The following is a 190,437-nucleotide window of genomic DNA, read 5'->3' on the forward strand; positions in this document are numbered from 1 at the left end:
AAACAGACGGATGTAACGGTTACGTTCTACCTCAAAAAGAGCGAAATGAATGACGAGGGACATTGCCCGGTCATGGCGAAACTTGTTGTCGGCAAATTTTCAGAAGCGGCTTTTAGTGCGAAAATGTCCGTACCCGCTGCACTGTGGGCATCCGGACGTGCCACGGGTAAAAGTAACGCCGCGCGGGAAATCAACCGGCAACTGGACGATTTGCGAGCTTCAGCCATTGCCATTTATGACGAACTGTCAGCCACCCGTGAGAATGTAACGGCTGAAGAAATAAGGAATCTGTTGTTGGGGACGGCTTTCGGGCAGGAAACCCTGTTGGGTTATTTCCGGACGTTCATCGAACATTTCGAAAAACGTGTCGGCGTGAACCGGGAAAAGGGAACAGCACAATCTTACCGCTATGCTTGTAACTGTGTGGCTGCTTTCATCCAGGAGAAATACAAGTTGTCGGATGTTCCTTTCACGGCCCTGAACCGTTCATTCATCGACAACTATGACCTCTACCTACGCACGGAGCGCCGCTTTGCCCTGGGAACTATCGTGTTGCTTGTCACACGGTTGAACACGATTGTCGGGGAAGCCATCGCGGAAGGGATTATCACTGCCGACCCGTTCGCGGGGTATGAAGCCGAACATCCCGAGCGGGAACAGAAATACCTTACCGCCGCAGAGTTACAACGGCTGATGACCACACCCCTGCACGACCCGAAACTCTACCATATCCGCGACCTGTTCCTCTTCTCCTGCTACACGGGTATCCCTTACGGGGACATGTGCCGCCTGACGACGGAGGATCTGGAAGTGGCCGAGGACGGTGAGGTATGGATCAAGACCGCCCGCAAGAAGACGAAAATCGACTATGAAGTGCCGTTGCTCGACATACCGTTGCTCATCCTCGACAAGTACCGGGATATGGCCCCGGAAGGAAAACTGCTGCCGATGTACAGCAACAACGAACTCAACCGGACACTGAAACGTATTGCCGCCATTTGCGGAATTGAACGGAAACTCGTCTTTCACTGCGGACGCCATACCTACGCCACCGAGATCACGCTTTCGCATGGTGTCCCGCTTGAAACCGTCAGTAAAATGCTGGGGCATAGCCGCATTTCCACGACGCAGATTTACGCCAAAGTGACCGATGACAAGATCGACATGGATACCCGGTCTTTAGAGGAAAAGATTGCCGGCCGCTTCTCCGTAGCTATTTAATCTATCATTGACAATCAAATTCACAACGATTATGGAAACGAATAATAAAGAGATAAAACGCCGCAGCACGTTCTCCCTGCTGTTCTACATCAACCGCACGAAAGTCCGCAAGGACGGAACATGTAAATTGTTATGCAAGGTAAGCATCGACGCCAAGTCGGCCCCGATCAATATCAACGCGTTTGTCGATCCATCGCTTTGGAATCCGGAAACCAAAAGGGCGAACGGACGAAGCGAGAACGCCCGAACGGTAAACCAGGCAATAGAGAAACTGACCGAAAAAATCACCGGACATTACCGTCATATTCGTAAAAGCCTCGGTTTCGTGACGGCCGAGCTGGTCAAAAACGCCGTGGAAGGAATCGGGCAGAAACCGTTCACCCTCCTTGCCTTGTTCCGCGAGCATAACGAGGAGTTCCGCAAGCGTGTCGGCGTGGATCGCAAGGAAGAAACTTATGAAAGTTACGAGAACTCCTATAATATTTTAGCCTCCTTCGTGAAAAAAAGGAAGGAAAAGGAGGATGTAGCGTTGCGGAGCCTTGACCGGGAGTTCTACGATGATTTTGAAATATTCCTGCGTACAGATCGTGAAATGAAACCCAAGACAGTACACGAGCATCTTTACCGGTTGAAAAAAATGACCAAGCGGGCTGTCAGTCAGGGTACACTCCGGCGCGACCCTTACGGGAAGCTGCACCCGGAACTGCCCCGGCGCAAGAGCCGCCATTTGAAACTCGAAGACCTCAAAAAACTGATGGAAACTCCCGTCGGTAAACCCAACCTCCAGCGGGTGCGGGACTGGTTTCTCTTCGCTACCTTCACGGGGTTGTCCTACGCCGACCTGAAACGCTTGTCCGAAAAAGACATCACGCAGTCGGACGACGGAACGTACTGGATACACATCCGGCGCCAGAAGACCGAAACGCCCTCGGCCATCCGCCTGCTGAACGTGCCGTTGCAGATCATCGAGAAATACCGCCACGAGCGTAAAAGCGACAGGATTTTCAACCTCTATTGCCGGGGGTATCTCATCAAGCTCACCAGAGAACTGGGACGGACATACGGCTTCGACATGACCTTTCACAAGGCGAGGCACAATTTCGGGACACATATCACGCTCTCGCTGGGTGTGCCTATCGAAACTGTCAGCCGCATGATGGGACACAAGAGCATTTCCACCACGCAGATTTACGCCAAAGTGACCGACCGCAAGGTGGACGAGGACATGAAACGTCTGAAAGAACAGACCAAAGGCCGGAAAATAAATCTCTACGAGGAGGACGAACCGGAAACGGCAGATATTATAACGGTAAACGGTTGAACAGTATAACAAAAATTGATAAATTTGTATGACTATGACGACAAGAGAACCTATCAGCATTGAAAACGGGCGGGTGGAAATCCACACGCCGGAGAACCGTGTATGGCTCACGCGCCACCAGATTGCCGACCTGTTCGGAGTCTTCGTTCCTGCCGTGGGGAGCAACATCCGCTCCATACTCAAAAGCGGCATACTCCGTGAGGAGCGGGTTTACCGCCGGGAGCGCAACCGTGACGGCGGTATTGTCGAGCTGTATTCGCTCGAAATGATCGCCGCGCTGGCTTTCCGCTTAAAATCCGGGAATGCCGAAGCCTTCCGACGGTGGCTTGTCCGAAGGGCCACGACGACCGCCGTCGTCTGGCAGCTCCCCGGCATGAACACGATATTGAACTGAAAAAGAAGAACGGCCGTGATGGCCGTTCTTCTTTTATACCCATTCCTGTCCCCCGATACATTTCTTCCGGGAATCTTCCAGAAATTTCTGTATCTCGGATTCCATGTATAGTACCTTGCCCTGAATCAAATAATAGGGAATGATCCGCGCCGTGCGGTATTCCTGCAATGTACGCCTGCTGATTTTCAGCAGCCGGGACAATTCCTCGTCGGTGACGAACCGCTCTCCCTTGAGTGTCCGGCCTCCGGAGGATTCCAGTTTATCCAGTGCCTTGCCGGCCTTTTCCAAACGCCGGAAGAGATCCGCCACACGCGGATCGTGCTTGTCGATGAAATAATGGCTCATAACGCGGCGGTATTAGGATAGTGCGACGATTGCAGCAGTTTCCCGACATCTTCCGGTTTGTAGAAGATTTTGTGACGGATGCGGCTGAAAGGCAGCAACCCTTTCTCCCGGTAGGTTTGCAGGGTACGTTTCGATATCCCCAGCACGTCACAGACATCCTGGTTGTCCAGCCATTTTTTCAAACTCACGTCCTCCTGCCTGCGGCATAACGCCTCGGCTTTTCTTTCAATGGCTTCCACGTGCCCTGCCAGCGCGTCGAAAGCCTTCACGTCCATACTTATTATTTCCATGTTCTGTTTCATTTTTTGTTTCCCGGATGCCCAAAAGTACACAAATGAACAGTATCTTGTTATCAGCCAGTGGTATATGGACGTATCCGTCTTAAAAGTGGCAGCGAGTGGCGCCACGTCCGGCGGAAACGATCCTCCGCCGATACGGGATCGGCACGCTCCGATACGCCAATCGCCCGTGAAAGGAAATGTTCGCGGGCGATTTATCATTCCATGCAGGGTGAGCCGTGAACCGACTTTCGCGAGCGTTCACGGCATATCGTTTTCTCCCCGTTTCTCTCCCATAACCTTTTCCTCTCTTTTTTTCATGCCGCGGAGCGCGGTATGGAAATCTGTTGTCAGTAGCAAAGGTAGTTACGGGGCTCACGCTGCTGCAAGATCGGGCCGCGGGGCGGTTTGCCGCAAAATCTTCCTCTTTCCCTGCGGGCGAGCGTATTTTCCGACAAAATCTTGCAGCAGCTATCCCCGACACCTTTTGATGCTACCGAAACAGATTCCATCCATACCGGCTCCGCTACGGCATAAAAAAAAAGTCAAAGGTTATGAGAAACGAAGAGAAAAATAAATGGAAACAGAAATCCTCCAACCTTCCACTTGGCATAAAGGCAAAGGTCGGGTTGGCGGTAAAGGTCGGGGCGGTGGCTTTGGGCTTCCACGTGTGGGGTATCGACTTTATTTGGGTCGTTTTGGGCTTCACGTTCTGTTATGACATCCTGCGGGGCATTTTCTCCTGCCTTGTTTCTCTCGTGGCTCTAACCGGCTTTTTCTATTTCCTATTCACTCACATCTTCTAAATTATTACAGGTATGACAAAGTACATTTCATTATTCGGAGCGACTACCACGGACACACGGGTGCAGGTAGTCAAGGAAAACCAGGTAATCATCGGTATCGGTGCGGGTGCGAGCAGAAAGCGTTACGTCGTTTACAAGGTGGAACACACCGCCCGTGGCTACGTGTACCACATGGTCGATACCGAAACAAAGGAAATCAGCCAAACGGACATTCTGCGACCCCTCTCGCAAACATTCGGTATCGGCAGGTACTACGACGACGTGAACCCCGAGTTCATGGACGCTTTCGAGGTGGCTTTGCTCGTGGGGCAGGCGGAAGAGCAAGCCACGGCGCAAGCCATCGCCGCCGCCAAAGAGAAAGCCGAGCATGACCGCATAGCGGAAATAGGAGCGCAGAGGTTACGCCGCATCATGCCCGAAGGGGTGCAGGGCGTAATCATCGCCGAACTCAACGAAACGGAATACACTGACCCCTCTTACGAGTGTTCGACCACCCGAAGCGTGCGTACCGTCATTCTCGGCTTTTCGGCCACCTCCCGCAACGGCTTCGGGGAGTTGAGAAAGGCGGCGGCCAATTTCCCGCAAACGGCGCACCTCTCCGAATACGACCCCAAGAACGAACACCGCTATCCCGTTTTCACGCTCGGCAAAAGTCCGAAATACGGGTGGAGTGTCTGCAAACTGACCCACTACACACGTGAAGGGTACATCGACAGGCTGGCATATATCGCAGGAAACGAGGAGAATATATGTCTGCCCGAGCCGAAAGACGAAAAACGGGCGGAACGCACTGAAACGAGCGTGCAAGGCGGGTTTATCATCGTGGACTATTCCGAGAAGGCGATAGCCGTATTCGGGGACACCAAGCCCGTCAAGGACGCCCTTCACGCACTCGGGGGACGCTTCAACGCACGGCTGACGCATGACGGGCAGAAGAGAGCGGGATGGATTTTCCAAAAGACCAAAGAGGACGAGGTGCGGCGGCTTCTCGGAAAGGACGAATAAATGTTGAACACGGGGCGGCTCGCCGCCCCACAATACCAAAAAATCATGGCACAAGGAACAGATTATTTCAAACTGACGATACAGAACTATCTCGACGCACGGGCACGGGAGGACGAACTTTTCGCACCCCGATACGCCAACCCGAAAAAGAACATTGACGATTGCTGCACTTTCATCATCAACCAAGTACGGCAGAGCGGTTGCAACGGGTTTGCCGACGAGGAAATATACTCTATGGCACTCCACTATTACGACGAGGAGGACATCGACATCGGCAAACCCGTCAGTTGCAAGGTAGTGGTCAATCACACCGTTGAACTGACCGAGGAGGAAAAAGCCGAGGCACGGCGGAACGCCATACGGAAGGCCGAGAGCGAAGCCTACGCCAAGTTGGCGAAAGCCAAGTCCAAACCCAAGAAAATCGAAGATAACAAACTAATGCCCAGTCTATTTTAGTTATGAAACCGAGAACAAAATTCCAACAGAGCGTTGTGGCGGCAAGTAAACACCTGCCGCCGCTTACCCCCGCACAAATCGAATGGGGGTACAAGAACTGCATCGAGCATATCGGACGCCGCACGCCGAAAGGACTTATCACCTGCACCGAGTGCGGCCACACGTGGCAGAGCGAAAACGGAGAACTCACGGACAATCTGTTAGGGTGCGAGTGTCCGCACTGCCACACCCCGCTGAAAGTGGAAACCACCCTGCGCCGCAAGTTCAACGATTACGAGTATTTGTGCATCGTAACCCGCTGCAAGGGTTTTCAAGTCCTGCGCTTCGTCTATATCGAGTGTTGGGCGAAAGTGGGACAGACGCCCGTTTACACCCATATCGAAGCCGTACAGCGGTGGATTGCCCCCGACGGACGCTCCGCAACCTTCGCACGGCTGCGCCCGATGGGCTTCTTCGTTCACGGGTGGAGTTGGTCGAGCGCATTGGAACTGCGGGCGGAGAACGACGGGAAATACAACATCACGCCCACACGCATCTATCCCCGACAACGGCTTATCCCCGAACTGCGCCGAAGCGGCTACGGTAAACAACTCCCCGATGTAACCCCTTTCGACCTTATCCACCTGCTGCTCTCGGAGAACAAGGCCGAAACGCTGCTTAAAGCGGGACAAACGGCACTCGTGCGATTTTTCGCCCGTTCCTCCCGCAATATCGCAGACTATTGGCCGGCCATCCGTATCGCCATCCGTAACGGGTACGCTATCGGGAAACCGACGGAATGGTGCGACTACATCGACCTGCTGCGATTTTTCGGGAAAGACCTGCATAACGCCCATTTCGTGTGTCCCGCAGACCTGCCCGCAGCGCATGACCTCTACATGGCAAAAAAACGGCGGCACATGCAAATGGAACGGCGGCAGGAGGAACGGCGCAAGGCGTTGGAACAGGAAGCCTCGTTTGTCGAAGCCAAAGGGCGGTTTTTCGGAGTGGAGTTTTCCGACGGGGAAATCTGCATCAAGGTATTGGACAGCGTTGAAGCCATACGGCAGGAGGGCGAGGCCATGCACCATTGCGTGTTTACCAACGAATACTATCTGAAAGCCGACTCGCTCATACTCTCGGCCACAATCGACGGCAAACGTATCGAAACGATAGAGGTGTCCCTAAAACGCATGGAGGTCGTGCAGAGCCGTGGCGTGTGTAACAAGAATACCCCATACCACGGGCAAATACTGAAACTGATGAAGGGGAACATGTCCCTTATACGGAAACGAATGACAGCATAAAAATCGGGGCGGCGAAAGCCGCCCGCAAAAACAAAATAGAATGAACCAAATAGCATATAAATTCGTGTCGTGGGACGTTCCCGCACTCGAAAGCCTTGCAGGCTCAAAAGCGTACATATTACGCAAACGGCTCAATGACGGGGGAACGCTCACCCGTGAGGAGAAAGACTGGATTACCCGTGAGGTAAACCATAACACCTATTTCAAGGACTCCATTCCGCTTTTAGGGTATCGTTTCAACTTTGTCGATGTACTGAAAACATTCGTGGTAAAGCAGTACGGGCATTACACGGAATACAAGGGCGTGGACAAGACGAGCATACGCTCCATGTTGTACGGCAGAGTGGAAAGGATTGTCGAATTATAAAATCGGGGCGGCGAAAGCCGCCCTACAAAAAAAAATATAACAATGAAAATCATCTATAAAAGCTACATGGCACGCCCGCTCAAACCCTTCGGGGAGTGGGATTGGGAAGTTCGGGAAGCAGTCAAGACGGCCCTTGCGCTCGTCGAGGGGAAAAACGGGTTCAAAACCCATTCCGAGATATGGCGAAGGTGCAACCTCGTCATTACCGTGGGACACAACATCTACACCACGAGTATCGAGATACGACCACCCGAGCAGGACGTGATACGCCGCAGGAGCAACTGGCATAACGGCTACGCCTACTACTGCAACGGCGTGTTCTGGGCGAACATGAGCAGGGTTAGAGTGGAACTTGTCTGATTAAAAAATTTCGGGGCGGCAAAAGCCGCCCGTAAAAAGCGAGAATATGAAAACGAATGAAGTAAACAAGGAAATCTCCTATGAAACGCTGCTCGTAACCTTCGGCGAGGGTATCGGGCGGCTCAACACCATGTTCGACGACCCGCAGGTGTGGGGCGTTGCCACGCTGAAGCAGTGGATCGACGGGTATGAAACTACGCGCTTCACCGAAATCGACGACCGAACGGCGGTTATCACATCCGAATACAACATGGACAGCGTGAAGGAATGGCTGCAAAAGAACACACCGATTATCAACCTGGAAAAACGATAAAATCATGCGCAAGTACAAATTATTCATCGGCTACCGGCTGCTGGGAGAGTTTTCCGGTATATGGGAAGCCAAAAATTTCGCCGCTGAAAGCGGCATGAGCGGAATTTTCTCGCTCGTGGGAGAAAATTACCGGGACAGTTGGTACGAACCAAAAAAACAGGACAAGAATGGAAACAAAGATTAAAGACATCACGGGAGCGGAAATAACCGTTACCGACTTAAAAGAGGCGGTACGCCAATGCCGGGAGTGCCTCGCAAGTCCCTACCTGATGCCCTCGGGGCATACCGTGGGGGAAAACCATGCCTACATGTTGCGGCAACTGCTCGCCCTGCAAAGGCGGAAACGGGAACACGGCAGGCAACGGCCGTGAAAATACGACGCGAAAAAAATCGGACGATAACCGTCCGATTTTTTTGTTTCCCGTCAATCGACCGCCGTATGGTCGCCCAGCTTCCCGTGCAGTTCACGCCCGATATGTCCGGCAATGCCACGGGGAGAAATTTCAGAGATTGAACCCCACCCGCCATGCGTGTATATGCACGTCTTGAGCGGTTCGGTACGGGAAAGGTAGAACAGATAGCCGTTGCGGAGCAGGATGCCCACAAACACCGAGCCGACCTCGATGTCGGCGATCTCGTCAAAACGTATCTTCCCGTCATTGTATAATACTGCCGTGCCATCCGCATCGGGAATGACGAACAGATCGTCTTCCATGACAATCCCGTGCAACTCGATTAGCGACCCCAGGCATTCACTCGCCGATACCCGGTCGTAATCACCCTTTACCTCATTTGTCGATTTCGTTTCCATATCGCTTTTCTTTAGGTTCAGACAAATACCATACGAAAAAGGCGTGAGAATACGTTAAATACCGGCATTGAGGTACAGCCAAGCACCCATCCACTCGATAGATAATTTCTCCCCACGCCGCTATCGCATACGCTTGACGCATATAGACACGACGATGAAGAAGAGAACTACCCATTATTTTGCGAGCGGATTAAAATTTGGCTGTTTTCAATGCCCCACCATAATGTGTTCCTTCCGTATGTAAATCGCCCGGCGGCACGCCGCCGGAGGATTCGATTGCAAATATAACGATTTCATTCGGGTATCGGCGACAACACGTGCGATTTTTAACAACCTTCCTGCCAAAGAACTACCCGCCGTCCTACAATTTCGGCCCCCGGGCGGGTTTGCGGGGCGCGACCTTCGGCTGCGCCTTCTTCTCCCTGGGCGGTTCGACGATCCGCAGTTTGAGTTTCTCCGTCTTACGGTCGTAACGCACCTCGCAGCAGTCAATCTCACCCGCAACCGACGTCCACACGTTGTTCACACGCACCGCGCCGCCCGAGTAGAGGGTCTTGTATTGTTCGTATTCGAGCGGCTGCCGCAATTTCGCGTCCACCTGACGGTGGAACGAGTAGATATTACGTCCCTTTGCTATTTCGTCGGGAACGTAAACCCGCAACTCGGGATGGGCGGCCTCGGCATAGAGGCACAGATCCGCCGTGCGAAGCTCCCTCGGAACCCACTGGATCATCCTCGGGTCGCCCCGCACGGCCGTATCGGCCACGAGCGGCGTGATGGCCCTCTGGGGAATGTCGTACAGCACCCCCGCATCCTTGCGAACGGCCTCCAACGCCACCTCCTCCGTTACAAGCCGGCGGTTCAGGTGCAGGACACTCATCAACCGGTGTATCTGCTGCGGGTCGTCCTGCTCGCGGAACACCTGCAAGACCAGGGCGGGGTCGCTCAACGCGCTGATAACCGAGAAATCGGTTTTGTCCTTCCCGTAGGTACGCTCGAAAGCCTCCCGGCTCATCTCCGGCGTCCGGGCTTCGCGGGGGACGCCTTTCAGGTTTTGCGGGTTCTCCCGCACTAGGCTCATGTATAGATCCGGGCTTTTCATGCTCTCGGGCAGGTGGGCGATGGCATAGGGACTGCGCCGTATGGCCTCCATGCACAACTCCGGCGTTTTCCACTTCTCGGGGACATATTGCAGGTAGCTCCCGTCGTGCCAGACGGCCCGGCGGCACATCTCCTCGTTCTTGGCGTGGTCGGGAAGGTTGTAGAACAGCTCCGGCTCCAGGGCGAAAATTTCCCGGGCCACCCTCGGCGTGAGGAACCAGGGGTTCATGTTCTCCAAAAAATCGAAGGTCTTATCGTAATTCGTGCAATAGAACCCCAACACTTTCAGGTGTATCTCCTCGAAGGGGATATAGCGGAGGACACGCAGGTCGTCGGTACGGGCCAACGCCCGGTTGCAGACCTCCGGCGTGAGCTGTTCGGGGTTGAAAAAGCGGATGGCCAGGGGATCGCGCTCCAGCGCCATCCCGCACAGACGGTCGGTTTTCAGATGTTTCGGAACGTACTCCAGTGCCAGGTAGTTCGAGGACACGGCGGCCTCGCAGACCCGTTCCGTGCGTAATTCCTCCGGCACTTCATGGAGCAGGATGCCGTCCCCGCTGACGGCACGCAGGCAGACTGCCTCCGTGCGCAGTTCCACCGGCACGAGCGAAAGGCAGGACGCGTCCATCCCCACGCCGTGAAGGGCCAGTTCCCCGGTCATGACCTCCGGGGCAATGGAGGCGAAAATCTCGAACTTGTCCACGAACGACATCCCGAATTTTTTCAGCCCTTCCAGGCATATATCGGGATACGGAATGTAAGGGAGTATCTTGTAATCGGCACTGTCCACCGCTTTCAACGCCGCACGGCATATTTGCGGCGTCCTCAATTCCCCGGGGACGGCCTCCAGCACCAGACCGTTGCGCTTCACGGCCGCCATGCACAGTTCGGGGGTCTTCAACCCCTCCGGAACGTAATACAGCGCGTAGCTGTTGCTATCGACGGCGGCACGGCACATTTTCGGTGTCTTCAGACGGTCAGGGACGAATTTCAGTGTTTCGCCCCGGTGGCCGGCCGCGGCAAGACAAAGTTCCGGCGTTTTCATCGCTTCGGGAACGAACTCGATGTTGAAAGCCGATTTCTTGATGGCGAAACGGCAGACTTCCGCCGTTTTCCGATCCTCGGGCAGCGTCTCGAAAAGGTTCTCGCGCCACGGGTTCTCGTACACCCCCGTATCGAGATAGGCTATATCTATTCTCTCTTGCTCTGTCATGGTTTTCAGTATTTATGGAAAGCGCCCGGGTGACGGGCGCTTCTCTTGGTTAGACATATTCCGTTATCGTTCCGTTTCCTCCGTCCCGTTCTCGCTCTGGAACGTGAAGGAGGTCTTCACGACCTGACCCGTGTTGTCCTCGACATAGACGTCGATGGTCTGCTGGTCATCGCTGCGCGATGTGTAATAGAGGCGGAACACCTCACGGTCGAGCGGATAGCGGTCGTTGGGCAGGAACACCGTACCGTCGTCCATCCTCAACTCACCGCGCCCGTCGGGCTGGAAATAGCGGATCGTGTAACGCGCGCCGTCATATCTCCCCTCCCGCACGAGCGTGCAGCGGATTTCAGCGGTTTCACCAACGGAGATTCGCTTCTGAACGGGCATCGTTTCCAGAGAGAACGTGTACGCCTGCTGTATATCCAGCCCGTTGTCGCAGGATGCGCATAAAAGACCCAGGGCGGCGATCCAGACCGCCAGGGCCAATATCTTTTTCATCTTTTTCATGTCGCTTGCAAGTTTAATGGATTATGAATTTCACGCCCAGGCCGAACTGCGCGTGGAAATGTCCCGTTGTAGTGCCCCATAGGATACGCTCACGCCCCGTCAGCGAGAGGATAATCCTGTCGGTCAGGTACGCATCGACCTCCAGCGTGACGGCCCCGCCATAGAGGAAACGGTCGCGGTGGCGGAGCGTAGAGCCGTCATAGAGCCGCCTTTCGCCCCGGTTCACACTCTCGTAACCGGCCAGCGCCGAGCCGCCGAGGTAGAAGAAAAAAGTCCTGGACGGGTCGGCGAGGAACTTGTAATAGTAACCGCCCTCGGCAGTGAACTGCGCCACAGGGATACGTTCCGACTTGTAGGGGTAATAACGGTTCAGGAACTCCGCGCCGAACACCCACTTGTCGGCATTCTTCGCGTAGCGGCTCATGGCCAGCCCGAACCAGTAGCCCGTTTCGCTGCGGCTGTCCCGGGTATAGAAGCCGTCGGTCATGCCTCCCCGTATTTCCAGCCCGCGCATGGCGGGCAGGGCACGCTGGGCGTGCGCCCCGTCCGAAAGGAGGAGGCATAACCCCAGCGTGAGAATGAATATCGCCCGTTTCATATCACTTTACCTTTAACTCGTTGATAACACGTGCGCGCACCAGGTCGGCATTCTCCACCGTGAAAGTCTGGTGTCGCCCGCCCTGCTGCTCGTGCAGTTCCACGACCAGCTGCTTGTCGTCGGCCAGCGTGAACTTCGGGAGCGTGAAGATCATGCGCTCGGTACGCTTGCCGCCGATGACCTGCACGTTGTTGTACGCCCGCACGGGCCATACGACCTGCTCCTGGATGGCCGTGCGTTTGGCCACCTTCTTGTCCGTAATCTTGAACGTCAGGTAGTCCACGTTGAAAGGCACGTTGGAGGAGTTTTTCAGTTGGAGGTGGAAATAAAGCAGGTCGTTATGCACGTAGATACCTTTGAGGAGGTATTGTACCCCGAAACGCTTGCAACCGATATGCTTGATCTCGCGGCGGTCATTCTTGTAAATGGACTGCATGATCAGTTTGACCAGCAGCGGAGATTCGCATCCCAACTCCTGCAAATAGATGTCCAGCGCGTTATTGGGGCGGTTTACCGCCTCCCCGTCATGCAGGAAGTCCGCCATCTCGACCGACAGTTTCACCGGCTCGTCGGCATACTTGACATTGAAGCTGTAATAGGCCCCGTCCTCGGTAATGACCGAAAGGTTGCTCTCGCGCGAGAAATCACGCAGGGCCGCCTTTACACGCAGCACGTTTTCCGTGCCGTCGGCTTTCGCCGCCAGAAGATCCGAAGACCCCAGATCGACGTAACGGATGGCCGAGGGGAAAATCACATGCACGGTCTTGCTGAACGTCACCTCCAGCGCGTAGGGCGGGATAACCCGGTTGAAGGTCAGCGGACGGGTAAGACCGTCGTACAAATCGCCCGTGGAGGGCTTTTCCTGCGCGTGGGCAGCGAACATGCACCCGATAAAAGCGAGTGCCAGAAGAATCTTTTTCATACTCGATAAATTTTTGATTGTTGATAAAAATGGATTTTTTTCAGTGGTGTACGGAAGTACGTCGTTTGTACCCTTATTGAAGGGGCGGGAGCAGCAGGACGCTGTAACCGGCCTTGAGCGTGACCTTGACCGAGCGCATCTTCTTGCTCACGTATTGCGACACGCCCTGGATGGCGCTGCGCCCCAGGTCGGAGAGCAGTTGCGAACCGGCATCGTCCGTGATCGTGATACTGCTGCCCATGCCCGCGCCCATATTGGCGGCGATCTCCTTCACGGCATTGAGTTCTTCCGACCCCGGCACGGGAATACCCTCGTTGCCGTTCGTGTCATAGACCGACAGATCGACCGGAACGACCGCCCCGCCGTGCTGGACAGCGCTGACCTTGACCGTCAGCCGTTCGCCGTTGATCCTCGCCGCCCCCGTTACGGGCGTACCCGAGGGGATGAGCAGCTCTCCCGCCATCATCGGTTCCAGCAGCCGGAAAGTAACCTCCCCGCCATCGGTGAGCGTCACGGTTTGCTGCACGGCGGCACGGATACTGTTGCGCTCGGGCTCGCGAAGGTCGCTCCCCACCGTGTTGAAACCCCAGTTCCGGGGCTTGACGAACTCACGGGCGAAGACCGAATCGGGCAGCGGGGCGGCGAGCAGCGACACGATGTTACGGCGCACCTGGCGCACGGGCTGCACGGAAGCCTTGCCGGAAACGGAGGCTTTCTGACGCGGGGCTTCAGGGGCTTGACCGCCATTCATGTAGCGGGCGGCGATCTCGTAGGACTTCTCCAGCAGCGCCACCTGCTCCTCCTGGGCCGTTTTCTGCGCCTGCTGTTCTTCCAGGCGGCGTTCCAGTTCCTCGATGCGGGCCTGCATCTCGCGCTCTTCCCCCGTTTCACCGGCGGTGTCCTCGTAGAAACTGCCTAACTGGCGGTTGATGTCGGCATAGGCGGCACGGGAAGTCCGGAAAGCTCCCGACGAACCGCCGGCAGGGCCGGAAGACTTATCCGGCACGGCAGCGGGCATGACGGGCTCTTCCTCCTCGTCCTCCATCCCGAACGCGAAATCCTGCAAGGAGCGCATCTTTTCCCGCTCCCTGCGCCGCATCTCCTCCTGCACGTAGGCATCACGCTTGTCCGAGAGGATACCCTCCGATTCCGGGGTCGGCAGCTCCGTGTTGAAACCCGCCGAAGGCTCCTCCCGTTCTTTTTCGCCGGGGGAGAAGATCAGCCACATGCACCCGGCAAAGGCCAGGAAAAAGAGCGGGAAGACCACCATCTTCTTCCGCATCTGTATCTGCCGGGGCGTGAGTTCCTTTTTCCCCGCCTCCGGCTGTTTATTCTGTTTTTCGTTCGTCGTCATAATTGAAATCTTTTAGATGTTTTACACTGTCGGCCTCCTGCCGTTGTCTTAATTCCAGCTCCAGCCGCTCGATATGCCGTATCTGCATCCGTTCCCCGGCTCCCTTGCCGAAGCGGTAGATGGAAGACACGGTAAAGTAGAGCGACAAGACGGAAAAGAACAAGAGCAGCGTGAGGATCACGATAATCCGCTTATCGGGCGAGAGCGCCCCGCAAGCGCGGCGCAGGTGGTCTTCGACCCACTCCCCGAAAGCCTTTATTCTCTTCTTTGCCATAACCTTATCTTTTTAATGTACGTAAATCGCGGTTCTCCAGAATCTCGAATTTCTCCATGATGAAACCCTGCGGGTTATTGTCCGAACGCCCCGAGTTGATCAGCTCGCAGCGCGTGACCAGCGAACGCTCGGTGATGTTGCTCTCGCGGACAATCATTTGCCGGGCATAGGTCATGGCCCGGTAGGGATAGGCGTTGAAGTCGCACACCACGGAGTCCACCTCGATACGCTGGCTGATGTTCCCCGACACCACACGGTTGTAGTAACCTTTCTCCTGCATGTCCTGGTAATAGGCGAAGGCGCTCTTATCGACCAGGAACAGCGCGCGGTTGATGTTGCTCTCGATGGCCGCACGGTCGGGCGAGAGGGTGAAGAACAACTCGTGAAAACGCCGGATATGTTCGCGCGCCTCCACGGGGCGGTTCTGGCTCAAATCCTGCGAGAGCGCCAGCATCAGCGACTTGCCCCCGTCCAGGACGTAGATCTTCTCGCGCTGCTTTTCGGCGAAACGGAAGCTCGCGACCACGCTGAACACGGATACCAGCGCGCACAGGCAGAGGAACACGATACCGAAAAGCCGAATCTGCCTGAAACTTGTTTCGATGTTTTTTAATGACTTGAATTCCATTGTCCAAATTGTTATGAATGATTATTGTTACCTTGTGTTGCCAGGTTGCGCCCGTTGGGGGCACTGCCCGAAGCCGGGCCGCCAACGCCGCCGTTACCGGAGGAGGAACCGCCACCGCCGCGACGCCCGAACGTGCGGCCGATCATGTTGCCGGCGATACCGCCAGCGACACCCGTGGCGAATGCCCCGGCCTTGTTGATACCGCCCATAGCCCCGCCGGCTCCGCCCGACTGGATCACCCACTCGGCAACGGTGGGGATCGTGAAATAGCCTATGATACCTATAATCAAAAAGATAATATAGACACCGCTGCCGCTGTCGGGAATGTAGTTGGGGTCTTGCAGGGCCAGGACGTCCGCCTGGAGCATCAACGTCTGGATCTTGGCCAGCACCGCGGAGAACAGGTCGGCGATGGGAAGCCAAAGGTACACGCTGATATAGCGGGAAATCCAGCTCGCGAGCGTCGAGTGGAAGCCGTCGTAAATGGAGAGGGCGAACGACAAGGGCCCCAGAATCGACAGCACGACTAAAAAGAATGTCCGCAGCGTGTCGATGGTAAGCCCCGCGGCGTTGAACAACAACTCGAAGAAGTCCCGGACAAGCTGCCGGAAACCGGCCTTGATGTCGTACCACGTGCGTTCGGCCCACATGCTGATAATCTCGCCCAAATCCGTGATACCCATATCCGCAAGCCGTTGTTCATACACCTCGTCGTCCACTAACCAAGCCTTGCCCTCGCGCCTGCGGGCCTCGGCTTCCAAATCGTCCTTCTGTTGCTGGTATGCCTGCAAATCCAATGTCTGCCCCTCCAGTATGGCGTGCGTGCCCTGCACCACGGGCGACATCACGGCGTTGATCGTCCCCAGAACCACGGTGGGAAAGAACATCACGCACAAGCCGATGGCGAAAGGCCGCAGGAGCGGGAACACGTCGATAGGCTCCGCATTGGCCAGTGCCTTCCATACCCGGTAAGCCACGTAAAAGAGCGCACCCAGGCCGGCGATACCTTTCGCCACCCCGATCATGTCGCCGCATAGCGGCATCATCTCCTGATACAGGTTCCGGAGAACCTGGTGTAAATTGTCGAAATCCATGACTGCCTCCGTTTTCAGGTTACCAATATCTGTCGTTCGGGTTCCCGTAAAGTGCCAGCACCCGGTGCGCGTCGCCCTTTTCGCGGCTGCGGATGAAGGACACGGAGATGGTCTTGCGCGTGTAATAGCGCGTGAGGTTGCGGTACTCCAGCATCTTCGTGTAAACCTGATCCACCACGTCCATCCGCTCCTTGTCCGAGAGCGAGAGGCCGTTGCCGCCGGTTATGACCGTCTTGAGTTCCGTCACCAGCGCGCCGCCCTCCTCCAGCAGCCGGGCGTAACCCGCCGAGATCGCCGCCAGCTCGTCCACCGTGAAGTTCGGGTCTGAAACCATACGGTTGAATCCCGAGGTGTAGATTTCCGTGATCTCGCTGACCATTTCGAGTGTCAGCTTCACCTTCCGGGCATCCTTGATGATGTTATGCACCGATTTGAGGGCGTCGTAGTAAGCCTTGCTCTGGTTATAAATCTTGATACTCTCTTGCAGCGACTTGACCATGTTGGTCGCCGTGGTCGAGCTTTGAACCGCGCTCTTGATGTTCTGAACGAGGTTCGACGGGTCGATGACCGTCCACTGCGCTTTTGCCTGGTACGTGAAGCAAAGAAGCCCCACGAACAGCGTTAAAATCAATCGTTTCATCCTTTTCATTATTTAATTCGTGAATACTTGGGCGGTCATTCCGACGCCCGATAATAATCCCCGTAGGCGGAGAGCTGGAGCACCTCGCGCCCCGCATCGTAGGCCAGGGCGACATACCCGTAGAGGTCGAAGTAACGGATACCTCCCCAATACTTCCTCACGGGACGGGAGAAGCGTGTCCCGTCCTTGTAGGACACCTCCACGTAAAAACCGCCGCCCCGGCGTCCCGGGTTGCGGTAGATGCGAACCCGGGGAGAACCCGAGCGGCTTTCCCACTCGCCCGCCACCTCGTACAGCGCGAAGTCCAAACGCGCCGCCGTGGGGTCTGATCCGATACACTTGCGATACATGGCCTGCCCTCCCTTTAACGTTTGCCCTCGGCGAGCTGCCTGATCGCCAGTTCCATATCACCGCCCAGCTCCCCGGCAAGCCGCTGTACCTCCACTTTCTCCGTTTCCTCGGTCGTGTAGGCCAGGTACTCCGGGACGCTGACCTCCGTGGCATAGACCGCCGACTGAACGCCGCCCAGACCGATCCAGACCTCCTTGTATTTACGGGAAGGGTCGTTGGACTGGTTGATCGAGAGAATCTGCGCCTTCTCCTTGTCGGTCAGCCCCAACAAGGACTGAATCGCGTCGAAACGGTTCATGAACTTGCGCTGGTCGAGCAGGATCTTGCAGTCCGAGTTGTTGATGATCGCCTCCTTGACCACCGGGCTGGAAATGATGTCCTCGACCTCCTGCGTCACAACGATGGCCTCACCGTAGTATTTGCGGACTGTTTTATACATATAACGCAGATATTCAGCCATATTGGCCGTAGAGAGCGCCTTCCAGGCCTCCTCGACGATGAGCTGTTTGCGTACCCCCTTGAGCCGTCTCATCTTGTTTATGAAAGCCTCCATGATGATGATGGTGACCACGGGAAAAAGCTCCTTGTTTTCCTTGATGGAATCCACCTCGAAGACCACGAAGCGCTTCGAGAGCAGGTCGATGTTGGCCCGGGAGTTCAGAAGGAAGTCGTAGCGTCCGCCCTTATAATACTGCCGCAGGGTGATGAGCATGTTGTCGATGTTGAAATCCTCGCGGCTGACCCGGATCTCCCGCTCCTCCAGCTCGCGGCGGTAGTCGTCCCGCAGGTACTCGTAGAAACTGTCAAAACACGGCACGATATTCCGGTCGGCGCGGATACGCTCGATATAGGCGTTCACGGCACTGCCCAGCTCGCCGCTCTCGGTCTTCGTGATCTTGTCGTCCTCGGTTTTCCAGAGTGTCAGCAGCAGCGTCTTGATGCTGTCCTTCTTCTCCACGTCGAAATAGTAGTCGTCGGTGTAGAACGGGTTGAAACTGATGGGATGTTCCTCGGTATAGGTAAAATACACGCCGTCCTCACCTTTGGTCTTACGCCGGATCAGCTCGCAAAGACCCTGGTAGCTGTTACCGGTATCCACCAGCACGACATGCGTGCCCTGCTCCCAGTATTGGCGGACTAAATGATTCATAAAGAATGACTTGCCTGACCCCGAGCCGCCTAACACGAATTTATTCCTGTTGGTAATGATCCCTTTTTTCATCGGTTCGTCCGAGATGTCCAGGTGCAGGGGCCTGCCGCTTATGCGGTCGCACAGCTTGATGCCGAAAGGACTGGACGAGGATTTATAGTTGGTTTCCTCCGTGAAGAAACAGACCGCGGGCTCGATGAACGTGTAGAACGATTCCTCGGCGGGGAAATCCCCCGCATTACCCGGCATACCCGCCCAGTAGAGCGTGGCGGCATCCACGGTGTTGTGGCGCGGGCGGCACTCCATCAGAGCGAGCTGGCTGCCCACATCATTGCGGATATGCCGGAGCTCCTGCACGTCGTCCGACCAGGCCAGCACGTTGAAATGGGCCCGGACGGATTGAAGACCGAACGAGTGCGCCTCGTTGAGATACTGGTCGATCCACTCCTTGTTTATCTGGTTCCCGCGGGAGTAGCGGGAAAGGGACTGCATGTTACGCGCACGTTTCTCGAACATACGCAGGTTTTCGTCGCTGTCTTCCAGGAACACGTACTGGTTGTAAAGGTGGTCGCAGGAAAGCAGAAGCCCCACGGGGGCCGCGAACGAGAGCAGGCAGTCCGAACGGTCGGTGGAAAGACGCTCGTAACGGGTGTCCGTACCCACGCGCCCCGGCAGGTCTTCCGTGTCCGAGAGCGTGTGCAGGCACACCCGTTTGTTGCCCACGCGCAGAACCTCGGCCCCCAGCTCGATGTCCTGAAGAGAAGTCGTCTCCGAGAGCGAGAGGGAAAAGTACCGCTCCAGCAGGCCCGGACAATCCGCCGTACCCGTGATCTCGTCCCCCGTGAGGCGGACAAGGGCCAAGAAACCCGAATCGTTCAGAATACGCTCGAACTGTTCCGCCGCCTCCAGGAATTTTGTCGCCGATTCCCGGTTTACCTCTTTGGGAATGATGTTGCCCCGGCAGAGGGTCGAGAAGTCTGAACGCATGTGCATACGCTCCCTCGTCGTTTTCGTCAGGTAGAGGAAGCAGGCGTGGGTCAGGAACGGACGCTCGTTGAAATGCCGCTCGTAACTGCGGGAGAGGAAACTCATGTCCCCCTCGCCCGTGGCCGGGCGGTAACGCTCGCGGATGAACCAGTCCTGCTTGTGTACCACGCTGTATTCGGGCAAGACCTTCAGGGCCTTGCACCAGGCGGCGTGGATCGCCTCGTACTCGGCGGACGTGACGGTGAACAGCTCCGGGAGTTCGACCCGATAGACGACCGTTATGTCCGCGTCCTTGCTGATGATACAACCGCCTTCCACGGCCAGGAGCGGGAACTTGCTTTCCAGCGTGGTGGCTTTCAAGAGGTTTCTCATACGCGGCCCCCCTTTCTTTTCAGCAACCGGCGCAGGGACTTGCGGTTGAGCAGGTAGCGGGGATGCCGGCGCGCGGCGAGCAGCTTCATCAGCCCGTGTTCCCCGTAACGGGTGTTCAGGCGGAAGGTAAGCCAGACCAGCACCGAAGCCGCCGCAACGCCGAAAGCGATACATACCCACTGATCGACCCCTGCCATGTAGAGGATGACGAACACCACGAAGACGGCCAGCAGGCCGCCCGCGAAGATGAAGAGGTACTGCGCCTTCAGGCCCCGGAACTCCACGCTCTTGCCGATTCCCTTGTTGATTCCATATTCCATAATTATTTGCATGACAGGTTGGACTACAAGAAGAAAGAGCGTAGGATCGTCGCGGCGACAATCAGGAAAATACACGCGCCGAACCAGCTCGCGGCGGTCTTCGACGTGTCGGGGTCGCCGCTCGAAAACTTGTTATAGACCTTGATGCCCCCGATAAGGCCGACCACAGCCCCCACAGCGTACACGAGTTTCGTGCCGGGGTCGAAGTAGCTGGTTACCATGTTGGTAGCCTCCGTAATGCCGGCGATGCCGTTGCCCTGCGCGAAAGCGGAGGAGATGGCGGCAAAGAGAAATGCCGCCGGAAGAAGAATCTTGTTCTTTCTCATAACTCGATAATGTTTGAATTGTGGCGCGGGGATGGATAGGCCCCGCACCGGGTTAAACTTCTTGATTCGTTTTTTTTCAGTGGTTCGAGGATAGCCTCACGCGCTACCCGTAGTCTTTTTCTTTCATCGTGATGTCATTATGGGGTTAAACAAACTCACGGACGTCGAAACCCGTGGGAACCGAACCCTGCGGAGATGGGCTTTCCGCAGACCTCTCGGACATACGCCGGTGAAAGGCCGAGAGGTAGGTGTCGATCAGGGATTTTACCCTGTCGTTCCCGTCGGGGCAGCCCGAAACGATGACCTCGAACATGTCGGTCTGTTTCAGGCCCAGGAGGACACGTCCCGTTTCCTCCCTTTGCTCGTCTGTTGAAGGTGGATCGTGTACCACGTGGCGGTAGGCTTCGCCCATCTGTTCAAAACTAACCCCCTGGGCAAGCGAGCGGCCCAAAAGGGGCAGCTCTTCGGTGTCGTCTTCATCCTCGTCATAATCCGGCTCCTCCGCGTCCGCATCCGGGAAAGATTCATCGTACAGCGGAAAGTCGATTTCCAGAGGTTCGTTAGGCTCCCCCTCGGGAGCGACACCGAACACTTCATCCAGGTCTTCCGGCGGAATCTGCCGGGGGTGTTCGGGTACATTCGTGGGCACAAATATATCGGCTTTTTCCGTAACTTTTTCAGTTTCAGATTCTACGGCAGCTTGTGGCCGGGAGTGGCGCAAGTCGAGGACAAAGCGGCTCCTGCCGATGATCTCCTGCCGGCAGGGCGTGTCTTCGGCAACGATCCCGTCTGCCGGTTCGTTACGTTCCATCCGCCGCAGGCGGAAAAACGCCCACAAGGCATACCCCACGGCAAAGAGGGGCAGCAGCCACAACGCCCCGTTCATCGCTCCTCCGCTTTGGGTTGCCGGGAGGCCACGGCCTCACGCTCCTCGAAAAGCCGCTCGATGGTTTCCCGGTTATCGTCCAGGTGCGCCTTGAGAACCTTGTCCACGTAGGCCGTGATCGTCACGTCGCCACGACCGATGACACGGGTGATCTCGCGGATACGCTCGTGATACGACGGACGTATCTTCACGTGCTTGTTACCGGCGAAAGGCAGCCGCAGCAGGCAGATGTAACGGGCCAGGTACTCGGCCTCGGGGGTGGGGACAGTCCCCACGGCGACCTCCCCCGAAGGGCCGTCGGGGACGATAAGGGTTTTCATCCTGCGCCGGTAGCGGCACACGCGGAAGATGAAGGGCACGGCGACGCAAAGGACGGCCGCCAGGATAACAGATAAAATAATTGCTTTGTCTGACATGATGGATTGTTTTTAATGGGTTGTAAATATTGGGTTCATAACTAAAAAATATCGGAGTTCCGTTTCTTGTAGAGTTCCGAAATTTCCTCCTGATAGGTCGCGAAATGCTGCTCCAGCACATTGTCCAGGTAGCTATACAGCGAGAGTTCGTTCTTACCGATAACCTGCACTATCCGGGTTATACGCTCGTGAAACTCCTTGCGGATATACACCGTTTTGCCGCTTCGGGTATTGGAGGGGGCGTTCCGGATAAAAAGACGCTCGTAATCCTGGCCTTTCCCTCTTCGGCGGCGTCCCTCCTCTTTCGTAGCCGACGAGGAGGCGGCCTCGCCGGACGGTTCCGATAGAGCCGATGCCTCCTCCTCTTTTTCCGGCGTGTAAGGATGTAATGGCCGGTTTCGGCTTTTGGCCTGGCTGATGATGAAGGAAGCGTCCAAACCGTCGTCATGTTCTTTTCCGCTCATGAGATCCTACTTTAACAGTTCGATCAATTCATCCACGAGTTTATCCAGGTTGCTGCCCCGGATCAAAGAACGGTCTGCCGGGAAGAGCGTGGAGCGGAAGACAGAGCGACGGCTGGCGTTCTGCTCACGACGAAAACGCTTGGTGTCAGGCAGGAAGGTCTTCAGAACAGGAAGATCCAGCTCTTTCATTACCGCCTCGTAAACCTGATATAACTCTGTTTTTTCACGTCCGTCCACCATGTTCCATAGCATATACAGCCCTTTCATCCGGGACTTCTCGCGGCCCATGATATGCTCTTTTACCACAACCGCGTAATTCAGGGTGCTTTCCATGACAACCCGGTCGGCACTGATCGGGGCGACGAGATAATCCATTCCGGCCAGGGAATGAATCAGATCCTCGTTATTGATCGTACCGGGAAGGTCGAAGAACACATAATCGAAATCACCTTGCGGCAGGAGGTAGTCGGCATCGGCCAACGCCTCTTTCGTGTTGCTTTCCACGACGGGATAGGCTTTCTTTTGAAGCCGGGTGAATTGTTCGTAAGCTAACCTCTTGTAATGTTCGTCTTCGAGGGCAAGCTTCAGGTCACGTTCCCGCATCTCCACGATGGAGTGTTGGGGATAATCGCAGTCGATGACCGCGACATTGAAACCCTTTACATAGTGCAGGTAAGAAGCTGCCAGCACCGTGAGGGTGGTTTTACCCGCTCCGCCTTTCTGGGTGGAGAAGGCCACGAATTTCGTTTTCTCTTTCATTGTTCCATGCGTTTTTAGTTATACAATCGGGTAATCGTTCATCTCTTCACGTATCCGGGCAAGTGACGGCATGAGATTTTATGCAGGTATGCCGGCACGCATATATGCTGGTGCGCTGGCAGGCTGTTACGCCGGTATGCCGGTGCATGGGCGCGTGTCCGATTTTATACTCATGCGCAACCGCATTTGCTTATCCGGACAAAGACCCGCTTTTTCCTCTGCACACGGTGTTTTCTGCATCCGTCCGCACGTGTGCGGACAGGAGGATGTGTCATTGCCCGTATCCGTTCTCACGTGCAAAGTAAACCCTTAAAAACACGGGTTGTATGCTCTTTTTCCGCTATGGCCGCGTGTGGCATCAAAGTGGACGCAAGTGGCGTAATCACTTGTAGTACAAGCGATTGAATAGGTCGGTATCTTTGCCTCGTGAACGATCCCGACGCTAATGAAGCCGTCCTTGCCCCGTTTTACGGCGGCTCTTTCAATGTTCTGTCCGCGAGCGGGCAGAAGGTATTTGCAAAGGGCAAATAGCAAGCTGTGTTTTCTGCTGCACGATTCTCGTTTTGCAGCAGAAAACAGCTTGCCCGCAAGGGGGAGAAAGCACCTCCGGAGTCGGTGCTTTTCAGAAGGGCGGCAAGCCGCGAAGGGATCGGAATTTTCAGGAACCGGTGGGGCCCTGGCCTCTCCTTAAAATTTCGATGCGATGGAAAAGAACAGAAAGCCCCGAGGGGGCAAAGGGGGACGACCCGCGAAAAACGACCCGGCCGTTTACCGCTTTTCGGTAAACTTTTCAGCCGTGGAACATGCCCGTTTCCTCGACCTTTACGAGCAGTCCGGGCTATTGTCCAAAGCCGCTTTTATCAAAGCGAGAGTGTTCAACGAGGCGTTCCGGGTGGTAAAGACCGACCGGGGAACGCTCGAATACGTGGCGAAGCTGACCGCTTTCCACGCCCAATTCCGTGCCGTGGGAACGAATTACAACCAGGTGGTGAAGGAGCTGCACGCGCATTTTTCCGAGAAGAAAACACTCGCGCTGCTCTATAAACTGGAGAGAGCGACACGTGAACTGGCGGCCGTCGGGCAGCAGGTCGTGTCGCTCTCCGAAGAGTTCAAACAGCGATGGTAGCCAATATCACCACCGGAAAAGACGTGTACGGCGCGCTGGCGTACAACCAGGAGAAAGTCGATCGGGGCGACGGGAAGGTGCTGCTGACCCACATCGTGAGGGAGCCGGCGGATGGGCGCTTCAACGTGGCCGCGACGGCAGAAGACCTCCTGCGCTGGATGCCCTCGCACTACCGGACGGAAAAACCCGTCGTGCACGTGTCGCTCAACCCGGCTCCCGAAGACCGCCTCGACGACGGGCAACTCGCGGAGATAGCCGGGGCCTACATGGAGCGCATGGGCTGGGGAGGACAACCTTATATCGTATTCAAGCATACCGACATCGGACGGGAGCATATCCATATCGTGTCGGTGCAGGTGGCCCAGGACGGGCGCAAGATAAACGACAGCAGGCGCAACGAACGCAGCGTGGCCGTTACCGAGGAACTGGAACGGGAGTACGGACTGCATCCCGCCAAAGGGAGAAGGCGGGAGAAAGGGCAAGGGATCGTCCCCGCCGATTACACGCGGGGCGACCTGAAACGCCAGGTGGCAGCGGTAATAAAACCGGCCGTGGCGACATACCGCTTCCAGACCCTCGGCGAGTTCCGGGCATTGTTGTCCTTATATAATATAGGTATAGAGGAAGTCCGGGGAGAGCGGAACGGAACCCCCTACCGGGGATTGCTCTACACGCTGCTGGACGAGAACGGGGACAAGGCAGTGGCCGCGCCGCTCAAATCCTCACTGTTCGGTAAAGAGGTCGGGTATGACGGGCTGGAACGGCACATGGAGCGCAGCGCCGAACGGTTCGGGAAGGACGACACGAGGAGGCAAATCCGTGGCCGGGTCGATAAAGCGCTTCGGGGAGAACCCACGGAGGAAGAACTGCGCGAACGCCTGCGGGGAGCCCGGGTGGATCTCTACATACGACGCAACGAAAACGGCCGCATCGTGGGAGTGACGTTCATTGACCACGAAACACGGACGGTCGTGAACGGATCACGGCTGGGAAAGGCATACTCGGCCAACGCCTTCGAGCTGCGCTTCGGCGGAAAACGGAATCCCGGGGAAAACACGAGGGGCTTGTCCCCGAAACAAGCGCCTGCCGGACGGGACGGGCAACGGAAGCGGAATACCTCACGACGGAGGAAAGTATAACATCTCAATTATCATTCATTTATTAAATCTTACGGTTATGCAACAGGAAGACGACCTTCGGGGTCTTGCAAAAACAATGGATTTTATGCGGGCATTGAGTATCTTGTTCGTGGTTATCAACATCTACTGGTTCTGCTACGGGCAGATACGGGAATGGGGAATCAATATCGGCGTGGTCGATAGGATTCTGCTGAACTTCGACCGCACTGCGGGGCTGTTCCGGAATATACTATGGACGAAACTTTTCGCCGTCGTGTTCCTCGCCCTTTCATGCCTCGGGACAAAAGGAGTAAAAGAGGAGAAAATTACCTGGCGGAAAATCACGGCATCGCTGGCCACGGGAGGCGTGCTGTTCTTCTTCAACTGGTGGCTGCTGGACTTGCCGCTGCCGGCGGTAGCGAACGCGGCTTTCTACATACTGACCCTATCGGCCGGGTATATCTGCCTCTTGATGGGCGGCGTGTGGATGTCCCGCCTGCTGAAGAACAATCTCATGGATGACCCTTTCAACAACGAGAACGAATCATTCCAGCAGGAAACACGCCTGATCGAGAACGAGTACTCCATAAATCTGCCGACGAAATTTTACTATAACAAACAGTGGAACAACGGGTTCGCCAACGTCGTAAACCCGCAAAGGGCTTGCATCTGCATGGGAAGCCCGGGCAGTGGGAAGAGTTATTGTGTTGTAAACCAGTTTATTAAACAGCAAATCGAAAAGGGCTATACCCAATACATCTATGACTACAAGTTTCCCGATCTTTCGGAAATCGCCTACAACCACCTGCTGAATCATCAGAAAGGTTACAAGAAAATCCCGACTTTCTACGTCATAAATTTCGACGACCCGCGCCGCTCGCACCGCTGTAACCCCATTCACCCGGACTTCATGACCGATATTTCGGACGCCTACGAGAGCGCCTATACCATCATGCTCAACCTGAACCGAAGCTGGGTGTGACCTGAAAAGTCACGTAATTGATTGTTAAACAGCAATGTATATTGCAAGATTTAACCCGCTGTTCCGTCAGCGGTAGCCTACTATAAGGTGCATCTCCAGTGATGGGTTGTGCTAAGCTTATAGGACAAAGTACACTTTCCGAAAGGACAAGACTGAACCGTGAGGGAACGTCAAGGGCGGTTAGTATCATACCGTCGAGTGGCGAGGCTGGATAGCATGGTTAACGTAAGTGAACTGACTTTAGCCGTCGTAAGGTTTGAAGGAGCGCAAGATACTTTAGCTCTCACCAAAAGGTAAGCAGTCGGATAACCCTCGCCCATGTTGGGGTTACACGGACATAGCACTGCCGGCGGACTTGGCAGAACCTAAACTATCCGTTTGTCAATTGCGTGGAACAGGGCAAGCCTGTATCTCTCTCGTAATAATGCGAGTAAGCGAACCGCAAGGCAAGCCGAATGGGGTGCAGGTATGAGATAACGGAGAAAGCGAATGCCGCCCTGTAATGGGGAGGATACGGATTGAACCAACATCACGAGTTAATGAGGGTAACATCATCCGACACGAAAGTGGGCAGACTTCCGTATATGGTAACTCTTTACAAGATAACTTTTAGAACTTTCAAAAGGAGGAAAGCAAATGAACGAGATTAAAACATCGTGTGCGCCTGCTGACAGCAGGAATCTGACTTGGGACGGTATGAACTGGTCTAAGTGTGAAACCTATGTCCGAAAGCTACAAGCGCGTATTGTAAAGGCTCAGAAAGAAGGCAGACATAACAAGGTGAAAACCTTGCAGTGGATGCTTACCCACTCTTTTTACGCCAAGGCATTGGCAGTAAAGAGGGTTACTTCCAACAAAGGGAAGAATACGTCTGGAGTAGATAAACAGCTTTGGGACTCTCCCAAGCGCAAGTACAAAGCAATCGGTGAACTTAGACGTCGTGGCTACCATCCACAGCCGCTCCGTAGGGTTCACATCAAGAAAAAGAACGGTAAACTCCGACCGTTGGGAATACCGACCATGAAAGACAGGGCGATGCAAGCATTATATCTCATGGCATTGGAACCGATAGCCGAAACGACAGGCGACCGTTTTTCTTACGGCTTCCGAAAGAAGCGCAGGACAATGGACGCAATTCGTCAGATTGATACGGTTCTAAATCGCCAGCATTCCCCCGAATGGATTTTGGAGGGAGATATTAAGGGTTGCTTCGACCACATCAGTCACGACTGGCTTATTGAAAATATCCCTATGGATAAAACAATACTCAGAAAATGGCTGAAATGTGGAGCTGTATTCAATGGTAAACTGTTCCCGACAGAAGAGGGTACACCACAAGGAGGTATCATATCACCGACACTTGCAAATATGGCACTTGACGGACTTCAACCACTCTTAGCTGAAAGATTCAAAAGACGTTTCATCAACTATAAGACATTCCACTACAAAGTGAATCTTATCAGGTATGCGGATGACTTTATAATCACAGGTCGAGATAAGGAATTATTGGAAAACGAGGTCAAACCAATGGTGATAGAATTTCTCAAAGAAAGGGGTCTTACCTTATCCGAAGAGAAAACTACCATTACGAACATATACGATGGATTTGATTTCTTAGGTTTCAATGTAAGGAAGTTCGGCAAAAGGCTGTACACATCTCCGTCCAAAGATGCACAGAAACGCTTTAGGGCAAAAATCAGTGACATCGTTAAAGGACATAAAATGTGTAAGCAGGAATCGCTGATACGAATGCTCAATCCTGTGATAACAGGTTGGGGAAACTATTACCGATATGGTGCATCAACCAATGCTTTTCACGGTTGCGACAATCACATTTACAACCTCACAAAGAAATGGGCTTTACGTCGCCACCCAAAGAAACGCAAGTCTTGGGTTGCAGATAAGTATTGGCATGAAATTCGGGGGCGTAAATGGACGTTTGCATGGAAATATGAAACAAAAAGCAAGAAAGTGAACTACCTGACCCTTAAAAGGTTGTCGGATATACATTATACTCCGTACAAGCAAGTCAAGGGGGAGGCAAACCCTTTCGACCCGGAATACGATGATTATTTCTTTCAGCGAAAGGAGCAACAAATGCTGGAATCTCTCAAAGGACGTAAGTCACTCTTATATTTATGGAACAAGCAGAAGCGGACTTGTCCGTTATGCGGCAAGGAGATAGATTGTACAAAAGCATGGAACGTCAATGAAATATCTGTTGGTGGTTCAATTGTACGGCAACTTGTCCATAACAACTGCTACAAGCGAAATAAACGAAACTGTTGAAAGTATGAGCCGATTTCTAACAACAAATAGAAATATTGAGTTGCTTGAGCCGTATGAGGGGAAACTCTCACGTACGGTTCTTAGGGGAGAAGGGGGCAGTAATGCCCTTGACTTACCCGATGTGCAGAAGCAGGGCGATTTTTTTGTGGAAAGCCCCATTATCCTTTTTGCGGCCGTGATCTGGTTCCTGCGCATCTACGACAACGGGCGGTATTGTACCTTCCCGCACGCCATCGAGTTCCTGAACAAGCGGTACGAGGATATTTTCCCGATTCTGACATCCTACCCGGAACTCGAAAACTACCTCAGCCCCTTTATGGATGCCTGGCTCGGAGGCGCTCAAGACCAGCTCCAGGTGCGCCCATAAGGGCATATAATAAATATAGCTTTGGCAAGCTATTAGGTTCGTGTTCTTTGAAATAATAACCTATCACCAGCCGACTTATCCATTCAACGAAAGACGATGGGGAGTGTAGCATGTCGGCAAAGCCACGAGTGGACTAACTGTCAAGTCTTGACCGAGTGGCGAGGTGAAACGATAGATATGAGGATAAAGCCTATACTGGTTGAACGATAGTCCGAGCGGCTCGATGGTTAAGCCTTAACGGAAGACAGTTACAGACGTTATGCTGTGGCACCCAACTTCTCCTTGCAGGTCGATTGGGCAAAAGAACTTGTCACAGAGCAACTACATAAATAGTAAAGGACGAAAGTCGTATCCGACAATCTATCAAGCCAAATAGTTATTATATGTCTAAATGGGGATTGCCTAAGTGGGGCAACCCATATGGCAACAGAGCTTCCGTAGTAGTCCGAGCAAGGGAAAACCTTGTACATGGCGAAGGGAAGCAGCCATTATCGTTTAATGTTAATTTTGGAAAATGTGAGAGACATGAAAAGAAATCCAGAAAAAATATTAAACAGTCTAACACAACATAGTTCCGACTTGGAATACAAGTTCGAACGTTTGTATCGGATACTGTTTAATGAAGAGATGTACTACATAGCCTACCAACGCATATATGCCAAACAAGGCAATATGACAAAGGGAGTTGACGGAAAAACCGTTGACGGCTTCAGTATATCCCATATTGAGCAGTTGATTGATACGCTCAAAAACGAGACGTATCAGCCTAAACCCTCACAGCGAGTTTACATTCCGAAGAAAAACGGAAAGATGAGACCGCTGGGTATTCCGTCATTTATGGATAAACTTCTGCAAGAGGTTATCAGAATGATTTTGGAAGCTGTCTACGAGGGCAGTTTTGAAAACACTTCACATGGTTTCAGACCGCAACGAAGTCCTCAAACTGCACTTTCAAGCATTCAAAAGTCGTTCAATGGCACAAAGTGGTTTATCGAGGGAGACATTAAAGGATTCTTCGATAACATAGACCATGAAGTATTGATAGCCATTCTTTCAGAAAGGATTTCCGATAACAGGTTTATCAGACTTATCAGAAAATTCCTGAATGCGGGATATGTTGAAGATTGGGTATTCCACAAATCATACAGTGGTACTCCGCAAGGTGGTATTATAAGCCCTATATTGGCGAACATATACCTTGACAAATTCGATAAGTATATCAAGGAGTATATCACAAAATTCAACAAGGGGAAAAGACGCAAGGATAATCCGATTGCAAAACAACTCGGACATCGTAAAGCCAAGTTAGTTGAAAAACTACGAAACACTGTTGATGAAACGAAACGTAAACAATTGTTTGCAAGAATTAGAGAAACAGTCAAAGAACGACTGAAATATCCTGCCGGTGATGAAATGGATGACAGTATCAAACGACTGAAATACATAAGATATGCAGATGATTTTCTAATTGGAGTAATCGGTAGCAAGCAAGATTGTATCCAAATCAAAGAGGACATAAAGCAATTTATGGCTGATAAATTGAAACTGGAACTATCTGACGAGAAAACTCTGATTACCAATGCAAGAAAACACGCTAAATTTCTTGGTTATGATGTCTTTGTACGAAAATCCAATGATACACGCAGAGATAAGAACGGTCATTTGACAAGGCCGTTAGACCACAAGATAGTACTATATGTGACTACCGAAATAATGCGAAAGAAACTTCTTGAATATGATGCTGTTAAAATTACCGAGCAGAACGGGAAAGAAGTTTGGAAGCCAAAAGGTCGTTCATATATGAGATGTCTTGATGATTTGGAGATTATAAGTCAATATAACTCTGAAATCATGGGGTTCTACAACTATTACTCGATAGCAAACAACAGCCCCGTTATTGACTCTTTCTACAACATTATGGAGTATAGTATGTACAAGACATACGCCGCAAAATACACTACTTCCAAAAAGAAGATTATTGCGAAGTACAAGAAAAACGGTGTATTCTCCATACCATACACAAACAAGAAAGGGTATGAGGTCAGACGTGAGTTTTATGACAAAGGTTTCAAACGCAAGGAATTACCGAACCGTACTTTGGATGACAGATTACCTAACACAGTCGCTATAACGGGTGGCAGAAATGGATTAATTACAAGACTAAATGCACGTGTATGTGAAAACTGCGGTGCAACCGATAATCTTGAAATGCACCATGTTCGCAAACTCAAAGACTTGAAAGGTAAAAGTGATTGGGAAATAAAAATGATTTCTCGTAACCGTAAAACATTAGCAGTATGTTCAGTATGTCATCACAAAATACATTCGGGAAAGTTAGACTGAATGATAAGGTGGAGAGCCGTGTACGGGGAGACCTGTATGCACGGTTCGGAGGCGAGTGCTTGGAAACCTACCATTGTAACAAATGGCAAGGCGCTGGGTGCTTAGCCTATGGCCAGATAGCATCGGCCAAAATTCCGCTTTCCCGCATGATTTCGCCCCAGCTATATTGGGTCATGTCGGGCGACGATTTCACGCTCGACATCAACAACCCGGACGATCCCAAGATACTCTGCGTGGGGAACAATCCCGACAGGCAAAACATTTACGGAGCGGCTTTGGGATTGTATAATTCCCGGATTGTCAAGCTCATAAATAAGAAAGGCCAGCTCAAATCGGGCATCATCATCGACGAGTTGCCGACAATCTACTTCAAGGGACTCGACAACCTGATCGCCACGGCCAGAAGCAACAAGGTCGCCGTGCTGCTGTGCTTCCAGGATTTTTCACAGTTGAAGAGGGACTACGGGGACAAGGAGGCCGCCGTCGTGATGAACACGGTGGGCAACATCTTCTCCGGGCAGGTCGTAGGTGAAACGGCCAAGACACTCTCGGAACGGTTCGGTAAGGTATTGCAGAAGCGGCAGAGCATGACGTTGAGCCGCAGCGACAAATCGACATCCATATCCACGCAGCTGGACAGCCTGATCCCGGCCTCGAAGATCTCGACGCTCACGCAGGGAATGTTCGTCGGGGCCGTGGCGGACAATTTCGACGAACGTATCGAGCAGAAGATTTTCCACTGCGAGATTGTCGTGGACAACGAAAAAGTGAAAGCGGAAACGGCCCGGTACAAGAAGATACCACAAATTACCGACTTCACGGACGAGAACGGGACGGATCACATGAAACAGGTCGTGCAGGAAAACTACGAACGTATCAAGGCAGAGGCCGGCCGCATCGTCGCCGAGGAACTGGAACGTATCAAGAACGACCCGGTGCTTTGCAAGCTCCTGCCGGAACAGAACTAAATGAACACAAACACCCCGCAAACAACCTCCGTTACCTTAACGGGGGCTGTTTCCTGGTTTTATAACCGTACAGCCGGTGTTTTGGAGCATAAAGTAGTGATTATGTGAACAGAAAACATTATTTTTGTGTTCGGAATCCTTTTAATTATAAGTATGACAGTTGCCGATATATACGAAGCAATGAACAGCAAGGCGGAAGCGTTTTTCGAGTGGTTGCAGGCTCACCCGAAATACGGGTTGCTGTTTGGTGTCGGGTTGCTTGCCCTATGGCTTGCAGGGTTGCTGTTCCGTTGGAAATGGGCATGTGAGTGGCAGTTTCATGGAAAGCTATGGTTCTTTGATGATTGCAAACCCGAAACACGCCGCAGGGTTCAGATTGTGTTGGTCAGCGTTCTGATTATACTTATATTGGTTGGTTTCTTTGTATGGAGATAACGGTATGGAAAAGGACAATCGCAAATACCGGATCTGCTTCATCGACTATATGTGGTATGTAGCCGAGATATGGCACGAAAGGGAGCGTACCAATCTCAACGGACGTATGCTACTGTTTTGGTGCTGGCTCTTCGTCCTACTCATACCGCTTGGTTTTCCACCGATATTGCGCCTTTTCGGCTGGATGATTGGTTTGGCCATAGTGATTCCTCTCTGCTTTCTTCCCGATTTATTCTGCAAGCTACGCTATACAGCCGGACGGCGTGAAGCGCTCCGTGAACATTACGGGAAGATGAAACATCCCGGCAGGAAGCTCGCCAAAATAGTTCTTATCGCTATCGCCCTGATCGTGGCAAATGTAGCGCTGATGTTCCACCTCGGATTTATACATTGGGCATGATGAAACGGCAGGAGAATAAGCAACGGTTTTATCTCTGGGATTACCTCTGGTGGGTCGGAGAGCGGTTGCACGAATACCACCTTCGCATCACAGGAGAGAGTATGCTGTTTATGTATTTCAATTTTTTGTTGTATGTTCCGGTCATGTCGTTGCTTGCGTTTGCGAGGGTTTACCATACGTTTCAGCAATGTATGTGGGGTGTCTATTTAGTCCTTGCACTGGTGTATGTGATATGGGGTGAAAAGCTTTACGGAGTCCGCAGGCGCAAAGCCGTCATGAGCCACTATGCTGATAGAAGATTCAAGCCTGCAACAGGTTTTCTCCTTTTCTTCCTGCCAGTAATGTTTTTTGTGGCTATGATTATCACAATCGTTTCATTGATGAAATAAATAACGGCATGAAGAATAACGGCAGACAACGGTTCTATCTCTGGGACTACCTCTGGTGGATGGGGGAGAAATGGAAGCAGGCAAGACGAACAGGCAGGGTCGATGGCGAAATGATGCTCTCGATTTATATCTTCGCTCTTTTGATATTCCCTATGATGACTGTTACTATCCGGCTTTTTCCAGGTGTGTCGGCATTGTTGCCATGTGTCTTTTAGCATTGTCACATTTGCCGTTATGTCGCTCGTCAGCAGGATTTACAAATGGCGAGGCAAAGCAGTGATGTCTCACTATGCCAAGTGCAGGTTTAACGAACTCCTTGCGGTTCTGTTATTTTTCCTTGCGATGGCCATTATCTGCTTTATGATGTATCTTCTTGACAAAAAGTGATACATACTTTGATACGGACTCCGGGCCGTTATATCGAATGGTCTAACTCGATGTACCAGTTTCCCTTGATGGGCTTGTAAAGCGTGGTGTCGTTGTACGTCCTGCGGTAGATCTCGTTCAGGTCGCCATGTTCGGTGATACGGATATTCCGACGGCTTCTCAATCCGGGATCGTAAACGAAACTCTTGGACGTTCCGGCATCCACGATGCCGTGGGAGTAGTACGGCATAACGAGGCTCACATATACCGAATCTGCCGTTCCCCATTCCCTGCGATCAACAAGGATAAAACCGCATCCAATCTCTGATAACAGGGAGTCGAGTAGGATTCGCTCCGGCTTCAACAGTCCATATACCGGGATGTCTTGTTCATCATTCGTTTCATGGGATGTATCGCTTTGCTCCATTGAATCAAGTATAATAACCTCTTCCGGAGAAAGCGGCGGGTAGTGAAAACTACCTTCTGAACTCTCTGCCATGATTTCGTACACCTTACGGAACGCCACCTCATGCGTGGTGAAATGGCGTATCATTTCCTCGTCCGACGGCGGCATGGGAGGCTCTCCGCAGCTTACGGCAAGCAGGATTACAAATAACAGGATTATGACTGGTGTTCTCATTTTCTAATGTTTAATGTTCTGTGGCTAACCAATCTTGTTTAGGGAGTTGAGCCATTTGTTAATAGCATCCAATCTGTTATTCTGTTTAATGGTATCTTCATTTCTACATAATTTGATTTGCCGAATAACAGAGTTCTGCATAATTGAATCGGATTTGAAAAGCAGTTCTAAAACGGCTTCATAACATTTGGAATATCTGGACAATTCATCCAATATATTTGCGTCTTTTAGAATATACAGGTTGAAATTGTACACAAATGACTTGTAACTGAAAATCTCCGACTGTAATGCTGCTGCATCAAGACAAGTATAAAACAATTCCTTATCGTGCTGATATAGCCACATATAATCAGATGGGTTCAGGTTGTAGTGCAATAAAGTTTCCGAACGGACAAATGGAAGCCCCGTATTTGAGCCTACCAGATAACGGTATGTCTCATTGACTATTGACTCAACTATTTCAATGGATTCTGATTGTTTGTCCGATTCCCGTATTTCTGTAAATGTATCGGCAATAAGAACTTCCACATCCTGCGATTTGTAATATATACCGTTTTTTTGCCAGCGGAATCTACGGATATATTCTTCAGAAGTCGGACAACAGAACAGTAAAGTATTTAACAATCGGTTCAGATATATTCGCTTATCTGGAATATGACAACGGTGTAACCCTATTATGGAGCCATAAGCGTATAGCTTTCCAAACTCGTTTTCCTCCGAATTTGAATTTTTAGGCATGTAATACAACCGCACAATATTGGAAATGAAATAATATATATCAAGATATTTCAATGTATCAGCCGATTCTCCATATTTGTTAAGTAAATGCCGCTCCAGTTTCTCGCCATACCATAAGTAGCCATCGGGATTTATTTGAAACAACCGATGAAACTTAGGTCTTGATAATGAAAAGTTCTTGTTTCTACTTTTCATTCGTTCCAGTAAGGCGACAATAATTCTATTCGTTATATCCATAGCTGTAATGTTCAATAGCGTTCCGCTTTAAGCAGTAGTGCTGTTTGTTACTAACGAATTCATTCATTAATTGATGCTTTCATTTTTTCTACAATTACATCAATATATTGTTGTGGAATGTTTTTATTTTTATAGTTCTCAATAGCATCAAGAATACTTTGTTTCAATATCTCAACACATTGAGAATCATTTGCTGTTTCAAATTTATCAAATGGGAGTAGAATTTCCAATTCTATCCGATTACGTTTTTTCGAATATCGACTTAATGGATTTGTAGTAAATCCTTTTAAGCAGAATACATAGAAACTTAGTTCATTAATATATGAAATATCACATAGACAATCCATATATTCTATTACAGAGTTTCTTGCTTTACGAAACTTATCAGAAATACTATGTTCCAATTCACCTCCAATAAAAACTTTCATACAAATTTGTTATCGTTAGTAATGTTCGGCGGATAATCATCATTAAAGGAGATTGATCCGCTTGTTATCTGCCCGCTTTATTCCTCTTCTTCGATGAAATGATTTATAAAGTAATTGAATGACTGGGCGATGTAACGAGTATTTGTTTCAAAGTTGTATTCTCTTGAAGCGTTTTCGTCCCACTCGTCAGTCACGTAATAGTAAATCTTTTTATTCTTCAAGTTCAACGCATAATAGTTTCCACCCGAATCCATAGCAAAAGGCAACAGATTGCATGGCATTAAATTCCTACTCCATATATCTTTGGCTATGACTTCAATTGTTTCAAAAGCATTGGTGCGTTCCTTTATCGGAAAGAACGCATTTATCTCCACCCGATCCAAATCCTCGTCCTGCGGTTGATAACAATATGGTGATGGCATACCACCGTTGAACTTGAGGTAAAAGTTCTTCATGCCTGCCGGAATCTTTACATTCAACTCAACCTCAAAATTCTTTATATCTTCTTTTGTTAGCGAAGCCGAACAGTCCGAAAGTTCAGGCATTACACCTGCTGTCTCCGTTTGTCCCTCTTCGATTTCTTCTATTGCTGGAATTGCTTTGTGCCCGTCCAAAACAACGAGATTGTCAAAGAAATCATCTATTGAATTTGCAACAAGTCGTGGCTCTCCAAAATTGAAGATTACATCTTGCATCCCCACAATAGGGTAAAGATAGATCTTTCCATTAACCAAGTCTATGGTAATCCGACCTTCATCGGTAGATTCCATAGCAAAAATAAGAATGCTATCAGATATAGCTCCTGCTTTTCTTAACTCTAATGTTTCGCCTTCTGCCGTATATCTGGGGTCATTCTTAAAATCCTTGTTATATTTGAATGGGAAGAAATCTTCAATTTCCACCTCTTGATATTTATTTATGCTTGCGATCTGTTTCGTAGAACCTCCATTATATTGTAAATAGAACTCTTTCAGTCTTTCCGGCAAGGCATAACCCAATTTACTCTCTATTTCTTCAAAATCTTTGAGAGTAAGACTTTTTTGGCAATTTTCTAATTCTATTTTCATATTCATTCTTTTTATGGGCAGATAATGTTTGGTGGCTAACCGACCTTTAAGGGGAGGTTGAGCCGCTTGTTAATCGTCTTTATTGGATTGAATGTATTATTAAAGATACTTCGTCTTTTTGATAAAGATAAGTTTTTATTATACAAGATGTTTTTTGTAATGATAAAAAAACTTTAACCGACGCTTCACAATAGGGAGACAAAGAATCAAATAGGACTAATTCAGTAGAATCCCATTTTACTTCAACTTCTTCTATCGGTTCTGCCCCAGTTACTATATCATTCTCCAGAAGTTTTTCCACCGTTAGATAATCGGGAGCATACTTCCAACGAATTATTAAAATTGCTCCATCTTTATTTACTATGCGTGTAGCCATCGGTTCATCTCCCATTACCAATAAGACATGATTGTCTATATAGATTTTCCCCAAGTAATCTGTTACGCTACATATAGCATTGTAGTTTTCTTGACCCTTCCATTGATGGGCATATTGTTGCTCAACAATGACAAATGGGCTTCCTGATGTTTCAATCCAATTATTCATATTTTTCTCAGCGATTAATGTTTGGCAGCGTGCCGCTTGTTCAGTCGGTTTGCTGTTTGTTATCGTTGTTAAAGAATCTTCTTACATCATAATTTGCGATAGTTCTTGCCAATGATTTAGGAGATACTCCATAGTTATTTTTTATATCGGGATTAGCCCCATTTTTCAAAAGTTGTTCGATAAAGAAGCCATCTCCACGGTATCGCATAACGGCTTCCCATAAAGGAGTATTCCCATTTACATTTTGTATATCCAAATCTGCATTGCTATTCAGGAGTATTTCAAAAATATCTTGTAGCTGACACTGAACAGAAAGATATAATGCAGTCCGTCCGTCTTTTCTTTTATCATTTATATCCAATCCTTTTTTTATAAATTCGGATATAATCACACCTGCTGGATGTACAATACTATCATAGTTCATTATATAATAATGAAGTAGATTACTGCCATATTTGTCTTTACTTTTTATGTCATAATCTATTAGAGTCTGCATGAACTTATTTGAGTTATCACTCAATAATTCAAGTTTCATATCTTCTATTGTTTTCATTTTTTTTATTCTAATGTTGACAACGATAATGTTCGGCAGCGTTCCGCTTATTCAGTCGATCTGCTGTTTGTTATCAACTTATATTTTGTCTGACAACACCATGTTCATAAGCCAAACTATCACATTCTTTTTGCATATTGGTCAGAACATCTTCGACCACTTTTAAGGAAACTTCTTGTGGTACATTTATGGATACGAATGAAGAGAGATTAGAAATCTCTACCTTGCATCCCATATCAAGTAGTTTGTCTCTGACCATCTGCATACGTTTATCGTTAAAATGTACCCTCAATGTGCTATTTCCAGAGGGATTCACTATGGATTGAAAATGATATTCGCCATCTTCTTCTGTAACACATATCTCATCCCCCAAACTGATTCCATAGGTATAGAATGGCACATTATCGACAATATAGGTATCATTACTTGCCTTTTTGCACCACAAACCTTCAATAGAAAATGGTGGATAGCCATCTTCATCTTGTTCCAAGTGGAATAGCACTTTTATATGTTTGTCTTTTTTCATTTTATTCATTAATAAGTTGATAATGTTCGGCGGATAATCTCTCTTACGGAGATTTATCCATTTGTTACCGATGTGCCATTTATTTCTATTTCTTTAAATTTTAAAAACTCATTTGCCTTATACAAATGAAGTAATTGCATTTTCATATTTTCATTGACAATGTTTTTATAAAAACCGTATTTATTCCACCCTTTTAAAAAGAACCCATCTACAGATGAAGGTATTTTAGACATATCTAACACAAGTGTACTCATGCATTCAAATTCTTCTCGTTTGGAATGAATATTGTCAACACAATCAATTACTTCATTAAAAATAATTGCCATATAATCAAGTGGGAAATCTCCATGTACTGAAACCCTTTTTAAAGAAATTCCTTTTATGGAGGACAATTCGTTTATATTCAATATATCTTCTCTGACAAGAAACAAATGGCTGACTTCAGCAAATTCTGGCATTCTTATTTGCCCAAATTCAGATATACTTTTAGCGATTAGCCCCTTACCTTTGATAAGAGCTTTTATCTGATACCTTTCCGATGAAGATGAATCTATAATTCTTTGAAAATTAATTTCTTTATCTTCATATATAAACTCCCACGAATATGTAATACATTTCTTCCATATTCGATTTTCTCCATTCAAGTATATTTTATACCATTTCATATTGTCATTGTTAATCGGTAATGTTTGGTGGCTAACTAACCTTTATAGGAATGTTCAGCCGCTTGTTATAATAAGTTTCCAATATCAAAGCCTAATTCTTTTAATACATTTGTTTGTTCTTTTTGGTATTCCAAAGTTCCACTATGGATAAAATCTTTATTTACAATATAGCTATTGGGGAAATCCTTGTAATACCTCATTAGAAAGTCTGGTATAATTTCATAAGTATTAAAACAAAATAAAATCTTACCGGATTTTACTAATCTAATAAACTCCTCTTTACTTTCACATTGATAAAGGTTCCCATCTTCATGAAAAACTCTACATTGATCAAGAAATAATTTCATGTTGAAATTAGCAAAATTAGCTAAATATTGAGGGCGTTGCCACCGTGCAATATCTGTACAGTTTGGAGATGATACGACTTTTTCCCATATACCTCGTTTTATAGGAAAAGAGTTACAGCTAAAATAGAGACGATAATGGGTTTGAGCAAATGTCTCTTCATTCAGTTCGCCTTCTAATGATGAAAAAACGCCATAACAGTCGTTTGTCAAAAGTCTTACATAATACAATTCACCACTTCGACCATTAATTTTATAAATTGCCCCCAACTCATATTTTGCCATAATGCTTTGATTTTTATTTATTATAATGTCCAGTGGATAATCGACCTTTAAGGGAAATTATCCGTTTGTTAGTCGCTTTATTCTGCAATATAAGTTTCCAAATATTGAATACCGTTGTAACTGTCTAATTCATCCACAAATTTTTTAGGTGTTTCATATGAATCATAATTTTTCTTCTTAATAAAGATTTTCTGATTCCTTTTGTTGTCCTTGAAACCATTGGGTATATAGCACACAATACAATTTGATGGCTTTATGTGGTATTCATCAATATCGGACTCAATATACCAGTCAAGGACAAGTTTGTTATCAATCATCATTCTAACAAGATTAAAAGGATTTTCGGGTTCATCCTTAATTTCCACAGTTAGAAATTCTGGATAGTAATACTTTATATTAATGTCTTTACAGAACTGACAGCGATGTTCCGGATTTGGGCGTTTCTTTGTACGACTTTCTTTGTAATCTCGTATTTCTTTCATGTATTCATCTTGATTGAAATACTCCATAAATTCTTCCCGACTTTTATCGGTTGTGCCAATCCAAATCATATATTCTAATCCAGCATTAGACCCTTGTACACCTTCAGGCGACAGTTCAAACTCAAACGTACCAAGATAAGTCATGGTTGTGGCATTCTCTGCCTTCTTAGGAGATATACCCTCACGACAATTATAGCAGATAACAGCATTTGCCATTGTAATATTTTTATCAGCCATCGACAGACTTATCTTTTGGGTATCAGCAGGAATAAGGTTAAGTAATCCTGCCAAGCCGTCAGATGTGAATTTCATAATAAGAAAATCCTCATCATAGTTCATTACACCAAGCTCCTTACAGAACTGGCAACGAAGTTCCTTATTGTCTTCATCATAATCTTTCCACCATTGACGGAAAGCCGATTGATCCATATATTTCTCAACGTCAGCTTCGGAATCGAATTGACCGACCCATATCATTATCTTACTCATTTTCTTTTTTTATTTTTCAAGCGACTAATGGTTTGCAGCGTTCCGCCTTATTCAGTCGGTAGTGCTGTTTGTTATAAACTCTTTTTTCTTTATTCTTTTGCCGTTACATGTAAAGCCATAAGTAAAAGCTGCATCTATGGTTTGTTTTGCACTCTCAAGAATATAATGATACAAATTATCATATTTACTAAAGCATGGAGAAAGAATGTAGAAGTTTTTAATATTTAAAGGAATATAAATCCCCGTCATATCGGATATTCCATAGCGTGCTTCCTCCAAATTTGGTACTGGTATGGAAATAGATATTTCAAACTCTTTATTAGATGGGAAACGTTTTGCCCGTTTGAAAATCCCAATCCCCCCATTAGTATTTCGAAGATTTATCTGTATGAGAAGTTTCCAATCTCCCAAATCATCTAAGTTGATTTGGTTATTGTAATCTTCCATATAACCATTCAACTCTCGGTAAATTGAGCGCAGTAAGTCCAATTCTCCAAGTTCAGGGATTTCACTACTTATTAAAACTGCATATTGATTATTCATACATTCATCCTTATATCCAGAGTTTATAATGTTTGGCAGCGTTCCGCTTTTTAGTCGGTTTGCTGTTTGTTAGTCGCTTATTCCCATTCAAATGTTGATAAGTAACGAAGACCATTATAGTCCGCAATCTCTTCAACATATTTTTTAGGTATGCCAAGATGACCTTTCATGTTTTCTTTAAGAATAAAAACTTTTTGGTTTTTCTTTTTATCTCTAAAACCATTCGGGATATAGCAGAAAGTACAATTATTTGAGGCATTATTAAGGCCATTTCTATTTAATGATTTTTCAACCCAACAATCAAGTACATTATTGTCTATTATAACTGATTGAATTAATTGAACAGAATTCATTGTACATGTTTTGTCAATTTTAATTCTTAAAAACTCTGGATAATAGAATTTTATACCTAAGTCTTTACAGAACTGACAACGATGTTCGGGATTGGGACGCTTTTTGCTCTGACCGGATTCATACGCTTCCAACTCCTTGAGGTATTGCTCTTGATTAAAATACTCCATAAATTCGGTTTCATTTTTATCGGTATGCCCAATCCATGTCATATATTTCAAACCGGCAGTCGAGGCTGTTGTACCAGTCGGATTAAGTTCAAAAATAAAAGAGCCCAAGAAGGATACCGATACGGTATTCGTCGCTTTCTGCAATGATATACCCTCATGGCTATTATACATGATTGCCGCATTTGCGACAGTTATTTTTTTCGCTCTTAGTATTTCCTTGATTTTATCTGTGTCTGCCGGAATAACATTCAACAGATTCTCAAGTCCTTCAGAAGAATATTTCATAATAAGAGAATCTTCGTCATAGTCCATTACACCAAGCTCTTTACAGAACTGGCAACGAAGTTCCTTATTGTCTTCATCGTATTCTTTCCACCATTGACGGAAAGCCGATTGATCCATATATTTCTCAAAGTCAGCTTCGGAATCGAATTGACCGACCCATATCATTATCTTGCTCATTTTCTTTTTTTATTTTTCAAGCGACTAATGGTTTGCAGCTTGCCGCCGTTAGGCGGAACAGGTGCATGTTACCGATATATTTTTACGAACATTGCCAAAATCCTGCGATTATTTCATTGGTTGTACAGCGCTTATACAAATACAAAGCTCCATATCCGAAAGGATAACTGCCAATAGTAACATCTTCACTATATCCGTCCTCGTCTATTGATAAGAAAAAAGAAAAACCATGTTTCTCTAATTCTTTATAATAGCTTTCTTCATCTTGGATAAGGGAAGGTTCACCACCTATTTTTACAAGTATATTTTCACTATCCTTATCTTCTGAATATTCACTGATAGAACACATGTCTAAGCTGGCGTTTCGCTTTTCTGCACAATTGCCAATTTCGGAAAATTCATGTTCTATTACTTTGACTGCTATTGAGGGATATATGTTGTTGTCAATAAGAGTGTCATAATCTTGGTGAATGATGATAGAAAGCATGATGTTCTCCTTTTCAGGATGTACCAGTGTTGCATAGAATTTATAATCGCAAGGGATTTGTCCTTCTATACATTTAGGTGGATTGCCACCAATCCTGCCTTTTACATTCTTATCGAATGGAATACATTTGGCATATCGTTCGTTCATATTTTCTTTGTTTTTATTATTATCGGTAATGTTTGGCAGCGTTCCGCTTATTCAGTCGGCTTGCTGTTTGTTAGCAATCGTTTAAGAAAGCAACATGAAATGCCATTCTTTTGGATAATCTTTATTTATCATATTGAACAGCAACTTTACATTATTGGAATGCTGTTTTGTCAATATGGAGTATATATATTCATGACAGGCGCAGCAGGCTCGTTCTTTATTAGAGGCAACACAATGAAAAGAATCATCTGTATTTTCCTCTACACAAAACCAGTTCCATCCATAGTGCTTTTGGATAGTGTTTCCTAACAGGGAACCTAACTCATAAGCTCTATCAGTAATTTCCTCGTCATCTGAACTTTCAAAATTATTGAGATAGTTCTTTATGCCATCAAGGATGACAGAGGATTCAGCACTTTCCTGCAAGCCAATAAGGACTAAGCCTTTAGCTGCAAGCTGATCTATTTCAATTCGTTCGTCCTCGTTAATTGGACGGTATTCTTTAATTTCACTCATTGTTTTATATTTATTTCGTTGATTGCTAATGTTTGGCAGCGTTCCGCTTATTCAGTCGGTTTGCTGTTTGTTAGCATCATCAGAAATCCATAAACGTATCATTTTCCATATAATAGTTCAACGCATCAATATAGTCATTAATTGATGCAGTTTCTTTTTGATCAAATACGGACATCAATACATCTTCAAATTGTTGCCCGTAGTAAAATAAATCCAAAGACTTATCTCTTACAAAATCTGGATATACTTCCTCATCATTATCATCTATCGTAGGATATAGTTCCAAATAGCATAATTGATTCAATTGGGCTGTACCCTCATTGGAGTATAAGCAATAGTTAGAGTCAGTGAAGCCATTATTAGCTATATTTTTAGAAACTATTTCGATAATTTCTTGTAAACGATATGGTTTTCTTAATTCTAATTCTTTCATAATTTCAATTTTATATGATGCTAATGTTCGGTGGATAATCGCCCTTTCAAGAGCGATTGATACGCTTGTTATACACGTTATTTTTTATTAGATTTCTTATAATGGATATATAGTTCCCCAGAGGAAGTTAATAATCCATTACTTATAGCATTGATTAATGTTTCAAAATTTTCAATACAATCCAAATCATCACACTCTGCTCCATACCACATATATATTTCTTCATTTTGAATCCATTGAAGAACTTTGAATAATTCTGTTTGGTTGATAGATATTCCATTACCTATACTTTTCTGCGCACAGACACACAGACTATCAAAATTGGGAATAGTATATATCCCATCAGTACAATTTGTATGAAAAAGAACTTTTGCATATTCTTTAAAATACAAATTATTTTCTATTCCAAAGAATAGATTATTAGGCTTTTTATATGTGAATAGTATCATTTGGCTCATGACGTGTATAATGTTCGGCGGATAATCGACCTTTAAGGGAGATTAATCCGCATGTTACCAGCATTATTCTTCTAAAGATTCCAAAGATTCTTCTTGAAACATTCCATTTTCATCTCTGCCGTATGCGGTACCGTATGGAGCGTGAAGAAGCGGTATAATATCTGGCGAGTAATTACAAATTGTATTTAGACTATAAATGTCTAAATTTTCAGGATTATTTGCATACTCATCATCCTCATCACCAGCAAAAAATCTCCATCCGCTGTCATACTCGCCAAAAGGACTTTCACCATCTGGGATTTCTCGATACATATATCCTACGGGAAGACCATCGACTGTTATTCTATCGCTTGCAAAACATCCTCCTGCTTCATTCCAATCTGTAAGGAGATCTTTTATGTTATTTGCTGGTATAAAAAATTTCTTTTCCTTTTTCATTTTATTTTTCTTTTTTGCTGGTAATGTTCGGTGGATAATCATCATTAAAGGAGATTGATCCGCTTGTTATCTGCCCGCTTTATTCCTCTTCTTCGATGAAATGATTTATAAAGTAATTGAATGACTGGGCGATGTAACGAGTATTTGTTTCAAAGTTGTATTCTCTTGAAGCGTTTTCGTCCCACTCGTCAGTCACGTAATAGTAAATCTTTTTATTCTTCAAGTTCAACGCATAATAGTTTCCACCCGAATCCATAGCAAAAGGCAACAGATTGCATGGCATTAAATTCCTACTCCATATATCTTTGGCTATGACTTCAATTGTTTCAAAAGCATTGGTGCGTTCCTTTATCGGAAAGAACGCATTTATCTCCACCCGATCCAAATCCTCGTCCTGCGGTTGAAAACAATATGGTGATGGCATACCACCGTTGAACTTGAGGTAAAAGTTCTTCATGCCTGCCGGAATCTTTACATTCAACTCAACCTCAAAATTCTTTATATCTTCTTTTGTTAGCGAAGCCGAACAGTCCGAAAGTTCAGGCATTACACCTTCTATTTCTATAATCTCCGTTTGTTGTTCCTCTTCGATTTTTGGGAAAGCAACGAGATTATTGAAAAAATCATCTATTGAATCCGCTATCAATTGAGGTTCATCAAAAATAAATGCATCGCTATTTTTTACAAAACCAATAATTTTATAAAAATATACAGCTCTGTTTTTTATATTGATTGCAATTACACCAATATTTCTCAAATTGTTATGTCCACTGGCAAATAGCAGAATATTGTCAGAAATCGAATTAGAACTACGATGCTCCAAGGTTTCTCCTTCAACAGTATGAAAAAGAGCATTTTTAAAACTCTTATTATATTTGAACGGTTGGAAAATTCTAATTTCCACTTCGTAATATTTGTTTATGGAGATGGTTTGCTGTTTAGGTTCTCCTCCATTATATTGCAAATAGAACTCTTTCAGTCTTTCCGGCAAAACATGACCCAACTTGCTCTCAACTTCTTCAAAATCTTTGAGAGTAAGACTTTTTTGACAATTTTCTAATTCTATCTTCATATTCATTCTTTTTATGGGCAGATAATGTTTGTCAGCGTTCTGCTTTAAGCGGTAGTGCTGTTTGTTAGTGATTCATTTATGTTCTCAATTTCCATATCAAGAAAGGTTACATACCATTCTATAAATGATATTCTTTGCCCATCTTTTAATTTCGGTACAAGTCCACTATAATCAGCTCGTCCATCAAACCAAATATGTCCTTTTTCATTTCCATTCACCACCAATAGAAATGTACATCCATGTCCGAAATGACTTATTTGCAGACAGCCTGCAATATGTGCGGTACTAATATACGCATTAACAATTTCCGTTTCCGGGTATCCCTCGTTCCAATTAAAGGAGGTTATCCATTCTTCATTCCAACTATCTTGATATGGGAATTTTTCATTCAAGGAAATATTAGGTTTGTCTCTTAATTTGAAATCAACAATAGCTTTATCAAGAGGCAATAATCCATATCCCGGTCCAAAACCTCCATTTCCTATTTCAGAAATAAAAGTTCTGTAATCATCAGGAAGAGTTATACAATGTTTATGCTCAAACTCCTTAATATCTTCTTCAGATAGACAAGGATTATAAGATACCTCTTGTTCCTTTACTCCAAAAGATGCAAATTCTTTATGGCGTCTTATGAAAGCCAATTTTTCTAATATTTCCTTTTTTTGATTCATAATCACTAATGTCCGGTGGATAATCAATTTTTCGGAGAGATTTATCCGCTTGTTACCCACGTATTTATTCTTTATTTTTTCGATTTATATGTATATCGCTTATTTCTGCTTTTCCTCCAAAACAGAGTAATTCTTCCACATTCAGATTATCCAACACTGCATATACAGATTCTTTTGTCATACTTTTAACGCTTAACATCTTTACTTTTCTCAATTTTGGAGCATTTACAAGGCTTGTAATATCAACCAACTTATTTAACGTATCAATACAGACTTCAGCTAAGTTGTTTAGATTGGCTAAGTTGGGTATCTTAGTAATATTAGCTAACCAAATCAATTCGAGTTTTTCAAGTCCTGTGAGTGTACTGACGAATGAAATATCATCCAATTTGGATATTCTAAAAAGTTTCAGTTGGCGCAAAGTTCTAAAATCACTCAAAACAGTCAAGTCTATTTTTGAACTGTCACACCACAGAATAGACAAGTCCTTGATAAGCATTTGTTTTAAGAAAGACAAATCCTTATTTTTGACAGCTCTTAATTCTAACTTTCTCAACTGACTTAAACCTACGATAGCTTCAAGATTCTTATCTAATTTCCCAAGGAATAAGGATTGGAGATTTTTCAAGCGCAAAAGCCATTGGCAATCAAACACAGGCTTTCCACTCTTCAAATCCGCATCTATATGTAAATGTTCCAACTGGCTTGGCAAAGTATTGACAAAAGAAAAATCCCTTAAATCATAAATATCTAATGTCAATGATTTTAGATTTGACAAACTTGAAAGAATAGATAAGCCAGTATTCTTATATTCAAAATCGCCTATTACGATATTTTGTACATCAGGAACAAATCGCAGGAAATCCAGATTCCAACCATTGAAATCATCTCCATATCCAAATTTTTTGTCAGCCCCTCCATATACACGAAAAGAAATATCAGGACGTAATATAAATAAGCGATTCAATTTTTCGAGAACAGTATTAGGAATATAATCGCTTATTTGAACTCTCTTGATAAGTTTTTCCTCGCTTATTTGATGAATTATGGATTCAGTTACATCTTCAGCCATGTAACCATCTTCGGGATGTCTTGGAATTCTTCCAAAACTGCGAGGAGTAAATATTTCAATTTGTGTTCTAAACATATCTTTACTACGTGGGTAATGGTTTGCAGCTTGCCGCCATTAGGCGGCACAGGTGTTTGTTAGCATCGTTTCTTAATCAAGTTCAGCACGAGAAAACAAATCCATAATCAATACATGGTTTTCACACGCTTCCTTGAATTGTAGAATAAAGCTTTTCAATGCCTCTTTATCTTTTGAGTAGGCACAAAACATACTACCTTCAGAATCAAAATCAATTTTATCCGATAATTCTGGTACTTGTTCTTCCACAAAGACACGAGCTAAGGACTCCCAGTCATAGCCGTTCCCCTCAAAGCCCTCGTCCTCTCTTGCTTCGAAGATTTCAGCTTTGTATTCTCCAACATTCAGACATACTGAATATGTCGATCCATGCTCGACCCAAAAGAAAGGTTGAATTATTTTTTGTTCAAAATTATTAGTGTCCATATTGTTCTAATTCTTTAAAAAGTTCATCTCCATTTGCTTTAATACCCTCTCTGAATTTGACAGGAATTTTATTGCCGCAGCGTTCAAACCAATCGTTGAAAACTTTCTTCCATTCCTGAACTTTCTCTTTTTTGATACTCAAATTTGCATCAATTGGAAATCTTTTTGCAAGCATAATTAGTATTTCAATGTGTGCTAAAAGAGCTTGTGTTGGTTTGTTGGCTGTTTTCAACCATTCTGCATTTTCTTCAATTTGTTTTATAGCCAAATTAAAGTAGCGTGCATTTGCCATATCAGCCATTTCATTACCATCGGGTGCAGTACTAAATATTTTCATTTTTTATTTGTTTTAAGTTTTACATCCAGATTATACTTTCTAAAATCATTAGTACCCATATTGTTCTAACTCTTTAAATAGTTCATCACCATTGGCTTTTATACCGTTCCTGAATTTGGCAGGAATTTTATTACCAACACGCTCAAACCAATCGTTGAAAACTTTTTTTCATTCTTTTACTTTGTCTTTCTCGATTAATAGATTTGCATCTACGGAATATTTTCTCGTTATAGTTAATAACAAATCTATATTTGCTAATAATGGTTGAGCGATTTCATCGTTTTTCCTCATCCAATCACAAACATCTTCAATCTGAGAAATAGAGAATTTTATATATTCTACTCCTACAAATTGTGCATTATCATTGCCATCTGGTGCTGTACTAAATATCTTTTTCATTACATTTCAATTTATTCTTCGATGCTAATGTTTGGCAGCGTTCCGCTTTTAGTCGGTTTGCTGTTTGTTATCGTCACCATTTTGTTTATTTAAATTTCCTGTCATACAATTTATATTCTGATGTTCCTTGACTTTGTAAGTACTGGTCCATTTCAATGTCATTTATAATAAGTTTTTGAGGGTTAAGAAACCAATCATTATTATCTATATAAATAGCCTTTTTGTCAATGGTTAATGTTGATTCTACTTGTTGCAGAAACTTATTCATGAATATTTTGAAAGAAGATGCAACAAGATACACATGCTCTGGTTCGTTTGTTGAATAGTAACCGATATAATGATTTCCGGAGCTGTCCACTTTATCAAGATAGCCAAAGTTTTCGCCACTGCTTGTTCCGCATATACCCCAAAAACGCATAGCCAAAGAACAGTCTAAAAACCATAATTCTCTCATGTTATCATAGATGTTCATTCCCAAATTATGGTTCTTTAATCCCAAGAAACAATAATCTAATATTGAAGCACCATTTGTCTTCAATAAAAAATCGACATATTGTCTGTCAATCTCTCCTGTAATTTTCCCTATATGTTTTAATATAATTTTAGGATCAAAATTACGATACAATTTTATGTATGGAGATAATTTTGACAGTTCTTCTATATGTGCAATTATTTCATCCATCTTACTTCATTTTTTTTATGACGATAATGGGTTGCAGCTTGCCACCGTTAGGTGGAATAGGTGCTTGTTATCAACATATTATTCATCTACTAAATCAGCCAAACGATCCATTGCAGGTTGCAAGTCTTCAGGGATACCTTCTTCCCAAGAAGGCACATCCAATGCAATACCATCTAAAGCAGTAAACATTTCTTGGGGAATGGGAATCTTAAATTCCGAAGGATTCAAACTTGCAGTCCAGTCATATCCATCTTGATACGAATCATGACAAGGATTGAAAGCGTAGCGTTGGTTCCTGTAAAATCCTGCTGTGTAATTCTGTTCAATTGTTTGGATGATGTCATAATCTTCAAGATACCAACTATGAGTATTTTCACATTCCTCACGGTTTACAAACTGTTTGCTGAAATCTGGAGCCATCCGCCAATAAAGTAGCAGGCATGTTCCTTTGTCTGTATCGGGCTGCTCGACAATCCATTGGATAACTTTCTTAGGATTATCAAAATTCCAGCTTAGAGCCAGCATTTGGCGAATTTCTGAATCATGTTTCTTTAAGTAATCAATGATGAGTTCAGCACTCAGTTCATCGTAAACGTCTTCATCAATACGTTTATCACCCCAATCGTAATTTTCGTCTAAAAGTTTGTTTATAAAGTCCATAATTGTAATTTATTAATTTGTTGATAATGTCCGGCAGCGTTCCGCCTTGTTCAGTCGGTTTGCTGTTTGTTATCGACCTTCTTTTCTAAATATTCAATTTTCCATTCTCTTGCTTTTTCGTTAGGTACATTGCATAATTCATATATTTCATACCATCCATCTTTACCCATTTCAACAAAACTGCAATCATAACCGGTATAGAGTTCCTTTGCATAATCTTCAGTTGAATTGAAATGTTCAAAAGAAAGAAAATTAAACGTTTCTTTTCGCCACTGATTATGATTGTATTCATCAATAATAAAATTCAATGGCTTATTCCCATAATTCATTTCTACATATTTATCAAGTGATACGAAGTATAACAAGATATGTAGTGAACCATTTATTCTAATGACATCAATACCATTATTGCCTAAATATTGATTATGGACTTTTCTTATACACTTATGCAAGTCATTGATTAAAATATTAGATTCAACCAACAACTCAAAAGTTATATTGCTATTTATGTCCTTTATTTTAATAATCATTTTGTTTTTTAGGTCGATAATGTCTGGCAGCTAATCGACCTTTATGGGCGATTGAGGTGCATGTTACTGATACATTCTTTTAATTCTTATATCCTTTCTAATTCATATAAAACTTCTTTCAGTAAGTCATATTCTTTATTATTCAAATCTCCATGCGCTAATAATCCGCAAAGATTAGAATATATCTTATCATAGATTTGTGGATCAGCATCATTCTGGAAGGAATGTATTAGTTTCTTATAAAACTCATTCCTACTTTCCGATAGCTCTGTCATTTGCTCCAATTTTCTAATAAGTTCTTTCGTATTCATTCTTATCGGTAATGTCTGGCGGATAATCGACCTTCGGGGAGATTAATCCGCTTGTTAGTGGTCTATTTATAGAATAATATTGCGCCATGAACCATTGAACCAGCGTTCTTTCGCATTGTCTATTCTCCAAAGACCTTTTTTGCGGACTAAAACAAATAAATATTTTGCATCAAAATCATTCTCTGTTTTGAAATAGACTTCTGCACGGTTACTATTTTTGAACACAACATTAGCTTCAATGCATTTTTCTATTCCGTCAAATTTAGTTGGACAACCGAAAGAACCGGCTCGTCCACCGTAGACTCTCTTCTTGTCTGAACAATAAGCCGTAAAGACGGGTAAGTATTTCTGTTCGTACTCTTCAAACAAATCAGATGTTGATATTCCGCCGGCTTCTTGTTTCAAGAATATCTCCGTTTCTATCCGATTCATGGTACTGGCATATCCCAATACCAAAGAAACTAAATATGACTTTAGTTCACTTTCGTTTCTAAATTCTGCTTGTTGAAGATTTATTTGTTCCATATATTTCTTTTTTGTGACCACTAATGGTTTGCAGCTTGCCGCCATTAGGCGGCACAGGTGTTTGTTAGCATCGTTTCTTAATCAAGTTCAGCACGAAAAAACAAATCCATAATCAATACATGGTTTTCACACGCTTCCTTGAATTGTAGAATAAAGCTTTTCAATGCCTCTTTATCTTTTGAGTAGGCACAAAACATACTACTTTCAGAATCAAAATCAATTTTATCCGATAATTCTGGTACTTGTTCTTCCACAAAGACACGAGCTAAGGACTCCCAGTCATAGCCGTTCCCCTCAAAGCCCTCGTCCTCTCTTGCTTCGAAGATTTCAGCTTTGTATTCTCCAACATTCAGACATACTGAAGCTGTCGATTCATGATCAACCCAAAAGAAAGGTTGAATTTTCATTTCAAAATCTTTAGTGTCCATATTGTTCCAATTCTTTAAATAGTTCATCACCATTGGCTTTTATACCGTCCCTGAATTTGGTAGGAATTTTATTTCCCACACGCTCAAACCAGTCATTAAACGTCTTTTTCCATTCTTGAACTTTGTCTTTTTTGATACTCAAATTTGCATCGATTGGAAATCTTTTTGCAAGCATAATTAGTATTTCAATGTGTGCTAAAAGAGCTTGTGTTGGTTTGTTGGCTGTTTTTAACCATTCTGCATTTTCTTCAATTTGTTTTATAGCCAAATTAAAGTAGCGTGCATTTGCCATATCGGCCATTTCATTACCATCTGGTGCTGTACTAAATATCTTTTTCATTACATTTCAATTTATTCTTCGATGCTAACGTTATACTATCAGCCGATTTGGCTGTTATTTTCTTTAAGTATCAGACCTCGTCTTCCTCCATCAACAGATCGTCCAACGGGCTTTTGATATTGCTTTTGAAAGTGTCGGCTATGTGGACATACCTTTCCGTTGTCTTGATGTTGTTATGTCCCATAAGCTCTTTCACAATCTTGATGTCGGTTCCTTGCTCCAGCAAGTGGGTGGCGAACGAATGGCGCAGCAGGTGCGGATAAATCCGTTTCGTGATTCCCGCTTCCCGGGCCGCTGCCTTCAGCCGTTTCGACACGATACTCTCGGTGAAAGGTTCGCCCGGTCTGTGTTCAAAAAGCCACACTTTCGGTTTGTATAGTCTGTTATATTCCGTCAGCTTTTTCATCAACGGTTTTGATAGCAGGGTGTAGCGGTCTTTTTTTCCTTTACCCTGCCGCACCCGTATCAGGGAGCGGGATTCGTTGATGTCGCCGGGTTTCAGTTCCAGCAGTTCGCTGATGCGCAATCCTGCGGAATAGAGTATGGAGAACATGCAGAAGAAGCGCAGGTCTGTCACCGTCGCGTCGAGTATCTTCTTTATTTCCTCCTTGCTCAACACGTCGGGCAGCGTCTTCTCCCGTTTGGCACGGTTCACCTTGTAACACCGCCGTTCCTGACCGAGAACTTTCTCGTAATAGAACTTGATGGCGTTGATACGCTGGTTTTGCTGGCAGGAGGATATGTTTTTCTCGTGGATGAGATACAGCAGGTAGTCGTTTATCTCGCCGGGGGTAACCGTTTCAATCTTACGCCCCTCGAAATGCTGTTGGAAATCGCGGAAATAGGAGGTATATACCCTTACGGTATGGTCACTGTAACGCACTTGCTGAAGTTTTTCCAGATAGCCTTCCGGCAGTGGCGGCCGTTTGTCTTCCTCTTTACGGGGGGCGGTTTCCTTGATGGCAGAATAGTCTATAAACGCCATTTTCACATAGCGGTCGAAGAACTCGGCAAGCACGAAATCTTCTGCCGGCAGATAAGCCCTGCCGCCGACAAGCAGTACGTTTTCTTCCTTCGACAGCGACAAGCGGATGTCATTGTCATTACCGAAAGTCACTTCGACAAATTCTCTCCCGTTTCTTATCACCGGAGAAAGTTTGATCTTGGTTTTTGGGGTATATATTTCCATGCCTCACGTTTTGTCGGATATTGAAACCCGTTTTCGCAAATTTATAAAAAAACACGGGTTATCCATGCGCTTTATTGACATTTAACAATAGATCCCGACTACCTGACAATAAGGTGAGGAGCCACGAAAATACCCTCTGCCAAATCCGTCCTTCCCGGCACTCCGTTTCTCCGATTTCCTCTGCCCTGCGCCACAAGCGGCCACTTCTGTGCCCGATGCTTCCATAGCCTTTCCAACTCTTTTACGTTCAGCCGGTTCCCCTTACTTTCGTTCCCGCATCGCTATTGGTGCTAACTAAAAACACTCGTAATTATGGACGAAAACGTAAAGAACGACGCTAAACAAGTCATGCTCGTTCAGAATGCCGACGACGGACGACTGCAAGCCGTTACCGGCGTGGATCGGGACGGCAATATCCAGACCGCCGACCCCACGGATCAGAATGTGGCGAGCCTGCTGAACGTGAACACGCAGGATTCAGCCCTCGAAGCCTTCTTCAAAAAGTTCATGGAACAGGCCCAGAACCCCGTCCACACGGGTATCTTCGTCATGACGGAGAATGCCCTGAACAAACTTATCCGCATCGACTTCGACCCGGAGATTCTGGAAAATTACCGTATCGACCCCTCCGAACGGCTTCAGACGCAGGAGCAGCGGCAGTTCGAGCCGCTGGACGTCACGAAGATAGACCTGGCGGATATGGAGAAGAAAGGTATCCGCATGGAGGACATCGAGCCGCACCTGAAAGCCATGTCTTACGGACATAAATCCAACGGGCTGGTGGAGATGAACCCCGAACTGGAGAACGGGATGCGTGTTTCCACCAAAGGGCGCGTGTCGCTCGAAGAGCAGGCGGACGGCTCGCTGCGCGTCGTGCCGCATTACTGGCAGGAACGGCCCGACCTCGACGCCCCCTTCCACGGGGTGCTGCTCGACGAGGAGGCGAAAACGAACCTGATGAACACCCGCCACGCCGGGAAAGTGATCGACCTGGAGCTGGAGCCGGGCAAGCTCACGCCCTGCTACGTGTCGATAGACAAATGGACGAACACGCTGGAACCCATGCCCGTTTCGTTACTCGAAAAACGTGCCCGCATCAAGGAGGCCGACCTCTCGGAAGGCAAGCAGATGGATTTCTACGGCGGCGGCAAGGTGTTGCTCGAAGGATATACCACCCGCGCGGGTTATAAGCGGGATGCCTATATCCAAATCGACGCGGCCGAACGTAACTATTCCTTTACCTACGACGGTTTGGATCGCAACCGCTACGCCCAGGAGAACAAGGAGATTTACCGTCAGAAGGCCGCCGAGAAAAACGGACGGCAGGAAACTACGGCCTCCGAACGACAGCCCACGCTCACGATTCACCGGACAATCCTCAAAGCCTCCGTGCCCAAAGAGGCTTATGACCAGTGGACGGAAGCGGTGAATGATCCCTCCAAGCGGGCGGATGTCAAGGCTTTCTACATCAAGGGCATGGTCAAGGACGGGCAGGGTGAGCCGTTCAACGCCTGGGTCAAGCCCAACTTCGAGCGTAACAAGATGGACTTCTTCCGCTGGAATCCCGACCGTGCGAAACGGCAGGGAGCGGAGGTCAAACCCGCCGTTGAAAGCCGTACCCAGGTCGCCGTCAATTCCGAGGGCAAGACCGTCGAAGCGGTCAAAGGTGTGAAAGAGCCGCTCAAGCAGGGACAGCAGGAAGCCACCCCGACGCAGAAGAAAAATTACCGCAGCAGCAAAAAGAGCAACTCCAAAGGTGTCAAGGTATAACGTATGAAATGGTTCTACATGCAGGCCGGAGCCATGCCGCTCCTGATCGCGGCGCTGGCCGCCTTGTACCTCCGGCCGGGTAAACGCAGCCCCCCGGAGGAGGCGGACGACGGACGGCAGTATTACGACGGGAACGGCAACCATGTCTATTACGACCGCCGGCTGATCGCCCGTCCGGAAAAAGAGAAAGAAGAAGAACTACAAGAAAACAACCACTGAAAAATCCGAATCATCATGCAAGTAATTATCGCAGAAAAGCCCTCGGTGGCGCGTGAGATCGCCGCCATCGTGGGAGCCACGAACCGTAAAGACGGTTTTATCGAGGGAAACGGCTACGCCGTAACCTGGGCCTTCGGCCACCTGGTCGGGCTGGCAATGCCCCAACAGTACGGCATCGCGGGTTTCCGCCGGGAAAACCTGCCTATCCTGCCATCATCGTTCATCCTCCTGCCCCGGCAGGTTCGGGAGGGTAAAGAGTATAAGGCCGACCCGGGTGTCGTGAAGCAGCTCGGTATTCTCCGGGAATTGTTCGGCATGGCCGAGCGCATCATCGTCGCGACCGACGCGGGGCGTGAAGGGGAGCTGATCTTCCGCTACATCTACTCTTACCTGGAATGCCGCACCCCTTTCGTGCGGTTATGGATCAGCAGCCTGACCGACCGGGCCATCCGCGAGGGGTTACAACACCTCCGCCCCGGCAACGAATACGACAACCTCTACCTCTCGGCCAAAGCCCGCAGCGAAGCCGACTGGATCGTCGGTATCAACGCCTCGCAAGCGCTTGCCGTGGCTGCCGGGCGGGGCGTCTGGTCGCTCGGACGGGTGCAGACCCCCACGCTGGCGATCATCTGCTCCCGTTACCTGGAGAACAAGGCGTTCAAGCCCGCCACCTATTTCCGGCTGAAGCTCTCCACGGCAAAGGAGGGCACGGAGTTCACCGTCCTCTCCACGGAGAAATTCGACGGCAGGGAGAAGGCGGAAGCAGCCCGCGCCGAGGTTATCGGCGCCCGAACGGTACGCGTCGTGAACGTGGAGCGCAAGGAGGCCAGGGAACAGCCGCCTCTCTTGTACGACCTGACGACACTCCAGAAAGAGGCCAACAGCCGGTATGGTTTTTCGGCAGAAAAAACGCTCGACATCGCCCAGTCGCTTTACGAGAAGAAGTTCATCACTTATCCCCGTACCGGCTCACGCTATATATCGGAAGATGTGGCCGAGGAGATTCCGGCACTCATCGGGAACATGACACGCTATCCCCGTTTCGCGGAATACGCGGGCAGGATGGATACCGCATCTCTCTCCCGCCGAAGCGTGGACAACGAAAAGATCGCCGACCACCACGCGCTGCTTCCCACCGAGAACCTCCCTTCCGAACTGGATGCCGACCACCGCATCATCTATGAGATGGTCGCGGGGCGGATGCTCGAAACCTTTTCCGGGGCCTGCGTGAAAGAAAACACTTCCCTTACCCTGCAAAGCGCGGGGCATGATTTCACGGCCCGCGGCAGTATCATGGTCAAGACGGGCTGGCGGGCCGTCCTGAATGAACCTGTCGAGGAGAAAGAGGAGGACATGACCCTCCTTCCCGACATCGTGCAAGACGACGAGCTGCCCGTCAAAGGATGCGTCACGGAACAGAAACAGACCCGGCCGCGCCCCCTTCACACGGAATCGAGTCTGCTGGCGGCGATGGAAACCGCCGGACGCGAACTGTCCGACGAGGCCGAACGCGAGGCGATGAAGGATGCCGGCATCGGCACGCCCGCCACCCGTGCCGCCATCATCGAAACGCTCTTTGCCCGCGAGTATGTCAGGCGAGAGAAAAAGTCGCTTGTACCCACGGACAAGGGACTGGCCGTGTATGCCGTGGTCAGGGACAAGAAGATCGCCGATGTCGCCATGACGGGCGGCTGGGAACTGGCCCTCTCGAAGATCGCCACCGGGGAGATGGACGCCCCGACGTTCCATCGCGGTATCGAGGTCTTCGCCTCGCAAATCGCCAAAGAACTGCTGGAAGCAAGAATCGACGGCGCGGAGAGTGACACAGCCTGCCCGCGTTGCGGCAGGCCCGTGGTGTTCTATCCCAAACTCGCCAAGTGTCAGAATCCCGATTGCGGCCTGACCGTATGGAGAACCGTGGCCCGCAAGGAGCTGACCGACAAGCAGCTCGCGGAACTGCTGACCAAAGGCAAAACCGGCACGATCCGGGGATTCGTCAAAAACGGCGGCGGGACGTTCGACGCGGCCCTCACGCTCGATGACCAGTTCAAGACCTCGTTCGTTTTCGAGCCGCGCGATACTCCCAGGCAGGGAAAGAGGAACAAACGGAAATAATCGTTACCTTTGCCACTGGAAAAGACCTGTCATAACGAGATACGCTTGTTTGATAAGGATTTTTTCAGTGGTCGGCGCTTCGGGTGGGAACCCGGGGCGCCTTTCTCTTCCCCGATTATCAACGACCACTAAAAATTCTTATCATGCCAGACAAGCAACACCATACCCCCACGGGGGAATTGTCCTATTACGGACTTTCGTTACTATCCTACCTCAAGGACAGCCACCCGGAACTCATCGCCGAAGGTGAATTCATCGCCGAGCGGGCCGACAGCGCCGCCCAAGCGTACAGCGAGGCGATCCGTTCGGGCTGTAACCACATCGAGGCCGAAGAAATTGCCCGCGAGGAACTCTACCGCGGATTGCACTTTTCACCCTACAACACGCTGGTAAACATCCTCTGGAGGGAATTCGAGGCGGAGATTCCCGAGGATACCGCCCGGCAGGCGGCTCTACGCCTGCTGCCCCTCTGCCGCGGGGTGCTGGAGAAGTACGACCTCACGGACGACTTCGCCAACACGCCCGACTATGAACTGTTCTATACCGAACTGACGGGAACCGTCCAAATACTTCTCGAAGATGGCATTCAATAAGAAAACCCACCTCCGCCAGAATATCGACGCGCTGAAGACGGCCTTCACGCTCGACAGGGAACGGCGGGCGCCGACTCCCGAAGAAGAAAGGACACTCGGCGCATACAGCGGCTTCGGCGCCATCAAGGAAGTGCTGGAAAACCCCACCGGGAAACCGGACAAGGACGGCATGGCAACGCTCGTGGCCGAGTTGCACGAGGTCATCAGGGCGAATACTTCCGACGAACGGGAATACAAGCGCTACATGGACGGGATCAAGAACTCCGTCCTGACGGCTTTTTACACGCCCCCGAAAGTGGCAGACGCCATCGTGGAGGCGATATGGGATACGCGGATCGCCCCCCAACGTATTCTTGACCCCAGTGCGGGAACGGGGGTTTTCGTCAATGCCGTGGATTTCCACGACCCCTATGCGGAGATCACCTGCTTCGAGAAAGACCCCGCCACGGGGTTGATCCTGAAGCACCTGCACCCCGAAAAACGGGTGCGGGTACAGGGATTCGAGCGCATCGAACCTAAATACGCCGGTTACTACGACGTGGCCGTGAGCAACATCCCTTTCGGGGACGTGGCGCTCTTCGACCCGTTCTTCTCCACCCATACCGACCCCGTGCGGCGGCAAGGCACACGGGCGCTACACAACTATTTTTTCATGAAGTCCGTCGATATGGTACGCGAGGGCGGCCTGGTGGCATTCATCACCTCGCAGGGAGTATTGAACGCCGAGCAGGGACGCCCCGTGCGCGAGTGGCTGATGAACCGCTGCGAGCCCGTATCGGCCATCCGGCTGCCGAACAACCTCTTTACAGAACACGCGGGGACGGAGGTCGGCAGCGACCTGGTTATCCTGCAAAAGAAAGCCGCCACGGGGGAACTGTCCGAACGGCAGCGGGATTTCATCGAATCCCGCAAGCTGTCGAACGGCATCCGGATAAACAACCTTTTCCAGTCGTTCGACAGGGTGATCCATACCGAGGCCAAAGTAGGCAAAGACCCCTACGGCAAACCGGCGATGGAGTTCACCCACGCGGAGGGCGTGGACGGCATCGACCGGGAGATGCGGCGTATGCTCTCGGAGGATTTCAACCGGCATTTCAACGAGAGTTATTGCCTGGAACATGCTCCGGAACAGACACCCGGTACACCGGAGCGGGAATTGTCCCGTCCCCGTCAGGCGGAACGCCAGCGTGCCGAAAGACACGAGCCCCGCCTTGCCGGAGAAATCGTCAAGGAGATTATCGCCGATGCCCGTAACCTTCAGCAGCAGCGGGAAGAGGAGGAAAAACGCCGCGTCGTCGCCGAAATGGCGGCACAGGGCTACCATGTCGATACCGAAACCGGGGAGATTACCCGAATCGAAAACAAACCCGGACAAGTGTTACCGGATTCTGCTGCCACACCCGCCGGAGAACCGACCGGGGAGGATCTGGCCGACTTCGGGGCCTGGTCGAAAGAGCGGGAGAATCGCTTGTGGGAGCAGCACCCGCCGAAACCCGAAGATTTCGGCATGGCAGATACTCCCGTGCAGCACGTGGGCGGAATAACGGAACCGAAACCGCGGGAGGGCTTCGCCGGGTCGCTTTTCGACACGGTGGAAACGGCGGCTCCCGTACCTGCCACCCAAGCTGCCGAACCGGTAAATGTGCAGCAGGAACCGTTGCTGACGCTCTACGATCTGTTCGGCTTCAGCGCCGAGGAGCGGCGGCAGGCAGAACTCGGTATATCCAAGAAAAGGAACAGCCGCCGGGGAGCAAAGCGGAAGACGCCCCGACAACCCTCATTATTCGCCCCGGCCTCCTCTCCGGAGGAACAGAAGAGCGAAATGCCGAAAACGACGCCACCGGAGCGTGATCCCGAAGACTTGTATGCCTCCCTGAACTGGGAGGACAACCCGCCGATCAACGGCTTTTACGAGATGATGATGTCGCTTACCCCGGAACGGAGGGCGGAATTGCGCCGACAAAGCGCCCGGCAGCAGGAAACCCCGGAACAGCGGGAACGGCAGGCGGTACGCCCCCCGACGGAAGCCCCGAAAGGCAAACGGAAACAAGCCGCCGGTACGCCGAGAACGGGCGGCCTGTTCGACACGCCGGAAAATCCGGAGGAGGAAGAACCCGGTAAAGAAATGCCGCAGATACGGGAGGCGGATATGAAACCCCGACCGTTCGAGGGGGAGGTCGCCCCCTATTTCCGCGAGGGAACACTCGTCACGGACGGACAAAACCGGGTCGGCTACCTGCGGGAGACTGAATCCCTGCAACCCATGTTCCACCCGCTGGAACTCACGCCTGCACAACGGACGAAAGCCTCCATGTATATCGAGATACGCGATGCCTATTACCACCTTTATAACAACGAGGCGGAAACGCTGACGGCGAACCCCGCCCTGCGGGAGATGCTCAACCGGCTTTACGACAATTTCACCGAACGCTTCGGACGGCTCAATGACAAACGCAACCTCGACCTGATCAAGATGGACGCGCGGGGGACGGAGATTCTGTCGCTGGAGCGTTACATCGACGGCAAGGCACGCAAAGCCGACATCTTCGAGCGTCCCGTGGCCTTCAATCCCGATGAGATCACGCACGCCGACGACGCTTCGGAGGCCCTTGTGGCCAGCCTGAACAAGTACGGCCGGGTGGAACCGCACTACATGGCCTCGCTCACGGGAACTACCGTGGAGGGAATACTCGGGGAACTGAAAGGACGTATCTATTACAACCCGGAAACGGACGGCTACGAGGTTGCCGACAAGTTCATCGCCGGCAATGTCATCGGGAAAGCCGAACGGATCGAGGCGTTCCTGCGGGAGAATCCCGACCACGCCCCGGCCCGGGAATCGCTGGAGGCTCTGCGCGAGGCGACACCCAAACCCATCGCTTTCGACGACCTGGACTTCAACCTGGGCGAACGGTGGATTCCAAAAGGTATTTACGAGCGTTTCGCCTCCTCGCTCTTCGATACGGAGGTGAAGATCACCTTCGCCTCTAACCTGGACGAGTACGGCGTGAAGGCGGAAGCGACGAACGTGAAGATCACGGAGCAGTATGCCGTCAGCGCGCAGACCCGTAAGTACAACGGCCTGCACCTTTTGAAACACGCCCTGCAAAACACTTCGCCCGACATCACCAAGACCGTCCTCAAATGGATGGACGGCGAACGGCGGGAGGTCAAAGTGCGTGACGGGGAGGCCATACAGCTCGCCAACAGCAAGATAGACGAGATCCGGGGTGCTTTCCCCGAATGGCTGCGCGAGCAGTCGTCCGACTTCAAAGACCGCCTGACAGACCTCTATAACCGTACTTTCAACTGTTACGTGCGCCCGAAGTACGACGGGACGCACCAGGAATTCCCCGACCTCGACCTCAAGGGGCTGGGAATAGACAATCTGTATGACAGCCAGAAGGACGCGATATGGATGGACAAACTGCTCGGCGGCGGGATAATCGACCACGAGGTGGGCGGCGGAAAGACCCTCATCATGTGCTGCGGGGCCTACGAGAAGAAACGCCTCGGGCTGGCCAATAAACCCATGATTATCGGGCTGAAAGCCAACATCCATGAAATAGCCCGGACGTTCTGCACCGCTTACCCGATGGCCAAAGTCCTCTACCCGGGCAAGGAGGATTTCACGCCCCGGAAGCGTGAGCGCATCTTCCGGGAGATACGCAACAACGACTGGGACGCCGTGATCCTCTCGCACGAACAGTTCGGCATGATACCCCAGTCCCCGGAGATACAGCAGGAGATATTGCAGGCCGAGCTGGACTGTGTGGAGGAGAACCTCGAAGTGCTCAAAGCACAAGGCAGGGACGTTTCCCGCGCCATGATGAAAGGGTGTCAGAAACGCAAGGCCAACCTGGAAGCCAAGTTGCAGAAGGTGGCGCACGCGCTGGAAACACGCAAGGACGACGCCGTGGACTTCCGCCTCATGGGTATCGACCACCTCTACGTGGACGAGAGCCACAAATTCAAGAACCTGACTTTCACGACCCGGCATGACCGGGTGGCGGGCCTCGGAAATCCCGAGGGGTCGCAGCGGGCGCTCAACATGCTTTTCGCGCTGCGTACCATACAGCAGCGCACGGGCCGCGACCTGGGGGCGACGTTCCTCTCGGGAACGACCATCTCCAACTCGCTCACGGAACTGTACCTGCTTTTCAAGTACCTGCGCCCGAAGGAACTGGAGCGTCAGAATATCCGCACCTTCGATGCCTGGGCGGCCATATTTGCCAAGAAAACCATCGACTACGAGTTTTCCGTGACCAACGAGGTCGTGCAGAAAGAACGGTTCCGATATTTCATCAAGGTTCCCGAACTGGCCATGTTCTACTCCGAGATTACAGATTACCGCTCGGCGGAGGATATAGGGATCGACCGACCGCAAAAGAACGAGATATTGCACAATATCCCGCCGACACCCCAGCAGACGGAGTTCATAGAACGGCTGGTGCAATTCGCCAAATCGGGCGATGCCACGCTCCTGGGCCGCCTGCCGCTCTCGGAGCGGGAGGAAAAGGCGAAAATGCTCATTGCCACAGACTACGCCCGCAAGATGTCGCTCGATATGCGTATGATAGACCCCGAACTATACAGCGACCACGTGGACAACAAGGCGAGCCACTGCGCCCGTATGATTGCCGGTTACTACCGCCGTTTCGAGGCGTACAAAGGTACGCAGTTCGTATTCTCCGACCTGGGAACCTACAAACCCGGAGCGGGGTGGAACGTCTATTCCGAGATACGGCGTAAACTCGCGGAGGATTACGGCATACCCCAAAGCGAGGTGCGGTTCATCCAGGAGGCGACCTCGGAAAAAGCGCGCAAGGAGATGATCGCCGGTATGAACGCCGGAAAAATCCGCGTACTCTTCGGATCGACCGAGATGCTCGGGACGGGAGTGAACGCGCAGAAACGCTGCGTGGCGATACACCACCTGGACTGCCCCTGGCGTCCCAGCGACCTGGAGCAGCGCGACGGGCGGGGAATACGCACCGGGAACGAGATCGCCAAACTCCATGCCGACAACAAGGTGGACGTGATATTATACGCCGTCGAGAAGTCGCTCGACGCCTACAAGTTCGGGCTGTTGCACAACAAGCAACTGTTCATCCGCCAGCTCAAGACCAACAACATGGGAAGCCGTACCATCGACGAGGGGGCCATCGACGAGAAAAGCGGCATGAATTTTTCCGAGTATGTAGCCGTCCTCTCGGGAAATACAGACCTGCTGGACAAGGCCCGCCTGGAGAAGAAGATCGCCACGCTCGAAAGCGAACGCCAGGCATTCGTGCGCGGCAAATCATCGAGCCGCTACAAGCTGGAGCAGATCACGGAGAAGATAGAGAAGAACAACGACCTGATACGGCGTATCGGCAAGGATCTGGAACACTTCAAGGCCCGCGTCGAGTTCAACGAGGACGGCTCGTACCGCAATCCCGTGAAACTGAACGGGCTGGAAACCTCCGACCCCAAGCTCATCGGGAAACAGCTCAACCGTATCGCCGAAACGGCACGCACGCTCGACAGGCTCGAACCCATCGGGAGCCTCTACGGGTTCGAACTGCTCGTCCAGAGCGAAACGACCGGGAAAGACGGGCTCGACCTGGTGCAGAACCGTTTTTATGTCCGGGGTGAAGGGGATTATCTATACCAGTATAACTACGGGAATATCGCCTCCGACCCGCGACTGGCGGCGATGAACTTCATCCACGCGCTCGCGACCATCGAGCCGACACTGGAAAAATTCCGGAAAAAGAACGAGGAACTGGAGAAAGATATTCCCGTCCTGCGGGAAGTGGTGGAAAGTTCCTGGCGCAAGGAGCCCGAACTGACGGCCCTGAAAACTGACCTGACGGAAATAGACCGCAGGATACAGCAAAGCCTCAAACCGATAGAAGAGAGCGAGGGAAAGGAGGCGGAGGAGGATAACGACGTGTGCCGGGAACGGCATGACACGGCGGAAGAGCTCCCGAAGGAAGACAACACGGCGGCCCGTATTCCTTCCCGGCTGCGGCAGATTGCCGACGCCTCCGGGGGGCGCATCGTGATCGCGGGCGTGGGCAGCCCGCCGGAGAACGGCCCCGCAAAGAAAGGGATTAAGATGTAAGCGAAAAGCCGACGGAAGTACAGATTTCCGTCGGCTTTTTTCATATGCCCATGAGCGTTGTTGTCACACTTCCTGCAAGAGTGTTTGCAGCTCCTCCTGCGTGGGAAGATAGGTCATGTACTGGGCGGCGAAGACCTGCTTTTCATCTTCGGGCAGCGTATAACGGACGACCGCGTCGTTTTTCTCCGCGCAGAGGACGATACCCACCGGAGGGTTATCCCCGGGATTCATCAACTCACGGGTGTAGTAATTGACATACATCTGCATCTGCCCCAAATCCTGATGGGTCAGCTCCCCGGATTTAAGGTCTATTAAAACGAAACAGCGGGCCAGGTAATTGTAAAAGACCAGGTCGATGTAGAAATGCTTGTCGTCGAAGGAGATACGCTTCTGTCGCGCGACGAAGGCGAAGCCTTTCCCGAGTTCGAGCATCAAGCGCTGCAAGCGGCTGATGAGCAGTTGCTCCAGATCGGTTTCCAGAAAATGCTCTCCCTGGGGGATACCGAGAAACTCCAGGATATACGGGTCGCGGATGATCTCTTTGGGTTCGACACGCCCGGGTTCGGTACGGGAAATCTCCTCTTTCACGGCTTTCTTGTCTCGGCTGGCCAGCAAGCGGTCATAGAAAAGCGTGTTGATTTGGCGGTCGAGCTGCCGGACACTCCAGTTTTCCTTGACGCACTCGTGCAGGTAAAAATCACGGGCGGCATCGCCCGACACCTTGAGAAGCGTGCGGCAATGCGACCAGCTCAATTTATCACACAGCGTGTGATATTTCGGGTAGCACTGGTAAAACTGCCTCATGTACCGCAGGTTGGTGGCCGTGAACCCGTTTCCGAACTCCGCCACGAGCCGCCTGGAAAGGGTGTTGATGACAGCCTTGCCATATCCGGCACGGCCGGTTCCCTGCTGCTCGTACTCCACTATATATTTCCCTACCTGCCAGTAAGCCCTCACGAGGGTCGAATTGACATGATGTATCACCTTCGCGCGCGCTTCCTGCAAGATATGGCGCACGTTATGCAGTAGCTCTTCCTCCCCTTTGTCGGCAGGATATATTTTATCTGTTTCTTTCATTGTTCATTATTATATAGGCTTCCAAGTGCAAACATACTGATTTTACGGCAAATATCGAACGGTTGTACCGCCTTGTCGTGCCTTATTCCATGTATCTCCGCGTTTTTCCATGACGCCGGACTCTCGGGACAGGGCCTAACCGGAACCGGCAGGACGATCCTTTTTCAGCTTGCGGAAATTACTGAAGTTACGCTCGATGAACCGCAGGACGTCCGATTCCCGGTAGAAGGTCTTGTGATAGATCATCTCGTAAGGCAGCTCTCCCGAGGTGCGGTAACGCTGGAGTGTGCGCTTGCTGATATTGAGCATACGGCACAGGTCGTAATTGTCCAGAAGACGCTCCCCGTCAGGCAGGATGGAAAGCGGTTGCTCCACGTCCCCCGCGCACAGCTTCTCAATACGTTCCAGCCGTTCCGAGAGCCGCTGCATCCATCCGTCGAAATATTCCTTATCCAGAAACATGGCCTACTCCTTTGGTCGGTTTTTGCGCCGCACGGAACGCTCCTTCAGCACACGGCGGATTTCCGTGAGGGAATAATACAGCTTCCGGTTGATGGCCGAATAGGTGATCACGTGATCCGAGCGGAGGCGTTGAAGGGTACGCCCGCTGATGCCCAGGTAACGGCAGACCTGCTCGCCGTCCATCCATTCGTCGTTTATATACTCCTTATTCCATGCACGCCCCTTTTCAGGGAGAGAGGCGATTGCAGCCTCTATTTTCTCTATACGCCCGACAAGCTCGTTATAGGCTCGCGAACCGATCACTATGATTTTCATACTCCTTTGTTTTTTAGTCTGTTACAAAGGTCGGGCTTATATGGACAGCTTAAAACGAGGTCGGTACGACTTTTTTTTGATAATTTGCAGTGAACTGATTCTCAACGGTTCATGCGGTGAAGAAGGCAGTGTTTTTTACCGAAATCCGCGGCCCGTACTCGGTATTTTTATTGGCAGAAATGCGATAGCATACTGTGATTCAACGCTTAACGGTGTTCTAATCCGGACGGGGCTACAACGGAACACCCGTATCGGCTCCTTATACGGGTGCAAATACGGGCGTTCGGGAAAGTTCCTTTCGAGAGTTACGGGGGAAAACCGACCTCGGTTCTTTTGTTATATACAACGCTGATTATCAGTGCTTCTATAAGAAATAGAGTGCTTTACCGGTTCATGTTCTACTCGGAATTGCCGTTTTTCTTGTTTCGCTTCCACGTCTGCATACGTTTAAGCAGGGCCTCTTTCGCCTTGTCAAGCCACGGTGTCGGGTTGTTTCGGATTTTCATATCGCAGAATGTCCTCGAAAGGTTCATGTCGAGGTGTACGTTGAAAGCGTTGGAAATGTAGCTGGCAAGTTGCGTGAGTGGCACATTGCCGAAACAGCCTTTACTGTCGAGCAGGTAAATAAGTTCCGTCAGATCCGTCTTCGAGTCCTGCCATGTCGGACGCACGTCAGGCAATGGCAGAACCATGTTCCGGAGGTTCGTGCTCTCCAGTGATTCCAATTCGCCCATAAGATAAACCGACAACATATCGTTGGCCAGGATTTTCGCCACCTTGAAATCCGCGTTTGTCGAAAACTGCGGGTCGAGTTCATAGTAGAAGGTTTCCAGGTATTGCTCCGTGTCGGTCTGCCCGCGCAGGAAATAGAGGCTGTCCAGGTGTGTAGCGCCGCTGCGGAAATAGCGGATAAAGTCGAGGCGTTTCTGCGTGTACGCGTTGATGGCCCGAACATGGGCGTCCAGGTACTCCCGTTGTGCCTCGATACTTCCTACCGGACGGTTCATCTCGATATTGTAGAGCTTGCGGTAATAGATCAGACGGCAAAAAAGACGAGGTTTGATTTCTTTGAAGAACTTTATTTCCTCGTCATCGTTTTGAAAACGGTAGCCGATGATATATTGTTTCAAACGGTCGAACGCTTCTCCCAGGACACGTGACGCTTCAAGCGACTTTTTCAACACGTCGGTATCCCGCGATTCGATGCGTTCGATACTCCGCAGGACTTCACTGTTTAATTTCTCTATAAATACAATCATAATCCGTCTTATTACTTTCGCGCATAAAGTTAGCGAATCGAAAAGCCGGCGGATTACGATTTTTATCTTTCTCTTCGTTTTTTTATCACGAGGCCGATTTTAATGTCAGATCCGGCCTTCCTGGCGGATGGAAGTGGGATTGCTCCCCATATTCCGCTTGCAAAAGTCCGTAAAGTGGGATTGGGCGGAGAAACCGCACATGTAGGCTATTTCCTGCAACGTGTAGTGTGTCGTCCGCAGCAACTCCCCGATACGTTCGATACGGCGCTGACGCAACCACGAGGAGGCCGAGCAGCCGAAAACCCGCTGGAAACGCCGGCGGAAGGTAATCGTGCTGGAATACCCGCAAACCCCAGCGAGTTCCGTGACGTTATCCGAGGCAAGATAATTCGATTTGACACGGGAGATGAACTCGTAATCGTCCCCCAGGTGCAACAGCTCCTCGAACTCCCCGACATCGGCGGGAGTGAGATGTTCATAAGAGGCGTCGAGCATTTTCAGCATGACAGCAGCGTTACATTCAACGGGCATACCCAATGTCTTACGGGCTTCACGCAGGTAATTCTTGAACCGCAGCCGCAGCGTGTCGTGATGCGGGTAGGAACACTCGGACAGAATGGTGCAGACCGTCCGCAGTTCATCGACACAACAGTAGCCGAAATACCACGTTACAAGACGCTCGACGTAATGGACGGCATGAAACTCCTCCGAAAGCATCAGAAGAAGCAGGAACGGGGTGAAATCCTGGTATTCCCCCGTTATGGGACGGGGTGCTTCGTCAAGCAAGGAGGCAATGTCCCGCATCAGCAGAGAATCTCCCGAGTACGCTTTTATTTGTTCGGAACTGCGGGCATAATCCCGGTAACGCGATATGACCGCCGACAAAGAATTGAACTTCACGGCGTGAACGCCTTCTATAAAGGAAGGGCGAAGACTGTTGTAAATGGATAAGTCGGTTTGCATAAGTCATTTCTATAAAACGGAGCCGCATCCCCTTGTTGCCAAAGCTCCGCAAGTCGTTACTTATGAACCGCTTGGAACACGGTACGAATCCTAATTACAAATATATCGCATCCGACAATCCGGAACAAATATCAGCAGGCAAAAATGAAAATAAACCTCGTTATTTTTGATTTTTACCTGCAATAATATTATATTTGCAAACAAATAAGAGTTGTTTGACAGCATGAGAAATATAGTGTATCAAAGCACTTTACCAATTTCTTATCCGTTGCCTATTCTCATGCGAGTTTCTTTTAATCTATTTGTAGTCAATTAAATACCTTCAGACTACATCAAATATAAGAAATATTTCTTAAAACAGAACGACAACAAGAGTTTTTCTACATTTTGTATACAATATTATTATTCAGTACTTTTTACAAATTATCTGAAATTTCTTGTAAAACAGATTTTGTCAGTACTTTTTCACGTTTCCAAGCTCTTATAGTCTGTTGGTTTACACGCAGAACAGTCTGTGATTTTTTTCCCTGCATACAGCATCTTTTTTTGAATAGTCACTCTATCCCCTCTCGCCCCCTACAGAAGTTATTTTATAATTTAACCGTTAGTATCATCTTCCTTTTATAGGTAGTTCAGGAAAGAATCATTATTTTTGCAAACAAAAGTGTAAAACGAAAACGCTATGACAGAAATGAAAGTAACGGAAAGTTCTGAAAAGAAAAGTCTGAACTTTATTGAGCAAATTGTAGAAAAAGATTTAAAGGAGGGAAAAAACGGAGGAAGAATACAAACCCGCTTCCCGCCTGAACCAAACGGATATTTACACATTGGCCATGCTAAGGCCATCTGCATGGACTTCGGTATCGCCCAGAAATATGGAGGTGTATGCAATCTGCGCTTCGATGATACCAACCCTACCAAAGAAGATGTAGAATATGTAGAAGCCATAAAAGAAGACATACAGTGGCTGGGCTACCAGTGGGGACACGAATATTATGCTTCCGATTACTTCCAGCAGTTGTGGGACTTTGCTATTCGCCTCATCAAAGAAGGAAAGGCGTATGTTGACGAACAGACTTCGGAAGAAATTGCTGCCCAAAAAGGTACTCCTACACAGCCCGGAGTAGAAAGCCCATACCGTAACCGCCCGATAGAAGAAAGCCTGGCCTTGTTCGAAAAAATGAACAACGGTGAAATAGAAGAAGGTAAAATGGTACTTCGCGCCAAAATCGATATGGCAAATCCGAACATGCACTTCCGCGACCCGATTATTTACCGTGTTGTCAAAACGCCTCATCACCGTACAGGAGATAAATGGAAAGCATATCCGATGTATGACTTTGCACACGGACAGAGCGACTTCTTCGAAGGCGTAACACATTCATTATGTACACTGGAATTTGTAGTACATCGCCCGCTGTACGATTTGTTCGTCGACTGGGTAAAAGACGGAAAAGACCTCGATGACAACCGCCCTCATCAGTATGAATTCAACAAGCTGAACCTCAGCTATACCTTGATGAGTAAACGTAACCTGCTGATTCTGGTAAAAGAAGGACTGGTAAACGGCTGGGACGATCCTCGTATGCCGACTATCTGCGCTTTCCGCCGCAGAGGATATTCTCCTGAGTCAATCCGTAAGTTTATCGATAAAATCGGCTATACTACTTACGATGCTCTGAATGACTTCGCATTACTGGAAAGTGCTGTCCGCGAAGACCTGAACGCACGTTCTACACGTGTTTCGGCCGTTCTGAATCCGGTAAAACTGATTCTTACCAATTATCCGGAAGATAAAGTAGAAGAGATGGAAGCTATCAACAATCCGGAAGACCCGAACTCTCCTACTCATACTATCGAATTCAGTCGCGAGCTGTGGATGGAGCGTGACGACTTTATGGAAGACGCTCCAAAGAAATTCTTCCGCATGACTCCGGGACAGGAAGTCCGCTTGAAGAATGCATATATCGTGAAATGTACAGGATGCAAGAAAGACGAAAACGGAAATGTTGTAGAAGTATACGCTGAATACGATCCGAATACCAAGAGCGGAATGCCGGAAGCTAACCGCAAAGTAAAAGGTACATTGCACTGGGTAAGCTGCAATCATTGCCTGAAAGCAGAAGTACGCTTGTACGACCGCTTGTGGAAGGTTGAAAATCCGCGCGATGAAATGGCTGCTATCCGTGAAGCAAAGAACTGCTCGGCACTGGAAGCTATGAAAGAAATGATCAATCCGGATTCACTGAAAGTACTGAAGGATTGCTATGTAGAAAAATTCCTTGCAGATGCCAAACCGCTCGATTACTTGCAGTTCCAACGTATCGGATACTTCAATGTCGATAAAGATTCAACTCCAGAACATTTGGTATTCAACCGTACCGTATCACTGAAAGATACCTGGAGCAAAATCAATAAATAAACATTTATACCGGCTGGTATAAAAAGTAAGAAACACAGATTGCGCAAAAACTGTACACATACCCAAATGGGAACATGAATTTGCGTAATCTGCGTTTTTATTTATATCTCTTTAAAAAACCATCAAATTATGAAGGACGACTTGTCTTCAATCTTCCATAAACCGGAGTTCAAGCAACTGCTGGCTAAATATTCGGATATGATAAACAATCATACCACTATTTATCTGGAACCGGATGAAATTACCTTATTGGCTGAATTCTATGCCAGTATGGGAAATATCAGAGCATCCGAAGAGGTGGTAAACTACGGCCTGTCACTTCATCCCGACAACCTGGACATATTGATATTCAAATGCCATAATCTGATAGTCAAGGGATATACTACCGAAGCACAGGAAGTACTGAATTCTATAACAGACCAAAGCGATTATGAAGTAAGATTGCTGCAGGCTGAACTTTATCTGGCACAAAAGCGAAATCAGGAAGCTGATGAATTATTGAACCAGCTTTATCAGGATGAGAAGGATATAGACACCATGCTCGATATCGCTCACTTGTACATGGATGAGCATCAAAAGAAAAATGCTTACTCCTGGCTGCAAAAGGCCGTCAGCGAAGCCCCCGACAATCTGGGAGTATTGGAAGAACTGGCGTCTTATCATTTCAGCTTTGGCAATCCGGAAGAAGCAGCCAACTTATACAATCGCCTGCTCGACGAAGCTCCTTATACCATCGATTTCTGGCATAACCTGATACGATGCTATCTGCGCATGTATAAACCGGAAAAGGCAATGGAGGCTATTGATTTTGCCATGGCTATAGACGATACCAACCTGATTACATGGGAGCTGAAAAGTAATGCCTTACTGCTGGAAAACGAAATAGAACAGGCCTTGGACTGTCTTTTTTATATAGAAAAATATACAACAGAGAAACCGTATATTCAGAATATAATTATGTCGATATATTTTATCACACAAAATTATCAGAAAGTGCTGGAGTATGCCGACAAAATTACGGTAAGCAATAATCTGACTGATTTTGAGATGGCTTCTCTGTATCATAAAAAAGGGTACTCGCATCTGCAACTCGGCAATGTTCAGGCTTGCGAAGAAGATATAGAACAAGGACTGGCATACGATAACCACAACAGTGATTTATATCTGCTAAGGGGAGAACTGCAACTGACTAAAGGCAAACCAGAAGATGCTCAGCAGGCTTTTCATTACGGTCGGCTGTTTGCCGAAAACGAAGCAGAAGCAATTTCTTATGCAGGAAATGCTTATTTCCGCTATGAATACTGGCAGCAGGCGCTAAGCTGCTTCAAGGAACAAGAAAAACTTGCCCCTGAAACAATGCATGGCAATTATTATCTGACAGCCTACTGTTATTATCGGAGCGGACAGGATGAAGATATGCTGACTTATCTGGTACGAGGGGCTATCTTCTCTCCAGAATCGCTGAAAAAAGAGGAACAGGAAAATACACCGTTCCACAATGACACACATTTTCTTGAACAGGCAAAAGCTGTTTTCATGAAAATAGAAAATGGGGAAATCAATCCCATGAAATATCTCCAAGATTAAGAAGAAATGAAAACTGAAAGCAAAAACTAAGTTTTCCTGACAATTATTTGGATTTTATATTTAAACAGTTTATATTTGCCACAAATAAAGAAAACAAAACCTAATATGAATAATAATCTGACTATCCGCCACCATCATGCACCTGACGTAAACATACGGTAGGCTGATGTGTCGTACAGTTACAGAAATATAAAGGCTTGCCGTATTACGGTAAGCCTTTTTTTATTCGATAATTTAAAATTGATAGAATATGCTTAGAATTGCCGTACAATCAAAAGGCCGTCTGTTTGAAGATACAATGGCCTTGTTTGCTGAAGCAGATATTAAACTTTCTACTTCCAAACGTACCTTACTTACACAGTCGTCTAACTTTCCGATTGAGGTTCTTTTCCTGCGCGATGACGATATTCCCCAAAGCGTAGCAAGCGGAGTTGCCGATTTAGGCATCGTAGGCGAAAACGAGTTTGTCGAACGCGCCGAGAAAGCCGATCTTATCTATCGCTTAGGATTCAGTAAATGCAGATTATCTCTGGCGATACATAAAGAAGAAGAATATAGTGGTCCATCATGGTTCAATGGTAAAAAAATTGCGACATCCTATCCGGGCATCCTGCAAAACTACCTGAAAGAACAAGGTATAAAGTCGGATATCCACGTCATTACCGGATCGGTAGAAATTGCTCCCGGCATAGGACTTTCGGATGCGATATTCGATATTGTAAGTTCCGGTTCCACTCTGATAAGCAACAACTTGAAAGAGGTGGAAGTTGTCATGAAAAGTGAAGCATTGCTGATAGGTAATCCCAACCTGACACCAGAGAAAAAAGAGATATTAAATGAGTTTCTGTTCCGGATAGAAGCTGTCAAAGCTGCTGAAGATAAAAAATATGTACTGATGAATGCCCCAACCGATAAGGTTAAGGAAATCACTGCTGTTCTGCCAGGTATAAAAAGCCCAACTATCATGCCACTTGCTACAGAAGGATGGAGCAGTGTACATACTGTAATAGACCAGGAATGTTTCTGGGAAATTATTGGCAAACTGAAAGCCCTGGGAGCACAAGGCATTCTGGTACTGCCCATCGAAAAAATGATTTTATAATTCAATGAATTCTTAAAACGCACAAAGCTATGAATATCATACGTTATCCTGAACGCCGGGAATGGAACTCTCTCCTGAAACGCTCTGCACTGCACACAGAAGATATTCGCGAAACAGTTTGCGATATGCTGAAAAAAATACAGGCAGAAGGCGACCTTGCTGTTATCCGTTTCGAAGAACAGTTTGATAAAGTAAAACTAAGTTCACTGGAAGTAACAGAAAAAGAGTTCGACGATGCAGAAAAAGCAGTCGATAACCAGTTGAAAGAAGCTATTATGCTGGCACTAAATAATATCCGTACGTTTCATGCTGCCCAAAAATTTGAAGGTAAGAAAGTAGAAACACTACCAGGTGTTACCTGCTGGCAAAAAGCCGTTGCCATAGAAAAAGTAGGACTTTACGTTCCGGGTGGTACAGCACCTCTCTTTTCTACAGTACTGATGCTTGCCGCTCCAGCGCAGATAGCCGGATGTAAGGAAATTATACTATGTACTCCTCCCGACCGTGAAGGCAACATTCATCCAGCTATCTTATATGCTGCACGTGCCGCCGGTGTAAAAAAAGTATTCAAGGCCGGTGGAGTACAAGCTATCGGAGCCATGGCATACGGTACCAGCAGCATACCGAAGGTATATAAAATATTCGGACCAGGCAATCAATTTGTTACAGTTGCCAAACAACAGGTGGCCTTGCGCGATGTAGCTATCGATATGCCAGCCGGACCATCGGAAGTCGCCGTACTTGCCGACGAAACAGCCAATCCGGTATTTGTTGCGTCCGATCTCCTCTCTCAGGCCGAACATGGTGCCGACAGTCAGGCCATGCTGATAACAACCTCTGAAGCATTGATAGACAAAGTAGCCATGGAAGTCGACCGCCAACTGGCAGAACTTCCACGTAAGGCACTTGCCGAAAAATCACTTCAGTCGAGCAAACTTATTCTGGTAAGAGATATGCAGGAAGCAATCGATATGATCAACGAATACGCTCCCGAACACTTGATTATCGAAACCAAAGACTATATGGATATAGCCTGCAAGGTTGTCAATGCCGGATCGGTATTTTTGGGATCATACTCCCCTGAAAGTGCGGGCGACTATGCATCGGGAACCAATCATACGCTGCCAACCAACGGTTATGCAAAAGCTTACAGTGGAGTAAGTCTGGACAGCTTTATCCGCAAGATAACCTTCCAGGAAATAACTCGTGAAGGAATAGCGGTTCTCGGACCAGCTATTCAGGTTATGGCTGCCAATGAGCATCTCGACGCTCATAAGAACGCTGTAACAGTACGACTTAATGAGAAACTTTAACCGACAAGATAGTTATGAAATCGCTGAAAGAACTGACACGACCGAATATATGGGCACTGAAACCCTACTCTTCGGCACGTGATGAATATAGCGGAAAAGAGGCTTCCGTTTTTCTGGATGCCAATGAAAATCCGTATAACACTCCCAATAACCGATATCCTGATCCGCTTCAACGGGAACTGAAGGATATGATCGCATTGATAAAAAAGGTAAATCCTGACCAAATCTTTTTAGGCAATGGAAGTGATGAAGCCATCGATTTAGTATACCGTGCTTTCTGCCGTCCCGGCATCGACAATGTTGTTGCCATCGATCCGACATATGGCATGTACGAAGTATGTGCTGACGTAAACGACGTAGAATACCGGAAAGTATTGCTCGACCATTCTTTTCAGTTTAAAGCCGATGAACTGCTGGCTGCCTCAGACGAAAATACCAAACTGATTTTCCTCTGTTCACCCAATAACCCGACAGGAAATAATCTGTGCCATAAGGAAATTATTACCCTGCTAAATAAGTTTCAGGGACTGGTTATTGTTGATGAAGCTTATATAGACTTTTCCGATGAGCCTTCCCTGATTGGGAAACTGAAAGAATATCCTAATTTGATTGTGTTTCAAACATTCTCGAAAGCATGGGGATGTGCAGCTATCCGTCTGGGCATGGCATTTGCCTCACCTGAAATAATCGGCATACTCAGTAAAATAAAATATCCGTATAACGTCAACCGGCTTACGCAGCAGGAAGCCATTCAGATGATGCATAAACATTACGAAGTTCAGAGATGGGTACAGTCGTTGCTCAATGAACGTACGCGTATGATCAAAGAATTCGGCAAATTGCCATGCTGTGTTCGTATCTACCCCACCGATGCCAATTTCTTTTTGACCCGAGTAACCAATGCAAAGGCTATTTACGACTATCTGGTAAGTAAAGGGATCATTGTCCGCAACCGTTCCGGCGTTACCCTGTGTCACGAATGTTTGCGCATCACCATCGGTACCCGTCCTGAGAACGATGCTTTGCTTGAGGCTTTAAAACAATATAATTCGGAATTATCATGAAAAAGAAAGTATTGTTTATAGACCGCGACGGCACATTGGTCATCGAACCTCCAACCGACTATCAGTTGGATGCATTCGAAAAGCTGGAGTTTTATCCCAAGGTGTTCCGTAACCTGCATTTTATCCGGCAGAATCTCGACTTTGAGTTTGTCATGGTGACCAATCAGGATGGATTAGGAACCCCGTCTTTCCCCGAAAATTCGTTCTGGCCCGTACATAATCTGGTTATGAAAACATTTGCCAACGAAGGTATCACGTTCGATGAAGTACTTATCGACCGAAGTTTTCCCGAAGACAATGCGCCAACCCGAAAGCCACGAACAGGCATGCTTACTCGCTACCTGAATAATGAGGAGTATGATTTGAACGGCAGTTTCGTCATAGGCGACCGGGCTACCGACGTAGAACTGGCATATAATCTGGGATGTAAAGCCATTCTACTGCAAGAAGATCGTAGTGTACTGACTGACAAGAAACTGCAAGATTGCTGTATTCTTGCTACAACTGACTGGGATAAGGTAACCGAATTTCTCTTTGCCGGAGAACGGATTGCTGAAGTACGCCGTACGACAAAAGAGACCGATATCTATATACGCCTCAACCTGGACGGAAACGGAAACTGTGACATCAGTACCGGACTGGGATTTTTTGACCACATGCTGGAACAAATCGGAAAACACGGCGGTATAGATCTGACTATTCGCGTGAAAGGTGATCTGGAAGTGGATGAACATCATACCATAGAAGATACGGCCATTGCACTGGGAGAATGCCTGCATCAAGCCCTGGGCAGTAAAAGAGGAATTGAAAGATACGGCTACTGCCTGCCTATGGATGACTGTCTGTGTCAGGTAGCTCTCGATTTCGGAGGACGCCCCTGGCTGGTCTGGGATGCAGAATTCAAACGTGAAAAGATTGGTGAGATGCCTACTGAAATGTTTCTCCATTTCTTCAAATCACTAAGTGACTCCGCACGTATGAATTTGAATATCAAAGCAGAAGGTCAGAACGAGCACCATAAGATAGAAGGCATATTCAAGGCTCTGGCGCGAAGCATTAAAATGGCAGTCAGAAGAGATATCTATCACTACGAAGTACCTTCCAGCAAAGGCTGCATATAAAAACAGATAATAAGTGGGGAATAAAGTTATGAGAAAACTGATTGTTGTAATCATCATACTGACCGGCTTTATGGTAGGTATCAACTTGTCAAGAAAGCCCAACGGCTTCCGCAGTTATCAGGAAGTTTTGGCTGAACTGATAAACGATGCTCCGATGAAAACTTATTGCGACAGTTTTTACGGATACTGCATTCACTATCCGGAATTCTTTTCAAAAGAAGTAGCCAATGAAGGCTTTGTACGTTTGGGATACTGGAATAACGAACGTTTTGTCATCGAATGTTCCGTATTGAAAGCGCCTGACACAAGTCCAGTAAAAGTAAAAATGAAAGAACTGGCCACTCAACTGCATGCTGAAGACCAGCAACTGTTACGCGACTCTTTTATTCTCAGTGGCCCTGTATATGAAAACGGAAACAAAATAGAAGGATATCGCTATTATGCCAAATACGTCCGCAATCAGAAGCTATGGTTCTCCTATACACTCTTCTATCCCGAATCGTGCAAATCAGCTCTTACACGTCTGTTGCGCCAAATAGACAGATGGGAAGTATAAATCAAAAACAAAGCATCCGGTACGGAGCAAACGTTACAGCGTCTGATTCCATGCCGGATGCAATATTCTAAATTAATGATTTACTGATGTTGTTCACGCAACAAATCGTTGACCGTTTTTACCGGATTGAATGTGCTCAACGGAACTTCCACAAAGACAGTGCTCCAGTCGCTCATTGAACCATTCCACAAGCCCGGCAGTTCCAAAGCCTTCAGGTCTTTACCATTCTTCGATTTATAAGAGATAAATCCTGTTGCCTTATCTACATACTGCAACAAGTTGAATTTATTTCCCTTATAGTCGCGTACGGCACAAACCAAGTCTACCGGATTGAAATGAGTACCTTTCTCGAACATAGCCTTCTTTTCCGGATCTTTCATATCAATCTGAGAACTTTCCAGAATCTGAAGTGAAACAGTTCCATCCGGATTATAAGCCAAGAACGGACCGCCACCCGGTTCGCCTACATTTTTCACCATACCGCATACACGCATCGGGCGATTCAGTTTCTTGCGCAGGTAAATAACAAGGTCGGCATCCTCCAAATCTTTAATATCACTCTTACGGCAACGCAACTGCTGCTGAACGAAACGGATAATAGTTTCGAGCTGTTCATGGCTATAGTGACCGCTATCAAGCAGTTCCAGATAATCGAATGCCTGTTTCTGAAGTGTGACCAATACGCCGGCAAGCAATTTTTTATAAGTTACCGTATCGCCTTTCAGACGGTCGGGCACTACATTATCGATATTCTTGATAAATACGATATCAGCATCCAGATCATTCAGATTCTCAATCAATGCTCCATGACCACCCGGACGGAACAACAATTTACCGTTATCGCGGAACGGCTTGTTCTCCATATCGGCCGCAATTGTATCAGTACTTGCCTTCTGCTCAGAAAAACTGATGTTATATTCTACACCGTATTTCTTAGCATATTCGGCAACCTTGGCATCTACAAGTTTCTGGAACAATGCACGATGTTCTCCCGAAACAGTAAAATGTACATTCACCTTACCTGTTTTTCCTGCTGCATAAAGTGCACCTTCAACTAAATGCTCCTCCAGCGGAGTACGCACTCCATCGGTATAACGATGGAATTTAAGTAATCCTTTAGGCAAAGAACCATAATTCAGGCCAGCAGATTCCAGCAAATTGGCTACCACTGCCTTATAATTATGTTCCGACAACAGAGCATCAATATTTTTACCTGTGTTATCAAGACATACAGCATTCAAATCATTGTAAAATGCAAAATTATGAATATGATCGAAGAATTTCTTTTCAAAATCGGTGGTAGGCTCATCATAGTCTGCTCCCAAGAATTCGAACATATTCTTAAACATACGGCTTGCAGCTCCCGAAGCAGGCACGAATTTTACAATTTTTTTGTCAGTGTCTTTATACGCATCCCATGCTGCCAGATATTTTTTCTGAGCATCGGCATCAGCAATCATAATTCCGTTGTTGTCTACCGACGCAGCTGCAGCCAACTGCAAATAGGGGAATCCTTTTTCGAAACAAGCTAATTGTTCTGCAATCTGTTCTTCAGAAATTCCTTTCTTTGCGAGTAATTCTTTGTCTTCGTGTGTTAACATATTATGATAAATTTAAGTGATAAATATTCATTTACAAATCGATTCCACCTCAAAAGTATAAAAAAACCATTAAGTTTGTAACAATAAAAGAAGAAAAAAACTATCTTTACCCACAGAAGCTGTCAGGAATTCCTCTTTTTTCTCCTTTAAGTTAAAAAAGAGTTTCAATTTACAACAAACAGATTCTCAACAAAACTAGAAAGACTATGGACGAACAAGTTTTTTTTACACCGGACGAACACAAACTGTTGATTTCTCTATACAAAAGATTATTGCAACTGTCAGGAGATACTTTGCAAAAAGATGACTGCAGTAACTTAAAGAAACATCTGGTTCAAGTAATGTCGGCAGGTAGCATACCGCGCAATGCCTTTGGCATGAATCCGATTATAAAAGACATGCAAACAGCAGTTATCGTAGCCGAAGAAATAGGTATGCGGCGCGCTTCCATTTTGGGTATTATGCTACACGAATCTGTTAAATATAATCTTTGCAGTCTGGAGTCTATCAAGCAAATGTATGGTGAAGATGTTGCTGGAATTATACATGGACTGGTAAAAATAAACGAACTTTATTCCAAAAGTCCGACCATTGAATCAGAAAACTTCCGAAACTTGCTTCTCTCCTTTGCCGAAGATATGCGGGTTATCCTTATTATGATAGCCGACCGTGTAAATCTGATGCGCCAGATAAAAGACAGTACCAACGAGGAAGCCCGACTGGAAGTGTCGAATGAAGCTGCGTATCTATATGCTCCACTGGCACATAAATTAGGACTATACAAGTTGAAATCGGAACTGGAAGACTTGTCGCTGAAATATACACAGCATGACGTATATTATCATATCAAAGATAAGCTGAATGCTACAAAGGCTGCGCGTGACCGTTATATTGATGCCTTTATCGAACCGGTAAAGAAAAAGCTGGAGGAAAGTGGACTGAAATTCCACATCAAGGGACGTACTAAATCTATCCATTCCATTTACCAGAAGATGAAGAAACAGGGATGTCCATTCGAAGGTGTGTACGATTTGTTTGCCATCCGAATTATTCTCGATTCTCCATTGGATAAAGAAAAGCAGGAATGCTGGCAAGCATATTCTATCGTCACTGATATGTATCTGCCTAACCCCAAGCGCTTGCGCGACTGGCTGTCTGTACCCAAAAGTAACGGTTATGAATCTTTACATATCACCGTTATGGGACCGGAAGGAAAATGGGTGGAAGTACAGATACGTACCGAACGTATGGACGAAATTGCAGAAAAAGGACTTGCTGCTCACTGGAGATATAAAGGTATAAAAGGAGAAAGCGGACTGGATGAGTGGCTGAATTCTATTCGGGAAACACTGGAGAATGCCGACAGTGATATGGAGGCAATGGATCAGTTCAAACTCGATTTATATAAAGATGAAGTATTTGTCTTTACCCCGAAAGGTGATTTATACAAACTCCCACAGGGAGCTACCGTACTCGATTTTGCATTTGCCATTCATACAAATTTGGGATGCCGTTGTATTGGTGCTAAAGTAAACGGAAGAAATGTTCAGTTGAAACAGACGCTAAACAGTGGTGACCAAGTAGAAATCACGACATCAAGCACTCAAACGCCGAAACGTGACTGGCTGAACTTTGTCACCACCTCGAAGGCCAAGACTAAAATACGTCAGGCTCTGAAGGAAATGGTAGCACGCCAGACTGAATTTGCCAAAGAAACGCTGGAGCGTAAGTTTAAGAACCGTAAACTGGAATATGATGAGGCCATCTTGATGCGACTGATCAAAAAGCTGGGCTTCAAAACGGTAACCGACTTTTATCAAAGTATTGCCAACGAAACACTTGATGTGAACGACATCATTGACCGGTATGTGGAGATGCAGCGCAAGGAAACCGAACAACGTGAAGAAATAACTTACCGCAGCGCCGAAGGGTTCAATATACAGCAAAGTACAGATGGTAAAGATTATTACAAAGATGACGTACTGGTGATAGACCAGAACTTAAAAGGACTTGATTTTAATCTGGCCAAATGCTGTAACCCGATTTACGGTGATGATGTGTTCGGCTTTGTAACAATATCGGGAGGTATCAAGATACATCGTTGCGACTGCCCGAACGCCAAAGAAATGAAAGCCCGTTTTCCTTATCGTATTGTCCGTGCACGCTGGGCCGGAAAGAGTCAGGGAAAACAGTATCCTATCACACTTCGTATTGTGGGACATGATGATATAGGTATTGTGACTAACATTACGTCTATTATCAATAAGGAAAGCAATATCTTATTGCGGTCTATCAGCATAGATTCTCACGACGGATTATTCTCTGGCATGCTTACTGTAATGGTAGATGATACGTCGAAACTGGAATCGCTTATCAAGAAAATAAAGACTGTCAAAGGAGTAAAACAGGTGAACCGTGGATAACTTTTTTCTCTCCTGACATTCCTATAAAAACGTGCCCACGTTTCCTTTATAACGTGGGCACGTTTCTTTTAATTCATCGAGACGTTTTTTACCCATTCTCTTTAATCGAGAATTCCGAGGAAAATGCGATTATAAATTGTCGGAATATCCCCAAAATGCAAAGAATACCGACAGATATTTTCATCATATCCATCTTATCAGAGCAGAACAAATGTTAATAAACCTAATAAATAAGCACGAAATACAAAGAAAGTCAATATCTTTAGGGCGATTTTAAAAAATCCGGAAAAATGAAAAAAACGATTCTTACTACATTATTTTTAGTAGTGGCAGTACTTGTAACAATAGCACAAGGTACAGCCGAAATTAAATTCGAACAGACGACTCACAATTTCGGAGCTTTTTCCGAAAACAACCCTAAAGTAACTTGCAAATTCAAATTCACCAATACAGGAAACGGACCACTGGTAATTCATCAGGCTATAGCATCTTGCGGATGTACAGTGCCTCAATATCCTAAAGAACCAATCAAAGCGGGTGAAAGTGGAGAAATCACAGTAACTTACAATGGGGCAGGAAAATTCCCCGGCCATTTCCGTAAATCAATCACTTTGAGAACTAACGCCAAACAAGAAGTTGTTCGCCTTTATATTGAAGGAGATATGACTCCGAAAGGTTCAGAACCTCAACAGAACTAAGCTTTAAAAAGAAAGATTTATATAAGAAAGCATCCGGTTATGTTTATTATGACGAACATAACCGGATGCTTTCTTATTATAAATACCTCCCCAATATCACTTCAACAGTCTGCTATACCTATCTGCCACTGACTATCACAAGACTATCAATACCACTTTCTACAAAAAATAACGGCAGTGCTTCACAGCACCACCGCCATTCCCTGTTGATAACCGAAGTTATATATAAATTTTGAATTAAAGGGGCAAATTTAAATAAAATCTTGATCAAATACGTCAGAATATTAAACCAAGTCGAAATCCGACATTACTTTGTCCTGTTACATCACCGGTCAATGTTGCCATATCGTTGGTCATGTAATTATAATAGCCAGCTACATGGAAACCAAAACGACGATGAGGACAAGGATAAATCTTCAGTCCCACTTCAGGAGATACATAAAATCCCCATCCATCATCAAATACGCCACCTGCACCATAATAAGTTGTATAACGGGTAAACGCAGTTCCAAGTTTTACACCTACATACGGCTTTACATATCTTCCGTCGTATAAAGTATATGAAGTACCTACACCAAACGGTAACTGATATGCAGAACGCTGCTGATCTGTTGTCAATAATTCCGTAGGAGATAACTGAAGCGTCTGTCTGCCTACATATTTATGATTAGTATGAAAATTAATAAAAGCCCCAACCGACCAACGTGGAGTCAAATCGTAAAGTCCTTCAAAGTTCATACCCCATCCACTTATCTTATCAGCAAAGCCAGTTGAAACAGGTGCATTCATCTGCCAGTCGACAATGAGATGTGCTTTCTGTGAATCCCACTGAGCATAACTTTGCATAGCAAACATGACCAAAGCACAGAAAGACCAAATTGCTTTTTTAAAAATAGTATATCTTTTCATCGTTATCATCTCCATTATTTTTCTGTATTGGACATTAATCAAATAGATTGAAAATATCCTGACTCTTTTATTCTGTATAATTTCTATGGATATAAGTAGACTGATTGAATGCCTGATCCACTCCATTCAGCAATAACTGCATGTTTATTCTACTATTACCATACTGGAAGCCGGACGCACTTGCATACCATACAACCGGAAGTTGCTGTTTCTGAGTTCCGTCTTCATCTTTATTCGTCAAATCGACCATTTCCAGAATTAATGTATTAGTATCGTAACTATATGTTACAGGATATGAATAATACCATCCACTCCACCATGGTCCCCAAAAGCCAGTACTCCACCAGCCGCCAAAAGGATCTCCCCAATAGCCGCCAGTAACAACCTGAGTAGTCTGTGCTACATACGACAACTGTACACCGACATCAGCCTGATCCTTCAGTGCCGGATCCGTAATACGTTCGTATCCTCTGCGGTTCATCTGACTTTCAACCTCACTGATAATCATCTTGGCATTTTCGTCTTTCCAATACGAAGCACGTACTCCGCTTGCTTCCAAAATGCTATCAGGAAGGAAATAAGTATGGAAAGTACTAAAATCTGTATTATTGTCGTGGTCTGTGTATACCACCAGATCTGCATCCAGTTTACCCATATCAGGGTCTTTTTCACACGACGTCATAAATAAGCCCGCCATGCAAAGCATAAACAAAATCTTTTTCATAATTCCTAACCTTTTCATTAATATCAAAAATTATAAGGAACGTCCTTTAAACACACTGCTCTTCTGTATCGGCAGAATTACTCCATTCAACGTCATACGATTGGAATTAAAGTTTGGATTGATTTCTACCGTAGCCTTGTTTGTCCCCTTCGGCAAACTGATAAATACGCGTGCCGAAATACCTGTTCCCATAACATTCATGGTAATCGAAGTATTACCTTTCTTATCAGTCTTTACTTCATAGTCGGAAACGCTACCATCTACTGTTACACCACCAATTCCATTCGGACCGCTGACGGGAATATTAAATGCTACCTGTACAACAGCCTGATCGCCTTTTACAGAAACAAAATTCGTATTTGAATTGACATAAGCCATATTACCATACTTGAAGACAACCTGATCTGCCTCCAGAGTAAATGCCTTGTCATTGATGGCCTGTATCGCTTCTACAGCCAGCAAACTATCCAATTGCTCTTGTAAAGCTTTCTTTTCTTCACGAGATAAACTCTTCTCTGTGTCCTGTGCCTGTACGTGACCAACCATCATAGTCAACGCCAGTATCATAAATAATACTAACTTTTTCATAAGCTCTTTATTTTAAAGTTCAACTATAAAACAATTATATTCGCCTTTTGCTGCATCTGTTTTATTTAAAAAAGTTTAAAAGCAAAATAAATGAATTTATTCCTATAGATAATTTGTATATTTAAGAAGCTGTTTCAGAGATTATCAAAATCTGTGTCAAACAAAATATAGATGCAGAAGGTTATCAAAGAAAACAGCTATAGAGAACACTGTTTTTGTATTTAACCTAAAACCCAACTATTATGAATAACATAACCGACATAACCATACTGATTGCTGTTATTGCACTCGCTTTGTGGCCCATAGTTTTATTCTTGCTCAAAACTATAAGCATCCGAAAAAAACGTCTGGAACATCTGGAACGTATGACAAAAAATGAATTAGACAATATCAGCACACAAGATCTTGTCATCAGCGTATTGAAAAAAATAGGCTGCCAGCCCGAAATAAACGAAGAAGGACATGTTACTTTCAAGTACCAAGGTGATGACTTCTATATTGCAGCCGAAGAAGAGAACCGGTTCATTATGATATGGAATCCATGGTGGGGATCAATAAGCACAGACAATGAAGCGTTTCCCGTATTGAAAGAAATCATCAATCTGGTTAATGTCAATTCGCTGGTTACAACCGTATATATGGTAGACGAAGACGAAAAGACTGTAGGATTACATTCACGTTGCCATACTTTCTTCTCACCCAATGAAGGAGAGCTGGAAGACCACCTGAAAATGTTGCTCGATTATTTCTTCGACACCCATAACGCGATTAAGGAAAATCTGAACCAACTGGGTAATGCAGCCGTTGGCGAAGAAGAAAAGAAAGAACGGGTAAAAGTAAAAGGTTTTGCAGCTTACAAGGAAAACACCGTTCCCATCAAGCCCAAAACAGAATAAGCTCGCAAAAAATACGTAACTTTGCGACATGAAACGAATTTTAGAAGAGAACAAAGGTATTCCGGCATCTTTACTTTTGATGCTGGCTATCATTGCGGGTATATCCGTAGCTAATCTATATTACAATCAACCGTTACTGAATAAAATCAGTGAAGACTTACAGGTTTCCGAGTTTACAGCCAATTTGATTCCAATGACTACACAAATAGGCTATGCGTTAGGGCTACTATTCATCATTCCACTTGGAGATTTATATAAACGGCGAAATATAATTGTTATCAACTTCTTACTGCTGTCCGTAAGCATGTTAGGATTTGTAATAGCACGAAACATACATTTCATCCTATTAGCTTCACTAATTACAGGTATCTGCTCGGTTATGCCTCAAATATTTATACCGATTGCAGCACAATTCTCACAACCGGAGAAAAAAGCGCAAAATGTAGGAGTACTGGTAAGCGGATTACTGACCGGTATTCTTGGCTCACGAGTGGTCAGTGGAATAGTAGGTGAATACTGGGGATGGAGAACCATATTTTATATCGCATCCATATTAATGTTAGCCTGTATAGTTGTTATTATCCGTATATTACCTGACATGCCATCCAATTATAAAGGTACTTATAGAGGATTAATGAAATCAGTATTTACCTTAGTAAAAGAGAATGCTACTCTGCGACTGGTTTCATTGCGTGCGGGTATCTGTTTCGGCTGTTTCCTTACCTTATGGGCATGCTTAGCCTTCAAAATGAGTGGAGAACCTTTTTACGCAGGAAACAACATTATCGGTATGCTGGGATTATGCGGTATAGCCGGAGCTATGACAGCCTCCTTTGTCGGCAAATTCGTCCGCATATTAGGGGTAAGAGCATTCAACTATATCGGATGCTGCATTATGATCTTTTCATGGGTCATACTCTATATTTTCCAAAATAGTTACATCGGAATTATTGCCGGTATTATTTTAATTGATATTGGTATGCAATGTGTACAAATCAGCAATCAGACATGTGCCCTGTCACTTGTTCCTCAAGCCTCAAACCGAGTAAATACAATCTTCATGACAACTTATTTTCTGGGTGGTTCATTAGGAACATTTTTAGCTGGAACATTCTGGCACCAGTTCGGATGGGCAGGAGTAACAGGAGTAGGTATTTGTCTGGCTGCCACGTCACTACTAATTACATTGTTTTCTAAACATTAACTTTGCAAAAACATGAGTAAATCTTTAATTTACGCCAATGAGTGGTTAAAAATTCATCCCTATACTTCAATGCAACCTTCGGATAGTTATTTCATTAATCTATCAAATAGGTTGTATCATGCCTGCGTGCTGGCACTTCCAGACGCCTTTCGTAAAAAGTTAAGCATGTATGTTGCAGCTTATCTGGAAGACCAGATTTCAGAACTAGGGTTATGGCGTAGTTTTACAACAGAGCACCAACGTCTGTATGGTAAAGTACTGCCCTTTTATTCTACAACTTCCAATTACGTTGCAGATGAAATAAATGAAGAAGACATCCGTTTCATTATCTGGAATACATGGCAGAAAGTTTCTTCATGGAAAGGACATACATACATAAATCCCAAAGATACTTCCATTGAAGAACAAGCAAAAATCTTCTATAACATACTGGAAGCTGCGTACGAAGAAGCTCCTGAGAATGAAACCATATCACATTATTTTGACCATCCGGGAACAGCAACCGAAGCTGATCATAAATTGACATGGCTTTTTGGACACACCTACCTGACAGAACCTTCCATGTTCCCCTATATTGAACAGATTAGTCCCAATGACAGATTCATCGTACCAGTTGGTCCATTGGCTCTATTTTTGCACGAATGGATTTCATTGCTTGCCAGTCCGGAAGCCTGGAAGAATATCAAAGGACTATTTACTCCTGCCCCCGATGTTCCTGAAGAAATTCTAAACAAAAATCGAGAAACCTATCAAAACTTCATTAGTGGCACCGGTGGAAAGAAAATTACCTATTTAAACGGTTACGGGGAGTTGCGCCGCTTCTTAGTGGAAATATTGAAATGGCAGGACGATGATAATCATACACTGCCACAAATGAAAGAATATAAGAACTTTATTCTGATGACTGAACCAGAAAAAGGTGTACTATTGGCAAAAGACATCTGTGAATACATAGCTGACAAAGAAAACCCGCTGTATAATCAGGAAAAGGCTCAAAAAAACGCATTCCGATTGCTCACAGAAGAAATGCTCTGTCCACCAGACTTGCTGCTACACTGTATACATCACCAGCTTATCCCCGATGCACAACTTCCTGAGGGCACAGAAAAAGAACTGGTACAGCAAAATGCAGATTTTATAGCCCGCCACTCCTTACTGTATTACTATCGAGGAGATTAATCTACAGGGGAAACAAGACCAACTATAGACATTTATCAATACAAAAGACAGAGAGGTGAAACATCTTTTTTAATGAATCACCTCTCTGTCTTATATAATCCTAATTAGCTTTTTCAAAATTCAATCACTAACGACTGACGTGCAGACAAAACAAGATTTTGTGTAAAATCGATTTTTTTACCTGTTGAAACAACTTTTCCTTCCTTAGTTTCTTTTGTTAAAGCCTGATAGTGACTACTTGGCAGAACTTGTTCTCTGTCAGTACTGTTCAATACAATCATTTCTGTTTTACCTTCACTGGTACGAGCATACAAGTATATTCCCTGTTCCGGAATGTGATACTTTACAGTTTTGTTTTCTGACATCTGTTTGTTAAGTTTTAGTTTTGCGGTGCAAAATTAGAATTTCAATAAGAAATAGCAAGGGAAGAAATTGTTAAAAATCAGCAACAATCTTATTTTTCTTGATTTACATCAAGAATATATTTTGCAAGAAAACTCTTTTTACCCCTATTTTCCCTTCCGATATAAAGTGTACAAACAATAAGACAAGTACAAAATATCTTACATACAAAAAAAATCGAATATATATTTCAACGAAATACATACCCGATTTTCTTATTTAAATAGTAAAACTGGCTAAAAGCCAATTTTACTTCTATACTTTTTTAAAATTCACTCGTAAAATGGAACTTAATATGCTTGAAGTCCATCTGAGCCATTTGAAGAACATAACCACTATCGGCAAGAAAAACATCACGTCCATCACGATCTTTTGCCATATACTGATATTTACGTTTTTTAAATGCCTCTAACTCTGCCGGATCATCACTCTCTATCCAGCATGCTTTATACAAACTGATAGGTTCCCAACGGCACTTGGCATTGTATTCATTCTCCAAACGATACTGAATAACCTCAAACTGCAACTGTCCTACAGTTCCGATAATCTTTCGGCCATTGAACTGGTTGACAAACAACTGTGCAACACCCTCGTCCATCAGCTGGTCAATACCCTTATTCAACTGCTTGGTCTTCATTGGATCAGCATTTTCTATATACTTGAACATTTCAGGAGAGAAACTCGGCAATCCCTTAAAATGAAGCACTTCTCCTTCTGTTAAGGTATCGCCAATCTTGAATGTTCCGTTGTCCGGCAAACCGATGATATCTCCTGCCCAAGCCTCATCAACTGTAGTCTTACGCTGTGCCATGAACTGAGTAGGCGAAGAAAAACGCATTGTCTTATTGTGACGCACATGTAAATAAGGAGTATTACGAGTAAACTTACCCGAACAAACCTTACAGAATGCAACACACGAACGATGGTTAGGGTCAATATTGGCTGTAATTTTAAAGACAAACCCTGTAAACTTCGGTTCATCAGGCATAACGATACGCTCTTCTGCCTGCACCGGACGAGGACTCGGAGCTATTTCAACAAAACAATCCAACAGTTCCTGTACACCAAAGTTATTCAAAGCTGAACCAAAAAATACCGGTGCCAGCTCACCCTTCAGATAATCATCAACATTAAAGGCCGGATACACTCCATCAATCAATTCCAACTCACTACGCAACTTTTCAGCAAGCGGTATTCCGATATGATTGTCCAAATCCTCTGTATGGATGTCTACCTCTACCTTTTCTGTAACAACCTGCTTAGAAGGCTGGAACAAATTCAACTTTTGCTCATATATATTATATACACCTCTAAAACGAGGACCACTCTCGATAGGCCATGTCAAAGGACGAACATTGATAACCAGCTCTTCTTCCAGTTCATCCAGCAAATCGAACGGATCTTTCGCCTCACGGTCCATCTTGTTAACGAAAATGATGACCGGAGTATTACGCATACGGCACACCTCCATCAGTTTACGCGTCTGCGTTTCCACACCTTTTGCACCATCCACCACAATAATGACACTATCTACTGCCGTAAGCGTACGGTAAGTATCTTCTGCAAAGTCCTGGTGTCCCGGTGTATCCAAAATATTAATTTTGTAGTCGTGATAATCGAACTCCATCACAGAGGTTGTAACAGATATACCACGTTGCTTTTCGATGTCCATCCAGTCGGATGTCGCAGTTTTCTTAATCTTATTCGACTTAACAGCTCCAGCCACCTGAATCTGTCCACCGAAAAGCAGTAACTTTTCGGTCAACGAAGTTTTACCGGCATCCGGATGTGCAATAATCGCAAATGTACGTCTTCTTTCTATTTCAGCGTTCATTCTTTATTTATCTATTTACCTTTTATTATCATGCTAATAATTTATCGACACATTCTTTCAGACTGTCTACCCAATAAGGGATTTCAATGCCGAATGTATCTTTTATTTTCGTCTTATCGAGTACGGAGTAATGAGGACGCTTTGCCTTTGTCGGATATTCTTCCGTATGAAGAGGCTTCAATCTACAGCTATCAATACCCGCCAAATGATGAATCATCTGAGTAAAATCATACCACGAGCAAACACCCTCATTGCTAAAGTGATAAATTCCCGGCACAATACCTTTATTGATAGCCGCAAAAATGGCAACAGCCAAATCGCGAGCATAAGTAGGAGTGCCTATCTGATCAAATATTACCCCCAACGAAGTTTTTTCGCGCCCCAAACGCAGCATAGTCTTTACAAAATTGTTTCCAAATGTAGAATACAGCCAGGCAGTGCGGACAATCATTGTTTTAGAACAATATTTCATTGCTTCCTGTTCGCCAGCGAGTTTGGTTATTCCATAAACCGAATCAGGACAAGTTGGCTGTTCCTCTGTATACGGAATATGTGCAGTACCATCGAAAACGTAATCTGTAGATACTTGTATAAAGTGACCTCCACGACTTTCAATGGCTTTTGCCAAATAACCCGGAGCAACATGATTCAACTTATCGCAAAGTTCCTGATTATCCTCAGCCTTATCGACTGCTGTATATGCAGCACAGTTCACAATAATATCGATCTGATGTTCAGCTACAAAATTTCTAACAGCTTGTTCATCACAAATATCCAGTTCAGCCACATCAGTAAAGAAATAGGCATATTCCTTATTGACTTCTGCAAGCAGACGCATCTCATTACCCAGCTGTCCGTTTGCCCCAGTAACCAAAATATTCTTCATTATTCCTTTATTTTGACGGGAAGAAAATCAATCAAAATCCAACTCCCCTTGTTTATCTTTAATATAATACCCGGCAAGCATAGCCAGCAAATCACCTATCACTTTCAATGCTTTCTGGGTTTCTTCAGTTATTTCCTTTTTCTGAAGTTTCAACATCAGAACTCCATACATTGCATCAAAACACGTTTCCAGTTCAGGCACATCTTTATCAGCTCCCTTGGCACGCAATTCTACAATAAAAGGTAAAGCCTTATAATAGGCCGCACTATAATACGGAAACTTAGGAGAAGCAAGTAAGCGCAAGTGTAAATCGGTCAACCAGACAATAATATTCTTATTAATCTGTATATGCCCTTTTTCCATTACGCCCTCGTCATGCATCATATTGATAAAATCTGCATACCATTGAGTCAATGCCTTTTTTTGCTCATCCGACAACGACGGATACGGCTCTACGATATTCTTTTTTATTTTTTCTATATCGAAGCCATTGGCACGAATCATATCTTCTACTTGCCACATATACAGCAAGTATTCAGCGATATTCTGTTGTTTTAATTGTTGAGAGATATACATATATCAAGATAAAGATTTTCCAGCGATAGTCAGTATGATACCTACAATCGACGCGATCATTACGACAACACCAATAATACGGTTTAATATCCAAATACCCCGCACATTAAATCGGGTACGCACCTTATTTACAAAGTAAGTAATTCCGAACCACCATGTTAAGGCTCCGATGACAATAGCGAGATAGCCAACCAACTGAAAGCCCAGCGGACTGCCCGGCATCACAAACGAAAAGCGGGCAAAAAGACCAATAAACAGAAAGATAATCAGCGGGTTGGAGAATGTTACAAAGAAAGCTGTAATAAAATTATGAAGATAAGTACCGCGATTGGCTGATGTAGGACGAAGAGATTTCACAGGATTACTACGAAAAGTATATATACCGAAGGCCAGCAACATGATACTACCTACCACTTGAAGAAATATTTGGTGCTTAAGGATCAATTCATCCATGAAGCTCATGCCATAACCTGTTATCAATGCGTAGCATGTATCACTCAGCGCGGCCCCCAAACCGGTTACAAAACCAAACCAGCGCCCCTTGTTCAGTGTCCGCTGAATACAAAGCACGCCAACCGGTCCCAAAGGAGCTGAAACAATCACTCCTACGATAAAGCCTTTCACCAATAAATCTAGTATAGTAACCTGTTCTATCCAATTCATACTGCAAAGATGCTACTTTTTTTATAAAGTACCTATATTTCGTTTCGTTTTTCTTTCGTACAAAAAGGAGTTTATGTAACTTTGCACTGCATTATTCCGATAATAAGATTATCATTTTAACAAACATAAACAAGTGCTATGATTCTATTTTTCAGAACACCCACTAACAGTGTAATTGCTACCGAATGTAGTAAAGAACTGACCTCTGAAGACATCAAGAAATTATGCTGGCTATACAGCGACGCTACTGTAGAAACGGAAGATAACCTTAAAGGATGGTTTATCGGCCCCCGGCGTGAAATGATTACTCCATGGAGTACAAACGCTGTAGAAATTACTCAGAATATGGGATTGCAAGGTATCCGCCGTATCGAGGAATACTTCCCGGTAAAAGACGAAAATGCAGACCATGACCCGATGCTGCAACGAATGTATCACGGATTGGATCAAAAAATATTCGATGTAAATATCAAACCGCAACCGATTATTTACATTGAAAACCTTGAAGAATATAATGAACAGGAAGGTCTTGCTCTTTCGCGCGAAGAAATGGACTACCTGCTGAAAGTAGAAAAAGACCTGGGCAGAAAACTGACTGATTCCGAAGTTTTCGGATTTGCACAAATCAACTCAGAACACTGCCGCCACAAAATATTTGGCGGAACATTTATCATCGACGGTAAAGAAATGGAATCTTCACTTTTCCAGATGATCAAAAAAACCACTCAGGAGAATCCGAACAAAATCATCTCTGCTTACAAAGACAATGTTGCTTTCGCCGAAGGTCCTGTCGTAGAACAATTTGCTCCTAAAGACCACTCAACTTCTGACTATTTCATTATCAAAGATATTAAAACGGTTATCTCACTGAAAGCCGAGACTCACAACTTCCCGACAACTGTCGAGCCGTTCAACGGAGCATCTACAGGTACCGGAGGAGAAATCCGCGACCGTATGGGCGGTGGTAAAGGCTCATGGCCGATTGCAGGTACAGCCGTTTACATGACTTCTTATCCACGTACAGATGAAGGACGCGAATGGGAAAATATTCTCCCCGTACGTAAATGGTTATACCAGACTCCTGAACAGATTTTGATCAAGGCCTCAAATGGTGCTTCTGATTTCGGTAACAAGTTTGGCCAGCCACTGATTTGCGGTTCTGTCCTGACCTTCGAACATCAAGAAAACGGTGAAAAGTATGCTTACGATAAAGTAATCATGCTGGCAGGAGGTGTAGGATACGGTACGCAGCGCGACTGTCTGAAAGGTTCTCCTGAAACAGGAAATAAAATCGTTGTGATGGGTGGTGATAATTACCGCATCGGTTTAGGTGGTGGTTCTGTTTCATCTGTAGAAACCGGACGTTACTCTTCGGGCATCGAATTGAATGCTGTACAGCGTGCCAATGCAGAAATGCAAAAGCGTGCCTACAACGTAGTACGTGCTCTGTGCGAAGAAGATGAAAATCCGATTGTATCTATTCATGACCACGGATCTGCTGGCCATGTTAACTGTCTGTCTGAATTGGTAGAAGACTGCGGCGGTTTGATTCACATGGACAAACTTCCTATCGGTGACGAAACATTGTCGGCAAAAGAAATCATCGCTAACGAATCTCAGGAACGTATGGGATTGCTGATTGACGAAAAAGCAATTGAGCATGTACAGAAGATTGCCGACCGCGAACGTTCTCCGATGTATGTCGTAGGTGAGACAACAGGTGACCATCGTTTTGCATTTGAACAAGCTGACGGCGTACGCCCATTCGATTTGGCTGTAGACCAGATGTTCGGTTCATCTCCGAAAACATATATGGTCGACAAAACTGTAGAACGCCATTATGAAAATGTATCATACGACGTAGCTAAACTGAATGAATATATTCGCCAGGTACTGCAACTGGAAGCTGTTGCATGTAAAGACTGGTTAACCAACAAGGTAGACCGCTCCGTTACAGGTAAGATTGCACGCCAGCAATGCCAAGGTGAACTTCAGTTGCCGTTGAGCGACTGTGGTGTTGTTGCTCTCGATTACCGTGGAGAAAAAGGTATTGCTACTGCATTAGGCCATGCGCCTCAGGCTGCATTGGCTGATCCGGCAGCAGGTTCTGTACTCGCTGTATCAGAAGCTTTGACTAATATTGTATGGGCACCAATGGCAGAAGGCCTCGACAGTGTTTCCCTGTCAGCCAACTGGATGTGGCCTTGTCGTTCACAAGAAGGTGAAGATGCACGTTTGTACACAGCGGTTAAAGCCTTGTCTGATTTCTGCTGCGCATTGCAAATCAACGTTCCGACCGGAAAAGACTCTTTGTCAATGACTCAGAAATATCCGAACGGAGAAAAAATCATCAGCCCGGGAACTGTTATAGTTTCTGCAGGAGGAGAAGTTTCGGATGTCAAGAAAGTTGTTTCTCCAGTTATGGTCAACAAAGACAAGTCAACTTTCTACCACATCGACTTCAGTTTTGACGAACTTCGTTTAGGTGGTTCTGCATTCGCTCAGTCACTGAATAAAGTTGGTGACGACGTACCAACCGTACAGAATCCGGAATACTTCCGCGATGCCTTCCTTGCTATTCAAGAACTGGTAGACAAACAACTGATTCTTGCTGGACACGATATTTCAGCCGGAGGTATGATTACTACTTTACTTGAAATGTGTTTTGCTAACACAGAAGGTGGTATGGAAATCAACCTCGACAAGATTAAGTGCGATGATATCGTCAAGATTTTGTTTGCAGAAAACCCAGGTGTTATCATTCAGGTAGCCGACAAACACAAATCGGAAGTCAAGAAGATTCTGGAAGATGCCGGTGTAGGTTATGTCAAGATTGGTGTTCCTACAGAAGAACGTCATATCTTAGTAACTAAACACGATGCAACTTATCAGTTCGGCATTGATTATCTGCGTGATGTATGGTACTCTACTTCATACTTGCTCGACCGCAAGCAGAGCATGAATGGTTGCGCAAAGAAACGTTTCGAAAACTACAAACAGCAACCACTGGAATTTGCATTCGACAAATCGTTTACCGGTAAGCTTTCACAGTTCGGTCTGGATCCGGATCGTCGTACGCCAAGCGGTATCAAAGCTGCTATCATCCGTGAAAAAGGAACAAACGGTGAACGCGAAATGGCCTACATGCTCTATCTGGCAGGTTTCGATGTGAAGGATGTCACCATGACCGACTTGGTAAGCGGAAGAGAAACATTGGAAGACATTAACATGGTAGTTTACTGTGGTGGTTTCTCTAACTCCGATGTATTGGGTTCTGCCAAAGGATGGGCAGGAAGCTTCCTGTTTAACCCGAAAGCTAAAGCCGCCCTCGACAACTTCTATGCTCGCGAAGATACCTTATCACTTGGTGTCTGCAACGGTTGTCAGTTGATGATGGAACTCGGTCTGATCACTCCGGAAGACAAGAAGAAAGGCAAGATGCTGCATAACGATTCACACAAGTTCGAATCTGCCTTCTTGGGTGTAACTGTTCCGATGAACCGCAGTGTCATGTTCGGCTCATTGAGCGGATCAAAACTGGGTATTTGGGTAGCTCACGGAGAAGGAAAGTTCTCTCTGCCTTATCCGGAAGATCATTATAATGTAGTATTGAAATACTCATACGATGAATATCCAGGCAACCCGAACGGCTCTGATTACAGCGTAGCAGGTATTGCTTCACAAGACGGACGTCATCTGGCTATGATGCCTCACTTGGAACGCGCTTGTTTCCCATGGGAAAACGCTTACTATCCATTAGACCGTAAGGACAGCGACCAGATCACTCCGTGGATGGAAGCATTTGTCAACGCACGCAAATGGGTAGAAGCTCATAAGAAATAAAGATACAATTCTTTCTTACAAATAGTGAAAGGCCATCTTAAATTCAAATTTGAGATGGCCTTTTTTACGTCTATCCCAATCAGACGTATTCTGATTTTACTCATTCCCGATAGCACAATTCTATTCGATATTTTACAAGCTTCATATCAAGGAAAAGAATAAGTTCTCATGCAAACCGATTGAAAGCCAAATCTAAACATACAGGAAGAGAGAAAGAGAAAAATCCCATCAAACAAACCTAAAGCAGAAATAATTAGACGAAATTGAAGAAGAAAAACTAAACATTTTAGTTATTTAACTATAAATATTAGTTTATAAACTAAAAGTTTTAGTTCTTTGTAATAATCAAACTAAACAGATATGAAAACACTTACCACCAAAGAAGAAGAAATCATGGGATTTTTCTGGGAAAAAGGCCCCATGTTTGTCAAGCAGCTGGTAGAACTCTACGAAGAGCCACGGCCACATTTCAATACCTTGTCAACCATTGTACGAGGCCTGGAAGAGAAAGGTTACCTGTCGCACACAGCATTCGGTAATACCTACCAGTATTATGCCACAGTATCGGAAGAAGAATTCCGACGGAAAACCCTGCGGGGAGTTATTCGCAAATACTTCAACAATTCATTTTTAGGTGCCGTTTCTTCACTGGTGAAGGAAGAGGACATCTCGGTAGAGGAACTCAAAGAGCTCATCCGTCAGGTAGAAGAAGGGCAGCACGAAAAGCCACAATAAAACCTTTCTGCTTATGGGATCCTTTTTAGTCTATATATTCAAATCGGCTGTCTGCCTTGCAGCGTTCTACTTATTTTACCGCATGCTGCTCGGCAAGGAAACTTTCCACCGCTTCAACCGGATAGCATTGCTGGGAGTTATGCTGTTTTCGTGCCTGTTGCCACTAATACAAGTTACGGTAAAAGAAGCCTCTCCAATAAACACACAAGTCATGTCGATGGAAGATTTACTGTTGATGTACCAATGGAACAACGGAGCAACAGTAATAGGAGAAAACACTCATTCGTTCCGCTGGCAGGAAGGACTGGTATTAGGATATTTTGCCGGATTACTATTTGTCATAACCCGCCACCTTTGGTCACTGGGACGGATGCTCTACCTCATTCGACACAGCCGATGTAAAAAACTGGACCACGGCGTCTGCCTGATGATACACCAACGCGACATTGCCCCTTTCAGTTGGATGCGGTACATCGTAATCTCAGAAACAGACCTGAAAGAAAACGGGCATCACATACTTGTACACGAACTGGCCCACATCCGTCACCATCATTCATGGGATTTGCTGCTAACAGAACTTTGTGCTTGGACGCAATGGTTCAATCCAGCCATCTGGCTACTCAGACAAGAGTTGCAGAACATTCACGAATATGAAGCCGATGAAGAAGTACTCCGTCAGGGCATTAACGCAAAAGAATATCAAATGTTATTAATAAAAAAAGCCGTTGGCGCAAGGCTCTACTCTATTGCCAACAGCTTTAATCACAGTTCACTTAAAAAACGTATCACTATGATGATTCGAAAAAAATCCAATCCATGGGCACGTGCCAAGTACCTCTACGTACTTCCGTTGGCTGCTGTCACGATGGCTGCCTTTGCCCGCCCTGAAATCTCCCAACCACTGGACGAGATTTCAAATATCAAAGTTAATGATTTATCGGAAGTTATGAAAAAATATGCCGATAAAAATGTGTCAACGCCCGTAGAAAAAGCTACACTGAAGATGAAAGTGGTAGACGAAAAAGGGAAGCCCGTAATAGGAGCTACCGTACTCATCGTAAACACTACCAAGGGTACGGTAACAGACACAGAGGGCAACTTCACGCTGGAAGCCGGAACCGACCAACAGCTTCAAGTGGTCTACATTGGTATGGATGCAGTCACACTGTCTGTCGCAGACTGCCTGAAAAAGACCGACCAGACTATACGACTGACAGCCAACAATGGAGGACAAGACTTAAAAGTCGTATCCCCCAGCCCACAAGCTGTGGCTTCGAACGACCGGACCTTTGACGTTGTGGAACAAATGCCGGCATATCCAGGTGGCATGAAGGAATGTCTGAAGTTTATGGCACGCAATCTTAAGTATCCTACCAAAGCCCAGGAAGCCGGTAAGCAAGGACGGGTCATCGTACAGTTCATCGTGCAGAAGGACGGTTCGCTGAGCGACCTCCACGTACTTCGGCCGGTCGACCCGTGGCTGGATGCGGAAGCTATCCGGGTGATTGGCACTATGCCGAAATGGAAACCGGGCATGCAGGACGGTCAGGCGGTTGCCGTGAAATTCACCCTGCCGGTCACTTTCGCGCTGGAGGGTTCCAAAAATAAGCCGCAGGCAGGAAAGAATGATGTGGTAGTAGTGGCTTATGGTACGGACTCGGACACTCCGGCCGATGTACCGACCATCCAGATGAATCAGAACGGCAAGGATGGCTTGGGAAAAGAAGGAGTATCGCCGATGGTAATGATAGACGATACGGAAGTCTCAACCGAAACGATGAAAAAACTCGATCCGGAAAACATTGAATCGATCACCGTATTAAAAGATGTGTCAGCTACGGCCAAATACGGTCAGAAAGGAAAAAACGGAGTTATCCTCATCACCACCCGAAAAAAGTGAATAAATGTGCTTGCGTTTTATTGAAGAGCACGTACAGAAAAGACAAATAACGTCATATTTTCTTTTAAAAGAGGCTGTTTTGAAAGACAGCCTCTTTTTATTTTCTCTCATTTTGCTTTGAGAAATCAGCCTTTTTCACGACATTTGCACAATATCACCCTCGGAATAAAACCAATAATAATGAAACGAACTATTCTTATTACAGCGTGCTTATTACTATCGTTTTTCTTTCCGCTACAAGCCCAAATATTTGAATACATCAATATGGAGAATGGACTCAGCAGCCGAAGAGTCTTATCCATACAGCAAGATAAACAGAACTATATGTGGATTCTCACACATAAAGGTCTGGACCGATATAATGGAAAACAGTTTAAGCATTATCAACTCAATCATCATAAAAGTCCTCTCAGCTTTTACCCGAATCTGAATTTTCTCTATACAGACAAAGAAAATAATATTTGGGAAGCAGGTAAGGACGGACTCATATTCCGATATGACGAGCAAAAAGATTCTTTTCAGCTTGTATTCGATTTCAAGGCTGAATTCTCACAACTAAAGAAAATGCCCATTTCCGATATTTATATGGATTTGGGAAACAACATTTGGTTCTGTGTAAACCAGTATCAATACATATTCAATTACTACAATGATGAAAGCTACCAGTTATCACCGGGCATTCCAGACAATATTGTCTGTATAACTCATGCAGAAGGCAACAAATACTATTTGGCATCCGAACACCAGCTATACGAAGCACAACTAAAGAACAAACGACTAATCAATATAAAGAAAATCAACCTGCCAGATGTACATCTGATAGATTACATTTACTACAACAAGCCATCAAAACAGCTGGTTGTCAACACACTGTTGGATAAACTATTTATCTACGATACGCAAAGCCAGCAGGTAAGCAACACGGGCAATACCATGAAGGATATCGGTATAAACAAGATTATCCCCAGCAAAAAAGAAAAGAATGTCCTTCTTATTGCAACCGATGGAGATGGAGTATACAAACTCGACCTCGAGAAGCAGAAACTTGTTCAGTTCTTGAAAGAAGATACTCGGCGTCCCAATAAAATGAACGGAAGCATCATCAAAGATATCTACATGGACAATGCCAACCGTATCTGGAATGTGATCTACCCTACCGGCATAACAATCTATACCGAAAAATATCCGGCATACGAATGGTTCATGCATTCGGCCAATTATACAAATTCGCTTGTAAACAACTGCATCAACGGTATCATGGAAGACTCTGACGGCGACTCATGGTATGCGACGAGTAACGGAGTATGCTACTTCGACGTAAGCGAAAACAGATGGATTAATTTTCATTCATCACAAACTCCCAATGCAGACCAAAGCGAGAATCATATATTTACATCTTTGTGTGAAAGTAGTCCCGGAATCATTCTCGCCGGAGGATATATGTCTGGAATCTACAGAATAAACAAGAGAACACACGAAGTTACCTTCTTCCGGCAGAAGGATATCCGACAAGGAGAAGGCCCCGATAAATACATTCGCAGCATTTACCGCGACAACGAAAACCTTATCTGGATTGGAGGATTCTACCGGCTGAAATCATACAACCCGACCAATCAGGAAGTATGTGAATATAATGTAGGATACCCCATTACCTGCATCGCGCAAAAAGACGAACATTCGTTATGGATAGGAACAATCAACAATCTGTTTATCTTCGACAAACGGAGCAATAAAGCAATTCCTTTCGAAACGAATTTCGACATACAGTGTATCAATATGATATACAACGATCCGGCGAAAAATTATACTTATTTCGGAACCTACGGCAACGGACTGTTTATTTATGATAACCACACCAAAAAAGTAACCCGATATTACGATGAAAACTGTGGACTTATCAGCAATAACATTTACAGTATCGTGCCCGACAGAAACGGCAATCTGTATCTTGGTACAGAAAACGGACTATCCTTTTTCGATACAAAAGCTGATACCTTTACCAACTGGACTAAAGAGCAGGGATTACTGGCTTCCAGCTTTAACCCCAATGCCGCCATCCATACAAGCGACGGATATATGATTTTTGGAAGCAACGAAGGAGTGATAGTACTTCCCGACAGCATCCAACTACCAAGGACCTTTACCAGTCACATGATCTTTTCCGATTTAAGTATCATGTACCGCACCGTGCATCCGGGAGAAAAAGGCTCTCCTCTTACACAAACTTTGGACCAGACATCTTGCATAGAACTGGATTACGACCAGAATACATTCTCGATGAACGTGTCGTCCATCAACTTCGACAATCCGTCCAACATTATGTACACATGGAAGCTGGAAGGATTCTACGACCACTGGACACCACCTTCGAGCGACAACCTGATAAGATATACCAACTTATCACCGGGAAGTTACACACTTCATGTACGTGCCATTCTGATGGATAACCATCAAGTACTGGAAGAACGGGAGATACAGATTCTCATAGGACGACCTATCTGGATGACATTCTGGGCCTTTGTACTCTATGCCCTGATTATCATTGGTATAAGCTATGCCATTATGCGATACCAGATGATACGGCGCGACAAACAAATATCGCAGGCTAAAATAAATTTCTTCATGCAGACAGCACACGATATCCGTACGCCGCTGACGCTTATCAAAGCACCTTTGGGAGAAATTTTGAAAAACGAACAACTGACGGAACAAGGTACGACAAATCTGAACCTCGCCATACAAAGTACAGACAACCTTTCCGAACTGGCAAACAACCTCATGAATTTCCAGAAAGAAGAATTGTACAGTTCCAGAATACTGGTAACTCAGCATGAACTGAACCAGTATATACAAGGATATATGCAGCAATTCAAGGCTTATGCCGAGCAGAAAGGAATAGACTTCCAGTACAAAAGCAACTTCAGCAGTCTGGAAGTATGGATTGACCAGAACAAGATTGATTCCATCTTACAAAACCTGCTAAGCAATGCCTTGAAATATACGTCGAAAGGAGGAAGTGTAATTATAGAAGCCGGACATAACAAAAGCCGTTGGACACTGATTATAAAAGATACTGGCATCGGAATACCGAAGGAGGACCAGAAAAAACTGTTCAAATTCTTGTTCCGAGGAAGCAATGCGACCAACCAGCTCATCACAGGTTCTGGTGTAGGCATGCTGCTGACATACCGTCTGATCAAAAACCATGAAGGTAAGATCAGCTTTACCAGTACGGAGAATGTGGGAACAACATTCCAACTGAGCTTCCCTATCCGGAGCGAACACTACCAGTACCGGAACGAGGAATACAACGGCAGCGTGGCACCGGTCCTGCTACAGGACGGCATCTCGCCTGTCATGCCCGTCGTGGAACCTCTGCAGGTAACGACGCACCCCGACAGTCCCCGCATCATGATAGTAGAAGACAATGCCAGCCTCCGCCTGTTCCTGATGAAAAGTTTGTCGGACACTTATCAGGTAGAAGGAGCAGAAAACGGTCAGGAAGCTATCGACAAGATAAAAATCCAGCAGCCCGACCTTATTATATCGGATGTGATGATGTCGGTTATGGATGGAGAAACCATGTGCCGCACCCTGAAGTCGGACATCGAAACCAGCCACATCCCGATAATATTGCTCACAGCCTTAGGAGATAAAAAGGATATCCTGCGCGGACTGGAAACAAAAGCCGACATGTATATTGTCAAGCCTTTCGACCTGATGGTACTGAAGGCCAACATCAGCAATATACTGGAAAACCGTGAAATCATACGTAAAAAACTGCAACAGGCATCAATCAACATCGAAGCCAAACCCGAAGAGATTGATATGCCTACTAATCTGGACAATGAATTTATGCAAAAGGTTACCACCCTGGTAAAAGAAAACCTGGGAAAAGACCTTACGGTAGATACGCTTTGTGCGGGAATGAACATGAGCCGTACCAGCTTTTACAACAAGATAAAGGCACTTACCGGCATGGCTCCCAATGATTTCATCAGAAACATACGTATGCAAGAAGCAGCAGTGCTGCTCAAAAGTCAGAAGTATACTGTAGCCGAAGTGGCCGACATGATGGGATTTGCCGACCCCAAGTATTTCACAGACACGTTCAAGAAATTCTATGGAGTACCGCCCAGCATTTATAAAAAGAGTGAATAACGAACAACTATAAGAACAATGAATTTTTACATCAAATCATTTCTGATTTTTACCCGTATCGGAGCTTTCACCATCGGGGGAGGATATGCCATGGTTCCCCTGATAGAAAATGAGCTGGTAGACAAAAAAAAATGGATTTCGAGAGAAGATTTCCTCGATTTAATGGCCTTGGCACAAACCGTACCGGGAATTTTTGCCGTCAATATTGCTATCTTTATCGGATATAAACTGAGAAAGTTCTGGGGAGCATTCTGGATGGCGTTAGGAACCATTCTTCCTTCTTTCATCATCATGCTTGCCATTGCCTTGTTTTTCCAGCAGTTCAAACATATCCCGGCTGTAGAGAACATCTTTAAGGGAATCCGTCCGGCTGTAGTGGCACTGATTGCTGCCCCGACTTTCAAAATGGCAAAATCAGCCAAAATCAACCGGTATAACTTCTGGATTCCTTGTGTTTCTGCACTGCTTATCTGGCTGCTCGACTTCTCTCCTATCTATGTTATCATACTAAGCGGAGTGGGCGGTTACCTGTACGGGCGATATAAAGACAAACAAAACTTAACGGAAGAAAATAAATAACCATGATATTCTTACAACTATTCTATACATTTTTCAAGATCGGCCTCTTCGGTTTTGGAGGAGGCTACGCCATGATTTCCATGATTCAGGGCGAAGTCGTTACACGCCACGAATGGCTCAGCTCTACAGAGTTCACCGATATTATCGCCATCAGCCAGATGACTCCCGGTCCTATCGGGATTAATTCGGCTACTTATGTGGGATATTCTGCCGTCGTTAATGCCGGATACTCTCACGCCATAGGCGTTTTAGGTTCGACTGTTGCCACCGTTTCGGTAGTACTGCCGTCGTTTATTCTGATGGTGCTGATAAGTAAATTCTTTCTGAAATACCAGAAACATCCGATTATTGCTTCCGTGTTCAAGGGATTACGCCCGGGAGTCGTCGGACTGCTGGCAGCAGCTGCACTGGTTCTGATGAATGGAGAAAACTTCGGTACATATAACTGGCAGATTCTAACCAGCATTCTGCTTTTTGGCGGTACGTTCATCGCTTCCTACCGCTATAAAATCAATCCGATTCTTCTGATTGTAATCTGCGGATTTATCGGTTATGTCACGTTTGGATACATTCTTACACCTCAATAAGCCGAAAAGGTTCCGACAGCCAACAGATACAGATTTTCCCAAGGCCTCAGCGCATTGTAATAAACAGATGAGGGGCTGTTGGAAAATTCATGCAGACATTTTTTTATTTTTTGTACAAAAGATTTCAGAATTTGTACAAAAAATAAAAAGATATGCTGACGTTTTTTTCAGCTTCCGCCAACGTCAGAAAAATATTTCCCCGCAGTAAAAAAGCAATTTCCTACAACTTGCCTGCAAGCAGTGGAGAGGCAAGCAACGATTCGAATGAAGAATAAATTTCGGAAGTCGTGCCGAGTGTGACGACCAGCCTGTTCGCCGCCTGCACATTGACCACAGGCAAGCACTGCTCTCTTGCGGCATCAGAAAGTCCAAGACACAAATATCCGTTGCGGTTCATCGCATTTTGCGTCCAGTGCCGCAATGTTTCATCGGTAGCTTCCAGATAAATACACTTGTTTCCTTTCACGGCAGGAGAATAAATGCCATGCATCGAATCGAAACGGATGTCATCGTGCGGGAAAAGATTATCCATCTTATGAGCCAATATCAAGTCTTCGGTCACTCCACACTCCAGCCCCTCTCCTTTTTTCATCAGCCAAAGTCTGTCGCCAAGCACCAACGCCTGCTCGATGTCGTGGGTAGACATCAGGATAGCACGCTGTTCTTCTCCGGCAAGCCGGTGCAGCAAGGTCATAATTTCAATACGACTTACCACATCGAGAAAAGCGGTCGGCTCGTCAAGCAATATCAAAGGGCACTCCTGAACCAACGCTTTGGCTATCATCACCTTCTGACGTTCTCCATCCGACAGCTCGGCGGTATATTTCGAAGCCTTGTCGGCTATGCCTACAGCTTGCAGTGCATGCTCGATCTTTTCATTATCTTCGCGACTTAACCTTCCGAAGAATCCGGTATGTGGCTGGCGTCCCAAAGCGACAAGCTCCCGTACCGACAATCCTCCGGCTTGCGTCTTGTCGGTCAGCACAATCCCTATCGCACGCGAACGTTCTTTGGGAGAGTAACCGGAAAGACTCTTGCCCAGCAGGGAAATCTCTCCCGACAGAGAAGGCTGTACGGCGGCCAACGTACGGAGAAGTGTGGATTTTCCCGCTCCGTTAGCTCCCAGCAGACAAGTCAGTTCTCCACGATACAGGCTGAAGTTCAAGTGATGATGTACCGTTTCCTCCCGTTTTCCACGACGATAACCTATGTTCAGATTCTTACCTTCTATGACAACAGACTTCGGATTCATGCTTTTAATTAAAATATTGTATTTTCCGCTGGTTGATAATCACGTAAATAATTACCGGAGCACCCAGCAGAGGTGTTACGGCATTGAGCGGAATAATGCCCGATTCACCCGGCAAGATACAGATAAGATTGCACAATAACGCTACGGCACTACCTGTAAGCAGTGTAACCGGCATAAGTGAATTGTGATTCGACGTTCCCAACATCAGTCGTGCCATATGTGGAACCGCCAGACCGATAAAGGCGATCGGCCCGCAAAAGGCTGTTGTAACGGCTGTAAGCAGACCGGTAGCAAGCAACAACAAGTTACGGACACGGCGTATATTAATACCTAAATTTTCGGCGTAACGCGTGCCAAGCAGCAAGGCATTAAGAGGCTTTATCAGCAAGATGGCGACCAGCAGTCCCAATAGCGTAACGACAGAAAAGCCGGGAAGCTGCGCCATCGAAACACCTCCAAAGTTGCCTAATCCCCAGATTACAAACGAATGGACCCCTTCGGCTGTAGAAAAGAAGTTGAGCAAGGAAATCACCGACGAAACAACGTAGCCAATCATGATGCCGGCAATAAGCAACATCACACTGTTTTTTATCACGACCGACAGAAATAAGATAACTGCCATAACCAAAACAGCTCCGGCAAAAGCCCCGGCAACCACAGAAAGAAAACCGGAAAGTACAAATTCACCGGCAACAATGCTTCCTCCTCCTGCCAACAAGACCAGCGCAACTCCCAGACTTGCCCCTGAACTGATACCCAAGATAGAAGAGTCGGCAAGCGGATTACTGAATACAGTCTGGAGCATCAGCCCCGATGCAGAAAGAGCCGCTCCGCAAAGTAATGCTGTAACACACTGGGGAACACGCGATTCCCATATAATGAAGCGCCAGCTTTCCTTTTCCGCATCCCCGCCAAGCAAGATACGTCCTACCGCCCTGAACGGGATGTCTACCGAACCGAATATCAAGTTTGCCGCAACGAGCACTACAATGATTCCTGCAAGCACACAGCCATATATATATCCTTTATTCGCCTTCATGCATACGAGGTTTAACTTATCACTCCGCTAAATTAGTAAAATATCTCGGAGCATAGTCTTTCAGAACTTCCGGATGAAAGACTTTTACCAAATCTTCCAGCAGAAGTTCGGGATGAAAAGGTACTTCTTCGTAAAAAGAAATGCGGCTGGTATTGCATCCGTATACCCGTCGGTTACGGAATGCATCAAAATTGGCATAAGGCGCATAGTCGTTCTTCAGTTCCCGATAAGTCTTGTCAGTCTGCTGATTATATTTTATCAGCCAGAAATCGGCATGCTGTCCTCTGTCGAACACCGCTTCGAAGGCCAGCGATGCCGAACCACTCTGTGGAATATCAGAAAAGATATAGCGTGCGCCGGCATCAGCATACACTTTTGCCATCGTACTGTTTCCTCCCGGCACATACCAGGTTCCTCCAGTCTTCAGTTCCGTAATAACAGTCGGCTTGGGTGATATATCTTTTACCCGATTACGAAGTGAGAGATATTTCCGTTCCACTTCGGCAAACAGCGAGTCGGCTTCTTGTTCTTTGCCGAACAAAAGTCCGTAAAAACGCACCCACTCGGCACGTCCCAACGCCGAAGTTTCCATATAATCGGCACATTCCAGAATCGGCACGTTCAGCTTTTCTATCCGTCCGTATCCTCCACTATTCTGATAAGGTGAAAGCAATATGGCATCTGGATGCATGTCGATAACCTTTTCTATATCCGGATTCATGCTGCTTCCCGCATCCGTAACGCTGCCATTCCGGCAGCCTTCCAGCACGGCAGGAATACGCATATACTGCAAGTCGCATACACCTTTTACCTTATCCAAGGCTCCCAGTTCCTGCAAAAGCCCACAATGTACCGACGAATAGACCAGTGCCCGAGTCAGAGGTACCTGTATCACGGTTCCTTCAGGAAGTGACATCGCAGTCGTATCCTTCTTGTCCACCAGCAGATAAGTATGAAGTATTTGCAACGTGTCCCAGGGATTCCTTAACGTGACTTTCGTATATCGGTCATACTTTACAATCTGCAAGTTCTCGGCATAATGCAACCGGAGCGTATCTCCCTGCTCCTGCAAAAAAGAGGTCTTGCTCTTTCCACCGCAAGCAGAAAGCAGCAAGACCATAAGTACTATATGGGCAGATAGTATGTATCTCTTCAAAACATTCTTTACGACAATCATTTTCTTAAATGCAAATAAAACAAGAACAACATGGACGGGAAAAAATCCCGCATTTTGTACTTGAAATAAAATTTATACAATCAGTTTACGTTCCTGTAACCTTTTCCTCGAAGGTACAAGCGTGACACGTTTTGCAGGTCTTCTGACTTACTCCGGTTTGTTATGCCTTCCCGCCTTTTCATTCAACCCGAAGAAACGGCAGTGGCTCGAAGTGGTAAACAAACCTTTATCACGGAGCTTACAGCAGCGGGACTGTCCGGGACTTTCACCCGATTCCCTTTTCATCCGCAGCTTCGCACTACCAATCGGGAAGCCTGACGGAACAAAACTGTGACAAATATATGCAATAACTTCGTACAATACAACAGAACGTGAACCAAAATCCAAATTTATTTGTTTACTTTGCACATATACTTTATAATAAAACAGTCTCATGATTACAGCAGAAAATATTTTACTTGTCGGCTCTGTCCTGATATTTACCAGTATTCTTATCAGTAAAACCGGATATCGTTTCGGTATTCCTACCTTGCTTTTATTCCTGTTGGTAGGAATGGCATTCGGCAGCGACGGACTGGGTATTCAGTTCAATAGTGCTTCCGACGCCCAGTTCATCGGTATGATGGCACTGAGTATCATTCTGTTTTCCGGCGGTATGGATACACGATATGCCGATATCAAACCCGTGCTAAAGCAAGGTATACTGCTTTCTACCGTAGGAGTGCTGGTCACCACGCTACTGACAGGTTCGTTTATTTTCTTTCTTTCGAATCATACACAGGCTAACATAGAACTTACGCTGCTGGTTTCCCTACTGCTTGCAGCTACCATGTCGTCAACCGACTCTGCATCGGTATTCAGCCTTCTGCGTTCCCAACGGATGAATCTAAAATACAATCTTCGTCCGATGCTGGAACTGGAAAGTGGTAGTAACGACCCAATGGCATACATGCTTACCATTGTGCTTATTCAGGTTATAGGCAGTGGAAGTGATTTTAACATAGGTATCATACTGAAAGATTTGTTTCTGCAGTTCCTCTTCGGCGGAGTTCTGGGATATGCTTTCGGAAAGTTCGCTGTATGGCTTATCAACAAAATAGAACTTTCCAACGGTGCACTCTACCCTATTCTGCTGCTCAGTATTGTCTTCATCACTTTCACGCTTACCGATTTGGTAAAAGGAAACGGATATCTTGCCGTATACATTGCAGGAGTAATCGTGGGCAATGCCCGGCTGGCTTTCCGGAAAGAAACAAACACTTTTATGAACGGACTTACCTGGCTGTTCCAGATTATTATGTTCCTTACACTGGGACTTCTGGTCAATCCGCACGAAATGCTCGACATTGCAGTTACAGCTTTGCTTATCGGTATATTTATGATTCTGATAGCACGCCCTGTCAGCGTATTCCTCTGCCTGCTTCCTTTTAAGGGAATCAGCAACAAGGCACGCATTTTTATTTCATGGGTAGGATTAAGAGGTGCCGTACCTATTATTTTTGCCACTTATCCGGTTATAGCTCAGATACCAGGTTCCAATCAGTTGTTCAACATCGTATTTTTTATTACCTTGTTGTCGCTCATCATACAGGGTATGACTATCTCGAAAATGGCACGCTGGCTCAAGCTCGACCTTCCCGAAGAAAAAGAAGGGAATGACTTCGGCGTTGAACTGCCTGATGAAATTGACACTCATCTAAACGATATAACCTTGACAGAAGATATGCTGACTGTGGGCAACCGACTGGCTGATATGAACATCCCAAAGGGAACACTGGTCATGCTGATTAAACGCGGAAACGAATTCATCATCCCGAACGGACAGATTGAACTGCACGCAGGCGATAAGTTGCTGGTCATGTCAGAAAAGAAATAAAAGTAAGGTAATCAGTACTTTGTTTCCATTTTATTTATTAAATTTGGGATACAACTTTTAATCTCAAACTTTATGGAAACATATCTTTTTTGGTTAATCCCCACTGCATCTGTATTAGCACTTGCTTTTGCAGGATATTTCTATAAACAGATGATGCGGGAAAGTGAAGGCAGCCCTGAAATGCAAAAAATAGCAGCGCACGTGCGCAAGGGTGCTATGTCTTATTTAAAACAGCAATATAAAATTGTTACGTTAGTTTTTATCGGACTGGTTGTTCTGTTCTCCATTATGGCATACGGATTCAACCTGCAAAATCATTGGGTTCCGATTGCTTTTCTTACAGGAGGTTTCTTTTCTGGATTATCTGGCTATCTGGGCATGAAAACTGCGACCTATGCTTCGGCACGTACGGCCAATGCGGCACGTCGCTCTTTAGACAGCGGACTACGAATTGCTTTCCGAAGCGGAGCAGTCATGGGACTGGTCGTAGTGGGATTAGGATTGTTCGATATTTCTTTCTGGTATCTTCTTTTGGAATATTGTATTCCGGATGATGCCATAAATCCGACTGCCAAGTTGTGTATTATAACAACCACGATGCTGACATTCGGCATGGGAGCATCGACACAAGCTCTGTTTGCCCGAGTGGGAGGAGGCATATATACTAAAGCAGCCGACGTGGGAGCTGATCTGGTGGGAAAGGTAGAAGCCGGTATTCCTGAAGATGATCCTCGTAATCCTGCTACGATAGCCGACAACGTAGGCGATAATGTGGGAGATGTTGCTGGCATGGGGGCCGACTTATACGAATCGTATTGTGGCTCTATTCTGGCAACAGCAGCATTGGGAGCCGCAGCCTTTATCGGTACAGGCGATACGGTAATGCAGTTCAAGGCTGTCATTGCACCTATGCTGATTGCAGCCATTGGAATTGTTCTTTCCATCATCGGTATATTTGCCGTACGTACTAAAGAGAATGCAAGCATAAAAGAACTGCTTAAAGCCCTTTCAACCGGAACAAGCTTGAGCTCTGTTCTTATCGTAATTGGTACGTTCTTTATACTATGGATGCTTGACATTACAAACTGGATAAATATAGCTTTCGCTGTTGTGGTGGGGCTTGTGGTAGGAGTTATCATCGGACAATCTACAGAATATTATACCTCCCAGTCGTATAAGCCTACACGAAAACTTTCGGAAAGTGGAAAAACCGGTCCGGCTACGGTCATTATTTCCGGCATCGGATTAGGTATGATTTCAACGACAATTCCTGTCATCGCTGTCGTAGCCGGTATCATACTCTCCTACTGGCTGGCATCCGGATTCGATTTCAGTAACATCAGTATGGGATTATACGGTATCGGTATAGCCGCTGTAGGAATGCTTTCTACCTTAGGCATCACACTGGCTACCGACGCTTATGGTCCGATAGCCGACAATGCAGGAGGAAATGCTGAAATGAGCGGATTGGGTGAAGATGTACGCCGTCGCACCGATGCTCTCGATTCGTTGGGAAATACTACTGCCGCTACAGGAAAAGGCTTCGCTATCGGTTCGGCTGCATTGACGGGGCTCGCCTTGCTTGCCTCGTATATAGAAGAAATCCGAATCGGACTGGAGCGTATCGGTACAACAGTTCTTGAACTTCCGGGAGGAAACAGCGTCACACTCAGCGAGGCAAGTTTCACAGATTTCATGATGTATTACGATGTTACATTAATGAATCCAAAGGTACTTGCCGGAATGTTTATAGGCAGTATGATGGCTTTCCTGTTCTGTGGACTGACAATGAATGCGGTAGGACGTGCTGCTGCCAGCATGGTAGAAGAAGTACGTCGTCAGTTCCGTGAAATAAAGGGTATACTGGAAGGAAAAGCGGAACCTGATTATGCCCGCTGTGTGCAGATTTCTACCCAAGGAGCACAGCGTGAAATGGTATTTCCTTCTTTACTGGCCATAGTGGCTCCTATCGTAACGGGATTACTTTTTGGCATTCCCGGTGTAATCGGCTTGCTGATTGGCGGACTGGCTTCTGGTTTCGTACTTGCCATATTCATGGCAAATGCCGGAGGAGCATGGGATAATGCGAAAAAATATGTAGAAGAAGGAAACTTTGGCGGCAAAGGAAGCGAAGTACACCGTGCTACAGTCGTAGGTGATACTGTAGGCGATCCGTTTAAAGATACTTCCGGTCCCAGCCTGAATATCCTTATTAAGCTAATGAGCATGGTGGCTATTGTCATGGCTGGACTGACTGTTTCCTGGAGCCTCTTCTGATAAATATTGCTTCTATAAAAACATTTAATTTTCCAACCCTTCACGTCTCTCATATTTATCCCAGAAAGTTAAACGACAAAGTGGGCATAAGACGTGAAGGGTTTTCAATTAGTTTCTTTTAAAACTATTTCTTTTGCAATAAACAAGTCAAAAACTTTGTACACAAATAAAATTAGACTACCTTTGCGGCTTCAAATTACTAAATTTTTATTTTAATGAAGAAACTTCTATTAATTGGCGCAGCGACGCTAATCGTTTCAACTTCAACTTTTGCGGGAGATTATTTAACTAATACCAATCAGCATGCTGCTTTCTTACGTATGGCAGCACGAGGTGCTTCGATTGACGTAGATGGAGTATATAGTAATCCTGCCGGACTGGCTTTTTTATCTAAAAATGGATTTCATTTATCACTAACCGGACAAAGCGCATATCAGACGCGTGAAATAGCTGCCACATCCGGACTTTGGACATTGGATGGAAAAGAAACTACACAGAATTACAAAGGAACTGCTTCGGCTCCATTTATTCCTTCTTTCCACGGCGTGTATAAAGATGACAAATGGGCTATTTCCGCAAGTTTTGCAGTAACTGGCGGTGGAGGAAAAGCTTCTTTCGATAATGGTCTGCCCATGTTTAATGCACTGGCTACCGCCATGTTGTATCAACAGCAAATTACCCCAGACAAATATACCATCAATACGGCAATGGATGGCAAACAATACATCTATGGCGTACAGTTGGGCTTGAGCTATAAAATAAATGACTGGCTCGGTGTTTATGCAGGAGGGCGCATGAATTACGTGAAAAGTGGGTACGAAGGTTACCTGACTGCTTCTCTCAAAAAGGACATTCCACAAATGGGAGGTAAGGAAATCGCAAATTTGGCTTTGGATTGCGATCAAAGCGGATGGGGTATTACTCCAATCATCGGCGTGGATGCCAAATTAGGGAAATGGAACTTCGGTGCAAAATATGAATTTATCACAAATTTGAACATTGAAAATCAAACTCATACACTGAAAGTACCTGAAGATGTTCCAGCTGAGGTATTAAAGCCTTATGCCGATGGAGAACAAACTCCCAGTGACATACCTGCTATGTTGAGCGTAGCTGCCGGATATGAGATTTTACCTAATCTGCGTGCTTCCGTTGAATATCACTTTTTCGATGATAAGCATGCCGGTATGCTGAACGATCGTCAGAAAACATTGAAACACGGCACACATGAATATCTCGCCGGTTTAGAGTGGGATATTATTAAGGAACTCACCGTAAGTGGAGGTTTCCAGAAAACAAGTTACGGACTTAGTGATGAATTCCAGACAGACACCAGCTTTTACTGTAGTTCTTACTCGCTGGGATTCGGTGCACGTGTCAACTTCAATGCTGCATGGAGTATCGATATAGCCTACTTCTGGACTAACTACGATGACTATACTAAGACATTGTCAAGTTATAACAATACCGGAATCAAAGGTACAGACGTATACAGCCGCACCAATAAAGTATTCGGACTAAGTCTGAACCATAATTTTTAATTGTATTTCCAACCTTTTAAGAGGTAGTCTTTAGTATACTACTTTTTAGCCTGTCATTAATTATATATCAATGACAGGCTTTTTATTTTTGATTTCTTACACTATTATATACCAGCAAAGAAATAGCAAACGAACTGAATATTGACCGTAATACGGTAGAAACATATAAAGACCGGTAAAAAGCAAGCTCGACTGCAAATCGGCTATCGAAATTGTTGTATTTGCCTACAAGAACAAACTTATAGATTAATTCTCAGTCATACAAGCAGCTATAACAGCCACTGTGCACTCTTTTTTAATAGAAAATAACACACCCGAACGAATTTAGATGAAAGAGATTGAACTTCGTCACATTTTTTTCTTAACTTTGCGCTGCAACTCAAAGCAAGATTATAAACAACTTTAAACAAAAAATATTGAGATTATGATGACTATTGACAAATTCAACTTTGCTGGAAAAAAGGCAATCGTTCGCGTTGACTTCAACGTACCTTTGAATGAAGAAGGTAAAATTACAGACGATACTCGTATCCGTGGTGCTCTGCCTACTCTGAAAAAAATTTTGGCAGACGGTGGCGCTCTGATTATTATGTCACACATGGGTAAGCCAAAAGGTAAAGTAAACGCTAAATATTCTTTGAGCCAGATTGTAGATGCTGTTGCTGCAGCTCTGGGTACTCCTGTAAAATTTGCTCCAGACTGTGCTAAAGCTCAGGATGCAGCTGCTGCTTTGAAACCGGGTGAAGTATTGTTGCTCGAAAACCTGCGTTTCTATCCTGAAGAAGAAGGCAAACCTGTAGGTATCGAAAAAGAAGATCCTGCATACGAAGATGCAAAGAAAGAAATGAAAGCTCGCCAGAAAGAATTCGCTAAAACTTTGGCTTCTTACGCAGACTGCTATGTAATGGATGCTTTCGGTACAGCTCACCGTAAACATGCTTCTACAGCTGTTATCGCTGATTACTTCGATGCAGACCACAAGATGTTGGGTTACCTGATGGAAAAAGAAGTAAAAGCTGTTGATAACGTATTGAAAGATATCAAACGTCCGTTCACTGCTATCATGGGTGGTTCTAAAGTTTCTACTAAGATCGGTATCATCGAAAACCTGATGGACAAAGTAGATAACCTAATTCTTTGTGGTGGTATGGCATTTACATTCGCTAAAGCTCAGGGTGGTAAGATTGGTAACTCACTGGTAGAAGACGATAAATTGGATTTGGCTTTGGATATCATCGCTAAAGCTAAAGCTAAAGGCGTAAACTTGGTTCTGGGTTGCGACTGTATCGCTGCTGATAAATTTGCAAACGATGCCAATACTCAGGTTTGCGACGACAAGAACATTCCTGACGGATGGATGGGATTGGATGCAGGTCCTAAGACTTGCGAAGAGTTCAAAGCTGCAATCAAAGGTGCTAAGACTATTTTGTGGAACGGTCCTGCCGGTGTATTCGAATTCGACAACTTCGCTGGTGGTTCTAAGGCAATTGCTGAAGCAATCGCTGAAGCAACTAAAGAAGGTGCATTCTCACTGATCGGTGGTGGTGACTCTGTAGCTTGTATCAATAAATTTGGTATGGCTGATCAGGTTTCTTACATCTCTACTGGTGGTGGTGCTTTGCTGGAAGCTATCGAAGGAAAAGTTCTTCCGGGTATTGCTGCTATCCGTGGCGATAAATAATAAAAGCCCCCTTAAATTTTTCTATAACCCCAGGGTAATTCTTCGCGAGAAGAGTTACCCTTTTTTATTTTCATCCTCATTAATATCTCTTTCCAATTCTCTATTTAAATCCCTGCTTGAATTAATAAACCTCTTCCGCTCCTCCGAAAATCATTCAAGTTTCGACGGAAAGGAATAAATAGCATGTTTAAATTATATGCACAACAACACTCAAAACTATCTTTTGCTTCCTCTTCTGAAGGACATTTCATACACATATCAGATATCGATTCTAATATTCCAACAAGCAAAGAATCTTATCAGTATCACACCATTTTATGAATATCAATCCCCACAATAAATAAAGACTCCCTTTATGTTCCAGTCGATCAGCAACTACAAGAGATGCCAACAAGAAACATAAAGAGAGCCTTATGCTAAAATATCAAAAGAGAGTCAGTATCTTATCCCAAGAATGAAATCAGCACACCGGCTGCAACAGCCGAACCGATAACACCCGAAATATTACTTGCCATACAATACTGAAGCACATGATTCTTCGGATCGTATTTCAGTGCGATTTCATTTGCCACACGACTTGCCATCGGAACAGCACTCAATCCAGTAGCTCCAATCAGCGGATTAATCTTCTTCTTGGTAAAGAGGTTAACAACCTTCACAAACAAAATACCGCCTGATATAGACAATGCAAAGGCAAGGAAACCACCTACTACGATACCGATGGTAGTCCAGTTTAGGAAAGCATCTGTAGTCATGGTAGCTCCAACCGAAATACCCAGGAAGATTGTTGCTGCATTCATGATGCTGTTGGAAGCAGCATCGAACAAACGTGAAGTATTTGTACCTATTTCCTTTACCAAGTTACCAAACATCAACATACCAATCAAAGGTACAGCACTCGGCACAAACAAAGCTACAATAGTAGTAACCACAATAGGGAACAATATCTTCAGTACACGCAAGTTCTTAATCTCTGTTTTCGAAGGATATTTCTTTTCCTGCTCCTTCATATTGATGGAAAGTTCTTTCTTGGTACACCAGATACGAACTACCAGCGGAATGATAACCGGAACCAGCGCCATGTACGAATAAGCAGCAATAGCGATAGGACCCAGCAAATGAGGAGCCAGCTTGATTGTCGTAAAGATAGCAGTCGGACCGTCGGCACCACCGATGATACCCAGTGAAGCAGCTTCTTTCGGAGTGAAGCCCATCAGAATAGCTACCAGCAATACTGCAAAGATACCCAACTGTGCTGCTGCTCCAAAAATAGAAAGACGAAGATTACGCAACATCGGACCAAAGTCGGTCAGCGCACCTACTCCCATAAAAATGATAGGAGGAAGGAATCCCGTCTTGATTAACATATAATAGATGAAGTTCATCAGTCCCAAATCATGAGCGATTTCATGCAACGGCATCTCCCAAATGTTCTTCATCACTCCATTCACCATCACCATGCCATTTTCATCGGCCTGAATTACTCCCATATCGCCACCCGGGAAATTGGCAAGCAACACCCCGAAAGCAATCGGCACCAGCAACAGCGGTTCATACTGTTTCTTGATACCCAGATAGAGGAGTATAAAGGCAATGGCATACATGATGAGAAACCGCGGATCAGCAACAATATTGCTGAACGCAGTCATATCATATAATCTTGCAAATATATCTTCCATTATAATATCTTCATTAATACATCATCTTCTGATACGGAATCACCTGAATTAACACAAATGGCTGTTATGGTACCACTGAATTCGGCACGGATAGCATTGTAAGTCTTCATAGCCTCTACATAGCATATCACATCGCCCTGGTTTACCTTGTCGCCCACCTTCAGCGGAGTTTCCTGAGCATTCTTCGTCAGGAAGAACTTACCTTCAAGCGGTGAAAGCACTTCCTTGCCTTCGCCCGACGGAGCAGGAGCAGTCTGTCCTTCTGATGCAACAGCCTGAGCGCCATGTAAAGTCGCCGGATTGACATCGCCAAAGGCTACTGTCACACGATACGGCTGACCATTGACATCGACAGTCAATATCTTGGTCTGGTCGTTTGCCATATGTACTTCCTCTTTTGCTTCACGGCGTTTCTTTACATCTTCTAGGAAATCAGCCTTCGCCTTACCACTCTTGTAAGCCTCATACTGAGCCGGATGCATAGCATATTCGAACAACTCTTCGTCGTCCTGTCCGGTTTCCCATTTCTTCTCCCACATCATCTGGCGATATTTCTCCAACTGATCCGGATAATTATCCTGCGGATTGCCGGTAAAGAACTTACGTCCCTCACGTTCTGCCTTCTCAACAATTTCAGGAGCCAGCTTGCCAGGCAACTGTCCTGCCTTACCCAGAATCATATCCCAGATATCATCGGCAATCATCCCCCAGCGTTCCTTACCTTTCTCCATCTGGATAACATTCATCATGGCCAGGTTCTTCACATACTGGCTGAACGGAGTTACCAGACACGGATAGCCGACACGCGGCCATACGTAAGAAACTTCGTTGAACAACTTGATGAGCAATTCATCCTGTGTCATGAACGGCAAGTTACGTTTTGCCTTATACTTATTGATAGACTCCAAGTTTGTTTCCAGATCGGCCATCAAGCTACCCATCATACCACCCGGCAGTCCCGGACCAATCAGCAAGGAGTTCATCAGACGGTTACGCGGACTGATGTACAATCCCAGGAAATCATCCATAAATTCCTGAATAAGCGAACGAACCTTCATGTAAGCATGCATATTGATTTCAGGAACCTTGAAACCAGCATCCTTCAACATTGCCTGCACACTGATAACATCGGCATGTCCGGTACCCCATGACAAAGGCTCCATACCCACATCCACATAGTCGCAGCCTGCCTTACATACTTCGAGAATAGAAGCCATGTTAAAGCCTGGTCCGGCATGAGAGTGATACTGAATAGTAATATCTTTCTTTATCTGCTTGATACCGGCAACGATTTTACCTAAGAAAACCGGACGTCCGATACCTGCCATATCCTTAATACAGATTTCGTCACATCCGGCTTCAATCAACTTCTTTGCCATATCCAGATAATATTCTACCGTATGTACCGGTGAATATGTGATACACAAGCAACACTGAGAAATCATTCCAGCATCGTGAGCATAACCGATTGAAGGGATTATATTACGAACGTCATTCAGTCCGCAAAATGTACGAGTAATATCTGTACCTTGTGCTTTCTTTACCTTGTAAAACAATTTACGTACGTCGGCAGGAACCGGACTCATTCGCAAACCATTCAAGGCACGGTCCAACATATGCGTTTGAATTCCCGCTTCGTGGAACGGCTTTGTCCACTCACGTACGGCTCTATTCGGGTTTTCTCCAAAAAGCAAGTTAACTTGTTCAAAACCGCCCCCGTTTGTTTCAACACGAGCGAAACACCCCATTTCGATAATGGCTGGGGCAACCTTAACCAACTGGTCTACGCGAGGCACATATTTTCCTGCGCTCTGCCACATATCACGAAAGACCAGACTAAATTTTACTTCTTTTTCCATTGTGCAAGTAATGTGTTTTTCTTAACAGAATCATTTCAATTTTTCAATCTTTATCACCTGACCTTTACCGGCAGTCAAGATTTCCACCGCAGCTTTGATAGCATCCATTGCTCCGGCATCCGTTGAAGGTCCACTTGTAGCAGGCTTTTTCTTGGGTGCTTCTTCGGGAGCTATTTTATTCACTACTGAAATGAGGAACTGACTTAACCAGATAACAATCAGAAGAATCAAGAAAACGGTACACATTCCGACTACCATTAACAATAATCCTATTCCGATGTTCTCCATAATAATTATAAGTAAGTTATCAATAATATAAAAATAAAAAAACACTCTCCAGAATATGAAATTCTAAAGAGTGTCCCAAAATTACTGATTCAGATTACAATTCGTAAATATCCCCTATTAAATAATGTAAATTTATCAGAATAAAATATCCTGTACGGGCTTACGAGTCTTTTCCGGAACGTCTTGAGTGGCAGCATACCCTATCGGAATAAGGGCTATCGGCTCCATATTTCCGGGCAATCCCAGTATTTCCTTGCAACGAGGAACATCGAAATTGCATACCCAGCACGTACCAAGTCCCTGCTCGGTTGCTGCCAGACACAAATGTTCCACGGCAATGGCAATGTCTACGTCAGTATGGTCTTTGTTGTCCAGCTTGCGGTGCCATGCCACATCGTGGTCGCCACAGGCTACAATGATACAAGGGGCTGTCTTTATCCACTCACGAGGATAGGTCGATTTCAGGGCATCCAGCAGATTTTTCTCGGTTACAACCGAAAATTTCCATGGCTGAAAGTTTACAGCCGACGGTGCCAGACGCACACATTCCAATATATAATCCAATTTACTTTGTTCAATCGGGCGTTCTACATAACTTCTTACCGAATGACGAGCTTTTACCAATTCCAGAAAATTCATCTTATCAAAAAAATTTAAGTATTACCATTGCAAAAGTACGAAAGTTCTTTCATAAAAAGACATCCGCCTTCTTTTTATCTTATCGTGACTTCACTTCACCGAAACATGTTTTATCCCAGCAAGGCAATCAAAAGCCGACAGAAAATTCCAGTCCCGCAATATTGACAGAGCGTTCCGGCTCATACTGGCGACAGTAAAAGACATCACACGAACACCTCTTCGAAATTCGGATGTTTATCCCCGGACGGTAACGCATCCGTGCCACACTGAAAAAAGCCTTTCCTCCTATCGGTTGATAAAGCTCCACCGAGAAATAAGGCTGTACCCTCCAGACACCGGGAGCATAATCAGCCTTGATACGCGAACGAAGCCGGCTTTCCGTTTCTCCTTCAGAAATTGTCTGTTGAAAATATTCACGCAGGGAAAACTTAAAGTTCCGGCATTTTACGCTTGCCTGCGGTCCCAGCAAATAACGATGCCGAAATTTCCAGCCTTCATCTCCCCTGTTCCGATAGTGAAGCTCGTATGCTCCCGAAAATTTCAGAAAGGAACAGATATCATAGGAAGCCCCCAAGTTAAAGCTGACACGGTCGGCCTCCTTCACATGATTTTTCGAACGGAACTCTGCCATGGCAGACACATTCCAGCGGGTTGCCAGCCGGTGATGAACCTTCACTCCGGTCCATGTAGTAAAATCATCCGACTGAGCACAGACTGTACAGACCGGCAATAATACCAACACAACCAGACAGGTCCACCCAAGAGCAAATCGTATCTTGTTCTTCATAGCAACTGTTTATCAGGATTAACTCAAGACTGGTACATACTGTATATCCATCAGACCTGTCGGTCCATTCGTTCAGACAGTATGTACAGCCTCTAAATTAATATTTTTCTCCAAGTCATACAAATAAAATGCCCTCATGCCGAAAAAGTTTCTTCTCCTTCCGGACAGAAGCTCTGCAAGTCTTCTGGAAAATTTGTACAAATTCTAAAATCTTTTGTACAAATTTAAAAAAAACGTGCCGACGTTTTTTCCAGTTTCCGCCGACGTTTTCATTCATCTCTGCCCGGAAATGAAACGGGCAGTCGCCAACAACCGACAAACAAGCGCTTTTTCGCTTCGAAAGGATATTATTCATTCATTTATTATATCTTTGCACGACCAAAAACAAGAAATGAAAAGATGAAAAAACTAGCAATTTTCGACCTCGACGGAACGTTGCTCAATACGATAGCCGACCTTGCAGGAGCTACCAACTATGCATTGCGCGAATGTGGATACCCTACGCATGATACAGATGCATACCGCTACTTTGTAGGAAACGGCATCAACAAGCTCTTTGAGCGCGCCCTGCCGGAAAGTGAACGCAATGAAGCCAATATTCAGAAAATACGTTCGCTGTTTGTTCCTTATTATAATGTACACAATGCCGACCTCAGCCGTCCCTATCCGGGTATTGTCAATGTACTGGATACGCTACAGCAAAGAGGCATGATGCTGGCCGTTGCTTCCAACAAGTATCAGGAGGCTACTTATAAACTGATCAAGCAATACTTTCCGGAAATAAAGTTTGTACAGATATTCGGGCAGCGAGAAGGAGTACCTGCCAAGCCCGACCCGAGCGTTGTTTTCGAGATTATTGAAAAAACAGGAGTTAACAAAGAAGCAGTAGTCTATCTGGGAGATTCGAGTGTCGACATGCAGACCGGAATAAATGCCGGGGTAACAACTATAGGTGTAAGCTGGGGGTTCCGTCCGCGCACGGAGCTGGAGGCTTATCATCCCGATTTCATTGCCGATCGTACGGAAGACATCCTGAAATTTCTGACTGCATAAAAAAAACGCCACAGGTCTTGTACGTTTCCACCCAAGCGGAACCTGCATAACCTGTGGCGCATTAAAAAACTTTATCAGATAGAAAGCTCATCGAGCACTTTTATCAACGACTTATCCAGCGGCTTGTCTTTCTTGATAGCTTCCGTGAACGGAACATATACAATCTTGTCATTGCGGATACCAATCATTACGTTACGCTGGTCTTCCTTCAATGCTTCGATAGCTCCCACGCCCAGACGGCTTGCCAGAATACGGTCGTAAGCACTTGGAGAACCACCTCGCTGCAAATGTCCTAAAATGGTTACACGCACATCGTATTGCGGATATTCATTTTTCACACGTTCGGCATAATACATAGCACCGCCATTTTTCGGAGCTTCCGATACAATTACGATACTACTGTTCTTCGACTTACGGAAACCACGTCCGATAAACTTCTCAAGCTGGTCAACGTCTGTCTGGTCTTCAGGGATAATGGCAGCTTCTGCTCCCGAAGCAATCGCACTGTTCTGTGCCAGGAAACCGGCATCACGTCCCATAACTTCCACAAAGAAAATACGGTCGTGCGAAGTAGCCGTATCACGAATCTTATCCACACATTCTACAATTGTATTTAGTGCTGTATCATATCCGATAGTAGAATCGGTTCCATATAAATCATTGTCGATGGTTCCCGGCAAACCGATACATGGCACATCAAACTCATTGGCAAAGATTCTGGCTCCACTCAACGAACCATTTCCACCAATAATAACCAAAGCATCAATACCTGCGGCTACCATATTATCGTATGCCACCTTACGTCCTTCGGGAGTCATAAAATCTTTCGAACGTGCAGTCTTCAGGATTGTACCTCCACGCTGAATAATACTGCTGACATCCTGTGTCGTGAGATCCTTAATCTCATTCCGAATCAAACCTTCATACCCTCGGTAGATACCTTTTACCGTATAACCGTTGCAAATAGCACTACGCGTCACAGCACGAATTGCTGCATTCATTCCTGATGCATCACCTCCTGATGTCAGGATACCAATACACTTAATTTGTTTCATATAACTCGCTTGTTGAATTTTACAATTCATAAATACCAGAAAACGGTACCCCAAAAGTAGGACATTTCCCGAAAACAAAATAATCTGCATGTATAAATATCTATAAAATTCGCTGGCCGACAATAAAAAAGCTGCAATATTCCTCACGTTACATTTTCTTGCACGAACCGTACATTACCAGCTTTTCAAGCTATCAGACAGACTAAAAATGTTAGCAATGGAATAACTTTTGCAACATAGCTGTCAATCTGTCAAATTTTAATTTATTAATTTTGACATAACATTAATGATTAAAATCGACATTAAAAACATGAAAGCACACGTTCGTCTATTAACTATTGCCGCCTTAGGGCTGGCAAGTTCCGCTTAAGAACTATTCCCCTATAATATACTACTCGGCCGACAATGTGTCTATCTTCATTACATGATATACTCCGTCGTATTCGGCAGCAAATCCTTCATCGGTTTTTCCCATATCCAACACTTCCAGTACAGCATGTACCGGCGTGCCATTCTTCTGTCCTTTAGTCAGCTCATCGTATTGCTTGTAAAGTTCTCCGGTCTTGTCTATCACCCAATAATCAGCCGTATCGCCATCGGCAACAAAAGAATAAACTTCGTGTCCGATGATAAGCCGTCCTTCTACCAATTTCGGCTGCTCGTCTAATTCTTTTCTCTGTATTTTTCCAGCCTTTCCTTCCGTAACTCTTGTATAAGCATAGGCAACTCCATTCTTTTCGAGAAGCAAAGTCTGCTCCGACAAATCCTTAATCAACAACGTATCGTCAAAAGCTATCGTCTGCCCGTTACCGATACTTTTTCCGGAAAGAATCAGCATTCCGTTTTCCTTTTTCCACGATTCATACTGAAGTGTAGCCATATTGATGGAAGACGCCTTGCCGTCAGGTTCAAGCATAAAGCCTTGCTGCATCCCTTTCATGCCTGGTACGGGTTCTACCCATGCACCTTCTATTATATTCCCATCGCTGCAAGCCGGACACAAGACTGCACTACCCAACACAAGCACATTTAATAAAGTAAGATTCTTCATAACATTGGATTTTATAAAAATGATAAAATGCAAGTTATCAAGAATCAATGAAATCTGCAAGAGAAAAGAAAATTCAGAAAATAAAGAGCAAACAGAGATTTGAATAAATTAACTATTGACAATGCAGGATTCATATCTATCACACATTTAAAGAGTAAAAAAGGAAACTTCAACAATTAATTTAAACAGAACAATCATGAAAACACTTTTTTCTTTCCGCAAAGGAGTTGTTATAGCTGCGGCAATCGCCAGCATGGCTGGACTACAATCCTGCCTGGACGATGATGATAACAACTATTATTACCTCAATACTCCGAATGCGTTAGTTACCGCAAAGACCGACACAGACAATACGTTCTTCCTGCAACTGGATGACAGTACAACCCTACTGCCAGTAAACTATACCACATCTCCCTTCGGAGAAAAGGAAGTACGTGCGATAGCCAATATAGAAGAAGTAAACGAAGCAAGTGGGGCATATACCAAAGCCGTACGAATAAACTGGATAGACAGCATACTTACCAAACCGATTGCTCCGAATCTGGGTGAAGGAAATGACCAGACATACGGTACAGACCCGGTAGAAATCGTAAAAGACTGGGTAACCATTGCCGAAGACGGATACCTGACACTACGCTTCCGTACAATATGGGGCAACAGTTCGCAAGCACATTACGTCAATCTGCTTGCCGGAATCAATCCTGAAAATCCATACGAAGTTGAATTCAGACACAATGCATATGGTGATACGTCGGGAGAATATGGTGATGCACTGGTTGCTTTCAAACTGGATGGCCTGCCCGATACGGAAGGAAAGACAGTCAAACTCACCCTGAAATGGAAATCATTCAGTGGAGAGAAATCGGCCGAATTTAATTATTGTACACGTAAGCCGACGGCTCCACAAAATCCGGCTATCACATCGGTAAGAAACAGCTATCAATTAAAATAGCAAGCTTATTGTTTCATATAGTCTGATTTACCAGACAATAATGTCCCGGCAGCATGTAATCCATATTCTATTATTTTGTAACACCCAAACCTTCAGCATGCTTGCCGGGACTTTTTTGGCATCAGAAAAAAAATACTGCCGGACATTTCTGGCAAAAAGCATGAAACATCCGGCAGATACAATAATTACAAGAGTGAAGAAAACACTCTTAAACAGTATAACGCATAACAAATTATAAATATTCGAACTCTACAGTATTGTGTATATCGGCAGAAGATGACGAAATATAAGCCTTAAACTTACCCGGCTCTGCAATCCATTCGTGTTTGCTGTCGTCGAAGAATTGCAAATCTTCCGGTTTGATGGTAAAGGTCACTTCTTTTTCTTCACCCGGTTGAAGAGCTACTTTCTGGAATCCCTTCAGTTCTTTCTGCGGACGAAGCAAAGAACATTTTTCATCACCAATATACAATTGAACGGTTTCCTTTCCAGCCACAGTTCCGGTATTCTTGACCTTCACCGATACCGACAGGGTTTCTCCGGCCTTCATCTGCTTAGCCGACAAAACTGGTTTGCTGTACTTGTAAGTAGTGTAACTCAGTCCATAACCAAAGGGGAAGAGCGGTTTAATCTTCTTGGTATCATACCAACGATAACCAACCAGAATATCTTCTTTGTATTCCTGCTTGATGCTGTCGCCCGGATAGCTCATTTCGCCATAGAAATGTGCCGGACAATCTTTCAATTTTGCCGGATATGAGAAAGGAAGCTTTCCGCTGGGGTTTACCTTGCCGGTCAAGACATCGGCCAGTGCATCGCCACCTATCGAACCCAGATACCACGACTGCACAATGGAAGGTACTTCTTTTACCCACGGCATTTCGACAGCATTACCACTTACGATGACGGCTACCAGATTTTTATTGGCTTTCAGCAATTCCTCAATCAGTTCGTTCTGACCGAAAGGCAGTCCGAAAGTCAGACGGTCACCTCCTTCACAATCCTGAAAATGATTTTTATTCAGTCCGCCGATAAAGATAACCAAATCCGCCTGCGCTGCCTTTGCTACAGCATCATTCCGCAAAGAGTCCATCGTAGCCTGAGGAATCTTTTCCTCGCGTCCGTACATCGGACGACCGGCTGCATACCCTTGTGCATACACAATGCGGTCGCCAAAATATTTCTTCAGTCCGTCCAGCGGAGAGATAACTTTCTTAACCTTCAGTTCGGATGAACCTCCCCCCTGCATCAGGTTGCGTGTTGCATTATCTCCCACTACCAGTACTTTTTTATAGCTATCGGGAGAAAGAGGCAATAAAGGCATTTTCTTTTTCTGCGCCTCGTTTTTCAAAAGCACAATACCTTCCGTTGCCACCCGATAGGCAGCCTGCTCGTGAGCTTCATTGGTCATGGAGCCAAAAGGTTTCTGGCGGTTCATCGAAGTACGGAAAATCAATCGCAATACGCGGGCTGCCTTATCGTTTACCACGTCCATTGGAATTTTTCCTTCCTTTATCATCTTCAGGTAATTCTTTCCCAGATAATAGTCATCGTAACCAAATTCAGACTCCGAAGTCAGACCGTTGGTATACGAACCCATTTCGATATCCAGTCCATACATAGCGGCTTCGTACGTATCGTGCGCAGCTCCCCAGTCGGTTATCACGCATCCGTCGAAACCCCATTCACCTTTCAGAATCTCATTGTTCAGGAGCTTATGATGAGCGGCATGCATGCCACGTACCTTATTATATGCTCCCATGATACTCCAGACGCCGCCACGCTGCACAGCCGCCTTAAATGCCGGCAGATAAATCTCGTACAGCGCACGGTCGCTAACCTGTACGTCAATATGTCCGCGCCAGAGTTCCTGATTATTCAAGGCATAATGTTTCACGCAGGCAGCAACTCCGTTTTTCTGTACTCCCTGAATGTAAGGTACACACATTTCGGAAGCCAGATAAGGATCCTCTCCCATATATTCAAAGTTACGGCCGTTAAGAGGTGTACGATAAATGTTCACACCCGGTCCCAACAGCACATCTTTCTTACGGTAACGGGCTTCTTCGCCGATAGCCTTTCCATACTGAGCAGCCAAAGACGGATTCCAGCTCGCAGCCAGACAAGTCAACGCAGGAAAAGCCGTACAACTGTCACTTGTCCATCCGGCATATCCCCAGTCGTTCCAGTTGATTTCAGCACGAACTCCATGAGGACCATCACTCATCCATAGTTCGGGAATTCCCAAACGAGGACAGCCCGGCGAACTAAACTTACCTTGAGCATAACTCAATCTGGTCTTTTCCTCCAGAGTCATACGCTTCAAGGCATCCTGAACTCTCAGTTCCAGCGGTTGCTTGTCGTCCAGATAAACTGGAATTTCTGCTGCATTCTGAGCTTTTACAGGAGCCAATGCAGCCGTTAGCAGTCCTATAATCAAAAAGGTCTTTTTCATAATATCTATATCTTAGTTCAAACAAAATCCAATCAGTGTCATTCTGAAACAATCTCTACAACGGCATCTTCCAGACCTTCGGCCACAGCCTTCAAGCGAGCAGCTCCGGTCTTTCCGTCATTTTGCAGAACAACCAGACACTTACCATTGAAAGCTTTGCGTTTATTATCCTTGAAACGTTCCATCGAAGTCTGACTACCATTGTCAACACCTGCTATAAAGAGATTACCTTCAACTTCAAAATGTACCAGATTATCAGCAAGAGGACACAAATTACCCTCCGCATCCACTATTTCTACCGTTACAAAACTCAAGTCCTTTCCATCCGCATTCAACGTATTCCGATCGGGGGTCAGACGAATCTTTTTCGGTTCTCCGGCAGTCCGAATCTCTTTTTCACCTACTATCTTTCCGTCTTTCCGTGCTACAACCTTCACACTACCCGGTTCATACTTCACACGCCAGACAACATGCAGGTGGTTTTCATCTTTAGTCTTTACACCTTGTGACTTCCCGTTCACAAACAGTTCTACCTCGTCTGCCTGATTGTAATAGCACCACATATCTACATCCTGACCAGCCGTCCAGTTCCAATGCGGGAAAAGATGCAAGACCTGCTTGTTACTCCATTCCGACTGGTATAAATAATAGACATCCTTCGGGAAACCTGCCAAGTCAATAATTCCAAAATAAGAGCTTCGGGCAGGCCATCCATAAGGAGTAGGCTCACCGATATAATCGAATCCAGTCCATACATACTGCCCGCTGATAAAATCATTCTTCTTTGTCAGCAACAAATTCTCTTCGTGTGTGTTTCCCCACGGAGCATGACAGTTGTCGTACGAAGAGCAGGCAAACGTAGCATCGTAGAAAGGTTTGTCCCAGCGTTCCGGCCAGATAAACATTTCGTCACTCGGCATCCGGTAATATCCACGCGTCATCAAGGCCGAATTGCTTTCCGTTATGATAAACGGCTTGCCGGGAAAGTTACGGGGAACGTCAGGAATATTGACATTGTGATAGTTATAACCGATAATATCCAAAGCTCCGGAACGGAATAAATGATTCGCCGGATTCGGTTCGTTGCACCCAGCCGTGACCGGACGAGTAGGGTCCAGCGCCTTTACAAAATCAGCCAATTTTTTAGTCAGCAAGGAATTTACACTCACCTCTCCTTCTTTCGCCAGCATATCGGCCGAATGTCCGAAGTTCAAAATCAGATTCGCCTCTTCCAACGAAAGTGTATCAGCCTGTGCATCGCTCCATTGTTCCAAAACCTCATTGCCGATACTCCACATGAATACAGACGGATGATTACGGTCACGAAGAATAAAATCGTGCAAATCCCGTTCATGCCACTCATTGAAATACAGCGAATAATCGTAGGCCGTCTTCTTTTTGCACCACATATCAAAAGCCTCATCCATCACAATAAAGCCCATACGGTCGCACAAGTCGAGCCATTCGGGAGCCGGAGGATTATGAGAACAACGAATGCCGTTACATCCCATCTCCTTCAACATCTGCAACTGTCGTTCCATGGCACGTACGTTAACGGCTGCTCCCAAGCATCCTAAGTCGTGATGCATGCAAACGCCGTTTATTTTTGTCGGCTTGCCGTTCAAGACAAATCCTTTTGCAGCATCGAAAGAGAACGTACGGATACCCACAGGCGTTACATAACGATCCACACACTGTCCGCCTTTCACCACCTCAGTCACCAGAGAATAGAGATAAGGATGCTCCACATCCCATAACTGAGGAGAAGTAACTTTCAATTTTTGAGCAATCTCTGCCGATTCTTCAGCAACAACATTCGCCGGAGATTCTACCTGAGCAACTTCTTTTCCTTCAGCATCTTTCAAAACAGAACGTACAGTTACATCAGCATTCTCCTTACCTGCATTTTCCAACGTCGTAACCAGATTCAAGGAAGCACCCTGCCCGTCGACATTCTCTGTCGTAACATATGTGCCCCATTCTGCCACACGTACATCTCCTGTCTTCAGCAACCACACATTACGATAGATGCCGCAGCCAGAGTACCAGCGAGAATTGGGTTGTTCCGCATTGTCTACACGTACAGCTATAACATTCTTTTCTCCCCATTTCAGATAGGGAGTCAGATCATAACTAAACGAAATATATCCGTAGGGACGTTTTCCTAAAGAAGTTCCATTAATAAAAACTTCCGAATTCATATACACTCCATCGAACTCGATACGGAAATGTTTTCCTTTATCCTTGTTCTCTGCTACGAAAGTTTTCCTATACCATCCGACACCTCCCGGTAAAGCTCCTCCACCTGTACCCGAAGGATTATCCTGACTGAAGTCACCTTCGATAGCCCAGTCGTGCGGCAAGTTCAGCTTTCTCCAGGCAGAATCTACAAACTCCGGTCGTGCAGCCCGTGAATCATCTGTTAAAGAAAAAAGCCATCCTTCATTAAAGCTCAACTTTTCCCTACACTCCGGAGAAAGAGAGCTGCATGCCCCCAGAAAAAGCATGCAGCATATCCCCATAATAACAATTTGAGTTAACTTACGATTCATCTTTTACAATTGAATAGTTTGTGATGTTCCGTTATATTTCACGACAATACCTTTGGCATTCATATCAAAAGGTTTCGGGCTGTCAGCGTTCACCTGAATGATTTCGAACGTACGCTCTTTTAGCATACCGTCGAACTCTCCCTTCCGATCTCCGATAACCAACTGCTTCTTTGCCTCATTGTAAGCCATCGGAATCATGGTATACTTACCCTGCTCGTAGTTATAGTTCACACCTTCATCCTCATACAAGGTAAATGCCGCATCGGCACCCTGATAAACATACAACTTAATATAATCGGCTTTCTTTTCATCCGTATACTGAATCTCCGGTCCGAAAGGAACAATTGAGCCAGCGCGAACGAACAACGGAATACGTTCGTAAGGAGCATCTACTGCTTTCTTTTCGCCACCAGCCTGGAATTTACCCGTATAGAAATCGTACCATCCTGCTGATTTCGGGAAATAAACCTCACGACTTCTGTCGCCGTAATGATAAACCGGAGAAACCATAAACGACGGACCGAACATAAACTGGTCGCCTATATTGTTTACGTTTGTATCATCCGTAAAGTCCATTACCAGCGGACGCATAATCGTATAATCATTAAACCACGTCATACCTGCCAAAGAATAGATATACGGCATCAGACGATAACGGAGTTTGGAATAATAAACAACCGAGTTGTAAGCCGGATGACCTTCGGGAGCAATTTCCCATATCTCACGGAACGGATACTGTCCGTGCGCACGGTACAACGGACAGAATGCACCAAACTGATACCAGCGCGCATTCAGTTCACGCCATTCCTTATAATCCGCATTTTCCGTTTTCGTCGCATTCCACTGCTGTTGTCCGGCTACATAACGATTCTCGACACAGAACCCACCAATATCCATGGTCCAGTAAGGAATACCACTTATCGCATAATTCAGACCAGCCGTAATCTGAGCTTTCATATCCTCCCAGCGGGTAGCAATGTCACCGCTCCATGTAGCTGTAGAATAGCGCTGCAATCCGGCAAATCCGGAACGAGTCAACAAGAACACACGCTTATTGTTATCCACTCCACGCTGACCATCATAAATAGCTTCCGCATTCATCAGTGCATAAGCATTGAAATATTCGGTTGAAGGTCCCAAAGCCGTAGGTCCACACAAGTCCTTGCGATACTGCATGTCGGTACAATCGCGGATGTTTGGTTCGCTGGCATCCATCCACCAAGCATCAATTCCCAGCGGATAATAATGATCATACATCTGCTTCCAGAACAGCTTGCGTGCATCAGCATCGTAAGCATCATAGAAACCATAATGGTAACCCGGACCTACCCAGTCCTTCAGACTATCCTTGACAGACTGCTGATAAATCCATCCGTTCTTATCAAATTCCTTATAATGCTCCGTGGTAACATAGAACTTCGGCCATACAGAAACCATCATCCGACCATGCATTGCATGAATGGAGTCGACCATTGCCTTCGGATTTGGGAAACGTTTCTTGTCGAATTCATGACTTCCCCACGCATTTTCCGTCCAATGCAACCAGTCGAGTACGATATTATCAATAGGAATATTCCGGTCGCGGAAACCTTTCAGGGCACCCAACATTTCATCCGAATTGTTATATTTTTCACGACTCTGCCAGAATCCCATAGCCCACTTAGGCATGATAGGCGCTTTTCCGGTCAATGTACGATAACCGCTGATTACATCATCCATATCATCGCCCGCGATAAAATAATAATCAAGCTGTTTGGTCATTTCGCTCCACCACGACTGCTTGCCTTGTTCTTTCGGGTCTACCGGACTCAATACGCGCAATCCTGAATAGGAAACAGCTCCATCGGGTTCCCATTCTACTTTAATAGGCACCTTTTTCCCAGCTTCCAGATTAACCGCAAACTTATAGCTGTTCGGATTCCATGCCGTACGCCAACGCTCTGGCACGACCAACTCATTATTTATATATACCTTAGTATATCCCGCATAATACAAGATAAACTTAAACTCACCCGTCTGAGAAGGTTCAATCATACCCTCATAAGTCACTTTTGCTCCCATGAACGGGAAATTTTCCGGCAGATTTACCACCTTCGACAAGTCTTCTCGTTTCAAGTGCTCAAAATAAAGCGAATCTTCCCGGCGTACCAGCGTTTCCGCTCCCGACTTTTCATCAGGAACATACGTACCAGTCAGCGCACCTTCCTTGCCATCCTTATCGTAAAGTTTAAAGACCTCTCCCAATTGGAAATAATCATTCGGATTACCAAAACGGCACAGAGAATAACTGTCGAGCAGAACACCATAATTCTTATTCGAAACGATAAAAGGAACAGAAACCTTTGTATTATACTGGAAAAGCTCTTCGTTCTTTCCTTTATAATTGAACTCTTCCGACTGATGCTGTCCCAATCCATAAAAAGCCTCGTCGTCAGGAGATTCGAATACCTGACGGATGGAATAACCTTTCGTACCTTCTACCTCGATTGGAGTAAATGTTTTTCCTCCACCTTTATTTTCCTGAAGAATCATCTTACCGTTTTCATCCGTAAACCAGACCTCACCGGTAGAACTCAGGACAAAAGCCTTGACTTCTTTTGTAGAAACAGTGATAGTATCTCCCTGTTGAGAAACGGTAAACGGTGTCTGCTTTTCCTGAGGTACAACAATCAGACTCTTAGAATCGGCAAACTTGCTGTCGGGAGTAGCAGACACGTGAATCAGTTTATCTCCCATTACCTGAAAACGGACAAGGCGAGTTTTCTGCTCTCCCTGCTGCTGTACTTTCACAATTACACCATTATCTGTTTGTTCATAAACTTTTCCGGAGCAGGAACCGAAGATAAGACCTGCCAACAAACAGTAAGAAATGTTTTTCATAATCATAACCTATGTTTAAAGTTAAATATCAATACTTCTTTTTATCATGTATTGCAAATTTAAGCATTCCCCTAAAGAACAACTATTTATAATGTTTTTCAAAAGGGAGAGTTTTTATTATCAAGGTTAATCAAATGTTTCTATTTAGGGTATTATTTGTTATTTCATTTCCTTTTCCTGATAGGCAGAAGGCAAAACCCCAAATTCTTCCTTAAAATAACGGCTGAAATACTTCGGATTATTAAAGCCCACCTGAAATGCTATTTCAGAAACATGGAGCTGACTGTCACGCAACAATTGTGCCGCCCGCTTCAAGCGGATGACACGTATAAATTCTATCGGAGTCTTTCCCGTTATCTGTAACATCTTCTTATATAAGTGCACACGACTCATACCCAATTCCCGACTTAGTTCCTCTACCGACAGGTCACTACGAGAAATATTATCCTCTACATATTTCACTGCCTTTTCTATCAGTTTTTCATCCAAAGAAGTAATGACGATGTCACTGGGAACAGGGTCGATTGTCCCTTTCGAAGTATTGTAACGGCTCAATTCGATCAGTTTCCGGATACGCAAAACCAAAATTGTCATATTAAATGGTTTCGTCACGTAGTCATCCGCACCGATACTCAATCCTTCTACTTTCGATTCCGTAGTCTGTTTTGCAGAAAGCAATATCACTGGAATATGAGCTGTACGCTTATCTTGCTTTATCAGTTTACACAATTCATTTCCATCCATCTCCGGCATCATGATATCACTGACCACCAAATCGGGCATTTCTTCGCAATTCTGCAAGAAATCCCAGGTTTCTTTTCCATTTGAAGCAAGTTTTACCCGATACTGCAACCCCAGACTCGATTCCATAAACGTACGGAAATCGGCATTATCGTCTACAACCAGCAAGAGAGGGAACTGACTTCTATCTACTTCATTCACCGGCTGTCCGGATGATTCCGACAACAAGCCGGGTACCGGCATCGTATTAATAGGGTGATATTGTATGTCGACATGCTTGACAGGTATATGTACAACAAAGACAGATCCCTTACCAATATTATCGAAAACGGTGACACTACCCCCATGCAAGGCAACAAAGTCGTGCACCAGACTCAGTCCGATACCCGTACCTCCTGTACTATCTCCTCCTTCTTTATTTTCCGTCTGATAAAAACGATCGAATATATGTTCCTTATCCGCATCACTGATTCCGATACCCGTATCGGCCACCTTTATTTCAATCAGTTCGTTTTCCTCCTGAAGATGTTCCAGCATGACAGTCACCCTTCCGCCCTCCGGAGTAAACTTAAACGCATTGGCAAGCAGATTCATCACAATTTTCCCAATCTTGTCGGCATCAAAAGCCATCGTAAAATGATCTACACTCGAAAAGAACGAGAAATGTATCTGTTTTTTGTCCGCCATCAGCAGGAATGAATCGCAGACACCCTGAATATAGGGAATAATATCCCCTTCTGAAAGTGACAGATGATGTGAACTCATCTCCCCCTTGCGGAAATCGAGTAACTGGTTGACCAGCATCAGCAACCGGTGTGCATTCCGATACATCAACTGAAGACGCATCTTCCGGTTTTCGTCATTATCTGCTTCTTTCAGCATCTGTTCCAGCGGCGCAATAATCAACGTCAGCGGAGTACGCAACTCGTGACTGATATTAGTAAAGAAACGGAACTTCATATTGTTCACCTCTTCGTTCTTCGCCACCTCCAGTTCAATCTGATGCAACCGGAAGCGTTCCCTTTCACGCTTCAGAATCTGATAGCGAGCCAGCAGCAATACGCCGATCCCCGCCAGTACATACAACACATAAGCCCACCACGACATCCAGAACGGAGGGAGAACTTCTATTTCAAGCTGAGAGACCTCCTTGCCTACATAGCCGTCGCTATTGACAGCCTTCACGCTCAAGACATAATTTCCGGGAGCCAGGTTTGTAAAAGTAACGCTATGTATTCCCTCCGGCAACGACAACCATTCTTTGCTAAAGCCCTTAAGCTGATACTTATAACGAGTCTTTTCGGGCAAAAACATGTTATCGGAAGCCAAAGATATGGTAAAGATATTTTGTTTATATTCCAACTTCAACTTACCTATCCGGTTAAGAGATTCAGGAAGCACCACACGTCCATCTATCTTCTCGCCTACCTGTACTTCCTTATTAAATAAAGACAAGCCTGTAAACATTACTTTCGGAAGCATTTTATTGTAATGTACATTTTCCGGACTGAAGACATTAACGCCATACAATCCGCCGACCAGAATGGCATTATTATTCAACAACCGAATAGAACGGAGATTAAAATCACAATTCTGTAAGCCATCCTTGTCATTATATACATGAGGAACAAACCGATAATCTCCATTTTCCTTTTTTGCTACATTCAAGTGAATAAGCTGACGCGCAGAAGTAATCCACATATCTCCATTGGCATCTTCCACTATACCGGCAATAATACCCCCGTTATCCGGCATAATATCGGAAAGACCCTTCAGTTTTCTCGTCTTCACATCGTAGACATCCAGTCCGCCACGCGTCGCAATCCAAATCAGTCCCCGACTATCCTTAAAAACCTGATTGATTTCATTATGTGCAAGGCCTGCACTGTCTTTCTCACGCAAGATCGTCTTTATCTTACGACTTTCCAAATCAAAAATAGCAACTCCCTGACTGGCTGTACCTATAACCAGATCATTTTCATCGGTCAGACACAAGGAAGCTACATGATAGTCATCCAGTCCAGCCTTCTTCAAGTCGATGGTTTCGAATGTATTATCCGACGGATGCAAACACTGTATACCAGCATCCAATAAACCAATCCATATATTTCCCTTGCGGTCTTCCTGCAATGCCCATATTTTATTACTGATTAAATGACTTTCATCACCCGCCTTGAAAGAGCGTACCCGGTTTCTTCCTTCGATGCAATACAAGCCACCGTTGAAAGTTCCCACCCAAAGTTTTCCGTCGCGAGCCTTCATCAACGTAACAACAGGAGCTTCACCCAGTTCAAAATGCTTCTCCACCTGACGGAGAGAAAAATTCCAAAGCAACACGCCGTTATCGTTCGTACCCAGCCATGCCCTGTCTTCTCCCTCAGACTCTATGCTTGTCACATCGCCTACATAATCAATATCAAACTTAAAAATACTTTCACCGTAATAAGAAATACCTTTCTTATAGGTACCAACCCATACGATTCCATCCCTGTCGGTATAAAGGGTATAAACAGTATTGTGCGACAATCCTCTGTCCGTCTCCTTATCTGCCACCACAGACTTAATCTTCCAAGTGGATTTTTCCAGAATATCGATTCCGCTATAATCTTTTCCCATCCAGATTCTTCCCTTGGCATCCTGTGTAATGGTATGAACGAAATCGGAACGATTCTTCCAGTGTGCAGCAAGTCCCTTATTCCATTTTCCCGTACGCAAATCGTATGCCCAAACGCCTTCAATGCCATATATCCAAATACAATCCTCCCTGTCAACAAACAAAGAAAAATCAATCTGTACCTGTGGAGAGTCTTGCTGTACTTCTTTCTTTATCCATTTTACAGTCAGATTATTCCGATCGATACAAGCCAGCAGACCTGTATCATATATCACCAAGATACCATCCTTACATTCTGCCACATCCGAAACACCTAAAAGCGGAAGATTACATTTTTGAAAAGACATGTAACTTGTCTTTTTATCTTTATCATACCGGTAGCAGCCCTCTCCCATGACATATATCCAAACATTTCCGGCAGAATCGACAAATACTTTATCAGGAACACCCTTACTTCCCAACAAAGTCATAAAAGAATTTAAATCCGAATGAAATACTTCTTTCGCCTTATCGAACAACACATACCCTTTTGCCGTTTTAATCCAGAACAATCCGTCGGGCTGCTCTACTATATCTTCTACAAAATTATCGGGAAGAGAATTCGGATTATTCTCCTGACGGGTAAATACTTTGAACGTATAGCCGTCGTAACAATTCAGTCCGGCCATCGTACCAAACCACATCAGTCCTTCACTATCCTTGTAAATGCAACGGACTGAATTGTTCGATAATCCATCCGAAACCTCCAGATGCTTGAACATAAGTGACTGCGCATGAAGACAAAGCAATGAAAAAAACAAGGTAAGCAAAGTGTATATCCTTCTCATATCATGTAACGTTTTCTAAAGCAAAGAAAATGAAGTTTAATTAAACAAGCAAGAATCTTTTTTCCTTTTTTCTTTCCCACGCGCTACAAAACAGATAACAATCAGCATGTTCACAGCATGAATACCTGTAAAATCTATTCTTATCCGCCGGGAAAGTTTCCAAAAGCTCAGGAAAAGGCGAGAATGATTTGTACAAAAGTTTTTATTTTTTGTACAAATTTTCAAAAAACGTCAAGAAGAATTTCCTCAAAGATGCAAAGGCCTGAATCACAGACCGACGTTCCATAAAAATGCCCTTCACATTCCAACATAAAACCATGCAAGAATGTGAAGGGCGTGAAGGGCAAAAACAGATCTTTTATGTTTATTTGATACCGTTCATCAGACCATTATATTCCAATTCGTCGTAAACCTGCAAGTTCTTGCGGTCGAGAACCCCGTCGCCTCTGTCCCAATAGAACGGGACAAGTCCACGAGCGTTTGCTTCACGAACCACACATTCATCGAAAGCAGCACGCGACAAATCGTGTCCTTCCTGTGCCTGCTCGTCGGGCAATGTACGGCGTACAGCAGCAAATTCTCCAATGATAACCGGAATACCCTTGTCGGTAAATCTTTCTTTCAGCTTCTGGAACTGTGCCTGTACGTAGCTCTCTCCACAGATGTTATCCCATCTGCCCTCATACGCACCGGTAGCATATTTCTTGTTCTCTTCGCCCCAAAAATAGAAAGCCTTTCCCCAGCTTTCATCTTTTTCCATGCCACAGAACTGCCAGGAGCTGTAATAATGTATTTCTACACTTAAGCGATTGGGAGTTTCGTCAACAGGCAACGCATTCATATACTGCATAGTCTTGTCGATATCGGTAGACGGTCCCTGAACAATCAGGTTACGGTATACATTCTTTCCGCCGGTAGCTCTTACTGCATCGACAAACGTCTGTTCGTATTTCAGCAAGGTAGCCATATCATCTTCGTCCTCTACATTCGGCTCATTGCATCCGGCAAACAGCAAATGTTCATCGTAATCGCGGAAATAAGTGGCAATCTGAGTCCACAATGTCTTCTGCTTATTGTTCACTTCTTCATTATATCCGTTGGGAATATCGTTCTCAAGCCATCCTCCATCCCAGTGGATGTTTAAGATAGCATACAAGTCGTTCTGCATACAATAGTCCACAACCTCTTTTACACGTGCCAGCCAGGTAGCCTTGATTTCATAAGTTGTTTCATCATTCAAATACTGATCCCATGAACACGGTATACGTACAGCATTGAATCCCATCTCACGAATCTTGTTTATCATGGCAAGCGTCGTTGCAGGATTTCCCCAGGCAGTTTCACCTCCCGCAGCTTCCAGCGAGTTACCCAAGTTCCATCCTATCTTGATATTACGCATCAAATCAGGAGCATCCTGTTCCATACCAGTTTTATCCGGCTCGGGAGTAGAAAGAATATTCTGGGTTACTGTAACAGACTCGGTCAGGTCATCCAGCGTAAATACAATGGTAGCAGTACGGACTTCCCCCGTAACGTTCTGATCGGCTACGAAAGTTTCTGTACGAGTTTCGACCGCACGTGTTTCAATCCGCTGAATCCAGTCGGCATCAATCTCCACCTGACAGTCGCCTGTAGTCTGCATTTCTACCAAAAACTCTCCGCCTTCACCCGGCAGTTCGTATTCATGCTGTGCTACCAGTAAATAATCATTGGCAGTCTGCACCACCTTTACCGAACCATTTACCTCGGCGCCTTTTATAGTTATTACAGCAGTCCTGACTTCAGTATCAGGGTTTTCGGTAACATGCACCAGATACTTGGCTGTTTTTTGCGACGTAGAAACCTGCTGAACCACAGAACACCAGTCGGCAGCATCGGAAGATACTTCGTAAGCCACATTCGACTGAATATACAAAAGGGCTTCACTCTCATGCTTTCCGAAAGTCAGTTCTTCCTTCGAAATTTTCAGATATGGACTTCCTGTATCATCCTCATCGGAGCAAGCTCCAAGGAACAGACTTACCAGACAAGTAATCGTTCCTAAAAAATAGACAAATAGTTTTTTCATAGTGATATTTTATGGTTATGGATAAAAGGACACACATACAAGAATATTTTCCTGTATGCATGTCCTTTCAACGTTGTAATTACAAAATTTTCAATTCATCGATTGTTACGTTTACAGCTTCCGGATCGGCAATGTCACTGTACATATCGAAAATATCGATAACAAATACAATCACGCCATTGTAGGCTGATTCCGGTTTCATCTTGATGCTATAAGTTCCGTTACCTTTCACTTTAACGTCACTTGTACCGGAATAAGCTGGCCACCATCCGTTTGCCGTACACATCAGTCCGGCATCATATTCCTTGGTAGCAGCATCCCCTGTCAAGCCACTAATTGTAAATGTAAGTTCCATCGAATAGTCGAACACAATGCTTGCCGGATCAATCGGGCTGGCAGAAGCCGTTTCGCCATACATGTTGTAAAGTTCAATACGGAAATTATTTTTTTCAGACTCCAGATTTCCCCACACCAATTTAGAATTATCGACAGCAATCGATGTCATTTCCGGTTGTGAAGTTCCTCCACCAGCATTCGGAATAAAATGATAAGCCTGATATTCATTCTTCTCGGAGCTGCGTGCACCCAGCCACATACCCATTACCGTACCGGATGCTGATTCAATACTCAAAATACGAAGCTGATTATTGGCATCTGCTCCAAACATGATGTCACCACCGCCGATATGATAAGTAGGAACACTTCCACTAAATGTATAAATGCCTTTTTCATCCAGTGTATAAGTTCCGCTTGCTGTAGTACCGTCAGGCATGGCAAATTCATATGTCATGGCTTTTGAGTCGAGTGTCATGGAAAGCTGATCCAATCCGTTTACAGGTGCAGCCCAATCCGGATAATTACCGGCAGTAAAGTTATTCATCAAACTACCATCCAGATTAGCCCAATCGAAAGGAACATCGGTCGACATAGTCCACTTAATCTTGCTGGTCACCACTTCCGATACCATATCTTCCCATCCGTCCGGCAGAGCAGGTTCCGGATCCGGCTGGTCTTCCGGAACGTAATTGTCGGCATATTCTTTCGAAACAAAGTTCCAGATCAACCACCATGGACCTTCACTGTTATCACGCATTACCCCGATACGCATATGATTCTCGTCCAGTTCCAGCAACTTCAGGTCGCGACTCCAGTTCGTACTTCGGTCGCTCCATGAAGGAGTATGCAGCAATTCACAATCGGTCAACGTAATGGTATGATTAGTTGTATTGAGCATAAATGTGCCCGAAGTAGTTTCTTTGGAAGAAGAATTGTAAATCTTCACATTAGCTCCGCCTTTCAGGTCGAAAGTCATGGTGCTTTCCCAAATGGCATCATCGCCTGTATGTCCTACTCCCGGGTCCCAGTTGGCACTCCAGTTGTTCCATTCTACAATAGAGTTCGGATCAGCATAGGTCATTTCTCCAGCAGCATATCCATACGAACCATTATCAAATATCCAGACTTTTTCATTGTTGACGCCTCCAGTAAGGTAAGTCCACAAATCATCGTTCACGAAGTCTGCACAGAAATCATCGATTGTAAAAGTAGCCGGCGGACCATATACAATTCCACCTCGGGTCTGCACTCCGAAAGTTACTTCATATTCACCTTCGAAAGGCATCTGCAATGTTACTTCTCTATCCTGACTTCTGCCCTGAGGATGTTCCCAGCAAACCTGATAGCTGGAAGGCATCAAGCTCTTCAAATAAACGATGTTCGGATTTTCCGAATCGTGAGTAATAGAAAAGGCTATTCCTTCTACCAAATCATCTGCGGTCACATCCTTCCCCGCCAGTTCGAAGGAATCGGGAGTACATGCCGAAAATAGTCCGACTGCTATCATCAGCCATGCAATATATAATTTAGTAATTAGTTTTTTCATAACATCCTTTGTTTATTAATTCCAACCTGTATTTTGTTTTAATACGCCATTCGACAACGTTATCTGATTATTAGGAATCTGAGAAAGGCCTTGTTTCTCGATAATATCTGAAGCCTCAATAGTCACATTATCCGGATTACCACCGCTGGTTACCGCCGTATTGGTTGCAATCTGAGAAGCAGCATATTCTACTCCCTGGCGCAGCAAGTCCCAGTAACGCTGTCCTTCGAAAGCAAATTCCAGCATACGTTCGTTCATGATATTTTCCTTTGTAGCACTCAGTTCATGATAATTGCTTGAAACGGTCAGAGTGCCATCTTCATCTTCCGAGGTATAAGCACGCTGACGAACCTTATTCAAATATTCCTGAGCATTAGGACTTCCCAACTCTGCTGCCATCAACAATACATCGGCATAGCGCATTACAATGAAATTCTGATACTGAGAAATCTGAAAATCTCCTTCGCCTAAACCGGAAACTTCGTCAACCAGCGACCAGGTTCCGCTTGCGTCATCCTTGGTCCACTTAGACATCGGAGTGTATTTCTTTACAGTGTACCCGGTATATTCACGCTGATCTTTATAAGAAGTTTCAAAATCCGGCTCATCGGCAATGCCCTCACTGACCAGATTAATGATAGAAGCTTCACGACGTTCATCGCCCGTACCATATACTGTCCACATCTTAGGATTTACCGTACATCCTCCCCAGCCTCTTCCGTAAGGAGCATGTCCCAGGTAGTTACGCAGTCCCATGTTAACCAACCAGCGGTTTCCGTCATTGTTACCATTGTAATCCTGAGTATAATTGAATTTCTGTGCCAGTACTACTTCCTTATTTCCATCGCCGGCATAAGTAGAAGTCTGTTCATAATCGCCGGTACTCTTGTTCAATGTCCATGAAGTCGACGCAGCAGGCCACAGATTCTTAAATTCATCAACCAGTCCGTATCCTTCAGATTCAGCAACGGCAATAAAATCTTCCAGTCCCTGTAGTACGGAAGCTTTGGTTACTCCTTCTACTTGAGGCTCTTTACCATAATATCCAGTATAGAACAAATAAACTCTTGCCAGCAAGGCAGATGCAGCATATTTAGTAATATGTCCATCGTTCGATGCTGCCGCACTTTTAGGATAAGCACTGGCTGGAATATTATTAACTGCATACAGTAAGTCTGTAAATATCACATTGTACACCTCATCCGGATTAGCCTGCGGACGATTCTCGTTGACCGGATCGGTAAACAAAGGGATATTTCCCCACATACGTACCATATCGAAGTAACACAAGGCTCTTATCGCACGACATTCTCCTAAATAAGTTCCTTTTGTTTCTTCATTGGTCCATGAAATTTGGTCTTCGTGTGCCAATAACTCGTTACAACGATATATTGCAGCATAGTAATTTTTCCATTCATTCTCTAAAATATTCATATCCGAAGGCGACTGGTTTACATCGAAACGATCGATAACCTGATAGTTACGCGCATCGGTTATACCTACACCTGCGAAGCATTCGTCTGCCATTATTTCTGATGCATAGTAAAAAGCGCATCCGGCACTTGATGTTGTACACTGCCATCCATCATAACATCCGATTAATGCTCGCCAAGCATCACTTTCTGTCCGGTAAAAGTTATCAGTAGTAGATTCTCTCTTAGACTCTACATCCAAGAAGTCGGCTGTACACGAAGCAAATCCCATGGAAGCCAACCCCAATCCCAATATATATAGTTTAAACTTATTCATAAATATGTTCTTTTTAAATTTTCAAATTAGAATTTCAGATTAACGCCAACCAGGAATGTACGTGGACGTGGATAATATCCCAAATCAATACCTGAAACCCAGTCGGAAGTACCGTAACCAATTTCAGGATCCATACCATCGTATTTGGTAAATGTAAATGCATTCTGTACCTGGAAGTATAAACGAGCCTGACTGATAGCTTTTATATTTATCAGTTTAGCAAAGTCGTATCCTAAAGTTATATTACTGATACGCAAATAGTCACCATCCTGAATATACAAATCAGAGAATTGCCAGTTAATGTTCGTATTGGTTACACGAGGTATTCTGTTGGAAGTCCCCTCACCTGTCCATCTGTCCAAAATAGCAGTTGTATAGTTTGCCTTACTGTTGCCGTGATTTCTATAAGACTGTACAATCTGATTTCCTGCTGCTCCATAAGCAACTACAGAAAAGTCGAAATTCTTATAGTTGAAGCCAAGATTAAAGCCATAAGTAAAATCGGGAGTACCGTTGCCCAAATCAACTTTATCGTTATCATCGATAATACCATCCTGATTCTGGTCTACATAAATTACATCACCCGGCTGCGGATCTGACTGAAGAATTCCATGTTTTCCATCTGCATTCCAATTGGCAATCTGTTCTTTATTCTGGAAAATACCTGCGGTTTGATAGCCCCAGAAGTAACCGATAGCATGACCATTTTCTGCACGATAGAACTCAGGAGAGTTATCGTACAACATATTGACATCTCCATGAATAATACCATCCTCAGTAGGAATATTACCAACTTTATTTTTATTATAAGCTCCATTGACTCCTATATTATAGTTAAAGTCTTTTCCTATCTGGTCGTTCCAGGTTAATGCCAGTTCAATACCAGTATTTTTCACATCGCCACCATTAATATATGGTGCACCAGTACCTGCTGTAGCAAGAATAGGAGCTTCAACCAACCAGTCTTTTGTTGTCTTGATATAGAAATCGGCAGTCAGACTCAGACGGCTGCTTAAGAAACGAGCATCGATACCAATATTGGTTTGTTCGGATGTTTCCCAGGTAACGTCAGAGTTAGCCAGACGGCTCGGATATGCTCCCCAGAAACCAGACTGGGCAGATGCTCCATAATTTGTACCGAAAATATAATGTGTGTTCGATGAAGTAATAGGAGCTGTATATTGGTAATTATCTATATTCTGATTACCAACCTGTCCCCAACTGACACGAAGTTTCAAGAAATCGAGCCAATCCTGAGAATCTTCCATAAATTTTTCATTCGAGATAGTCCATCCGGCAGATACAGAAGGGAACACGCCATAACGTTTTCCTCTTGCAAACTTAGAAGATCCATCAGCACGTAAGGTAGCATTGATCATATAAGTTTCTTTCCAGTTCCATCCAAAACGTCCGAAATAAGAAACCGAACGGCTTTCATCCTGAGGATATCCGTCTACCGACATGCCATCGTCTGCACTCGATGCTGTACCGTTTGCCACATAAGCATGATCCCAGTCATCGAAACCCTCTCTCAATGTTCCAGTACCGGCAGAAAGATAAGTACCTGAATATTGATAAACTTCCATACCGATCAAAGCATTAAATGCATGATCTTTTACCTTCCAGTCGTAAGTTGCTGTATTGGTCCAAGTCATACCCAGGCTATGACTCATATTCTGTGAAGCAGAAGTACGTGTATTGTTATAACTATAAATAGAGAACTGATACATTGGAGTAAAACTACGATATTCAGAAGAACCGTAAACAGCACCAAAGACTGTTCTCAATTTTAAATTTTTGACAGGCTGCAATTCAGCATATACATTACCTGAAAAGACAGCATTTTTATTTTCATTATTTGTGTTTGTCATCATCAATCCGTAGGGATTGCCGTCGCCATTGTACCAATCGGAATTGGAAGTATCATTATATGGAGAATCATAAATATTATTATCGCTATAAATCGGCGATAAAGGAGATGTTCCAAATGCACCTCTTAACGTATTATTATATTGATTACCTACTGAAACACCATTGTTCAACTTATAAACAAAGCTAACTTGTTCGCCAACCTTTAATAAATCGGAATCCTTGAAAATCTTATGTTCTGAATTAATACGGAAATTGTAACGTTCATAGTTTGAAACATCTTTACCTCCAACAATACCTTCCTGGCTCATATATCCTAAAGACATAGCATAAGTCGAAGTTTTAGAACCTCCAGTAACTCCCAATGTATAGCTCTGAGTCTTGGCATTATCCTTAAACATCGAATCAACCCAATCCGTATTATATAAATTTCCATCAGCATCGTAAATACTTTTGAAAGAACTCCAGTCATAAGGAGCATTACCTGAATTGACTGCTTGTTCATCCATAATGGTCATATATTCCTGCGAATTCAGCATATCGGCCATACGTGCCACTTTCTGTACACCATAATAAGCATCGAATGCAATTTGAGCCTTTCCTTCTTTTCCCGATTTAGTTGTAATCAATACTACACCATTTGCAGCTTGCGCACCATAAATAGCAGCAGATGCTGCATCCTTCAAAACATCAATACTTTCGATATCAGCAGGATTCAAGGTCGAGATATCTCCCCCTACTCCATCAATCAAATAAAGCGGAGAAGCATTTCCCACCGTACCCAAACCACGAATACTTACTTTCATATCAGAACCCGGCTGACCGGAAGTTGAAGAAATATTCACGCCCGGAGTCTGTCCCTGCATAGCTTGCAGCGGACTATTAGTGTTCATCTTTGCCAGACTTTCACCTTTTACTTGTACAGTAGCACCAGTAACCAATTTTTTCTTCTGTACACCATAACCTACGACCACTACTTCATCAAGTGTTTCGGTATCTTCTTTCATCTCTACATTTAAAGTCTTCTGATCGGCTATCACAACTTCTTGTGTAATAAATCCAATATAGGAAAAGACCAATGTTTGTCCTTTCTCTACTCCTAGAGAATAGTTTCCATCAAAATCTGTAACTGTTCCATTAGTCGTTCCTTTCACCAGCACACTTACGCCAATTAAAGGCATCTTGTCTGTTGACGAAGTAACAACACCCGAAACTGTCAAACTCTGAGAAGCAGCCTTCATTGCCAGCGAGGGCAAAAACAATAGCATTATCACCATTGCAAGACTACATAGATGCACATTTGTGCATTTTACGAATAAGTGTTTACTCATGGTACATTGTTTATAGTTAAAGTTTACATTTATTAGGTTTTCCCCATTGATATTATAATTAACATCAACATCACAAAGTAAACCAAAAATGAACAGCCATAAGGTATGAATTTGTTTCTGACTAGGGTATCGTTTGTTTATATCACTTCTTTATAACTTTTTATACCCTTTTACCGTAAACAACTAATAATCACGCAAGAGAATAAGTTTCAAAAGTTCTCTGAATCTTTCATCTTACATTCCATTCATATATTCCAGAAGAATTCTTATCCGGCAATACAACCTCGAGTTTTACAGCATCTGTTGTTACGGGTTCAAAAGAAACCGTATTGGCTACCCCCTTATATTTAGTGTACGCATTTTGATTAGTTACAGGACACCATTTCCCATCATCATTTTTATAATATATTTTCCATGATTCAGGAACACGGCAACTTCCCCAAGGAGCATCATCGAACCAATACACCGTTGACGTGGAGACCTGTACTTTTTCAGGAAATTCATAAGAAATCCATTCGGTAGTACCTACCTTAGGGGCCCAGTGATAGTAAGGGATTGTTCGATCATTTTCATTTTTAGGAACGACTCCATCTGCTATAAACGATAATGTTTGTATTTTATGTGATGCATTAATCTTACTCTCCGATACTAACGTTGGAACGGCCTTTGGAGAAACTGCCTTCAGATTGTACGGCAACCATACTGCCATTTCACCAGCTCCCCGGTGTGCCCATGCATAATAAGGTATTAATGTCAATGTATGATCCGTAACCAACAATCGTCCTGATTTATCGTACTCCAACGATTGTGCCTGCGTTTGAATTTGATTAATGCCACAAAGCAAATCTTTTTTCTTAATGACCTGAAACTTTGCAGTAGGATTTAACAATACATTCAATACATTAAAATCATTATCGGGCCACTCTGCGCAATAAACAATCGGTCCTCGCTCTATAGCCATACGTCCGCAATCGGCTATTACATTTTCATTTGCCCGAACCATACGTACATTCATATCAAAATTTATGTCTACACAGTCCCCTCTTTTCCATTTACGTTGAATAGAAAAATAACCATTCTGTAAATCAGCATACACTTTCTGTCCATTTACTTTTATAGAATACGAAGCACTGTCTTCATCGGCATATGCATAAAGATCACTGGGAACAACCTCATTGCGCACCCATCCCGGAATACGAATTTTCAAAGTAAAAGCCCCAACAGAATTTTGTGTTATTTTCAGCTTGACATTACCATTCCACGGATAAGAAGTCGTTTGTGATAAAGAAACTTTTTTTCCAGCAATCTCCAGCACCGCATTATTCGACATAAATAAGTTAACATATATATTTTTATCCTTTACGGCATACACATATCCAGGAACAGAAGGAATAAAACGACAAATATTCGAAGGACAGCATGCACATCCGAACCACGGTTGACGCTGATGTTGCCCCATTGACTCCAACGGATTAGGATAGAAAAAATTCCCTCCGTCAAGAGATACTCCAGAAATCAGTCCATTATACAATGTTCGTTCCAGCACATCATAATATTTCGCATCACCATGTAAAAGGAACAAACGATAATTTACATACACATTTCCAATTGCGGCACAAGTTTCACAATAAGCCGCCATATTAGGCAATTCATAATTATCTCCAAAAGCTTCTCCGTCACTGGTTGCACCAATACCCCCGGTAATATACAATTTCTTTGAAGCAATATTTTCCCAAATCCGATCTATTGCATGTATATAAGCAGTATCCCCGGTCAAAGCGGCAACATCTGCCATACCTGCGTACATATAGGCTGCTCTTACCGCATGTCCAACAGCTTCATCTTGTTCAATAACCGGTTTATGCGCTTGACAATATGCATCTCTCCGAGTAGTATATCCACGTTTGTCGAGAAAAAATTTAGCCTGATCAAGATATTTCTGCTGTCCTGTTACGAGATATAATTTTGCCAACGCCATTTCTGCTATCTGATGTCCGGGAACACGGACCTGCTGTCCCGGCTTATCCCCGATTTCCCGACAGACACAATCGGCATAACGAATAGCAATATCCAAGAAATTACGCTGTCCGGTTGCCTGAAAATGTGCTATGGCTCCCTCCACCATATGGCCTAAGTTGTAAAATTCATGGCTTAATTCCTCCACCTTTTCCCAACGTCGGCTACCAGCCCACCTATGTGGATGACGGGGATTCATTGTACGTGCTGTGTACAAATATCCATCAGTTTCTTGTGCCTTAGCTACAATCACCAACACGCTATCTATATATTCCTTTAATTGACTATCTGGATACGTCTGAAGTAAATAACTAGCCCCTTCAATCGTCTTATACACATCCGTATCATCAAAAGGATATCCTGTCACTTCATTGCTATCATTGGGATGTGCAGCCATTTCAAAATTTCTATATCTTCCTGTTTCCTCACATTTACTGAAAGCCAATGGAACCGTAACCTTACGACTTGCTTCCAGACGTTGCCCCCAAAACGAATCGGTCAATTCAACAGCAGTAAATGGAACGGGAGTAATGGGATAACCGTGTACTGTAGATTTTTCCCGAGAAAACATTACATTCTCCGCTAACAAAAGAAGTAAAACAGAAATTATCAATTTTTTCATAGCAGCCATCTTATTAATTATTGTGTTTTTCAATACTACATAAATAGAATCTTATTTATGCAAATATATAACAGACACGAACTCCTACTGGTATGCATTTGTTTCCGTATATGGTACACTTTGTTTCCTTTCCTATAAAATAAGAGATAGTTTTTCCTACCTTATACACATTTAAAACATTTCATGCCCTTATATGAAACATTTTTCGTCATATAACCTATTGCTTTATATTAGCTTTGCAATGTCTTTAACATTATCTAATTATGAAAACACATAGGAAACTTTTTTTCGTCTTGCTGACTGCTTCAGCAGGAATCATACACGCTCAACATGTACTCACTCTTCCTACAGTTAGTGAGGAACAGCGGCTGGATGACTTAATTGCTCAAATGACCCTCGACGAGAAAGTCGATGCTTTAGAAAACAATACCCAGGTTCCCCGGCTTGGCATACAAGGTTCAGGCAGTGTGGAAGGATTACATGGAGTGGTGTTAGGGGGACCTACCTACGGAGAAAGGGTCAACACACCGACAACTGTCTTTCCACAAGCCTACGGACTGGGAGAAACATGGGATACTGACCTGCTATATCGTGTAGCGACTTATATCAGTACAGAAAACCGTTATCTCTTTCAAAACGCAAAATACCGGAAAAGCGGACTTATCATGTGGACTCCCAATGTAGACTTAGGCAGAGATCCTCGCTGGGGACGAACGGAAGAATGTTATGGTGAAGACGCTTTCCTCACATCACGACTTGCCGTAGCTTTTATCAAAGGTATACAGGGAGATCATCCTAAATACTGGAGAAATGCTTCGCTGATGAAACACTTCTTGTCGAACAGTAACGAATATGGACGGACATCATCATCATCCAACTATTCTGATAAATTATTCCGTGAATATTATTCCTATCCTTTCTATAAAGGAGTAACCGAAGGAGGATCACAAGCTCTGATGACTGCCTATAATGCATACAACGGCATTCCATGCATCATGCATCCCGTACTGCGTGATGTCGTGATGAAAGAATGGGGACTGAATGGTACCCTGATAACCGACGGCGGAGCTTTCCGCCTCTTGCTGAGCGATCACAAACGTTTTGACAACGACCGAGCTGAAGCTGCTGCCGCATGTATCAAGGCCGGCATTACCAAATTTCTGGATGACTACAAAGATGCGGTATACGATGCGTTACGCCGAAAACTGATCAGTGAAGAAGATATTGAAAAAGCCATCCGGGGAAACCTCAGAATTTCTCTCAAACTGGGCTTGCTGGATGATGCAGCTGACAATCCTTATGCTGCTATCGGTGTGACTGATACCGTTGCACCCTGGAGTAAACCGGAAGCCAAAGAACTGGTACGAGAAGCAACTCGCAAATCGGTTGTCCTGCTTAAAAACAAAAGCCGCCTGCTTCCGCTCGACAAACAGAAAATAAAAAAGATAGCTGTCATCGGTCAACGGGCTACCGAGGTTTTACAGGACTGGTATTCTGGCAAGCCTTTCTATACAGTAAACGTACTCGATGCTATCCGGGAAGAAGCCGGAAATGATATTGAAGTACGTTATGTAGCGACCAACCGCATGGACAGTGCCCGTACCGTTGCCGCATGGGCCGATGTGGCTATCGTGTGTGTCGGCAATCATCCTACCTGCAATGCCGGCTGGGAACAAGCCCCTGTGGTAAGTGAAGGAAAAGAAGCCGTAGACCGACAGTCCATCCAGTTGGATCAGGAAGATTTGCTCTTGCAAGTAGCTCAGGCCAATCCTAATACCATCGGAGTGCTGATCAGCAGCTTCCCGTATGCCATCAACCGTGCCAACCAACGGGTTCCAGCCCTGCTTCATCTTACACAATGCAGTGAAGAATTGGGACATGCTGTCAGCGATGTACTCTTCGGACATTATAATCCGGCAGGCAGACTAACCCAAACCTGGGTAAAAAACATCACCGACCTTCCTCACATGATGGATTACGATATTACTCACGGTCGGACATATATGTATTTTAAAGAAAAGCCATTATATCCTTTTGGTTATGGACTAAGCTATACCCGCTTTAATTACTTTGGAACAACTCTCGATGACCGTGTTATTGAACGTGGCGATACCTTAAGGGTATGCTTCAACCTGAAAAATTCCGGCGATATGGATGGTGATGAGGTTGTACAACTTTACGTTTCCGCACGAAAACATACGGACAAAGATCCTATCAAGCAACTGAAAGCATTCCAGCGTATCAGTCTACGTAAAGGAGAAACGAAAAAAGTAGAGTTAACCGTCCCTTATACAGAGTTACAAGTATGGGATGAAAAGCAGAACCGCTTCATTCTTCCTGACAAAGAAATGACACTGGAAATAGGAGCCTCATCATCGGATATCCGTTTACGGACAACATTCCGAACAGAAGAATAAAACTCCAGCCAATTAATAACAGAAAGGAGTTGTACCGCTACCACGATACAACCCCTTTTTTGATTGTTCAAAATTAAAAACTCCAAGCTATACGGCCAAACTCACCATACTTAAATCGTTTCACTATAATGAAACGGTCGCTTCACCCAAGTGAATCTATCGTTTCACAGTAATAAAACGATAGATTCAGCCTAGTCAAACGTTATTTATATATTCAATTCAGTCATTGTTATACCACACACAATTATCAGAAAGTCCCGAAGCACGTACTGTTACCTGATTCTCTCCCGACTGTAAAGGAACATTGTTCCATGTAGCCACACAGACCTCATCAGGCGTACATTTTCCCATACTTTTTCCATTCACAAACAACTCTGCATCACCACAATTGCTAAACACCTGAATGTCAACCGATGAATTCGACCTATTCTGACAACGCTTCGATGCGATATACAACACTTTTTCTTTCTTGTTCCAATTTGCTTTATAAAAATAAAAAGCATCTTTCTTAATCCTCCGATCGTATGTCACCAATCCCTTATCGTTTCGGCCAAAAGTCGTGCCTTCTTTTCGACCGGCCGCCGAGAAATCAAACATACACCAAACAAATTTACACCACAAAAACGGACGTGAAGCAAGCTGTTTCCAGTTTTCTATATGATAATAAGTCTGCCAGTTCTCTGGATGCCACTGCCCCCACGGCTCTGGATGAATCAAGGAATCCGTCTGTTGAAACACATCCGCACCAGCACCGTATTCACTTATGCCCATACATCGCTGGGGATATGCCTGATGCTGCTTATCGATCCACTCTCCCATCTCTTTACAATCGTTTCCATACCATCCGAAATAACGGTTGAATGCAATCAAGTCTGGTATTCCATTCAAAGGATCTTCCTGGTTACTTGCCCCCGTTGTCGGTCGCGACATATCCCATTTCTTAGCCAACTTATTCAACTCTTCTGCCATAGGGGTTGGATTTTCCAGCCATCCCGGGTTGATTTCATTAAAAAGTCCCCACGTCAAGATAGAGGGATGATTATAATACTGATAAATCAGTTCCGCCAACTGCTGTTTTAAGTTCTCTCTATACTGAGGGTGCCCCACAAATACATTGACAAAAGGAATCTCAGCCCAAGCAATGAGTCCCCTGCGATCCATCAAATCATGCAGGACTTGCGCATGCGGATAATGCGACAGTCGAACAGCAGTACATCCCATTTCCTGTATCAGGTTTAAATCCGATTCAAAATCTTCAGGACAAAAAGCCGATGCTCTTTCTGCACGATCCTCATGATAATTGACTCCATGTATCGAATAGGGCTTGCCATTTAAGAAAAAGCCTTTATCCGGATCTGCTGAATAAAACCGGAAGCCTACATGTTCTTCCCGACGATCAATCTCTTTACTACCTCTTTTCAATACGACAATTCCGGTATATAAATATGGATCATTAACTCCATCCCATAAATGCGGATTATCAAGTTCCATCTTCACCACGGCTTCCTTACCAGACACACTTATTTCCTTGCAAGAAACAACTTTATGTTTCGCATCCAACAAAGAGAATTCAATAGAGCAATCATTCAAAGCTATCTCAGTTCCCGATAACAATGCTTTCATTTCCAGCCCGGCATACTTTTCTGAGACATTATATTGAGTAAAGAAAACTCCAGATGAGCCATAAAATGTCGGATCAATACAAGCATCATCCGTATACAAAAGCTCCACACCACGATTCAGCCCACCCCATATATTAAAATCGCCGCATATCGGAGCTATTTCCATAGTTTGAGCATTACTCACCCTGATATCCAGTTTATGTTTTTCTCCTTTCCGAATCAGATGAGTCAGCTCTACGGTAAAAGAGGTATATCCACCTTTATGCTGAGCTACAAAATGATTATCCAAATACACATCAGCTACAGTCTGTGCAGCTTTTACGCGCAAGAAAACACGCTTAAAGTTCTCCGATGAAGGTACAACGATAAAACGTGAATAAGTTGACATTCCCCGATAATAATTCACATTACCAAACATCGCATCAGCAGCATTCCACGTATGCGGAAGATCAACCGTTACCTTATCCGCAGCCTGAGATTCATACCCGCGATTAAAAAACCATCCCCTATCTAATGACTCAACTTTCATTGCAGCCAGCTTCACCCCCGTAACACACCATAAAACAAGCAATATGCTCCACCTGATATTCCATCTGCCCATCTGTTTATCCTCCTTTATTACAATATATGATATTTTTCTATTTGTTCTATCCACAAGTCTGCCATCCGCTTATGTCCGGCAGGTGTCGGATGAATTCCGTCCCAAATCCAATAAGTATCCGGCAATTCCGGGTTTTCTTCCAGCAAACGGTGAAACATCGAAGCATATGGGATGAATACAGCTCCATAATCGGCTGCTATCTGTAAGGTTATTTTTCCCAGACGCTGTATCAGGCTATCCCGTAAAGCAAAATCTTCAGTCTTTTTCATATTTCCCGTACAAGCTGTAAATGGCTCACCCAATACAATCTTCACCTGCGGATTATCCTGACGCAGACTATCCAGTAAATTCCGATAAGTCTGTTCCCACAAAACAAAATCGAAAGCTCCATTGTCTTTTTTACCTAAATATTCATTCACATCATTCGTTCCTATCAAGACAGAAACTACATCAGCATGTATCGCAAGAGCATCTTCCTTCCACCGGGTCTTCAAATCGTTCAATGTATTTCCGCTGATACCCCGGTTGAAGAACTGATATTCTTGCTCAGGATAATTACTTTGATAGTAAGAAGCACACAGATACATGTACCCACTTCCATAGATATGATTCATATCCCAATGATTGCGGACAGAAGAAGGTTGGGCACTTCCATCACTATTTCCCCAGTTGCCATCAGTAATGGAATCACCGATGAACAATATTTTAGGTCCTGCGGCCCAAAGATTACCCCCGCCAATTAACAGAAAAAATAACCAGACAAAAAATTTCATAGTAAAATAAGATTATAGACCTGTTGGCGGAATTAAAATAGCGCATATTTAACTCTGCCAATAGGCTTTTCATTTTTGTAGTTAATATATTGGAGGATTGTAAGTGCGCTAATCTTCCCGATAATCCGGGCAAACAATCCATCTGTATCTTTCGCATAATTCCTTATAATCATAAACTGGTCACACAATTGCGAGAATATGGTTTCAATTCTTTTTCTCGCTTTGGAAAAAGCTGGGAATGTTGGCTTCCATTCTTTTTGATTACATCTGTATGGTACCTCCAATCTGATATTGGCAGTTTCAAACAGATCCAATTGCACTTGGGCACTTATATATCCTCTGTCCCCTATGACTGTACAATTACTATAATCCACTTTCACATCCTTCAGGTAATGAATGTCATGCACACTTGCCTTAGTGAGGTCAAAGGAATGGATGACACCACTTAACCCACAGACTGCATGGAGTTTATACCCATAATAATACATGCTTTGTGATGCGCAGTAGCCTACCCCAGGTGCTTTACCAAAATCCTTCTTTCCCATACTGCAACGTTTGGAACGGGCAATACGACATACTTCTATCGGCTTCGAATCAATACAGAAACAGTCTTCACCACCATCCATTTCAGAAACCATTCTTTCTCGGATTGCATTACATAGGGAGGAAGTTGTTTTACGCCTGTCATTGTATTGTCGGCGGGAAATAAGGTTGGGTATTTCAACCCTATATTCCTGTAGCTTTGCAAACAACAGAGACTCACTGTCAATACGGGGCAGCCTCTGATGCCATGTTCAAAGCCACTACTTCAAGGTCTGAGAATTTAGGGACGACTCCTCGTCTTGGCACATTCCCAGATTCATTGACTAAATTGCCGGCAATTTGCTTGCATATGTTCAGTAATTTTGCGAATATTGCATATAAGTTGTGCATACGATATTTGTCTATTAAAAGTTTGGTCACCTTTAATTTACTAAATATCAACAATATGCACAACTTTTTAAACATAAATCTTTTATAATTTAATTCCGCCAATAGGTTATAGATTTTATTATTAGATACCTACTTTATTCAACAAAAATAATGTTTTCTATGTACGTTAAATCATAAAAGAACAGGGAAATAAACAGGTTTGAAACATTTGAATACCCTATTGGAAACATTTTAGCTCGTGACAGGAAACAAAAGAACGGATGCAGAAAATCAAAATCATGTATCTTTGTAATCGAAGTCAAGTAAAGACTTAGTAACTTTTTAACTTTAATGAATTATGCGAAACATTGGTATCTTACTTTGCGCCTTAGCTTGTTCTCTATGCGAAACATTTGCTCAGGGTTATAAAAACCCGGTAATTCCCGGATTTCATCCTGATCCTAGCGTATGTAAAGCTGGCGATGACTATTATCTGGTAAACAGCAGTTTTCAATATTTTCCGGGAGTACCTCTCTTCCATAGTAAAGATTTGGTAAACTGGGAGCAGATAGGCAATTGCCTGACACGGGAATCACAACTTAACCTGAAAGGAGCCAATGGAGGAAGCGGTATCTTTGCTCCTACCATACGTTATCACGAAGGAGTATTCTACATGATTACGACCAATGTATCAGGCAAAGGTAATTTTCTGGTTCACACAACCGATCCCAAAGGAGAATGGTCGGAACCCGTATGGCTGGAACAAGGAGGAATCGACCCTTCTTTGTATTTCGAAAACGGTAAATGCTACATGGTAAGCAATCCGGACGGTTACATCAATCTGTGCGAAATAGATCCGATGACCGGAAAACAGCTCACACCTTCCAAAAAGATATGGAACGGAACCGGAGGACGTTATCCGGAAGGACCACATATTTATAAGAAAGACGGCTGGTATTACCTGCTCATTTCAGAAGGAGGAACAGAAGTAGCACATAGCATCACCATCGCACGCAGCCGTTACATTGACGGACCGTACGTAGGAAATCCGGCAAATCCGATTCTGACTCATGCTTGTCAGGCTGGAGAAACTAATCCTATCCAGGGTACAGGTCATGCCGATCTGGTAGAAGGTACAGACGGTTCATGGTGGATGGTTTGTCTTGCTTACCGTATCATGCCGGGATTCCATCATACCCTGGGACGTGAAACTTATCTGGCTCCCGTACGCTGGGACAAAGATGCATGGCCCGTCGTAAACGGAAATGGTACAATCCAGCTGGACATGAATGTTCCTACTCTTCCACTTCAGACAGTAAAACAAAAACCCGAAACCATCACTTTCGAGAACAAACAATTATCCCCCGAATGGATGTACCTGCAAAATCCCAATATGCAGAACTATGAATTCAAGAACGGAAATCTCCGTCTGAAAGCAACTCCGGTTTCTTTGAATGAGCAAAAGAGCCCGACTTTTGTTGCTATCCGACAAGAGCACTTCAATATGGAAGTCGCTACTTCTTTGGAGTTGAAAAATGCACAAGCGAATGATGAAGCTGGTATCAGTGTATATATGGAATACCACTCACACTACGATTTGTTCGTCCGTCAGAACAAGGATAAAAGCCGTTCGGTTGTCCTTCGCTACAAACTGGGAGAATTGGAACATATCGAAAAGGAGATGCCACTAAACAGTAAAGGAAACATAGAACTGAATATTAAATCGGACATAAACTTCTATTACTTCGGCTATACAGAAAACGGTATTTATCATGAGCTGGGAAAAATGAATACCCGTTACCTCAGCAGTGAAACAGCTGGAGGATTTACCGGAGTCGTACTCGGACTATATAGTGTATCTGCTTCCACACAATCGAAAGCGTATGCCGACTTCCGATACATAAAATATAAAGGAGAATAAACATGAGAAAACTATACCTGTATATATTAGGAATATTCCTGATTCTTCCTCTTGCCATACAGGCACAAACGGAAAAGAGAATCAAGATAGCTTGTGTAGGTAACAGCATTACCGAAGGATTTCTGTTGAAGAATCCTTCAGAAGAAAGTTATCCGGCTGCCCTTCAGAAATTACTGGGAAACAATTACGAAGTAGGCAACTTTGGCGTGACCGCCCATACATTGAGCCAGAAAGGAGATCTGCCTTATATGAAAACTACACGTTTTCAGGAAGCACTGGATTTTCTGCCCAATATCGTAACCATCAAACTTGGAACCAATGATTCCAAGCCGCAGAACTGGCAGCATCATGCAACATTCAAGGACGATCTGAACCTGTTGATCGATAAATTCCAGGCACTTGCATCACATCCTCACATCTACCTTTGTCTGCCTATTCCTTCTAACCGTAAAGAATGGGGCATCAACGACAGTATCATTGTAAACGGAATCATTCCATATATCCGGGAAGTTGCAGCCGAAAGAAGCTTACCCGTGATCGACCTCCATACAGCAATGCTTCCTTATTACCCACAACTCTACGTCGACGGAGTGCATCCCGACAAGTACGGAGCTGCTATTATTGCTGAAACATTGTATAAATGTATTACCGGAGAAGAGCCACATCCAACTCCAGGACGCAGTGACCAGACATTGTGGTACGACGAACCTGCTGTACAGTGGGAAGAAACTCTTCCGTTAGGCAACGGCAGACTGGGTATGATGCCCGACGGAGGAATCGTCAAAGAACATATTGTTCTGAATGAAATCAGCATGTGGAGTGGGTCGGAAGCCAATTATCTGAATCCCGACGCTTCCAAAAGCCTGCCCGAAATACGTCGGCTGTTGTTCGAAGGAAAGAACAAAGAAGCACAAGAACTGATGTATACCAGCTTTGTTCCTAAGAAACCGGAAAAAGGAGGAACGTATGGAACCTTTCAGATGTTGGGCAATTTATTTTTGGAGCATCAGTACGGAGTACATGAAAAGGATGTTCCTGCTGATTACCACCGCTGGCTGGATTTAAGTAAGGGAATCGCATACACAACTTTCTCCCGCGGGAATGTAAATTATGTGCGCGAATACGTCGTTTCACGTGATAAAGATGTCATGCTGATACACCTGAAAGCAAACGTTCCTGGTTCCATCAATTTCAAAATGAATTTGAGCCGTCCGGAAAGAGGAAGCGTACGCAAACTGGCTGAAGGAAAACTGGAACTGTACGGCAGTCTGGACAGTGGTTCTTCGCAAACGGGTGTCCGTTATGCTGCCATTGCCGGAATAACATGCAAGGGCAGGCAGACAAACCAGTCGACTGACGAACAGTCTATCACTGTACAAAATGCGGACGAAGCATGGATTGTAGTATCGGCAAAGACCTCCTTTCTGGCAGGAGAAATTTATGAAACGGAAGCAGACCGAATACTCAACGATGCATTGAAAAGCAATCTCTGCGAAACTGTATCGGAAGCAATCCTAAGTTACCAGGCTCTGTTCAACCGTGCAGGAATCCGTCTGCCCGAAAATGAAGCCGTTTCACATCTGACTACCGATCAGAGAATTGAAAGATTCCAGCAGCAGGACGATCCTTCGCTGGCAGCTCTTTACTATAATTACGGACGTTATTTGCTGATAAGCAGTACACGTCCGGGAAGCCTGCCTCCCAACTTGCAAGGACTTTGGGCTAACGAGCCGGGAACTCCCTGGAATGGCGACTATCATACGAACATCAATGTACAAATGAACCACTGGCCGGTAGAACAAGCTAATCTATCGGAACTATATCTACCACTGGTTGACTTAGTGAAACGCCTGGTTCCCAGTGGAGAAGAAAGTGCAAAAGCCTTTTACGGTCCACAGGCCAAAGGCTGGGTTCTCCACATGATGACCAATGTATGGAACTATACTGCCCCCGGAGAACATCCGTCATGGGGCGCAACGAATACCGGAGGAGCATGGCTTTGTGCACACCTGTGGGAACATTATCTTTTCAGTGGTGACCAGAACTATCTGGCAGATATTTATCCGATCATGAAAGGTGCCTCCGAATTTTTCTACTCGACTATGGTAAAAGAGCCCAAACACGGATGGCTTGTCACAGCACCGACTTCTTCGCCCGAGAACGCTTTCTACTTGCCCGGAAAAGATCGCACGCCCATCAGTATTTGTATGGGGCCGACAATGGACATCCAACTCGTACGCGAACTTTATACCAATGTGATAGAAGCTTCGCATATTCTGCATACCGATACGGCTTATGCCGAGGCCTTGCAAGAAGCTATCCGGCTATTGCCTCCACACCAAATCAGTAAAAAAGGATACCTGATGGAGTGGCTGGAGGATTATGAGGAAACCGACATCCATCACCGCCATGTATCTCATTTATATGGTCTGCATCCGGGTAATCAGATTTCGGTTCTTAAAACGCCCGAACTGGCAGAAGCCTGCCGGAAGACCCTGAACCGGCGAGGCGATGAAGGTACCGGATGGAGCCGTGCATGGAAAATTAATTTCTGGGCGCGACTGGGCGACGGTAATCGTGCGTACAAATTATTCCGCAGTCTGCTTTATCCGGCTTATACAGCTCAAAACCCTACACAGCACGGAAGTGGAACATTCCCTAATCTCTTCTGCTCGCATCCTCCCTTTCAAATGGATGGCAACTGGGGAGGAACTTCGGGTATCAGCGAAATGCTACTGCAAAGTCAAGATGGTTTCATTCATCTGCTCCCAGCCCTGCCCGATTCATGGAAGAATGGAAGCTTTTACGGATTGAAAGTAAGAGGAGGTGCCACGGTAGACCTTGTATGGAAAGATGGAAAGCCCGTGCAGGCAACCATCACCGGAGGATGGCAGAACAATCTGCAACTGAAATATCCGAAAGGTATCAAGAAGGTACTTCTCAACGGAGTATCCTGTTCCCAAGATGATTTCATCCCATTCAGTGTAAGACAAGGCGAACGCATTACGTTTTCATTCGAATAACTAATAAACAAACTATAACGAATAAAAAGAAACAATTGACCATGAAAAATTTCAAGAAACTGGCACTGGCATCGGTTTTATGTACCGGTGTCTGTCTGACGGCAGGAGGACAAAAGCCTGCTCCTGCCATTCCTTCCGATCCAGTTATCGAGGCACATATTCAAGAATGGCTGAAGAAAATGACACTCGAAGAAAAAGTCGGCCAGATGTGTGAGATCACCATCGATGTGGTAAGCGATTTTGAAGCAAGCAAGAAAAACGGATTTACACTGAATCCTGCCATGCTCGACACTGTAATTGGCAAATATAAGGTAGGTTCATTGCTGAATGTTCCACTGAGTGTCGCACAGAAAAAGGAAAAATGGGCTGAAGCAATCAAGCAGATTCAGGACTTGTCGATGAAAGAAATCGGTATACCTTGTATCTACGGTGTCGACCAGATTCACGGAACGACCTATACGCTCGATGGAACCATGTTCCCGCAGGGAGTGAATATGGGAGCTGCTTTCAACCGCGAACTGACTGAAAAGGCTGCATCAATTTCAGCTTATGAAACCAAAGCTTGCTGTATTCCCTGGACATATGCGCCGGTAGTCGACTTGGGACGTGACCCGCGCTGGTCGCGCATGTGGGAAAATTACGGTGAAGACTGCTACGTCAATGCAGAAATGGGTAAGGCTTCCGTCAGAGGCTTTCAGGGAAGCGACCCGAATCACATCGGCGAATACAACGTGGCTGCCTGCATGAAGCACTACATGGGCTACGGAGTTCCCGTATCGGGCAAGGACCGTACACCTTCGTCTATTTCTCGTTCTGACCTGCGCGAGAAACATTTTGCTCCGTTCCTCGCTGCTATCCGTCAGGGAGCGCTGAGCATAATGGTCAACTCGGGCGTGGACAACGGCATGCCTTTCCATGCCAATCGCGAACTGCTGACCGGATGGCTGAAGGAAGATCTGAACTGGGACGGTATGATTGTGACCGACTGGGCGGACATCAATAACCTGTGTACACGCGACCACATTGCAGCAACCAAGAAAGAGGCTGTCAAGATTGCCATCAATGCCGGTATCGACATGTCGATGGTACCCTACGAAGTGAGCTTCTGCGACTACCTGAAAGAACTGGTTCAGGAGGGTGAAGTACCGATGAGCCGCATCGATGATGCCGTAGCCCGCGTATTGCGCCTGAAATATCGCTTAGGTCTGTTCGACAACCCATACTGGGACATCAAAAAATACAATAAATTCGGCTCAGAGGAATTTACCCGCGTAGCCTTGCAGGCTGCCGAAGAATCGGAAGTGCTGCTGAAGAATGAAGACAACATTCTGCCGCTTGCCAAAGGTACGAAAATCTTGCTTGCCGGTCCGAACGCCAACTCAATGCGCTGCCTCAACGGAGGATGGTCATACAGTTGGCAGGGACATCTGGCCGATCAATGTGCCGGCGCTTACAATACTATTTATGAAGCTCTGTGCAACAAGTATGGCAAGGAGAACATCATTTACGAACCGGGCGTGACTTACGCTCCTTACAAGAACGACAACTGGTGGGAAGAAAACCAGCCGGAAATCGAAAAATCAGTTGCCGCAGCCAGTCGTGCCGATGTGATTATTGCCTGCATCGGAGAAAACTCTTACTGCGAAACTCCGGGTAATCTGACCAACCTGACCATGTCGGAAAACCAACGCAATCTTGTAAAAGCCCTTGCTGCAACCGGAAAGCCCGTTATCCTTGTTTTGAATGAAGGCCGCCCACGTATCATCAACGATATTGTTCCGCTGGCAAAAGCGGTAGTCCATGTCATGTTGCCCAGCAACTACGGTGGCGATGCACTTGCCAATCTGCTTGCCGGCGATGCCAACTTTAGTGGCAAGCTACCTTTCACCTATCCTAAATACATCAATGCTCTGGCCAACTACGACTACAAGCCTTGCGAAAACATGGGACAGATGGGTGGAAACTACAACTATGATTCGGTAATGGATGTGCAGTGGGAATTCGGTTTCGGATTGAGTTACACGACCTACAGTTACTCGAACCTGAAAGTCGACAAGTCCTCGTTTACTGCCGACGATGTGCTGACTGTCAGCGTCGACGTAACCAATACCGGAAAAGTAGCCGGAAAAGAAAGCGTACTTCTCTATTCCAAAGATTTGGTTGCAAGCAGCACTCCCGACAATATCCGCCTGCGCAACTTTGAAAAAGTAGCTCTTAATCCGGGTGAAACCAAGACCGTAACAATGAAACTGAAGGGAAGTGACCTTGCTTTTGTTGGTTACGACGGCAAATGGCGCCTGGAAAAAGGTGATTTCAAGCTGAAGTGTGGTAACCAATGGACTGACTTGCAGTGTAGCGAAACAAAAGTTTGGGATACACCTAACCGCTAATCTACGAATAAGGAATTTCTTCCAAAAATTCATAAGTCGATAAAACCTCCCCCGCCTGTCGCAAGAATTAAATTTATTCCACGGCAAAGGCGGGGGATTTTTTGTACAAATTATTTTTTTATTTGTACAAATTTTCAGAAAACATCGAGAGAAATAAAATCAGATATGCCGGCTTTTCCCGTTCCAAAGCCTTATATCTTTATTTTATAGACATTATTCATGCTTTTTTGCCCTTCACGCCCTTCACAAAAAGCAATAACGGTGTATTCTAACATCCCCTGATCCCATTTCGATTGTCACATTCTTCCTAAAAAGAAAGGGGACATCTTCCTAAATATCCTATTACTGAGCTCTCAAGGAAAGACCCAATTTTTAGTAAAATCATCATACAAACCAGTTTCACAAGTAATTACTTATTGTAAAAATTTAACAGGTAAATCATCTGATTATCCAATATATAGCTATATTTGTGTTTAGATAGTAAAAAAACATTCCAATAAAATCAAAGAAACCAACGTCATATCTAATCAGACCTAAATCCTTCTCTCCATCTATGAAAAAACAAAAGCTTGCAGTAATTATTCTGCTTATCATCGGCATACTGCCGTTAGCTGCACAAAACGAAACCTCCTCCCTGCCCAAAAAGGAAATACAAAAAATAACATCCGTACGGCATCCGTTCCTCATGTCGTTTTCCATCGGTCCCAATTTCAATACCGGAGGAAGTGACTATCCGGAATATTTCGGCTCACGTGCAGATGTTGCTACCCAATTTGACTGGCGAATGTCTGTCGGATTCGCACGCCATTGGAATGCTTATCTGGATATCGGACTGAGTTTTTTCAAAATCCGGACTGACGATTTGTCGACCAACATCGCCCAAGTCTTAGGTGATAAATTGTTTCCCGGATTGAGCAGGATAAAACCTGCTGCAAGTATAGGCATCGGCTACATAGAAGAAATAGGAAGATGGCAGTTGATGCCAAGAGTCGGTATAGGACGCATGAGTGCCGGAGGCTCTGAAAAAACTCAAACCATCGAAGAAACAACATACAAGCTTGAGATAAGCCGCTCGTCTACATTCCTCAACCCCGGAATAGCAGCAGGTTACCGTACCTCCAATCTGTGCAGCATTATTCTGGATGTCAGCTATCGTTGTCCATTACAAGACTGTAAAACGACCTATACCGTTACAGAACCCGATCTGACCTCTACAACAAAAACCGTAAATTCCCGCTCATGGGCAAACGACCTCAGCGTTTCTGTGGGCATTCAGTTGCATATGGGATTGGGTAAGAAAAAATAAAAACAAAAATATTCCCCAGCCGGACCACAATCCAGCCGGGGAAAACTATAACCAGAAACCGGAAAGATAATTAAAAGAAGTAACTACTTAATTATCCTTGGTATATTCTTCGATGTCACGAATGGCCTCCTTTGCTTTACGCCGGACACGAATACAATGTAAAATACCTCCGACAGCTCCCAAAACAAAGCCAACACTCCCTCCGTAGCATATCATTTCGCCTCCAACTTTCGGATAACTTTCAAACATAAACCAAACAATCCAGCACAAAGCAAACGGAATGCCGAAATAAAGCCACTTCAAATTCAGTTGGTTCATGCGTACCAACGCTTTACTGATATCCAGCAAATTGCCTGCCGATATGCAATCTATACTAACTCCCTTGTGACTATATCGCTGGTAAAATCCGGCTATAATTAAAAAGACAGAAGTAAAGACGCAGAAAATCCACGAATATCCCATCAGCAAGAAAAATGTATTACAATAAACAAGCGCAAAGACTATCAAAAAATACATGAACTTCTTCTTCCGGTTGATATAGGAAACCTTGTCCTGTGTAGAATGTCTGATTAACTTCTCACTAACAATTATTTCTTTGGCAAGCTTGTCCTTCAGCAACTGAATCTGTTGCTTCATCTCGTCTAACTCAAATTTATCTGCATGATTTTCCATGATAGTACATTTTAATGGTTCGACATTTTTTTCAATTCCTCCTTGATACGATACAAACGTACAGATACGTTTTTGACAGATATTCCGACAATCGCTCCTATTTCTTCGTAGCTCATGTTTTCAAGCCACAACAAAACGATAGCACGGTCGAAAGGGTTCAGCCGGTGAATGCGGTCGTAGAGCAGACGAATCTGTCGGGAACTCTCATCTTTATCCTCAAAAAGATTGATGTCCATAGTCAGAGGAACAACAGCCCGCCTTTTCTTTTTCCGCTCACATGAAATGCAAGTATTAAAACTCACTTTCCAAATCCATGTATTGACGTTGCTGAGATTCTTAAAAGAATCATATCCTTTCCAAAGATTGATAAGTACTTCCTGAAAGAGATCGCTCACTTCATCGGAATCCTTCGAGAACATAAAACATACAGTATAAATGGTACTTTTATGTTCTTTCACCATTTGCGCAAATGCAGTATCCAATATTTCCATATCGTATGAATTTATTTTTTGACCATTAGACGCCTGTACTATCACAAAAACTACACAAAAGTAGATACTTTTTTAAAGAAGATATAAAAATCCTGTATTAAGAAAAGAATTTATTCCAGACATCACCAGACTGCTTCCAGCAAACTTGGTAACAATATCATTACAATTTACGACATGAAAGGAAAAAGAAAAGAATCTGTTCTTTCAAAAAGAAATAAAACTTCATCGGATAACTACTACGACTCTATTGAGTTTTCTATCAGACTTTCTACCTTTTTTAAAGAAACAACATAAAAAAATCCCTGTAAAACAAATGCTTTACAGGGATTTTCTTAATGACTCAGCGGAGAGACAGGCTCTCGAACCTATATATTCAAGAAATATCATAAAATTGCAAATCGCTGATAATCATATACAATTTGAAGTGCATAGTAAATCTAAATCTTTTTGAATATCTTTTGCTATTCCAAATATTGGGTGTATATTTGGGTGTGATTAAAAGTTTAAATATTATAAGTATGAAAATATCCAATGCATCAAAAGAAGCTATAGTGAACTTCGTCATAGGAGGAGATGGCAAGTTATGGAGATCACGAACAGGAAGTCAGCTCGTTACATTATTTCAAACTCTAGGTTTTAGGGATGACGTATATGATTCTGCAAATGGTGGGTTACCTAAATTAGGAAACTCAGATCTTAATACATCAAAGTCAAACTATGTGAAAAATCGCATCCATAATATCACAGATATCAATCTAAAGAAACTAATTGAACAACTGATAACAGAATCTTTCGACAAACAGGCGGCTGTAAGATCACTTAATGAGATTCTTAATATGGATAGTATCCAACTGGAGTACAATGATAATATCATTACTTGGGAAGGTGTTAAAATAAGCCAAGAAATAGAAAACGAAGTAGTATTTAAAGAAAACGAGAGAAAGGTAATTGACGCTATAAATAAAGCTAAAGTATCTATTTTAGCAGCTATGGCATGGTTTACAAACGAGAAAATTAAAGAAGCATTAGAAAAAAAACGCCAAGAGGGATTAAGGATAGAGCTAGTAATTTATAAAGATGGGGTTAATTCTACCTATGGAGTTGACCTATCTGATTTTGATAGCATTGAAATAAGGGGCACCAGAGGGGGACTAATGCATAATAAATTTTGTGTTATTGATAATCAAAAAGTATTAACAGGTAGCTACAACTGGACTACGAATGCTGAATCTAAGAATGATGAGAATGTTCTTATAACTATAGATAATGACACAGCTACAAAATATTCTATTGAATTTAGAAGATTAAAACCATTGATATAATTATGAATATCAAACGAAACATCATTTTTGCATTGGAAAGCCGGAAAAAGAACGGTGTGCCAATCGTGGAGAATGTCCCCATCCGTATGCGTGTCATATACGCAAGCCAACGCATTGAGTTTACAACGGGGTACCGCATTGATGTAGCCAAGTGGGATGCTGACAAGCAGCGAGTGAAGAACGGGTGTACCAACAAATTAAAGCAAAGTGCATCTGAAATCAATGCCGATCTCCTGAAATACTATACCGAAATTCAAAACGTATTCAAAGAATTTGAGGTACAGGAAACCATGCCCACTACCCAACAGTTAAAGGACGCATTCAACCTTCGGATGAAAGATAAAAGTGAAGACCAGGAAGACGTAAAGATAAGTTTTTGGGAGGTATTCGATGAATTTGTAAAAGAATGTGGCAATCAGAATAATTGGACTGAATCCACATACGAAAAGTTTGCAGCGGTAAAAAATCACCTTAAAGAGTTCAAGGAAGATTTAACCTTTGAATATTTCAATGAGTTTGGACTGAACGAATATGTCAATTTCCTGCGTGACAAGAAAGACATGAGAAACAGTACCATCGGTAAACAAATGGGATTTCTCAAATGGTTCTTGCGATGGAGCTTCAAGAAAGACTATCACCAGAATATAGCATACGATACGTTCAAACCGAAATTGAAAACCACCCCCAAGAAAGTAATCTTTCTGACGTGGGAAGAATTGAACAGACTGAAAGACTATCAAATTCCCAAGGACAAGCAGTATCTGGAACGTGTCCGGGATGTTTTCCTGTTCTGTTGTTTTACAAGTTTGAGATATTCGGATGTTCGTAACCTAAGGAGAAGCGATATCAAATCTGATCACATTGAAGTTACTACCGTTAAAACGGCAGACAGTCTGAGTATTGAACTGAACAAGTACAGTAAAGCCATACTTGATAAATACAAGGACATCCATTTTGAAAACCACATGGCTCTGCCCGTTATCAGTAATCAGAAAATGAACGATTACCTGAAAGAGCTTGGTGAACTTGCAGAGATCAACGAACCTATACGTGAAACCTACTATAAGGGGAATGAGCGTATAGATGAAGTTACACCTAAATACGCATTATTAAGTACCCATGCTGGAAGAAGGACATTCATCTGTAATGCATTGGCACTCGGTATTCCTGCACAGGTTGTAATGAAATGGACAGGACACAGCGATTATAAAGCCATGAAACCTTACATTGACATAGCCGATGATATTAAAGCTAATGCGATGAACAAGTTTAACCAACTCTAAATATATTACTTATGTACGAAGATTATACAAGACAATCCCTGCCATCCAAAGAATATAGAGAGTTATTAGGTAGTGCATTATGTGTTTTTAATTCCAATAATACATTTATCATAGAGAATATCCTAAGAGAGGATGGCGGAGCTAATTATAATTGGTATGATTTAATGGACAGAACATCAGGAAATCTATCGAAGCCTATTTCAGATACAATAACAAATAAAGCCGGTTCTAAGATTGCGACTTTATTTAACCAACTGGTAACTCAAAGAAATAGGATAATACATAGTTTCCAAATAACAGATAAGGATGATGAACAAAAACTTGCAACTAAAGATAAGAAAAACAATCAATATGTAATAACTAAAGAAATTCTGTTAGAGTTCATTAAAAATAACGAAGAATTAAGTACTGAATTACATAAGTTCAGAGGGCATTAAATTAAATCATATGGCAGGAAAGATAGAGACGATGATTCCCCAATACGGAGAACTCAACAGAATATACAGAGATTACATAGACAATCATTCTTTCTCTTTTGGCAGGCAGAAATTTATATTGGATTTCTATCAGGAGTATAATGACATGAAAGCTTTTGAAGCCGCCATCCTTGAACTGGTGCTTGACAGGCAAAAAGAGCAATACACATTGATACTCAACAGTCTGAAAACTGAAATAGAAAAGAGCATACAGGCTTATGAGACACGCCCGTTAAGCGACAGAGCCATAGAACGTGCTTGCTATCAGCACATGGAAAAGTATTCTCAGGAAATAGAAGCCCAGCTGGATGTTACAAGAAGTCTGAGCAAGCCGCTGAATGAAGCCAACAACAGGTATGATTCAATTGGTTACAGAGAGCATACAGCCGAAGAGGAAAAACAGGCAGAAAAAGAATATGAACGCTGCAAGGCTGAATATGACAGGGAAAAAGCCAAACTGAACAGACTCTATGACCAGCAAAAGGCTGCAAGAACAGAGGCATTCCAATATATGAAGAACTGTTGTGCGGACATATACCGTCAAAGCTGCCTTTTTCTGGATATATTAAAGAAATACATTCCTGACGGGAAGCAGCAGGACGAACCGGGCAAACCAATCAGTCAGCAGGAAACAACAGAAGAGCAACAGGAATATTTCAGCATGAAATTACTTTCGCTCATTCATGAGGTGTGCGAAGGAGAACAGTTCGAAGAAATTTCCGCACTGGATTTCTATGCCAATATGAATCTTCACCCCTGCAACTGTAAGCTGAAAATAAAACCGAGAGAGAAAATACGTGTATGCTATCTGATATTCCTGATGAGCGAGAAACTCTCCAAACAGAATAGGGACAAATGGAAGGACGGAATACTGAAACTGCTGGATATTGACGATAGCTACTACAAATCCAAGTACAAGGAGCCTGTTTCTGATTTCCCCAGTGACAGCAACCAGAATTTTGCCAAGGAAATGGAACATATATTTAGATAATCCGTGATATATCCTGATACTTTACGAAAGTTCCACTTTTACCACTCAAAATAATTTTTGAGTGGTATTTTTATTTTCTGATATTCAATAAGATACAACGATATTCAGTTTATATCATCCCCATCCTTACCACTCATAACCCTACCTAATTTTGCATCGTTCGAGAACAGAAATAGCAGCCAGTGCGCAGGGCTGATTGTTTAACGACTAAATAGATTGGACGATGACAAATATCCAAGAATTATTATCAAAACCCGTCTGGCAGATGACAGGCGAAGAATTCATATTCCTGAGTAAGCACGCTTCAGGTCAGGCCGAAGCATTGCCGCAACCCGTTACAGACACGGAAAAGAAGTATGTGTACGGAATACTCGGTATAGCCAAACTGTTCGGGTGCAGTCTGCCCACTGCCAACCGCATAAAGAAAAGCGGTAAGATAGACAAGGCGATTACCCAGATAGGGCGCAAGATTATAGTTGATGCAGAACTGGCTCTTGAACTTGCCGGAAAGAAAACAGGAGGACGGAAATAATGGGAGGTATGCTTATGGACTATATGAGAGAAATAAAGGAAATATCTGCAGAACAGGCGATAATCCTTTGGCAAGCCTCACGTTTGAGCCTATCGAAAATCTACGAGAAAGCACCTGAGATTCTAAAAGTGCAAGGTTCGGTCATTGGCACACTGGGCAATTTCAGTGCATCCATAGGCAAAGCCAAGAGTAAAAAAACTTTCAATGTGTCGGCTATTGTAGCCGCTGCATTGAAAAACGGTACGGTACTGCGGTATGTGGCGGAACTTCCGGAAGACAAAAGGAAAATTCTTTATGTGGACACGGAACAAAGCCATTATCACTGTCTGAAAGTCATGAAACGTATTTTACGGCTGGCTGGTCTTCCTGATGACAGGGACAATGAACATCTGGAGTTTCTCGCTTTGAGGAAATACACGCCCGAACAGCGCATCAGGATTGTCGAACAGGCTATCTATAACACACCGGACATAGGACTTGTAATCATAGACGGTATCCGTGATATGGTATATGACATCAACAGTCCGGGAGAATCGACACGCATCATATCCAAGCTGATGCAGTGGACGGATGACAGGCAGATACACATCCATACGATACTCCACCAGAACAAAGGCGATGAAAATGCAAGAGGTCATATCGGTACGGAGCTGAACAACAAGGCGGAAACCGTTCTTCTCGTGGAAAAGGACAAAAGCAACGGAGATATAAGCAATGTTTCAGCCATGCACATCCGTGCAATGGATTTCGAGCCTTTCGCTTTCCGTATCAACGACAATGCATTGCCTGAACTCATAGAGTGGTACAGACCCGAAGCGAAGAAACCGGGAAGACCGGAAGAGGAAAAGTTCGACCCTTACAGACATATTACCGAACAGCAGCACCGCATAGCACTGGAAGCGGCTTTCGGGCTGAAAGAGGAATACGGCTACAAGGATCTGGAAACCGCCTTAATCAAGTCTTATATGTCGGTAGATGTAAAACTGAACCATCAAAAGGCGGTATCACTTATCACCATGCTCCGGAACAAACGGATGATAGTACAGGAGAACGGCAGGAAATACACGTTCAAGCCGGACTTTCACTATTGACCGTCCGACCTGTAATCGCTTCACTTTATTCAGCAGGTCTATATATTAAAGATAAAGCGAAGCGGTTGCAGAGAATATAAAACCGCTTCACTTTATTACCGTATCCTATATATACGAAAATAAAGTGAAGTGATTATACAGACCGTACTTCATAAAAAGGTACGGACGAAAAGAGAAATAAATATTCCAACCATTATTCAAACACTCATCTTATTATGGATATACAGACAGCAAAACAAATCAAGATAGCGGATTTTCTGTACAGTTTGGGATACTCTCCCGTCAAGCAGCAAGGTATCAACCTATGGTATAAATCCCCGTTACGGGAAGAGACAGAGCCCTCGTTCAAAGTAAATACTGAGCGCAACCAATGGTATGATTTTGCAATTGGTAAAGGTGGAAATATCATTGCACTGGCACAGGAACTCTACTGTTCCGACTATGTGCCTTATCTTCTACAGAAAATCGAGGAACAGACTCCGCACATCCGTCCCGTATCTTTCTCTTTTGGCAAGCAGTCATTTTCCGAGCCGAGTTTTCAGGAGTTGGACATTGTACAGCTGGCTTCTCCTGCCCTGCTTGCCTATCTACAGGAAAGAGGAATAAACACAGCACTGGCGAAAAGAGAATGTAAGGAAGCCCGTTTCACCCACAACGGCAAACGGTATTTCGCCATTGCCTTTCCGAACATATCGGGCGGATATGAAATCCGCAACCGATATTTCAAGGGATGCATCGCACCGAAAGAAATATCACATATCAGACAATCGGAAAAACCGAAGAGTACATGTTTCGTTTTTGAGGGATTCATGGACTACCTTTCCTTTCTGACACTAAGGCTTGAAAACAGTCCGCAATCCCCCGATTTCGACAGACAGGACTACATGGTTCTGAACTCTGTTGCCAATGTTTCCAAGGCACTCTATCCGTTGGGAAGTTATGAGCGCATCCATTGTTTCTTTGACAATGACCGTGCTGGAATGGAAGCCATGCAGCAAATCCGAAAGGAGTATGATGCTACCCGGTATATACGGGATGCCTCGCAAATCTACGGTGGATGCAAAGACCTGAACGAATATTTGCAGAAACGAATAGCCGATAGGAAAGAGCAAGCGCAATCTGTCAAAAAGAGGAATGATATGCCATCCAAGAAACCGAAAGGCTTCCGGTTATAGCCCACTATAACTACACGCTTCGCTTTCGTAGTTGTGGGCTCTCCCGAGAGGATTAGGGCTTTGCCCTAATAACCCACTCAGGGCGTTTCTCCCCTGAGAACTCCGAGCAAAGAGTGACCCTCTCTTTGCAATCTCCGCTTATGGGTTACACCCCTAAGAACCCTGTGCGGTTATGAGCGGACAACAGAATATTTTATCAACAATCCGAATCAAAATTTAAGAATATGGCAACAAAATCAAGCATACACATCAAGTCCTGCAGAGTCACATCAAGCGGGGCCCATAACCGAAGAACAGCAGAGTATATGCGCAATATCGGCAAGTCTCAAATCTACATAGTACCCGAACTTACTGCCGGTAACGAGCAGTGGATAAACCCCAGCTTCGGCAGTCCCGACCTGCAAGCGCACTATGACTATATCAAGCGAATGGTTAAGGAAAAGACAGGCCGTGCGATGCAGGAGAAGGAACGTGAGCGCAAGGGAAAGAATGGGAAGATTATAAAAGTAGCTGGATGCTCACCAATCCGTGAGGGAGTATTACTCATCAGACCAGATACAACACTGGCAGATGTACGAAAGTTTGGTGAGGAATGCCAAAGACACTGGGGAATCACACCGCTGCAAATCTTCCTACACAAGGACGAGGGACACTGGCTTAGCGGACAACCAGAATCCGGGGATAGGGAGAGTTTCCAAGTCGGTAAAAAGTGGTTCAAGCCGAATTATCATGCCCATATCGTTTTCGACTGGATGAACCACGATACAGGCAAGAGCCGAAAGCTCAATGACGAGGATATGACAGAAATGCAGAGTTTGGCATCCGACATTCTCCTGATGGAGCGTGGACAGTCAAAAGCTGTTACAGGCAAGGAGCATTTGGAACGGAACGATTTCATCATTGAGAAACAGAAAGCTGAACTGCAACGCATGGATGCTGCAAAACGGCACAAAGAAGAACTGATAAATCTTGCTGAGCAGGAGCTGAAACAGGTGAAATCAGAAATACGCACTGACAAGCTAAAGAAAACAGCCACCAATGCAGCCACCGCCATAGCAAGCGGTGTCGGTTCTCTTTTCGGCAGCGGAAAGTTGAAAGATTTGGAGCAAGCCAACGAGAAATTGCGTCAGGAAGTTGTCAAGCGTGATAAAGGCATTGATGAATTAAAAATCAAGATGCAACAAATGCAGGAACAGCATGGCAAACAGATTCGCAATCTTCAAGGAATACACAATCAAGAGCTTGAAGCCAAAGACAGGGAAATTTCCCGGCTGAACACCTTGCTTGAAAAGGCACACAGATGGTTTCCGATGTTCAAAGAGATGTTGAGAATGGAAAAATTATGCGCTGTTATCGGGTTTACCAAAGACATGATAGAAAGCCTCTTGACAAAGAAAGAAGCCATACAATGTAGTGGCAAAATTTATTCCGAAGAACACAGACGGAAGTTTGACATCAAGAACGATATTTTCAGGGTGGAGAAACATCCGACTGATAGCGGTAAACTCGTATTGACCATAAACAGGCAACCGATTGGAGAATGGTTCAAAGAACAGTTTGATAAATTACGGCAAAGTTTACGAAGACCGACAGAAGAGCCAAGAAAAAGCAGGGGATTCAAATTGTAATTGTTAAATCGCTCAAATTTGGAAGAAAGGAGCAATCAAGTGGCATTTTGGTTGCTCCTTCCTTTCGAAATAGACGGCAATAATGGTATTCAGCAAAGTAATCTGGCATTGCTAAATACTTCACTTGGAATATCACAAACGCTATTTCAAAGCCGAGAACATGAAATCCGAAATCATATCCGAGAAAACCAACAGTGAAACCCACTTGGTATTCTCATTGACAAGTTACAATTAATGGAATGGTTCTATAAACCCTAAAAAAGGTACAAGTAATTGCTTATAAAAGCTTCAGAATAACCATCTAATAAATTATTACATTTGACAAATATCTGTAATTAAATATTTTGTGTTAAAACAAACTTAGTTGTTGATGTTTATCACCTCCATGTCGTAAATACTCTTGTATAGACAGACCTATAAATTTACCTAAATTTACTGGAACAGCATTTCCAATCATCTGTTCTAAATTGGTTTTAGTACCTTCCCACTTAAAATTTTTTGGAAATGTTTGAATATAACTCCGTTCTATAGTTGTTAAATTACGTACCCCTTCTATTGATTCTATAGGATCACCATTATGGCGTTTATAACCACTTGGCATCGGACGATTCACTCCTCTAATTGTTGGACTTGGTTCATAAATACTGAAAATACCCCTTCGAGCATAACTACGTGGATGCCTATAATAATATTCAATACCTAAGCTATTGCCTAGATAATCTGCAATAGTCATAGGTTTTGTCGCTAGACGACTTGTTATTAACTTGAACATAAAATTATCAACTTCCCCCATCTTTCCAATCAGCACAAAGCGTTTCCTTTTTTGAGGAACACTACAAAGACTTGCATCAAGAACTATTTGAGTTAATCCATATCCGCTATTTTTGAAAATTTTTTTTGCTTCAGATAATTTTTCCGTTTTCAAAATTCTCTCAACATTTTCCATTACAAACCATGTTGGTTTCACTCTGGCTATTATTTGGGCATATGAAATAGTTAATCCCCCTCTACCATTATCTTCATTGCGTTTACCTGCAGAGGAAAAATCTTGACATGGAGGACCACCTATTATCATATCTGGAGTATATTGAGATATAACACTAACAGATTGCTCTATGTCTGATAAGTCTTGTTCAAAAACAGGATGGGAAAAATTTTTAGAATATATTGATATTGCATCTTTCCAGTTGTCAAAGCCAGCTACAATGTCAAAACCTGCATTTTGGAACCCCAAACTAAGTCCACCACAACCGCAAAATAAATCAACCACTCTCATTTGAATAAATTTGGAGAATTAAACAATATAGCATCAAAACGTCTTTCTGGACTTAATAAATTTTGACCACCACCAAGTATTATATTTTTAATCTCATCTTTTTTTATTCGAGGGTTAGTCAGTTCTTTTGATTTAAGCATGGGATATGTTATATGTCCATTAACAGAAAATGCTTTATCATTCTTTGTATTAAAAGATAATCTATCGATAATATCTTCTGCATGAAATTGTCTAAATTGAGAAAAATCCCATAACATTTTAACTAGCCATATCAATGTCCTTTCTGTACGTCCAATCTTATTTATTCTTGTTTTTGAAAAATCCGTAAAAAGATGTATAACAGCTAAGTTGCTCCAAACAAATACATCTAAACAATTTTCAGCTAGTATTGGAGCTTTACCTTTAGTTTTCCATACTGGTTCCAATATCAATGGCTCTTGATTTTCTTGATGCCTAACAATTAAATTGGTGGCAGCTTTTACAAAAAGATGATAATTTGAAATAACTTCATTTGGATCTTCCCAATCTTTTATAATAGAAAAGTCTCCTAGAATATGTTTTAATATATCAGTATTTGCAAGATAGTGCTTTGCAATGCTACATGCTAAATACGAAATAGTATCTGGACGTATAACAATTTCTGAACTGTATTGATCTTCTGCCAAATTACATGTTGAATTATCAGGTAAAGCTGTTAGTTTAACTTCTAAACCACTTATACAGTTTCCATTATCTTTATTTTGAATGACTAAATCAATTCGAGGTGTATTACCTATATAGAAAGGCTGATACGGAGTATAAACACTTTCAAACGCATAAAAAGCATTATCACTCAAAGGGGATATTCCAAACAGCCTATCACCACTAATAAATCTATGTTGAATTTTATTGTTATCCGTAGTTATATAAACACTATCTATGTTCTTAGAAAACATATATGCAACTAAAGCCGCAGGGAAAGAGGAGTTAAATTGATTCTTCCCCCATGTTTCAGCATTAGTAAAATCTCTATTTGAATATTTAATCCCAAATAACCTAGGCTTATCTTCTTGTATCATATGTAACAATAATTATTGGCAAAGATACTGTTTATTTCTTATAGTGATGGTAAAGATACAAATGATATTTAACAAAAACACCCAACTTTACATTCTTGGGTGTAAAAAAGGGTGTAAATCTCGCAAACGCTTGATTTACACCCTTTATTGCGGAGAGACAGGGTTTTGAACCTATAACTCTAACCGCTTATATTTCAGCTACTTTGCTTTCAAAATTTCAAATAGGTAACGAAACAGTAACGATTTTCAACCGTTAAGCCTGTCCAACTTTGACCGCTGTTTGTCTGCCTAACTTTCGGGTTCAAAGATACGGCATTCTTTTGAAACTCGCAAATATCTGATAATAAATATTTTTGGGTTAGTGCAAGGTGCAAGCTATATATATAAATATATACTTGCACCTTGCACTAAAAAAAAGCACTGGGGTACAAATGGTTAAAACAAAATCCGTATCTTCGTAACCGATTAAAAACAAACGTGTATGATAATAACTAACCGTGAAGAAGTAATAGATAAAGCGTTCGGAGTATTTGTCAGGATGAACTACGAGAAAGCAAGCATCATCACGCTTGCCAAAGCCTGCGGAGTGACAAAAACGGGCATCGTTTATTATTTTCCGCACAAGCTGGATTTATTCATGGCTGTGGCAGACAAATACGTGCTAAAAATGCACGAACCGGGAAACAAGTTTGCCGCTCCTGCCGATACACGTTGGAGAAGTTCATCGGGCAATACGTGGCGGGGGTAGCCGCTTCCATGAAAAGGATTGTTGAACTGATTGACGATAATAGCAGCCCGCATGATTGTAGCCCTAACTTCTACTACTTTCATTTCCTGTCACAAGTGCGTATGTACTATCCGGGCATCAGGCAGAAAATTGAGAAAATCTACCGACAAGACTATGACCTATGGGAGAAAGTCATACAAAAAGCAAAAAACAGCGGGGAAATCAGAAACGACACGGACGTGAAGAAAACGGCTACCATGTTCCGGCAAATGTTTTTAGGACTGTCATACGAACAAGCATTTCTGAACGGTCTGAACGTGGACGAACTGGCAGAAAACTTTCGCTATATCTATTCGCTGCTTAAAGCCTGATACAGTTTTGTTTTTTTAACCTCTATTATTTTTGAACGTATGTTCAAAATATGGCGTTTTTGTTTTATCTTTGGAGCATGAAGCAAAATTCAGCGACATGGATAAGGTTCAGAAACAAAGAGGAAGCATCGTGCTGCACAAAGAAACAAGGGACGGTGCAGACTACATACGGATAGAATATGCGAGCAGTCAGGCTGTCGCCCAACTGCTCGCCCAAGACACAGGCATGGAAATGACTGGCAACGGCTCTGCATACATAGCGTCAGCCGCTTTCAGCCTGCCGGATTTCTACGACCGCTATTCACCCCATGCCTATATTGATTACAGCCGGGTTTACGTGCGGCATCCCAAACCTAAAAGGGAATACACACTGCCGAAAGGCTACCTCGAACTGCTGGAACAGAAGCGTTACAGCCCCTCGACCGTCAAAACATACCGTGCCTATTTCAGCGACTTCATGGAATATCACAAGGGACGGAACATCGACCGCCTGAAAGTGCCGGACATCAACAAGTACATACTCTATCTTGTGAACGAGAAGAAAATCTCGGTGTCGCAACAGAATATGCGCATCAATGCTATCAAGTTCTATTACGAGCAGGTGAAAGGCGGCAAACGGCAATACTACGGCGGTATCACCCGTGCCAAAGAGTACAAGAGCCTGCCCGAAGTGTTGAGCAAGAATGAAATTAAGCGCATCCTTGCACAAATTTCCAACATCAAGCATCACTGCATGATTTCGTTGGTTTACTCTGCCGGACTTAGAAGAAGCGAATTGCTTAACCTGACCCCGCAGGACATCAACAGTGAAACAATGTCGGTTCGCATCATGGGCAAGGGGAAGAAATGCCGTTATTCGCTCCTTTCACCCAAGTTGCTGGAAGAACTACGGCACTACTTCCGGGAATATCGCCCACAAAAATGGCTGTTTGAGGGCGAAACACCCGGAGAGCAATATTCGGCAAGTGCATTGGTGAAAGTGCTGAAAGAAGCCGCACATCGTGCTGGCATCAAACACCGTGTACACGTACACATGCTGCGCCACTCCTTTGCCACACACTTGCTGGAACAGGGAACAGACCTGCACACGATACAGGAATTGCTGGGACACAACGACATCAAGACCACAACCATTTATCTTCATGTGTCAAGTGCCCATAAAGCAAAAATCCCTAATCCTCTTGATACACTGGATAATTCGTGAGGTGCAGTTATAGGAATGTAGGAACGACACCATAAGGTGCGGTTATAAATAAATTATAAGCAATATACACCAAATTATGAACGAACAAGTACAAGAACATTTTAGCTGTGCTGATTGGCTCCTAATACCTGCATCCGTTAGAAAAGATATTGCAGACATATTGGGGCTAACCCTTTTGTCTGAAAATGAACAATGGTATAACAACCCTATACTTTGTACTACTTATGAAAATGCAGACAATTATCTTAATGACCTTTTACCGAGGGTTGATAAGATATTGATTTCGTCATTCATTAACGGATATTATATCGTTGAAGGAAAATGTTTGCGATATATTTACGAAATATTGGGTAAAAGGCTTTCGGCAAAATGTGGTATCTATTACTTCTCTATAGATTTATGGGAATATCGTTACGCTTATGGCTATTATGAGAGTAGCCAAGAAAAGCGTTTCTATTGTGCCGAATTAGATGCTACCGGAAATCTACAAGAAGAAGACAGAGGGTGTGTATTAAGTTGTGAAAATGATGCAGAAAGCCATATCCCAAAGATGAAGATTGAGGACGAGCAAGTTCCTAATTCTTGGTTTCTTCCTTTAGGTATAATGTTCAACTTAGGGATAACGGATGCCGAGATTCAGCAAGCTCTTAGTAAACTATGCAGCATTTATACGCTGAATAGCACAGATGCTAAAATGATAAAGAATATAATAACCGAAAAATTTAGCTTATAACAAGGTCGAGATAACAGCTAAACGCTGTTCCTCACCAAACCATTAATGGTAATTAAGTATGATAGATTATTTATTTTTCAAATTTTATAGGCTATGGAAATACAGTTCTTATTCCGAAATAGCGGTTTATGCAGCTTTGTTAATTCTCGCTGTATTTCTGAATTGTAATATTCACACAATATGGGGAGTATTGGAACAATATAAAATATTGCCTTATCCAACGCGAACAATGTATAATGTGTCTTTAGGGCTGATATTCATTCTTTTATGTATTCGTTTCTGCTGGAAAAGAAGGTATAAAGCTGTCATAGAGAAGTTTAATGAAAAGCCTAATAAGAATAATCTATTGATACTTATATTATACATTTTCCTTTCGTTGTTTCTCTTTGTTTTAGAGGCTTTTTATAGTAAAGGGAAAATATAAATATACCATTAACAACGCAGGATAACGGCAAGCCGTTCCCTGCTGAACCATTACTAACAATACGAATAACTCTTTATGATAAAATTCATTTTAGATGCGATGTATTATCAGATATTCATATTTAATAGGGATAAATTTATATTGGAAAATCCACATGAGCGGACGATACAGATAATATGTGGAATATTATTTCTTCCTGTTATAGTACTGACGTATCTACTGATAAAGGAGAATTTCAATTATAAAACCCCTTTTGTGTTTTTTATCATAATCTATGTTTTACTATACAAAACATTCTGTTCGTATTATATCAAAAGGAAAAAAGGTATGGAAATTATAAGGAGTAAACCTCTAATATTTAATAGCCAAAAGATTTCTTCCTTCATATCATGGATGATTTATCCCATTTTGGTTGTATTACTTTATTTTATAATAACACATCGTCATTGGCTAAAAATTATACAATAAAGATTTAATAAGTTAGTAACAACGAAAGATAGCATCTGACGATGCTCCTTTCTAACCAATAGCGTACATATATGAATAATGTAACAAGAGTAAGAATTGTATATGAATGTAGCATAATAGGTGTTGTTTTGCTGACATTCTTAAAAGGTATGTTCCCATACATGGGAGCATGGTGGCGAGTAGCCCTTATTACTGCACTTGTAGGATTGTGGTTTTCACTATCTTATCTGAAACGGTATAATTATAAATGGGGGTTCAATTACATAGGAAATCATTTATACATTAACCTCTTATTGAAAGTACAGAAGTGGTTTCAGAACGCTACAATCATAGCCTTATTGATACCTGTATTCTTAAAAGACCTCTTGTATAATCAATATTGCTTAGTAGCATATATATTGCTTGTAGGTATGTTCTTGGGCGTGAAGCTGGCTACTTACACAGTAGAGTACGCTATATATAAAAGCAAATTCATTGGTAACAAGGAAAGATAACCCCTGAACGCTTTCCCTCACCAAACCATTATGAATAAAGGAATAAAAAAGACAGATAACTATTTTGAACGAGTGAAGCAACGTGCAAACCGGACGAATTACAGATACTATTTTTTTGACTACCTATATTTCAAGGGAGAGGTTTGGGGCAAGAAGATAGGTCGGATGTCAGGTTTTATACTGCTGTTTTGGTATTGGTGGTGGATAGTAGTTCTGCCCGGTAACTTTCTCCTGATTAACAATGTACCGCAATGGTCGTCCTTACATCTTGGCTATTTAGGTGCAATGTTTTTGTTTATTTGTGTATTTATTCTTGCACGATACAGGAAAACCCGTGTACAGGCATTGTTGAACCGCTACCGCCGCTCTAAGCATATCAGCGCAGTACAGGCATATTTTCTGTTCCTGCTGCCCTTTGTACTTTTCTTCTTAGAAACATGGCTGTTCGATGAATGGGGTTGGACGGATTGCGTGAGGTGGAACAAATGATATGTCATTCATATATAAAACATCAGATATGGAACAACGGATTACATCATTATTGCTTCCCGCTCCCGAAGCGGAGCTGGAAGCGTCCTGCAAGGAACTGGACGAAAAGGTAACATGGCTGCTGCACAACAGCCGGAAAATGGACAACTACTTGGAACTTGAACCGTTCAGCAAGGACGGGCGGCTGTGCGCCCACGTGTGCGACACGCTCAAAAGCCTGCCGGAAACGCCGACACTGGCGGCGTACAAGGACTACAAGGCAATCATCATTCTGCTGGGTATGTCCACCACCCGTTACGCCATACTGGACGAACTGGCGGAACAGCACCGCAAGCGGGACGACATACCCGAACTGACCGCCTACTGCGATGCGCTCCACTGGATGCGACCGGGACGGCAGTACCTCTGCAACGTGTACAACACGGTATGCCACGCTTTCCACCTGCTGCGGAGAAACCCGGTAAGGGACAACCGCCTGCTGGTGACGGAAAAGGAGCTGCGCCACGCCGAACGGATGCTGCCGGAACTGGGCAGGCAGACGTTCACCGAAATGGTACGTCTGAAAGGCTACATGGTCTATGATGCCGAGCAACTGGCGGACAAATGCGGCATGGAATACGGCTCGTTCCGGCGAAAGGTAAAGAAAATGACCGGGTACACGGCTAAGGAATGGGTGATAAAGGAACGGGTAAAGGACGTGGAACACTACCTGACGAACACAAACCTCACGCTTACCGAAGTGGCGTTCACCACCGGGTTCGCATCGACATCGAACCTGAACGACTTCTGCAAGGCGTATCTTTTAGATACCCCCGGAGAAATACGCAGAAAAGCGCAGGAAACAAGAAAATGCACAGTTACAAGAACGTAATGTGAAAAATCAAGAATAAAACAGAATTTTTATGCCCGTAACTTTGTGCTTCATAAAAGATAAGCACAAGGTTATGGAACATAAGATACTGTTGGAAACATACTTCGCCGGACTGCTTCAAAAAGTGGAATGGCAGATACAGGAATACGAGGACACCGCAACGGACACGCTGACGCTCTGCCGCCTGTGCGTGGACTACCTGCAAGAGATACTGGACGAACTCAAAACCTTTATAATCTCCTACCCGTTCGCCAGCACGGAAGAAGAAATACACTTCTTCAAGGAACTGAAACCGCTTTTAGCGAGCAAAATCATCTATTACAATACCGTTTACAAGATAGAGGTGCGCTTCCCCAGCGGCAGCGAGGACGTGCAGCGGGACTACCTGCTGTCGGAAACCGACCGGATTTCAAGGTCGTTCCAGCGGAACTTGGCGTTCTACCAGTACCACCGCACGAAAGCCACCTACTTGGACAGGCAGTATTTCATGCGTGGGAAGCCTGACATACAAATCATTGTGGACAGTTTCTATTACGAAACAGACCCACAGTTCAGCACCAGTCACGACTTCAAGGTAGCCAAGATTTTAGCCAACGAACTGCTGGAAATATACCTCACCAACCGACTGCACGAGCTGGAACGCCGGGAACAGCGCAAGCGGGTGAAGAACGGCTTCACGGGAAAGGTGCTGCGCTGGACGGGGACGAAAAGGGCGTTGGTGGAGCTTGTCTACGCACTGCACGCCTGCGGCTGTCTGAACAAGGGGACGGTTGATATTAAGGAGATTGTAGCCTATTTTGAATACGTTTTCGACATCGACCTCGGCGACTTCTACCATACCTACATGGAACTCAAAGCCAAGACCAAAGACCGCACGGGCTTCCTCTCCACCCTGAAAGACAGGTTGCTGCTGCGCATGAGGGAGCAGGATTAGGCAACCGTTCTTTAACAAAATTTATTTCGCCACAGGTGGGTTCGCCTGTGGCGTTTTATTTTTCAGGACACCCGAACTTTGCGGCAAATCAATTAGTTACCATTATGGAAATAATAACATTCGAGTCCAAAGCCTACAAGGAGCTGGACAACAAGATTACCGCCATTGCCGACTACATCTTCAACCACGTGGAAACGGCAAGGCAAAGCGAGGAAGACATGTGGGTGGACAGCTACGAGGTCTGCACGTTCCTGAAAATAAGCGAAAAGACCCTGCAACGCCTGCGGGTGTCGGGGACTATCGCCTATTCCAACATCAGGGGACGCTACTTCTACAAGGTCAGCGAGATACGCCGGATGCTGGAAGAACGCCTGATAAGGAGCAACAAGGAGAACATCGACAACCTGATAACCAACCACCAACTGTATGCTAAGGAAAGAGGAAATCTTAGAAAGAACAAGTAACGGGCTGGCGGTATTCAAACACTACCTGCCCGGCAACTGGCGCATAGGTCGCAACTTCCTTAACCCGCTGTACGAGGACAGCAAGGCTTCCTGCAACATCTATTTCGACCGCCGGGGCGGTATCTACAAGATGAAAGACTTCGGAAACGACAGTTACAGCGGCGACTGCTTCTTCCTCGTGGGGCAGTTAAAGGGGCTGGACTGCAACCGGGCGGCTGACTTCGTGGAGATACTGGAAATCATCGACCGGGATTTGGGCTTGGGGCTGGCTTCCGGCACTCCGGTTTCCGTTTCTCCTGTAACCGTCCGCAGGGCAGTGCCGGACAAACCCGAAGAAACACCCGAAAAGCCCGTCAAGCCCTACCAGTTCCGGGAACAGAAGTTCCCGCTTGCCGAACTGGTGTACTGGCAACAGTACGGCATCACGCCCGAACTGCTGGAACATTACAAGGTCTGCTCACTCCGGGAATACAACAGCGAAACGGCAGAGGGCAAACCGTACACCTACACTTCATCGGTGGCAGAACCCATGTACGGCTACAAGGGCAAACAACACATCAAGCTGTACCGCCCGTTCTCCACACCCCGCTTCCTCTATGGCGGCAGCTTCGGCGAAAACTACTGTTTCGGGCTGGAGCAACTGCCCGCCAAAGGTGACACGCTCTTTATTACGGGTGGCGAGAAAGACGTACTTTCACTGGCGGCGCATGGTTTTCACGCTATCTGCTTCAACAGCGAAACGGTGACGATACCGCCTACGCTGGTTTATCGGCTGACGTTTCGCTTCAAGCACATCGTCCTGCTCTTTGACATGGACAAGACGGGCAGGGAAAGCTCACGCAAGCAGGAAAAACTACTGGAAGAATTTGGCGTGAAACGCCTGCTGCTCCCGCTTCCGGGAACGAAAGAGGAAAAGGACATATCCGACTACTTCAAAGCCGGGAACACCCGTGAAGATTTCCTGAAACTGTTTATCGAATTTTTAGACAACCTGTATAGCGACACATTGATTATGCTTAAATCGTGCGAGATAGATTTCAACAACCCGCCCGCCAAAGCGCAAGAGATTATTTCGGCGGGTGACGTTCCGTTAGGAACACAAGGCAACCTGTTCGGCATCACCGGGGGCGAGGGAACGGGCAAGAGCAATTATGTAGCCGCAATCGTGGCGGGCTGCATCTGCCCGGCTGGTGCGGACATAGATACGCTGGGCATACAGATAACTGCCAACGGCAGGCACAAGGCGGTCTTGCTCTATGACACCGAACAGTCGGAAGTGCAACTGTTCAAGAATGTAGGCAACCTGCTGGCACGTGCCAAACAGCCGGACAAACCCGATGAACTGAAAGCGTTTTGTCTTACAGGTATGTCACGCAAGGAACGCCTGAACGCCATTGTGCAGAGCATGGACAAGTTCTACTACCAGTACGGCGGCATCCAGTTGGTCGTCATTGACGGCATCGCCGACCTTGTTAAGAGTGCCAACGATGAAGCGGAAAGCGTAGCGGTAATAGATGAACTTTATCGGCTGGCGGGCATCTACAACACGTGTATTCTGTGCGTGCTGCATTTCGTCCCCAACGGATTGAAACTGCGGGGACATTTGGGCAGCGAGTTGCAGCGCAAGGCGGCTACAATCCTTTCGATAGAGAAAGACGATGAACCCGCCCAGTCGGTGGTAAAAGCCCTGAAAGTAAGGGACGGAAGCCCGCTGGACGTGCCGCTGATGCTCTTTGCATGGGACAAGGAAGCGGGGATGCACGTGTACAAGGGCGAGAAGCCCCGTGAGGAAAAGGAGAAGCGCAAGGAAAGGGAACTGGTGAATGTCGCACGTGACATCTTTGGGCGGCAGACACGCATCACCTACATAGACCTTTGCGAGCAATTGCAGCAGGTCTTGGACATCAAGGAGCGCACCGCAAAGAGCTATATCCGCTTCATGCGGGAAAGGGACATCATCACCAAAGACACGGCGAACCAAAGCTGTTTTGTCATCGGTTCATATAATCTTCGATGGAACACAAGTTGTCCATAAGCGTATGGATAAAACTTGTGTAATTCATGTGCTTGTGTCCTGCCCTGTTGCGAAACACGGCAGGATTTTTTCTGTTTGCACGTGAAAATTCAGGGTATTTGCTTAACTTTGCAGAAGTTACACGAAAAAAGTAACGGCAGTTGGACGGCGGTTGCCGGAATATTGCCTTTATATATAACATATACGTTCGCCGAACGTCCCAAAGTAGAAAACTGGCACTTTTCAAAATGTGGGGATATTCAGCGCAGGATATGCTATGCGTTTGTCATAGCGTGGCTGCACTGTTTCCACATTTGGGTATGCCAGTACCTCTACTTTGAAACAGCGTCATGCCACGCTTTCTTTTTAGGTGGCGGCTAACGTGCAAAGACAGTAGGGATTTATATCACTTTAATACCTGACAATATGGAACAAATCAAAGCGCACATCGCCGTATCGCTGGACGGGCATACCGCCACGCCGGACTATGAACTGGACTGGATGCCCCGTGAGGTCAAGGAACTGGCGGCAAGGGAACACGCCGCCGCAAGCTGCCTGCTTATGGGGGCGAACACCTACAACTACATCTTTGAACACTGGGGCGGGTGGCCGCACAAAAGCAAGCGGTCTTTTGTGGTGTCACACTACGACACCAACGTGACGCCGGACTGCGGCGTGGAGTTCCTGACCGAAGAACCGCTGCAAAGAATTTATGAATTGAAACAGGAAACCGCCATGCTGGTGGTGGGCGGCGGCAAGCTGCTTACTTCATTGATTAAAGCCGGGTTGCTGGACAGCCTGACAATATACACCGTCCCGGTCATGGCGGGCAAAGGCATCGGCTTTATCGGGGAAACATCCGGCTCACATTGGAAACTCTCGGAAAGCAGGGTGCTGGATAACGGGGTGGTCTGTTCGACCTACCTGTTTGGCGGGAGCGTATAAAAAATGCGCCCGGTTCCCGCCGGGCGCAACCACTAAAATTTCAATTATTATAAGTTGCAAAACCTATCACAATGAAATTTCAGCGGCAAAGATAGGCTATTTCTTCGGTTTCGCTTTCTTTTCGGGGAATGAAAAACCGACATTGAACTGCTCGTCCAGTACCAGCGAAGCATCGAAAACCTTGCCGTTCTTGCCCTTGAAGCCCTTGATTAGCCCGGTCTTTCGTTTCGTCACCAGTTCGACAATCTGCTTGTCGGAAAGCTGCTTGTCGCATTTGTTGCGGAATATGGTAAGCGTGCAGTCCACGTTGGAACACTTCGCCACTTTCGGGTAGAACAGGATGCGCCCGCTACCGCATTTCGGGCAGGGGCAGGTTTCACCGCCCGCAACAGATAATTGTACCGAAAGCAGTTCCGCCGTGATTTGCGTTGCGTACACCTCGATACCCTTTCGGAACGTGTCGGCATCCATGCTGCCCGCTTCTATCTTGGAAAGGGCGGTTTCCCACATACCCGTCATTTCGACATCGGCAATCTTCTTGTCCCTGACTATCTTGTAAACGGCAAGCCCCTTGTCGGTAGGCACAAGGTTCTTCTTTTCACGCACGATGTACTGGCGGGCGAACAGCGTTTCGATAATCGCCGCACGGGTGGCGGGCGTGCCTATCCCGGCATCTTTCAGGCTGGCTTTCAGTTCGGCATCTTCCAGTTCCTTTCCGGCGTTCTCCATTGCGGCAAGCAGGCTGCTTTCCGTGTGCAGCGGTTTCGGCTTGGTCTGCTTCTCCAACAGTTCCACGTTGGAAATCGGCAGGCTTTCGCCCTCTTGAAGCGGCGGCAGGCTGGCGGCTTCTTCGTCCCCGCCCGTTTCCTGCTCGCCGAACACGGCACGCCACCCAATTACTTTCATCACAGACCCTTTTACCGTGAAGTCGGTATCTCCAGCCGACAATATGGCGGTGGTAACGTCTTTCACGCACTTGCCCGAAAAGGCTTCCAGCATACGCCCGGCTACCAGCTCGTAAACCGCCCGCTCGTCTTTGGTGAGTTCGCCGGGCAGGTTCTCGGTAATGATTAAGGCGTGGTGGTCGGTCACTTTGCCGTCATTCACGCTGCGGCGGTTCAGGGGTGTGCCGTCCAGCCCGGCGGCATACCCGGCAAAGCGGGGGTATTGCCCTAACAGGGCGACACGCTCCGGCATTTCATCGAAAACGTCCTCCGATATATAGCGGCTTCCGGTTCTCGGATAGGACATCACTTTCTTTTCATACAGGCTTTGCGCTATGGAAAGCGTCTTGTCAGCCGAAAAGTTCAGCTTCGTGTTCGCTTCCTTTTGCAGCGTGGTAAGGTCGTACAGAAGCGGCGGTTCTTGGCTGGCTTCTTTCCTCTCAACGGATTTCACGGCAAGTTGTCCAGCATCTTTAACCCGTTGCAGGGCGGCTATGGCTTCGGGCTGCTGTTCCCACTTGGCGGTCGATTGGGCGGTGAAACTTATTCCCCCGCTGGCGGTCGCCGCTTTGAGTTGCCAAAACTTGGCGGGTACGAAATTCCTGTTCTCCAAATAGCGGCTGCATATCATCACGAGCGTGGGTGTCTGCACCCTGCCCAGCGAGAACACTCCCTGCCCAGCGGCTACGCTCAACGCTTGGGTGGCGTTTATCCCTATCAGCCAGTCCGCTTCGCTGCGGGACTTGGCAGAGAGGTAGAGGTTATCGTAACATTCTCCCGGCTGCAAGTTATCCAGCCCCTCACGGATTGCCTTGTCGGTAAGGCTGCTTATCCACAGGCGCACAAATGGTTTTCGGCAGTTCAGGTAATGGAAGATGTAGCGGAAGATTAGCTCACCCTCACGACCGGCATCGGTGGCGACAATAATCCGGTCGCACAGGTCGAACACTTCCTTTATCACTTTCAACTGTTTCAGAACGCCGGGGTCTGCCTTGTAGCCTTTCTCCGCTTTCACCTGACGGGGGATTAATTGGAAATCGGGCGGCAGTATGGGCAGGCTCTCCCTGCGGAAGTTCGCCACGCCATAGGCTTCCGGCATGGCAAGCTGGATTAAGTGGCCGAACGCCCATGTCACCATATACCCGTTGCCGGAAAGATAACCGTCATTACGCTGGGTCGCCCCGATGATGCGGGCGATATCCTTTGCCACGCTGGGCTTCTCTGCTATCAATGCAATCATAATTCTTTACTTTTTAAGGTGGGTACTACATTTTCATTCCTTTGGACTTCTTGGGTTTGTCCGCTTTCAGGCTCTTGTCCTGCTTCTCTTTCTGCTTGGCGGTGGGCTTGTCCTGACCCTGTTTCAGCGGCTCTTTGCCCTGTTTGGTGGCTTCGTTGGTCTTGCCCTCCGAATTGACCGCTACCTGCGTCCGGCTCTCGGCGGCGGGGGTAACGTCTTTCGGCTGCACCTTGTCGGGGGATTTGCCTTGTGCGCCGGGCTGCACATGACCGTTGAACTCAACGCCCTTGCCGTCCTTTATCCCGGCTACCTGCTGCTCTGCGGGCTGCTGCCCCTGCTGCAAGAACTGGACGGCAGACCTCGGCAGGAACTCCAAGCCACGCTCCACTGCGCTGACCTGCAAATAGGCACTGCGCTTCGTGCCGTCCCTGAATTGCAGGTTTTCCATTTTCACCGCTTGCCCGGCTTCAAAGGCGGCTTTCTGCTCCGGGCTGACTTTCACGCCGCAAATGGTGTCGGGGCATTTCCACTTGTCAGCCCGCATATACTCCAGTTCGTGCGTGTACCTGTCCCGGCTGACGAACACGGGGATTTGCTCGCCGTTTTTCGGGTCTTTGATTTCAGCGATGCCGCCCAAGTTGCCAGTGCCTTGCAAGTTGCCCTGCTCCTGCTTGGTGAACCCGTGTTCGTGGAACGGGCGTTGCAACAGTTTCTCGTCCTGCTGCACGCCGTGCAGCTTGGGTACTACCGTGCCGTCCTTTGCCTGATAGAAAGAGAGCTTGACATCGGTAGGTTTGAGGTAGAAGCCGCCCACCGTCCCCGAAACGGTGTAGGTGTTGCGGGACTTGTAGCCACGCATCACCCGGTCGAAGTCCTTCGTGTTTTTCAGGGTGTCGGCGGTGATGCCGACTTTTTTCAGGTTCTCCCAGTCGATTTTTGCCGGGTCGAAGCGGTAGCCCTGCTTGAACTCGTGGAAGTCGGGCTTCGGAACTCGAAGCATTTCAGCCCGCTTGCCGCCCTCCGGTGTGGGGTTGCGGTGGTTGTCCTCGATTGCCTTTGCGTCCTGCTCCGCTTGGGAAGCCTTGACACTGAAAAGTTCCAGTCCGGAAGTGTCCTGAAACTTGCGGAAGAAATTGGAAATGAAGTTGCTGAACACATCGCTGTTCTTGTCCACCTGCATGAACTCGCCGCCCTGTGTCGGCGGTACGGTCTGCAAATTGCCCTCCTTGTCGATACCCTTAACGGCACTCACCTTGCCCTGCTGTTTATCCAAGACCAGCAGCACGTCTTTTTCCTGCCCCTCTGCGGGCGGGGTCATTCTGTTTGTCATAAATAATTGAAATTTTAGCGGTTACGGGAATAGTCCCGCCCAAAGGTAGCGACTAAATATGCTATATTTGGACGGGCGGCAAGGGCTGTCCGAATTTGTCCTGCGGTGTCTGAAATTGTCCGGGTACGGTAATTACTGCGAACATTATTCGCAGAATTTAGAATATCACCAGCAAAATATTCATTATGTTTTTACATGGTAATTATATCACACTATCTTTGTAAATAAAATCAAGGAACATAAATATGGCTTCATTCAGAAAAGAGATACTTGGGCAGATTGAACGGATAGATACTGGGCGTATATTCAGGTTCCGGGATTTGTCGTTTGAAACGGAAAAGACTGTCTGAAATATCATTTTCTTTTGTACCTTTGCATCCGCAGAAAACAAAAGAAAATCAACTATTTAGTATAATTACCCGGTTGCGGTAACTAAATCGGGATAAAACCTCTAAACATTTCTCTTATATACAAATGATAGCCGAATTCAACTCATATATGAGTAACATAGACATAGATTTCTTCAAGGAGTTGTGTCTGAAACATGGAGAGTTACGACATTATAAAAAGAATGAGTTTATTCTCCATGAAGGTGATGCCTGTTCTTTCTTCGGGTTTATCTTGTCAGGTGTAGTCAAATACAGTTGCACCAACCGGACAGAAAACAAGCCGTATAATGTCGGTTTTTCCTTTTCAAATGAATTTATAGCCGATTATCCCACTTGCTTATATGGCATGAAATCAGAATTGAATATACAGGCGATAATCCCGTGCGAGATTTACATCTGTTCTTCTGCATTCTTACAGCAAAAATTCGAGGAGAACAAAGAAAGCCAACAGATAGCCCGTATCGCAGCCGAACAGATGTATTTCCAATCATATTCACGTTATTTGGATTTATTCAGATTCACACCGGAAGAGCGTTACCTCCAACTTTTAAAAAAATGCCCTGCAATCCTCCAAATGGTATCACTAAAAGAAATAGCATCCTACCTCAAAATTACACCCGTACACATGAGCCGAATAAGACGCAAGCAAAGTTTTGACAACAAAAAATAAACATAGGTTTAGAAATTTGCATTCATAACAATATTCCAAGAGCGTCTTAATTTGCCAAAGGATTCTTCTTTTTATCTTTGTCTTATCTTTGGTTGGTTCAACGAAGAAACAAAATAAAGATTGAATGAGTTAAACAAGAGATAAAAAAGAGAATATGAAAACAAAAGAAATTCTTGGAATATTTATGCTATTCCTATGTACATTCAGTTTTATAAGCTGCGATGATGATAATGAACAGACAAATGAATTAACCCCCGAAGCACTTTATCAGACTTCATGGCGTGGAACAGGGCATTGTGAGGCTTGGACAGTACAAAATATGGGGGTCGGTATGCAATTTATAGATACTCGGAAAGGAAAAGTAAATTGGGAAGGTTACGATGAAATTGATATTACTTATACAATAGAAGGGAAATATATCACCTTTAATAGCAATGCTTTATATTTGGGTGGAGCCCCTTGGATTATCAAAAGCTATACCCAAAAACATATAACCATTATACAGAATGAAATTAGTCCGGATAAAGAGAAAGTAGCTACAATTGAATTAGAGAAAATAGATTAAACTGAACCATGGGAACATTAAAAGTAATATGAAACTGAAATATATATTGAATGTTATACTATTTGTTTTGGCATTATCTTTTTTGTCTATGTGTATATTTAAGACTACAGAGTTAAGTTTAAAATG

At 45.0% G+C, this 190,437-nt stretch carries 166 protein-coding genes, 6 pseudogenes and 1 riboswitch; of the genes and pseudogenes, 79 read left to right on the forward strand and 93 right to left on the reverse strand.

All coding sequences use genetic code 11. The annotated features are described in order from the left end of the window. From WKT12_RS02840 to WKT12_RS02850, 3 genes are all read left to right on the forward strand, one after another. The coding region (locus WKT12_RS02840; protein WP_340318760.1) for a site-specific integrase at window positions 1–1,221 on the forward strand (1,221 nt) is incomplete at its 5' end. Window positions 1,222–1,252: 31 nt separating this feature from the next. Next, the gene (locus WKT12_RS02845; RefSeq protein ID WP_007568639.1) at window positions 1,253–2,542 is read left to right on the forward strand and encodes a site-specific integrase; all 1,290 of its coding nucleotides are present in this window, start codon (window positions 1,253–1,255) and stop codon (window positions 2,540–2,542) included. A 28-nt stretch (window positions 2,543–2,570) separates the two neighbouring features. Further along, window positions 2,571–2,936: a hypothetical protein gene (locus tag WKT12_RS02850; protein ID WP_007559043.1), complete on the forward strand. Its 366-nt coding sequence runs from the start codon at window positions 2,571–2,573 to the stop codon at window positions 2,934–2,936. A gap of 33 nt (window positions 2,937–2,969) precedes the next feature. Here the strand turns inward: WKT12_RS02850 and WKT12_RS02855 are convergent, their stop codons facing one another. Beyond that, window positions 2,970–3,281, reverse strand: a complete 312-nt coding sequence (locus WKT12_RS02855) for a helix-turn-helix domain-containing protein (protein ID WP_004295430.1) — start codon at window positions 3,279–3,281, stop codon at window positions 2,970–2,972. Continuing rightward, a complete protein-coding gene (locus tag WKT12_RS02860) occupies window positions 3,278–3,571 on the reverse strand; it encodes a helix-turn-helix domain-containing protein (protein ID WP_004319131.1) in 294 nt (97 codons plus the stop codon). The genes WKT12_RS02855 and WKT12_RS02860 overlap by 4 nt, the downstream gene beginning before the upstream one ends. Before the next feature lie 542 nt (window positions 3,572–4,113). Between WKT12_RS02860 and WKT12_RS02865 the strand changes: the two genes are divergently transcribed. The 9 genes from WKT12_RS02865 to WKT12_RS02905 are packed head-to-tail and all read left to right on the forward strand — an operon-like array spanning window position 4,114 to window position 8,523. Beyond that, window positions 4,114–4,365: a hypothetical protein gene (locus WKT12_RS02865; protein WP_004303766.1), complete on the forward strand. Its 252-nt coding sequence runs from the start codon at window positions 4,114–4,116 to the stop codon at window positions 4,363–4,365. A 12-nt stretch (window positions 4,366–4,377) separates the two neighbouring features. Further along, window positions 4,378–5,370, forward strand: coding sequence for a hypothetical protein (locus WKT12_RS02870; protein WP_007559037.1), 993 nt, complete (start codon window positions 4,378–4,380; stop codon window positions 5,368–5,370). Window positions 5,371–5,415: 45 nt separating this feature from the next. Next, window positions 5,416–5,826 carry a PcfK-like family protein gene (locus WKT12_RS02875; RefSeq protein ID WP_009132163.1) on the forward strand — a complete coding sequence of 137 codons (411 nt, stop codon included), beginning with the start codon at window positions 5,416–5,418 and terminating at the stop codon, window positions 5,824–5,826. Window positions 5,827–5,828: 2 nt separating this feature from the next. Beyond that, on the forward strand, window positions 5,829–7,112 hold the full coding sequence (locus WKT12_RS02880) for a PcfJ domain-containing protein (protein WP_017141505.1): 1,284 nt from the start codon (window positions 5,829–5,831) through the stop codon (window positions 7,110–7,112). Window positions 7,113–7,152: 40 nt separating this feature from the next. Further along, window positions 7,153–7,479, forward strand: a complete 327-nt coding sequence (locus tag WKT12_RS02885) for a hypothetical protein (protein WP_004295437.1) — start codon at window positions 7,153–7,155, stop codon at window positions 7,477–7,479. A gap of 42 nt (window positions 7,480–7,521) precedes the next feature. Further along, window positions 7,522–7,839 (forward strand): hypothetical protein, encoded by a 318-nt coding sequence (locus WKT12_RS02890; RefSeq protein ID WP_004295436.1) that lies wholly within the window; start codon window positions 7,522–7,524, stop codon window positions 7,837–7,839. Between the two features lie 46 nt (window positions 7,840–7,885). Next, a complete protein-coding gene (locus WKT12_RS02895) occupies window positions 7,886–8,152 on the forward strand; it encodes a DUF6956 domain-containing protein (RefSeq protein WP_004295438.1) in 267 nt (88 codons plus the stop codon). A gap of 4 nt (window positions 8,153–8,156) precedes the next feature. Beyond that, window positions 8,157–8,336 (forward strand): hypothetical protein, encoded by a 180-nt coding sequence (locus WKT12_RS02900; RefSeq protein ID WP_004295439.1) that lies wholly within the window; start codon window positions 8,157–8,159, stop codon window positions 8,334–8,336. Next, window positions 8,320–8,523 (forward strand): hypothetical protein, encoded by a 204-nt coding sequence (locus WKT12_RS02905; RefSeq protein WP_004295440.1) that lies wholly within the window; start codon window positions 8,320–8,322, stop codon window positions 8,521–8,523. Before WKT12_RS02900 ends, WKT12_RS02905 begins: the two co-directional genes overlap by 17 nt. 53 nt (window positions 8,524–8,576) lie before the next feature. Here the strand turns inward: WKT12_RS02905 and WKT12_RS02910 are convergent, their stop codons facing one another. The 18 genes from WKT12_RS02910 to WKT12_RS02995 form a co-directional block, all read right to left on the reverse strand. After that, the gene (locus tag WKT12_RS02910; protein ID WP_004295441.1) at window positions 8,577–8,963 is read right to left on the reverse strand and encodes a hypothetical protein; all 387 of its coding nucleotides are present in this window, start codon (window positions 8,961–8,963) and stop codon (window positions 8,577–8,579) included. Between the two features lie 361 nt (window positions 8,964–9,324). After that, complete coding sequence (locus WKT12_RS02915) at window positions 9,325–11,277, reverse strand: DUF4116 domain-containing protein (RefSeq protein WP_117881280.1); 1,953 nt, start codon at window positions 11,275–11,277, stop codon at window positions 9,325–9,327. A gap of 63 nt (window positions 11,278–11,340) precedes the next feature. Beyond that, complete coding sequence (locus WKT12_RS02920; RefSeq protein ID WP_004295445.1) at window positions 11,341–11,784, reverse strand: DUF3872 domain-containing protein; 444 nt, start codon at window positions 11,782–11,784, stop codon at window positions 11,341–11,343. Window positions 11,785–11,797: 13 nt separating this feature from the next. After that, window positions 11,798–12,382 carry a conjugal transfer protein TraO gene (locus WKT12_RS02925; protein WP_004295446.1) on the reverse strand — a complete coding sequence of 195 codons (585 nt, stop codon included), beginning with the start codon at window positions 12,380–12,382 and terminating at the stop codon, window positions 11,798–11,800. A gap of 1 nt (window position 12,383) precedes the next feature. Further along, a complete protein-coding gene (traN, locus tag WKT12_RS02930; protein ID WP_118418059.1) occupies window positions 12,384–13,304 on the reverse strand; it encodes a conjugative transposon protein TraN in 921 nt (306 codons plus the stop codon). A 73-nt stretch (window positions 13,305–13,377) separates the two neighbouring features. Further along, window positions 13,378–14,658 (reverse strand): conjugative transposon protein TraM, encoded by a 1,281-nt coding sequence (gene traM, locus WKT12_RS02935; RefSeq protein ID WP_017141464.1) that lies wholly within the window; start codon window positions 14,656–14,658, stop codon window positions 13,378–13,380. Then, window positions 14,633–14,932 carry a TraL conjugative transposon family protein gene (locus WKT12_RS02940; protein WP_004295449.1) on the reverse strand — a complete coding sequence of 100 codons (300 nt, stop codon included), beginning with the start codon at window positions 14,930–14,932 and terminating at the stop codon, window positions 14,633–14,635. The genes traM and WKT12_RS02940 overlap by 26 nt, the downstream gene beginning before the upstream one ends. Before the next feature lie 4 nt (window positions 14,933–14,936). Continuing rightward, window positions 14,937–15,560 (reverse strand): conjugative transposon protein TraK, encoded by a 624-nt coding sequence (gene traK / locus WKT12_RS02945; RefSeq protein WP_004295450.1) that lies wholly within the window; start codon window positions 15,558–15,560, stop codon window positions 14,937–14,939. 11 nt (window positions 15,561–15,571) lie between these two features. Then, entirely contained in the window at window positions 15,572–16,654 is a 1,083-nt protein-coding gene (traJ, locus tag WKT12_RS02950; RefSeq protein WP_029429443.1) for a conjugative transposon protein TraJ, read from the reverse strand. 19 nt (window positions 16,655–16,673) lie between these two features. Beyond that, window positions 16,674–17,294 carry a DUF4141 domain-containing protein gene (locus WKT12_RS02955; protein WP_007851777.1) on the reverse strand — a complete coding sequence of 207 codons (621 nt, stop codon included), beginning with the start codon at window positions 17,292–17,294 and terminating at the stop codon, window positions 16,674–16,676. A gap of 35 nt (window positions 17,295–17,329) precedes the next feature. After that, window positions 17,330–17,644 (reverse strand): DUF3876 domain-containing protein, encoded by a 315-nt coding sequence (locus WKT12_RS02960; RefSeq protein ID WP_004303798.1) that lies wholly within the window; start codon window positions 17,642–17,644, stop codon window positions 17,330–17,332. 14 nt (window positions 17,645–17,658) lie between these two features. Next, the gene (locus WKT12_RS02965) at window positions 17,659–20,154 is read right to left on the reverse strand and encodes a TraG family conjugative transposon ATPase (RefSeq protein WP_007559015.1); all 2,496 of its coding nucleotides are present in this window, start codon (window positions 20,152–20,154) and stop codon (window positions 17,659–17,661) included. After that, window positions 20,151–20,477, reverse strand: a complete 327-nt coding sequence (locus tag WKT12_RS02970) for a DUF4133 domain-containing protein (protein WP_029429442.1) — start codon at window positions 20,475–20,477, stop codon at window positions 20,151–20,153. The genes WKT12_RS02965 and WKT12_RS02970 overlap by 4 nt, the downstream gene beginning before the upstream one ends. Before the next feature lie 20 nt (window positions 20,478–20,497). Next, complete coding sequence (locus WKT12_RS02975) at window positions 20,498–20,800, reverse strand: DUF4134 domain-containing protein (RefSeq protein ID WP_004319158.1); 303 nt, start codon at window positions 20,798–20,800, stop codon at window positions 20,498–20,500. Between the two features lie 145 nt (window positions 20,801–20,945). Beyond that, window positions 20,946–21,686 (reverse strand): hypothetical protein, encoded by a 741-nt coding sequence (locus WKT12_RS02980; protein ID WP_007559012.1) that lies wholly within the window; start codon window positions 21,684–21,686, stop codon window positions 20,946–20,948. Further along, the gene (locus tag WKT12_RS02985; protein WP_004295458.1) at window positions 21,683–22,102 is read right to left on the reverse strand and encodes a DUF3408 domain-containing protein; all 420 of its coding nucleotides are present in this window, start codon (window positions 22,100–22,102) and stop codon (window positions 21,683–21,685) included. Before WKT12_RS02985 ends, WKT12_RS02980 begins: the two co-directional genes overlap by 4 nt. Window positions 22,103–22,143: 41 nt before the next feature. Then, window positions 22,144–22,566, reverse strand: a complete 423-nt coding sequence (locus WKT12_RS02990) for a DUF3408 domain-containing protein (RefSeq protein ID WP_004295459.1) — start codon at window positions 22,564–22,566, stop codon at window positions 22,144–22,146. A 6-nt stretch (window positions 22,567–22,572) separates the two neighbouring features. Beyond that, on the reverse strand, window positions 22,573–23,325 hold the full coding sequence (locus tag WKT12_RS02995; RefSeq protein ID WP_007559008.1) for a ParA family protein: 753 nt from the start codon (window positions 23,323–23,325) through the stop codon (window positions 22,573–22,575). Window positions 23,326–23,395: 70 nt separating this feature from the next. On the opposite strand from WKT12_RS02995, the gene WKT12_RS03000 reads away from it, so the two are divergent. The 12 genes and pseudogenes from WKT12_RS03000 to WKT12_RS03055 all read left to right on the forward strand — a co-directional run bounded on the left by WKT12_RS03000 (window position 23,396) and on the right by WKT12_RS03055 (window position 34,129). Further along, entirely contained in the window at window positions 23,396–23,638 is a 243-nt protein-coding gene (locus WKT12_RS03000; protein ID WP_008620133.1) for a hypothetical protein, read from the forward strand. Between the two features lie 390 nt (window positions 23,639–24,028). Further along, window positions 24,029–24,451, forward strand: coding sequence for a conjugal transfer protein MobA (mobA, locus tag WKT12_RS03005; RefSeq protein ID WP_004295462.1), 423 nt, complete (start codon window positions 24,029–24,031; stop codon window positions 24,449–24,451). Next, window positions 24,445–25,590 (forward strand): conjugal transfer protein MobB, encoded by a 1,146-nt coding sequence (gene mobB, locus WKT12_RS03010; RefSeq protein ID WP_004295463.1) that lies wholly within the window; start codon window positions 24,445–24,447, stop codon window positions 25,588–25,590. The genes mobA and mobB overlap by 7 nt, the downstream gene beginning before the upstream one ends. Before the next feature lie 37 nt (window positions 25,591–25,627). Further along, window positions 25,628–26,548 (forward strand): annotated as a pseudogene (locus WKT12_RS03015) (YWFCY domain-containing protein); the annotation flags it as partial. Window positions 26,549–27,187: 639 nt separating this feature from the next. Next, a complete protein-coding gene (gene ltrA / locus WKT12_RS03020; RefSeq protein ID WP_070612981.1) occupies window positions 27,188–28,840 on the forward strand; it encodes a group II intron reverse transcriptase/maturase in 1,653 nt (550 codons plus the stop codon). A gap of 121 nt (window positions 28,841–28,961) precedes the next feature. Then, a pseudogene (locus WKT12_RS03025) lies at window positions 28,962–29,192 on the forward strand (conjugal transfer protein TraG); the annotation flags it as partial. 540 nt (window positions 29,193–29,732) lie between these two features. Continuing rightward, the gene (locus tag WKT12_RS03030) at window positions 29,733–31,550 is read left to right on the forward strand and encodes a reverse transcriptase domain-containing protein (RefSeq protein ID WP_117905097.1); all 1,818 of its coding nucleotides are present in this window, start codon (window positions 29,733–29,735) and stop codon (window positions 31,548–31,550) included. A 107-nt stretch (window positions 31,551–31,657) separates the two neighbouring features. Next, a pseudogene (locus WKT12_RS03035) lies at window positions 31,658–32,518 on the forward strand (TraM recognition domain-containing protein); the annotation flags it as partial. Between the two features lie 153 nt (window positions 32,519–32,671). Continuing rightward, the gene (locus tag WKT12_RS03040; protein ID WP_004295257.1) at window positions 32,672–32,953 is read left to right on the forward strand and encodes an Imm17 family immunity protein; all 282 of its coding nucleotides are present in this window, start codon (window positions 32,672–32,674) and stop codon (window positions 32,951–32,953) included. 4 nt (window positions 32,954–32,957) lie between these two features. After that, the gene (locus WKT12_RS03045; protein WP_004295258.1) at window positions 32,958–33,353 is read left to right on the forward strand and encodes a hypothetical protein; all 396 of its coding nucleotides are present in this window, start codon (window positions 32,958–32,960) and stop codon (window positions 33,351–33,353) included. Then, entirely contained in the window at window positions 33,350–33,742 is a 393-nt protein-coding gene (locus WKT12_RS03050; protein ID WP_008763921.1) for a hypothetical protein, read from the forward strand. Before WKT12_RS03045 ends, WKT12_RS03050 begins: the two co-directional genes overlap by 4 nt. 8 nt (window positions 33,743–33,750) lie before the next feature. Beyond that, window positions 33,751–34,129, forward strand: a pseudogene (locus WKT12_RS03055) (hypothetical protein). A 28-nt stretch (window positions 34,130–34,157) separates the two neighbouring features. Here the strand turns inward: WKT12_RS03055 and WKT12_RS03060 are convergent. From WKT12_RS03060 to WKT12_RS03210, 31 genes are all read right to left on the reverse strand, one after another. Continuing rightward, complete coding sequence (locus WKT12_RS03060; protein WP_004295259.1) at window positions 34,158–34,748, reverse strand: DUF4948 family protein; 591 nt, start codon at window positions 34,746–34,748, stop codon at window positions 34,158–34,160. Between the two features lie 24 nt (window positions 34,749–34,772). Then, on the reverse strand, window positions 34,773–35,723 hold the full coding sequence (locus tag WKT12_RS03065; RefSeq protein ID WP_007662662.1) for a hypothetical protein: 951 nt from the start codon (window positions 35,721–35,723) through the stop codon (window positions 34,773–34,775). Between the two features lie 59 nt (window positions 35,724–35,782). Next, window positions 35,783–36,151 (reverse strand): Imm44 family immunity protein, encoded by a 369-nt coding sequence (locus tag WKT12_RS03070; protein WP_004295261.1) that lies wholly within the window; start codon window positions 36,149–36,151, stop codon window positions 35,783–35,785. Window positions 36,152–36,228: 77 nt separating this feature from the next. Further along, entirely contained in the window at window positions 36,229–37,224 is a 996-nt protein-coding gene (locus WKT12_RS03075) for an SMI1/KNR4 family protein (RefSeq protein ID WP_130066060.1), read from the reverse strand. A 73-nt stretch (window positions 37,225–37,297) separates the two neighbouring features. Beyond that, window positions 37,298–37,762 (reverse strand): Imm21 family immunity protein, encoded by a 465-nt coding sequence (locus WKT12_RS03080; RefSeq protein ID WP_004295263.1) that lies wholly within the window; start codon window positions 37,760–37,762, stop codon window positions 37,298–37,300. Between the two features lie 40 nt (window positions 37,763–37,802). After that, the gene (locus WKT12_RS03085; protein WP_008763874.1) at window positions 37,803–38,315 is read right to left on the reverse strand and encodes an ankyrin repeat domain-containing protein; all 513 of its coding nucleotides are present in this window, start codon (window positions 38,313–38,315) and stop codon (window positions 37,803–37,805) included. A 73-nt stretch (window positions 38,316–38,388) separates the two neighbouring features. After that, window positions 38,389–38,841, reverse strand: a complete 453-nt coding sequence (locus WKT12_RS03090; RefSeq protein WP_016212891.1) for a DUF4265 domain-containing protein — start codon at window positions 38,839–38,841, stop codon at window positions 38,389–38,391. Between the two features lie 53 nt (window positions 38,842–38,894). Further along, window positions 38,895–39,506 carry a hypothetical protein gene (locus WKT12_RS03095; protein WP_008620122.1) on the reverse strand — a complete coding sequence of 204 codons (612 nt, stop codon included), beginning with the start codon at window positions 39,504–39,506 and terminating at the stop codon, window positions 38,895–38,897. 65 nt (window positions 39,507–39,571) lie between these two features. Next, a complete protein-coding gene (locus tag WKT12_RS03100; protein ID WP_004295267.1) occupies window positions 39,572–40,135 on the reverse strand; it encodes a hypothetical protein in 564 nt (187 codons plus the stop codon). A gap of 77 nt (window positions 40,136–40,212) precedes the next feature. Continuing rightward, a complete protein-coding gene (locus tag WKT12_RS03105) occupies window positions 40,213–41,106 on the reverse strand; it encodes an immunity 22 family protein (RefSeq protein WP_004319190.1) in 894 nt (297 codons plus the stop codon). A 51-nt stretch (window positions 41,107–41,157) separates the two neighbouring features. After that, the gene (gene imm9, locus WKT12_RS03110; protein WP_008620116.1) at window positions 41,158–41,649 is read right to left on the reverse strand and encodes an Imm9 family immunity protein; all 492 of its coding nucleotides are present in this window, start codon (window positions 41,647–41,649) and stop codon (window positions 41,158–41,160) included. Window positions 41,650–41,726: 77 nt separating this feature from the next. Continuing rightward, window positions 41,727–42,632: an immunity 22 family protein gene (locus tag WKT12_RS03115; protein ID WP_009017660.1), complete on the reverse strand. Its 906-nt coding sequence runs from the start codon at window positions 42,630–42,632 to the stop codon at window positions 41,727–41,729. An 82-nt stretch (window positions 42,633–42,714) separates the two neighbouring features. After that, on the reverse strand, window positions 42,715–43,266 hold the full coding sequence (locus WKT12_RS03120) for a hypothetical protein (RefSeq protein WP_044299313.1): 552 nt from the start codon (window positions 43,264–43,266) through the stop codon (window positions 42,715–42,717). A gap of 81 nt (window positions 43,267–43,347) precedes the next feature. Next, window positions 43,348–43,782 carry a hypothetical protein gene (locus WKT12_RS03125; protein ID WP_008620114.1) on the reverse strand — a complete coding sequence of 145 codons (435 nt, stop codon included), beginning with the start codon at window positions 43,780–43,782 and terminating at the stop codon, window positions 43,348–43,350. Window positions 43,783–43,861: 79 nt separating this feature from the next. Continuing rightward, window positions 43,862–44,215 (reverse strand): DUF7716 domain-containing protein, encoded by a 354-nt coding sequence (locus WKT12_RS03130; RefSeq protein ID WP_032581402.1) that lies wholly within the window; start codon window positions 44,213–44,215, stop codon window positions 43,862–43,864. 77 nt (window positions 44,216–44,292) lie between these two features. Beyond that, window positions 44,293–44,673 carry a hypothetical protein gene (locus tag WKT12_RS03135; RefSeq protein ID WP_039969500.1) on the reverse strand — a complete coding sequence of 127 codons (381 nt, stop codon included), beginning with the start codon at window positions 44,671–44,673 and terminating at the stop codon, window positions 44,293–44,295. Window positions 44,674–44,736: 63 nt separating this feature from the next. Then, window positions 44,737–45,111, reverse strand: coding sequence for a DUF2185 domain-containing protein (locus WKT12_RS03140; RefSeq protein ID WP_117740394.1), 375 nt, complete (start codon window positions 45,109–45,111; stop codon window positions 44,737–44,739). 79 nt (window positions 45,112–45,190) lie between these two features. Then, entirely contained in the window at window positions 45,191–46,189 is a 999-nt protein-coding gene (locus WKT12_RS03145) for an SMI1/KNR4 family protein (RefSeq protein WP_117508531.1), read from the reverse strand. Window positions 46,190–46,227: 38 nt separating this feature from the next. After that, on the reverse strand, window positions 46,228–46,854 hold the full coding sequence (locus WKT12_RS03150; RefSeq protein ID WP_032851662.1) for an SMI1/KNR4 family protein: 627 nt from the start codon (window positions 46,852–46,854) through the stop codon (window positions 46,228–46,230). 64 nt (window positions 46,855–46,918) lie between these two features. Next, window positions 46,919–48,001, reverse strand: a complete 1,083-nt coding sequence (locus WKT12_RS03155; RefSeq protein WP_118413797.1) for a hypothetical protein — start codon at window positions 47,999–48,001, stop codon at window positions 46,919–46,921. 72 nt (window positions 48,002–48,073) lie between these two features. Further along, on the reverse strand, window positions 48,074–48,427 hold the full coding sequence (locus tag WKT12_RS03160) for an immunity 51 family protein (RefSeq protein WP_143869359.1): 354 nt from the start codon (window positions 48,425–48,427) through the stop codon (window positions 48,074–48,076). Then, a complete protein-coding gene (locus WKT12_RS03165) occupies window positions 48,417–48,764 on the reverse strand; it encodes a hypothetical protein (protein WP_143869358.1) in 348 nt (115 codons plus the stop codon). The genes WKT12_RS03160 and WKT12_RS03165 overlap by 11 nt, the downstream gene beginning before the upstream one ends. A 168-nt stretch (window positions 48,765–48,932) precedes the next feature. Further along, window positions 48,933–49,163, reverse strand: a complete 231-nt coding sequence (locus WKT12_RS03170) for a hypothetical protein (protein WP_230317707.1) — start codon at window positions 49,161–49,163, stop codon at window positions 48,933–48,935. 85 nt (window positions 49,164–49,248) lie between these two features. Beyond that, entirely contained in the window at window positions 49,249–49,845 is a 597-nt protein-coding gene (locus WKT12_RS03175) for an SMI1/KNR4 family protein (protein ID WP_004303810.1), read from the reverse strand. 78 nt (window positions 49,846–49,923) lie between these two features. Continuing rightward, window positions 49,924–50,505 carry a DUF4274 domain-containing protein gene (locus WKT12_RS03180; protein ID WP_016662389.1) on the reverse strand — a complete coding sequence of 194 codons (582 nt, stop codon included), beginning with the start codon at window positions 50,503–50,505 and terminating at the stop codon, window positions 49,924–49,926. Window positions 50,506–50,555: 50 nt separating this feature from the next. Beyond that, window positions 50,556–51,035 carry a hypothetical protein gene (locus tag WKT12_RS03185; RefSeq protein WP_270245307.1) on the reverse strand — a complete coding sequence of 160 codons (480 nt, stop codon included), beginning with the start codon at window positions 51,033–51,035 and terminating at the stop codon, window positions 50,556–50,558. A gap of 86 nt (window positions 51,036–51,121) precedes the next feature. After that, window positions 51,122–51,346 carry a hypothetical protein gene (locus tag WKT12_RS03190; protein ID WP_029427360.1) on the reverse strand — a complete coding sequence of 75 codons (225 nt, stop codon included), beginning with the start codon at window positions 51,344–51,346 and terminating at the stop codon, window positions 51,122–51,124. A gap of 66 nt (window positions 51,347–51,412) precedes the next feature. Beyond that, the gene (locus tag WKT12_RS03195; RefSeq protein ID WP_117795615.1) at window positions 51,413–51,871 is read right to left on the reverse strand and encodes an NTF2 fold immunity protein; all 459 of its coding nucleotides are present in this window, start codon (window positions 51,869–51,871) and stop codon (window positions 51,413–51,415) included. 77 nt (window positions 51,872–51,948) lie between these two features. Further along, complete coding sequence (locus tag WKT12_RS03200; protein ID WP_074784353.1) at window positions 51,949–52,299, reverse strand: immunity 51 family protein; 351 nt, start codon at window positions 52,297–52,299, stop codon at window positions 51,949–51,951. After that, window positions 52,289–52,639 carry a hypothetical protein gene (locus tag WKT12_RS03205; protein WP_074784350.1) on the reverse strand — a complete coding sequence of 117 codons (351 nt, stop codon included), beginning with the start codon at window positions 52,637–52,639 and terminating at the stop codon, window positions 52,289–52,291. Before WKT12_RS03205 ends, WKT12_RS03200 begins: the two co-directional genes overlap by 11 nt. 70 nt (window positions 52,640–52,709) lie before the next feature. Beyond that, the gene (locus WKT12_RS03210) at window positions 52,710–53,828 is read right to left on the reverse strand and encodes a tyrosine-type recombinase/integrase (RefSeq protein ID WP_007565622.1); all 1,119 of its coding nucleotides are present in this window, start codon (window positions 53,826–53,828) and stop codon (window positions 52,710–52,712) included. Window positions 53,829–54,140: 312 nt separating this feature from the next. On the opposite strand from WKT12_RS03210, the gene WKT12_RS03215 reads away from it, so the two are divergent. The 5 genes from WKT12_RS03215 (at window position 54,141) to WKT12_RS03235 (ending at window position 64,634) form a co-directional block, all read left to right on the forward strand. Next, window positions 54,141–55,598, forward strand: coding sequence for a DUF3945 domain-containing protein (locus WKT12_RS03215; RefSeq protein ID WP_007558960.1), 1,458 nt, complete (start codon window positions 54,141–54,143; stop codon window positions 55,596–55,598). Window positions 55,599–55,601: 3 nt separating this feature from the next. Beyond that, window positions 55,602–55,817: a hypothetical protein gene (locus WKT12_RS03220; protein ID WP_004319199.1), complete on the forward strand. Its 216-nt coding sequence runs from the start codon at window positions 55,602–55,604 to the stop codon at window positions 55,815–55,817. A 15-nt stretch (window positions 55,818–55,832) separates the two neighbouring features. Then, a complete protein-coding gene (locus WKT12_RS03225) occupies window positions 55,833–57,932 on the forward strand; it encodes a type IA DNA topoisomerase (RefSeq protein WP_117742206.1) in 2,100 nt (699 codons plus the stop codon). A gap of 143 nt (window positions 57,933–58,075) precedes the next feature. Then, on the forward strand, window positions 58,076–58,525 hold the full coding sequence (locus tag WKT12_RS03230; protein ID WP_181979030.1) for a DUF1896 family protein: 450 nt from the start codon (window positions 58,076–58,078) through the stop codon (window positions 58,523–58,525). Next, window positions 58,512–64,634: a helicase-related protein gene (locus WKT12_RS03235; RefSeq protein ID WP_340318762.1), complete on the forward strand. Its 6,123-nt coding sequence runs from the start codon at window positions 58,512–58,514 to the stop codon at window positions 64,632–64,634. The genes WKT12_RS03230 and WKT12_RS03235 overlap by 14 nt, the downstream gene beginning before the upstream one ends. Before the next feature lie 63 nt (window positions 64,635–64,697). Here WKT12_RS03235 and WKT12_RS03240 read toward each other — a convergent pair whose 3' ends face one another. The 5 genes from WKT12_RS03240 to WKT12_RS03260 all read right to left on the reverse strand — a co-directional run bounded on the left by WKT12_RS03240 (window position 64,698) and on the right by WKT12_RS03260 (window position 68,710). After that, complete coding sequence (locus tag WKT12_RS03240; RefSeq protein WP_004319206.1) at window positions 64,698–65,711, reverse strand: PDDEXK nuclease domain-containing protein; 1,014 nt, start codon at window positions 65,709–65,711, stop codon at window positions 64,698–64,700. A 135-nt stretch (window positions 65,712–65,846) separates the two neighbouring features. Then, window positions 65,847–66,173, reverse strand: a complete 327-nt coding sequence (locus WKT12_RS03245) for a helix-turn-helix domain-containing protein (RefSeq protein ID WP_004295487.1) — start codon at window positions 66,171–66,173, stop codon at window positions 65,847–65,849. Window positions 66,174–66,176: 3 nt separating this feature from the next. Next, window positions 66,177–66,488: a helix-turn-helix domain-containing protein gene (locus WKT12_RS03250; protein WP_004303820.1), complete on the reverse strand. Its 312-nt coding sequence runs from the start codon at window positions 66,486–66,488 to the stop codon at window positions 66,177–66,179. Between the two features lie 398 nt (window positions 66,489–66,886). After that, window positions 66,887–67,747 carry an RteC domain-containing protein gene (locus tag WKT12_RS03255; protein WP_117615378.1) on the reverse strand — a complete coding sequence of 287 codons (861 nt, stop codon included), beginning with the start codon at window positions 67,745–67,747 and terminating at the stop codon, window positions 66,887–66,889. Between the two features lie 105 nt (window positions 67,748–67,852). Beyond that, entirely contained in the window at window positions 67,853–68,710 is an 858-nt protein-coding gene (locus tag WKT12_RS03260) for a helix-turn-helix transcriptional regulator (RefSeq protein ID WP_297607103.1), read from the reverse strand. Window positions 68,711–69,392: 682 nt separating this feature from the next. Here WKT12_RS03260 and WKT12_RS03265 point away from each other — a divergent pair. The 7 genes from WKT12_RS03265 to WKT12_RS03295 all read left to right on the forward strand — a co-directional run bounded on the left by WKT12_RS03265 (window position 69,393) and on the right by WKT12_RS03295 (window position 77,875). Further along, complete coding sequence (locus tag WKT12_RS03265; RefSeq protein WP_021971794.1) at window positions 69,393–71,132, forward strand: glutamine--tRNA ligase/YqeY domain fusion protein; 1,740 nt, start codon at window positions 69,393–69,395, stop codon at window positions 71,130–71,132. A 129-nt stretch (window positions 71,133–71,261) separates the two neighbouring features. Next, window positions 71,262–72,719: a tetratricopeptide repeat protein gene (locus WKT12_RS03270; protein ID WP_340318763.1), complete on the forward strand. Its 1,458-nt coding sequence runs from the start codon at window positions 71,262–71,264 to the stop codon at window positions 72,717–72,719. A gap of 250 nt (window positions 72,720–72,969) precedes the next feature. Continuing rightward, a complete protein-coding gene (gene hisG, locus WKT12_RS03275; protein WP_021971792.1) occupies window positions 72,970–73,821 on the forward strand; it encodes an ATP phosphoribosyltransferase in 852 nt (283 codons plus the stop codon). Window positions 73,822–73,850: 29 nt separating this feature from the next. Beyond that, window positions 73,851–75,134 carry a histidinol dehydrogenase gene (gene hisD / locus WKT12_RS03280; protein ID WP_340318764.1) on the forward strand — a complete coding sequence of 428 codons (1,284 nt, stop codon included), beginning with the start codon at window positions 73,851–73,853 and terminating at the stop codon, window positions 75,132–75,134. Window positions 75,135–75,148: 14 nt separating this feature from the next. Next, on the forward strand, window positions 75,149–76,198 hold the full coding sequence (hisC, locus tag WKT12_RS03285) for a histidinol-phosphate transaminase (protein WP_340318765.1): 1,050 nt from the start codon (window positions 75,149–75,151) through the stop codon (window positions 76,196–76,198). Further along, a complete protein-coding gene (gene hisB, locus WKT12_RS03290; RefSeq protein ID WP_021971789.1) occupies window positions 76,195–77,319 on the forward strand; it encodes a bifunctional histidinol-phosphatase/imidazoleglycerol-phosphate dehydratase HisB in 1,125 nt (374 codons plus the stop codon). Before hisC ends, hisB begins: the two co-directional genes overlap by 4 nt. A gap of 28 nt (window positions 77,320–77,347) precedes the next feature. After that, a complete protein-coding gene (locus tag WKT12_RS03295) occupies window positions 77,348–77,875 on the forward strand; it encodes a hypothetical protein (RefSeq protein WP_340318766.1) in 528 nt (175 codons plus the stop codon). 80 nt (window positions 77,876–77,955) lie between these two features. Here the strand turns inward: WKT12_RS03295 and WKT12_RS03300 are convergent, their stop codons facing one another. Beyond that, the gene (locus tag WKT12_RS03300; RefSeq protein WP_021971787.1) at window positions 77,956–79,476 is read right to left on the reverse strand and encodes a DUF4301 family protein; all 1,521 of its coding nucleotides are present in this window, start codon (window positions 79,474–79,476) and stop codon (window positions 77,956–77,958) included. Between the two features lie 206 nt (window positions 79,477–79,682). Between WKT12_RS03300 and WKT12_RS03305 the strand changes: the two genes are divergently transcribed. Next, entirely contained in the window at window positions 79,683–81,899 is a 2,217-nt protein-coding gene (locus WKT12_RS03305; RefSeq protein ID WP_021971786.1) for a RelA/SpoT family protein, read from the forward strand. A 290-nt stretch (window positions 81,900–82,189) separates the two neighbouring features. Further along, window positions 82,190–82,597 carry a DUF1573 domain-containing protein gene (locus WKT12_RS03310; protein WP_021971785.1) on the forward strand — a complete coding sequence of 136 codons (408 nt, stop codon included), beginning with the start codon at window positions 82,190–82,192 and terminating at the stop codon, window positions 82,595–82,597. Between the two features lie 276 nt (window positions 82,598–82,873). On the opposite strand, the gene WKT12_RS03315 is transcribed toward WKT12_RS03310, so the two are convergent. From WKT12_RS03315 to WKT12_RS03325, 3 genes are all read right to left on the reverse strand, one after another. Then, window positions 82,874–83,506, reverse strand: coding sequence for an outer membrane beta-barrel protein (locus WKT12_RS03315; RefSeq protein ID WP_418586761.1), 633 nt, complete (start codon window positions 83,504–83,506; stop codon window positions 82,874–82,876). 67 nt (window positions 83,507–83,573) lie between these two features. Beyond that, entirely contained in the window at window positions 83,574–84,230 is a 657-nt protein-coding gene (locus WKT12_RS03320; protein WP_340318768.1) for a DUF4136 domain-containing protein, read from the reverse strand. 30 nt (window positions 84,231–84,260) lie between these two features. Further along, window positions 84,261–84,818, reverse strand: coding sequence for a DUF4251 domain-containing protein (locus WKT12_RS03325; RefSeq protein ID WP_021971781.1), 558 nt, complete (start codon window positions 84,816–84,818; stop codon window positions 84,261–84,263). A gap of 251 nt (window positions 84,819–85,069) precedes the next feature. Between WKT12_RS03325 and WKT12_RS03330 the strand changes: the two genes are divergently transcribed. Genes WKT12_RS03330 through WKT12_RS03340 form a run of 3 tightly spaced genes read left to right on the forward strand, consistent with a single transcriptional unit; the run spans window position 85,070 to window position 88,097 of the window. Next, entirely contained in the window at window positions 85,070–85,714 is a 645-nt protein-coding gene (locus tag WKT12_RS03330) for a hypothetical protein (protein ID WP_340318805.1), read from the forward strand. A gap of 28 nt (window positions 85,715–85,742) precedes the next feature. Continuing rightward, window positions 85,743–86,918 carry an MFS transporter gene (locus WKT12_RS03335; RefSeq protein WP_340318769.1) on the forward strand — a complete coding sequence of 392 codons (1,176 nt, stop codon included), beginning with the start codon at window positions 85,743–85,745 and terminating at the stop codon, window positions 86,916–86,918. Window positions 86,919–86,930: 12 nt separating this feature from the next. Continuing rightward, complete coding sequence (locus WKT12_RS03340; protein WP_340318770.1) at window positions 86,931–88,097, forward strand: DUF3843 family protein; 1,167 nt, start codon at window positions 86,931–86,933, stop codon at window positions 88,095–88,097. Between the two features lie 113 nt (window positions 88,098–88,210). Here WKT12_RS03340 and WKT12_RS03345 read toward each other — a convergent pair whose 3' ends face one another. The 5 genes from WKT12_RS03345 to WKT12_RS03365 all read right to left on the reverse strand — a co-directional run bounded on the left by WKT12_RS03345 (window position 88,211) and on the right by WKT12_RS03365 (window position 92,458). Further along, on the reverse strand, window positions 88,211–88,462 hold the full coding sequence (locus WKT12_RS03345) for a cyclomaltodextrinase C-terminal domain-containing protein (RefSeq protein ID WP_021971777.1): 252 nt from the start codon (window positions 88,460–88,462) through the stop codon (window positions 88,211–88,213). 302 nt (window positions 88,463–88,764) lie between these two features. Then, the gene (locus tag WKT12_RS03350; protein WP_340318771.1) at window positions 88,765–90,333 is read right to left on the reverse strand and encodes a peptide chain release factor 3; all 1,569 of its coding nucleotides are present in this window, start codon (window positions 90,331–90,333) and stop codon (window positions 88,765–88,767) included. A gap of 28 nt (window positions 90,334–90,361) precedes the next feature. Next, a complete protein-coding gene (gene rfbD, locus WKT12_RS03355; protein WP_340318772.1) occupies window positions 90,362–91,219 on the reverse strand; it encodes a dTDP-4-dehydrorhamnose reductase in 858 nt (285 codons plus the stop codon). A gap of 27 nt (window positions 91,220–91,246) precedes the next feature. Continuing rightward, window positions 91,247–91,795, reverse strand: a complete 549-nt coding sequence (locus WKT12_RS03360) for a DUF4924 family protein (RefSeq protein WP_021971773.1) — start codon at window positions 91,793–91,795, stop codon at window positions 91,247–91,249. A 3-nt stretch (window positions 91,796–91,798) separates the two neighbouring features. Beyond that, window positions 91,799–92,458 (reverse strand): LysE family translocator, encoded by a 660-nt coding sequence (locus tag WKT12_RS03365; protein WP_021971772.1) that lies wholly within the window; start codon window positions 92,456–92,458, stop codon window positions 91,799–91,801. 138 nt (window positions 92,459–92,596) lie between these two features. Between WKT12_RS03365 and purL the strand changes: the two genes are divergently transcribed. The 6 genes from purL (at window position 92,597) to WKT12_RS03395 (ending at window position 104,263) form a co-directional block, all read left to right on the forward strand. After that, window positions 92,597–96,301: a phosphoribosylformylglycinamidine synthase gene (gene purL, locus WKT12_RS03370; RefSeq protein WP_340318773.1), complete on the forward strand. Its 3,705-nt coding sequence runs from the start codon at window positions 92,597–92,599 to the stop codon at window positions 96,299–96,301. Window positions 96,302–96,661: 360 nt separating this feature from the next. Next, window positions 96,662–97,036, forward strand: coding sequence for a BlaI/MecI/CopY family transcriptional regulator (locus tag WKT12_RS03375; RefSeq protein WP_021971770.1), 375 nt, complete (start codon window positions 96,662–96,664; stop codon window positions 97,034–97,036). A 13-nt stretch (window positions 97,037–97,049) separates the two neighbouring features. Further along, on the forward strand, window positions 97,050–98,936 hold the full coding sequence (locus WKT12_RS03380) for a TonB family protein (protein WP_340318774.1): 1,887 nt from the start codon (window positions 97,050–97,052) through the stop codon (window positions 98,934–98,936). Between the two features lie 180 nt (window positions 98,937–99,116). Further along, window positions 99,117–103,097, forward strand: a complete 3,981-nt coding sequence (locus WKT12_RS03385) for a hybrid sensor histidine kinase/response regulator transcription factor (protein WP_340318775.1) — start codon at window positions 99,117–99,119, stop codon at window positions 103,095–103,097. Between the two features lie 18 nt (window positions 103,098–103,115). Continuing rightward, the gene (locus WKT12_RS03390) at window positions 103,116–103,676 is read left to right on the forward strand and encodes a chromate transporter (RefSeq protein ID WP_021971767.1); all 561 of its coding nucleotides are present in this window, start codon (window positions 103,116–103,118) and stop codon (window positions 103,674–103,676) included. A 2-nt stretch (window positions 103,677–103,678) separates the two neighbouring features. Beyond that, window positions 103,679–104,263 (forward strand): chromate transporter, encoded by a 585-nt coding sequence (locus WKT12_RS03395; protein WP_021971766.1) that lies wholly within the window; start codon window positions 103,679–103,681, stop codon window positions 104,261–104,263. 220 nt (window positions 104,264–104,483) lie between these two features. Here WKT12_RS03395 and WKT12_RS03400 read toward each other — a convergent pair whose 3' ends face one another. From WKT12_RS03400 to WKT12_RS03410, 3 genes are read right to left on the reverse strand one after another with little or no spacing between them, the layout of a single operon-like run. After that, on the reverse strand, window positions 104,484–105,515 hold the full coding sequence (locus tag WKT12_RS03400; RefSeq protein WP_021971764.1) for an ABC transporter ATP-binding protein: 1,032 nt from the start codon (window positions 105,513–105,515) through the stop codon (window positions 104,484–104,486). A 4-nt stretch (window positions 105,516–105,519) separates the two neighbouring features. Then, the gene (locus WKT12_RS03405) at window positions 105,520–106,554 is read right to left on the reverse strand and encodes an iron ABC transporter permease (RefSeq protein WP_340318776.1); all 1,035 of its coding nucleotides are present in this window, start codon (window positions 106,552–106,554) and stop codon (window positions 105,520–105,522) included. Between the two features lie 19 nt (window positions 106,555–106,573). After that, complete coding sequence (locus WKT12_RS03410; RefSeq protein ID WP_340318806.1) at window positions 106,574–107,710, reverse strand: ABC transporter substrate-binding protein; 1,137 nt, start codon at window positions 107,708–107,710, stop codon at window positions 106,574–106,576. 136 nt (window positions 107,711–107,846) lie between these two features. Continuing rightward, window positions 107,847–108,073, reverse strand: a riboswitch (cobalamin riboswitch). Between the two features lie 91 nt (window positions 108,074–108,164). Between WKT12_RS03410 and WKT12_RS03415 the strand changes: the two genes are divergently transcribed. The 4 genes from WKT12_RS03415 (at window position 108,165) to WKT12_RS03430 (ending at window position 115,106) form a co-directional block, all read left to right on the forward strand. After that, entirely contained in the window at window positions 108,165–109,607 is a 1,443-nt protein-coding gene (locus WKT12_RS03415; protein ID WP_021971761.1) for a potassium/proton antiporter, read from the forward strand. A 72-nt stretch (window positions 109,608–109,679) separates the two neighbouring features. Then, a complete protein-coding gene (locus WKT12_RS03420) occupies window positions 109,680–111,884 on the forward strand; it encodes a sodium-translocating pyrophosphatase (RefSeq protein WP_340318777.1) in 2,205 nt (734 codons plus the stop codon). A gap of 215 nt (window positions 111,885–112,099) precedes the next feature. Beyond that, a complete protein-coding gene (locus WKT12_RS03425) occupies window positions 112,100–113,425 on the forward strand; it encodes an OmpP1/FadL family transporter (RefSeq protein ID WP_340318778.1) in 1,326 nt (441 codons plus the stop codon). A 424-nt stretch (window positions 113,426–113,849) separates the two neighbouring features. Further along, window positions 113,850–115,106 (forward strand): phosphoglycerate kinase, encoded by a 1,257-nt coding sequence (locus tag WKT12_RS03430; protein WP_021971750.1) that lies wholly within the window; start codon window positions 113,850–113,852, stop codon window positions 115,104–115,106. A 443-nt stretch (window positions 115,107–115,549) separates the two neighbouring features. Here WKT12_RS03430 and WKT12_RS03435 read toward each other — a convergent pair whose 3' ends face one another. The 5 genes from WKT12_RS03435 to WKT12_RS03455 all read right to left on the reverse strand — a co-directional run bounded on the left by WKT12_RS03435 (window position 115,550) and on the right by WKT12_RS03455 (window position 120,358). Further along, window positions 115,550–116,785: a sodium ion-translocating decarboxylase subunit beta gene (locus WKT12_RS03435; RefSeq protein WP_021971749.1), complete on the reverse strand. Its 1,236-nt coding sequence runs from the start codon at window positions 116,783–116,785 to the stop codon at window positions 115,550–115,552. Then, window positions 116,785–118,644: a biotin/lipoyl-containing protein gene (locus tag WKT12_RS03440; protein ID WP_021971748.1), complete on the reverse strand. Its 1,860-nt coding sequence runs from the start codon at window positions 118,642–118,644 to the stop codon at window positions 116,785–116,787. The genes WKT12_RS03435 and WKT12_RS03440 overlap by 1 nt, the downstream gene beginning before the upstream one ends. 30 nt (window positions 118,645–118,674) lie before the next feature. Further along, complete coding sequence (locus WKT12_RS03445; RefSeq protein WP_021971747.1) at window positions 118,675–118,932, reverse strand: OadG family protein; 258 nt, start codon at window positions 118,930–118,932, stop codon at window positions 118,675–118,677. Between the two features lie 135 nt (window positions 118,933–119,067). Further along, a complete protein-coding gene (locus WKT12_RS03450; protein WP_021971746.1) occupies window positions 119,068–119,571 on the reverse strand; it encodes a nitroreductase family protein in 504 nt (167 codons plus the stop codon). A 127-nt stretch (window positions 119,572–119,698) separates the two neighbouring features. Continuing rightward, the gene (locus tag WKT12_RS03455; RefSeq protein ID WP_340318779.1) at window positions 119,699–120,358 is read right to left on the reverse strand and encodes a DUF2490 domain-containing protein; all 660 of its coding nucleotides are present in this window, start codon (window positions 120,356–120,358) and stop codon (window positions 119,699–119,701) included. A 399-nt stretch (window positions 120,359–120,757) separates the two neighbouring features. On the opposite strand from WKT12_RS03455, the gene WKT12_RS03460 reads away from it, so the two are divergent. Next, window positions 120,758–121,411, forward strand: a complete 654-nt coding sequence (locus tag WKT12_RS03460) for an HAD family hydrolase (protein ID WP_021971743.1) — start codon at window positions 120,758–120,760, stop codon at window positions 121,409–121,411. Window positions 121,412–121,485: 74 nt separating this feature from the next. Here the strand turns inward: WKT12_RS03460 and pfkA are convergent, their stop codons facing one another. Then, on the reverse strand, window positions 121,486–122,466 hold the full coding sequence (pfkA, locus tag WKT12_RS03465) for a 6-phosphofructokinase (protein ID WP_340318780.1): 981 nt from the start codon (window positions 122,464–122,466) through the stop codon (window positions 121,486–121,488). Window positions 122,467–122,857: 391 nt separating this feature from the next. After that, window positions 122,858–123,517: a lipocalin-like domain-containing protein gene (locus tag WKT12_RS03470; RefSeq protein WP_021971741.1), complete on the reverse strand. Its 660-nt coding sequence runs from the start codon at window positions 123,515–123,517 to the stop codon at window positions 122,858–122,860. Window positions 123,518–123,713: 196 nt separating this feature from the next. Here WKT12_RS03470 and WKT12_RS03475 point away from each other — a divergent pair, with 196 nt between their 5' ends. Further along, window positions 123,714–124,469, forward strand: a complete 756-nt coding sequence (locus WKT12_RS03475; RefSeq protein ID WP_021971740.1) for a NigD1/NigD2 family lipoprotein — start codon at window positions 123,714–123,716, stop codon at window positions 124,467–124,469. A 232-nt stretch (window positions 124,470–124,701) separates the two neighbouring features. Here the strand turns inward: WKT12_RS03475 and WKT12_RS03480 are convergent, their stop codons facing one another. The 9 genes from WKT12_RS03480 to WKT12_RS03520 all read right to left on the reverse strand — a co-directional run bounded on the left by WKT12_RS03480 (window position 124,702) and on the right by WKT12_RS03520 (window position 148,075). Continuing rightward, window positions 124,702–126,924 (reverse strand): glycoside hydrolase family 3 C-terminal domain-containing protein, encoded by a 2,223-nt coding sequence (locus WKT12_RS03480; RefSeq protein ID WP_340318781.1) that lies wholly within the window; start codon window positions 126,922–126,924, stop codon window positions 124,702–124,704. Between the two features lie 38 nt (window positions 126,925–126,962). Continuing rightward, window positions 126,963–129,476, reverse strand: a complete 2,514-nt coding sequence (locus WKT12_RS03485; RefSeq protein WP_340318782.1) for a glycoside hydrolase family 2 TIM barrel-domain containing protein — start codon at window positions 129,474–129,476, stop codon at window positions 126,963–126,965. A gap of 3 nt (window positions 129,477–129,479) precedes the next feature. Next, window positions 129,480–132,362, reverse strand: coding sequence for a TIM-barrel domain-containing protein (locus WKT12_RS03490; RefSeq protein WP_340318783.1), 2,883 nt, complete (start codon window positions 132,360–132,362; stop codon window positions 129,480–129,482). A gap of 153 nt (window positions 132,363–132,515) precedes the next feature. After that, window positions 132,516–136,538 carry a hybrid sensor histidine kinase/response regulator transcription factor gene (locus tag WKT12_RS03495; protein ID WP_340318784.1) on the reverse strand — a complete coding sequence of 1,341 codons (4,023 nt, stop codon included), beginning with the start codon at window positions 136,536–136,538 and terminating at the stop codon, window positions 132,516–132,518. Window positions 136,539–136,902: 364 nt separating this feature from the next. Further along, window positions 136,903–138,606 (reverse strand): cellulase family glycosylhydrolase, encoded by a 1,704-nt coding sequence (locus WKT12_RS03500; protein ID WP_340318785.1) that lies wholly within the window; start codon window positions 138,604–138,606, stop codon window positions 136,903–136,905. A 79-nt stretch (window positions 138,607–138,685) separates the two neighbouring features. Next, window positions 138,686–140,488 carry a hypothetical protein gene (locus WKT12_RS03505; protein ID WP_340318786.1) on the reverse strand — a complete coding sequence of 601 codons (1,803 nt, stop codon included), beginning with the start codon at window positions 140,486–140,488 and terminating at the stop codon, window positions 138,686–138,688. A 15-nt stretch (window positions 140,489–140,503) separates the two neighbouring features. Beyond that, the gene (locus tag WKT12_RS03510) at window positions 140,504–142,237 is read right to left on the reverse strand and encodes a RagB/SusD family nutrient uptake outer membrane protein (protein ID WP_340318787.1); all 1,734 of its coding nucleotides are present in this window, start codon (window positions 142,235–142,237) and stop codon (window positions 140,504–140,506) included. Between the two features lie 26 nt (window positions 142,238–142,263). Further along, window positions 142,264–145,437: a SusC/RagA family TonB-linked outer membrane protein gene (locus tag WKT12_RS03515; protein WP_340318788.1), complete on the reverse strand. Its 3,174-nt coding sequence runs from the start codon at window positions 145,435–145,437 to the stop codon at window positions 142,264–142,266. 229 nt (window positions 145,438–145,666) lie between these two features. Then, window positions 145,667–148,075, reverse strand: a complete 2,409-nt coding sequence (locus WKT12_RS03520; protein WP_340318789.1) for a glycoside hydrolase family 127 protein — start codon at window positions 148,073–148,075, stop codon at window positions 145,667–145,669. Between the two features lie 263 nt (window positions 148,076–148,338). On the opposite strand from WKT12_RS03520, the gene WKT12_RS03525 reads away from it, so the two are divergent. Beyond that, the gene (locus tag WKT12_RS03525) at window positions 148,339–150,492 is read left to right on the forward strand and encodes a glycoside hydrolase family 3 C-terminal domain-containing protein (protein WP_340318790.1); all 2,154 of its coding nucleotides are present in this window, start codon (window positions 148,339–148,341) and stop codon (window positions 150,490–150,492) included. A gap of 219 nt (window positions 150,493–150,711) precedes the next feature. On the opposite strand, the gene WKT12_RS03530 is transcribed toward WKT12_RS03525, so the two are convergent. The 3 genes and pseudogenes from WKT12_RS03530 to WKT12_RS03540 all read right to left on the reverse strand — a co-directional run bounded on the left by WKT12_RS03530 (window position 150,712) and on the right by WKT12_RS03540 (window position 154,496). Continuing rightward, window positions 150,712–152,715 carry a glycoside hydrolase family 2 protein gene (locus WKT12_RS03530; RefSeq protein WP_340318791.1) on the reverse strand — a complete coding sequence of 668 codons (2,004 nt, stop codon included), beginning with the start codon at window positions 152,713–152,715 and terminating at the stop codon, window positions 150,712–150,714. Between the two features lie 17 nt (window positions 152,716–152,732). Then, a complete protein-coding gene (locus tag WKT12_RS03535; RefSeq protein WP_302559741.1) occupies window positions 152,733–153,488 on the reverse strand; it encodes an SGNH/GDSL hydrolase family protein in 756 nt (251 codons plus the stop codon). 32 nt (window positions 153,489–153,520) lie between these two features. Further along, window positions 153,521–154,496: pseudogene (locus WKT12_RS03540) on the reverse strand (IS982 family transposase). A 262-nt stretch (window positions 154,497–154,758) separates the two neighbouring features. On the opposite strand from WKT12_RS03540, the gene WKT12_RS03545 reads away from it, so the two are divergent. The 4 genes from WKT12_RS03545 (at window position 154,759) to WKT12_RS03560 (ending at window position 163,040) form a co-directional block, all read left to right on the forward strand. Then, a complete protein-coding gene (locus WKT12_RS03545) occupies window positions 154,759–156,321 on the forward strand; it encodes a glycoside hydrolase family 43 protein (protein ID WP_270230223.1) in 1,563 nt (520 codons plus the stop codon). Window positions 156,322–156,323: 2 nt separating this feature from the next. After that, window positions 156,324–159,344: a glycosyl hydrolase family 95 catalytic domain-containing protein gene (locus tag WKT12_RS03550; RefSeq protein ID WP_340318792.1), complete on the forward strand. Its 3,021-nt coding sequence runs from the start codon at window positions 156,324–156,326 to the stop codon at window positions 159,342–159,344. A gap of 41 nt (window positions 159,345–159,385) precedes the next feature. Beyond that, complete coding sequence (locus WKT12_RS03555) at window positions 159,386–161,734, forward strand: glycoside hydrolase family 3 N-terminal domain-containing protein (RefSeq protein WP_340318793.1); 2,349 nt, start codon at window positions 159,386–159,388, stop codon at window positions 161,732–161,734. A 553-nt stretch (window positions 161,735–162,287) separates the two neighbouring features. Next, a complete protein-coding gene (locus WKT12_RS03560) occupies window positions 162,288–163,040 on the forward strand; it encodes a hypothetical protein (RefSeq protein ID WP_340318794.1) in 753 nt (250 codons plus the stop codon). Window positions 163,041–163,127: 87 nt separating this feature from the next. On the opposite strand, the gene WKT12_RS03565 is transcribed toward WKT12_RS03560, so the two are convergent. Both WKT12_RS03565 and WKT12_RS03570 read right to left on the reverse strand, forming a co-directional pair. Then, window positions 163,128–163,712: a hypothetical protein gene (locus WKT12_RS03565; RefSeq protein ID WP_340318795.1), complete on the reverse strand. Its 585-nt coding sequence runs from the start codon at window positions 163,710–163,712 to the stop codon at window positions 163,128–163,130. A gap of 11 nt (window positions 163,713–163,723) precedes the next feature. Then, window positions 163,724–164,203, reverse strand: a complete 480-nt coding sequence (locus WKT12_RS03570) for an RNA polymerase sigma factor (RefSeq protein ID WP_340318796.1) — start codon at window positions 164,201–164,203, stop codon at window positions 163,724–163,726. A gap of 518 nt (window positions 164,204–164,721) precedes the next feature. On the opposite strand from WKT12_RS03570, the gene WKT12_RS03575 reads away from it, so the two are divergent. The 8 genes from WKT12_RS03575 (at window position 164,722) to WKT12_RS03610 (ending at window position 172,701) form a co-directional block, all read left to right on the forward strand. Then, window positions 164,722–165,525 carry a phospholipase D-like domain-containing protein gene (locus WKT12_RS03575; protein ID WP_340318797.1) on the forward strand — a complete coding sequence of 268 codons (804 nt, stop codon included), beginning with the start codon at window positions 164,722–164,724 and terminating at the stop codon, window positions 165,523–165,525. A 2-nt stretch (window positions 165,526–165,527) separates the two neighbouring features. Beyond that, window positions 165,528–166,808: a site-specific integrase gene (locus tag WKT12_RS03580; RefSeq protein WP_340318798.1), complete on the forward strand. Its 1,281-nt coding sequence runs from the start codon at window positions 165,528–165,530 to the stop codon at window positions 166,806–166,808. A gap of 11 nt (window positions 166,809–166,819) precedes the next feature. Then, window positions 166,820–167,245: a selenium binding protein gene (locus WKT12_RS03585; protein ID WP_340318799.1), complete on the forward strand. Its 426-nt coding sequence runs from the start codon at window positions 166,820–166,822 to the stop codon at window positions 167,243–167,245. Window positions 167,246–167,255: 10 nt separating this feature from the next. Then, window positions 167,256–168,275: a hypothetical protein gene (locus tag WKT12_RS03590; protein WP_340318800.1), complete on the forward strand. Its 1,020-nt coding sequence runs from the start codon at window positions 167,256–167,258 to the stop codon at window positions 168,273–168,275. Between the two features lie 223 nt (window positions 168,276–168,498). Continuing rightward, window positions 168,499–168,807: a DUF3853 family protein gene (locus WKT12_RS03595; RefSeq protein WP_007842330.1), complete on the forward strand. Its 309-nt coding sequence runs from the start codon at window positions 168,499–168,501 to the stop codon at window positions 168,805–168,807. A gap of 14 nt (window positions 168,808–168,821) precedes the next feature. After that, entirely contained in the window at window positions 168,822–169,898 is a 1,077-nt protein-coding gene (locus WKT12_RS03600; RefSeq protein ID WP_340318807.1) for an AAA family ATPase, read from the forward strand. A 215-nt stretch (window positions 169,899–170,113) separates the two neighbouring features. Next, window positions 170,114–171,073, forward strand: coding sequence for a toprim domain-containing protein (locus tag WKT12_RS03605; RefSeq protein WP_340318801.1), 960 nt, complete (start codon window positions 170,114–170,116; stop codon window positions 171,071–171,073). 224 nt (window positions 171,074–171,297) lie between these two features. Continuing rightward, a complete protein-coding gene (locus WKT12_RS03610; protein WP_340318802.1) occupies window positions 171,298–172,701 on the forward strand; it encodes a mobilization protein in 1,404 nt (467 codons plus the stop codon). Between the two features lie 349 nt (window positions 172,702–173,050). Here the strand turns inward: WKT12_RS03610 and WKT12_RS03615 are convergent, their stop codons facing one another. Continuing rightward, a complete protein-coding gene (locus WKT12_RS03615; RefSeq protein ID WP_340318803.1) occupies window positions 173,051–173,977 on the reverse strand; it encodes a DNA cytosine methyltransferase in 927 nt (308 codons plus the stop codon). After that, the gene (locus WKT12_RS03620; RefSeq protein ID WP_340318804.1) at window positions 173,974–175,035 is read right to left on the reverse strand and encodes a HindVP family restriction endonuclease; all 1,062 of its coding nucleotides are present in this window, start codon (window positions 175,033–175,035) and stop codon (window positions 173,974–173,976) included. Before WKT12_RS03620 ends, WKT12_RS03615 begins: the two co-directional genes overlap by 4 nt. A 481-nt stretch (window positions 175,036–175,516) precedes the next feature. Here WKT12_RS03620 and WKT12_RS03625 point away from each other — a divergent pair. The 11 genes and pseudogenes from WKT12_RS03625 to WKT12_RS03670 all read left to right on the forward strand — a co-directional run bounded on the left by WKT12_RS03625 (window position 175,517) and on the right by WKT12_RS03670 (window position 185,173). Continuing rightward, a pseudogene (locus WKT12_RS03625) lies at window positions 175,517–176,133 on the forward strand (TetR/AcrR family transcriptional regulator). Between the two features lie 97 nt (window positions 176,134–176,230). Further along, window positions 176,231–177,337, forward strand: coding sequence for a tyrosine-type recombinase/integrase (locus tag WKT12_RS03630; protein ID WP_004329685.1), 1,107 nt, complete (start codon window positions 176,231–176,233; stop codon window positions 177,335–177,337). A gap of 76 nt (window positions 177,338–177,413) precedes the next feature. Next, window positions 177,414–178,070: a hypothetical protein gene (locus tag WKT12_RS03635; protein ID WP_032581318.1), complete on the forward strand. Its 657-nt coding sequence runs from the start codon at window positions 177,414–177,416 to the stop codon at window positions 178,068–178,070. A 499-nt stretch (window positions 178,071–178,569) separates the two neighbouring features. After that, window positions 178,570–178,962, forward strand: a complete 393-nt coding sequence (locus WKT12_RS16520; protein WP_009291865.1) for a hypothetical protein — start codon at window positions 178,570–178,572, stop codon at window positions 178,960–178,962. Between the two features lie 71 nt (window positions 178,963–179,033). Then, complete coding sequence (locus WKT12_RS03640) at window positions 179,034–179,456, forward strand: hypothetical protein (protein ID WP_032496507.1); 423 nt, start codon at window positions 179,034–179,036, stop codon at window positions 179,454–179,456. 30 nt (window positions 179,457–179,486) lie between these two features. Next, window positions 179,487–179,945: a hypothetical protein gene (locus WKT12_RS03645; RefSeq protein ID WP_009291863.1), complete on the forward strand. Its 459-nt coding sequence runs from the start codon at window positions 179,487–179,489 to the stop codon at window positions 179,943–179,945. Window positions 179,946–179,973: 28 nt separating this feature from the next. After that, a complete protein-coding gene (locus tag WKT12_RS03650) occupies window positions 179,974–180,816 on the forward strand; it encodes a helix-turn-helix domain-containing protein (protein WP_118404852.1) in 843 nt (280 codons plus the stop codon). A gap of 31 nt (window positions 180,817–180,847) precedes the next feature. Further along, entirely contained in the window at window positions 180,848–181,750 is a 903-nt protein-coding gene (locus WKT12_RS03655) for an RteC domain-containing protein (RefSeq protein WP_118113269.1), read from the forward strand. 104 nt (window positions 181,751–181,854) lie between these two features. Further along, a complete protein-coding gene (locus tag WKT12_RS03660) occupies window positions 181,855–182,214 on the forward strand; it encodes a helix-turn-helix domain-containing protein (RefSeq protein WP_028729542.1) in 360 nt (119 codons plus the stop codon). After that, window positions 182,177–184,249: a bifunctional DNA primase/helicase gene (locus WKT12_RS03665; RefSeq protein ID WP_118113268.1), complete on the forward strand. Its 2,073-nt coding sequence runs from the start codon at window positions 182,177–182,179 to the stop codon at window positions 184,247–184,249. Before WKT12_RS03660 ends, WKT12_RS03665 begins: the two co-directional genes overlap by 38 nt. Before the next feature lie 405 nt (window positions 184,250–184,654). Further along, a complete protein-coding gene (locus WKT12_RS03670) occupies window positions 184,655–185,173 on the forward strand; it encodes a dihydrofolate reductase family protein (RefSeq protein WP_118113267.1) in 519 nt (172 codons plus the stop codon). 96 nt (window positions 185,174–185,269) lie between these two features. Here the strand turns inward: WKT12_RS03670 and topB are convergent, their stop codons facing one another. Then, window positions 185,270–187,357: a type IA DNA topoisomerase gene (topB, locus tag WKT12_RS03675; protein ID WP_118404851.1), complete on the reverse strand. Its 2,088-nt coding sequence runs from the start codon at window positions 187,355–187,357 to the stop codon at window positions 185,270–185,272. A 25-nt stretch (window positions 187,358–187,382) separates the two neighbouring features. Then, complete coding sequence (locus tag WKT12_RS03680; RefSeq protein ID WP_118404850.1) at window positions 187,383–188,687, reverse strand: DUF4099 domain-containing protein; 1,305 nt, start codon at window positions 188,685–188,687, stop codon at window positions 187,383–187,385. 474 nt (window positions 188,688–189,161) lie between these two features. Between WKT12_RS03680 and WKT12_RS03685 the strand changes: the two genes are divergently transcribed. Both WKT12_RS03685 and WKT12_RS03690 read left to right on the forward strand, forming a co-directional pair. Further along, on the forward strand, window positions 189,162–189,746 hold the full coding sequence (locus WKT12_RS03685) for a Crp/Fnr family transcriptional regulator (protein ID WP_117749025.1): 585 nt from the start codon (window positions 189,162–189,164) through the stop codon (window positions 189,744–189,746). A 154-nt stretch (window positions 189,747–189,900) separates the two neighbouring features. Further along, window positions 189,901–190,311 carry a hypothetical protein gene (locus WKT12_RS03690; RefSeq protein ID WP_117749024.1) on the forward strand — a complete coding sequence of 137 codons (411 nt, stop codon included), beginning with the start codon at window positions 189,901–189,903 and terminating at the stop codon, window positions 190,309–190,311. The last annotated feature ends 126 nt before the right edge of the window (window positions 190,312–190,437 follow it).

This window comes from Phocaeicola sp. HCN-6420 (assembly GCF_037890145.1).
Lineage (GTDB): Bacteria > Bacteroidota > Bacteroidia > Bacteroidales > Bacteroidaceae > Phocaeicola.

Coding starts and splice junctions, on each gene's coding strand:
- WKT12_RS03405 (WP_340318776.1), bottom strand. CDS start 106,554: ATGAAGGCGAATAAAGGATATATATATGGCTGTGTGCTTGCAGGAATC.
- WKT12_RS02905 (WP_004295440.1), top strand. CDS start 8,320: ATGGAAACAAAGATTAAAGACATCACGGGAGCGGAAATAACCGTTACC.
- WKT12_RS02895 (WP_004295438.1), top strand. CDS start 7,886: ATGAAAACGAATGAAGTAAACAAGGAAATCTCCTATGAAACGCTGCTC.
- WKT12_RS02900 (WP_004295439.1), top strand. CDS start 8,157: ATGCGCAAGTACAAATTATTCATCGGCTACCGGCTGCTGGGAGAGTTT.
- WKT12_RS03610 (WP_340318802.1), top strand. CDS start 171,298: ATGGCAACAAAATCAAGCATACACATCAAGTCCTGCAGAGTCACATCA.
- WKT12_RS03460 (WP_021971743.1), top strand. CDS start 120,758: ATGAAAAAACTAGCAATTTTCGACCTCGACGGAACGTTGCTCAATACG.
- WKT12_RS03075 (WP_130066060.1), bottom strand. CDS start 37,224: ATGAATATGAAAATAGAATTAGAAAATTGCCAAAAAAGTCTTACTCTC.
- WKT12_RS03655 (WP_118113269.1), top strand. CDS start 180,848: ATGCCCGTAACTTTGTGCTTCATAAAAGATAAGCACAAGGTTATGGAA.
- WKT12_RS03125 (WP_008620114.1), bottom strand. CDS start 43,782: ATGAGTGAAATTAAAGAATACCGTCCAATTAACGAGGACGAACGAATT.
- WKT12_RS03185 (WP_270245307.1), bottom strand. CDS start 51,035: ATGATTATTAAAATAAAGGACATAAATAGCAATATAACTTTTGAGTTG.
- WKT12_RS03660 (WP_028729542.1), top strand. CDS start 181,855: ATGGAAATAATAACATTCGAGTCCAAAGCCTACAAGGAGCTGGACAAC.
- WKT12_RS16520 (WP_009291865.1), top strand. CDS start 178,570: ATGATAAAATTCATTTTAGATGCGATGTATTATCAGATATTCATATTT.
- imm9 (WP_008620116.1), bottom strand. CDS start 41,649: ATGAATAATCAATATGCAGTTTTAATAAGTAGTGAAATCCCTGAACTT.
- WKT12_RS03195 (WP_117795615.1), bottom strand. CDS start 51,871: ATGGAACAAATAAATCTTCAACAAGCAGAATTTAGAAACGAAAGTGAA.
- WKT12_RS03545 (WP_270230223.1), top strand. CDS start 154,759: ATGCGAAACATTGGTATCTTACTTTGCGCCTTAGCTTGTTCTCTATGC.
- WKT12_RS03220 (WP_004319199.1), top strand. CDS start 55,602: ATGAAATGGTTCTACATGCAGGCCGGAGCCATGCCGCTCCTGATCGCG.
- WKT12_RS03375 (WP_021971770.1), top strand. CDS start 96,662: ATGAAAACACTTACCACCAAAGAAGAAGAAATCATGGGATTTTTCTGG.
- WKT12_RS03030 (WP_117905097.1), top strand. CDS start 29,733: ATGAAAAGAAATCCAGAAAAAATATTAAACAGTCTAACACAACATAGT.
- WKT12_RS03590 (WP_340318800.1), top strand. CDS start 167,256: ATGGCAGGAAAGATAGAGACGATGATTCCCCAATACGGAGAACTCAAC.
- topB (WP_118404851.1), bottom strand. CDS start 187,357: ATGATTGCATTGATAGCAGAGAAGCCCAGCGTGGCAAAGGATATCGCC.
- WKT12_RS02925 (WP_004295446.1), bottom strand. CDS start 12,382: ATGAAACGGGCGATATTCATTCTCACGCTGGGGTTATGCCTCCTCCTT.
- WKT12_RS03165 (WP_143869358.1), bottom strand. CDS start 48,764: ATGAAAATATTTAGTACTGCACCCGATGGTAATGAAATGGCTGATATG.
- WKT12_RS03130 (WP_032581402.1), bottom strand. CDS start 44,215: ATGAAAGAATTAGAATTAAGAAAACCATATCGTTTACAAGAAATTATC.
- hisG (WP_021971792.1), top strand. CDS start 72,970: ATGCTTAGAATTGCCGTACAATCAAAAGGCCGTCTGTTTGAAGATACA.
- WKT12_RS03345 (WP_021971777.1), bottom strand. CDS start 88,462: ATGTCAGAAAACAAAACTGTAAAGTATCACATTCCGGAACAGGGAATA.
- WKT12_RS03425 (WP_340318778.1), top strand. CDS start 112,100: ATGAAGAAACTTCTATTAATTGGCGCAGCGACGCTAATCGTTTCAACT.
- traN (WP_118418059.1), bottom strand. CDS start 13,304: ATGAAAAAGATTCTTCTGGCACTCGCTTTTATCGGGTGCATGTTCGCT.
- WKT12_RS03150 (WP_032851662.1), bottom strand. CDS start 46,854: ATGAATCAAAAAAAGGAAATATTAGAAAAATTGGCTTTCATAAGACGC.
- WKT12_RS02910 (WP_004295441.1), bottom strand. CDS start 8,963: ATGGAAACGAAATCGACAAATGAGGTAAAGGGTGATTACGACCGGGTA.
- WKT12_RS03445 (WP_021971747.1), bottom strand. CDS start 118,932: ATGGAGAACATCGGAATAGGATTATTGTTAATGGTAGTCGGAATGTGT.
- traK (WP_004295450.1), bottom strand. CDS start 15,560: ATGGAATTCAAGTCATTAAAAAACATCGAAACAAGTTTCAGGCAGATT.
- WKT12_RS03570 (WP_340318796.1), bottom strand. CDS start 164,203: ATGGAAATATTGGATACTGCATTTGCGCAAATGGTGAAAGAACATAAA.
- WKT12_RS02990 (WP_004295459.1), bottom strand. CDS start 22,566: ATGAGCGGAAAAGAACATGACGACGGTTTGGACGCTTCCTTCATCATC.
- WKT12_RS03265 (WP_021971794.1), top strand. CDS start 69,393: ATGACAGAAATGAAAGTAACGGAAAGTTCTGAAAAGAAAAGTCTGAAC.
- WKT12_RS03350 (WP_340318771.1), bottom strand. CDS start 90,333: ATGAACGCTGAAATAGAAAGAAGACGTACATTTGCGATTATTGCACAT.
- WKT12_RS03585 (WP_340318799.1), top strand. CDS start 166,820: ATGTACGAAGATTATACAAGACAATCCCTGCCATCCAAAGAATATAGA.
- WKT12_RS03190 (WP_029427360.1), bottom strand. CDS start 51,346: ATGAATACGAAAGAACTTATTAGAAAATTGGAGCAAATGACAGAGCTA.
- WKT12_RS03175 (WP_004303810.1), bottom strand. CDS start 49,845: ATGGATGAAATAATTGCACATATAGAAGAACTGTCAAAATTATCTCCA.
- WKT12_RS02845 (WP_007568639.1), top strand. CDS start 1,253: ATGGAAACGAATAATAAAGAGATAAAACGCCGCAGCACGTTCTCCCTG.
- WKT12_RS02980 (WP_007559012.1), bottom strand. CDS start 21,686: ATGAACGGGGCGTTGTGGCTGCTGCCCCTCTTTGCCGTGGGGTATGCC.
- WKT12_RS03305 (WP_021971786.1), top strand. CDS start 79,683: ATGGACGAACAAGTTTTTTTTACACCGGACGAACACAAACTGTTGATT.
- WKT12_RS02890 (WP_004295436.1), top strand. CDS start 7,522: ATGAAAATCATCTATAAAAGCTACATGGCACGCCCGCTCAAACCCTTC.
- WKT12_RS03080 (WP_004295263.1), bottom strand. CDS start 37,762: ATGAATAATTGGATTGAAACATCAGGAAGCCCATTTGTCATTGTTGAG.
- WKT12_RS03335 (WP_340318769.1), top strand. CDS start 85,743: ATGAAACGAATTTTAGAAGAGAACAAAGGTATTCCGGCATCTTTACTT.
- WKT12_RS03440 (WP_021971748.1), bottom strand. CDS start 118,644: ATGGAAAAAGAAGTAAAATTTAGTCTGGTCTTTCGTGATATGTGGCAG.
- WKT12_RS03100 (WP_004295267.1), bottom strand. CDS start 40,135: ATGGCAAAATATGAGTTGGGGGCAATTTATAAAATTAATGGTCGAAGT.
- WKT12_RS03065 (WP_007662662.1), bottom strand. CDS start 35,723: ATGGATATAACGAATAGAATTATTGTCGCCTTACTGGAACGAATGAAA.
- WKT12_RS03120 (WP_044299313.1), bottom strand. CDS start 43,266: ATGAACGAACGATATGCCAAATGTATTCCATTCGATAAGAATGTAAAA.
- WKT12_RS03245 (WP_004295487.1), bottom strand. CDS start 66,173: ATGTTTCTGGATAAGGAATATTTCGACGGATGGATGCAGCGGCTCTCG.
- hisB (WP_021971789.1), top strand. CDS start 76,195: ATGAAAAAGAAAGTATTGTTTATAGACCGCGACGGCACATTGGTCATC.
- WKT12_RS03430 (WP_021971750.1), top strand. CDS start 113,850: ATGATGACTATTGACAAATTCAACTTTGCTGGAAAAAAGGCAATCGTT.
- WKT12_RS03520 (WP_340318789.1), bottom strand. CDS start 148,075: ATGAAAAAATTGATAATTTCTGTTTTACTTCTTTTGTTAGCGGAGAAT.
- WKT12_RS03320 (WP_340318768.1), bottom strand. CDS start 84,230: ATGAAAAAGATTTTGTTTATGCTTTGCATGGCGGGCTTATTTATGACG.
- WKT12_RS03435 (WP_021971749.1), bottom strand. CDS start 116,785: ATGGAAGATATATTTGCAAGATTATATGATATGACTGCGTTCAGCAAT.
- hisC (WP_340318765.1), top strand. CDS start 75,149: ATGAAATCGCTGAAAGAACTGACACGACCGAATATATGGGCACTGAAA.
- WKT12_RS03500 (WP_340318785.1), bottom strand. CDS start 138,606: ATGAAAAAACTATTTGTCTATTTTTTAGGAACGATTACTTGTCTGGTA.
- WKT12_RS03215 (WP_007558960.1), top strand. CDS start 54,141: ATGGACGAAAACGTAAAGAACGACGCTAAACAAGTCATGCTCGTTCAG.
- ltrA (WP_070612981.1), top strand. CDS start 27,188: ATGAACGAGATTAAAACATCGTGTGCGCCTGCTGACAGCAGGAATCTG.
- WKT12_RS03400 (WP_021971764.1), bottom strand. CDS start 105,515: ATGAATCCGAAGTCTGTTGTCATAGAAGGTAAGAATCTGAACATAGGT.
- WKT12_RS03085 (WP_008763874.1), bottom strand. CDS start 38,315: ATGAAAACAATAGAAGATATGAAACTTGAATTATTGAGTGATAACTCA.
- WKT12_RS03480 (WP_340318781.1), bottom strand. CDS start 126,924: ATGAAAAAGACCTTTTTGATTATAGGACTGCTAACGGCTGCATTGGCT.
- WKT12_RS03295 (WP_340318766.1), top strand. CDS start 77,348: ATGAGAAAACTGATTGTTGTAATCATCATACTGACCGGCTTTATGGTA.
- WKT12_RS02955 (WP_007851777.1), bottom strand. CDS start 17,294: ATGAAACGATTGATTTTAACGCTGTTCGTGGGGCTTCTTTGCTTCACG.
- WKT12_RS03115 (WP_009017660.1), bottom strand. CDS start 42,632: ATGAGCAAGATAATGATATGGGTCGGTCAATTCGATTCCGAAGCTGAC.
- WKT12_RS03530 (WP_340318791.1), bottom strand. CDS start 152,715: ATGGGCAGATGGAATATCAGGTGGAGCATATTGCTTGTTTTATGGTGT.
- WKT12_RS03310 (WP_021971785.1), top strand. CDS start 82,190: ATGAAAAAAACGATTCTTACTACATTATTTTTAGTAGTGGCAGTACTT.
- WKT12_RS03565 (WP_340318795.1), bottom strand. CDS start 163,712: ATGGAAAATCATGCAGATAAATTTGAGTTAGACGAGATGAAGCAACAG.
- WKT12_RS03070 (WP_004295261.1), bottom strand. CDS start 36,151: ATGAAAGTTTTTATTGGAGGTGAATTGGAACATAGTATTTCTGATAAG.
- WKT12_RS02855 (WP_004295430.1), bottom strand. CDS start 3,281: ATGAGCCATTATTTCATCGACAAGCACGATCCGCGTGTGGCGGATCTC.
- WKT12_RS02940 (WP_004295449.1), bottom strand. CDS start 14,932: ATGGCAAAGAAGAGAATAAAGGCTTTCGGGGAGTGGGTCGAAGACCAC.
- WKT12_RS02870 (WP_007559037.1), top strand. CDS start 4,378: ATGACAAAGTACATTTCATTATTCGGAGCGACTACCACGGACACACGG.
- WKT12_RS02875 (WP_009132163.1), top strand. CDS start 5,416: ATGGCACAAGGAACAGATTATTTCAAACTGACGATACAGAACTATCTC.
- WKT12_RS03095 (WP_008620122.1), bottom strand. CDS start 39,506: ATGAAATGGTATAAAATATACTTGAATGGAGAAAATCGAATATGGAAG.
- WKT12_RS03155 (WP_118413797.1), bottom strand. CDS start 48,001: ATGTTTAGAACACAAATTGAAATATTTACTCCTCGCAGTTTTGGAAGA.
- WKT12_RS03255 (WP_117615378.1), bottom strand. CDS start 67,747: ATGATTGTATTTATAGAGAAATTAAACAGTGAAGTCCTGCGGAGTATC.
- WKT12_RS03685 (WP_117749025.1), top strand. CDS start 189,162: ATGATAGCCGAATTCAACTCATATATGAGTAACATAGACATAGATTTC.
- WKT12_RS03485 (WP_340318782.1), bottom strand. CDS start 129,476: ATGAATCGTAAGTTAACTCAAATTGTTATTATGGGGATATGCTGCATG.
- WKT12_RS02960 (WP_004303798.1), bottom strand. CDS start 17,644: ATGTATCGCAAGTGTATCGGATCAGACCCCACGGCGGCGCGTTTGGAC.
- WKT12_RS03615 (WP_340318803.1), bottom strand. CDS start 173,977: ATGAGAGTGGTTGATTTATTTTGCGGTTGTGGTGGACTTAGTTTGGGG.
- WKT12_RS03560 (WP_340318794.1), top strand. CDS start 162,288: ATGAAAAAACAAAAGCTTGCAGTAATTATTCTGCTTATCATCGGCATA.
- WKT12_RS03140 (WP_117740394.1), bottom strand. CDS start 45,111: ATGAAAAAGGAAAAGAAATTTTTTATACCAGCAAATAACATAAAAGAT.
- WKT12_RS03455 (WP_340318779.1), bottom strand. CDS start 120,358: ATGAAGAACAAGATACGATTTGCTCTTGGGTGGACCTGTCTGGTTGTG.
- WKT12_RS03360 (WP_021971773.1), bottom strand. CDS start 91,795: ATGTATATCTCTCAACAATTAAAACAACAGAATATCGCTGAATACTTG.
- WKT12_RS03000 (WP_008620133.1), top strand. CDS start 23,396: ATGAGATTTTATGCAGGTATGCCGGCACGCATATATGCTGGTGCGCTG.
- WKT12_RS02975 (WP_004319158.1), bottom strand. CDS start 20,800: ATGAGAAAGAACAAGATTCTTCTTCCGGCGGCATTTCTCTTTGCCGCC.
- WKT12_RS03225 (WP_117742206.1), top strand. CDS start 55,833: ATGCAAGTAATTATCGCAGAAAAGCCCTCGGTGGCGCGTGAGATCGCC.
- WKT12_RS03045 (WP_004295258.1), top strand. CDS start 32,958: ATGGAAAAGGACAATCGCAAATACCGGATCTGCTTCATCGACTATATG.
- mobB (WP_004295463.1), top strand. CDS start 24,445: ATGGTAGCCAATATCACCACCGGAAAAGACGTGTACGGCGCGCTGGCG.
- WKT12_RS03060 (WP_004295259.1), bottom strand. CDS start 34,748: ATGAGAACACCAGTCATAATCCTGTTATTTGTAATCCTGCTTGCCGTA.
- WKT12_RS03160 (WP_143869359.1), bottom strand. CDS start 48,427: ATGGACACTAATAATTTTGAACAAAAAATAATTCAACCTTTCTTTTGG.
- WKT12_RS03535 (WP_302559741.1), bottom strand. CDS start 153,488: ATGAAATTTTTTGTCTGGTTATTTTTTCTGTTAATTGGCGGGGGTAAT.
- WKT12_RS03090 (WP_016212891.1), bottom strand. CDS start 38,841: ATGAAAAAAGACAAACATATAAAAGTGCTATTCCACTTGGAACAAGAT.
- WKT12_RS03510 (WP_340318787.1), bottom strand. CDS start 142,237: ATGAATAAGTTTAAACTATATATATTGGGATTGGGGTTGGCTTCCATG.
- WKT12_RS03555 (WP_340318793.1), top strand. CDS start 159,386: ATGAAAAATTTCAAGAAACTGGCACTGGCATCGGTTTTATGTACCGGT.
- WKT12_RS03270 (WP_340318763.1), top strand. CDS start 71,262: ATGAAGGACGACTTGTCTTCAATCTTCCATAAACCGGAGTTCAAGCAA.
- WKT12_RS03580 (WP_340318798.1), top strand. CDS start 165,528: ATGAATATCAAACGAAACATCATTTTTGCATTGGAAAGCCGGAAAAAG.
- WKT12_RS03380 (WP_340318774.1), top strand. CDS start 97,050: ATGGGATCCTTTTTAGTCTATATATTCAAATCGGCTGTCTGCCTTGCA.
- WKT12_RS03385 (WP_340318775.1), top strand. CDS start 99,117: ATGAAACGAACTATTCTTATTACAGCGTGCTTATTACTATCGTTTTTC.
- WKT12_RS02850 (WP_007559043.1), top strand. CDS start 2,571: ATGACTATGACGACAAGAGAACCTATCAGCATTGAAAACGGGCGGGTG.
- pfkA (WP_340318780.1), bottom strand. CDS start 122,466: ATGAAACAAATTAAGTGTATTGGTATCCTGACATCAGGAGGTGATGCA.
- WKT12_RS03505 (WP_340318786.1), bottom strand. CDS start 140,488: ATGAAAAAACTAATTACTAAATTATATATTGCATGGCTGATGATAGCA.
- hisD (WP_340318764.1), top strand. CDS start 73,851: ATGAATATCATACGTTATCCTGAACGCCGGGAATGGAACTCTCTCCTG.
- WKT12_RS03595 (WP_007842330.1), top strand. CDS start 168,499: ATGACAAATATCCAAGAATTATTATCAAAACCCGTCTGGCAGATGACA.
- WKT12_RS03620 (WP_340318804.1), bottom strand. CDS start 175,035: ATGATACAAGAAGATAAGCCTAGGTTATTTGGGATTAAATATTCAAAT.
- WKT12_RS03650 (WP_118404852.1), top strand. CDS start 179,974: ATGGAACAACGGATTACATCATTATTGCTTCCCGCTCCCGAAGCGGAG.
- WKT12_RS03315 (WP_418586761.1), bottom strand. CDS start 83,506: ATGAAAAGATATACTATTTTTAAAAAAGCAATTTGGTCTTTCTGTGCT.
- WKT12_RS02995 (WP_007559008.1), bottom strand. CDS start 23,325: ATGAAAGAGAAAACGAAATTCGTGGCCTTCTCCACCCAGAAAGGCGGA.
- WKT12_RS03550 (WP_340318792.1), top strand. CDS start 156,324: ATGAGAAAACTATACCTGTATATATTAGGAATATTCCTGATTCTTCCT.
- WKT12_RS03470 (WP_021971741.1), bottom strand. CDS start 123,517: ATGAAGAATCTTACTTTATTAAATGTGCTTGTGTTGGGTAGTGCAGTC.
- WKT12_RS03575 (WP_340318797.1), top strand. CDS start 164,722: ATGAAAATATCCAATGCATCAAAAGAAGCTATAGTGAACTTCGTCATA.
- WKT12_RS03325 (WP_021971781.1), bottom strand. CDS start 84,818: ATGAAAAAGTTAGTATTATTTATGATACTGGCGTTGACTATGATGGTT.
- WKT12_RS03235 (WP_340318762.1), top strand. CDS start 58,512: ATGGCATTCAATAAGAAAACCCACCTCCGCCAGAATATCGACGCGCTG.
- WKT12_RS03670 (WP_118113267.1), top strand. CDS start 184,655: ATGGAACAAATCAAAGCGCACATCGCCGTATCGCTGGACGGGCATACC.
- WKT12_RS03250 (WP_004303820.1), bottom strand. CDS start 66,488: ATGAAAATCATAGTGATCGGTTCGCGAGCCTATAACGAGCTTGTCGGG.
- WKT12_RS03665 (WP_118113268.1), top strand. CDS start 182,177: ATGCTAAGGAAAGAGGAAATCTTAGAAAGAACAAGTAACGGGCTGGCG.
- WKT12_RS03180 (WP_016662389.1), bottom strand. CDS start 50,505: ATGGACTTTATAAACAAACTTTTAGACGAAAATTACGATTGGGGTGAT.
- WKT12_RS03340 (WP_340318770.1), top strand. CDS start 86,931: ATGAGTAAATCTTTAATTTACGCCAATGAGTGGTTAAAAATTCATCCC.
- WKT12_RS03300 (WP_021971787.1), bottom strand. CDS start 79,476: ATGTTAACACACGAAGACAAAGAATTACTCGCAAAGAAAGGAATTTCT.
- rfbD (WP_340318772.1), bottom strand. CDS start 91,219: ATGAAGAATATTTTGGTTACTGGGGCAAACGGACAGCTGGGTAATGAG.
- WKT12_RS03240 (WP_004319206.1), bottom strand. CDS start 65,711: ATGAAAGAAACAGATAAAATATATCCTGCCGACAAAGGGGAGGAAGAG.
- WKT12_RS03600 (WP_340318807.1), top strand. CDS start 168,822: ATGGACTATATGAGAGAAATAAAGGAAATATCTGCAGAACAGGCGATA.
- WKT12_RS03145 (WP_117508531.1), bottom strand. CDS start 46,189: ATGAATATGAAGATAGAATTAGAAAATTGTCAAAAAAGTCTTACTCTC.
- traM (WP_017141464.1), bottom strand. CDS start 14,658: ATGACGACGAACGAAAAACAGAATAAACAGCCGGAGGCGGGGAAAAAG.
- WKT12_RS03210 (WP_007565622.1), bottom strand. CDS start 53,828: ATGGAAATATATACCCCAAAAACCAAGATCAAACTTTCTCCGGTGATA.
- WKT12_RS02885 (WP_004295437.1), top strand. CDS start 7,153: ATGAACCAAATAGCATATAAATTCGTGTCGTGGGACGTTCCCGCACTC.
- WKT12_RS03420 (WP_340318777.1), top strand. CDS start 109,680: ATGGAAACATATCTTTTTTGGTTAATCCCCACTGCATCTGTATTAGCA.
- WKT12_RS02865 (WP_004303766.1), top strand. CDS start 4,114: ATGAGAAACGAAGAGAAAAATAAATGGAAACAGAAATCCTCCAACCTT.
- WKT12_RS03680 (WP_118404850.1), bottom strand. CDS start 188,687: ATGACAAACAGAATGACCCCGCCCGCAGAGGGGCAGGAAAAAGACGTG.
- WKT12_RS03690 (WP_117749024.1), top strand. CDS start 189,901: ATGAAAACAAAAGAAATTCTTGGAATATTTATGCTATTCCTATGTACA.
- WKT12_RS03105 (WP_004319190.1), bottom strand. CDS start 41,106: ATGAGTAAGATAATGATATGGGTCGGTCAATTCGATTCCGAAGCTGAC.
- WKT12_RS02985 (WP_004295458.1), bottom strand. CDS start 22,102: ATGTCAGACAAAGCAATTATTTTATCTGTTATCCTGGCGGCCGTCCTT.
- WKT12_RS02860 (WP_004319131.1), bottom strand. CDS start 3,571: ATGGAAATAATAAGTATGGACGTGAAGGCTTTCGACGCGCTGGCAGGG.
- WKT12_RS03490 (WP_340318783.1), bottom strand. CDS start 132,362: ATGATTATGAAAAACATTTCTTACTGTTTGTTGGCAGGTCTTATCTTC.
- WKT12_RS03525 (WP_340318790.1), top strand. CDS start 148,339: ATGAAAACACATAGGAAACTTTTTTTCGTCTTGCTGACTGCTTCAGCA.
- WKT12_RS03495 (WP_340318784.1), bottom strand. CDS start 136,538: ATGAGAAGGATATACACTTTGCTTACCTTGTTTTTTTCATTGCTTTGT.
- WKT12_RS03135 (WP_039969500.1), bottom strand. CDS start 44,673: ATGAGCCAAATGATACTATTCACATATAAAAAGCCTAATAATCTATTC.
- WKT12_RS03475 (WP_021971740.1), top strand. CDS start 123,714: ATGAAAACACTTTTTTCTTTCCGCAAAGGAGTTGTTATAGCTGCGGCA.
- purL (WP_340318773.1), top strand. CDS start 92,597: ATGATTCTATTTTTCAGAACACCCACTAACAGTGTAATTGCTACCGAA.
- WKT12_RS03630 (WP_004329685.1), top strand. CDS start 176,231: ATGGATAAGGTTCAGAAACAAAGAGGAAGCATCGTGCTGCACAAAGAA.
- WKT12_RS03170 (WP_230317707.1), bottom strand. CDS start 49,163: ATGAAAAAGATATTTAGTACAGCACCAGATGGCAATGATAATGCACAA.
- WKT12_RS02880 (WP_017141505.1), top strand. CDS start 5,829: ATGAAACCGAGAACAAAATTCCAACAGAGCGTTGTGGCGGCAAGTAAA.
- traJ (WP_029429443.1), bottom strand. CDS start 16,654: ATGGATTTCGACAATTTACACCAGGTTCTCCGGAACCTGTATCAGGAG.
- mobA (WP_004295462.1), top strand. CDS start 24,029: ATGGAAAAGAACAGAAAGCCCCGAGGGGGCAAAGGGGGACGACCCGCG.
- WKT12_RS03515 (WP_340318788.1), bottom strand. CDS start 145,437: ATGAGTAAACACTTATTCGTAAAATGCACAAATGTGCATCTATGTAGT.
- WKT12_RS03260 (WP_297607103.1), bottom strand. CDS start 68,710: ATGCAAACCGACTTATCCATTTACAACAGTCTTCGCCCTTCCTTTATA.
- WKT12_RS02915 (WP_117881280.1), bottom strand. CDS start 11,277: ATGACAGAGCAAGAGAGAATAGATATAGCCTATCTCGATACGGGGGTG.
- WKT12_RS03605 (WP_340318801.1), top strand. CDS start 170,114: ATGGATATACAGACAGCAAAACAAATCAAGATAGCGGATTTTCTGTAC.
- WKT12_RS03365 (WP_021971772.1), bottom strand. CDS start 92,458: ATGAATTGGATAGAACAGGTTACTATACTAGATTTATTGGTGAAAGGC.
- WKT12_RS03415 (WP_021971761.1), top strand. CDS start 108,165: ATGATTACAGCAGAAAATATTTTACTTGTCGGCTCTGTCCTGATATTT.
- WKT12_RS03040 (WP_004295257.1), top strand. CDS start 32,672: ATGACAGTTGCCGATATATACGAAGCAATGAACAGCAAGGCGGAAGCG.
- WKT12_RS03200 (WP_074784353.1), bottom strand. CDS start 52,299: ATGGACACTAAAGATTTTGAAATGAAAATTCAACCTTTCTTTTGGGTT.
- WKT12_RS02920 (WP_004295445.1), bottom strand. CDS start 11,784: ATGAAAAAGATGAAAAAGATATTGGCCCTGGCGGTCTGGATCGCCGCC.
- WKT12_RS03205 (WP_074784350.1), bottom strand. CDS start 52,639: ATGAAAAAGATATTTAGTACAGCACCAGATGGTAATGAAATGGCCGAT.
- WKT12_RS03395 (WP_021971766.1), top strand. CDS start 103,679: ATGATATTCTTACAACTATTCTATACATTTTTCAAGATCGGCCTCTTC.
- WKT12_RS02965 (WP_007559015.1), bottom strand. CDS start 20,154: ATGAGAAACCTCTTGAAAGCCACCACGCTGGAAAGCAAGTTCCCGCTC.
- WKT12_RS03635 (WP_032581318.1), top strand. CDS start 177,414: ATGAACGAACAAGTACAAGAACATTTTAGCTGTGCTGATTGGCTCCTA.
- WKT12_RS03450 (WP_021971746.1), bottom strand. CDS start 119,571: ATGAATTTTCTGGAATTGGTAAAAGCTCGTCATTCGGTAAGAAGTTAT.
- WKT12_RS03645 (WP_009291863.1), top strand. CDS start 179,487: ATGAATAAAGGAATAAAAAAGACAGATAACTATTTTGAACGAGTGAAG.
- WKT12_RS03640 (WP_032496507.1), top strand. CDS start 179,034: ATGAATAATGTAACAAGAGTAAGAATTGTATATGAATGTAGCATAATA.
- WKT12_RS03390 (WP_021971767.1), top strand. CDS start 103,116: ATGAATTTTTACATCAAATCATTTCTGATTTTTACCCGTATCGGAGCT.
- WKT12_RS03050 (WP_008763921.1), top strand. CDS start 33,350: ATGATGAAACGGCAGGAGAATAAGCAACGGTTTTATCTCTGGGATTAC.
- WKT12_RS03230 (WP_181979030.1), top strand. CDS start 58,076: ATGCCAGACAAGCAACACCATACCCCCACGGGGGAATTGTCCTATTAC.